The 162,872-nt window shown below is 59.7% G+C and carries 146 protein-coding genes, 1 tRNA gene, 3 pseudogenes and 1 riboswitch; of the genes and pseudogenes, 85 read left to right on the top strand and 65 right to left on the bottom strand.

Annotated features, from left to right (window positions below; genetic code table 11):
* Positions 1-5: 5 nt before the first annotated feature.
* Positions 6-81 (top strand) — tRNA-Trp (locus HA46_RS04375).
* A gap of 109 nt (positions 82-190) precedes the next feature.
* Here HA46_RS04375 and hdfR read toward each other — a convergent pair.
* Positions 191-1,015 (bottom strand): HTH-type transcriptional regulator HdfR, encoded by an 825-nt coding sequence (gene hdfR / locus HA46_RS04370; RefSeq protein ID WP_033753511.1) that lies wholly within the window; start codon positions 1,013-1,015, stop codon positions 191-193.
* A 121-nt stretch (positions 1,016-1,136) separates the two neighbouring features.
* Between hdfR and HA46_RS04365 the strand changes: the two genes are divergently transcribed.
* The gene (locus HA46_RS04365; RefSeq protein WP_033792784.1) at positions 1,137-1,475 is read left to right on the top strand and encodes a MaoP family protein; all 339 of its coding nucleotides are present in this window, start codon (positions 1,137-1,139) and stop codon (positions 1,473-1,475) included.
* Positions 1,476-1,502: 27 nt separating this feature from the next.
* Here HA46_RS04365 and HA46_RS04360 read toward each other — a convergent pair whose 3' ends face one another.
* Complete coding sequence (locus tag HA46_RS04360; RefSeq protein WP_084882287.1) at positions 1,503-3,023, bottom strand: YifB family Mg chelatase-like AAA ATPase; 1,521 nt, start codon at positions 3,021-3,023, stop codon at positions 1,503-1,505.
* 329 nt (positions 3,024-3,352) lie between these two features.
* Between HA46_RS04360 and ilvL the strand changes: the two genes are divergently transcribed.
* The 6 genes from ilvL (at position 3,353) to ilvA (ending at position 9,911) form a co-directional block, all read left to right on the top strand.
* Positions 3,353-3,451, top strand: coding sequence for an ilv operon leader peptide (gene ilvL, locus HA46_RS04355; protein WP_084882286.1), 99 nt, complete (start codon positions 3,353-3,355; stop codon positions 3,449-3,451).
* 149 nt (positions 3,452-3,600) lie between these two features.
* The gene (gene ilvG / locus HA46_RS04350; RefSeq protein WP_084882285.1) at positions 3,601-5,247 is read left to right on the top strand and encodes an acetolactate synthase 2 catalytic subunit; all 1,647 of its coding nucleotides are present in this window, start codon (positions 3,601-3,603) and stop codon (positions 5,245-5,247) included.
* Positions 5,244-5,507 (top strand): acetolactate synthase 2 small subunit, encoded by a 264-nt coding sequence (gene ilvM, locus HA46_RS04345; protein ID WP_033753506.1) that lies wholly within the window; start codon positions 5,244-5,246, stop codon positions 5,505-5,507. The genes ilvG and ilvM overlap by 4 nt, the downstream gene beginning before the upstream one ends.
* Positions 5,508-5,519: 12 nt before the next feature.
* On the top strand, positions 5,520-6,449 hold the full coding sequence (locus HA46_RS04340) for a branched-chain amino acid transaminase (protein WP_033792780.1): 930 nt from the start codon (positions 5,520-5,522) through the stop codon (positions 6,447-6,449).
* 60 nt (positions 6,450-6,509) lie between these two features.
* Entirely contained in the window at positions 6,510-8,360 is a 1,851-nt protein-coding gene (gene ilvD, locus HA46_RS04335; RefSeq protein WP_033792779.1) for a dihydroxy-acid dehydratase, read from the top strand.
* 3 nt (positions 8,361-8,363) lie between these two features.
* Positions 8,364-9,911, top strand: a complete 1,548-nt coding sequence (gene ilvA, locus HA46_RS04330; RefSeq protein WP_084882284.1) for a threonine ammonia-lyase, biosynthetic — start codon at positions 8,364-8,366, stop codon at positions 9,909-9,911.
* Here ilvA and ilvY read toward each other — a convergent pair whose 3' ends face one another.
* On the bottom strand, positions 9,912-10,793 hold the full coding sequence (ilvY, locus tag HA46_RS04325; protein WP_033753498.1) for an HTH-type transcriptional activator IlvY: 882 nt from the start codon (positions 10,791-10,793) through the stop codon (positions 9,912-9,914).
* A 162-nt stretch (positions 10,794-10,955) separates the two neighbouring features.
* Here ilvY and ilvC point away from each other — a divergent pair, with 162 nt between their 5' ends.
* Positions 10,956-12,431: a ketol-acid reductoisomerase gene (gene ilvC, locus HA46_RS04320; protein WP_033792776.1), complete on the top strand. Its 1,476-nt coding sequence runs from the start codon at positions 10,956-10,958 to the stop codon at positions 12,429-12,431.
* Positions 12,432-12,489: 58 nt separating this feature from the next.
* Here the strand turns inward: ilvC and HA46_RS04315 are convergent, their stop codons facing one another.
* The 5 genes from HA46_RS04315 to HA46_RS04295 form a co-directional block, all read right to left on the bottom strand.
* Positions 12,490-13,488: an aldo/keto reductase gene (locus HA46_RS04315; RefSeq protein WP_084882283.1), complete on the bottom strand. Its 999-nt coding sequence runs from the start codon at positions 13,486-13,488 to the stop codon at positions 12,490-12,492.
* A gap of 81 nt (positions 13,489-13,569) precedes the next feature.
* Positions 13,570-14,490, bottom strand: coding sequence for a LysR family transcriptional regulator (locus HA46_RS04310; protein WP_084882282.1), 921 nt, complete (start codon positions 14,488-14,490; stop codon positions 13,570-13,572).
* A gap of 80 nt (positions 14,491-14,570) precedes the next feature.
* Positions 14,571-15,905: an MFS transporter gene (locus HA46_RS04305; RefSeq protein WP_033753491.1), complete on the bottom strand. Its 1,335-nt coding sequence runs from the start codon at positions 15,903-15,905 to the stop codon at positions 14,571-14,573.
* Between the two features lie 275 nt (positions 15,906-16,180).
* Positions 16,181-17,197, bottom strand: a complete 1,017-nt coding sequence (yhjD, locus tag HA46_RS04300; RefSeq protein WP_033792773.1) for an inner membrane protein YhjD — start codon at positions 17,195-17,197, stop codon at positions 16,181-16,183.
* Between the two features lie 45 nt (positions 17,198-17,242).
* Positions 17,243-18,142: a LysR family transcriptional regulator gene (locus HA46_RS04295; RefSeq protein WP_033792771.1), complete on the bottom strand. Its 900-nt coding sequence runs from the start codon at positions 18,140-18,142 to the stop codon at positions 17,243-17,245.
* 115 nt (positions 18,143-18,257) lie between these two features.
* Here HA46_RS04295 and HA46_RS04290 point away from each other — a divergent pair, with 115 nt between their 5' ends.
* Positions 18,258-19,016, top strand: coding sequence for an SDR family NAD(P)-dependent oxidoreductase (locus tag HA46_RS04290; protein WP_033792769.1), 759 nt, complete (start codon positions 18,258-18,260; stop codon positions 19,014-19,016).
* A 105-nt stretch (positions 19,017-19,121) separates the two neighbouring features.
* Here HA46_RS04290 and HA46_RS04285 read toward each other — a convergent pair whose 3' ends face one another.
* Positions 19,122-19,970 carry a PhzF family phenazine biosynthesis protein gene (locus HA46_RS04285; protein ID WP_084882281.1) on the bottom strand — a complete coding sequence of 283 codons (849 nt, stop codon included), beginning with the start codon at positions 19,968-19,970 and terminating at the stop codon, positions 19,122-19,124.
* 98 nt (positions 19,971-20,068) lie between these two features.
* On the opposite strand from HA46_RS04285, the gene HA46_RS04280 reads away from it, so the two are divergent.
* Positions 20,069-20,695 (top strand): glutathione S-transferase family protein, encoded by a 627-nt coding sequence (locus HA46_RS04280; protein WP_033792766.1) that lies wholly within the window; start codon positions 20,069-20,071, stop codon positions 20,693-20,695.
* Here the strand turns inward: HA46_RS04280 and HA46_RS04275 are convergent.
* Positions 20,662-22,149 carry an aminotransferase-like domain-containing protein gene (locus HA46_RS04275; RefSeq protein ID WP_084882280.1) on the bottom strand — a complete coding sequence of 496 codons (1,488 nt, stop codon included), beginning with the start codon at positions 22,147-22,149 and terminating at the stop codon, positions 20,662-20,664. The genes HA46_RS04280 and HA46_RS04275 overlap by 34 nt on opposite strands.
* A gap of 135 nt (positions 22,150-22,284) precedes the next feature.
* Between HA46_RS04275 and HA46_RS04270 the strand changes: the two genes are divergently transcribed.
* Positions 22,285-22,866: a LysE family translocator gene (locus tag HA46_RS04270; RefSeq protein WP_084882279.1), complete on the top strand. Its 582-nt coding sequence runs from the start codon at positions 22,285-22,287 to the stop codon at positions 22,864-22,866.
* Here the strand turns inward: HA46_RS04270 and HA46_RS04265 are convergent.
* From HA46_RS04265 to HA46_RS04255, 3 genes are all read right to left on the bottom strand, one after another.
* On the bottom strand, positions 22,863-25,247 hold the full coding sequence (locus HA46_RS04265) for a phosphoketolase family protein (RefSeq protein ID WP_084882278.1): 2,385 nt from the start codon (positions 25,245-25,247) through the stop codon (positions 22,863-22,865). The genes HA46_RS04270 and HA46_RS04265 overlap by 4 nt on opposite strands.
* A 202-nt stretch (positions 25,248-25,449) precedes the next feature.
* Complete coding sequence (mqo, locus tag HA46_RS04260; RefSeq protein WP_084882277.1) at positions 25,450-27,066, bottom strand: malate dehydrogenase (quinone); 1,617 nt, start codon at positions 27,064-27,066, stop codon at positions 25,450-25,452.
* Between the two features lie 512 nt (positions 27,067-27,578).
* Entirely contained in the window at positions 27,579-27,821 is a 243-nt protein-coding gene (locus HA46_RS04255; protein WP_033753469.1) for a DUF1158 domain-containing protein, read from the bottom strand.
* A gap of 303 nt (positions 27,822-28,124) precedes the next feature.
* On the opposite strand from HA46_RS04255, the gene mntP reads away from it, so the two are divergent.
* The 11 genes from mntP (at position 28,125) to HA46_RS04205 (ending at position 39,218) form a co-directional block, all read left to right on the top strand.
* Positions 28,125-28,700, top strand: coding sequence for a manganese efflux pump MntP (gene mntP / locus HA46_RS04250; protein WP_033792759.1), 576 nt, complete (start codon positions 28,125-28,127; stop codon positions 28,698-28,700).
* Between the two features lie 119 nt (positions 28,701-28,819).
* Entirely contained in the window at positions 28,820-28,897 is a 78-nt protein-coding gene (azuC, locus tag HA46_RS21530) for a stress response protein AzuC (protein ID WP_120457375.1), read from the top strand.
* A gap of 247 nt (positions 28,898-29,144) precedes the next feature.
* Positions 29,145-30,152: an N-acetyltransferase DgcN gene (gene dgcN, locus HA46_RS04245; RefSeq protein ID WP_084882276.1), complete on the top strand. Its 1,008-nt coding sequence runs from the start codon at positions 29,145-29,147 to the stop codon at positions 30,150-30,152.
* Position 30,153: 1 nt separating this feature from the next.
* Positions 30,154-31,119, top strand: a complete 966-nt coding sequence (gene dgcA / locus HA46_RS04240; RefSeq protein ID WP_033792757.1) for an N-acetyl-D-Glu racemase DgcA — start codon at positions 30,154-30,156, stop codon at positions 31,117-31,119.
* Positions 31,120-31,135: 16 nt separating this feature from the next.
* Complete coding sequence (locus HA46_RS04235) at positions 31,136-32,998, top strand: ABC transporter ATP-binding protein (RefSeq protein WP_084882275.1); 1,863 nt, start codon at positions 31,136-31,138, stop codon at positions 32,996-32,998.
* Between the two features lie 31 nt (positions 32,999-33,029).
* Positions 33,030-34,571, top strand: coding sequence for a glutathione ABC transporter substrate-binding protein (locus HA46_RS04230; RefSeq protein WP_033792755.1), 1,542 nt, complete (start codon positions 33,030-33,032; stop codon positions 34,569-34,571).
* A 30-nt stretch (positions 34,572-34,601) separates the two neighbouring features.
* The gene (locus HA46_RS04225) at positions 34,602-35,534 is read left to right on the top strand and encodes an ABC transporter permease (RefSeq protein WP_033792754.1); all 933 of its coding nucleotides are present in this window, start codon (positions 34,602-34,604) and stop codon (positions 35,532-35,534) included.
* The gene (locus HA46_RS04220) at positions 35,531-36,415 is read left to right on the top strand and encodes an ABC transporter permease subunit (RefSeq protein WP_084882274.1); all 885 of its coding nucleotides are present in this window, start codon (positions 35,531-35,533) and stop codon (positions 36,413-36,415) included. The genes HA46_RS04225 and HA46_RS04220 overlap by 4 nt, the downstream gene beginning before the upstream one ends.
* 2 nt (positions 36,416-36,417) lie before the next feature.
* Positions 36,418-37,470 (top strand): P1 family peptidase, encoded by a 1,053-nt coding sequence (locus HA46_RS04215; RefSeq protein ID WP_033792750.1) that lies wholly within the window; start codon positions 36,418-36,420, stop codon positions 37,468-37,470.
* Positions 37,467-38,288, top strand: coding sequence for a M55 family metallopeptidase (locus HA46_RS04210; protein WP_084882273.1), 822 nt, complete (start codon positions 37,467-37,469; stop codon positions 38,286-38,288). The genes HA46_RS04215 and HA46_RS04210 overlap by 4 nt, the downstream gene beginning before the upstream one ends.
* Before the next feature lie 93 nt (positions 38,289-38,381).
* Positions 38,382-39,218 carry a fumarylacetoacetate hydrolase family protein gene (locus tag HA46_RS04205; protein WP_084882272.1) on the top strand — a complete coding sequence of 279 codons (837 nt, stop codon included), beginning with the start codon at positions 38,382-38,384 and terminating at the stop codon, positions 39,216-39,218.
* On the opposite strand, the gene HA46_RS04200 is transcribed toward HA46_RS04205, so the two are convergent.
* The 6 genes and pseudogenes from HA46_RS04200 to HA46_RS04175 form a co-directional block, all read right to left on the bottom strand.
* Positions 39,208-40,719, bottom strand: a complete 1,512-nt coding sequence (locus tag HA46_RS04200; protein WP_084882271.1) for a serine hydrolase domain-containing protein — start codon at positions 40,717-40,719, stop codon at positions 39,208-39,210. The genes HA46_RS04205 and HA46_RS04200 overlap by 11 nt on opposite strands.
* Positions 40,716-41,456: an ABC transporter ATP-binding protein gene (locus HA46_RS04195; RefSeq protein ID WP_084882270.1), complete on the bottom strand. Its 741-nt coding sequence runs from the start codon at positions 41,454-41,456 to the stop codon at positions 40,716-40,718. The genes HA46_RS04200 and HA46_RS04195 overlap by 4 nt, the downstream gene beginning before the upstream one ends.
* Before the next feature lie 9 nt (positions 41,457-41,465).
* Positions 41,466-42,293, bottom strand: coding sequence for an ABC transporter ATP-binding protein (locus HA46_RS04190; protein ID WP_084882269.1), 828 nt, complete (start codon positions 42,291-42,293; stop codon positions 41,466-41,468).
* Positions 42,294-43,190, bottom strand: coding sequence for an ABC transporter permease (locus HA46_RS04185; RefSeq protein ID WP_084882268.1), 897 nt, complete (start codon positions 43,188-43,190; stop codon positions 42,294-42,296).
* Positions 43,190-44,202, bottom strand: a pseudogene (locus tag HA46_RS04180) (ABC transporter permease). Before HA46_RS04180 ends, HA46_RS04185 begins: the two are co-directional and overlap by 1 nt.
* Positions 44,199-45,794 carry an ABC transporter substrate-binding protein gene (locus tag HA46_RS04175; RefSeq protein WP_084882266.1) on the bottom strand — a complete coding sequence of 532 codons (1,596 nt, stop codon included), beginning with the start codon at positions 45,792-45,794 and terminating at the stop codon, positions 44,199-44,201. The pseudogene HA46_RS04180 and the gene HA46_RS04175 overlap by 4 nt, the downstream one beginning before the upstream one ends.
* Before the next feature lie 188 nt (positions 45,795-45,982).
* On the opposite strand from HA46_RS04175, the gene HA46_RS04170 reads away from it, so the two are divergent.
* From HA46_RS04170 to HA46_RS04155, 4 genes are all read left to right on the top strand, one after another.
* Complete coding sequence (locus tag HA46_RS04170; RefSeq protein ID WP_084882265.1) at positions 45,983-47,065, top strand: dipeptidase; 1,083 nt, start codon at positions 45,983-45,985, stop codon at positions 47,063-47,065.
* A gap of 2 nt (positions 47,066-47,067) precedes the next feature.
* The gene (locus HA46_RS04165; RefSeq protein ID WP_033792739.1) at positions 47,068-47,976 is read left to right on the top strand and encodes a LysR family transcriptional regulator; all 909 of its coding nucleotides are present in this window, start codon (positions 47,068-47,070) and stop codon (positions 47,974-47,976) included.
* Between the two features lie 102 nt (positions 47,977-48,078).
* The gene (locus tag HA46_RS04160; RefSeq protein WP_143807580.1) at positions 48,079-48,978 is read left to right on the top strand and encodes an alpha/beta fold hydrolase; all 900 of its coding nucleotides are present in this window, start codon (positions 48,079-48,081) and stop codon (positions 48,976-48,978) included.
* Positions 48,971-50,362, top strand: coding sequence for a hypothetical protein (locus HA46_RS04155; protein ID WP_084882263.1), 1,392 nt, complete (start codon positions 48,971-48,973; stop codon positions 50,360-50,362). Before HA46_RS04160 ends, HA46_RS04155 begins: the two co-directional genes overlap by 8 nt.
* Before the next feature lie 27 nt (positions 50,363-50,389).
* Here HA46_RS04155 and HA46_RS04150 read toward each other — a convergent pair whose 3' ends face one another.
* Together HA46_RS04150 and HA46_RS04145 are read right to left on the bottom strand one after the other, a co-directional pair.
* The gene (locus HA46_RS04150) at positions 50,390-51,742 is read right to left on the bottom strand and encodes an MFS transporter (RefSeq protein ID WP_084882262.1); all 1,353 of its coding nucleotides are present in this window, start codon (positions 51,740-51,742) and stop codon (positions 50,390-50,392) included.
* Between the two features lie 166 nt (positions 51,743-51,908).
* Positions 51,909-52,811: a GntR family transcriptional regulator gene (locus HA46_RS04145; RefSeq protein ID WP_033792735.1), complete on the bottom strand. Its 903-nt coding sequence runs from the start codon at positions 52,809-52,811 to the stop codon at positions 51,909-51,911.
* 137 nt (positions 52,812-52,948) lie between these two features.
* On the opposite strand from HA46_RS04145, the gene HA46_RS04140 reads away from it, so the two are divergent.
* Positions 52,949-53,977 (top strand): zinc-binding alcohol dehydrogenase family protein, encoded by a 1,029-nt coding sequence (locus HA46_RS04140; RefSeq protein ID WP_084882261.1) that lies wholly within the window; start codon positions 52,949-52,951, stop codon positions 53,975-53,977.
* Here HA46_RS04140 and HA46_RS04135 read toward each other — a convergent pair.
* Positions 53,958-54,884: a nucleoside hydrolase gene (locus tag HA46_RS04135; protein WP_084882260.1), complete on the bottom strand. Its 927-nt coding sequence runs from the start codon at positions 54,882-54,884 to the stop codon at positions 53,958-53,960. The two genes, HA46_RS04140 and HA46_RS04135, sit on opposite strands and share 20 nt — an antisense overlap.
* A gap of 214 nt (positions 54,885-55,098) precedes the next feature.
* A riboswitch (Fluoride riboswitch) is annotated at positions 55,099-55,176 on the top strand.
* 89 nt (positions 55,177-55,265) lie between these two features.
* On the opposite strand from HA46_RS04135, the gene crcB reads away from it, so the two are divergent.
* Together crcB and HA46_RS04125 are read left to right on the top strand one after the other, a co-directional pair.
* Positions 55,266-55,643: a fluoride efflux transporter CrcB gene (crcB, locus tag HA46_RS04130; protein WP_033792732.1), complete on the top strand. Its 378-nt coding sequence runs from the start codon at positions 55,266-55,268 to the stop codon at positions 55,641-55,643.
* Positions 55,644-55,715: 72 nt separating this feature from the next.
* Positions 55,716-56,519: a sugar phosphate isomerase/epimerase family protein gene (locus HA46_RS04125; protein WP_084882259.1), complete on the top strand. Its 804-nt coding sequence runs from the start codon at positions 55,716-55,718 to the stop codon at positions 56,517-56,519.
* On the opposite strand, the gene HA46_RS04120 is transcribed toward HA46_RS04125, so the two are convergent.
* From HA46_RS04120 to HA46_RS04080, 9 genes and pseudogenes are all read right to left on the bottom strand, one after another.
* Positions 56,516-57,121, bottom strand: coding sequence for an alpha/beta hydrolase (locus HA46_RS04120; RefSeq protein WP_033792728.1), 606 nt, complete (start codon positions 57,119-57,121; stop codon positions 56,516-56,518). The two genes, HA46_RS04125 and HA46_RS04120, sit on opposite strands and share 4 nt — an antisense overlap.
* 110 nt (positions 57,122-57,231) lie before the next feature.
* Positions 57,232-57,984 carry a histidine phosphatase family protein gene (locus HA46_RS04115; RefSeq protein ID WP_208857390.1) on the bottom strand — a complete coding sequence of 251 codons (753 nt, stop codon included), beginning with the start codon at positions 57,982-57,984 and terminating at the stop codon, positions 57,232-57,234.
* A 65-nt stretch (positions 57,985-58,049) separates the two neighbouring features.
* On the bottom strand, positions 58,050-58,364 hold the full coding sequence (locus tag HA46_RS04110) for a PTS sugar transporter subunit IIA (RefSeq protein WP_084882258.1): 315 nt from the start codon (positions 58,362-58,364) through the stop codon (positions 58,050-58,052).
* Positions 58,364-58,669 carry a PTS sugar transporter subunit IIB gene (locus HA46_RS04105; protein ID WP_084882257.1) on the bottom strand — a complete coding sequence of 102 codons (306 nt, stop codon included), beginning with the start codon at positions 58,667-58,669 and terminating at the stop codon, positions 58,364-58,366. The genes HA46_RS04110 and HA46_RS04105 overlap by 1 nt, the downstream gene beginning before the upstream one ends.
* Before the next feature lie 16 nt (positions 58,670-58,685).
* A pseudogene (locus tag HA46_RS04095) lies at positions 58,686-60,094 on the bottom strand (glycoside hydrolase family 1 protein).
* Positions 60,094-61,365 (bottom strand): PTS sugar transporter subunit IIC, encoded by a 1,272-nt coding sequence (locus HA46_RS04090; protein ID WP_158086837.1) that lies wholly within the window; start codon positions 61,363-61,365, stop codon positions 60,094-60,096. The pseudogene HA46_RS04095 and the gene HA46_RS04090 overlap by 1 nt, the downstream one beginning before the upstream one ends.
* 287 nt (positions 61,366-61,652) lie before the next feature.
* Positions 61,653-62,624: a BglG family transcription antiterminator gene (locus HA46_RS04085; RefSeq protein WP_084882253.1), complete on the bottom strand. Its 972-nt coding sequence runs from the start codon at positions 62,622-62,624 to the stop codon at positions 61,653-61,655.
* Between the two features lie 3 nt (positions 62,625-62,627).
* A pseudogene (locus HA46_RS21520) lies at positions 62,628-62,711 on the bottom strand (hypothetical protein); the annotation flags it as partial.
* Positions 62,712-62,866: 155 nt separating this feature from the next.
* Entirely contained in the window at positions 62,867-63,181 is a 315-nt protein-coding gene (locus HA46_RS04080; RefSeq protein ID WP_084882252.1) for a helix-turn-helix domain-containing protein, read from the bottom strand.
* A gap of 900 nt (positions 63,182-64,081) precedes the next feature.
* Here HA46_RS04080 and HA46_RS04075 point away from each other — a divergent pair.
* A complete protein-coding gene (locus HA46_RS04075) occupies positions 64,082-65,206 on the top strand; it encodes a GNAT family N-acetyltransferase (protein WP_084882251.1) in 1,125 nt (374 codons plus the stop codon).
* Here the strand turns inward: HA46_RS04075 and HA46_RS04070 are convergent.
* Positions 65,203-67,035: an ABC transporter ATP-binding protein gene (locus HA46_RS04070; protein ID WP_084882250.1), complete on the bottom strand. Its 1,833-nt coding sequence runs from the start codon at positions 67,033-67,035 to the stop codon at positions 65,203-65,205. The genes HA46_RS04075 and HA46_RS04070 overlap by 4 nt on opposite strands.
* 63 nt (positions 67,036-67,098) lie before the next feature.
* Between HA46_RS04070 and HA46_RS04065 the strand changes: the two genes are divergently transcribed.
* Entirely contained in the window at positions 67,099-67,605 is a 507-nt protein-coding gene (locus HA46_RS04065; RefSeq protein ID WP_033792721.1) for a GNAT family N-acetyltransferase, read from the top strand.
* Here HA46_RS04065 and HA46_RS04060 read toward each other — a convergent pair.
* Positions 67,597-67,833, bottom strand: coding sequence for a hypothetical protein (locus HA46_RS04060; protein WP_280174244.1), 237 nt, complete (start codon positions 67,831-67,833; stop codon positions 67,597-67,599). The two genes, HA46_RS04065 and HA46_RS04060, sit on opposite strands and share 9 nt — an antisense overlap.
* A 291-nt stretch (positions 67,834-68,124) precedes the next feature.
* Here HA46_RS04060 and HA46_RS04055 point away from each other — a divergent pair, with 291 nt between their 5' ends.
* Together HA46_RS04055 and HA46_RS04050 are read left to right on the top strand one after the other, a co-directional pair.
* Positions 68,125-69,516, top strand: coding sequence for an MFS transporter (locus HA46_RS04055; RefSeq protein ID WP_084882249.1), 1,392 nt, complete (start codon positions 68,125-68,127; stop codon positions 69,514-69,516).
* Between the two features lie 114 nt (positions 69,517-69,630).
* On the top strand, positions 69,631-70,794 hold the full coding sequence (locus HA46_RS04050; RefSeq protein WP_084882248.1) for an HD-GYP domain-containing protein: 1,164 nt from the start codon (positions 69,631-69,633) through the stop codon (positions 70,792-70,794).
* On the opposite strand, the gene HA46_RS04045 is transcribed toward HA46_RS04050, so the two are convergent.
* Together HA46_RS04045 and HA46_RS04040 are read right to left on the bottom strand one after the other, a co-directional pair.
* Positions 70,791-72,881, bottom strand: coding sequence for a TonB-dependent siderophore receptor (locus tag HA46_RS04045; protein WP_084882247.1), 2,091 nt, complete (start codon positions 72,879-72,881; stop codon positions 70,791-70,793). The genes HA46_RS04050 and HA46_RS04045 overlap by 4 nt on opposite strands.
* Positions 72,878-73,978: an ABC transporter substrate-binding protein gene (locus HA46_RS04040; RefSeq protein WP_084882246.1), complete on the bottom strand. Its 1,101-nt coding sequence runs from the start codon at positions 73,976-73,978 to the stop codon at positions 72,878-72,880. The genes HA46_RS04045 and HA46_RS04040 overlap by 4 nt, the downstream gene beginning before the upstream one ends.
* Before the next feature lie 239 nt (positions 73,979-74,217).
* Between HA46_RS04040 and kdpF the strand changes: the two genes are divergently transcribed.
* Genes kdpF through HA46_RS04010 form a run of 6 tightly spaced genes read left to right on the top strand, consistent with a single transcriptional unit; the run spans position 74,218 to position 81,853 of the window.
* Entirely contained in the window at positions 74,218-74,307 is a 90-nt protein-coding gene (gene kdpF, locus HA46_RS04035; RefSeq protein WP_033753373.1) for a K(+)-transporting ATPase subunit F, read from the top strand.
* Complete coding sequence (gene kdpA, locus HA46_RS04030) at positions 74,307-75,995, top strand: potassium-transporting ATPase subunit KdpA (protein WP_033792714.1); 1,689 nt, start codon at positions 74,307-74,309, stop codon at positions 75,993-75,995. The genes kdpF and kdpA overlap by 1 nt, the downstream gene beginning before the upstream one ends.
* A complete protein-coding gene (kdpB, locus tag HA46_RS04025; RefSeq protein ID WP_084882245.1) occupies positions 75,992-78,037 on the top strand; it encodes a potassium-transporting ATPase subunit KdpB in 2,046 nt (681 codons plus the stop codon). The genes kdpA and kdpB overlap by 4 nt, the downstream gene beginning before the upstream one ends.
* A 10-nt stretch (positions 78,038-78,047) precedes the next feature.
* Positions 78,048-78,611 (top strand): potassium-transporting ATPase subunit KdpC, encoded by a 564-nt coding sequence (kdpC, locus tag HA46_RS04020; protein ID WP_084882244.1) that lies wholly within the window; start codon positions 78,048-78,050, stop codon positions 78,609-78,611.
* Positions 78,612-78,619: 8 nt separating this feature from the next.
* Positions 78,620-81,292: a two-component system sensor histidine kinase KdpD gene (gene kdpD, locus HA46_RS04015; RefSeq protein ID WP_033792709.1), complete on the top strand. Its 2,673-nt coding sequence runs from the start codon at positions 78,620-78,622 to the stop codon at positions 81,290-81,292.
* Positions 81,293-81,346: 54 nt separating this feature from the next.
* Positions 81,347-81,853: a TIGR00645 family protein gene (locus HA46_RS04010; protein ID WP_033792708.1), complete on the top strand. Its 507-nt coding sequence runs from the start codon at positions 81,347-81,349 to the stop codon at positions 81,851-81,853.
* A 20-nt stretch (positions 81,854-81,873) separates the two neighbouring features.
* Here HA46_RS04010 and HA46_RS04005 read toward each other — a convergent pair whose 3' ends face one another.
* Entirely contained in the window at positions 81,874-82,815 is a 942-nt protein-coding gene (locus HA46_RS04005; protein WP_084882243.1) for a LysR family transcriptional regulator, read from the bottom strand.
* A 95-nt stretch (positions 82,816-82,910) separates the two neighbouring features.
* Here HA46_RS04005 and HA46_RS04000 point away from each other — a divergent pair, with 95 nt between their 5' ends.
* The 7 genes from HA46_RS04000 (at position 82,911) to HA46_RS21025 (ending at position 89,166) form a co-directional block, all read left to right on the top strand.
* Positions 82,911-84,119 (top strand): MFS transporter, encoded by a 1,209-nt coding sequence (locus HA46_RS04000; protein ID WP_084882289.1) that lies wholly within the window; start codon positions 82,911-82,913, stop codon positions 84,117-84,119.
* Between the two features lie 59 nt (positions 84,120-84,178).
* A complete protein-coding gene (locus tag HA46_RS03995; protein WP_084882242.1) occupies positions 84,179-85,528 on the top strand; it encodes a cation:proton antiporter in 1,350 nt (449 codons plus the stop codon).
* Between the two features lie 28 nt (positions 85,529-85,556).
* On the top strand, positions 85,557-85,907 hold the full coding sequence (locus HA46_RS03990) for a hypothetical protein (protein ID WP_084882241.1): 351 nt from the start codon (positions 85,557-85,559) through the stop codon (positions 85,905-85,907).
* Positions 85,908-86,073: 166 nt separating this feature from the next.
* A complete protein-coding gene (locus HA46_RS03985) occupies positions 86,074-86,970 on the top strand; it encodes an alpha/beta hydrolase (RefSeq protein ID WP_084882240.1) in 897 nt (298 codons plus the stop codon).
* Positions 86,971-87,191: 221 nt separating this feature from the next.
* Positions 87,192-87,833, top strand: a complete 642-nt coding sequence (locus HA46_RS03980; RefSeq protein WP_033753334.1) for a hydrolase — start codon at positions 87,192-87,194, stop codon at positions 87,831-87,833.
* Positions 87,834-87,975: 142 nt separating this feature from the next.
* Positions 87,976-88,923, top strand: coding sequence for an Rpn family recombination-promoting nuclease/putative transposase (locus tag HA46_RS03975; protein ID WP_084882239.1), 948 nt, complete (start codon positions 87,976-87,978; stop codon positions 88,921-88,923).
* A gap of 66 nt (positions 88,924-88,989) precedes the next feature.
* Positions 88,990-89,166 carry a hypothetical protein gene (locus HA46_RS21025; protein WP_158086836.1) on the top strand — a complete coding sequence of 59 codons (177 nt, stop codon included), beginning with the start codon at positions 88,990-88,992 and terminating at the stop codon, positions 89,164-89,166.
* A 63-nt stretch (positions 89,167-89,229) separates the two neighbouring features.
* On the opposite strand, the gene gorA is transcribed toward HA46_RS21025, so the two are convergent.
* On the bottom strand, positions 89,230-90,582 hold the full coding sequence (gorA, locus tag HA46_RS03970) for a glutathione-disulfide reductase (protein ID WP_033792700.1): 1,353 nt from the start codon (positions 90,580-90,582) through the stop codon (positions 89,230-89,232).
* A 126-nt stretch (positions 90,583-90,708) separates the two neighbouring features.
* Between gorA and rnz the strand changes: the two genes are divergently transcribed.
* Complete coding sequence (gene rnz, locus HA46_RS03965) at positions 90,709-91,620, top strand: ribonuclease Z (protein WP_033792699.1); 912 nt, start codon at positions 90,709-90,711, stop codon at positions 91,618-91,620.
* Position 91,621: 1 nt separating this feature from the next.
* On the opposite strand, the gene HA46_RS03960 is transcribed toward rnz, so the two are convergent.
* Entirely contained in the window at positions 91,622-92,464 is an 843-nt protein-coding gene (locus HA46_RS03960; protein WP_033792698.1) for a 23S rRNA (adenine(2030)-N(6))-methyltransferase RlmJ, read from the bottom strand.
* A gap of 224 nt (positions 92,465-92,688) precedes the next feature.
* On the opposite strand from HA46_RS03960, the gene prlC reads away from it, so the two are divergent.
* Together prlC and rsmJ are read left to right on the top strand one after the other, a co-directional pair.
* Positions 92,689-94,731 carry an oligopeptidase A gene (prlC, locus tag HA46_RS03955; protein WP_033792697.1) on the top strand — a complete coding sequence of 681 codons (2,043 nt, stop codon included), beginning with the start codon at positions 92,689-92,691 and terminating at the stop codon, positions 94,729-94,731.
* An 8-nt stretch (positions 94,732-94,739) separates the two neighbouring features.
* Positions 94,740-95,498: a 16S rRNA (guanine(1516)-N(2))-methyltransferase RsmJ gene (gene rsmJ, locus HA46_RS03950; protein ID WP_084882238.1), complete on the top strand. Its 759-nt coding sequence runs from the start codon at positions 94,740-94,742 to the stop codon at positions 95,496-95,498.
* 645 nt (positions 95,499-96,143) lie between these two features.
* Here the strand turns inward: rsmJ and uspA are convergent.
* Complete coding sequence (uspA, locus tag HA46_RS03945; RefSeq protein ID WP_033792690.1) at positions 96,144-96,581, bottom strand: universal stress protein UspA; 438 nt, start codon at positions 96,579-96,581, stop codon at positions 96,144-96,146.
* Positions 96,582-97,006: 425 nt separating this feature from the next.
* Between uspA and uspB the strand changes: the two genes are divergently transcribed.
* On the top strand, positions 97,007-97,342 hold the full coding sequence (gene uspB / locus HA46_RS03940) for a universal stress protein UspB (RefSeq protein WP_033792689.1): 336 nt from the start codon (positions 97,007-97,009) through the stop codon (positions 97,340-97,342).
* A 43-nt stretch (positions 97,343-97,385) separates the two neighbouring features.
* Here the strand turns inward: uspB and pitA are convergent, their stop codons facing one another.
* Complete coding sequence (gene pitA, locus HA46_RS03935; protein ID WP_033792688.1) at positions 97,386-98,888, bottom strand: inorganic phosphate transporter PitA; 1,503 nt, start codon at positions 98,886-98,888, stop codon at positions 97,386-97,388.
* A gap of 240 nt (positions 98,889-99,128) precedes the next feature.
* On the opposite strand from pitA, the gene HA46_RS03930 reads away from it, so the two are divergent.
* Positions 99,129-100,313 (top strand): BaiN/RdsA family NAD(P)/FAD-dependent oxidoreductase, encoded by a 1,185-nt coding sequence (locus HA46_RS03930; RefSeq protein WP_084882237.1) that lies wholly within the window; start codon positions 99,129-99,131, stop codon positions 100,311-100,313.
* A gap of 148 nt (positions 100,314-100,461) precedes the next feature.
* Here the strand turns inward: HA46_RS03930 and HA46_RS03925 are convergent, their stop codons facing one another.
* From HA46_RS03925 to HA46_RS03915, 3 genes are all read right to left on the bottom strand, one after another.
* A complete protein-coding gene (locus HA46_RS03925; RefSeq protein ID WP_280174243.1) occupies positions 100,462-101,787 on the bottom strand; it encodes a sugar porter family MFS transporter in 1,326 nt (441 codons plus the stop codon).
* A 90-nt stretch (positions 101,788-101,877) separates the two neighbouring features.
* Positions 101,878-102,789: an ROK family protein gene (locus tag HA46_RS03920; RefSeq protein ID WP_084882235.1), complete on the bottom strand. Its 912-nt coding sequence runs from the start codon at positions 102,787-102,789 to the stop codon at positions 101,878-101,880.
* Complete coding sequence (locus tag HA46_RS03915) at positions 102,786-103,799, bottom strand: SIS domain-containing protein (RefSeq protein WP_143807578.1); 1,014 nt, start codon at positions 103,797-103,799, stop codon at positions 102,786-102,788. Before HA46_RS03915 ends, HA46_RS03920 begins: the two co-directional genes overlap by 4 nt.
* A gap of 201 nt (positions 103,800-104,000) precedes the next feature.
* On the opposite strand from HA46_RS03915, the gene HA46_RS03910 reads away from it, so the two are divergent.
* The 3 genes from HA46_RS03910 to HA46_RS03900 all read left to right on the top strand — a co-directional run bounded on the left by HA46_RS03910 (position 104,001) and on the right by HA46_RS03900 (position 106,052).
* Positions 104,001-104,759 carry a DeoR/GlpR family DNA-binding transcription regulator gene (locus HA46_RS03910; protein WP_084882234.1) on the top strand — a complete coding sequence of 253 codons (759 nt, stop codon included), beginning with the start codon at positions 104,001-104,003 and terminating at the stop codon, positions 104,757-104,759.
* Positions 104,760-105,046: 287 nt separating this feature from the next.
* Positions 105,047-105,244, top strand: coding sequence for a hypothetical protein (locus tag HA46_RS03905; protein ID WP_033753308.1), 198 nt, complete (start codon positions 105,047-105,049; stop codon positions 105,242-105,244).
* A gap of 1 nt (position 105,245) precedes the next feature.
* Entirely contained in the window at positions 105,246-106,052 is an 807-nt protein-coding gene (locus tag HA46_RS03900; protein WP_033792684.1) for a hypothetical protein, read from the top strand.
* On the opposite strand, the gene HA46_RS03895 is transcribed toward HA46_RS03900, so the two are convergent.
* On the bottom strand, positions 106,030-107,049 hold the full coding sequence (locus HA46_RS03895) for a LacI family DNA-binding transcriptional regulator (RefSeq protein WP_084882233.1): 1,020 nt from the start codon (positions 107,047-107,049) through the stop codon (positions 106,030-106,032). The genes HA46_RS03900 and HA46_RS03895 overlap by 23 nt on opposite strands.
* 592 nt (positions 107,050-107,641) lie before the next feature.
* Here HA46_RS03895 and HA46_RS03890 point away from each other — a divergent pair.
* The 5 genes from HA46_RS03890 (at position 107,642) to HA46_RS03870 (ending at position 113,003) form a co-directional block, all read left to right on the top strand.
* Positions 107,642-108,355 carry a gluconate 2-dehydrogenase subunit 3 family protein gene (locus tag HA46_RS03890; protein ID WP_033792682.1) on the top strand — a complete coding sequence of 238 codons (714 nt, stop codon included), beginning with the start codon at positions 107,642-107,644 and terminating at the stop codon, positions 108,353-108,355.
* A gap of 32 nt (positions 108,356-108,387) precedes the next feature.
* A complete protein-coding gene (locus tag HA46_RS03885) occupies positions 108,388-110,160 on the top strand; it encodes a GMC family oxidoreductase (protein WP_033792681.1) in 1,773 nt (590 codons plus the stop codon).
* Between the two features lies 1 nt (position 110,161).
* Positions 110,162-111,472, top strand: a complete 1,311-nt coding sequence (locus tag HA46_RS03880) for a c-type cytochrome (protein WP_084882232.1) — start codon at positions 110,162-110,164, stop codon at positions 111,470-111,472.
* A gap of 129 nt (positions 111,473-111,601) precedes the next feature.
* Entirely contained in the window at positions 111,602-112,264 is a 663-nt protein-coding gene (locus tag HA46_RS03875) for an SDR family oxidoreductase (RefSeq protein ID WP_033792679.1), read from the top strand.
* A gap of 79 nt (positions 112,265-112,343) precedes the next feature.
* Positions 112,344-113,003, top strand: a complete 660-nt coding sequence (locus tag HA46_RS03870; protein ID WP_033792678.1) for an epoxyqueuosine reductase QueH — start codon at positions 112,344-112,346, stop codon at positions 113,001-113,003.
* Positions 113,004-113,055: 52 nt separating this feature from the next.
* Here the strand turns inward: HA46_RS03870 and HA46_RS03865 are convergent, their stop codons facing one another.
* Positions 113,056-113,547, bottom strand: a complete 492-nt coding sequence (locus HA46_RS03865) for a helix-turn-helix domain-containing protein (protein ID WP_084268197.1) — start codon at positions 113,545-113,547, stop codon at positions 113,056-113,058.
* Positions 113,548-113,961: 414 nt separating this feature from the next.
* Here HA46_RS03865 and HA46_RS03860 point away from each other — a divergent pair, with 414 nt between their 5' ends.
* The gene (locus HA46_RS03860) at positions 113,962-114,984 is read left to right on the top strand and encodes an alpha/beta fold hydrolase (RefSeq protein ID WP_084882231.1); all 1,023 of its coding nucleotides are present in this window, start codon (positions 113,962-113,964) and stop codon (positions 114,982-114,984) included.
* 57 nt (positions 114,985-115,041) lie between these two features.
* Here HA46_RS03860 and hemB read toward each other — a convergent pair whose 3' ends face one another.
* The 4 genes from hemB to HA46_RS03840 form a co-directional block, all read right to left on the bottom strand.
* Positions 115,042-116,019 carry a porphobilinogen synthase gene (gene hemB / locus HA46_RS03855; RefSeq protein WP_048783308.1) on the bottom strand — a complete coding sequence of 326 codons (978 nt, stop codon included), beginning with the start codon at positions 116,017-116,019 and terminating at the stop codon, positions 115,042-115,044.
* Positions 116,020-116,134: 115 nt separating this feature from the next.
* Entirely contained in the window at positions 116,135-117,640 is a 1,506-nt protein-coding gene (proP, locus tag HA46_RS03850; RefSeq protein WP_033753283.1) for a glycine betaine/L-proline transporter ProP, read from the bottom strand.
* A 373-nt stretch (positions 117,641-118,013) separates the two neighbouring features.
* The gene (locus tag HA46_RS03845; RefSeq protein WP_084882230.1) at positions 118,014-118,970 is read right to left on the bottom strand and encodes a D-2-hydroxyacid dehydrogenase family protein; all 957 of its coding nucleotides are present in this window, start codon (positions 118,968-118,970) and stop codon (positions 118,014-118,016) included.
* A complete protein-coding gene (locus tag HA46_RS03840; protein ID WP_084882229.1) occupies positions 118,948-120,552 on the bottom strand; it encodes an EAL domain-containing protein in 1,605 nt (534 codons plus the stop codon). Before HA46_RS03840 ends, HA46_RS03845 begins: the two co-directional genes overlap by 23 nt.
* Positions 120,553-120,788: 236 nt before the next feature.
* On the opposite strand from HA46_RS03840, the gene HA46_RS03835 reads away from it, so the two are divergent.
* Both HA46_RS03835 and HA46_RS03830 read left to right on the top strand, forming a co-directional pair.
* Complete coding sequence (locus HA46_RS03835; RefSeq protein WP_084882228.1) at positions 120,789-121,553, top strand: class II aldolase/adducin family protein; 765 nt, start codon at positions 120,789-120,791, stop codon at positions 121,551-121,553.
* Positions 121,554-121,562: 9 nt separating this feature from the next.
* Positions 121,563-122,510 (top strand): ABC transporter substrate-binding protein, encoded by a 948-nt coding sequence (locus tag HA46_RS03830; protein ID WP_084882227.1) that lies wholly within the window; start codon positions 121,563-121,565, stop codon positions 122,508-122,510.
* Positions 122,511-122,558: 48 nt separating this feature from the next.
* Here HA46_RS03830 and uxuA read toward each other — a convergent pair whose 3' ends face one another.
* Positions 122,559-123,743, bottom strand: a complete 1,185-nt coding sequence (gene uxuA / locus HA46_RS03825) for a mannonate dehydratase (protein ID WP_084882226.1) — start codon at positions 123,741-123,743, stop codon at positions 122,559-122,561.
* Between the two features lie 167 nt (positions 123,744-123,910).
* Here uxuA and HA46_RS03820 point away from each other — a divergent pair, with 167 nt between their 5' ends.
* On the top strand, positions 123,911-124,594 hold the full coding sequence (locus tag HA46_RS03820) for a FadR/GntR family transcriptional regulator (protein ID WP_033792670.1): 684 nt from the start codon (positions 123,911-123,913) through the stop codon (positions 124,592-124,594).
* Here HA46_RS03820 and HA46_RS03815 read toward each other — a convergent pair.
* Complete coding sequence (locus HA46_RS03815; RefSeq protein ID WP_033792669.1) at positions 124,591-125,637, bottom strand: AI-2E family transporter; 1,047 nt, start codon at positions 125,635-125,637, stop codon at positions 124,591-124,593. The two genes, HA46_RS03820 and HA46_RS03815, sit on opposite strands and share 4 nt — an antisense overlap.
* A gap of 209 nt (positions 125,638-125,846) precedes the next feature.
* On the opposite strand from HA46_RS03815, the gene HA46_RS03810 reads away from it, so the two are divergent.
* Positions 125,847-127,064: an MFS transporter gene (locus HA46_RS03810; protein WP_084882225.1), complete on the top strand. Its 1,218-nt coding sequence runs from the start codon at positions 125,847-125,849 to the stop codon at positions 127,062-127,064.
* Between the two features lie 92 nt (positions 127,065-127,156).
* Here the strand turns inward: HA46_RS03810 and HA46_RS03805 are convergent, their stop codons facing one another.
* Positions 127,157-127,972: a TIM barrel protein gene (locus HA46_RS03805; RefSeq protein ID WP_084882224.1), complete on the bottom strand. Its 816-nt coding sequence runs from the start codon at positions 127,970-127,972 to the stop codon at positions 127,157-127,159.
* 401 nt (positions 127,973-128,373) lie between these two features.
* Between HA46_RS03805 and HA46_RS03800 the strand changes: the two genes are divergently transcribed.
* Together HA46_RS03800 and iolB are read left to right on the top strand one after the other, a co-directional pair.
* Entirely contained in the window at positions 128,374-129,879 is a 1,506-nt protein-coding gene (locus HA46_RS03800; protein WP_033753257.1) for a CoA-acylating methylmalonate-semialdehyde dehydrogenase, read from the top strand.
* A gap of 83 nt (positions 129,880-129,962) precedes the next feature.
* Positions 129,963-130,778, top strand: coding sequence for a 5-deoxy-glucuronate isomerase (iolB, locus tag HA46_RS03795; protein WP_033792663.1), 816 nt, complete (start codon positions 129,963-129,965; stop codon positions 130,776-130,778).
* Positions 130,779-130,846: 68 nt separating this feature from the next.
* Here iolB and HA46_RS03790 read toward each other — a convergent pair whose 3' ends face one another.
* The 4 genes from HA46_RS03790 to iolD all read right to left on the bottom strand — a co-directional run bounded on the left by HA46_RS03790 (position 130,847) and on the right by iolD (position 135,885).
* Positions 130,847-131,686, bottom strand: coding sequence for a MurR/RpiR family transcriptional regulator (locus HA46_RS03790; RefSeq protein WP_033753250.1), 840 nt, complete (start codon positions 131,684-131,686; stop codon positions 130,847-130,849).
* Positions 131,687-131,915: 229 nt separating this feature from the next.
* A complete protein-coding gene (gene iolE, locus HA46_RS03785) occupies positions 131,916-132,812 on the bottom strand; it encodes a myo-inosose-2 dehydratase (protein WP_033753249.1) in 897 nt (298 codons plus the stop codon).
* A gap of 57 nt (positions 132,813-132,869) precedes the next feature.
* Entirely contained in the window at positions 132,870-133,886 is a 1,017-nt protein-coding gene (gene iolG, locus HA46_RS03780; protein ID WP_033792662.1) for a bifunctional inositol 2-dehydrogenase/D-chiro-inositol 1-dehydrogenase, read from the bottom strand.
* A 58-nt stretch (positions 133,887-133,944) separates the two neighbouring features.
* Positions 133,945-135,885, bottom strand: coding sequence for a 3D-(3,5/4)-trihydroxycyclohexane-1,2-dione acylhydrolase (decyclizing) (iolD, locus tag HA46_RS03775; RefSeq protein WP_084882223.1), 1,941 nt, complete (start codon positions 135,883-135,885; stop codon positions 133,945-133,947).
* A 534-nt stretch (positions 135,886-136,419) separates the two neighbouring features.
* On the opposite strand from iolD, the gene HA46_RS03770 reads away from it, so the two are divergent.
* Positions 136,420-138,333 carry a bifunctional 5-dehydro-2-deoxygluconokinase/5-dehydro-2-deoxyphosphogluconate aldolase gene (locus tag HA46_RS03770; RefSeq protein ID WP_033792660.1) on the top strand — a complete coding sequence of 638 codons (1,914 nt, stop codon included), beginning with the start codon at positions 136,420-136,422 and terminating at the stop codon, positions 138,331-138,333.
* A gap of 204 nt (positions 138,334-138,537) precedes the next feature.
* Here the strand turns inward: HA46_RS03770 and HA46_RS03765 are convergent, their stop codons facing one another.
* Positions 138,538-139,092 (bottom strand): DcrB family lipoprotein, encoded by a 555-nt coding sequence (locus HA46_RS03765; protein ID WP_033792786.1) that lies wholly within the window; start codon positions 139,090-139,092, stop codon positions 138,538-138,540.
* Between the two features lie 117 nt (positions 139,093-139,209).
* The gene (locus tag HA46_RS03760) at positions 139,210-139,875 is read right to left on the bottom strand and encodes a 7-cyano-7-deazaguanine/7-aminomethyl-7-deazaguanine transporter (protein ID WP_084882222.1); all 666 of its coding nucleotides are present in this window, start codon (positions 139,873-139,875) and stop codon (positions 139,210-139,212) included.
* Between the two features lie 203 nt (positions 139,876-140,078).
* Here HA46_RS03760 and tusA point away from each other — a divergent pair, with 203 nt between their 5' ends.
* Positions 140,079-140,330, top strand: a complete 252-nt coding sequence (gene tusA / locus HA46_RS03755; protein WP_033753239.1) for a sulfurtransferase TusA — start codon at positions 140,079-140,081, stop codon at positions 140,328-140,330.
* A 12-nt stretch (positions 140,331-140,342) separates the two neighbouring features.
* Here the strand turns inward: tusA and HA46_RS03750 are convergent, their stop codons facing one another.
* Both HA46_RS03750 and HA46_RS03745 read right to left on the bottom strand, forming a co-directional pair.
* Complete coding sequence (locus tag HA46_RS03750) at positions 140,343-142,640, bottom strand: zinc/cadmium/mercury/lead-transporting ATPase (protein WP_084882221.1); 2,298 nt, start codon at positions 142,638-142,640, stop codon at positions 140,343-140,345.
* Positions 142,641-142,726: 86 nt separating this feature from the next.
* Complete coding sequence (locus HA46_RS03745; protein WP_033792657.1) at positions 142,727-143,356, bottom strand: lysoplasmalogenase; 630 nt, start codon at positions 143,354-143,356, stop codon at positions 142,727-142,729.
* A 158-nt stretch (positions 143,357-143,514) separates the two neighbouring features.
* Between HA46_RS03745 and HA46_RS03740 the strand changes: the two genes are divergently transcribed.
* Positions 143,515-143,871, top strand: a complete 357-nt coding sequence (locus tag HA46_RS03740) for a DUF2500 domain-containing protein (RefSeq protein WP_084882220.1) — start codon at positions 143,515-143,517, stop codon at positions 143,869-143,871.
* A 71-nt stretch (positions 143,872-143,942) separates the two neighbouring features.
* On the opposite strand, the gene HA46_RS03735 is transcribed toward HA46_RS03740, so the two are convergent.
* Together HA46_RS03735 and rsmD are read right to left on the bottom strand one after the other, a co-directional pair.
* On the bottom strand, positions 143,943-144,215 hold the full coding sequence (locus tag HA46_RS03735) for a DUF1145 family protein (protein WP_033753227.1): 273 nt from the start codon (positions 144,213-144,215) through the stop codon (positions 143,943-143,945).
* On the bottom strand, positions 144,205-144,804 hold the full coding sequence (rsmD, locus tag HA46_RS03730) for a 16S rRNA (guanine(966)-N(2))-methyltransferase (protein WP_033792655.1): 600 nt from the start codon (positions 144,802-144,804) through the stop codon (positions 144,205-144,207). The genes HA46_RS03735 and rsmD overlap by 11 nt, the downstream gene beginning before the upstream one ends.
* Positions 144,805-145,039: 235 nt before the next feature.
* On the opposite strand from rsmD, the gene ftsY reads away from it, so the two are divergent.
* The 4 genes from ftsY (at position 145,040) to rpoH (ending at position 149,273) form a co-directional block, all read left to right on the top strand.
* Positions 145,040-146,524: a signal recognition particle-docking protein FtsY gene (gene ftsY, locus HA46_RS03725; RefSeq protein WP_084882219.1), complete on the top strand. Its 1,485-nt coding sequence runs from the start codon at positions 145,040-145,042 to the stop codon at positions 146,522-146,524.
* A 5-nt stretch (positions 146,525-146,529) separates the two neighbouring features.
* Positions 146,530-147,198, top strand: a complete 669-nt coding sequence (gene ftsE, locus HA46_RS03720) for a cell division ATP-binding protein FtsE (protein WP_033792652.1) — start codon at positions 146,530-146,532, stop codon at positions 147,196-147,198.
* Positions 147,188-148,171 (top strand): permease-like cell division protein FtsX, encoded by a 984-nt coding sequence (gene ftsX / locus HA46_RS03715; RefSeq protein ID WP_033792650.1) that lies wholly within the window; start codon positions 147,188-147,190, stop codon positions 148,169-148,171. Before ftsE ends, ftsX begins: the two co-directional genes overlap by 11 nt.
* Before the next feature lie 244 nt (positions 148,172-148,415).
* Entirely contained in the window at positions 148,416-149,273 is an 858-nt protein-coding gene (rpoH, locus tag HA46_RS03710) for an RNA polymerase sigma factor RpoH (RefSeq protein ID WP_033792649.1), read from the top strand.
* 48 nt (positions 149,274-149,321) lie between these two features.
* On the opposite strand, the gene panM is transcribed toward rpoH, so the two are convergent.
* Complete coding sequence (gene panM / locus HA46_RS03705; RefSeq protein ID WP_033792648.1) at positions 149,322-149,708, bottom strand: aspartate 1-decarboxylase autocleavage activator PanM; 387 nt, start codon at positions 149,706-149,708, stop codon at positions 149,322-149,324.
* A 400-nt stretch (positions 149,709-150,108) separates the two neighbouring features.
* On the opposite strand from panM, the gene HA46_RS03700 reads away from it, so the two are divergent.
* The 5 genes from HA46_RS03700 to livF all read left to right on the top strand — a co-directional run bounded on the left by HA46_RS03700 (position 150,109) and on the right by livF (position 154,978).
* Positions 150,109-151,236 (top strand): branched-chain amino acid ABC transporter substrate-binding protein, encoded by a 1,128-nt coding sequence (locus HA46_RS03700; RefSeq protein WP_033753212.1) that lies wholly within the window; start codon positions 150,109-150,111, stop codon positions 151,234-151,236.
* Between the two features lie 71 nt (positions 151,237-151,307).
* Positions 151,308-152,234 carry a high-affinity branched-chain amino acid ABC transporter permease LivH gene (gene livH / locus HA46_RS03695; RefSeq protein ID WP_033753535.1) on the top strand — a complete coding sequence of 309 codons (927 nt, stop codon included), beginning with the start codon at positions 151,308-151,310 and terminating at the stop codon, positions 152,232-152,234.
* Positions 152,231-153,499: a high-affinity branched-chain amino acid ABC transporter permease LivM gene (locus tag HA46_RS03690; RefSeq protein ID WP_084882218.1), complete on the top strand. Its 1,269-nt coding sequence runs from the start codon at positions 152,231-152,233 to the stop codon at positions 153,497-153,499. Before livH ends, HA46_RS03690 begins: the two co-directional genes overlap by 4 nt.
* Positions 153,496-154,263 (top strand): high-affinity branched-chain amino acid ABC transporter ATP-binding protein LivG, encoded by a 768-nt coding sequence (livG, locus tag HA46_RS03685; RefSeq protein ID WP_033792646.1) that lies wholly within the window; start codon positions 153,496-153,498, stop codon positions 154,261-154,263. Before HA46_RS03690 ends, livG begins: the two co-directional genes overlap by 4 nt.
* A 1-nt stretch (position 154,264) precedes the next feature.
* On the top strand, positions 154,265-154,978 hold the full coding sequence (gene livF, locus HA46_RS03680; protein ID WP_033753206.1) for a high-affinity branched-chain amino acid ABC transporter ATP-binding protein LivF: 714 nt from the start codon (positions 154,265-154,267) through the stop codon (positions 154,976-154,978).
* Here livF and HA46_RS03675 read toward each other — a convergent pair.
* Positions 154,975-155,154, bottom strand: a complete 180-nt coding sequence (locus tag HA46_RS03675) for a hypothetical protein (RefSeq protein ID WP_084882217.1) — start codon at positions 155,152-155,154, stop codon at positions 154,975-154,977. The two genes, livF and HA46_RS03675, sit on opposite strands and share 4 nt — an antisense overlap.
* A 135-nt stretch (positions 155,155-155,289) precedes the next feature.
* Between HA46_RS03675 and ugpB the strand changes: the two genes are divergently transcribed.
* From ugpB to ugpQ, 5 genes are all read left to right on the top strand, one after another.
* The gene (gene ugpB, locus HA46_RS03670) at positions 155,290-156,606 is read left to right on the top strand and encodes a sn-glycerol-3-phosphate ABC transporter substrate-binding protein UgpB (RefSeq protein ID WP_084882216.1); all 1,317 of its coding nucleotides are present in this window, start codon (positions 155,290-155,292) and stop codon (positions 156,604-156,606) included.
* A gap of 62 nt (positions 156,607-156,668) precedes the next feature.
* Positions 156,669-157,556, top strand: a complete 888-nt coding sequence (gene ugpA, locus HA46_RS03665) for a sn-glycerol-3-phosphate ABC transporter permease UgpA (RefSeq protein WP_084882215.1) — start codon at positions 156,669-156,671, stop codon at positions 157,554-157,556.
* Positions 157,553-158,398, top strand: a complete 846-nt coding sequence (gene ugpE / locus HA46_RS03660) for a sn-glycerol-3-phosphate ABC transporter permease UgpE (protein WP_033792642.1) — start codon at positions 157,553-157,555, stop codon at positions 158,396-158,398. Before ugpA ends, ugpE begins: the two co-directional genes overlap by 4 nt.
* 2 nt (positions 158,399-158,400) lie before the next feature.
* Complete coding sequence (locus HA46_RS03655) at positions 158,401-159,474, top strand: sn-glycerol-3-phosphate import ATP-binding protein UgpC (RefSeq protein WP_033792641.1); 1,074 nt, start codon at positions 158,401-158,403, stop codon at positions 159,472-159,474.
* Positions 159,471-160,214 carry a glycerophosphodiester phosphodiesterase gene (gene ugpQ / locus HA46_RS03650; RefSeq protein WP_084882214.1) on the top strand — a complete coding sequence of 248 codons (744 nt, stop codon included), beginning with the start codon at positions 159,471-159,473 and terminating at the stop codon, positions 160,212-160,214. Before HA46_RS03655 ends, ugpQ begins: the two co-directional genes overlap by 4 nt.
* On the opposite strand, the gene HA46_RS03645 is transcribed toward ugpQ, so the two are convergent.
* On the bottom strand, positions 160,211-160,489 hold the full coding sequence (locus HA46_RS03645; protein ID WP_033792639.1) for a DUF2756 domain-containing protein: 279 nt from the start codon (positions 160,487-160,489) through the stop codon (positions 160,211-160,213). The genes ugpQ and HA46_RS03645 overlap by 4 nt on opposite strands.
* Before the next feature lie 187 nt (positions 160,490-160,676).
* Between HA46_RS03645 and ggt the strand changes: the two genes are divergently transcribed.
* Positions 160,677-162,431, top strand: coding sequence for a gamma-glutamyltransferase (gene ggt / locus HA46_RS03640; protein ID WP_084882213.1), 1,755 nt, complete (start codon positions 160,677-160,679; stop codon positions 162,429-162,431).
* The last annotated feature ends 441 nt before the right edge of the window (positions 162,432-162,872 follow it).

Here is a 162,872-nt window from a genome sequence, read left to right as displayed (position 1 = left end):
TCTTTAGGGGCGTAGTTCAATTGGTAGAGCACCGGTCTCCAAAACCGGGTGTTGGGGGTTCGAGTCCCTCCGCCCCTGCCAGAAAAAAGAATCCTTTGCTTCGGCAAAGGATTTTTTTTGCTTTTTATTCGGCAAAAAGATCAAAAAAAGGCCGACAACGTCAGCCTCTTCACTATTTATGCCTGCAATGTCAGCGCGCCAGTACTGGAAACTTAAGCAGCTGTCGAATATGCGCCTGCTGATCGCTGTTCTGTAGCCACACGGCATACAAAGGACGCACAGCAACCGGCGTGTCGGGGATCACCATAAGATCGCTGTACAGACTATGCCAGTAGTCTGGTAAAAAGGCGCAGGCGCCCGTGGTATAAAGCAGTTCGCGCGTCACGTGCGCCGAAGTGGTGGTTAACACCGGCACATCGTCGCCGCCTGACAAATAGCTTTCATGCTGATGAAAGTCCGCGCCCCATTCCAGCTTGATGTAATCGTACTTCTCTCGCTTTTCTGTTTTACGCGCCCGAAACAGCGCCAGAGAGATATGGCCGATCTGCTGACTTGTTAGTTCGTCCATCTTCGGCGCTTCGGTAGTGATCAGCAGATCCAGCTGGCGCTCATGAAGCTGCTTAACCAGAAGATGCCTCTGCGCCACGCGGGCTTCAAGATGCAGGCTCTCCCGATTCTCATACAGGGTTTGCAGCCACGGCGTCAGGTAGGCCTCCCAGAGCGACGCGCTGGCCCCTATCGATAGCTCGTGATGCTGCTGCGTATGCGACACCTCCTTTTTCGCCATCATCCATGTGCTCATCAGGCTTTCCGCATAGGGCAGCAGGCGTTCTCCCGCCGACGTCAGCCGTATGTTATTGCGATGGCGAGTAAAAAGATTAACGCCCAGCTGATTTTCCAGCTGACGGATGCGAAAGCTGACGGCGGACTGTGTGAGGTAGAGTGCTTCTGCAGCTCGCCCAAAATGGCGAGTTCTGCTCACTTCCAGGAAAGTTTTCAGTAATTCCGTATCCACAGCTTTCTCCCAAAAAATGTTTGTCGTATAGATTTAAATGTTTTGTTTTACACTCTGTCAAGCCTATCTAATACTCCGCGCCATTAATAGCTCGGCCATAAGAGAATCAGGAGCGTGTAAGATGGCGGAAAGCTTCTCAACCACAAATCGTTTCTTTGATAACAAACATTATCCGCGCGGTTTCTCGCGGCATGGTGATTTCACCATTAAAGAAGCCCAATTGCTGGAACGTCATGGTTTTGCTTTTAATGAACTCGATTTAGCAAAGCGTGAGCCGATTACGGAAGAAGAGCGTCTTTTTCTGGAAGTATGTCGTGGTCTGCGTGAGCCGCAAACTGAAGCTGAGCGCGTATGGTCTAAATACACCACTCGCATTAAGCGCCCGAAACGTTTTCATACGCTTTCAGGCGGCAAGCCGCAGATGGATACGGTTGAAGACTACAGCGACAGCGATGACTAAACAAAATGGGGCAATGAGCCCCATTTTTTATTCCAGACTGCGGTGCAGATGAATCATTAGCCGGTCGATGCTGCGATAAGCGACCGCCTCCTGCAGATGTCTCCGTAAAATTCTCTCTTCACCCGCCAGATCGGCAATCGTCCGCGCCACCTTTAAAATCCGCTGCCATGCCCGCACGGACAATCCCAGCTGATTCAGCACCTCTTCAAGCCATTCCGCATCCTCTCTGGCGATATCGCACCACATCTTGATGCCGACGTTACTCATATGCGCATTAATCTTGCCGGCACGCGCCATTTGCAGCGCGCGCGCCTTCATCACCCGCTCACCCACGCTGGCTGAACTCTCGCCCGCCTCGGGACGCTGGCTCAGCATCCCGCTCGGCAGCAGCGGCACCTCAATCGACAGGTCGAAGCGATCGAGAAAAGGCCCGGAGAGTTTACTCAGATAACGCAGCACCTGCTGCGGCGAGCAGCGATTATGCTGCCCCTGATAGTGACCCGTCGGGCTTGGGTTCATGGCGGCAATCAGCTGAAAGCGCGCCGGATAGGTTACCTTCGCGCGGGCGCGGGAAATGGCTATTTCGCCGGACTCGATAGGCTCCCGCAGCGCATCCAGCACGCGCCGGTCAAATTCCGGCAGCTCATCCAGAAACAGCACGCCGTTATGCGCCAGCGAAATCTCTCCCGGCCGGGGCAGCGACCCGCCGCCGATAAGGGCATAAAGCGACGCGCTATGATGAGGCGCGCGAAAAGGGCGCTTGCGCCAGGCTTTTTGCAGCCTGCCTTTATCTACCAGGCTGGCGATAGCGGCGCACTCCAGGGCTTCTGCGTCGCTGAGCGGGGGCATAATACCGGGCAGCCGCGTAGCCAACATGGTCTTGCCTGTGCCGGGAGGGCCAATCAGCAGCAGGTTATGACCGCCCGCAGCGGTAATCTCCAGCGCCCGGCGTCCCTGTTCCTGACCGATGATATCGCTCAAATCTTCTGTCGGTTCTTCGGACCGATCCTGCAGAGAATGGGCACGCGCAAGCTCGCCCTGATTTTGCAGCCAGGCGCAGACTTCCAGCAGATGGGCGGCGACAAGCGTATCGCCATGCTGAATCAGGCCAACATCCTGCTGATTCTCCGAAGAGAGGATCAGCTGCCGTCCGGCTCGCATCGCCGCCATCGCGGCCGGAATCGCGCCCTGAACGCCGCAGAGCGCGCCATTGAGCGCAAGCTCGCCTACGAATTCATGCTGCGCCAGTTTCGCCTCGGGAAGCTGTTCAGAGGCGACGAGAATGGCGAGAGCCATCGGCAGATCGTAACGTCCGCCCTCTTTAGGCAGGTCGGCGGGCGCCAGATTGATGGTGATGCGCTTTGCCGGAAAGCTGAAGCCGCTGTTAATAATGGCGCTACGCACCCGTTCACGCGCCTCTTTTACCGTGGTTTCAGGCAAACCGACCAGCGTCAGCGCGGGCAGGCCGCTGCTGATGTGCGCTTCTATGGCGACCAGCGGCGCTTCTACGCCTATCGCTGCTCGGGTAAGAACTCTGGACAATGTCATAACCGCTCCTTAACGCGGCGATTATGGCGAAGCCGAAAGGCGACAGCGAGACCAAAGAATCCATCTTTCGAGAGAGTCCGCAGCAAAGCGGCGTAAAATTCACCCGAATGCATTTTTTCTGGAGCCGCTTAACAAATTACAGGCTTAATTATTGCGTCACGGACGTGATGAATATTTGTCACGCATAAAATAAGCGTTTATTTACAGGGTGATATCTGATTATCGGCGCGAGGGTCATAAAAAAAACAGATGGAAAAAGTTGTCATCGCACCTCTAACTGTGATAACTCTGTAGGCATTACTTCGAACAAACGAAAAAACAGACAGCAGATGAAAGCCCTTCTACAAGTGATTAGCCTAGTCGTGATTAGCGTGGTGGTGATTATTAACCCACCGTGCGGGGCTACGCCTGGAGAAAGAAAGGCTTAAAAATCAAGCCTGGAATTCGAAAAACCCCCGCACCGAAAGGTCCGGGGGTTTTTTTTCGACCAGTGCAAATATCAGCGGATTACCGAGGAGCAAACAATGAGCAGTAGCATAAAATTCTGTTGTTCCCCTAAGAATACAGGAGAATAACCATGACAGGTGCACAGTGGGTAGTTCAGGCTTTACGCGCGCAGGGTGTCGACACCGTATTTGGCTATCCTGGCGGCGCTATCATGCCAGTGTACGATGCGCTCTACGATGGCGGCGTGGAACACCTACTGTGTCGTCATGAACAAGGGGCCGTGGTCGCGGCGATAGGCTATGCCCGCGCGACCGGAAAAACCGGCGTCTGCATTGCGACTTCGGGCCCTGGCGCGACCAACTTAATCACCGGCCTGGCCGACGCGATGATGGATTCGGTACCGGTAGTGGCGATCACCGGTCAGGTTTCGTCAGCGTTTATCGGCACCGACGCTTTTCAGGAGATCGACGTGCTGGGCCTGTCGCTGGCCTGCACCAAACACAGCTTTCTGGTTGAGTCGCTGGATGAGCTGCCTTCCGTCATGGCGGAAGCCTTCGCTATCGCCCAGTCAGGCCGTCCTGGACCGGTGTTGGTCGATATCCCTAAAGATATTCAAATCGCCAGCGGCGAGCTGACCCCGCATCTGCTGCCGGTTGAAGAGTCGTTCGCCCATTCACCGCAGCATATCGAAGCGGCGCGCGCGCTGATGGCGCAGTCGCACAAGCCGATGCTCTATATCGGCGGCGGCGTGGGTATGGCGCAGGCGGTGCCTGCGCTGCGCGCCATGGCGCAGCAAACCGGCATTCCCATGGTCGCCACGCTGAAAGGTCTCGGCAGCGCCGATAGCGAAAGCGAGGTTTATCTTGGCATGCTGGGCATGCACGGTACTAAAGCGGCGAATCTGGCGGTTCAGTCCTGCGATTTGCTGATCGCCGTCGGCGCGCGCTTCGACGATCGCGTCACCGGCAAGCTCGACACCTTCGCGCCGCACGCCAGCGTCATTCACATCGATATCGACCCGGCCGAACTGAATAAACTGCGCCGCGCGCACGTTTCGCTGCAAGGCGACATGAATCAGATCCTGCCCGCGCTGAGCATGCCGATGCAGATCGCCGGCTGGCGCGAAGAGGTGAAGGCGATGAAAGCGGCGTTCAGCTGGCGCTATGACCACCCCGGCGAGGCGATCTACGCGCCGCTGCTGCTGAAACAGCTCTCCGATCGCAAACCCGCCAGCGCCGTCGTCACTACCGACGTCGGCCAGCACCAGATGTGGACCGCGCAGCATATGAACTTCAACGCGCCGGAGAATTTCATCACCTCCAGCGGCCTGGGCACCATGGGCTTCGGCCTGCCCGCCGCGGTCGGCGCGCAGGTCGCCCGTCCCGAAGACACCGTGATCTGCGTATCGGGCGACGGCTCGATCATGATGAATATCCAGGAGCTGGGCACCATCAAACGTAAAAAGCTGCCGGTGAAAATCCTGCTGCTCGATAACCAGCGCCTCGGCATGGTACGCCAGTGGCAGCAGCTCTTTTTCGACGGCCGCTACAGCGAAACCATTCTGACCGACAACCCCGATTTTCTGACGCTGGCCAGCGCCTTTGATATCCCAGGCCAGCGTATTAGCCGTAAAGACGAGGTCGACGCCGCCCTTGATGCTCTGCTGAACAGCGAAGGTTCTTACTTCCTGCATGTTGCGATTGATGAGCATGAAAACGTCTGGCCACTGGTGCCGCCTGGCGCCAGCAACGCAAACATGATGGAGAAAACCGTATGAACCAGCACCAATTGTCTATCGAAGCTCGCTTTCGCCCTGAAATATTGGAGCGCATTTTACGCGTCGTCCGCCATCGCGGTTTCCAGGTCTGCGCCATGAACATGGGCGCGGCGGCCAACAGCGAGAACATTAATATCGAAATGACCGTTGCCAGCCAGCGCTCTGTCGATTTACTGTCTTCGCAGTTAAGCAAATTAATGGATGTCGCTAACGTCGAAATCCAGCAACAAACATCACAACAAATCCACGCCTGGTCGTGAAAGGAAATAAGAATGAGCACGAAGAAAGCAGACTTTATTTGGTTCAATGGCGAGATGGTTAAGTGGGAAGACGCCAAGGTCAGCGTCATGTCTCACGCACTGCATTACGGTACTTCTGTGTTTGAAGGCGTGCGCTGCTACGACTCGCACAAAGGCCCGGTGGTGTTCCGTCACCGTGAACACATGCAGCGTCTGCACGACTCAGCGAAAATTTATCGTTTCCCGTTGAAATACAGCGTGGACGAGTTGATGGAAGCGACGCGTAAAGTACTGCGCGACAACAACCTGAAAAGCGCTTATATCCGTCCGCTGGCCTTTGTCGGCGATGTCGGTCTGGGCGTGAACCCGCCGGACGGCTACACCACCGACGTGATCATCGCCGCCTTCCCGTGGGGCGCCTATCTGGGCGCTGAAGCGCTGGAAAACGGCATCAACGCGATGGTTTCCTCATGGAACCGCGTGGCGCCGAACACCCTGCCGACCGCCGCGAAAGCAGGCGGTAACTATCTCTCTTCTCTGCTGGTGGGCAGCGAAGCGCGCCGTCACGGCTATCAGGAAGGCATCGCGCTCGACACCAACGGCTACATCTCCGAAGGCGCAGGCGAAAACCTGTTCGAAGTAAAAGACGGCATTCTGTTTACCCCGCCGTTTACCTCTTCCGCGCTGCCGGGCATTACTCGCGACGCCATCATCAAGCTGGCGCAGGATATGGGCATTGAAGTACGCGAGCAGGTACTGTCGCGCGAGTCGCTCTACCTGGCTGACGAGATCTTCATGTCCGGCACCGCCGCAGAAATCACGCCGGTACGCAGCGTTGACGGTATTCAGGTCGGTGAAGGCAAACGCGGCCCGGTAACCGAAAAAATTCAGAAAGCCTTCTTCGGCCTGTTCACTGGCGAAACCGAAGACAAATACGGCTGGCTGGATCAGGTTAACCCATAACAAGAGCGTCACGCGGGCGCCGCTGTGCCCGCGTCATTTACAGACTGGAGTAAACAGAGCATGCCTAAGTACCGTTCCGCCACCACCACGCATGGCCGCAACATGGCGGGTGCCCGTGCCCTGTGGCGCGCCACAGGAATGACCGACGCCGATTTCGGCAAACCGATTATCGCCGTGGTCAACTCATTCACCCAATTTGTGCCGGGCCACGTTCACCTGCGCGACCTCGGCAAGCTGGTCGCCGAGCAGATCGAAGCGGCGGGCGGCGTGGCGAAAGAGTTCAACACCATTGCGGTGGATGACGGTATCGCCATGGGTCATGGCGGCATGCTCTATTCGCTGCCGTCGCGCGAGCTGATCGCCGACTCGGTGGAATACATGGTCAACGCGCACTGCGCCGACGCCATGGTCTGTATCTCCAACTGCGACAAAATCACGCCGGGGATGCTGATGGCGTCGCTGCGCCTCAATATTCCGGTGATCTTCGTTTCCGGCGGTCCGATGGAAGCGGGGAAAACCAAGCTCTCCGACAAGATCATCAAGCTTGACCTGGTCGACGCGATGATTCAGGGCGCCAACCCTAACGTCAGCGATGCCGACAGCGAGCAGATTGAACGCTCCGCCTGTCCGACCTGCGGCTCCTGTTCCGGCATGTTCACCGCCAACTCGATGAACTGCCTGACCGAAGCGCTGGGCCTGTCGCAGCCGGGCAACGGCTCGCTGCTGGCGACCCACGCCGACCGCAAAGAGCTGTTTATCAATGCGGGCAAGCGCATCGTAAGCCTGACCAAACGCTATTACGAGCAGGATGACGAGAACATGCTGCCGCGCAACATCGCCACCAAAGCGGCCTTTGAAAACGCCATGACGCTGGATATCGCGATGGGCGGCTCCACCAATACCGTGTTGCACCTGCTGGCCGCCGCGCAAGAGGGCGAAGTCGACTTCAATATTTCTGATATCGACCGCCTGTCGCGCAAGGTGCCTCAGCTCTGTAAAGTGGCGCCGAGCACCCCGAAATACCATATGGAAGACGTTCACCGCGCAGGCGGCGTCATCGGCATTCTCGGCGAGCTGGATCGCGCTGGACTGATCGATACCAGCGCCCGCAACATCCTGCAGCAGACGATGCGCGAGACGCTGGATCAGTACGACATCATGCTGACCAAAGACCAGGCGGTGAAGGACATGTTCCGCGCCGGTCCGGCGGGCATCCGCACCACCCAGGCTTTTTCGCAGGATTGTCGCTGGGACACGCTGGACGACGACCGCGCCGAGGGATGTATTCGCACCCGTGAGCACGCCTATTCGCAGGATGGCGGCCTGGCGGTGCTCTACGGCAACCTCGCCGAAGATGGCTGTATCGTCAAAACGGCCGGCGTAGACAAAGAGATCCTGACGTTTAAAGGCCCGGCGAAAGTTTATGAAAGCCAGGATGACGCGGTCGAAGCGATTCTCGGCGGCAAAGTGGTGGCGGGCGACGTAGTCGTTATCCGCTACGAAGGACCGAAAGGCGGACCGGGCATGCAGGAGATGCTCTATCCGACCACCTATCTGAAATCGATGGGCCTCGGCAAAAGCTGCGCGCTGATCACCGACGGCCGCTTCTCCGGCGGTACCTCCGGCCTGTCGATCGGCCACGCCTCGCCGGAAGCGGCCAGCGGCGGCACCATCGCGCTGGTTAAAGATGGCGACATCATCGAGATCGATATTCCGAACCGCGGCATCAAACTGGCGGTGCCGGACAACGAACTGCATGCGCGTCGCGAAGAAGAAGAGGCGCGCGGCGACGCGGCCTACACGCCGCACGACCGCGTGCGTCAGGTCTCTTTCGCGCTGCGCGCCTACGCATCCCTCGCCACCAGCGCCGACAAAGGCGCGGTGCGCGACAAGAGCAAGCTGGGAGGCTAACCGATGGCTGAGGCTCAACCGCTACCTGCGTCGCCCTGCGGCGCGGAATATTTGCGCGCCGTGCTGCGCTCGCCCGTGTATGAAGTCGCACAGGTGACGCCGCTGCAAAAAATGGAAAAAATTTCATCGCGTCTCGGCAACACCATTCTGGTGAAGCGCGAGGATCGGCAGCCGGTGCACAGCTTCAAGCTGCGCGGCGCCTACGCGATGATCGCCGGACTGAACGAAGAGCAGAAAGCGCGCGGCGTGGTTACGGCGTCGGCCGGCAACCACGCGCAGGGCGTGGCGCTCTCCGCCAGCCGGCTCGGCATCAAATCGCTGATTGTGATGCCGGTGGCCACGGCGGACATCAAAGTGGATGCGGTGCGCGCATTTGGCGGTGAGGCTTACCTTTACGGCGCTAACTTCGACGAGGCGAAAGCCAAAGCGATTGAGCTGGCGGAACAGCAGGGCTATACCTTCGTGCCGCCGTTTGACCATCCGGCGGTGATTGCCGGTCAGGGCACGCTGGCGATGGAGCTGCTGCAGCAGGACGCCCATCTCGATCGCGTCTTCGTGCCGGTCGGCGGTGGCGGCCTGGCGGCGGGCGTGGCGGTGCTGATCAAACAGCTCATGCCGCAAATCCAGGTTATCGCGGTGGAGTCGGAAGACTCCGCCTGCCTGAAGGCGGCGCTCGAGGCGGGCGAGCCGGTGGATCTGCCGCGCGTCGGGCTGTTTGCCGAAGGCGTGGCGGTAAAGCGCATCGGCAGCGAAACCTTTCGCCTGTGCCAGGAGTATCTCGACGACATCATCACCGTCGACAGCGACGCCATCTGCGCGGCGATGAAAGATCTGTTTGAAGACGTGCGCGCGATAGCGGAGCCCTCAGGCGCGCTGGCGCTGGCGGGCATGAAGAAATATATCCAGCAGCACGACATCAAAGGCGAGCGGCTGGCGCATATTCTTTCAGGCGCCAACGTCAACTTCCACGGCCTGCGCTACGTCTCCGAGCGCTGCGAACTGGGCGAACAGCGTGAAGCGCTGCTGGCGGTGACCATTCCGGAACAGCAGGGCAGCTTCCTGAAGTTCTGCCAGACGCTGGGCGGACGCGCGGTAACCGAATTCAACTATCGCTACGCCGATGCCGACAACGCCTGCATTTTCGTCGGCGTGCGCCTGACGCGCGGGCTGGAGGAGCGCGGCGAGATTATCAGCCAGCTTACGCAGGGCGGCTATCAGGTAGTGGATCTCTCCGATGACGAGATGGCGAAGCTGCACGTGCGCTACATGGTGGGCGGACGTCCTTCGAAGCCGCTGCGCGAGCGCCTGTTCAGCTTCGAATTCCCCGAGGCGCCGGGCGCGCTGCTGAAATTTCTGCAAACGCTCGGCACCCACTGGAATATTTCGCTGTTCCACTACCGCAGCCACGGCACCGATTACGGCCGCGTGCTGGCGGCTTTTGAAATCAGCGATAACGAACCGCATTTTGAAACCTACCTCAAGGAGCTGGGCTACGACTGTCACGACGAGGCCAATAACCCGGCGTTCCGTTTCTTCCTGGCTGGGCAGTAGCTACAGCAGGTGCCAGAAGGCATGAATCAGCGGCTCCCCGAGCCGCTTTTTTTGTACGCAAACGCCGAGTTCCAGCGGCGCCACCGACTCCACGTTCTCCAGCGTCAGCACGCGATTGCGCACCGGCTCCGGGCTGTTCTCCAGCACCACGTCCGGCAAAAGCGCGATGCCGCAGCCGAGCGCCACCATCGAGACAATCGCCTCATGGCCGGAAACCGTGGCGTAAATCTGCGGATTCGGGATGCGACGGCGACGAAACCAGAGATCGATGCCGCGCCGCGCCGGACCCTGATCGGGCAGGATAAAGGGAATCTGCGCCCAGTCGGGCGACGGCTGCGTCGCCTGGCTGCGCACCGGACAGGGCAGCGCCGGCGCGATCAGCACCAGCGGGATCAGTCCCAGCGGCGTAAAGTCGATGCTGGCGGGCAGCGACTCGGGCCGCCCGGCGATGGCCAGATCCGCCTCGCCGGACTGCACCATCTCAATGGCGTCGGCGGCGTCGCCGGTGGTCAGCTTGATCTCTACCTGTGGATGCTCGGCGCGGAAGCGATCCAGAATCGGCGGCAGATGACTATAGGCGGCGGTCACCGAGCAGAACAGGCGTAGCTCGCCGCTCAGCGACGGGCCGTTAAGATCCATCACGTGGCGCAGCTGCTGATACTGCAGCAGCGTCTGCTGAGCGAACTGGCGCAGGCGTTCGCCCGCCTCCGTCAGGGCAACGGTGCGGTTATCGCGCAGAAACAGCGCGTGCCCCACATCCTCTTCGAGGCGCTGGATCTGGCGCGAGAGCGTTGACGGGCTGACGTGCATGGCGCGCGCGGTGCGGCCGAAGTGGCAGCTTTCAGCCAGATGGAGAAACAGCTTCAGATCTCGTAAATCCATACGCCTTAACCTCTCAAGTCGTGTTGCAAATATTGCAATGTAACCTTGCTAATATATCAATTTAAGCAACAGATTTCCTGTCATATGATGGGGTCATTCGCGGCGCTGCTTTCCACGCCGTTACAGGACAAAAACAAACACAACATCTGACCGGAGTGCCCCATGGCTAACTACTTCAACACACTGAATCTGCGCAACCAGTTAGCGCAGTTAGGCAAATGTCGCTTTATGGCGCGCGATGAATTCGCCGACGGCGCCAGCTTCCTGAAAGGGAAAAAAGTGGTCATCGTGGGCTGTGGCGCGCAGGGTCTTAACCAGGGCCTGAACATGCGTGATTCCGGTCTGGACGTCTCCTACGCGCTGCGCGCCGAAGCGATCGCCGAGAAGCGCGCCTCCTGGCGCAAGGCCACCGAAAACGGCTTCAAAGTCGGCACCTATGAAGAGCTGATCCCGCAGGCCGATCTGGTGGTTAACCTGACGCCGGACAAACAGCACTCTGCGGTCGTGCAGGCGGTACAGCCGCTGATGAAAGACGGCGCGGCGCTGGGCTACTCGCACGGCTTTAATATCGTTGAGGTGGGCGAAACCATCCGTAAAGACATCACCGTGGTGATGGTGGCGCCGAAATGTCCGGGCACCGAAGTGCGCGAAGAGTACAAGCGCGGTTTCGGCGTGCCGACCCTGATCGCGGTACATCCGGAAAACGATCCAAAAGGCGAAGGCATGGCGATCGCCAAAGCCTGGGCCGCGGCCACCGGCGGCGACCGCGCAGGCGTGCTGGAATCCTCTTTCGTCGCGGAAGTGAAGTCCGACCTGATGGGCGAGCAGACTATTCTGTGCGGCATGCTGCAGGCCGGTTCGCTGCTCTGCTTCGACAAGCTGGTGGCGGAAGGCCACGATGCGGCCTACACCGAAAAACTGATCCAGTTCGGCTGGGAAACCATCACCGAATCCCTGAAGTTCGGCGGCATCACCCTGATGATGGATCGCCTCTCCAACCCGGCGAAACTGCGCGCATACGCGCTGTCAGAGCAGCTGAAAGAGATTATGGCCCCGCTGTTCCAGAAGCATATGGACGATATCATCTCCGGCGAATTCTCATCCGGCATGATGGCTGACTGGGCCAACGACGATAAAAACCTGCTGACCTGGCGCGAAGAGACCGGCAAAACCGCGTTTGAAACCGCACCGCAGTTCGACGGCAAAATCGAAGAGCAGGAGTACTACGACAAAGGTGTTCTGATGGTGGCGATGGTGAAAGCGGGCGTTGAGCTGGCGTTCGAAACCATGGTCGACGCGGGTATTATCGAAGAGTCCGCCTACTATGAGTCGCTGCACGAGCTGCCGCTGATCGCCAACACCATCGCGCGTAAGCGTCTGTATGAAATGAACGTGGTCATCTCCGACACCGCGGAGTACGGCAACTATCTTTTCTCTTTCGCTGCGGTGCCGCTGCTGAAAGATTTTATGACCACGCTGCAGCCGGGCGACCTGGGCAAAGCGATCGAAGGCACGCAGGTTGATAACGCGCAGCTGCGCGACGTCAACGAAGCGATTCGCCAGCATCCGATCGAAGCCGTTGGCCGTAAACTGCGCGGCTATATGACCGATATGAAGCGTATCGCCGTCGCCAGCTAAGTCAGGCGCGCCACCTTTTTCAGCACTAAAAAACCCCGGCATCCCGGGGTTTTTCACATCAGGCATTCACGCCCTTCATGCCTTCCTCCGTGTAGCGCGCGCCCTGCACCTGAACGCGCTGGTGGAGGCCATTCAGCAGCGCCACGTCCTCCGCCTCCAGCATCACCTGCGCCGCCTGCGCATTTTCGACCAGGTAGCCGATCTGTTTCGTACCGGGGATCGGCACCAGCTTCGCGTACTGCGCCAGCAGCCAGGCGAGCGCTATCTGGCCCGGCGTGCAGCTGTACTTCTCCGCCAGCGGTCGTACCGCGTTTAGCAGCGCGGCGTTATGATCGAGGTTCTCCTGCTGAAAGCGCCCGTTGTTTTTGCGGAAGTCGCCTTCGGCGAAGTCGCTGTTGCGGAGGTATTTGCCGGTCAGAAAACCGCGGCCCAGCGGCGAGTAAGCGACAAGCCCGATATCCAGCGCCTTAACCGTCGGCAGAATCGCCTCCTCGACGTCGCGCGTCCACAGGGAATATTCCGTCTGCAGGGCGGCGACAGGATGAACGGCGTGCGCGCGGCGCAGAGTCGCGGCAGAGACTTCGCACAGCCCGATATGTTTTATCTTTCCCTCTTTCACCAGGCGGCTCAGGCACGCCATGCTCTCTTCGATCGGCGTCGCCTGGCTGACGCGATGGAGATAGAAAAGGTCGATGCGTTCGACGCCAAGCCGCTTAAGGGAGTCGTGACAGCAGCGGGTAATATACGCCGGCCGGTTGTTGATGGTGCGGCTGTAAGCTTCGTCTGCCGCGCGCTCGATGCCGCATTTGGTGGCGACGTGCATCTTGTCGCGCGTGGCGTTATTCAGCCCGGCCAGGAACTGCCCGATAAGCGCTTCATTGTGGCCGCGGCCGTACTGATCCGCCGTATCGATAAAGGTCTGGCCCAGCTCGATGAGTGCGTGTAAAACACGCAGCGACTGCGCATCGTCCGCCGCGCCGTAGAATTCGCTAAGGCCCATCGCACCATAGCCGATGGCGCTGACCTCTAAGTTTCTTGCCAGGTAACGGGTTTTCATCATGCCTCCTGTGGTCCAGGTCTGATTCTTTCACCGGGCGGAGCAGCAGAGAATTGCCGTTTTTGTGATGCTTAAAAGGTATTAAGGTGCGCCGTTGCTGAGCTTCTCCAGCGCCTGCATGAGCGCTGGACGCGCGTCGTTATGACGCGTTGCGGCGTAAACGTCGATATGCAGCTGCTGCGCATGGTCGTCGCGCAGCGGCCGGTAGCACAATCCTTCCTGATTAAAGGCGCACTTTGACTGCGGCAGCAGGGCGAATCCTTTGCCGCGGGCGATATACGCCAGCATCGTTAGCGAGTCGTCGGGCTCGTTGACTTTTTTCAGCGGCCTCTTCAGCTTTGCGAAAACCTGTTCGCACTTATCAAAGAAGGCGGGATTGGCGCGCCTGGCGAACCAGAACAGCGGCAGATCGTTGACAGCGTCGAGCGAGACCTGCTGCTGCCGGCTGGCGGGATGCGTGGTCGGCAGCGCGACAAGCAGCGGCTCGCGGCAGATCCAGCGATAGCGGACGTTCTCTTGCTCGCTGGCGCCTTTCTCTCCAGTCAGCACCAGATCGAGCCTGTTCTGCGCCAGGCACTGCAGCAGCCGGGCGGAGGTCAGATCGGGCGAGTCGATCTCGTCGCCGGCATCCAGCTGCGCCAGCCGCGCGGCGACAGGCGGTATGCGCGTAAAGTCCAGCGTGCGGGTCAACCCGATACGCAGACGATGCGGGCGGGAAAGAGAATCGACGCTGAGGGCATCAAGATCGGCAAGAATTTTCTCTGCTCTGGCAAGCAGCGCGCGCCCGTCTTCGGTCAGGATCACCGCGTGAGTGCTGCGGCTGAAGAGCCGCTGGTGGAGCAGCGCTTCCAGGCTCTGGATATGACGCGTCAGGGGAGGCTGAGTCATGTTGAGGCGCTCGGCGGCCCGGCGGAAATTGAGCTCGTACGCGACGGCGAGAAAGCACTGAAGTTGTTTAACGCTGGGAAGGTTACTGCTAATCAGGTGCGCTGCCGTCGCCATGGTTCTTTTCCTGCATACCGAAACTGCAGGAACTATAACATGACAAAAAACCCGGCCTTAGCCGGGTTTCCTGATTTCGCTTACACCGCTTCGTATAGCGTCTGATGACGCGTCTCTTTACAGGCGATGAGCGCAATCAGCGTCAGCGCCGCCATGGACGCCAGATAGTAGCCTACCGCCTGCAAGCCGTAATGGGCGTTCAGCCAGGTCGCGATATAAGGCGCAACCGAGGCGCCGAGAATCGACGACAGGTTATAGGAGAAAGAGGCGCCGGTATAGCGCACTTCGGTCGGGAACAGCTCCGGCAGCAGCGCGCCCATCGGGCCGAAGGTCAGCCCCATCACGCTCAGGCCGAGCAGCAGGAAGGCCATTACCAGCGCCTGCGAACCGGAACCCAGCATCGCCGGGAACAGGAAGGCGAAAGCGATAATCATCAGCGTAATGACGATCATGGTCTTACGACGACCAAAGCGATCCGCCAGCAGACCGGCGATCGGCACCATAACGCCGAAACCGATAACCGCCATCATCAGCATCCACAGGAAGCTGTTGCGCGAGAAGCCGAGACCCGCAGGCGCCGGCGCGGTGCCGTAGCTCATCGAGTAGACCGTCATAATGTAGAACAGCGTATAGGTCGCCAGCATGATGAAGGTGCCGAGAATGGTGGCGGTGAGATGTTTGCTCAACAGCGCAGCGATCGGCACCCGCACCTGCTTCTTCTCTTTCTGCACTTTGGCGAATACCGGGCTTTCGTGCAGCGACACGCGTACATAGAGGCCGATAATGACCAGCACCGCCGAGAGAATAAACGGCACGCGCCAGCCCCACTGCATAAACTGCTCGTCGGTCAGCAGCCAGGAGAGCAGGAGAAAGGTGCCGTTGGCGAAGAAGAAGCCGATCGGCGCGCCAAGCTGCGGAAAAGAGCCGTAGAGCGCGCGCTTTTTCGCCGGCGCGTTTTCCGTCGCCAGCAGCGCCGCGCCGCCCCATTCGCCGCCAAGACCGAGTCCCTGGCCAAAGCGCGCCAGCGCCAGCAGCAGCGGCGCCGCGACGCCAATCGACTGGTAGCCCGGCAGCAGGCCGATAATCACGGTAGAGACGCCCATCGTCAGCAGCGAAGCCACCAGCGTCGCCTTACGGCCCACGCGGTCGCCGAAGTGGCCGAAAAGGGCGGAGCCGATCGGGCGCGCCACGAAGGCGATAGCGAAGGTCGCCAGCGACTGCAGCGTCGCCACGGTATTGTCGCCCTGCGGGAAGAAAATATGAGGAAATACAATCACCGCCGCCGTGGCGTAGATATAGAAATCGAAGAATTCGATGGCGGTGCCGACCAGCGAGGCCACCACGACCTTGCCGCGCGAATTCACCGGCGTTTCGTCTTGTGACTTTTTCAGGGGTTCTGTGATGGAGGCTTGCATAACTGTTTCTTAATTGTAAATAGAGACCAGGAATATTACGCACCTGGCATGCCGCATTCAACGCTGATAAACCGCGCCAGAACGGGCCTTTTCGGCGAAAAAGTGAATAATTTGTGCTGCAATGGAATGCGTGGATTAAGGCAGGGAGAAGCCCGCCTTTTGCAGCGGGAATCTCTATAAAAGGGGGAAATAAAAGTGACCCTTCAGCTATTCATCCTGCTGGATGGTTAAAAAATAGCCGAAGGGGGAAATTTTTCGCTGCCGTTAACGTTTTCTTACACCTGATGGCGCGAGGCGCGGCGCGAATCCGGCATCTGCGGATCGTCCTTATACTTCGCGGTGGCGATCCAGGCGGCGCAGAAGAGCGTCAAACGGGCGAAGAAGTAGAAGAACGCCATCAGTCCGAGCACAGAGCCGAAGGCCGCACCGGAGGGCGACGAAGCGAGCTTCGGCAGCGTCAGCGTCATCACGAATTTAATGATCTCAAAGCCGATAGCCGCCAGCAGCGTGCCGCGAAACAGCGCTTTCTTGCGCGGCTTGTGGCGCGGCAGGATCCAGAAAATCCACAGGAACAGCAGATAGTTGGCCATAATCGAAATCGCCAGCGCTATGGCGGTCATCGCCGGGCGCAGCCACTCGATATTCGCCAGCCCCAGCGCGTTGACGATCGCCTCCTGCGCTGCGCCGGCGATAGAGGTCAGCGACAGGGTGATCACCAGCGCCAGCATCAGGCCGATCAGCGAAATCAGATCGCGCAGATACTTTTTCCAGAACTTCTCCTGATCGTCCGGCTTGCGTTCCCAGACGTCGCGCGACTGGGCGCGTACCGCTTCGCGCAGGTTGCCCATCCAGTTGATGCCGGAGTAGAGCGCCAGCAGCAAACCGGTGATGCCCACCGTGGCGCGCTGCTGGATAGCGGTGTTCACCGTATTCTTCAGCGTGGTGGCGAGCGTAGGATCGCTGATGCTATTGACGATCTTATTGATCAGCCCCGACAGCAGATCCTGGTTCGACGCCAGCACGAACCCCACGGCGGCGAAAGAGACCATCAGGATCGGAATCAACGACAAAAACGAGAAGTAGGTGATAGCCGCGCCGAACTGGCTGCCCAGGCGATCGTTAAAGCGCTCCAGCGCGCGAATAAAGTGCGCCACCGCCGGAATCGCCTGAAACCAGGCGGCAAAGCGCGATACGCGACGAATCGATCCATCAACGGTTTTATTGCCGGTCTGAATATCGATCAGCGGTTTAGGTTGCTCGGGATTGGTCGGGTTTTCCTGTTTGTCCGTCATAGACAGTTATCATCCTGCTTTACTTGAAAAGGCAATTATAGCCGCTCAGGTGACATACTCCTGTAACACCTGACTCAGCCACTCCATAAACACGCGCACGCGCCGCGCCACATTGCGCCGATGAGGGTAGAGCAGAGAGATCGGCATCGGCCTGGCCGGGAAGGCGTGCAGCACTTCCACCAGCTGTCCGGACTCCAGCAGCGGGTAGATGCCCATCGCCGGCACCTGAATAATGCCCAGCCCCGCCAGGCAGGCGGCGCGATAGGTTTCCGTGCTGTTGACCGTCACCACGCCGCCGGTCTGCACGTAGTGGCACTGCTTGCCGTCAAAATATTCAAAGCCGGGCGAAGGCTGACCGAGCTGCTGCGTGTAGTGCACCATGGCGTGCGACGACAGCTCCTCCAGCCGCGTCGGCATGCCGAAGCGGGAAAGGTAGCCGGGGCTGGCGCAGTTGATCAAGGTATAGGTGCCGATTTTTCGCGCTATCAGGCCGGAATCCTTTAGCTCGCCTACGCGGATAACGCAGTCGAAGCCTTCGCGGATCACGTCCACCATGCGGTCGCTGCTGCTGAGTTCGATTTCCACGCCGGGGTAGTGCTGCAAAAACTCCGGCAGACGCGGCAGGATAAAGCCGGTCGCCATCGCCACCGACATATCGACGCGCAGTTTGCCGCTCAGCGTGGCGGGATCGTGCTGAAACAGGCTGTCCATATCGTCGATCATTGACAGCAGATCCAGGCAGCGATCGTAGTAGACCAGCCCATCCTGGGTAAGCTGCACGCGGCGCGTGGTGCGATGCAGCAGCCGCGTTCCCATCTGATTTTCCAGCGCCTGTAGCTGGCGCGACACGCTGCCTTTCGGCAGGCCTAAGCTTTCCGCCGCGCGGGTAAAACTGCCCATTTCCGCCACCCGCACAAAAACCTGCATTGCGTGAATTTTGTCCATGTTGTTCACCGATTGTTGTCGTAAATGAAACAGTGCTGCGTATTTACAGGCATTTATATATCAGTTGTTGGGGAATATCCTGATTCGGTGTTCAACTTTTCATCAGGAGCGAGAGATGAGTAATAAAATCGCATTGATTACGGGCGCCAACCGCGGTTTAGGCAAAAATGCGGCGCTAAAACTGGCCGAAAAGGGCGTTGATATCCTTTTTACCTACCGCAGCCATGACGAAGAGGCGCAGGCGGTGGTAAAAGCGATTGAGGCGCTGGGCGGCCGCGCAGCCGCGCTACGTCTGGATGTAGGCGACAGCAGCCAGTTCAGCGGCTTTGTCGCGCAGGTTAAACAGACGCTGGAAACGGCATGGCGGCGCGAGCGCTTTGATTATTTAATCAACAACGCCGGACATGGTCACTATAAGCCATTTAGCGAGACCTCCGAGGAGGAGTTCGACGCGCTGGTCAACGTTCACTTCAAAGGCCCCTATTTCCTGACGCAAAAACTGCTGCCGCTGATCAACGACGGCGGCCGCATTTTAAATATCTCCAGCGGCCTGACGCGCATGACCTATCCTGGCTCCGCGACTTACGCCTCCGTCAAAGGCGCGATGGAGGTGCTGACGCGGTATCAGGCGAAAGAGCTGGGAGAACGCCGCATTCGCGTTAATATCCTGGCGCCAGGCGCTATCGAGACCGACTTCGGCGGCGGGCGCGTGCGCGATAACAAAGAGATCAACGATACCATCGCGGCGCTTACCGCGCTGGGGCGCGTAGGGCAGCCGGACGATATTGGCGACGCCATCTGCGCTCTCCTCAGCGAGGAAACCGGCTGGATCACGGCGCAGCGCATCGAGGCGTCAGGCGGCCAGGCGTTATAAACCGCAGATACGCCCTTCAGGAATGAAATGCGTATCTGCGCCGGGCGAGCAGAGATGCCCTGGACGTTGCGTTCGGTTCATGTCACTAGCCCGGCAGCGTTATGGCTACAGCCTGATGGTGCCGTCAATTACCGTGACGGTGTTGCCGCCGATCCAGATCTGGTCGCCTTCGTAGCGCACCGATACGCGCCCCTGGCGCTGGATCGCCGTGCCCTGACGGGTGCGGTAATCCCGCATCTGGCCCTGCGCGGCAAAGTAGCGCGCCAGGCAGGCGTTGGCGCTGCCGGTAATGGGGTCTTCCGTCAGGCTGCCGTTTTCCACCAGCAGGCCGCGCACTTCATACTGCTCGCTCTCGCCGTGCGGCAGCGGGCCGAACGGCATCACCCCGGTCGCGCCCGCGTGGGCGAGCAGGCGCTGCAGATCGCTGACGGCGGGCTGAATCGCCAGCACCGCTTCGGCGCTAATCATCGGGATCAGCAGCCAGCGGATGCCCATATCGACCACGGCGGGCGTTTGCGTGGTGTCGAACCGCTCGCAGCGGAGCGCATTGCCCATCAGCGCGTCGGTGAACGGCGTGATGGCCGCATCCGGTGCGGCAAACGCCAGCGAACCCTCGGCGTCGATGCTGACCGTTACGTTGCCGACGCCGCACTCCTGCACCATCCTGCCGGGATTTTTCGTCGGCCAGCCCGCTTCCAGCAGCGCATGCGCCGTACCCAGCGTCGGATGCCCGGCAAACGGCAGCTCGCCTTCGACGGTAAAAATGCGCACGCGATAGTCAGCTTCGGGATGCTGCGGCGGCAGCACGAACGTAGTTTCAGATAAATTCGTCCAGCGGGCGATGGTCTGGAGCTGCTCGTCACTCAGGCCCTGCGCATCCATAATCACCGCCAGCGGATTGCCGTTAAACGCGGACGAGGTAAAGACATCTACTTGTTTAAACGCGACGTTCATTATTACTCCTTTCTCAACAGGGCATTTCCACGCCCGATATTTGCGTTTATGGCCTGACAGGGTTATCAATATGTTAACAATTCCTGCAGGAGACCGTTATGCTGAAAATTCTTGGGCGCGACTCGTCAATCAACGTGCGTAAAGTGCTCTGGCTCTGCGACGAACTGGATCTCGACTTCGAGCGCGAAGAAGAGTGGGGCGCGGAACCTGACTCGCTGCGTAAGCCGGAATTTCTCGCCCTGAACCCCAACGCCCTGATCCCCGTATTAATCGACGACGACTTCGTGCTGTGGGAGTCAAACGCTATCCTGCGCTATCTGGCCAACGCCTATGAGGGTGACTGGCTCTATCCGCAAAATCCGCGCGCCCGCGCGCCGATCGATCAGTGGATGGACTGGCAGTCCACCGAACTTAATACCTCCTGGCGCTACGCCTTTATGTCGCTGGTGCGCAACTCGCCGGCGCATCAGGATCCGCGTCTGCTGGCGGCGGCTTGCAAAGGCTGGGCGCACACCATGGGCATCCTTAACCAGCAGCTGGAGAAAACCGGACGCTATGTCGCGGGCCGCAACTTCACCCTGGCGGACATCGGCGTCGGGCTGGCGGTCAACCGCTGGTATGAAACCCCGCTGGATCATCCCAGCCTGCCTGCGGTGCGTAACTACTACGAGCGCCTGACCGAGCGCCATCCCTACACGGTCTGGGGACGCAACGGCAAACCTTGATCGAGCCCGGGCGCCAGGCCCGCCAGCTCGCAGGCGATTGCGCCGGTGCGCTTCAGCGCCCAGCTATAGCGATCGTCGAAGGGGTAGCAGCAGGAGAGGCGCAGCGCGTGATTGTAGCGTTCGCTCAACGAATAGAGCGCGCCGGGCGTCACGCAGATCTGCTCTTGCAGCAGCCGATGGAACATCGCCACCGTATCTACCTGTTCCGGCAGTTCGACCCAAAAAACGAACCCGCCGCGCGGCAGCGTGGCGCGCGTCCCCTGCGGAAAATAGCGGGCGATCAGGCCGCGCGCCTCATCCATATTGGCGGCGTAGCGGCGGCGCAGCGTGCGCAGGTGGTGATCGTAGCCGCCGTTGGCGAGGAATTCCGCCAGCGTCTCCGACAGCAGCCGGGATTCCGCCATAGAGGAGACCGCCTTCAGGCGCGCGATCGCGTCATGGAAGCGTCCGGCGGCGATCCAGCCGATGCGAAAGTCCGGCGCCACCGTTTTGGTAAAGCTGGTGCAGTAAATCACCCAGCCTTCTGAATCGAACGACTTAACGGTGGGCGACAGCGGCCAGTCGAACTGCAGCTCGTCATAGAGACCGTCTTCCAGCAGAGGAACCTTGTAAGTATTCACCAACTTTGCCAGGCGCTGTTTGTTCTGGCGCGACATGCAGCAGCCCAGCGGATTCTGCGCGCTCGGCATGGCGATCAGCGCCTGGATGCGCTTCTCCTGCAGCAGCATCTCCAGCGCGTCGAGCGAAAGGCCGTGCTGCGGATCGGTCGGAATCTCCAGCGCCTTCAGCCCCAGCGACGCCAGCAGCGGAAAAAGAAAAAAGTAGGTCGGCGACTCCAGCCCGACGCAGTCTCCGGGCTGCGTCACCGCGCGCAGCGCCAGCTGCAGCGCCTCCATACAGCCGTGGGTCAGGGTAATCGCGTCGCTGGTCAGCGACATGCCCGCATGCAGCGCACGGCGCGCAATTTCCTCCCGTAAGCGCTCACTACCGGGCGGAAGCGCATAGCGGCCGATAAGATCGGGATTGCGTCGCAGCAGCGAGGCGGTAATGCGGGCGAGACGCGCCGACGGATAAAGCTCGCCATCCTGCGGGCAGGCCAGCGAAATATTGATGTAGTCGGGATGGTTCTGCGCCGCGAACACCTGATCGATCAGATCGAGCTTTTCGCTGTTCGGGTCTTTGATGCGGGCACGATGCGGAACGGGCTGCGTCAGGGCGGGCAGCACGCTGCGCACATAGTAGCCTGACTGCGGACGCGCCTCGATAAGGCCGCGATCCTCCAGCAGCTGCCAGGCATTCAGCACCGTATTGATGCTGACCTGCTGGGTCTGCGCCACGCGGCGAATAGCAGGCAGGCGCTTACCGGGCTTCAGCGTGCCCTGATGAATCGCCTCGGCGAAGCTCTCTGCAAGCTGGTGATAGAGCGGCTGGTCGGCTGAAGGAGAGAGGGACACAAAAGCCTCCGCGAGTTATGGGTACAATAGTTAAAATTACAAACTGTAACCATGACAATAGTGATTTTGTGTCTCTGTTACCAATCCTTTTCGCGCCCTAGCATAGCGTTATGTTTATTAAACGAGAACGCCGCCATGCTCGATCCCTCTTTTTTCAGCTACGTCACCGTGATGTCCATCACCCCTGGCCCCAATAACCTGCTGCTGGCGACCTCCGGCGTCAATTTCGGCCTGCGACGTACGCTGCCGATGATCTCCGGCGTACTGCTGGGCTGCCTGCTGCAAACCGCGCTGGCGGTGCTGGCGCTGGAGTGGTTGCTGAGCTGGATGAGCGCCGTCCGGCTGCCGCTGACGCTGGCGGGCTGCGCCTATCTGCTCTGGCTGTCGTGGAAACTCTGGCGCGCGGGCGCGCCGGCCCAGCGGGAAAAGGCGCAGCCGATGACCGTCGTCGGCGCCATCGGCTTTCAGGCGCTGAACCCTAAAGCCTGGCTGATGGCGACCAATGTGGCGCTGCTGTGGAGCGCACAGAGCGGGCTGCTGCCGGTGATGCTCGGCTTCGCGCTGGTCAACCTGCCCTGCATATTGATCTGGGCGGCGCTGGGCGATCGGCTGGGCCTGCATCTGCAAACGCCCTGGAAGCGCCGTCTCTTCAACGGCGTCATGGCGCTGTCGCTGGTCGCCACGACGCTGTGGATGCTGGCGGACGCACTGCGTTAATCGGGCGCGCCGGAGCCGGTTTCCGACGGCCATTTCCAGCCGCGCACTTCCGGCACATCCTCGCCATATTCACGCACGTAGCGATGGTGCTCGGCGATGCGCTCCTGCAAATCGTCCAGCAGTTCCGGATGGCGGTCCGCCAGCCCGGGCACGCGCAGGATCGCCTCCTGCGCCAGATGATAGCGGTCCAGCTCGTTCAGCACCGTCATATCGAACGGCGTAGTGGTGGTGCCCTCTTCGTTAAAGCCGCGAACGTGGAAATTGCGATGGTTGTTACGCTGATAGGCGAGACGATGCACCAGCGCCGGATAGCCATGGAAGGCGAAGATCACCGGCTTGTCGAGCGTGAACAGCGCATCGAACTCCTCCTCGCTTTTGCCGTGAGGATGTTGATCCTGAGTTTGCAGCGCCATCAGATCGACCACGTTCACCACGCGAATCCGCAGGTCGGGCAGATAGCCGCGCAGCAGATCCACCGCCGCCAGCGTCTCCAGCGTCGGCACGTCGCCGGCGCACGCCATCACCACGTCCGGCTCTTCGCCCTGCGGCGTGGTGCCCGCCCAGCGCCATTCGCCCATGCCCGCCTCGCAGTGCGCGATGGCGCTCTCCATATCCAGCCACTGCGCCGACGGCTGCTTGCCCGCCACAATGACGTTGATGCGGTCCCAGGTGCGCAGGCAGTGATCGCCGACCCACAGCAGCGTATTAGCGTCCGGCGGCAGATAGATGCGCACGATATCCGCTTTTTTATTGGCGACGTGATCCATAAAGCCGGGATCCTGATGGCTGTAGCCGTTGTGATCCTGGCGCCAGACGTGCGAAGAGAGCAGATAGTTCAGCGAAGAGACCGGCTTGCGCCAGCCGAGCTTGCGCGTCACTTTCAGCCATTTGGCGTGCTGGTTGAACATCGAATCGACGATATGAATAAAGGCTTCGTAGCAGTTGAACAGGCCGTGACGGCCGGTCAGCAGATAGCCCTCGAGCCAGCCCTGACACTGATGTTCGCTGAGGATTTCCATTACGCGACCGTCGCGCGCCAGCTGCTCGTCATAGGGCTTCACCGGCTCCAGCCAGGTGCGGCTGGTGACGTCGAAGACCGGCGTCAGGCGGTTCGAGGCGGTTTCATCAGGGCCGAACAGGCGGAAGTTATGCTGGTTGCGCGCGAAAATCTCCGCTAGATAGCGGCCGAACTGTTCGGTGGCCTGCGCCAGCTGCGAGCCGGGTTCTTTTACGTCAAAGGCGAATTCGCGAATATCGGGAGTATTCAGCTCGCGGCGCAGCAGACCGCCATTGGCGTAGGGCGACGCGCCCATGCGTTTATCGCCCTGCGGCGCCAGCGCGCGCAGCTCCGGCTTCAGCCGGCCCTGTTCGTCGAACAGCTCTTCCGGTTGATAGCTGCGCAGCCACTGCTCGAGGATCTGGCGATGTCCCGCATCTTCGCGGCAGGCGGCTACCGGCACCTGATGGGCGCGCCAGAAATCCTCCACCTTTTTGCCGTCGACCTCCTGCGGGCCAGTCCAGCCTTTAGGGCTGCGCATAATAATCATCGGCCAGCGCGGAATGCCATCCTGCTCGCTGCCGGTGCGCGCCGCCTGCTGGTAAGCGGCGATGCGATCAAAAGCGTGATCCAGCGTGTCCGCCATCTGCTGATGCATCTTCTCCGGCTCGTGCCCGCTAACGAACAGCGGCTCGTAGCCGTACCCGCGGAACAGCTGCTGCAGATCGTCGTCGCTGGCGCGCCCCAGGATAGTAGGGTTAGCGATTTTGTAGCCGTTAAGATGCAGAATCGGCAACACGGCGCCGTCGCGCTGGGGGTTGAGAAACTTAATGCCGTGCCAGCTCGACGCCAGCGGGCCGGTTTCCGCTTCGCCGTCGCCAATGACGCAGGGCACGATGAGATCCGGATTATCGAAGGCGGCGCCAAAGGCGTGCGACAGCGAATAGCCGAGTTCGCCGCCTTCGTTAATCGATCCTGGCGTTTCCGGCGCGGCGTGGCTCGGAATGCCGCCGGGAAACGAAAACTGCTTGAACAGGCGCTGCATGCCTTCGGCGTCCTGGCTGACGTGCGGGTAAATTTCGCTGTAGCTGCCCTCCAGCCAGGTATTGGCAACCATGCCGGGCCCGCCGTGGCCAGGGCCGCAGATATAGATCATATTCAGGTCGCGCTGGCGGATAATGCGGTTGAGGTGCGCGTAGATAAAGTTGAGGCCGGGCGTGGTGCCCCAGTGTCCCAGCAGGCGAGGCTTGATATGTTCCGGCTGAAGAGGTTCGCGCAGCAGCGGGTTCGCCATCAGGTAGATCTGCCCGACGGAAAGGTAGTTGGCGGCGCGCCAGTAGCGATCCAGCAGGCGTAACTCACTGGCAGCGGTCGAATGTGACATCGGGCATTCTCCTGGTTAGCGAAAGGTGACGGGAAAAAAAGCGTTTCATTAACCCTAATAGAGAATCAGCGACTCGACCAGGCGACGGGGCGGCAGGGATGCCCTGTTCGCCTCTTTGCCATCGGTTTGCGCTCCCCGCTCAGGCATAGCGGCTAAAAACAAAAAGCCCCGCAAGAGCGGGGCTTTTATCAGCAAAACCGTATTACTTGCCGACAACGTGCGCGGTCTCGCGCGCTTCGTCGTTCGCGGCGTTCGGCGTCACCGGCGGCACGTAGGCGAGTTTCAGTACGCGGCTGGTATCCGCCAGCACTTTCTCCGTCAGGGTCACGTCGCCGTTAAGCTTGCGGCCCCAGGAGGGCACCACCGCGCGAATGCGGTTCTGACATTCTGTCGACGCCATCTGCTCCGGCCAGGCTTTCGCCATCAGCTCCAGCATAATCGGCGCGGCGGTCGACGCGCCGGGCGAGGCGCCGAGCAGGGCGGAAATCGAGCCATCTTCCGAGGCGACCACTTCGGTGCCGAGTCGCAGCACGCCGCCCTCTTTGGCATCTTTTTTAATGATCTGCACGCGCTGGCCGGCGGTCACCAGACGCCAGTCGTCGGGATGCGCGTCCGGCACATAGGTGCGCAGCGCTTCCATGCGATCGGCGTCGCTCTGCAGCACCTGATCAACCAGATATTTCACCAGATCGAAATTCTTCAGTCCGACATTCATCATCGGCAGCAGGTTGCCGCTGTTCATCGAACCGAACATATCGAGCAGCGAGCCCTGCTTAAGGAACTTGGTAGAGAAGGTGGCGAACGGGCCGAACAGCAGCACTCTTTTGCCGTCCAGCACGCGCGTGTCGACGTGCGGCACCGACATCGGCGGCGCGCCAACAGAGGCTTTGCCATAGACTTTCGCCATATGCTGGCGCACGACGTCCGGGTTCTCGGTCACCAGGAAGGAGCCGCCGACCGGGAAACCGGCGTAGCCGCTGACTTCCGGAATGCCGCTCTTCTGCAGCAGCGGCAGCGCCGCGCCGCCCGCGCCGATAAAGACGTTTTTCGCCGTTAACGCGCGGCTCTCGCCCGTAGCCAGCGAATGCAGCGTCACCTGCCAGCGGCCGTCGCTCAGGCGCTTCAGGTCGCGCACTTCCTGACGCAGACGCAGGCGGAAACCGGGATGCTTCTCCAGCGAGGCGATCAGCTGACGCGTCACTTCGCCAAAATTGACGTCGGTGCCCATCTCCGTCCAGGTCGCCGCGACTTTCTGACGGCGATCGCGTCCTTTCATCACCAGCGGGATCCACTCGGCAATCTGCTGCGGATCTTCGGAGTAGGCCATGCCGCGGAACAGCGTGCTTTTCTGCAACGCCTGATAGCGCTTGCGCAGGAAAGCCACATTCTCTTCGCCCCAGACAAAACTCATGTGCGGCGTGCTGTTGATAAAGCGTTCGGGCGAGTGCAGACGTCCCTTCTGAACCTGCCAGGCCAGGAACTGACGGGAAACCTGGAAGGATTCGTTAATGGTTAGCGCTTTGCTGATGTCGATGCTGCCATCCGCCTTTAACGGCGTATAGTTCAGCTCCGCCAGCGCGGCATGGCCGGTCCCGGCGTTATTCCAGCCGTTAGAGGACTCTTCCGCCACGTTCTCGAGACGCTCGACCATTTCAATGGTCCAGTCCGGCTCCAGATCCTGTAGCCAGGCGCCTAGCGTCGCGCTCATGACGCCCGCGCCAATCAGCAGCACATCAACATCTTTACGCTCGGACATCTGCGGTTTTTCCATGCCAACAGCGCTCGTTGCGAGCGTAAGGTTTACAGCTGTTTTGCTCATGAGGCGACATCTCCTCTCTCTGTTGACCTGATGCTCAACAGGTTCGCAGGCGAAATAGTCGCGCTTCTTGGGAGCGCGTTGCGCTATTTCTCAAAGGTTAAGACACAGGTTCGTTTAAGCGGGATGCAGGTTAACTGCACGTTATGCTTTATCTGTTGAATATAACATTCTCGCCTCTGAATTAAACATTTGTTTATTTTTTAAATGCAGAAATGATTCAGCATAAGAATTAATCATCCTGGGCTGGCGGGAATAAGAGATTTTTTACCGAAAACTCAGCGGGTTAACCGAATATGATGTTGCGTAAATGCACAAAAGCAGTGCAGGGCATGGAAAGGAGGGTAAAGTGCCTTATTTTATAAAGTTATGATTTTAAAGGTTTATTCAAAAAAAGATCGATAAAGAATTTTTCACGACGTGGTGCTTTTCAGCCGATTCTGTAAAAGTAATGTTACATTTTTGTGATTTATACCTGCCCGCACTGGGCGCTAGCCGCAGCGGCGGGCACAGCATCACGAGCGGAACCAGCGGCGATAGATAAAACGGATCGCATAGAACTCCACCACGCCCAGCAGCAGGAACCAGACGCAGAAGATCAGGGTGTAGAGCTGGTTGATATCCTGCAGGTGCAGCCGCTGAGTCAGGCTTCTGGCCATCGTCAGACCAAAATTGGGGGCAGGCAGCAGCAGCGCAGAGAGAAAGCCAAGCAGCAAGATGCCGCCGGGGATAATCAGAGATTCAAAAGGGTTTTTCATTATCAGGTTCCGCATTAATCAGCGCGGCCATTTTCCGGCAATCTCCGCCAGGGTTCAATCCCCGCAGCGGGCGCGCGCCTGAACGGCGCATTAAGCCTTAATAAAAGGCTTAAGTACCATTAACTTAGCGACAAAACATAGCGAACGATAAAAGTTATAGCCTTTGCTATACTTAAACCCATGATTTTCTTGTCTTTTTATCGGGTGTGATGCGTGGTAGACTGCGCGCACTTTTACCAGACTGAACCTTTATTGCGGCAAAAAGCGGGCGTCTGAGCGCTTTTTACCCTGACACTAGCCATTATGACTTTTATCGCAACTCTGATCCTTGCCTTCGGCATGTCGATGGATGCCTTTGCCGCTGCGCTTAGCAAAGGCGCAGCGCTGCATCGTCCCGGATTCAAAGAGGCGCTGCGCACCGGCCTGATTTTTGGCGCGATTGAAGCTCTGACGCCGCTGATCGGCTGGGCTGCCGGTCTCGCCGCCAGCCGCTATGTCATGGCCTGGGATCACTGGGTCGCTTTCTTCCTGCTGTCGTTTCTCGGCGGGCGCATGATGATGGAAGGTTTTCGCCAGACGGCGACGGCAGAGCCGTGTGAAGCGCCGCAGCGTCACGGCTTTATGGTGCTGGCGGCCACCGCGGTCGCCACCAGCCTGGATGCAATGGCGGTCGGGGTGGGGCTGGCTTTCCTGCAGGTTAATATTATCGCCACCGCGCTGACCATCGGCATGGCGACCACTATTATGGCGACTACCGGCGTGCTGGTGGGGCGTTTAGTCGGACCGGTGCTGGGCAAATGGGCAGAAGTGCTTGGCGGCGTGGTGCTGATTTCCATTGGCTGCACCATCCTTATCCAGCATCTCAACCTCTTCTCTTGAGGTCGCAACCAGCGAATTAATGTGGTTTTTGTGATCTGGTTCAAAATTATTTGCCTGAAAAATGCGCGGAAGCTATACTTTCGCTGCATTTATTCAACAAATTTTGAATCAGGTAATCTATGAAACGCTTAGTGAAATATGTTTTCCGCGCTTACGTCGAAACCTTCAAATATGTCCCGCCAGGCGCGATGTACTGATTGTTTACGCATTATACCGTCTCCGGCAATCACGGCAGCGTGCCGTGATGCCCTGGCGTCATAGCTTTTTCCTTCTCCCCCTGCGCCTCCTTTCCTCTGTAAAGCGTCGATTCGGCCCCTGTCATAAGCTCCGCTTTGAGCTATAGCCGCAGGTTATAGCCAGCAGCTAAACAAGCATTCGTCCCGCTTTCCCTGCCGTGAAATAGTTCGTTTCAGACCCTCAACCCTGTCTGAAAGAGAACGCATCATGCTTATCCCGCAACCCTATTTGCTATTTCTCGGCGACGTCACCGATCCGCTGGCTGCTAAAACCGCGCGCGGCATTCAGGTATGGCGGCCCGAACAGTGTGTTGGCGAAATTCGTTTGCCCGGCTGTACCGTTTCCCTGGGCCTTGAAGAGCTGGATATCGCTACGGCCAGGGCGCGTGGCGCGAAAACGCTGGTGCTCGGCACCGCCAACGCGGGCGGCTATCTGCCGCAGCACTGGCTTGAAAGCGTCATCGCCGCCATTAAAGCCGGGATGAACGTCGCGAGCGGCCTGCATCATCGTCTGGCCGACGAACCTGAACTGGTGGCGCTGGCGGAGGCGCACGGCGTCGCGCTGTTCGATATCCGTCATATGCGGCCGAAACTTAATGTAGGCAGCGGTAAAAAGCGCAGCGGGAAACGTGTGTTAACCGTCGGAACCGACTGCTCGGTCGGCAAAATGTACACGTCGCTGGCGCTGGAAGCCGCCATGCGCGCGCAGGGCATGAAGGCGGACTTTCGCGCGACCGGCCAGACAGGCATCCTGGTGGCTGGCGAAGGTATCGCTATCGACGCGGTTATCGCCGATTTTATCGCTGGCGCGGCGGAGGTGCTCTCGCCAGCCAACGACGACGATCACTGGGATATCGTCGAAGGACAGGGTTCGCTGTTCCACCCCTCCTATGCGGGCGTCAGCATGGGATTAATTCACGGCGCGCAGCCGCACTGGCTGGTGATGTGCCATGAGATGGGGCGCCCTCATATGCGTCATTTGCCCCATCAGCCGATGGTGGGCCTTGCGGACTGCGTGGAAGCGAATCTGCGCGCGGCGCAGGTCACCAGCGACAATCCGCAGCTGGCCGGTTTCGCTATTAATACCTCTAACTTCAGCGAAGAAGAAGCGCGCGACTATTGCACGCAGCTCAGTGAAACCTTCGGCGTACCGGCGACGGATCCGGTGCGTTTCGGTATTGATGCGATCGCTACGCTGTTGAAAGAGCGAGGCTAAGATGCGCCGCATGTTGACTGAACTCCTCACGCTGCCGCTGGCGCGGCCTTTCGCCATCGCGCGCGGCACTCGCACCGCCGTGGCGGTGATCCGCGTCACTCTGGAGCAGGACGGCTTTATCGGTCACGGCGAATGCACGCCGACGCCGCGTTACAACGAGTCCGTCGAGAGCGTCCACGCCCAGCTTAACGCGATGAAAGAGGCGATCGAAGCGGGGCTGAGCCGGCAGGCGCTGCAAACGGAACTCCGCGCAGGGGCGGCGCGCAACGCGCTCGATTGCGCCCTGTGGCGGCTGGACGCCGCGCGGGCGAAGCAAACCTTGTGGCAGCAGGCCGCGCTGAGCGCGCCGCCGTCAGTGGTGACCGCTGAAACCCTCAGTCTCGACAGCGCAGAGAAGATGGCTGATGCGGCGGCAGATGCGGTATCGCGCGGCGCGCTGCTCCTCAAGATCAAGCTCGACCGCGAAGCGATTGTGGAAAAAGTTGCGGCTATCCGCGCCGTCGCGCCTGACGCTACTTTGATCGTCGACGCCAACGAAGCCTGGAGCGGGCTTGACCTGCCGCCGCTGTTTGCCGCGCTGCGGCCTTACCGCATCGCGATGATTGAACAGCCGTTACCGGCGGGCGCAGATGCCGTCTTACAGCATATCGCCCATCCTGTCCCGCTCTGCGCTGACGAAAGCTGCCACACGCGCAGCGATATCGCCGCGCTGCGCGATCGCTACGAGATGATCAACATCAAGCTCGACAAGTGCGGCGGCCTGACGGAGGCGCTGGCGATGGTCGACGAGGCGGAAAAGCAGGGCATGCGGCTGATGGTGGGCTGCATGCTCGGCTCCTCGCTGGCGATGGAAGCGGCGCTGCTGGTTACGCCGCAGGCAGAGCATGTCGATCTGGACGGCCCCATCTGGCTGGCGGCGGACAGTTCGCCCTTCCTTTCCTATTCACAAGGCCGCATCTGGCTGTAACGCATCTGGAGCAACGATGACGGACACTTCTCGCCTGCCTGACGCCGCCAGCATTGCCGAGTCGCACGGCGCGCCGGTGCTGGCGATAGAGCATCTCAGCGTCAGCTTTCGCGGACGCAGCGGCGCGCAGCAGGCGCTGCGCGACGTCTCCTTCTCCATCCAGCCGGGCGAAATCGTCGCGGTGGTCGGCGAAAGCGGCTCGGGAAAATCGGTGACCTCGCTGGCGGTCATGGGGCTGCTGTCCGCCTCGGCGCGCATCGACGGCGGCGCGATCCGCTTTCGCGACCGCACGGGCGAAACGCGCGATCTCAGCCGGCTTAGCGCCGAGCAGCGGCGCAGGCTGCGCGGACGCGAGATGGCGATGATTTTTCAGGAGCCGATGACCTCGCTAAACCCGGTGCTGCGCGTGGGCGACCAGCTCACCGAAGCGCTGCGCGATCATCAGCTCTGCTCCGGCGCCGACGCGCAGGCGCGCGCGCGATCGCTGCTGCGTCAGGTGCGCATCGCCGACGTTGATCGGGTCATGAAAAGCTTTCCGCACGCGCTGTCCGGCGGCATGCGCCAGCGCGTGATGATTGCGCAGGCGCTGGCGTGCGATCCGCAATTGCTGATTGCGGACGAACCGACTACCGCGCTCGACGTCACGGTACAGGCGCGCATTCTTCATATTTTGCGCGAACTGCAGCGAGAAAAAGGGATGGCGGTGCTGTTTATCACGCATGACATGGGCGTCGTCGCCGAAGTGGCGGATCGGGTGGTGGTGATGTATCGCGGCAATGTCGTCGAGCAGGGGCCGGCAGAGGCGATTTTCGCCGCGCCGCAGCACGACTACACTCGAGCGCTGCTGGCGGCGGTGCCGAAACCCGGGGACATGCGCGATCGGCGCTGGCCGCAGCGGTTTCCGCTGCTGCACAGCGACGCGCCAGCTGAGGAGGCGCATGTCACCGCGCGTTATGAAGAGAAACCGCTGCTCGACGTCCGCGGGCTGACCGTGCGCTTCCCCGTTCGCAGCGGCATTTTCTCCGCGCTGACGCACCGCGTGCATGCGGTCGAGCAGATCGACTTCGCCCTCTGGCCAGGAGAGACCCTGGCGATCGTCGGCGAAAGCGGCTGCGGCAAATCGACCACCGGCCGCGCGCTTATGCGGCTGGTCGCCGGCGACGCCGACAGCATCCTGTTCGCCGGTCGCGAAATCGCCAGCCTGAAAGAGGCGCAGTTCCAGCCGCTGCGGCGTGAAATCCAGATGGTGTTTCAGGATCCCTACGCGTCGCTCAACCCTCGCCTGACCGTGGGCTTCACCATTGCGGAGCCGCTGCTGCTGCACGGACTGGTACGCTCGCTCGACGAAGCAACGCCGCAGGTCGAAGCCTTGTTAGAAAGCGTCGGCCTGCAGCCGGAACACGCGCGCCGCTATCCTCATGAGTTTTCCGGCGGACAGCGGCAGCGCATCGCCATCGCCCGCGCTATGGCGCTTAAACCCAAAATTATTATTGCCGATGAAGCGGTCTCCGCGCTCGACGTGTCGGTTCAGGCGCAGGTCATCAACCTGATGATGGATTTGCAGCGGCAGACCGGCGTTGCCTGGATTTTTATCTCGCATGACATGGCGGTAGTCGAACGCATCGCCAACCGCGTGGCAGTGATGTATCTCGGCCAGATTGTCGAAATCGGCCCGCGGCAGTCGCTCTTTAATCAACCGCAGCACCCCTATACGCAGCGCCTGCTGGCCTCAGTGCCGGTGGTCGATCCGCGTCATCGTCCAGAGCGTCGTTTCGACGACGGGGAGATCCCGTCGCCTGTGCGCAGCGTAAAAGAGACGGTGAGAAAACATCGTTATCGCCAGGTCGCGCCCGATCACTGGGTAGCTGAAGAGCATTAATTGCGTCTATTCATTTCTACCAGGAGACTTTATGAAGCCATTTTTCCGCCGCACTTCTCTCGCCCTCGGTTTAACCGCGTGTCTGGTCAGCGTCGCGCAGGCGCAGGATCTGCGTATTTCGATGTATGCCGATATCACCGGACTCGACCCGCATGATACCTCCGATAACATTAGCTATTCGGTTCAGAGCGGGATCTTTGAGCGCCTGTTTCAGTTCGACGCCAGAATGACCCTGACGCCCTGGCTGGCGACGGGCTATACCAGCAACGACAACGCCACGCAGTTCACGCTGACCCTGCGCGACGGCGTGACCTTTCAGGACGGCACGCCCTTCGACGCCGACGCGGTGAAGGCTAACCTTGATCGGCTCGCCGACCAGAAAAAAGGCCTGAAGCGCAATAGCCTTTACCGCATGATCAAAAGCGTCACCGTGCTGGCGCCCAATAAAGTGCAAATCGACCTCAGCGAATCGTTCGGCGCCTTTATCAACACCCTGGCGCACCCGTCGGCGGTAATGTGGAGCCCGACGGTGCTAAAAGCGTTTCCCGACGAGGCGCAGCTGCGTCTGCATCCGGTCGGCACCGGGCCTTTTACCTTCGTAGAGTGGCAGCCCGGCAAGGGAGTGACGCTGACGAAATTCAACGGCTACTGGAACAAGGGCTGGCCGAAGGTAGATCGTGTGATCTTCTCGCCAAGCCCGGAAGACGCTACGCGGGTTGCGGCGCTGAAGTCGGGCCAGGTGGACGCGATCTATCCGCTGCCGTCCGATCTTATCGGCGCGGTACAGAGCGACAGCAGGCTGGCGATCCAGCGCGATCCCAGCATCTATCTCTACTACATGGCGATCAATACTCAGCACAAGCCGCTGGCGGATACGCGCGTACGTCAGGCGATCAACTACGCCATCAATCGCGAGCTTTGGCTGAAAGTGGGGTTTGCCGGGATGGGCACGCCCGCCACGTCGGCGATCCCTGCCGGGGTGCAGTTCTATCAGAAGCAGAGCGCGCCGAACTATCGCTACGCGCCGGAAGAGGCGAAAGCCCTGCTTGCCGCGGCGGGCTACCCTAACGGCCTCGATCTCAAGCTCTGGTGCACCAATGCCACCGCCAGCGTTCGCGCCGCGCAGTTTCTTAAGGCGCAGCTGGCGACGGTCGGCATCCGCGTCACCGTCACGCCGATGGATTCCGGCACGCGCAACGCCAGACTCTGGGGCGTAAAGGATCCGAAACAGGCAGAGTACGATCTCTACTACGGCGGCTGGTCTACCTCGACCGGCGATGCCGACTGGGCGCTGCGTCCGCTGTTCGCCAGCGAATCATGGGTGCCGACCTCTTACAACGTCTCCTATTACAGCAACCCAGCAGTGGATAAGGCGATCGCCGGTGGCCTGGCGACCGCCGACCCGGCGAAGCGCGCGACCGCCTACGCCGACGCGCAGACGCTGCTGTGGAAAGATGCGCCCGTCGCCTTTCTCGGCACGCCAGACAATCTGGTGGGCAAAACGGCGAAACTGAGCGGCGTGTCGATGCTGCCGGACGGCAATCTGCTCTTTAATCAGGCAGCCTTTAAATAACGCCGAACGGCACTGCAAAAAAGGAAGGTTATGTTCGCATACATCCTGCGTCGGCTGCTGGAGATGGTTCCGGTACTGCTGGTGGTTTCGCTGCTGGTCTTCGGCTTTATCAAGCTGCTGCCCGGCGATCCGGCGCGTATCTACGCCGGGCCTGACGCGCCGGTTGAGGCGGTCGAAGCGGCGCGTCAGCATCTCGGCCTGAACGATCCGCTGCCGCAGCAGTACGTAAACTGGCTGGGCGGTATCCTGCGCGGCGATTTAGGCGTCACCTATCGCACTCAGCAGCCGGTGCTGGAGGTGATTCGAAAAGGCTTTATGCCGACATTGTGGCTGGCGCTGGCGGGATTCGTCTGGTCAGTGGCGCTGGGACTGGTGGTGGGCGTGGCGGCGGCGCTGCGGCGCGGCGGCTGGCTGGACTGGACGCTAATGAGCGCCGCTGTCGGCGGCATTTCGATGCCGGCATTCTGGCTTGGCCTGCTGCTAATCCAGTTCGTCGCCATGCCTTTCGGCCTCTTCTCGGTCAGCGGCTTTAACCAGCCTGCCGATATCGTCCTGCCCGCCATTACGCTTGGCTCGTCGGTCGCGGCGGTGATGGCGCGCTTTACCCGCTCGGCGTTTCTGGAGGTGGCGCAGGAGGATTATGTGCGCACCGCGCGCGCCAAAGGGCTGCGGGCTACGCGCGTCACCTGGAAACATGTAATGCGCAACGCGCTTATCCCGGTGATCACCATGCTGGGCCTGCAGTTCGGGTTTCTGCTCGGCGGCTCAATCGTGGTGGAAAGCGTCTTTAACTGGCCGGGGCTGGGCTGGCTGCTGATTGAATCGATCAAGGCGCAGGACCAGCCGGTGATTCAGGCGCTGGTGATGCTGTTCGTATTTGAATTTATCGTTATCAACCTGCTGGTGGATCTGCTCTATGCGGTGGTCAATCCGGCAATTCGTCTCAGTCAGGGGGCCAAATGAGCCAGCAGACGCTAACCACCGTCGATAGCGAAGCGATCCGTTCGCCGTGGCGCGACTTCCTGCACGCTTTTACGCGCAATCCGCTGGCGCTGGCGTCGGGCGGCTTCGTGCTGTTGCTGGCGCTGATCGCGCTCTTCGCGCCCTGGCTGGCGCCCTGGAATCCTATGGAGCCGGACTGGACGGCGCTCTCAATGCCGCCGTCAGGCGCGCACTGGATGGGCACGGACGAGCTAGGGCGCGACGTGCTGAGCCGGATTATCTATGGCGCGCGTATTTCGCTCTACGTCGGTATTGTATCGGTGACGCTCGGCATGCTGGCGGGCATCGTGCTTGGCCTGCTGGCGGGCTACTATGGGCGCTGGGTCGATATGCTGATTATGCGCGGATCCGACGTGCTCTTCGCCTTTCCCGGCATGCTGCTGGCGATTGCGGTGGTGGCGATACTGGGTCCCGGCCTCAACAACGTGATCATCGCGGTGGCGGTGTTCAGCGTGCCGGTTTTCGCGCGCATCGTACGCGCCTCGACGCTGTCGCTGAAGCAGGCCGCCTATGTCGAAGCGGTGCGCTGCGCTGGCGCGCCGGACCGGGTGATCCTGCTGCGGCATATTCTTCCCGGCACGCTGCCGAACGTGATCGTCTATTTCACCATGCGCATCGGCACCAGCATCCTCACCGCCGCCGGCCTGAGTTTCATCGGCCTCGGCCCGGAGCCCGACGTGCCGGAATGGGGCAATATCCTCGCCATGAGCCGCAGCATGATGATGGCGGGGCTGTGGCACGTCAGCGTTTTTCCCGGTCTGGCGATTTTTATGACGGTGCTGGCGTTCAACCTGTTAGGCGATGCGCTACGCGACACGCTGGACCCTAAATTAAAGAGCTAAAAATGGACTTTCACCAACAACAATGTGCGCTGTTGCTGCAGCGCTGGCGCGCCACGCGCCGCCTTGGGCAGCCGCGCGGCGTCTGTGGACCGACTAATCGCATCAGCGACGTGCCTGGCGTACGCGTCGGGCACTACACGCTGGACTGCGACGAGCGGCAAACCGGCGTGACGGCGGTAGTGCCGCCGGGAGAGAACCTTTTCGCCCAGCCGTTGCCGTGCGGCGCGGCGGTGTTTAACGGCTTCGCCAAGCCGGTCGGGCTAGTGCAGGTCAACGAGCTGGGCGTGCTGCAGACGCCGATTCTGCTCAGCAATACGCTGGCGGTAGGCACGCTATTCACCACCCTGGCGCGCGCGGCGATCCGCGCCAATCCGGAGCTGGGACGCGAGCTGCCCACGGTCAATCCGTTGGCGCTGGAGTGCAATGACGGCTGGCTCAACGATATTCAGGCGATGGCGGTAACCGAAGCGATGGCGCAGGCCGCCCTCGACGCCGCCGACGCCGACTTCGCGCGCGGCAGCGTCGGCGCAGGACGCGGCATGAGCTGCTTCAGCCTGAAAGGCGGCATCGGCAGCGCCTCGCGCCGCATTGACGGCCTTAACGCCACGCTGGGCGTGCTGGTGCTGGCGAACTTCGGCGCGCTGGAGGCGCTGACGCTGGATGGCGTTCGCCTTGGCGAACAGATCGCGCCGCTGCTGCCGTCGCTGACGCCGCAGCGCGACGCCGGCTCCATCATTATCGTCATGGCGACCGACGCGCCGCTCGACGCGCGCCAGCTGACGCGTGTGGCGAAGCGCGCCGGCGCCGGTCTGGGACGGCTTGGCAGCTATTGGGGGCACGGCTCCGGCGACATCGCGGTCGCCTTCTCCACCCGGCCCGTGCCGCAACCGCCGCCGGACGCCGCGCTGGAGCCGATGCTGTCGGCAGCGGCCGACGCTACCGAACATGCGGTGCTGGACGCGCTGCTCAGCGCGCAGCCCGTAACCGGCTTTCGCGGCCACCATCGTCCGGCGCTCAGCGATGTGCTGGACCGCCTTGCAGGAGTCACACAGTGAAAATCTTTATCTCGGCCGATATCGAAGGCGTCGCGGGCGTCATGCGTCCTGAACAGTGCGCGCCCGGCCACGCCGAATGGCAGCTGGCGCGCGAGTTAATGGAGCAAGAGGTTAACGCCGCGATCGACGGCGCCTTCGCAGCAGGCGCGACCGAAGTGGTCGTCGCCGACAGCCATGCGCAGATGACCAACCTGCGCGCCGCGCAGATGGATGCGCGCGCACGCCTGGTACAGGGCAAACCGCGCGCGCTCTCGATGGTGGAGGGACTGGACCAGCAGCGTTTTGATGGCCTGATGCTGATCGGCTATCACAGCGCGGCAGGAGAGCCTGGCGTACTGGCGCACACTATCAACGGCCGCTCCTTCTGGCGCATGTTGATCAACGATCGCGTGGCGGGCGAAAGCGATATTTACGCGGCGGCGGCGGCGGAACAGGGCACGCCGCTGTGGCTGGTGAGCGGCGACGACCGCCTGCAGCAGTGGATCGCCGAACGCCATCCCGAGGCGGAATATGTCTGCGTAAAGCGCGCGATTTCCCACACCTGTGCCGAATCGCTGAGCCCGCAGGCGGCGCGGGAGCGCATTCGCGAAGCGTCAGCGCGCGCGGTATCACGCGCGTCCGGGGCGTGCGCCGCCTCTCTGAACGCGCCTTATCGGCTGACGCTGCAGGCGAGCAGGCCGGTGCTGGCGGATCTTTTCTGCCTGATCCCCGGCGTCGCGCGCCTCGACGCCGTTACGGTCGGCTACCAGGCGGAACGCATGGCGACGCTGGTCAGCCTGCTCAGCGCCTTCTCTTATCTGGCGTCGACACAAAATTAAACCCTATGTCATCGGATGAGCGGAAGTTTGTACGATTTTCATCTCATCTTTTGCTAACCTGCGCGCGAATTTATCTATAACAACGAGGCAGTAATGCAGCTTTGCAGTTTTTATCTTCCAGACCAGGGCATTAAAAGTTTCGGCATCGTAAAGGAAAACGGCGTGGTGGATGTCGGCACGCGCATGGGCGCGCAGTGCCCGGATCTAAAAACCTTCCTGCAGCGCTCCTCGCTGGCGGATCTCGCGGCTTTTGGCGAACGACCTGCCGACTATCCCTTTGACGCGCTGCGTTTTCTGCCGGTGATCGACAACCCCGGTAAGGTTTTTTGCGTCGGCATGAACTACGCCGATAAGCGTAAAGAGTTTTCAGAAACCCAGAATGCGCCGACGCTGTTTATCCGCTTCGCGGACTCCCTGACCGGCCATGAGCAGCCGCTCATGAAGCCTGCGTCCACCAGCGAATTCGACTACGAAGGCGAACTGGCGGTGATCATCGGCAAACCGGCGCATCGGGTGAAGGCCGACGAGGCGCTGAGCTACGTGGCAGGCTACAGCTGTTTTATGGATGCGACGGTGCGCGACATGCAGTTTACCTGGTTTACCGCCGGGAAGAACTGGCCGCAGACTGGCGGCTTTGGCCCCTGGATGACGACGGCCGAAACGATTGGCGATCCGCAGACGCTGGGGATCAAAACCTTCCTTAACGGGCGCGAAGTGCAGAACGACACCACCGGTAGCATGGTGCATAGCGTCGCGAATATTATCGAGTACATCTCCGCGTTCAGTCCGCTTTCGCCGGGCGACGTCATCTTCACCGGTTCGCCGGGCGGCGTCGGTAAAAAGCGCACGCCGCCGCTGTTTATGTTCAGCGGCGACGTAGTGGAAGTAGAGATTGAGAAGATCGGCAGGTTGCGCAACGTTATCGCATAAACTGCACCACCCGGCTGCGGTTAAGCAACAGGCGCAGCCGGCTGCCGTCGCGCTTCAGCATAAAGCGCTTTTGCCAGGGACCGTCCTGCGCGGTCGCCAGCACGCGGTCGCCGCCCAGCGACTGCAGGCTGGCGACAATCGCCGCCGGGCCGATGCCCATCGTTAGCTTCCCGCCCTCAATCACCAGTTCGCTGCGCCACTGCGGCAGGAACCAGCGTCCCTGCATCGCCTGTAAGCTGGCGCCGTCGGGCTGGGCCGGCACAAAGCGGCGCGGCGCATGGCCGATCTCGCCGCCGATGGCGACGCCTTCCTGGCGCAGCCGCAGCGGAAAGGTGCTGGAGAGCGAATGCGCTTCGCCCTGCGCGCCGCCGCGCCACAGCGTTTCGCTCGCGCCGAGCCAGGTCGCCGCGTCGCCAGCGATCTCCAGCCACTCCGCCTCGTGTTCTCCGACATAGAGGCCGTGCGTGAGATCGTGCCCTTTCTCCGGCAGCGTGCGGTTAAGCAGCGCCGCCATCACGCGCAGCGCGGCTTCAGAGGTGGCGGCATCTTCGCGGTTCGCCACCAGCGCCACGCCCGCCTGGCGTTCAGGATGCAGCAGAAAATAACTTTTATAGCCCGCATGCGAGCCGCCGTGGCCAAACAGCGTCTGGGTGCCGATCTGCGTGCTGGCCAGACCCAGCCCATAGCCGCTGACGCGTCCGTCCGCCAGCAGGCGCGGCGCGCTGAGGCGCCGCAGCACGCCCGTGCCGGGGCCGCCGTCGCTCAACAGCGCCTGCAGCCAGCGCGTCAGGTGGCGCAGGCTGCCGGCGACGCTGCCGGAGGCGGAAAGATGCAGGCCGGCGCTGGCGAGCTGCCAGCGGCTGCCGTCGAACCAGTAGCCCGGCGCCAGGCCGGGCACCACGTCGAACCAGGTTTCCGGCGCGGTCAGGCTGATATCCAGCGGCTGGCAGATATACTGTTGCAGCAGCGCATCGAAACGCACCCCTTTCGCTTTTAGCGCCTCCTCCACCAGCCGATAGCCGGTATTGGTGTAAGAAATTTCGCTGCCGGGCGGGTAGTTTAGCTCACTCTCCGCGGCCAGAAACGCCAGCAGATCGGCGTCGGTGGTGGCGTTGTAGACCGACAGGCCGATCAGCGACAGCGTTTCGCGCAGATCCGGCAGCCCGCTCGACATATCCAGCGCCAGGCCGACGGTTACCTGGCCGTTGGCGCCGCGCAGCTGTGGCAAGTGATCCGCCAGTTTGTCATCAGGCGACAAATAGCGGCGTCCCGGTCCGGTCGCCAGCGCAGCGAAAAGATGTTTGGTGATCGAGGCGAAGCGCACCACGCTGTCGAGGGTAAACGGCGTCTGCTGCGCTAAATCGGCCAGCCCGGCGCAGTGCGTCGAATGCACCTGACGCGCGTCGAACAGCACTATCGCGCCGCCCGGCGCGCCGGGCTGCCGCCAGCCCTGAACAAGCCTGTCGGCGACCGCTGCCGCCCGTTGCCACTCCAGCGTCATGCCGGCTCCTCCAGTCCGATGCTTAAATCGAACAGCTGCGCGGTATGCGGATGATGAATTCGCCGCGCGCGCAGGTCGTCCGCGCTCAACTGCTCTACCATTTCGCCATGCTGCATCACGCCGATACGCTGGCAAAGATGGGTGACGACCGCCAGATTATGCGTCACCAGAATATAGGTAAGATTGCGCGCGCTGCGCAGATCGCTAAGCAAATTGAGAATTTCCGCCTGAACGGAAACGTCCAGCGCGGAGGTCGGCTCATCCAGCAGCAGCGCCTCCGGTTCGGCAATCAGCGCGCGGGCGATCGCCACGCGCTGGCGCTGACCGCCGGAAAGCTGATGCGGATAGCGGAAGCGCGCGGCGGCGGACAGGCCGACATCGTTTAGCGCCTGGTTGATGCGCTGCTCGGCGCGATCGAGGCGATGCACCAGCAGCGGCTCATGCAAAATACGGTCGATTGTCTGGCGCGGATGCAGCGAACCGTAGGGATCCTGAAATACCATCTGCACCTGACGGAAAAAAGGGCGGCCGCGTCGGGCGCTCAGCACCATGCCGCCGAAGCGGATCTCTCCGCGCCAGTCGGGGTTCAGTCCCGCCAGCGCACGCAACACCGTCGATTTGCCGGAGCCGCTTTCGCCCACCATGCCGAAACTCTCGCCGCTGCCTACCTGAAAGGTGACGGCTTTGACGGCGCGGTGCGCGCCGAAACTGACGTCCAGGTTGTTGATGTCAAACATAGCTTTCTCCTAATCGCGCCATGCGTCGTCGCGCTGCAGCGTCGGCAGGCGCGCGCGCGGGTGACGCAGCGACGGCAGGCAGGCCAGCAGCCCCTGCGTGTAAGGATGCTGCGCCTGATGCAGTTGCCGGGCGTCAAGCTGCTCGACGATACGTCCGGCGTACATCACCGCCACGCGGTCGCAGAAGTGCGACACCAGCGGCAGGTCGTGGCTGATAAGGATGAGTCCCATCCCACGCGCTGAAACCAGGTCGTCGATCAGGCGCAAAATCTCCGCCTGCACCGTCGCGTCGAGCGCGCTGGTAGGCTCATCGGCGATCAGCAGTTCGGGATCGGGCGCCAGCATCATGGCGATCATCACGCGCTGCCCCATGCCGCCGGAAACCTCATGCGGATAGCGCAGCGCCACGGCGGCGGCGTCGCGGATTTTCACCTGCTCCAGCAGGCCGATCGCCGCCTGCATCGCCGCCTTACTGCTGCCGCCTTTGTGCTCGCGCCAGGCCTCGGCGATCTGCTGGCCGATAGTCATGACCGGGTTAAGCGAATATTTTGGGTCCTGCAGAATAAAGCCGACGCGTCTGCCGCGGATTTGCCGCAGCGTTTTTTCGCTGGCGCCGCGCAGGTCTATGCCGTCAAAACGCAGCGCGTCCGCGCTGACCTCGGCGTTGCCCGGCAGCAGCTGCATCAGGCTGCGCGCGGTGAGCGATTTGCCCGAGCCGCTCTCGCCGACGATGGCGAATTTCTCTTTGCCGACGCTAAAACTGACGCCGCGCACCGCCTCGAACCTTTCCGCGCGGCTGCGAAAGGCGATGCGTAGATTCTCAATTTCCACCAGCATTTAGCGCTCCCTGGGATCGAGGACGTCGCGCAGGCCGTCGCCGAGAAAGTTAAAGGCCAGCGAGGTGACAAAAATCGCGATGCACGGCATCAGCGGCACCCACCATTCGCTGAAGAGAAAGCGGCGCGCGGTCGCGATCATGGTTCCCCATTCCGGCGACGGCGGCTGCGCGCCCATGCCGAGGAAACCGAGGCTGGCGGCGGTAATGATGATGGAACTCATATCGAGCGTGACGCGTACGATCAGGCTCGGCACGCAGAGCGGCATAATGTGGCGCAGAATAATGCGCAGCGGCGACGCGCCGGTCAGGCGGCTGGCGGCGATAAAGTCGCTGTGGCGAAACTGCAGCGTTTCCGCGCGCGCCAGCCGGGCATAAGGCGGCCAGGCGGTAAGAGCGATCGCCAGTACCGCGCTCTCGACGCCCGGCTTGAGCGCGGCGACGAAGGCCAGCGCCAGGATCAGGCGTGGGAAGGCGAGAAAAATATCGGTGACGCGCATCAGCGCCTTATCAACGACGCCGCCAAGATAACCGGCGATACAGCCAATCAGCAGGCCGAGCGGGGCGGTCAGCGCTACGACGGCGATGACCATGCCGAGCGTGGTGCGGCCGCCGTAAATAATGCGCGTCCAGAGATCGCGTCCAAGCTCGTCCGTGCCTAGCCAGTGCGAGGCGGACGGCGCCGCCAGACGGTTTTCCAGATGCTGCGCGCCGGCATCGTAAGGCGTCAGCAGCGGCGCGGCGATGGCCAACAGCAGCATCAGCAGAATGACGGCCATACCGCCTGTCGCCAGCGGATTGCCGCGCAGGTTGAGCCACAGGCGATAGCGTCGGCCCCAAACCGCCTGACGGCGGTTGGTCGGCGAATCGGCCAGCAGCCAGTTACGTGAAATAAACATTATTTTATCCGTGGATCGCAGAGTCGATAGAGAAGGTCGGCGAGCTGGTTGAGCAGCACGTAAACCGTGCCGACCAGCAGCGTGGCGCCCACCACCGGATTCATGTCGGCGTTCATTAACGAGGTAGTGAGGTACTGGCCGAGGCCCGGCCAGGCGAAGACATTTTCCGTCACCACCGCGCCCTCCAGCAGCCCGGCATAGGTCAGCGCCAGCACCGTAATCAGCTGAACCGCGACCGTTGGGAACGCGTGACGCCAGATCACGCGGCGCGACGACAGCCCCTTGGCGCGCGCGGTAATCACGAACTCGCCGCCGAGCGCGTTGAGCATAAAGGTGCGGGTCATGCGCGTGATGTAGGCCATGCTGAAGTAGGCGAGGATGCAGACAGGCTGCGCCATGTGCGCCAGCGCGTCGCGGAAGGCGTCGTATTCGCCCGCCAGCAGCGAATCGATGGTGAGAAATCCGGTGACCTGCGGGATCATATCCTGCCAGATGATGTCCTGCCGCCCTGGCCCCGGCGCAATCCCGAGCACGGCGTAGAACAGCAGCAGGCTGAGCAGCGCCAGCACGAATACCGGCAGCGAATGGCCCGCCAGGCAGATGACGCGAATGGTCTGATCGAGCCAGGTCCCCTGGCGCACCGCCGCCCAGACGCCGAGAGGAATGCCAGTCAGCGCGGCAATGACGATCGCCGCCGTCGCCAGCTCCATGGTGGCCGGGAAAAAGCGGGCGATATCGCTGGTAACGCTGTTCGACGTCAGCACGGAACGACCCAGGTCGCCATGCAGCAGCTGGTTGAGATAGTGGCCGAACTGCACATAGAGCGGCTGATCCAGCCCCATCTCCGCGCGCGCGCGCTCCACCACCGACTGCGGCGCGTTGTCGCCAACCGCCGCCAGCACCGGATCGGTCGGCATTACCCGACCGATAAAAAGGTCAGCACCGTCAGGCCAAACAGCGTCAGCAGCAGGCTGCCCAGCGCGCTGGCGCCGCGTTTTGCCGCGCCCGTCACGCTTTTTTCACCTGCTGATAAGGCCACTGTTCCAGCACGGTCATATGAACATCAGAGAGGTTCTTCGCGCAGGCGGTGGTCTGAATCTGCTGCATCATAAAAATGAACGGGCTCTTTTCCCGATGCAGCTGCTGAATTTTTTCGTACAGCGCGAGACGCCGCGCCGGGTCGCTTTCGTGCAGCGCCTGCGCGGTGAGCTGGTTAAATTCGTCGTCTGACCAGCCGCAGCGCCATGCCAGGGTGCGGTTGCGCGCGCTGGTGGTGTTGTCGGTGTTGACGCAGAACGCTTCCGTATTGGAGTTCGGATCGAAGTAGTCCGCGCCCCACGAAGTTATCGCCAGCTGATGCTGACGCGCGCGCATCTTAGTCAGCACCTGACGGTTCTCCGAGGCGATCAACGACACCCTGATGCCGATGGCGCCGAGTTGGGTCTGAATCGCCTGGGCGATATCGGGGTAGGGCTGCATTGAATAGTGGTCAAGGGTGATTTCGAAACCCTCCGGGTAACCCGCTTCCGCCAGCAGCGCTTTCGCTTTATCGACATCGTGATGGAAAGGAGTGTCGTCGAGCGCAGCCGGAAAGCCGGAAGGTAAAAAGCTCTGATGCACGTTATAGGTCAGCGACAGAATATTTTTCTGGATGCTGTCGTAGTCGATCGCCCACTTAAGCGCCTGCCACACCTGCGGCTTCTGCAGCAGCGGATGCGTGGTATTGCAGGACATCAGCATGATGGCGGAAAGCGGCTGCTTCACCAGCGTCACGTCGCTGTCGGACTGCAGCGGTTTTAACTGCTCGGTGGTGAGATCGTAAGCGACGTCCACGTCGCCTTTTTGCAGCATCAGCGACTGCGCGGCGGGGTCGGCGATATGCTTGAGGATGACGCGCTTGATAGCACTCTTGCCAGCGTACTCCGGGCTCAGCTCCAGAATCACCGTTTCGCTCGCTTTCCAGCTGCGCAGCGTGAAGGCGCCGGAGCCGGCGCTGTGCTGCTTCAGCCAGGCGTTGCCGAGGTCGCCGTTTTGCTGGTTGGCGAGGCAGGCTTTTTTCGACACAATGCTGCCGACCGTGGCGGAGAGGCAGTAAAGCAGGAAGGACTCTGAGGCGGGCGCGCCCAGGGTCATCTCCAGGGTATGGGCGTCTTTCGCCGTCACCTTGCTGGCGACATTTTCTTTAGTAAAGCCGAACTGGTTAATGATAAAGGCCGGGCTTTTATCCAGTTTTACGATGCGCTCGATGGAAAAGGCCGCATCCTCTGCGGTCACCGGCGTGCCGTCGGCGAATCTGGCTGCCGGATCGAGGCGGAAAGTAAATACCCTGTTGTCGCCGTTCGCCTCCCAGCTTTGCGCCAGCATGCCGATAATCTTATCCGCCTGCTGCGGATCGGGCTGCACCAGCTTCTGGTAAAGGTTGCCGCAGATCTGTCCGCCCGTCGCTTCAAAGCTTTCATGTGGGTCGAGGCTGGTCATATTGTCGAGCTGCATCGCCATGACCAGCATGCCGGCTGGCGCGGCAGCGAAGGCGGGGTTGAAGCTTAGCGAGGATAAAACCGGCGCGGCAGCGCAGCCTGCGATAAAGCGTCTTCTGGTGACCATTTTTACTCCAGGTTATTGATTATTAAAAGTAAAAATAAAATTAGTCTGTTATTTGTCTTGACATGCGTCCGGCTGCGGGAGATTAATGTTTGCTCTTTACGCCGCATAAAACGCCTGCTCTGTTTTGGTGCGCCCGCGCCGCCTGCATGCCGCTTTTGTGCAAAACCCACTGCAAACGGAATCGAAAAATGTCGGAAAATCATCAACAGGCATGGCCAGACGTTCCTGTATTCGACGGTCACAACGACGTGCTCTGTCGGCTGTGGCAGCACCATCGCCCTGACGCGGTCAATGCATTTTTGCAGGGCATCCCGTCAGGCCAGCTCGATTTTCCGCGCCTGCGCCGGGGCAATATGGCGGGCGGCCTTTTCGCCGCCTGGGCGCCAGGGCAGGCTTCCCTCGACGCCGCGGACGCTCAGGCTGTTGCAAGAAGCGCGCCACATCTCCTCTCTCTGGAGACCACAGCGGCGGCGCGCGACGCCACTTTCGCCATGCTGGCGCTGCTGTTGCGCATTGAGCAGGCCTCACAGGAGCAGATAAAAATCTGCCGCAGCGTGCGGGATATCCGCGACTGTATGAGTCGCGGCAGGCTGGCAGTGGTGATGCATATTGAGGGGGCGGAGGCGCTGGACGTCGATGGCGAACTGCTCGACATTCTCCACGCCAGCGGCCTGCGCAGTCTGGGGCCGCTGTGGAGCCGCCCTAACCAGTTCGGTGAAGGCGTTCCCTTTCGCTTTCCGTCGTCGCCCGATATCGGCAACGGGCTGACCGACGCGGGCAAACAGCTGGTGCGCGACTGTAACCGGCGCCGCATTCTGGTCGATCTCTCCCATATGGATGAAAAAGGCTTCTGGCACACTGCCGCCATCAGCGACGCGCCGCTGGTGGCGAGCCACTCAAACGCCCACGCGATCAGCGCCCAGTCGCGCAACCTTACCGACCGCCAGCTGGCGGCGATCGCCGAGACGCGCGGCTTTGTCGGGGTAAATTTCGCCGTGCCTTTTTTGCGCGAAGACGGCAGGCGCGACGCGCCGACCAGCCTGACGGAAATTGTCCGCCACATTGAGTATCTTCTCAACAAGGTTGGCGAAGATGGCGTTGGTTTCGGCTCCGATCTCGATGGCGCCACCATGCCAGATGACTTCGGCGACGTCGCTGGCTTTCCTCGGCTGGTGGCCGCGCTGGCGGCGCGCGGCTATAGCGCTGAGCTGCTGCATAAAATCTGCTATGGCAACTGGCTGCGCGTGCTGGAAGCGACCTGGGGCGAATAACCATGCGTCTGCGTCATATTGAAGTTTTCCAGGCGATCGTTCAGGCGGGCAGCATCAGCGGCGCGGCGCGGCTGCTAAATGTGTCGCAGCCTAACGTCAGCCGCGTGCTCAATCATGCCGAGCAGCAGCTGGGTTTTGCGCTGTTCGAACGACGCGCGCAAGGACTGGTGATCACCGCTGAAGGCGGGCGATTACTGCCTGAAATCGACGCGCTTTACCACCGCCTTCAGGCGATTAACCAGCTGGCGGATCAGCTGCGGCGCGGCGAAGGGCAGACGGTGCGGGTCGGCGCGGCGCACGCTTTTGGTCAGATGGTGATGGCGCCCGCGCTGGTGCGCTATCGGCATCAGGCGGCGGCGGTCAACGTCGAGCTTGTGACCGAGCATTTTTCCACGCTGTGCCGCAACATCCTTGAAGACCAGCTCGATTTTGCGCTGGTGTTTGGTCAGCAGGTCGATGGGGATTTGCTGGCGGAGCCGCTTTTTCAGTCCTCAATGGTAGCGCTGCTCCCTCCCCATCTCAGCCGCGAAGAGCCCGTGTCGCTGGAGTGGTTGTGCGCCAATAATCTGCTGCTGATGCAGGCGCAGGATCCGCTTGGCCGCGTGCTGCACCGCGCGCTTTACGATAAGCGGCTCTATCCGCCCGTTTCGCTCTCGATTAAAACCTACTCTGTTATCGCCGATATGGTGCTGGCGGGCGGTGGCGTCGGCGTGGTCGACCTTTTTACCGCCTGTCGCTACGCCGATCAGCTGACGCTACTGCCGGTCACGCAGCCGTTGCCGTTCGAAGTCATGCTTATCAGCCGTCGCGATCGACCGCAATCGCAGTCCACGCTGCACCTGAAGCAGGTTATCCGCCATCGCCTGTGGGAAATCGCGCAGCAGTGCGAGGCGCGGCTGGCGCGTCCCTGACAATAACTTTCTCCCGCCTCGCCTGCTGGTCACGATTTCGCCGCCTACACTGAAGTGACACACCATATTCAGGAGCGGGTAATGAGGCGTAAGGAACAACCGATGCGTTGGAAAAGCAGCGCGCTGCTGGCCGGTCTGGGGCTGGGTGCAGCGGCAACCTGGTGGGGCGTTCAGCAGTGGCGGCGGTTAAAACAGACGCCGCCCGTTTCGCCGCGCAGCCATCACGCCGGACTGGCCGGTTATTTTCAACAGGTTGGCGAGTGGCGCATGTTTACGCGCGTCACGCCCCACGACGCGCCCGGACTGCCGCTGGTGCTGGTACACGAGCTGGTCATGTCGGGACGCTCGATGGAGGAGCTGGCGCTGGCGCTGAGCAACAACTATCGCGTGCTGGTGCCCGATCTGCCCGGTTTCGGCGCCAGCGTCCTGCCGGCATCGGTGCCTGTGCTGTCGGTCGAAGAGCAGGCCGAGGCGCTCTGGCAATGGCTGCAGCATAACCAGCTGACGCGCGCTATCTGGATCGGCAGCGCCTCCGGCTGCCAGGTGCTCGCCGCGCTGGCCGTCAGGCATCCTGAAGCGGTGGCCGGGCTGGTTTTCCAGGGCCCGACGGTGGATCGCCACGCGCGCAGCCTGCTGCGTCAGGCGTGGCGCGGCTGGCGCAACAGCCGTCTCGAACGCCATCGCTCCTCCACGTCGCTGATGCACGTCGACCTCGCCAAAGCCGGCCTGTGGCGCGCGCTGAAAACCCATCGTCTGCTCCTGCAGGACCGCATTGAACATCGTCTGCCCTATATCAACGCGCCGACGCTGCTGCTGCGCGGATCGCGCGATACGGTGTCGCCCGCGCGCTGGGTCGACGAGCTGGGGGCGCTGATGCCGCGCGGCGAGGTGCTGACGCTGCGCGGCGGCACCCATACGCTGCACTATGTCTATCCGTGGAGCTTCCGCCACGCCATCCGTCCCTTTCTGACGCGCATTCAGCAGGAGAATCAGGATGAATAAACTGCCTAAAGGCATCGCCCGCTTCGACTCCGCCACCGCCATGCTGATGGCGCTGGCCCACACGCTGCATGATAAGCCGGTCGACGACGCCGACGCGTCGCCGATGCGCGATCGCCTGCTGCCGTCCCTCGACCGCCTGCCGACCCGGCTGAGAGAGTGGGGCTATGCCGTCGGCGGCATGGCGGAAGGCATCAGCGAATCACAGGCGGGCGATCTGGATGTGGAAGGCATCGCCGAATGGATGGCCAGCGAATACCCGGAACAGGAATATCCCGCCGCCTTTATCGGCTCGTCGAACGGCGCACTGACCCATCTGGCGGCAGCAGCGGGCGCCCCCTGGCTGCCGCAGACTTTTCTCTGCCCGGTGCGCGCGGCGCACAGCGATCCCGACGACGCGCAGGCGGGATTTGAGCAGGGAAAATCAATCGCGGCGGCGCTGCTGGCGGCCTGGCCGCGTCTGGCGGTGCACCATATCCAGGATCCGAATCAGAACCGGCGACTGCTCGACAAGCTGCGCTACTTTCACCTCAAGCTGCGCGCGCTGCCGCTGGCCTTTAATGAATTTCTGATGCGCAGCCTGCCGGGAAATAGCACGCTGTTTATCAGTCACTGTACGCAGCAGTGGCCGGTCACGCGCACCAGCGACCGTTCTTTCTTCCAGTTCGGCGGGCTGAGCGGCGCAACGGAGAGCGACTATCTGCAGGGCGGCGGACGGGTTGCGGAGTTTCTGGCGCGTTCCGGCAGCGATCGCGAGCAGTGGAATGCGCCTGCGCCCACCGATCGGGTGCCGGAAGCGGAATGGGGGCTGGACGAGTACCTGAAGTCGCCGCTGAAAAAGCTGGCGGCGGATCAGGGCTGGCGGCTGCTGGAGATACGCTATCAGGATCCCGAGGCGCTGAGCTTCGTGGTGGCGGAGATCTACCGCGACTGGTATCTGGCGGCGGGCATCAACGCGACGCGCCTGACGGTGGGCAGCTATCTGCTGATGGATCCCTGGTGCGCTATGCGTCAGCACGCCATTCCGTTCTGGCTGATGTCGGGCGCCGAGCCTTCCGCCTCCTCACTGACGCGCTTCCTCGACAGGCAGCCGCGCTATCGCGATATCGATATGCTGCTCTATTCAACCGGGACGGAGGGCATCGGGCTGGCGCCGCTTGAGCGCTGGCAGGGATTGCTCGATCGTGCGATGAATGAGGGGGCGTTCGTCGGCGTCGATCCCGAGCGCTATCCGCATGATTTAGCCGCTTTAGCGCACTTCGACGCGGCGCTGCGGGCGCGGGCGCCGCTCTTCGCGCCGCCGCCGCCGCTGAGCGTAGAGAAGGTCATTTCGGGCATCGAGCGCTACGGCGCGCGCCACGGCGTGACGCTGCATAAACTGAGCTAGCCGGGCGAGCGCCCGGCTGCTTTATCGCTATACGCCGTCGGTAATCGGCTTGCGCACCAGCACCAGATAGGCGAGGGCGCCCACCACGGCGATACCGGCGCAGATCATCAGCGCGAGGCTGAACGACTTCGTAGTATCCAGCACCCAGCCGGTGATGACCGGTGCGAACGAGGCGAAGACAAAGCTGGCGAAGTTCTGGATGCTGCCGACCGACGCGGTCATGCGCGCCGTCACGTTGGCGTGGATCAGCCCCCAGCAGGAGGTGCCCGCGAAGTGGATGCAGAAGAGCGCCATTCCGATCAGCGTGACAGCGCTGGTGGTATCGGTGGCGCGCGTCACGAAGGCGGTAAAGGCCGCCGACAGCAGCATGCCGGAGATAATGCACACCTTGCGGGTCTTCACCGCGTCGAAGCCGCGGCGCACCAGCGCATCCACCGTATAGCCGTTCAGCAGCATGCCCGCCGCGCCGAACAGGAAGGGAATCGCCGCCAGCAGGCCGGTGCTCTTCAGATCCAGATGGTAGGTCGACTGCAGATAGCCCGGCAGCCAGGCGATATAGAGCCAGGCGGTATAGTTGATGCCGCTAAAGCCGATCATCATGCCCCACATGGTGCGCTGCTTAAACAGGCCGCGCCATTCGGCGAAGCTCAGCGGCTCTTTACGCGACGCCACGCTGCCCGCCTGCAGATAGTGGATCTCTTCTGCGCTGAGCTTATTGTTGTCGCGGTCGCGATAAATCAGGTACCAGCCAATCGCCAGGAACATGCCGAGCACGCCGATGATAATAAACATGCCGCGCCAGCCGAACGCCAGCATCATCGCGGCCAGCACCGGCGGCGCCACCGACAGGCCGATCATCGAGGCGGCGTTGAAAAAGCCCATCGGCATGCCGCGATCTTTAATGTTGAACCAGTCGTTGATCACCTTCACGCCGCACGGGTTCATCGGCGCTTCGCCGATGCCGAGGCCGATGCGCACCAGAATAAACTGGGTGAAGTTATGCACCAGTCCGGCGGCCGCCTGAAACAGCGACCAGACGAACATGCCGAGGCCGAGCATTATGCGCGGGCCTTTACGGTCCAGCAGCGCGCCGCAGGGCAGCTGCGCCAGGCCATACGCCAGCGAAAAGGCGGAGAGCAGCATGCCGATCTCGGTGGCGTTCAGCCCTAGCTCCTCGCGAATGGTCATATTGGCGACCGAGAGCGAGCTGCGGTCGAGATAGTTAATGATGGCTGCGAACAGCAGCAGCAGCATGGCGGTGATCTGAATCTTGCGAATGCGCGGCGAGCGCACGATATCGCTGCGCGCCGGCACATACTCCTGCTCTGGCGGCGTTCCGGCGGCCGGATTTTTAGCGTCGCGGGTTGAGGTATTTTCCATGGCTTACTCCCGTAGCGGGGTCGTTATCGTTATCAGACAGCTAAGGACATAGCGGCCCAGCGGCCGTTATGAGTTGCAGTCGAGACTAGAAGCAATACCGCCAGGATGTTGCGAAGATGTTTCTGATTCGTGCGGGAGCTAATGCTTTGTGGTTTTTAATCGGTTTTTAATTGTACTGGCGGATTGAGCGCGCCATCGACGAGCGGGACGTGGCCAGATGATTATGCAGCGCCAGCAGCGCATCGACGTCCTGACGGCCGATAAGCGCGGAGAGCAGCGCCATATGCTCCTCCAACGCCACGATGTTGCGCTGCTTGAGATCGCGCTCGTCCCACTGGTAATGGGAATGAAAAATAACGGAAATAATCTCCAGCGAGTGGTTGAAAAAGGGATTGTTGGCGGCGGAGAGGATCAGCGAATGCAGCTCTTTATCCAGCGCGGCGAACTGGCGGTAGTCGCTGGCGATGGTATCGCGCAGGGCGCGATGGCGATCCAGCAGGTCGCGCGCCTGAATCCAGCGCTCATCCTGCGGCGGCAGGTTAAGAAAGCGCGTCAGCGCGTGCGTTTCCAGCATCTCGCGCAGCTCGAACAGCTTGTCGGCATAGTCCAGGGTGAACTTCTTCATGCGCCAGCGGCCGCGCTTGACCGGCTCCAGCAGATCGTAACGCATAAAGCGCAGCAGAAATTCGCGCACCACCACCGGGCTGACCTTCACCCGCTGCGCCAGCTGTAGCTCGCTAAAAGCGTCGCCGGGCGAGAGCTGGCGCTGATTGATCATCTCGAAAAACGCCTGTTCGAACTGGCTCGCCTGCTGCTCAATCGGCGAGGTCAGCTCGCTGAAACCATCCTCTTCCTGCGGCTGCCGCACAATCACATAGGTCCCGGCCACTTTTTCCAGCACGCCGCGCTGCGCCAGATAGTGCAGCGTATGGCGCACCGTGGTGCGGCTGATATTAAACATCTCCGCCAGCGCGGCCTGGGCAGGCAGCGGCGAACGGATATGGCGTTGGGCAATCCCTTCCAGCATTTGGTTAATAACGTTCTGGCGCAGATTCAGGTTTCGGCTCACGGGCGCTCTCCGGGTTTTTATTTATTAAAAACCATTCAAATCCCAAAAAAAACGCTGTGCCTCACAGATCGCGCGGGCAAAACAGCCGGTGTGTGATCAATTCGTCATAACTGCCGCAGGACAACAGGAGAATTCCCATGACGACAATGAAAACCCTGGTCATCGCTGAACCGAAGAAAATGATCTGGGCCACGCGCGAGCGGCCTGCCCCCGCCGCCGGCGAGGCGCTGATTAAAATCATCGCCGCCGGCATTTGCGGTACCGATATCCACGCCTGGGCGGGCAATCAGCCGTTCTTCAGCTATCCGCGCGTGCTGGGACATGAGCTGTGCGGCGAAGTGGTCGCCCTGGGCGAAGGCGTAACGAGCGTAGCGCCAGGCCAGCGCGTGGCGCTGATCCCCTATATCTCCTGCCTGCGCTGCGATGCCTGCCAGAGCGGCAAAACCAACTGCTGCGAACAGATTTCCGTGATCGGCGTGCATCAGGATGGCGGCTTTTGCGAATACCTCGCCGTGCCGGCCGGCAATCTGCTGCAGGTAGAAGAGGTGGCGCCGGAGGCCGCCGCGCTGATTGAGCCGTTCGCCATCAGCGCGCATGCGGTGCGGCGGGCCAGCGTCGGCGCGGACGAAGATGTGCTGGTGGTGGGCGCAGGGCCGATCGGCCTGGGCGTGGCGGCAATCGCCGCGGCAGCGGGCGCCAACGTCGTGGTGGCGGACACCAGCGAGTTTCGCCGCGCGCACGTCGCGAAAGAGCTGGGCCTGGCGGCGATCGATCCGGCGCGCGACGATTTTTACGACGTGCTGCGCGCGCAGTTCAACGGCAGGCTGGCGCTAAAAGTGCTCGACGCCACCGGCAGCCCGGCGGCGATGAACAACGCCGTCAACCTGATGCGCCACGGCGGCACCGTGGTCTATGTCGGCCTGCATAAGGGCGATCTGGTGATCCCGGACAGCGAGTTCCACAAGAAAGAGACCACGTTAATGGGCAGCCGCAACGCGACGCGCGAAGACTTCGATCGCGTGCGCGATTTGATGGCGAGCGGCCAGCTGCGCGCCGCGATGATGCTCAACGCGCACTTCGCCTTCTCAACGCTGGCGGAAAGCTTCGAGCCGCAGGTGATCAACAACCGCGAGCTGATCAAAGGCGTTATTCACTTCGATCGCTGAGCGTGCGGAGGAAGTGGTCGCGCACCCGCGCGGCGTCTACGCCCAGCGCCACGCGCTGCGCAGGCAGGTGGCGAAACGGATCCTCCCGCGACGCCAGCGCGCTCAGCTTACGCACCGTTTGCCCGCGCGCGATGCCCTCGGTGATGACGCGCAGCGGGCCTTCGCTTAGCTGAAACGCCTCGGGCTGGCAGAGCCAGGCGATCGCCAGCGTGTCGTGCAGCGCCATGCCGTCGAAACCCTCTTTTTGCAGGCTATAAGCAAGATAGGGCCGCACGATGGCGCTCAGCACCGGCTGGTTAAGCTGCTCCACTTCCTGGCCGCTGATCAACACCTTGTGCGTCACGTCGAGCGGCAGCACCACGATGTTAAGCGCCGAGCTCAGCACCTGATCGGCTGCGTGCGGATCTTTCCAGATATTGAACTCGGCGAAAGGCGTCACGTTGCCGCTGTGGCCGTCGGTGCCGAACGCGCCGCCCATGATCGCCAGCTCTTTAACCAGCGGAATAATGTCCGGCGCCTGATTGATGGCGCTGGCGATGTTGGTCAGCGGGCCAATCGCCACCAGCGTAATTTCATGCGGCCGGGCGCGCACGCTGTCGATAATAAACTGCACCGCGCCCGGCGCCGCGTCGCTGTGAGCGTTGGAAAACGCGTCGCCCAGGCCATCTTCGCCGTGCAGTTTTGCCGGTTCGCTGGGCGTGAGCGCCAGCGGGCGCGAGCAGCCGCGATAAACCGGCGCATCAATCTGCATTTTTTCACAGAACAGGCGAGCGTTCTTTACCGCCTGCCCTACCGCCACGTTGCCGAACACCGTGGTGATGCCCAGCAGCCGCTGCGTGCGCGCCGCGTAAGCCAGCGCAAAGGCGTCGTCTACGCCGATATCGGTATCGAAAACCAAGGTGCGCATAAAATCTCCGTGTGGGAAAACTGGCGAGTAAATTGACCAACTAAAAGAGGTTTTATACATAAGTTAAACCTTTATGATGCCAAAACACATTTTTCTCCATTGGTCGCCGATGTAGCGCCTCCAGGCGAACGCAATTTTTCAAAATCCCACGTTTTTTCGCCGTCTGCTGCTCGCCTGACCGGCTTGTCACTCGCTGTGCCGCATCGTATTATCAACGCCTTAAGGTGATGGCGTTCCACCTTCCCCAACCGCCTGCTGGCTGAGCCCAGCGGCTGATGACGCCTGACATCAACCCGAATCCTCTCGCAGGCGTTACTGGTGTGTCAGGCTAGTACTCTCTCCGCCACGTCCCTGCGCGATCGCTGACTACAGGAGTTAATCATGTTGAAGTCGCTTTTCGCCGTGATGCTGGGCGGCGCTGCAGGCTGTACGCTGCGCTGGCTTATCTCGCTGCGCTTTAACGCGCTCTTTCCCAGCCTGCCGCCGGGCACGCTGCTGGTGAACCTGGCCGGCGGCTTTATTATCGGCGCCGCGCTGGCCTGGTTTGTCAAAAATCCCCAGCTCGATCCCGCCTGGAAGCTGCTGATCGTCACCGGCCTGTGCGGCGGTCTGACGACCTTCTCAACCTTTTCGGCAGAAATTCTCATGTTGCTACAATCAGGTAAGTATTTTTGGGCGATGACGAGCGTGCTGACCCACGTCGCCGGATCGCTGCTGATGACCTTCGCCGGCTTCGCGCTGGTGAATTTCCTCGGCTAAGGTAAATACCGGCCGCAGAAGCATTCCGCGTCTGTCGCAACCGATTATTCCGGACGATTAAGGAGGACGTTCATGACTCAACCTGCATTCCTTAACCTGGTGCTGTTAAGCGGTAACACCGAAGAGAAACTTCAGGCGGCGCGCGACGCCGGCTTCGATCAGGTCGAAATCTGGCGTGAAGATGTCGACGCCTGCGGGCAGGGCGCGGCGCATCTGGCGCAGCTGGGGCCGGGCTTCACCAACCTGCAGGTCCTGCGCGATTTTACCGGCGCGCCCGGCGAGCTGCGCCGGCAAAAGCGGGACGAGCTGCGCCAGTTTATCGAGATGGCGCAGGCGCTGGGCTGCGACACCCTTCAGGCGCCTGCCACTACGCGCCAGGATTGCATTGTCGGGCAAATCGACGAGGATCTGCGCTGGCTGGCTTCCGAGGCCGCGCGCTTCGACATGCGCATCATGTATGAGCCGATGGCATGGTGCAGCGTCGATAATACGCTGCCGAAAGCCTGGGAGCGGCTGCAGCGTCTCGATCAGCCGAATATCGGCCTGGTGGTCGATCTCTTTCATATCTGCGCGCTGGGCGGCGACGCCTCGCATCTCGACAACATTCCCGCCGAGCGAATTTATGAAGTGCAGCTGTGCGATATGGCGGTTCAGCCTTCGCCGCAGGATAAAGAGGCGATCATGACGCTGGCGAAACATCGCCGCCAGCTGCCCGGCGCGGGCATTATCGATATCGGCAGCTTTGTCGATAAGCTGAAAAGCGCGAACTATCAGGGGCCGATAGGCATTGAAGTGTTTAATGACGACCTGAAGCGCCTGCCGCCGCATGAGGCGGCGCGACAGGCGTATGCCGCGCTACGGCGCTTCTGGCCCTAGTCCTGCAGGCACTGCGCGATGAACGCGGCGGCGCGCATCGCGCCCTGCGCAGAAATGGTGTGCTCCGTCCTGGGTTCAAGCTGAAGCTCAAGGGGCACGCCGGCGGCCTTCAGGCGCTGCGCGGCCGACTCGCTCTCGCGCCACGGGATGACCGCGTCGGCGTGCCCGTGGATCAGCAGTGCAGGGGTATGAACCGCAGGCGACAGCGGCTCGTCAAACGCCAGCCGGCCGGAGAAGGCCACCACGCCCGCCAGCGGAAAGCGGCCTGACGCCAGCGCGTCGAGCGCCATGATCGATCCCTGCGAAAAGCCGACCAGCACAACTTTGTCCCACTGGTCGCGCAGCCCGTGGCGCGCGAGAATCGCCTTCAGCGTAGCGTCGAACGTTTCGCGCGCGCCACGCACTCGCGCCGGACGGTTCTCCGGCGTCACGCCGTCGAGGCTAAACCACTCAAAGCCTGCGCCATGGGGAAAAGCAAAAGGCGCATCGGGCGCGGCGAAGATAACGTCCGGCAACAGCGGCGTCCAGCGACGGCCCAGCGCCGCCAAATCTTCGCCGTTGCTGCCGACGCCATGCAGAAAAATCACTAACGCTTTCGCCATCTGTCTCTCCAGAAGTTCGTTTAGGCCAGTCCAGATTAGCGTGGCAGATGAGATAACAAAAGCGTTCTCCTGATACGCTGTTGCTGAGTCCGCTCAGGGCTAAATCTTTGCTATTTTTGTTCCTCCAGGTAGCGGGTGTCGCCTGCGGTTTTAAGCGTAAAAATTCCATCGCTGTAATGCAAAATCGTTAAGCTGGCATTGCCGATACTTTCGCCGTGATACTGTTCAGGCGTAAAGAGAGCCAGTATGGTCGGTATGGCGCTTCCATGAGAGACTACCAGGCTGTTTCCTCCGCCCCTGGCGTCGGTTTCTTTAATGACCTGATTAATGCCTTCTCTTAGTCGGGCAGTAATATGTGCATAATCTTCCGCCATGCCTGTTTTATCGTTACGCGCAATGGCATCAGCGATCTCTCTGTCGCTCATTAGTGAGGTAAAGCGCTCCCAGGTTGACCAGTCTTTACGGAATTCCACCTGTTTTGAGTCAAACAACGGTTGCCATAATTCCGCATCGTCTTTGCCCTCAAAACCTCCATATCCCCACTCTCTGAGTGCAGCTAATTCAACGACAGGAGGTTTACTGGCCGTTTTATTCTCTGCCAGTATTAATTGGGCGGTCTTTCGCGCTCTGCCTGCATCACTACTAAAAGCCGTGGTAAAAGCAACTTTTGCGACGCCTCTGCCTGCGGCTTTCGCTTGAAAAATACCTTTTTCAGTCAAAGGCGAATCGCTCCACCCCTGTACCTGACCAGTAAGATTAAACATCGTTTGGCCGTGGCGAATTAAATAAATATCAATCTCTTTCGCCATCGCCTGTTGTGAAAATAGAAAAATTATGCCGAATAACAGGTGTAAGATATTCATCACTGCCTCTCGTGATATTTTTAGCAAAGAACACAACTGCGGTTGTTAATGTATCTTAAAAATAATTAACGGGCTTTACCTAAAAGCTGATAAAGGCAAAGAAAGTCCTCGCTCAGAATTTTAAAGTTCTCGGCACTCATCAGCTGATCTTCAGCGTGAACCAGAATTAAAGAGAGCGGATGCCTGTCCTGCTCCATTTCTTGCTGTATAAGACGGGCGTGTACGGCGTGTCCCAGATTATAATTCACCTTGCCGTTTTCAATTAACTCTCGCGCCCGTAAAAAGTTTTTTTGTCTGGCCTGCTGGATTGCTTCAATAAAGGATGAGCGAGCGTCACCAACGTGACATATCATTTCAAAACAAATTTTCTCTGTATCCATTAACTTTCTCCAATAATATCCAGCGCCTGGCGTAAAATCTTCTCACCGTTCATCATGCCGTAATCCATGGTATCAATGACGCTGACGGGAATATTTTTTGCTGCGGCCTGTACTTTTCCCTGTAAAAAACGAACCTGCGGGCCCAGCAGTATGATATCAGTCTCGGCAAGATGATCGTTCAGCGCCTGTTCCGGAATCGCTTTGATTACTACCTCTGCACCTGTATTTGCCGCTGCCTCAGTCATATTTTTAACCATGATGCTAGTCGACATGCCTGCAGAACACATTAAAGGAATAGTTTTCATCATAATTTCCTTATCGTTAGTTCAGGTTGCTGCCATTGCTGGAAATAACGCGTTGATACCAGTAGAAGCTGGCTTCTTTATAACGATTTAATGTTTTGAAATCATGATCGTCACGGTCAACATATACCAGTCCATAACGTTTTTTATAACCGTTGCTGGTGCTCATCACATCGAGAAAGGACCATGGATAATATCCCAGCACCGGTAATCCATCGGCGATGGCCAGCTGCACGTGTTGAATATGCTGGCGAAGATAGTCAATACGGTAAGTGTCGTTGATTTGTCCCTCTTCCAGCACATCAGGCGCCCCAGGCCATTTTCGGTGATCATTAGCGGCAGCTGATAGCGGTCAAATAGTTTACGACAGGCGATTCTTAACCCGACGGGGTCAATATCCCAGTCCCAGTCGCTACGCTCCAGCCAGGGATTACTGTCGCCAGCATAGAGGCCTGGAAAGCGGGGATAGGTAAAACTGCCCTTGTTCCCGTCAGGATTAAAACCTGGCTGGATGTCTGCGTCGTCCAGAAGACACGCTTTAGCCACATCGCTCTGGTAGTAGTTAAGGGCGATAAAGTCCGGCTTCACGCGCTTTATTTCGTCCAGCTCCGTTTGCTGCAAACGGATGTCTGGCTCTTTTTGCGCAAAAACATTAAAGACGGCTGGATTTTGTCGGCCCAGACAAAGTAAATCGAGCGGATAAAAAGTCCGGAGTGCAGCCATGACATCGAGCGGTGCACAGGTTGCAGGATAGGCAACGGCATAGCCGATACAGGGGCCAATTTTTGCAGCAGGTAATCTCTCCCGACATAGCCGAATAACCCGGGCATTTGCCAGCGCCATGATGCGGCTGACCTGAAAACGCCACGCCTCAATATCTACGCCTTGCGGTACGCCTCCGATTAAGTGGGGATAGAGCACAACATTATTGGATTCGCACAGGGTCATAAACCAGCTGACCCGATCGCCAAACGCATCAAAGCAGGTCGCTGCGAAGCATAAAAAGCGTTCAATCATCTTCTCGCTATACCAGCCACCAAAAGAGGTCTGTAATGCCTGAGGATGATCAAAATGATAGAGCGTCATTAAGGGAGCAATATCGTGGCTAATCAGTTCATTAATAAGGGCGTTATAAAAAGCGATGCCCTGTGGGTTTAGCGTATAACCATCCGGATAAAGCCGGGTCCAGGCAACAGAAAAACGATAAGATTTCAGCCCTGGCTTTTTCATTTGCGCCACATCTTCGCGGAAGCGGTGATAGTGATCGGATGTCACCGTTGTGTTGTGAAATGCATTTAGAAAGTTCATGCTGTCCTGAACCGATATACCTTTACCCCCTTCATAGATAGTACCTTCGACCTGATAGGCAGCGGTGGCCGCACCCCACAGGAAATCTTCTGGAAAGCATGTCAATTGCGTGCTTGCCATTAGTTGTTCTCCTTATTATTTAATTCGGTATTCTGCTGCCCTTTTAAATAGAATTGTTTATCCGCTATGCGAAAAAACGGTAAGTAGATAATCACAGAGAGAATAATAATCATGAAAGACCACAGCGTGGTGGTAAGGCTGCCTCCCGTCATTAAAAATCCGACAATAAAAGCAGGCATGGTCCAGGGAAGATTCGTGACATGTGGAAGATCAATGATTCCATATTGCATAAGCAGGTAAGTGCTGTCAGCAATAAGTCCCGGCGTCAGGACAAAGGGAAGCATGAACAACAGATTGAAGCATAGAGGTGTGCCAAAAATGATCGGCTCATTAATATTGAAGATGCCCGGTCCCAGAGACATCCTGCCGAGCTTTTTGAAATACTGACTTTTTGCCGTAAGCGACATTAAGATGACCAGCCCAAGCGTCGCACCTGTGCCGCCTGCCCAGATCATTGCGTCCGTAGCATTGGTCGCGGCAAACATAACCTGCTCGCCAGCCTGAAAAGCTTTTTCATTTAATGCGCCATTCTGCATTAAAAAGGGCATCGCAATGCCGATAACGAACTGCGAGTTGATGCCGCAGAAAAAGACCAGCGCGCATAACATATGGTAAAGCGCATAGCCTGGCGCCGAATTCAGCACCCAGCAAATGGGCGTCATAACATACGCTATGGCTTCATTGATATTGAAGTGGAAGATAACCACCAGCAAACTTAAGATGCTGAGCAAAAATAGCGCGGGTAGTAGCGAAGTAAAAGATTCACTTACCGCATCGGGCACCCCTTTGGGCATGCGTATGGCAATGTTTTTCTGTTTAAACAACGCTAGCGTTTTTAAGGTGATAAAACCTATCAGAATAGCGCTAATTAAACCAGACGTGCCCAGCCCATCTATATTTAGCTGATATTCACCCTCGTTTCCCTGCTGAAACTGGCTAAGAGTAAATAAGCTGACAGAGGTGACGATAGAGACAAATACGTCCTGCTTATATTCAATGGCGCCATAATAAGCCATGCTGGCAGCTGTCAGCAGTCCCATCATGCCGGTCGTTGAGTTGAATATAGCATTGAAAACCGGCGCGGCGGGCGCCATGAGGTTCGCCAGCGGCGTCCAGGGAATGTTGGATAGCAAAATAGACGTGCTGCCGATTATCAATAGAGCCATGCAGGCACACATCGCGTTACGGATAATGGTTAGTGCCCGATTACTCCCCACTCTCGTCACCAGCGGCATTAAATGTTTCTCTAAATAGGTCGTGGAAGTGCTCATGTTATTCTCCTGTGTTAAGCACGCGAGTAAGCGCCTGCTCATAGGCTATATCGCTATATTCACGGGGATAAGTAGCCTGTGACATGGATAAGTCATTATATTCAGGGCGAACGTAGGGAGTGTTACAGACTTTTGCCGCAGCAGAGGCGGCATGTTCAACAAGGTTAATGTTGAGGCGGCAACGTATTACCCGAGAGAAGTTTCATCAGCATGGAAAAAGTAGGACAGCTATCCAGAGCCGCTAGTTTGCTGCTGTTATCCATAAGTGAAATAAGGCTCTCATGCAGTCACTGTAGCGGCTCTTTTTCGCCTTTACGGATATTCAGCATAAAAATATAACGCACGTCATGCCTGTCCCAGCTAACCAGTTTATTAAGTAAGGCAACGGCAACAAAGGTTTTATCGCCATAAGGCTGTAAGGGATGAGGGAAGGCAATAGCATTGCCAAAAGCCGTAGCTGAGAGCTTTTCCCGCTCCGCGACGTTGGCAAAGAAATCTGGCCCGACGGGCATGCGTTCAGCGACGCGCTGGCAGAGCTCTTTAAGCAGTTGATAGCGCTCGGTGCTCTGGAGATCGGTGAAAAAGAGTTCCTGGCTAAAGTAATGGCTTACCGAGCAGGATGGCGGCTGTCTTTTGCTGAACCATCCTGCCACTCTGTTGATATCGCCGTCACCGAAAAAGTAATTAACGCGAATGGAGGGAAGGGCCGTTTTAAAAGGAATGTCGACCGTAGAGATGATAAGAACGTAATGTGCCAGGTCGTAGTCTTTTAGCTCATAAAGTTGTAGTACTTTGGTTTGACCAATGGAATCAGCAAAGCGCTGGCGTATTCTATTAAGCAATAATTGTGAGCTGCCCATTCCGCTGGCACAGACGATAATGAGATTATAACGCTGGCGGGACGCGTCTTTACGCTCCAGCGCCAACGCAAAATGAATAGCAAAGTAGCCAATTTCTTCTTCATTTATCAGCAGCCCTGTCTCCTGCTGTATTACTTTTCCCGCTATGGCTGCAATTTCATAAGCTTTCGGATTCTCCATTTTAATCTCTTCGAGCCGAGGATTATTGTCTTTCAACCCCCATTTCAGACGATCTATCATTAGAGTAACATGCAAAGACGGCAGGTGAAAAATTTCAAAATCATCCATAAGATCAAGGGAAAAGCTTTCTTTTATTCTCTGGCAGACTTTGTCGAATAAATAACCTGCATCGTGTGAGAGGATAAATGCCTGATAATGAAGGCTGCGTTTTCCAGCCAAGTAAATAGCGATAAAATAGCGTTCAGGTTCTGGAAAGGTTATAGAGAGTGTCTGCTCAAGCTCTCTGACGATGCGCTCCGCAATGCTGTATTCATCGCGCTTTTACAGGGCTGAATAGCTTATGGGCAGTTCAATATTACCGTGATAATTTTCGATGCGCATTATCGCTATTTCAATATGTATAACTAAATTCTGAAACCCGGTATCCGTCAGCTGCAACTGGCTTGAGACTAACACCTTATTCAAAACAGAGGCGATTTTTTTCGAACCGTTTTAGGCTTGCCATCATTAAGCTCAATGCAGTCTGTTTCGTAAAATAAATAATTGGCAATGGCCTGGCGGATATTAAGCTCATCGCCGGTCACTTTTACACCCTGCGCTGTTTTAGTTTGCAGATCAAGGTTAAAGTTTTTTAATATATTACGGACTTCTTTCATGCATTTTTTCAGGCTGGATCGGCTGATAAATATTTCTTCTGCCAGATCGTCAAGTTTACTATAGCGTTGAGTGGAAAGTAAAAAGCGAACAATGTATTCAACGCGCTGCTGGAAATCGATGGGGTGTTATAATGATGCCGATATTAAGTATTTGCAACTTCCTTCATAAATAATATTTATCGCTGTCAAAGATAATTAACTGGTAACCTTTTCCCGGGCAGGCGTTAACTTCCATCCCGCATTTATATAGCAAATCCTTATAACAGGATAAATCATTTCTCAATGTACGAAGTTTTATCAGTAACTTTTTTGCAAATTTCATAGCTGCTTAATGGGCGGTTAGCCTCTGAGAGCAGAGTGATAAGCTGACCAATAGGGTCATAAGGATACTTTTTTATATTCGCCTTCACAGACAGGAAAGGTGCTCAATAAGAGATTTTTTACATAGTTCATAATAACAATGGAAAAGAGACGGTTTTCTTTAATGTCTGGTTCCAGTAGAGACACATTGTTATGCTTTTTCATTCTGAAATAATAACGTGCTCGCCAAAGCATAAACAGGGTGGTTCAAAACTGAATTATTCCCGATTATCTCAGTGAGCGGCAAAAAAAGGCAAGAGTGAATGTGAGAAATTGCGAGTCTTTTCATAATTAAACAGGCCCGGCAGTAGCAAAGCGCAAAAAAATCTACTGTTCGGAATAATAATTATTTTGTATCGCACCTGCGGCTATGCGCTGTCCCGAGCGCTAAAATATAATCCTGTTGGTCAAGTACTGGCGTACCTGTTTTCGCCATCATTGAGAATGCCATTTATGGCCAGCATCTGGAGAGGATCGCCATCATTGCGCAGGTATCGTCACAATGAGTCTTTTGCCCAAAATGGCCAGTAAGGAGAACAGCGCACCGGTTAGATTCCATATGTTTCATCTCCGGTTTTTAGGGCTATTCGCGCAACCTCTTTCGCTGCGCGGCAAAACCTGCTTGACTAACCTTCAATTCGATCTGTCCCGGAGCTTTACATGCCTCTCCTTCACCTTGCTTCGCTGGCGGATGTCGATGCCGCTGAATGGGACGCGCTGCTGCCCGACGATCAGCCTTTTTTACGCCACGCCTTTCTGCTGGCGCTGGAAGAGAGCGGCAGCGTACGCGCCGAAAGCGGCTGGCAACCGGATCATCTGCTGTGGCGGGAAGCGGGCGCGCTGCGCGCTGCGCTGCCCGGCTACCGCAAGCGCAACTCATGGGGCGAATATGTCTTCGATCACGCCTGGGCGGACGCCTGCCAGCGCGCGGGCATTCGCTACTATCCAAAATGGCTGGGCGCGATCCCCTTCAGCCCGGTGACCGGCGCGCGCCTGCTGGGGGACGCGCAGGCCGCCGCGCAGCTGCTCGCCGCGCTGCCGGAGACGCTGCATCAACAGGGGCTGAGCAGCGCCCATATCAACTTTACCGACGCGCCCGGCGACGCGCTGCTGCGCCAGCAGCCGGAGTGGCTGATGCGGCTCGGCTGCCAGTACCACTGGCATAATCGCGGCTACCGAGATTTTCAGGACTTTCTCGATACGCTGATGTCGCGCAAGCGCAAACAGCTGCGGAAAGAGCGCGAGCGGGTGGCGCAGAGCGGCTTTGAATTCACCTGGTATCGCGGCGACGAGCTGCGCGAGGAGCAGTGGGATTTCGTCTATACCTGCTACGCCAACACCTATGCGGTGCGCGGCCAGCGGCCCTACCTTACTCGCAGCTTTTTTAGCCTGCTGGCGGCGCGAATGCCGCACAGCATTCGCGTGGCGATCGCGCATCTGCAGCAGCAGCCGGCGGCGATGGCGTTCTGTCTGGTGGATGGCGAGACGCTATACGGGCGCTACTGGGGCTGCCTGGCCGAGTTCGATCGCCTGCATTTCGAGACCTGCTTCTATCAGGGCATGGACTATGCCATCGGCACGGGCCTGAAGCGTTTCGACGCCGGCGCGCAGGGTGAGCATAAGCTGGTGCGCGGCTTTGAGCCGCAGCTCACCACCTCCTGGCACTATCTGACGCATCCCGGCCTGCGTGATGCGGTAGCGGATTTTCTTCAGGAAGAACGAGAAGGCGTGCGCGACTGGGCCGATGAGGCGCGCAACGCCTTGCCGTATCGACGCGGCGATTAGTGGTCGCCGACGAACCCGCTGGTCTGGTGGCGCCACAGTCGGGCATAGAGGCCGTTGTGCGCCAGCAGCTCGCTGTGGTTGCCCATCTCGACGATATGTCCTTTATTCAGCACGATCAGGCGATCCATTTTGGCGATGGTCGATAAACGGTGCGCGATGGCGATAACCGTTTTGCCCTCCATCAGCGTGCCCAGGCTTTCCTGAATCGCCGCTTCCACCTCGGAGTCGAGCGCCGAGGTTGCCTCATCCATGATAAGAATCGGTGCATCCTTCAGCAGCACGCGGGCGATGGCGATGCGCTGGCGCTGGCCGCCGGAGAGCTTCACCCCGCGTTCGCCGACGTGTGCGTCCAGCCCGGTGCGCCCTTCGGCATCGGAAAGGCGCGGAATAAACTCGTTGGCGCGCGCGCGGCGAATCGCCGCCTGCAGCTCCTCTTCGGTGGCGTCGGGACGACCGTAGAGCAGGTTCTCGCGGATTGAGCGGTGCAGCAGCGAGGTATCCTGGGTAATCATACCGATCTGGCTGCGCAGGCTCGCCTGCGTCACCTCGGCGATATTCTGATCGTCAATGGTGATGCGGCCGCCGTTCAGGTCATAGAGGCGCAGCAGCAGGTTCACCAGCGTCGACTTGCCCGCCCCGGAAGGGCCGATCAGGGCGATTTTCTCGCCGGGTTTGATATGGAGGTTAAGACGGTTAATCACCTGATGACCGCCGCCGTAGTCAAAGCGGATATCCTCATAGCGGATCTGACCGCGCGTGACCTTCAGCGCTTTCGCCTGCGGCGCGTCCTGGACGCTGAGCGGCTGGGCGATGGTGTTGATGCCGTCCTGCACCGTGCCGATATTCTCGAAAATGCCGTTCACCACCCACATAATCCAGCCGGACATATTGACCAGGCGCACCACCAGACCGGTCGCCAGCGCGATAGCGCCTACGCTGATTAGCGACTGGCTCCATAGCCAGAGCGCCAGGCCAGAAGTCGACACGATCAGCAGGCCGTTAAGCGAGGAGAGCGTCACGTCCATGCTGGTGACCATGCGGCTCAGCCGATGGTTTTTATCGGTCTGCTCCTGCAGCGCCTCGCGCGCGTAGCGCTTTTCCAGATCGTGATGCGCAAACAGTTTGAGCGTTGAGATATTGGTGTAGCCGTCGACGATGGTGCCCATTAGCTTCGATCGCGCCTGCGACGCCACCACGGATCGCGCCTTTACGCGCGGCACAAAATAGCGCAGCGAGGCGATATAAGCGACGATCCAGATCACCAGCGGGATCATCAGCCGCCAGTCAGCTTCCGCAAACAGCACCAGCGACGTGATGGCGTAAATCAGCACGTGCCAGATGGCGTCGACCAGCTGTACCGCCGAATCGCGCAGCGCGTTGCCGGTCTGGGTAATGCGCTGGGCGATACGTCCGGCAAAGTCGTTGTGAAAGAAGTTCAGGCTCTGGCGCAGCACGTAGTTATGCTGCTGCCACTGGATCATGCTGGTCATGCCGGGATTAATGCTCTGATGCACCAGCATATCGTGCAGCGCGATAAAGACTGGACGCAGGATCAGCGCGACAAACGCCATCCACAGCAGAACAGGCCAGTGATCGGCAAAGAGCGTGTCGGGCGTCGCGCCGTTGACCAGGTCGATAATACGGCTGAGGTAGCTAAACAGCGCCACCTCAATCAGCGCCGATCCCAGCCCCACCACCAGCAAGGCCGCGAAGCTTGGCCATACCTGACGCAGATAGTAAAAATAGAAGGCGCCGATGCGGCCTGGCGGCGAATCGGATGGAGCATCCTGGAAAATATTGATAAAACGTTCGAAACGGCGATACAACATAACGTCTCTCTTTACGTCTGGGGAGAGTAAACAGCTTAGTGCAACTTAAAAGGGATTACCGATATGGAATTAACCATTCGCGGTCGCGAACCCAGTGATGCCGCTGCGTATCAGCGCCTTTACAGCCAGCCTGAGGTCTATCGCTGGACCACGCAGCTGCCGTTTCCCAGCGTGGCGACATGGCAGAAAAAATTCGAACGTATGGATAGCGAAGGCTATATCGGTTTTGTCGCGGAGTTGGATGGAAAAATGGTCGGCGAACTGACGCTGTTCATTGAAAACCGGCCGCGCACCCGGCACGGCCTGAGCTTCGGCATCGGCGTCGATCCCGCTTTCAGCGGACGCGGCATCGGCGAACGTTTAATCCGCAACGGCCTCGATTACGCCTTCAACTGGCTGGGCGCGACGCGCGTAGAACTGGAAGTCTTTCACGACAACGCGCGCGCGCGGCGGCTCTATGAACGCCTCGGCTTCGAGCAGGAGGGGGTGCGCCGTAAGGCCTGCCTGCGCGACGGCGACTATCACGATATTATTTTGATGGCGATGCTGCGCGAAAACTATTCACAGTAGCGGCGCGATGCTGGCGACGGGGAAGAAGAATTTCAGTTTCCCGTCCTCTGTTTTGAGCGGAATGAAGCGCATCGCCTCCCGATAAAAACCGGCGGCCTGATCATCTTTGGCTTCTACCATAACGGCGTAGATGCCGACGGCATCCGCCGCAGAGTAAGCAACGCGCAGCGCATCCAGCACCAGCTGGGTGCCAAATCCTTTTCCAGCGATGCGTTGATCGACGGCCAGGCGGCCAAAAATAATGCACGCCGCTGCGTTTCATAGCGCAGCGCGCCATGATTTCCTGGAGCTGGCGCACATTCCCTGCGCGGCGGCCAACGTTTTTGCCGCTTATGTGCGGCGTCGCAAGCTGCGTTGTGAAGGCTGCCAAAAACAGTGCCAGATAGCGCGCATGATTTCACCACTCGCCCAATGACCAACCCTTCGCCTGCTACCTATATTTCCTCCACAGGGCGTTCAACGCGGTATTCCTGATCATTTTTCCGGGGCGGTACGCCTCCTTTTTAAGGAATTCACCTGATGACAAAAGCGCACTCTGCCGCGCGGCCCACCCGCGTGCGTATCTGGATCCTCTGCCTGATCCTGTTTCTTTCGGTAGTGGCCTATGCTGACCGCTCGATCCTGTCGATCTCCGGATCGGCGATAAAAGATGAGTTTGGACTGTCGGCGATCCAGCTCGGCCTGATCCTCTCCGCCTTTAGCTGGGCCTATGTGATCGGCCAGATCCCCGGCGGCCTGCTGCTTGACCGCTTCGGCGCGAAAAAAATTTACGGCATCACGCTGGCGCTCTGGTCGCTTTCCACCATTGCGATGGGCTTCGTCGGCGAGCTGGCGGGCGGTATGACCGCCGCGCTGGTGCTGATGTTTACGCTGCGCTTTGCGCTGGGGCTGATAGAAGCGCCCGCCTTTCCGGCAAACGCGCGCGTAGTGATCATGTGGTTTCCCGGCGCAGAACGCGGTCGCGCCTCCGCGCTGTTTAGCACGGCGCAGTACTTCGCCGTGGCTATTTTCTCGCCGCTTTCCGGCTGGCTGGTCTCGCGCTTCGGCTGGGAGTGGCCCTTCTTCGTGCTGGGCGGCATCGGCGTGCTGGCGGTATTCGTCTGGGCGGCCTATATGCGCGAGCCGCGCAAGCATCCCGGCGTCTCTGAAAGCGAACTGAACTATATCGTCGACGGCGGGGCGCTGGTGGATATCGATGCGCCCCATACCCTGAAGGCGCGGCCTGCGCTGAATAAAAAGATGTTCAAAACCCTGCTCTCCAGCCGCATGCTCTGGTGCGCCTATCTCGGTCAGTACTGCACCATCGCGCTCAGCTACTTTTTTATTACCTGGTTCCCCATCTATCTGGTGCAGGCGCGCGGCATGAATATCATGGACGCCGGTTTCGCCACCATCGCGCCCGCGCTGTTCGGCTTTCTCGGCGGCATCAGCGGCGGCTATATCTCCGATATGCTGATCAAACGCGGCTGGAGCCTCTCCTGGGCGCGCAAAACGCCGTTTATTATCGGCATGTTAATGGCGGCGTCGCTGGTGATGGCGGCGGTAATCCCGAGCAACCTCGGCATTATCGCCATTATGTCTTTCGCCTTTTTCGGCAAGGGCGTGGCGGCGGGCGCAGGAACCTGGACGGTGATTAGCGATACCGCGCCGAAAGAGGCGGTCGGCCTTGCAGGCGGCATATTCAACGGCGTCAGCAATATTGCCGGCTTCGTCACGCCGCTGCTGTTCGGCGTGATCGTCGGGCTGACCGGCAGCTACAGCATCGGGCTGGGATTTGTCGGCGCGCACTGCGTGGTCGCCGCGCTGCTGTTCCTGTTCGTAATGGGACCGATCGTGCGCGTCGGCGAAACGCAGACGCCGGAAGCGGCGCGCGAGGCGCAAAAAGCGGCGCACGGCATCAAGGCGATATAAGGTTTCCGCCAGGTCGGCGCGCTGCGCCGACCACCGACCACTTCATTCTCACTGAAGAAAATTTCCTCACTTGCCGATATCTCTCTACCAGGAGCGATCCTTAGGAGAGATATCGTGATTAAACAAATCACCGTCGACGAGCTGCGGCCAGGGATGTTTATCCATAAGCTCGAGGTCTGGTGGATTAAAGATAAACGCATCCGCAATCAGATGCTGGTAACCGATCCGCGGCAGATCGCGATGCTGCGCGATGAAGGGATCCAGCGGCTCTGGATCGATCTGAATCGATCGGTGCAGGCGCCTGCCGCGCCGTCGGCGGATAAAAAACCCGTCGAACGCACGCCCTTTTTTCAGGAGCTGGACCAGGCGCAGCAGATTTTCCAGCAGGGCAAAACGCAGGTGATGGCGATGTTCAATGAGGCGCGCCTCGGCCATCGTCTGAACCTGGCGGGCATGCTGGATCTGGTGGACGAGATCGCCGGCTCTATCCGGCGCGAGCCGACCGCGCTGCTGAGCGTGGCGCGCCTCAAAAACCATGACGATTATACCTGGCTGCACTCTATGGCGGTTTGCGGTCTGATGATTACGCTGGCGCAGCAGCTCGGGCTGGATGACAACCAGGTGCGGCGCGTCGGCATGGGCGGGCTGCTGCATGACGTCGGTAAGGCGGCGGTGCCGCTGGAGATCCTCAACAAGCCCGGTAAGCTCAGCGACGAAGAGTTCGAGGTGATGCGCCAGCATCCGGTGGTTGGCGCGCAGATGCTGATGGAGGCGGACGCCGACGTCGATCTGCTGGATATCGCCCTGCATCATCATGAAAAGGTTGACGGCAGCGGCTATCCGCACCGGCTGAAAGGCGACGAGATCTCGCTCTACTCGCGCATGGCGGCGGTGTGCGACGTTTATGACGCGCTTACGTCGACGCGCGTCTACCGCAAGGGCTGGACCCCCGCCGAAGCGATGCACAATATGCTGAACTGGCGCGGCCATTTCGACCAGCAGATCCTGCACCTCTTCGTGCGCGCCATCGGCATCTACCCGGTAGGGTCGCTGGTACGGCTGGCGTCGGGACGCGTCGCGCTGGTGGTAAAGGCGGGCGAGCAATCGCTGCTGAAACCGGTGGTGCACGCCTTCTGGTCGCTGCATGCGCAGCGCGAAGTCAGGCCGGAACGCATCGATCTCGGCGACAGCTTCTGCACCGACAGCATTATCGGCGCAGAAGAGAGCCCGCTGTGGAAAAACGCCGATCTCAATCGCGTCTGGGCGCTGGCGAGTTAAAAATCGACGCTGGCGCGCAGCACGATCTCGCGCGGCTCACCCACCGCGACGCGCAGATTGTTGCCGCTGGACGGGTAATATGTCTTATCGAACAGGTTGTTGACGTTAACCTGCCACTTCACGCGGTAATGGTTAAGCGGCGTTTGCCAGGCGACAAAAGCGTCCGCCACCGTATAGTCATCCAGATAAAAACTGTTGGCCGCATCGCCGGGGCGGCGGCCGACGTAGCGCGCGCCGACGCCTGCGCGCAAATCGTCTGCCGCCAGCAGGCCGGTGGCGCCAAAATCGTTGGTCAGGAACAGCGCGGCGGTATGGCGCGCGGTATTGCTCATGCTGTTGCCGTTATTGGCCGGATCGGCGGTGACGCGCGCGTCGGTCCAGGCGTAGCTGCCCACCAGGCTGAGCGCGTCGGTCAGCTTGCCCGCCAGATCGAGTTCGACGCCCTGCGAGCGCACCTTCCCGGCGGTGCGCGTTACGCTCTCGCCGTCCACCAGCTCATCCACCATCACGTTGCGCTTCTGAATATCAAACAGCGCCAGCGTGCCGGTCACGCCGTTGGGCAGATCGATCTTGCCGCCGACTTCCCAGGCTTTGCCCAGCTCCGGCGGCAGCGCGCCGATCTCGGTGGCGATAGAGGAATTGGGCTTAAAGGATTCGGTGTAGCTGGCGTAGAGGCTCGACCAGCCGTTGAGGTTATAAACCACGCCGGCGCGCGGCACCAGCCGGCTGTCGGAACTGCGGGTGCGGGCGACGAACGGACGGCCTTTGCCCGCCATCACGTCGAAGCTATCGTAGCGCAGGCCGCCCAGCAGCAGCCAGTTCGGCGTCAGGCGGATGGCATCCTGCAAAAAGAGGCCGCGGCTGTCGATATTCTCGCGCTGATCGCTGTCGGCGGCGCTTACCGTAGAGCTGGATGACATCTCGTCATACACCGGATGCCAGATATTGAAGCGGCTGTTTTTCTTGCCGCGCAGCATATCGCCGCGGAAGGTGCGGTCAGCTTCGTAGTCGAATCCCGCCAGCAGCTGATGGTTGACGCGGCCCCAGTCGACGTCGCCGTTAAGCGTCAGCTGCACCATCTGCGAGCGGCTCTGCGCGTCGCCGGTCGCGTCGGCCTGACGCGTCAGCGCGCCGGTGTCGGCGTTGAACGCGGTGGCGCGCGCCTGATGGTCGCTATAGGCGTTGCGCGTAAAGCTGTAGTTGAGATGCGCCGTCCAGCTGTCGTTGAGGATCCGGTCGGCGGCCAGCGTCAGGGTATCCTGATCGCCGCGCGTGGCGTTGAAACGTTCGTCGAAGCGCTCTTCGCGCGGCGTGTTCACCGGCTTGCCGGTTTTGGGGTTGATCACCGTGCCGCGATCGAACGGCACCAGGTACTCCATATGCTCCCAGGCGACGCGCAGGGTGGTGCGCTCGCCAAACCACATCAGCGACGGCGCAACCACCGTCTGGCGCGTGCGGCCGAAATTACGCCAGTAATCGGTCTCGTCGTGATCGACGATCAGCCGACCCGCAAAGCCGCTGGTGCCTAGCGGGCCAGTCACGTCGAGTTGCCCGCCGCCGCCGCCGAAGCTGCTGTTGCGGCCTTCCAGATGCGCCTGCGGCGTCAGCAGCGGCTTCTTGCTGATGACGTTGACCAGGCCGCCCGGCTCGTTCATGCCGTAGAGCATGGAAGAGGGGCCTTTCAGCACCTCGACGCGCTCGCTGGTGGGGGTGAAGTTGCGCGCCTGAATCGAGCGCACGCCGTCGCGCAGGATAGAGCCGTCACGGTTATCGCCGAATCCGCGCTTGATCAGCGCATCCTGCGTGCCGCCCAGCGTATTGGCCTGGGTAATGCCGCTGACAAATTTTACCGCGTCGTCGAGATCCTGCGCGTCGCTGTCCTGCAGTACCTGCCGCTGCACCACGGTGACGTTCTGCGGCGTATCGATAATCTTTGCCGGCGCGCGCGTGGCGGTCACGCTGCTGTGCGGCTGGTAGCCATCTTCCTGCGACGCTGCGTCCTGCGTGACCAGCAGCGTGGTTTCCTGCGCGTGCAGGCTGCCGGAGAGCAGCGTGCCGCCCAGCAGGAGAGAAGAGAGGTGTTTCATTGCGGTAACTGGCTCCAGAAGGTCCCTGATAAATTCAGCGGCAGAAAGCGCTGATAAAGTTGTTCAAGCGTGCGGTGCGGATCGAGATCGGCGAACAGCTGCGGGTAGAGCGCTTTTGCAAAGAACTCTACCGCTACCACGTGCCACGGACTGAGATAAAAGTTGTGCCACAGGCCATACGCGCGGTGGTTTTTCACCGCCTCGAGCTGGCTGATAACCGGCTGCGCGGCGAGCAGCCTTTGCAGGCTGACGGCCGCCCGATCGGCGCCGACCTCTGGGCCGAGCTGCAGCGTGCTGTCATCGTCCGCATCCGCCATTCCGGTCGCGATATAGACCTGCGGCGGCTGGGCCAGCGCCTGCTCGGGATTGATCTCGCCGAACACCCCTTTTACCGCGTCGGCGGCGATATTGTCGCCGCCGGCAAAGGCGAGCAGCTGGCCAAGATTGCCGTTGACCGCCGTGGTGCAGCAGGTGTCGCGGCGGCCCAGATGCAGATGCAGCATCGCGCGGGTTTTTGCGCCCTGATAGCCCGCCAGCCGGTCGCGCACCTTGTCCATATGCTGCTGATAGAAATCGATAAACGCCTGCGCACGCTGCGGATGGTCGAATACCTCGCCCAGGATTTTCAGGCTCGGCACCGTGTTGTTGAGCAGATCAACGCGCAGGTCGACATAGATCACCGGAATATTGACCTGCTGCATCAGCTGGCGGAAATGCGCCTCTTCCGCGCCGCTTTTCGCCAGGCGCGGCAGGATAATCAGGTCGGGCTTCAGCCTGATCACCTGTTCGGGATTAAGGTCGCGCAGCGCGCCGGTGCCGAGCTGGGGCACCGCCTTGATCGCCGGGAAAGCGGTGGTGAACTGGCGCCAGCTTTGCGGGTCGTACTTCGCCATATCCGCCGGCCAGCCTGCGACGCGCGCCGCCGGGTTACCGGGCACGATCAGCGCCAGCGTATAGAGCATGCGGCTTTCGCCCAGGATGATGCGCTGGGGACGATCGGGCAGGGTTACGCGCTGGCCGGTAATATCGACGATCGATTTGGCGAGGCAGGCGCCGCTGCACAGCAGCAACAGCAGCAGAGAAAAAAGGGAACGCATCACAATTATTTCGCAAGGAAATAGAAATGATAATGAATATCAGTCGTCTTCACAACGGCGGCGGAGCCATTGCGTTGCGGCGCTGGGTTTTATAACTAAAAAAGGCGGCTGCGCGCGGTCATCCGCCTGTTTATTTGCCATTTTTATAACTTTTTTACGCCCGCTATACGCAATTTAACCGCTTCTTTATACCGATGGGCGCAGGCTAACGCGAAACCCTGATCCCTCTGGAGGTCGCTGTGAGCGTGGGCGTAATAACCGGCATCGTGCTGGTGTTTTTGTTACTGGGCTACCTGATCTATGCCCTGCTGAATGCGGAGGCGTTTTGATGGCCGCCAATGCGTTTTTACTGATTGCCGTATTTCTCGCGGCGTTAATGGCGCTGGCGCAGCCGCTGGGGCGCGGGCTGGCCGTGCTGATTGCCGACAAGCCGGTGCTGCCGGGCGTCGAGCGTCCGCTCTGGCGCCTGCTCGGTGCAGAGGCGCCCACCATGCGCTGGCCGCACTACCTGCTGGCGATCCTGCTGTTTAACCTGCTCGGCCTGCTGCTGCTGACGGCGATCCTGCTGCTGCAGGATCGGCTGCCGCTCAACCCGCAGCAGCTGCCCGCGCTCAGCTGGCATCTGGCGCTCAATACCGCAGTCAGCTTCGTTACCAATACCAACTGGCAGTCCTACGGCGGGGAGAGCACTCTGAGCTATTTCAGCCAGATGGTCGGCCTGACGGTGCAGAACTTCGTGTCGGCGGCGACCGGCATCGCGGTGGCGTTCGCGCTGATCCGCGGTTTCGCCAGCCGCGCCACCGATACGCTCGGCAACGCGTGGCGCGATCTGACGCGCATCACGCTCTACGTGCTGCTGCCGATCAGCCTGCTGATGGCGCTGCTGTTCGTCAGCCAGGGCAGCATTCAGAACTTCCTGCCGTACCACGCCGTCACCACGCTGGAAGGGGCGCAGCAAACGCTGGCGATGGGGCCGGTGGCGTCGCAGGAGGCGATCAAGATGCTGGGCACCAACGGCGGCGGCTTCTTTAACGTCAACTCGGCGCATCCGTTCGAGAACCCCAACGCGCTGACCAACTTCGTGCAGATGCTGGCGATATTTCTCATCCCGGCGGCGCTCTGCTTCGCCTTTGGCTATGCGGTGCGCGACCGTCGCCAGGGCCATATGCTGCTCTGGGCGATGTCGCTGATGTTCGTCGTCGCGGTAGTGGCGGTGATGTGGGCGGAAACGCGCGGCAACCCGCACCTGCTGGCGCTCGGCGCCGACAGCGCCCTCAACATGGAAGGCAAAGAGACGCGCTTCGGCATTCTTAACTCCAGCCTGTTTGCGGTGATTACGACCGCCGCGTCGTGCGGCGCGGTGAATGCGATGCACGACTCCTTCACCGCGCTGGGCGGCATGGTGCCGATGTGGCTGATGCAGCTGGGCGAGGTGGTGTTCGGCGGCGTCGGCGCAGGCCTTTACGGCATGCTGCTTTTCGTGGTGCTGGCGGTGTTTATCGCCGGCCTGATGATCGGCCGCACGCCGGAATACCTCGGCAAAAAGGTCGACGTGCGCGAAATGAAGATGACCGCGCTGGCGATTCTGGTGACGCCGACGCTGGTGCTGCTCGGCACCGCGCTGGCGATGATGACCGACGCGGGCCGCGCCGGCATGGCGAATCCCGGCATTCACGGCTTTAGCGAAGTGCTCTATGCCGTTTCGTCCGCCGCTAATAACAACGGCAGCGCCTTTGCGGGGCTGAGCGCTAACACGCCGTTCTGGAACCTGCTGCTGGCGTTCTGCATGCTGGTCGGCCGCTTCGGCATCATCATTCCGGTGATGGCGCTGGCGGGCAGCATGGCGGTGAAAAAGGCGCAGCCGGTGGGCAACGGCACGCTGCCGACGCACGGCCCGCTGTTTATCGCGCTGCTGATCGGCGCGGTGCTGCTGGTGGGCGCGCTGACCTTTATTCCCGCTCTGGCGCTGGGTCCAGTCGCCGAGCATCTGCAACTTCTTCAGGGTACGCACTCATGAGTCGTCAACAACAGGCGCTGAACGGCGCACTGATGCGCGTCGCGCTGGTCGACGCGCTGAAAAAGCTGGATCCGCGCGTGCAGTTCCGCAATCCGGTGATGTTCGTGGTCTGGCTCGGCAGCCTGCTCACTACGCTGCTGGCGCTGGGCATGGCGGGCGGCTGGCTCGACGGCAGCGCCAGCTTTACCGGCGCCATCGCCCTCTGGCTCTGGTTCACCGTGCTATTCGCCAACTTCGCCGAAGCGCTGGCGGAAGGGCGCAGCAAGGCGCAGGCGAGCAGCCTGAAAGGGGTCAAGAAAACCAGCTTTGCGAAAAAGCTGGCTGAGCCGCGCCATGGCGGCCAGTGGCAGCAGGTCTCTGCCGACAGCCTGCGCAAAGGGGATATCGTGCTGGCGGAGGCGGGCGATATTATTCCCTGCGACGGCGAAGTGCTGGAGGGCGGCGCCTCGGTGGAAGAGAGCGCCATTACCGGCGAATCCGCGCCGGTGATCCGCGAGTCGGGCGGCGACTTCGCCTCGGTAACCGGCGGCACGCGCATTCTTTCCGACTGGCTGGTGATTCAGTGCAGCGTCAATCCAGGCGAGACCTTTCTCGATCGCATGATCGCCATGGTGGAAGGCGCGAAGCGGCGGAAAACCCCTAACGAGATCGCGCTGACCATTCTGCTGGTGTCGCTGACTATCGTGTTTCTGCTGGCGACCGTCACGCTCTGGCCTTTCTCGGCGTGGGGCGGCGCGCCGGTCAGCGTCACGGTGCTGGTGGCGCTGCTGGTCTGTTTGATCCCGACCACTATCGGCGGCCTGCTCTCCGCCATCGGCGTGGCGGGCATGAGCCGCATGCTGGGCGCCAACGTGATCGCCACCAGCGGGCGCGCGGTCGAGGCAGCGGGCGACGTCGACGTGCTGATGCTGGACAAGACCGGCACCATTACGCTCGGCAACCGTCAGGCGACGCAGTTTCTGCCCGCGCCGGGCGTCAGCGAAGAGCAGCTGGCCGACGCGGCGCAGCTCGCCTCGCTGGCGGATGAGACGCCCGAGGGGCGCAGCATCGTGGTGCTGGCGAAACAGCGCTTCAACCTGCGCGAGCGCGACCTTAACAGCCTGGGCGCGAGCTTTATTCCCTTCTCGGCGCAGACGCGCATGAGCGGCGTCAATGTGCAGGACCGGCTGATCCGCAAAGGGGCGGTGGACGCGGTGAAACGCCATATCGAAGCCAACAGCGGCCGCTTCCCGACAGAGGTCAACGCGCTGGTGGAAGAGGTGGCGCGCGCCGGCGGCACGCCGCTGGTGGTGTCGGAAGGGGCGAAGGTGCTGGGCGTGGTGGCGCTAAAAGATATCGTGAAAGGCGGCATCAAAGAGCGTTTCGCCGAGCTGCGCAAGATGGGCATCAAAACCGTGATGATCACCGGCGACAACCCGCTGACCGCGGCGGCGATCGCGGCGGAGGCGGGCGTCGACGACTTTCTGTCGGAAGCGACGCCGGAAGCGAAGCTGGCGCTGATCCGCCAGTATCAGGCGGAAGGCCGGCTGGTGGCGATGACCGGCGACGGCACCAACGACGCCCCGGCGCTCGCGCAGGCTGACGTGGCGGTGGCGATGAACTCCGGCACCCAGGCGGCGAAAGAGGCGGGCAACATGGTGGATCTCGACTCTAACCCCACCAAGCTGCTGGAGGTGGTGCATATCGGCAAGCAGATGCTGATGACGCGCGGCTCGCTCACCACCTTCAGCATCGCCAACGACGTCGCCAAATATTTCGCCATTATTCCGGCGGCCTTCGCGGCGACCTACCCGCAGCTCAACCTGCTGAACGTCATGCATCTGCATTCGCCGTCGTCGGCGATCCTGTCGGCGGTGATTTTTAACGCGCTGGTGATCGTCTTCCTGATCCCGCTGGCGCTGAAGGGCGTGAGCTACCGGCCGCTGAGCGCCGCGGCGCTGCTGCGCCGCAACCTGCTGATTTATGGCCTGGGCGGGCTGCTGGTGCCCTTTATCGGCATTAAAGCCATCGACCTGCTGCTGGTGCTGCTGGGTCTGGCATAAGGAGAAAAAAATGAGTCAGTTACGTCCGGCAATGTTAGTTTTACTGCTGCTCACCCTGGCCACCGGCGTGGGGTATCCTTTACTCACTACCGGCCTGGCCCAGTGGCTGTTTCCGGCGCAGGCCAACGGCTCGCTGATCGAAGAGCGCGGGTCGGCGCTGATCGGCCAGAACTTTACCCGACCCGGCTATTTCTGGGGGCGACCGTCAGCGACCGGCGACGCGCCCTATAATCCGCTGGCGTCGAGCGGCAGCAATCTGGCGGCAAGCAATCCGGCGCTGGACAAGGCAGTGGCGGAACGCGTCGCCGCGCTGCGCGCCGCCAATCCGCTCTCGCCGCAGGCGGTGCCGGTCGATTTGGTGACCGCCTCGGCCAGCGGCCTGGATCCGGCGATTTCGCCCGCCGCCGCGCACTGGCAGGCGCCGCGCGTCGCCACTGCGCGTCAGCTGCCGCTGAAAACGGTAGAGGATTTAATCGACGCCAATACGGAGCGGCCGCTGCTCGCCTTTAGCGGCGATCCCACCGTCAACGTGCTGCGGCTTAATCTGGCGCTGGACGCGCTGACTCAACCCTGAAGGACGTAATGAACGACGAACGCGAACGCCCCGATCCCGACGCGCTGCTGTTGCAGCAGGCCGACAGCCATCGCGGCAAGCTGAAAATCTACTTCGGCGCCTGCGCGGGGGTAGGTAAAACCTACGCCATGCTGCAGGAGGCGCAGCGGCTGCGCGCGCAGGGGCTCGACGTGCTGATCGGCGTGGTAGAGACGCACGGGCGGGAAGAGACCGCCAGCTTGCTGCGCGGGCTCGCGGTGCTGCCGCGGCGCGCCACCGGCCGCTCGCGTCATGCCGAGTTCGATCTGGACGCGGCGCTGGCGCGCCATCCGGCGGTGATCCTGATGGACGAGCTGGCGCACACCAACGTGCAGGGATCGCGCCATCCCAAGCGCTGGCAGGATATCGACGAGCTGCTGGACGCGGGCATCGACGTGATCACCACCGTCAACGTGCAGCACCTTGAAAGCCTTAACGACGTCGTAGGCGGCGTTACCGGCATTCGCGTGCGCGAAACCGTTCCCGACCCCTTTTTCGACAGCGCCGATGAGGTGGTGCTGGTGGATCTGCCGCCGGACGATCTGCGCCAGCGCCTGAAAGAGGGCAAGGTCTACGTCGGCGATCGCGCGGAGCGCGCCATCGAAAACTTCTTTCGCAAGGGCAACCTGTTCGCCCTGCGCGAACTGGCGCTGCGGCGCACCGCCGACCGCGTGGACGACCAGATGCGCGCCTGGCGCGACCAGCAGGGCCGCGACCGCGTCTGGCACACGCGCGACGCCATTCTGCTCTGCATCGGCGACGACTCCGGCAGCGAAAAGCTGGTGCGCACCGCCGCGCGGCTGGCGGCGCGGCTCGGCAGCGAGTGGCACGCGGTCTATGTGGAGACGCCGCGCCTTAACCGGCTGCCGGAAGCGCGACGGCGCGCCATTCTGAAAACCCTGCAGCTGGCGCAGGAGCTGGGGGCGGAGACCGCCACGCTCTCCGATCCCGACGAGGCGCAGGCGGTGCTGCGCTACGCCCGCGAACATAACCTTGGCAAAATCGTTACCGGCCGTCGCCCGCTGCGGCGCTGGCATCGCGACAGCTTCGCCACGCGCCTCGGCAAGCTGGGGCCAGATCTCGACCTGCTGGTGGTGGCGCTCGACGAGCCTGCCGCCGAGGCCTCGACGTTAGCGGACGCGCGCGTCGGCGGCGACCGCTGGCGCCTGCCGCTGCGCGGCGTGCTGATGGCGCTGCTGCTCTGTATCGCGGTGACCGCCGCCGGGCGCTGGCTGCTGGCCGGCTTCGATACCGCCAACGGCGTGATGATCTACCTGCTGGCGGTGGTGATTATCGCGCTGCGCTACGGGCGCTGGCCGTCGGTGATCGCCACGGTAATGAATATTCTCGCTTTCGACCTCTTTTTCGTCGCGCCGACCGGCACGGTGGCGGTCTCCGATTTGCAGTATCTGGTGACCTTCGCGGTGATGCTGGCGGTGGGGGTGATTGTCGGCAACCTTACCGCCGGCGTGCGCTATCAGGCGCGCGTGGCGCGCTACCGCGAGCAGCGCGCGCGTCACCTCTACGAGATGGCGAAGTCGCTGGGCAGCGCGCTGACGCCTGAAGATATCGCCGCCACCGCTCAGCGCGTTATCGACGTCACGCTGCAGGCGCGCAGCCTGCTGCTGCTGCCGGACGAACAGGGCGAGCTGGTGGCGACGGGCGCGGCGACGCCTGGCAGCGAGCCGGATCGCGCCATCGCCAAATGGAGCTACAGCAAGGGCCAGCCCGCCGGCGCGGGCACCGATACGCTGCCAGCCGTGCCGTACCAGATCCTGCCGCTAAAGAGCGGCGCGCACTGCCGCGGGCTGCTGGTAGTGGAGCCGCAGAACCTGCGCCAGCTGATGATCCCCGAGCAGCAGCGGCTGGTGGAGACCTTTACCGTGCTGATCGCCAACGCGCTGGAGCGGATGGCGCTGTCGCAGAGCGAGGCGGCGTCGCGGCTGTCGGCGGAGCGCGAACAGCTGCGCAACGCGCTGCTCTCCGCGCTGTCGCACGATCTGCGCACGCCGCTGACCGTGCTGTTCGGCCAGGCGGAGATGCTGATGCTCGACCTGGCCAGCGAAGAGTCGAAGTATGTTACGCAGGCGAACCAGATCCGCGAGCAGACGCTGAGCACCATTCGGCTGGTGAGCAATATGCTCGATATGGCCCGCATCCAGTCGGGCGGACTGAACCTGCGCGAAGAGTGGCTGGCGCTGGACGAGGTGATTGGCGGGGCGCTGAGCAGCATGGCGCCGTCGCTGAAAGGGCACGGCGTCACGCTCGACCTGCCGTCGGAGCTGGTGCTGATTAAAGGCGACAGCGCGCTGCTGGAGCGCGTGCTGACCAACCTGATCGAGAACAGCCTGAAATATGCCGGCAACAGCGCGCAGCGCGGCATTCGCGCCTGGCGCGACGGCGAGCGGCTGGAGATGGCGGTGTGGGACAACGGGCCGGGCATCGCCGACAAAGACCTGACGCGCATCTTCGACAAGTTCGCGCGCGGCGATAAAGAGTCGTCTGTGCCGGGCGTCGGGCTGGGGCTGGCGATCTGCAAAACCATCGTCGAGAGTCACGGCGGACGTATCTGGGCTGAAAATCGCATTGAAGGCGGCGTGGCATTCCGTCTCTCCCTGCCGCTGCCGCCCGCGCCTGAAATTTCTGAAGAGGCGCTGAAATAACTTCACAGAGGATGGGTTATACTGCCTCACCTGTCTGATTACCTGTGGGAAATTATGGAACGTTTTACCGAAAACCTGATGTATGCGTCGCGCTGGTTGCTGGCTCCGGTTTACATTGGACTTTCGCTGGGTTTGCTGGCGCTGACGATTAAATTTTTCCAGGAAATTTTTCACCTGCTGCCCAATATTCTCAGCATTGCGGAAAACGATCTGATTTTGCTGCTGCTGGCGCTGGTCGACATGACGCTGGTAGGTGGCCTGCTGGTGATGGTGATGCTCTCTGGCTATGAGAACTTTGTCTCTAAGCTCGATATCGACGAACATAAAGAGAAGCTGAGCTGGCTCGGCAAGATGGACTCCGGCTCGCTGAAGAACAAAGTCGCGGCGTCGATCGTCGCTATCTCCTCTATCCATCTGTTGCGCGTGTTTATGGAAGCGCGCAGCGTGCCCAACGACAAGCTGATGTGGTACGTGATCATCCATCTGACCTTTGTGCTGTCGGCCTTTGTGATGGGCTGGCTGGACAATATGTCGAAAAACGAGAAAAAGCCCGCGCAATAGCGAAGAGGCGGCTACGCCTCTTAGCGCTGAAACGTCCCTGCTGGCCGCGTGCCGGTCAGCTGCGGCATCACTTCCCGCACCATCTCGAAAAACTTCTGCAGGCGCGCCGGATAGTAGCTCGCCCAGGGATAGGTGAGCCAGACCGGCAAAGGCGGCGCCTGCCACTGCGGCGTCAGCTGAACCAGTTCGCCGCGCGCTAAATCTTCCTGCACCACCCACGACGACATGATCGCCGCGCCCATTCCCATTAATGCCGCTTTGCGCACCGCGTAGAGGCTGTCGCTGCTCAGACGCGGCGCAATCGCCATATTAACCGGCTGGCCGTCGTCAATCCGCTGTAACGCAATCTCGTTACGGTAAAAGCTGGTCAGCGCCAGCCAGGGCAGCGTCGCCAGCTGCTCTACGACGTCAACCGGCGCGTGCCGCGCCAGCAGATCCGGCGAGGCCACCACGATGCGCGGCACTTCCGCCAGCAAAATCGCCACGATGGCGGGATCGCTCAGCGCGCCGACCTGAATCGCGCAGTCGACATTCTCGGCGATAAAGTCGGGCGTGCGATCGTTGAGCATCCACTCCACGTTAAGGCGCGGGTAGCGCATCAGGTATTCCACCAGCGGCGCGACCAGCTGATCCTGGCCAAAGGCGTGCGGCGCGCGCACCCGCAGCGTGCCGACCGGCTCGTCGTTGGCGTGGGTCAGCTCATCCTCCAGCGCGTGCCAGGTCGCCAGCAGCTGGCGCGCATGGGCGTAGCAGCGCTCGCCGTCGTCGGTCAGCTTGAGCGCGTGGGTGGTGCGCATGATCAGCTTGAGCCCAAGGCGCTGCTCCAGCGCCTGCAGCCGACGGCTAATGGTGGGCTGGGTGGTGTTGAGCTGCGCGGCCGCTGCCGACAGGCTGCCGCTTTCCACGATGCGGATAAACGTCTGCATCAGTTCGATACGATCGGGACTGGCTAAGTTTTTCATACGTACCACGCATAACAGTTTTGCCTTTTGCCAGTCTACCGCGTATGGCGGAAATTCGCTTTACTAAACGCCATACCCCTGTGGAGATGAAAATCATGTCAGCGATTAACAGCATTACGGCCAGTCCGGCCGAAAGATTGCCCGGTCCCCTGGTCTTTACCCTTGCCGCAGGCGCAGGGTTGAGCGTGGCCTCGATTTACTACAGCCAGCCGATGCTGGATATCATCGGCAAACAGTTCAACGTCGGCGTCGGCGCGGTCGGTATGGTGCCGATGCTGACGCAGATGGGCTATGCGCTGGGCATTCTGCTGCTGGCGCCGCTGGGCGACCGTCACGATCGCCGCGCCATCATCCTGATCAAAGGGCTGCTGCTGGTGGCGGCGCTGATGCTGTGCGGCTTCTCCGGCGGCCTGAACGCGCTGCTGATCGCCAGCTTCGCCACCGGCCTGACGGCGACGGTGGCGCAGGATATCGTGCCGGCCTCCGCCGCGCTGGCGCCCGAGCGCAGCCGCGGCAAGACGGTTGGCACGGTGATGACCGGCCTGCTGGTGGGCATTCTGCTGTCGCGCGTGGTGAGCGGCGTAGTGGCGGAGTATTTCGGCTGGCGCGCCATGTACTGGCTGGCGGCGGCGCTGGTGCTTTTCATCAGCCTGGCGCTGTGGCGCGCGCTGCCGCGTTTTACGCCCGGCACCTCGGTAAGCTATCCGCGGCTGCTGCTGTCGCTGGCGCATCTCTGGCAGCATCATCAGACGCTGCGCCGCGCGGCGCTGGCGCAGGGTTTGCTGTCGGTCGGTTTTAGCGCCTTCTGGTCGACGCTGGCGCTGATGCTCAGCGATCGCTTCCACCTCGATAGCGCGGTTGCCGGCGCCTTCGGCCTGGCCGGCGCGGCGGGCGCCATGGCCGCGCCGCTGGCGGGCAGCATCGCCGACCGTATCGGCCCGGCGCGCGTCACCATCGTCGGCGCCGGACTGGTCACCGTCTCCTTCGCGCTGATGTTCCTGCTGCCTGCGCTGCCGATCCCTGCTCAGCTGGCGCTGATCGTGCTCAGCACCATCGGCTTCGACTTAGGCGTGCAGGCCACGCTGGTGGCGCACCAGACGCTGGTTTACAGCCTGGCCCCGGAAGCGCGCAGCCGCCTCAACGCGCTGCTGTTTACCGTGGTGTTTATCGGCATGGCGACCGGCGCCGCGCTGGGCAGTCTGGCGCTGGCGCGCTGGGGGTGGAACGGCGTTGTGACGCTCGCCACGCTGGCCGGCGCCGCCAGTTTCGCGCTTCGCCTGGCGAGCCGGCACCTGAAGAACTGATCCCGCTTTCGCGCTCTTGTGCCAGGATTAAACATAATCTTCAGGGAAAACGGAGCGTTATGAACTTTCTTGCCTGGATGGCGGCCACCGGCTGCCTTCTGTTATTAATGTCGCTGGCGTCGGGATGGATCCATCGCGGGCCGGTGACGTCGTTTGGGCTTTACCTGTTGGCCGGGATCCTCTGCGGACCCTGGGTGTTCGACGTCGTGCAGATCGATATTCTGAAACATTCGCAAGCCGCCGCGCATATCACCGAAATCACCATGGCGGCCTCGCTATTTATCACCGGGCTGAAGCTGCGCCTGCCGCTGCGCGCGCACAGCTGGCGCCTGGGCATGCGGCTCGCCTTTCCGGCAATGCTGCTGACGGTCGGCGGCATGACGCTGCTGGCGCACTGGCTGGTGGGTTTCGACTGGCCGCTGGCGCTGGCGTTCGGCGCTATCGTCGCGCCGACCGATCCGGTGCTGGCGAGCCTGATTTCCGTTAACGACGCGCGCGACAACGACGCGCTGCGCGTGGCGCTCTCCAGCGAGGCGGGCATGAACGACGGATCGGCGCTGCCGCTGCTGGTGCTGGCGCTGTTGCTGTTTAACGGCGAAAGCCTGACCTGGAGCAGCTTTGGGCACTGGACGGCGGTTGAAGTGATCTGGGGTATCGGCGGCGGTCTGGGGCTCGGCTTTCTGTTCGGCCGCCTTGTGGGTTTACTGGCTGCGCGGCTGCGCAACGCCCATGGTGACGTGGCGCCCAATGATTTTCTCGCGCTGGCGCTGATCGCGCTCAGCTATGCGGCAGCGGAAGCGCTGGGTGCGTCCGGTTTTCTGGCGACCTTCGCCGCCGGCGTCGGGCTGCGCCGCGCCGAGCTGCGCGTCTTCAAAAGCTTCCCGCCGGAAGAGCTAAGCGAAGAAGAGCGGGTGCTGCCCGCCGAGGCGCTGGTCAACCCGAACAATCGTCTGGAGCACGCCGGGGAAAGCGGCAATATGGTGAAATCGGTTGGGCTGGTGGTCAGCGACGCGCTCTCATTTGGTGATACGATTGAGCGGCTGCTGGCGGCGGCGATGATGGTGGTGCTGGGCGTGACGCTTGCCCACCACTGGAACCTCGACGGCATCCTGTTGGGGCTGGCATTATTTATCGTAGTGCGGCCACTGGCTGTCTGGCTGACAACGCTCCGCTGCGGCATACCGCCGGTGCGTCGTCTGCTGATCGGCTGGCTGGGCATTCGCGGTATCGGCAGTATTAACTACATCGCCTTCGCCTGGGTACACGGCATGGCGGGACAGCAGGCCGAAACAATGGTTGATATGGCGCTGACACTGGTGGTGTGCAGCATTGTCATTCATGGCGTGACGGTCACGCCGTTGCTGAACTGGCGCTCGGCGCGCCTTTCCGCCCGGCAGAACGATGAGTGACCCTCACCAGATTAAAACAGGAGTGGATATGAAAAAGCCGTTATTGATTCTACTGGGGATGCTGGCGTCATCCGCCGCGCTGGCTGCTGGCGATGAGACCAACATCCCGCAGGAAAACGTCTATGCCAGCAAGCTGTGCCATATCGTCAGCGGGGAGACCCAGGTCGGCACGGCGGATTCCTACGTGCAGAAAATGAAGAGCTATACGGCGATGAGCAAATCCTCCAGCGCGATGAACCAGCCGGAGTTTGATGAGGATATTGCTAACGAAGTGGCGAACGCCTGGCTGCAGCTGGGCGAAGACGAGCGCGGCAAGCTCCGCGCCGACGAGCAGCTGTGCGAGCAAACGGTGATGACGCAGTTTCAGCAGGAAGATTAAGCCACTTATTTACTCTGCACAAACGCGCCTCAGGGCGCGTTTTTTTGTGGCATTTTGTGCCGAATTGCGTACATAATCGCCAGCAATTGATATGCGTCACATAATAACAGCGCCGCCGCAGACAGGCGCGTCTGGATCAGCTACGGGCATTAACTCAACAGGCATCATGATCACGCGTCGACACTTTCTTTTGGGTTCCGGAGCCCTCCTTCTTTCCATGACCGCAGGCAAACTCTTTGCCCGCGATGAGGTCATTCCGCTGTGGCCGGACGAGCCGCCGGGCGGCGGCGGCCCGTCTGGACCGCTGCGTGTCAATAAGCACGGCTCATGGTCCAATATCGTCAGCCCGGCGATCCAGCGGTTTAAACCGGAAAATCCCAACGGCGAAGCGGTGCTGATCGCGGCGGGCGGCGGCTATAAGTTTATCGGCATGGGCCGCGAAGCCTGGCCGGTGGCGCGCTGGCTCAACAGCAACGGCTATACCGCCTACGTGCTGAGCTATCGCCTGCCGGAAGAGAAGTGGCAGGCGGGCCATCTCGCGCCGCTGCAGGATGCGCAGCGCGCCATTCGCCTGGTGCGTTCGCTGGAGCGTAAAGTGCACGTGCTGGGGTTCTCCGCCGGCGGGCATCTGCTCGGCATGGCGGCGGCGCGTCCAGATTTCCGCGCCTACGAACCGCAGGATGAGCTGGATCAGGTGGTGCCGAAAGTCGACAGCGTCGGTTTGATCTATCCGGTGATTACCCTGGAAGCGCCCTACACCCATACCACCACGCACCGCATTCTGGTGGGCAACGGCGCGACGCCGGCAGAAGAGGCGAACTGGTCGGTGCAGAACTATGTGACGCGCAGCTATCCGCCCACCTTTCTGGCGCAGGCGGAGGATGATCCTGTCTCCAATCCTTACAACACTGAACTGATGCGCGATACCTGTCGACGCAACCGCGTGCCGGTGGAGCTGATCGAGATCAGCCGCGGCGGCCACGGCTTCGGCCTTGGCAAAGCGGGCACGCCTGCCGCCCTGTGGGATCAGGCCTACGCGCGCTGGCTCGACCGCCTCAGCTGATCGGGCCAGTATCCGGCGGCTGTCGGCATCGGGCTGTTCAATGCTTCCTCGCGCCAGCGTAACGGCAGCAGGCGCGTCAAACCGTCGCGCGGGGCGCTGACGCTTCTAAAATAAATTTTGATAAGTTGTAAAATTCTTTCCGTTATCTCTTAACAGGCCGGTTGCGTACAGTTCATCTCAACGGAAACACAACATTCATTCCCCTTGAGAGGAACAAAATTATGTCTAAATTCGACCTGCTGGACCCGCAAAACTCAACGCTGATTTTCATTGACCACCAGCCGCAGATGTCTTTCGGCGTGGCAAATATCGATCGCCAGCAGCTTAAAAATAATACCGTCGCCCTGGCCAAGGCCGGAAAAATCTTTAACGTGCCGGTGATTTATACCTCGGTCGAAACCGAAAGCTTTAGCGGCTATATCTGGCCAGAGCTGCTGGCGGTCCACCCGGAGTCGAAGCCGATTGAACGTACCTCGATGAACTCCTGGGAAGATGCGAAATTCGTTGAGGCGGTAGAGAAAACCGGACGCAAGAAGCTGATTATCTCTGCGCTCTGGACGGAAGTTTGTCTGACGTTCCCGGCGCTGATGGCCATGAAAGAGGGCTACGAAGTCTATGTGGTGACGGACACCTCGGGCGGTACCAGCGTCGACGCCCATGAGCGCTCGGTGCAGCGTATGGTGCAGGCTGGCGCCATCCCGGTCACCTGGCAGCAGGTGCTGCTTGAGTACCAGCGCGACTGGTCACGTAAAGAGACCTATGACGCGGTGATGGATCTGGTGCGCGAACACAGCGGCGCATATGGCATGGGCGTCGATTACGCCTACACCATGGTGCATAAAGCGCCGGCGCGTCAGGCCTGATTTTTACAGCATAAATAACGATTGGGCGAAGGTTCGGCATCGGGCCTTTGCCCTTTATTATCTGTGACTTACCGGTCTCGCTAATGACACTGTTTTTCCGCTGTGTCAGGCTCTGGAGATGTTTTTTTCAGAGTCAGGAAAGATGAAGAAGAAAAACAGTACGCCGACCCCGCACGATGCTACCTTCCGGCAGTTTCTCAGCCAGCCAGATGTTGCGCGCGATTTTATAGAGCTTCATCTTCCGGCGACGCTACGCGCTATATGCGACCTGAGTACGCTGAAGCTGGAGTCCGGCTCGTTTGTTGAGGATGACCTGCGTCCGTACTTCAGCGATGTGCTCTACAGCCTGAAAACCACCAGCGGTGATGACAGCTACGTGCATGTGCTTATTGAGCATCAGTCGACGCCGGACAGGCATATGGCGTTTCGGCTGCTGCGCTATGCGGTGGCTGCGATGAAACGTCACCTTGATGCAGGGCACAAGAGACTGCCGCTGGTGGTTCCGCTGCTGTTTTACGCCGGTAAGCGCAGCCCGTATCCGTTCTCTACCCGCTGGCTGGATGCGTTCAGCGATCCGACGCTGGCGGAAAAGGTTTATAGCAATCCTTTTCCGCTGGTAGACGTTACTGTTATCGCTGACGATGAGATAGCCGAGCATCGCAGTATGGCCGCGCTTACCCTGCTGCAAAAACATATCCATCAGCGCGATTTGTCGGAGGTGATGGACAGACTGGCGTCAGTTTTGCTGGCGGGCTGGCTCTCTTCATCACAGATAATATCGCTGGTACACTATATTGTTCAGGCAGGCGAAACCGCAGACGCCAGCGCCTTTGTCCGCGAACTGGCTCAGCGGATACCGCAACAGGAGGACGCACTGATGACCATTGCAGAACAGCTCAGGCAGGAAGGCCGCAAAGAAGGTGAGCTTAAAGGCAAACTCGAAGGAAAGCTCGAAGGCAAGCTTGAAGGGAAGCTCGAAGGGAAAATGGAGGTGGCGCGCAGCTTGCTAAAAATGAAGCTGACACGTGAGGCAATTTTGCAGGCTACGGGGTTGACTGAAGAGGAGCTGAATCGCGCTCAGTCAGCCTGATATAACCACAGATGCTGCACCTTTGCCCGCCTGGCACAGCGGATACCGCAACAGGAGGACGCACTGATGACCATTGCAGAACAGCTCAGGCAAGAAGGCCGCAAAGCAGGTGAGCTTGAAGGCAAGCTCGAAGGGAAAATGGAAGTTGCGCGCGGCCTGCTGAAAATGAAAATGCCACGCGAGACGATTATGCAGGCTACGGGGTTGACGGAAGAAGAGCTAAACCGCATTCAGTCAGCCTGACGAGCCCTGGCTTCGCCGCTACGCTTAGGGCCAGCATCCGCTGGCCCCTCTGTCCGCGTCGGATCAGCGCATCGTCACGAACTCTTCTGCCGCCGTCGGGTGGATCGCCACAGTATTGTCGAAGTCTTTTTTCGTCGCGCCCATCTTCAGCGCTACCGCAAAGCCCTGCAGCATCTCATCCATGCCTGAACCGATACCGTGAATGCCGACGATCTTCTCCTCCGCGCCGACGCAGACCAGCTTCATGCGGCACGGCTGGCGGTGCTGCGTGACGGCGGTATACATGGCGGTAAAAGAAGATTTATAGACCTTCACCTGATCGTCGCCATATTGCTCGCGCGCCTGCGGTTCAGTCAGGCCAACGGTGCCGATTGGCGGATGGCTGAACACCACCGTCGGCACGTTGCTGTAATCCAGATGTTCGTCCGGTTTGTTGTTGAACAGGCGCTCTGAGAGGCGACGGCCCGCCGCGACCGCGACCGGCGTCAGCTCGACCGCGCCGGTGTTGTCGCCGACCGCATAGATGCCGTCGACGTTAGTGTTCTGATACTTGTCTACGCTGATATAGCCTTTTTCATTCAGCGCCACGCCGGTCACCGCCAGGTTCAGGTTATCGGTCGCCGGTTCGCGGCCGATGGCCCATACCAGACAGTCGACGGTCTGCTCGCGCCCGTCTTCCAGCTGCAGTGTCAGGCTGCCGTCAGCGTTCTTCACTACCGCTTTCGGCACGGCGTGGGTGTGCAGCGTCGGGCCTTCGGCGTTCATCACTTCCACCAGCGTGTCGGTGATCAGCGGATCGAAGCTGCGCAGCGGCGCGTGTTTGCGTACGAACAGATGCGTTTCGGAACCCAGCGCGTTAACCACGCCCGCCAGCTCAACGGCGATATAGCCGGCGCCGATGACCGCGGTACGCTTCGGCAGCGCCTCCAGTTCGAAGAAGCCGTCAGAATCGATGCCGTATTCCGCGCCCGGTACGTCGGGATGGCTCGGACGGCCGCCGGTGGCGATCAAAATATGGTCGGCGGTAATACGCTCGCCGTTCACTTCCACGGTATGGGCGTCGACGAAACGGGCGAAGCCCTTGATGACGTCGACGTTGTTTTTGCCCAGCACGTTATCGTACGAGGTGTGAATACGATCGATGTAGGCGCTGCGGTTTTTCACCAGCGTCTTCCAGCTGAAATGGTTCACCGTGGTATCGAAGCCGTAATCCGGACCGTAGAGATGGATAGCCTCGGCGATCTGCGCCGCGTGCCACATCACTTTTTTCGGAACACAACCCACATTCACGCAGGTGCCGCCCAGCTCTTTGGCTTCAATCAGGGCGCATTTCTGGCCATACATAGCGGCACGGTTAATCGAGGCGATGCCGCCGCTGCCGCCGCCAATGGCGAGATAGTCATAGTGTCGTGTCATGGTGTGTGTCCATCCGGTTGCAAGAGTTTGGTCAGGATTGTAACGCTGAGAGGCGAGACGGCGCAAAGATTGCGCCTATGATTGTAATAGGGTTGAATTCTCTCCTCACTGACAGGGAAGCATAGCATGCAGCTCACATTTCTCGGCACCGGCGGCGGCGCGCCCAGCCTGCAACGCAACGTCACCTCCATTGCTTTTACCTGGTCGCCGCGCGGCGACACCTGGCTCTTCGACTGCGGCGAAGGAACGCAGCTCCAGTACATGCGTTCGCCGCTCCGGCCTGGACGGATGAACAAAATTTTTATTACTCATCTGCATGGCGACCATATTTTCGGCCTGCCTGGTCTGCTGACCAGTCGCTCCATGGGCGGCATTACCGAGCCGCTGACCATTTACGGGCCCGAAGGCATCCGGCGCTTTGTCGAAACCGCGCTGTCGCTCAGCGGCTCCTATACCGACTATCCGCTGGAAATCGTCGAGATCGAAGCGGGGCCGGTGCTCGACGACGGCGAGTTCCGCGTCAGCGCCTGGCCCCTGGTGCATCCGCTGACCTGCTTCGGCTACCGAATCGAGCAGCACGATAAGCCGGGATTTCTCGACGCCGCGCGTCTGAAAGAAGAGGGCGTGCCGCGCGGGCCCTGGTATCAGCAGCTAAAAGCGGGAGAGATCGTAACGCTGGAAGATGGGCGGGTGATTAACGGCGCGGACTATCTCGGTCCGGCGACCAGAGGCAAAACCCTGGCGATTTTCGGCGATACCGCGCCGACGCCGATGGCGCTGCAGCTGGCGGCCAATGTCGATCTGATGGTGCATGAAGCGACGCTGGAGGCGGCTCTGCAGGAGAAGGCCAACGGCCGCGGCCACTCCACCACGCTGCAGGCGGCGCAGGTGGCGAAAGAGGCGGGCGCGAAGCGCCTGATCGCCACGCACTTCAGCTCGCGCTATATGCCGCGCGACATGCCGCGTTTGCTGGACGAGTGCCGCTCGATATTTCCCAACACCGAGCTGGCACAGGATCTGGCGGTGTTTACGCTGTAGCTTACTCCGGCACCAGCTGCGTCACGGTGGCGTGGCCGGTTCCGGCAGGCACCAGCTTCTGGTGCAGCCAGGGCAGCAGCTCGTTCATCTGCTGCGCCAGCTTCCACGGCGGGTTGACGACGATCATGCCCGAAGCGGTCATGCCGCGCTGATCGCTGTCCGGACGCACCGCCAGCTCGATTTGCAGAATATTACGGATGCCGGTCGCTTCGAGATCGCGCAGCATATGCTTGATCTGCTGGCGCAGCACTACCGGATACCAGAGCGCGAAAATGCCGGTGGCGAAGCGCTTGTGGCCCTCATGGATCGCCTTCACGACCGCCTGATAATCGCTTTTCAACTCGTAAGGCGGATCGATCAGGATCAGGCCGCGACGGGTAGGCGGCGGCAGTTTCGCCTTCAGCTGCTGATAGCCGTCGGCGCGCTCTACGCGGGCACGGCTGTCTTTCAGAAACTCGCCGCGCAGCAGCGGGTAGTCGCTGGAGTGCAGCTCGGTAAGCTGAAGCTTATCCTCTGCGCGCAGCAGATAGCGCGCTATCAGCGGCGAGCCGGGATAGTAGCGCAGCGTGCCGTTTGGGTTCAGGTCGCGAATCGCGTTGAAGTAGGGCTTCAGCAGTTCCGGCGCGTCCGGCTGCTGCCAGATGCGGGCAATGCCTTCCAGATATTCGCCGGTCCGCTCGGCATGCTCGCCGCTCAGCAGATAACGGCCTGCGCCGGCATGGCTGTCGAGGTAGAGGAACGGCTTTTCTTTCTCTTTCAGCGCGCTGATGATCAGGCTCTGTACGGTGTGTTTCAGCACGTCGGCATGGTTGCCGGCGTGAAAACTGTGGCGATAGCTCAGCATAACAGTGGGGATTCCGCGGTTGGCGTAAAAAGGCGTACTGCAAGTTAGCGGGATTATACCTGCTGAAGGCGAAAAATGCTGGCCGATTCTCCGCCGCCCGCCCGCCCGAGGCGTTTCTTGGCCGCTCAGCCTGGCCGGCATTGATTTTCACTACACTTAACCGCATGTTAGTAAGATTGCGTTGCGCGCGCCGCGCGCCCCATACATTGAACAAGGACTGCGCTATGACTAATCCATTACTCCAGCCTTTTACGCTGCCGCCTTTCTCCGCCATTCAGCCTGAACATGTGGTGCCTGCCGTGACCGAGGCGCTGAACGAATGTCGCGCGGCGGTGGAAAAGGTGGTGGCGCAGGGCGCGCCCTACACCTGGGACAACCTGGTGCAGCCGCTGGCTGAAGTCGACGATCGTCTCGGCCGCATCTTCTCGCCGGTGAGCCATCTTAATTCGGTGAAAAACAGCCCGGAGCTGCGTCAGGCCTACGAGCAGACGCTGCCGCTGCTTTCCGAATACAGCACCTGGGTCGGCCAGCATGAAGGGCTCTACCAGGCCTATCGCGATCTGAAAGAGGGCGAGAGCTTCGCCGCGCTCGACGTGGCGCAGCAGAAAGCGGTCGATAACGCGCTGCGCGATTTCGAACTCTCCGGCATCGGCCTCGATAAAGAGAAACAGCAGCGCTACGGCGAGATCGCCGCGCGTCTCTCCGAGCTGGGATCGGCCTACAGCAACAACGTGCTGGACGCGACTATGGGCTGGAGCAAACTGATCACCGACGAAAGCGAACTCTCCGGCATGCCGGAAAGCGCGCTGGCGGCGGCGAAAGCGCAGGCCGAAGCCAAAGAGCAGGAAGGCTGGCTGCTGACGCTGGATATTCCAAGCTACCTGCCGGTGATGACCTACTGCGACAACGCCGCGCTGCGCGAAGAGATGTATCGCGCCTATTCGACGCGCGCCTCCGATCAGGGGCCGAACGCCGGTAAATGGGACAACGGTCCGATCATGGCGGAAGAGCTGGCGCTGCGTCACGAGCTGGCGCAGCTGCTGGGCTTCGACTCTTACGCCGACAAATCGCTGGCGACTAAAATGGCGGAAAATCCGTCGCAGGTGCTCGACTTTCTGAACGATCTGGCGAAACGTGCCCGTCCCCAGGCGGAAAAAGAGCTGGCGCAGCTGCGCGCCTTCGCCCAAAAAGAGTACGGCGTCAGCGAGCTGAATCCATGGGATCTCACCTACTACGGCGAAAAACAGAAGCAGCATCTCTACACCATCAGCGATGAGCAGCTGCGTCCTTACTTCCCGGAATCACGCGCCGTTAACGGCCTGTTCGAGGTGGTGAAACGCATCTACGGCATCACCGCCAAAGAGCGTACCGACGTCGACGTCTACCACCCCGACGTGCGCTTCTTCGATCTGTTCGACGAGAGCGGCGAGCTGCGCGGCAGCTTCTATCTCGACCTCTACGCGCGCGAACACAAGCGCGGCGGCGCCTGGATGGATGACTGCGTCGGCCAGATGCGTAAAGCCGACGGTACGCTGCAGAAGCCGGTCGCCTATCTCACCTGTAACTTCAACCGTCCGGTGAACGGCAAGCCCGCGCTGTTTACTCACGACGAAGTCACCACGCTGTTCCATGAGTTCGGTCACGGCCTGCACCATATGCTGACGCGCATCGAAACCCCGGGGGTTTCCGGCATCAGCGGCGTGCCGTGGGATGCGGTCGAACTGCCGAGCCAGTTTATGGAGAACTGGTGCTGGGAGCCGGAGGCGCTGGCCTTTATTTCCGGCCACTTCGAGACCGGCGAACCCCTGCCGAAAGAGCTGCTCGACAAGATGCTGGCGGCGAAGAACTACCAGGCGGCGCTGTTTATCCTGCGTCAGCTGGAATTCGGCCTGTTCGATTTCCGCCTGCACGCCGAGTTCGATCCGGCGAAAGGCGCGCAGATCCTCGAAACCCTGCGCGAAGTGAAAAAGCTGGTGGCCGTGGTGCCGAGCCCGGAATGGGGCCGTTTCCCGCACGCCTTTAGCCATATCTTCGCAGGCGGCTATGCGGCGGGCTACTACAGCTATCTGTGGGCGGACGTGCTGGCGGCAGACGCTTATTCGCGCTTTGAGGAAGAGGGCATCTTTAACCGCCAGACCGGGCAGTCGTTCCTCGACAACATTCTGACGCGCGGCGGTTCGGAAGAGCCGATGGAGCTGTTCAAACGCTTCCGCGGCCGCGAGCCGCAGCTGGATGCGATGCTGGATCACTACGGCATCAAGGGATAACGGCTGCAGTGAAGATCTGTTTGATTGATGAATCGGGCGCCGGTGACGGCGCCTTGTCGCATCTGGCGCAGCGCTGGCGGCTGGAGCATGACGAAGGCTGCGTGCTGGCGCTGGTGCAGACGCTGACGCACCTTGAGCTGCGCAAGCGCGACGAGCCGAAGCTGGGCGGCATTTTCGTCGACTTCGTCTCCGGCGCGATGGCGCACCGTCGTCGCTTCGGCGGCGGACGCGGCGAGGCGGTGGCGAAAGCGGTTGGCGTGAAGAGTGGTTATCTGCCGGACGTGGTGGACGCCACCGCCGGATTAGGGCGCGACGCCTTCGTGCTGGCGGCGATCGGCTGCCGCGTGCGCATGCTGGAGCGCCATCCGGTCGTGGCGGCGCTGCTGGACGATGGGCTGCGGCGCGGCTATCAGGATGCGGAGATCGGCGGCTGGCTGCGCGAGCGGCTGACTCTTATTCATGCGCCCAGCGCGCAGGCGCTCGGCGATATTACGCCTGCGCCGGACGTGGTCTATCTCGATCCGATGTATCCCCACCGGCAGAAGAGCGCGATGGTGAAAAAAGAGATGCGGGTGTTTCAGTCGCTGGTCGGCGCCGACGAGGATGCCGACGCGCTGCTGGAGCCGGCGCGCCGTCTGGCAAAGAAGCGCATCGTGGTGAAGCGCCCCGACTATGCGCCGCCGCTGGCGGGGGTCACAACGCAATCGGCGGTGGTGACTAAAAGTCATCGCTTCGATATTTATCCGCCGCTCGCTCGGGAAATATAATTTTCAACTGCAATAAATAAAAAGCGTGTCTGACGTAGCGCAGGCACGCTTAAGGCTACCATGCTTAACTCTTCTTTAATTTCAACAGCTATGCTGAAAAAGGGAATTAAATTAGTCAGCCAGCTTAGCTAAAAAGTTTGAAAAACAGGTCAGAACAACTTTCGCGACGCTCAGACCTAAAGCTTTATAAGTCAGGCTGAATTCTTCTTCCAGACCCGGCGCCTCGGACAGAGTTTTAATTTTGCTGTGTAAGCTATTAAATGGCACTTTATCTGCCGCGCATGCAGCAGCGAAAGCAGGATGAATATAATGAGAGTTAGCCTTTTTGCATATAGTAAAAAAATTTAAAATTACCCACTTATTGCAAATGGTTAATTAAATAACAGTCTATTAACAAGTTGCTAATATCGTAGATAATTTTATTGTCCAGAGGCGGCGGATGTTGCCAGGAAAATAGCGGCGTTGGCGGCTGAGCATCTGCCAGTCTGCAGAAATAAGCGTTTGGGGCGCGCCGAGGGCAATAAAGAAACCGCTCTGTTTTGCGCAATAACGAAAGCAATAAAAAGAGAGAACGCCGATTAGGCTATGGCGCGGGCCGTGGAAGCAGCCGAAAAAAGCCGGAACGTGCCGGCTTTTTCTTTGCGGTTATTCGTCTTCTGCGTCGCGCAGCGGAACGATTAGCATATCAATATGGACGGTGTTAATCAGCTGGCGCGCCGAAGACATCAGCTTGCTCCAGAAATCCTGATGGTGGCCGCACACTACTAAATCCACGTCATATTTTTTAATCGCATCAACCAACACCTGGCCGAGGTCGCCGCTGCCGCTCAGCGTTTCGCTGATAGGGTAGCCCGCCGCCTCCGACAGGCCACGCAGCGCCGTGTGCGTCTCTTCCGAGATACGCTTCTGCATATCGCCCAGATTGACGTCAATCAGGCCGGTATAGAGATCGGAATAGTTCACGTCGACGTGAATCAGCGAAATTTTGGCGTCATAGGGGCGCGCCAGCGAGACGGCTTTATCCACCAGCAGCTGGCTTTCGGGAGAAAGGTCTACCGCAATCAGGATATGTTTATAAGCCATGATATAACTCCTTTCACAAGATTCAGGATGGCGACCTGTCTTCCTCTCGCGTCATTGCCTGCGCAATCCTTTACGCGAATGGGCGATATTTGTCACCAGTTGCCCTGTCGGCGTTCCCGACAGATAGTTGTTATGCCTTTAGTATAGCGGCGACGGTTAACAAATGCTGCTGTACAGGCTTCGGTTGTGAATAAGATCAAGGCTTAGCGCCTTTTTCGCTCGCGGTGAACGAAAATCATCGCTGGAAAAGAGTTAAAAATTTCTCCTACACTACAAATTAACGGTGGTACTTCTCAGGTGCCGACCGCGTAAGCTTGTCAAAAAACAGAGATCTGTTCAGGTCATTCAGTGGTCGGCTTTTCCCGTGGAGCATGAAGCGCAGCCGCGCTCCATCCCGTCTCCGCGGCTCCAGCTGGGAGGGAAATATGATCAGCACTATCGCGCTTTTCTGGGCTCTTTGTGTGGTGTGTATTGTGAATATGGCGCGCTACTTTTCTTCTTTGCGCGCGCTGCTGGCGGTGCTTCGAGGCTGCGATCCCTTACTCTATCAGTATGTCGACGGGGCAGGCTTTTTTACCTCGCACGGTCAGCCGAGCAAGCAGGTGCGGCTGGTGCGCTATATCTGGGCAAAACGTTATCTCGACCATCATGACGAGGAGTTTATTCGTCGCTGCGAACGAGTGCGCGGTCAGTTCATTTTAACCAGCGCCTTATGCGGGTTAGTGATTCTCAGCCTGGTTTGTCTGGCGATTTGGCACTAGAAATAAAAAGGGCGACCTGAGTCGCCCTTTATTTTTGCGTGGCTTACACCAGCTTCAACGCCAGCCAGTAGAGGCTGCCCGACAGCACGATACAGACCGGCAGCGTAAAGACCCACGCCATGGCGATATTCTTGATGGTGCGGCTCTGCAGCCCGCCGCCGTCCACCAGCATGGTGCCCGCGACCGACGACGACAGAATATGCGTGGTCGAAACCGGCATGCCCGTATAGCTGGCGATGCCGATGGAAACCGCCGCGGTGACCTGCGCCGACATGCCCTGCGCGTAGGTCATGCCTTTTTTACCAATCTTCTCGCCGATGGTGGTCGCGACGCGACGCCAGCCGATCATGGTGCCGATGCCGAGCGCCAGCGCAACCGCCATGATGATCCAGACCGGCGCGTACTCGATGGTGCCCAGCAGATCGGTTTTCAGCTTGCCGAGGAAGCGTTTATCGTCGGCGCTGGTTTCCGGCAGCTTGGCCGCCTTATCGGCGGTATCGGCGATGCACAGCAGCAGGCGACGCATCTGGCTGCGCTGCTCGACGCTAAGCTGTTCGTAGCTTTGCAGGTTAGTGTTCAGCAGGCCCTGCGCGCGCTGCACCGCCTGCAGCGCACGGGCGCTGTCGCAGTGGAACTCTTTCGGGCCGGACGGCGTCTCTTCAGGCGTCGGCAGCGCAGGCGGCGCCATCTGGATGATGTGCGTCAGCGCCTCGCTGTGCTGCTGATAATACTGTTCGAGGTGATTGACCGCGTCGCGCGTGCGCGTGATGTCGTAGCCGCTGGCGTTCATATTGACCACGAAACCCGCCGGCGCGACGCCAATCAGCACCAGCATAATCAGGCCGATGCCTTTCTGGCCGTCGTTGGCGCCGTGCGAGTAGCTGACGCCGATTGCCGAGACGATCAGGGCGATACGCGTCCAGAACGGCGGCTTTTTCTTGCCGTCGATTTTTTCGCGGTCAGCGGGCGTCATATGGATGCGCGCGCGCTTTTTGGTGCTGCTCCAGTAGCGACGCAGCAGGAAAATCAGGCTGCCTGCGATGATCAGACCGACAATCGGCGACAGAATCAGCGACAGGAAGATATTGATAACTTTGGGGATATTAAGCGCGTCGATCACTGAAGTGCCGGTCATCAGCGCGTTGGTCAGGCCGATGCCGATAATGGCGCCAATCAGCGTGTGCGAACTGGAGGCCGGCAGACCGAGATACCAGGTGCCGAGGTTCCAGATAATCGCCGCCAGCAGCATGGAAAAAACCATCGCCAGCCCGTGCGCGGAGCCAACATTCAATAACAGATCGGTAGGAAGCATATGCACGATAGCGTAAGCAACGCTTAAGCCACCAAGCAGGACGCCAAGGAAGTTAAATACGCCCGCCATTACCACAGCAAGCTGTGCGCGCATCGCGCGGGTATAGATCACCGTGGCAACTGCGTTGGCCGTGTCGTGAAAGCCGTTGATTGCTTCGTAAAACAATACAAACAGCAGGGCAAGAACCAATAACAGGCCGGTACTGAGGTCAAGACCAGCGAACAAATGTAGCATACACATTACGCCATTTTGAGGACATGAGCGCGGCGCATTATCTGCGACAACGCAGGGTATGGGAAAGCAAAATATAGCCTTGTTTTGACTTAAGAATGTCTAAAGTTGTCTGGTTTCTCCTAAAAGTGCCTTAAAATGAACCGTTTACATTATGACATAATTACGACAAATTTTTGACGCTGGCGTCATGCAGAGCAGACCTCTACAATCAGCGCCTCTTAAAAAAGCGGGGCGAAGGCAGTGGAAAAGTTTGACGTTATTATTATCGGCGCCGGCGCGGCGGGACTGTTTTGCGCGGCGCAGGCCGGTCAGCGAGGCCGCCGCGTGCTGTTGCTGGATAACGGCAAAAAGCCTGGGCGCAAGATCCTGATGTCAGGCGGCGGGCGCTGCAACTTCACCAATATGTATACCGATCCGGCCGCCTATCTGTCGCGCAATCCGCACTTCTGCAAATCCGCGCTGGCGCGCTACACCCAGTGGGATTTTATCGATCTGGTTAACCGCCATAAGATTGCGTACCACGAAAAGACGCTGGGGCAGCTCTTCTGCGACGACTCGGCGGCGCAGATTGTCGACATGCTGACGGCGGAGTGCGAAAAGGGCAAGGTGACGCTGCGCCTGCGCAGCGAGGTGCTGAGCGTGGCGCGCGATGCGTCGGGCTATACGCTGCAGCTTAACGGCGCGACGGTGCAGTCGGAAAAGCTGGTGATCGCGAGCGGCGGGCTCTCTATGCCCGGCCTTGGCGCCACGCCGTTCGGTTACAAGATTGCCGAGCAGTTCGGCCTGAAGGTCTATCCGACCCGCGCCGCGCTGGTGCCCTTTACCCTACATAAGCCGCTGCTGGAGCGGCTACAGACGCTCTCCGGCGTCGCGATCGATACCACCATCGAGGCGCAGGACGGCACGCTGTTCAAAGAAGCGATGCTCTTTACCCACCGCGGCCTCTCCGGTCCGGCGGTGCTGCAAATCTCCAGCTACTGGCAGCCGGGCGAGCATATTACCGTCAACCTGTCGCCCGCCACCTCGATAGAAGAATTCATCAGCGTACAGCGCGAGGCGCATCCGAACCTGAGCCTGAAAAATAGCCTGGCGAAGCTGCTGCCGAAGCGTCTGGTGGAGGTGTTGCAGGAGATGGGGCTGGTGCCGGACGTCACGCTTAAGCAGCTCAACGGCAAGCAGCAGGCTGAACTGGCGCAGACGCTGCATCAGTGGCGCGTGCAGCCTAACGGCACGGAAGGCTACCGCACCGCCGAGGTAACGCTGGGCGGCGTCGATACCACGCTGCTTTCGTCGAAGACGATGGAAGCCCGCGACGTGCCGGGACTCTATTTTATCGGCGAGGTGGTGGACGTCACCGGCTGGCTGGGCGGCTATAACTTCCAGTGGGCATGGAGTTCGGCCTGGGCGTGCGCGCAGGCGTTGTGATTCGCAATCTCGATAACAGATGAGAAATTTTTCCTGATTTTTCACCTGCCATCATAGAAAAGGAGAGCGGATTAAGCCCGGAAAATAGTTTGCCATACCAGGCTTAACCCGTTTGTCGTTAAATTAACAGCCAGGAAAGGAGAGGTATTTACTGATATTTTTCTTTGAAATAGACTTCAACTTCTTCCAGGCTTTTTCCTTTAGTTTCGGGCACATAAAAACTAAATATTGTGAACACTACACATATTGCGGCAAAGAGCCAGAAGGTGGCGGATGCGCCCATTCCATTCAGCATGGGCAGTGAGAGCAGCGCAATAACCAGGTTAGTAGCGAAAATAATAAAAATTGACAGACTGGTCGCTTTTGCCCGCGCTCTTAACGGTGAGATTTCTGAGATAATCAGAAAACCCAGCATGCCAGGACTCACGGCATACATCACAACATAAAAAACCAGCGACGCCAGCGCCAGCCAGCTGCTGCCTTCGAAGGCAGGCACGGAAAAGATCAGCGCCAGTATCACAAGACTAACGGTCAATCCAATTGCACCTGCAATCAACAGGGGACGACGTCCCACTTTATCAACAATCAACATGCCGACCACGGTAAAAATAACGTTGGTCAGACCTAAGCCAACGGTACCTATCCATGAAGCTGAGGAAGTGAAGCCGCTGGACTGAAGGATTTGCGGGGCAAAATAAATAACCAGATTAATGCCGCATGCATTTGAGAAAAACGCAACCAGCACGCCAATGACGATCATTGGACGGATATGTCCACTGAGTAAATCGCGCCATCTGATATTTTCCTGCTCAAGCGCATTTAAGCGCTCGGTTTCTTTTATTTCCTCATTAACCTCATCCGTTCCGCGCAGCTTTATCAATGTGCGCCGTGCAGCAGCATGTTTATTAACGGCGATCAGCCAGCGCGGCGACTCCGTAACAAATAGCACGCCAATCGCGAGAGCAATCCCAAACACGCTGGCAATACCTATCGGAAAGCGCCATGATCCCTGGCTCTCTGCGGCCGTATTTACCCCATAAGCGATTACGATACCGACAGTAATCATGAGCTGAAACGACGTGACCAGTAGCCCACGGATTTTGGCAGGAGCCAGCTCGGCGATGTAAACCGGCACCAGCACGGAGGATGCGCCTACGCCGATGCCCTGAAGAATACGCGCCAGGGTTAAAAGCTCAATACTGTTACTGTAACCCGACACCACTGCGCCAGCCGCAAAGCAGATGCCTGAAATAAAAAGGTTAATCTTACGACCATATTTATCTGCTAAGGGACCAGCCAGCAGCGCGCCGATCATGGCACCCAGCAGGGACATACTGACAATAATGCCCTGCATAAAATCATTAATATGGAATTGCTTACCGATGAAGACAATAGCACCACCGATAATGCCGGTATCATAGCCGAATATTATCCCTCCGACAGAGGAGATAATAATAGACATAATGATGAATATGCTAATTTTTTTAATTTTTCTGTGCTGTTTTGCCCTTCCCTGATTTCTGCATTAACCATGATGCTACCTCGTCATTTATAATAATAACTTCTAAGTTAACTCTGGAATTACTGTAGCGCCGAGTGCGCCAGCGATATCGCCTAATTCAGACGGTACTATCCTTTTGTTAATGGCATAAGCATCGGAACGCGTCAGCGCCTCTTCAAGACCGGATTTGAAGAGCGGGTGATAGTGAGCGGCGCTTCCGCTAAGGATGGTTAAATCGGGGCCGTAAAGCGTTAGTAATGTCACTAATCCCCGACCCAGATAATTGCCATAACGATGAAATATTCTTGCGACCTCTTCTTTTTCCTGTGCAGCCTTTTGATAAAAATGCACATCATGTTTTTCAAAAGCGATAGTCGGTAAAAGAGCCTCCAGATTCTGCTGAAGCCAGGTTCTGGATGCCAGACTTTCCCAGCATCCTTTCAGGCCGCAATAGCAGGTCAGGGGATTTCCTGAAACGGGAATATGGCCCGCTTCTGGATGTTGTCCATCACTGGTGCGGAACGGCTTACCCTCATTGAGCAGCGCAACGCCAATGCCTGTCCCCAGCGTCACCATAAGAAGGCGATGACTATTTTTTCCCGCACCGAAGCAATACTCTCCAAGAACGGCGGCGACAGCATCGTTATCAATCGCTACCTTTACGCCCAGTTTTTTAGTCAGCTCATCGGCCAGCGGGAAAAAAGAGAAACACTCAAGCGTATCTTTGTTGTGAATGACGCCAGCCGTGGTGTCTACCGGCCCGCTGGCGCCGATCCCCAGACTGGCTAACGTCATTCCTTGCGGGATCAAAGAGAGAACGTGGTCGGCTAAAACTTCGGAGCGCCTCTCTTTACTGATGCCGGTAAACTCGGCTGTGGCAAGGGTTTTGCTGTTCAGCGTACCCGCGTTGCCCTGAATGATGATTCGGGTTCCTGTTCCGCCAATATCTATCCCTGCTTTAACCTGGCCCGTCATATGGCTACTGTAATCTTTTGGCCATACAGGAACTGGCCAGGGACAAAGCCGTTGTGGCGGGCCAGCGCGACAGTCAGGTGTTCGATATAGATAAAGCCGCACAGTAGCTGGCTGAGTTCATTTCCAGCCGCAGCAGGAAGAAGGGCAGAGGCCGCAAAAGGGCGCTCGCCAATGGTGACAACATCAGTTCCGTTAGAAAGTAATTCTGTTGCCAGTCTTTCCAGCGTTTCGTCCCCCGATTGACCTAACAGGACGGCCAGCATCCCCTGGCCCGAGGTTTCCAGCGGGCCATGGCGAAATTCACCGCCGATAAAGCCTTCTGCGCTGACCTTAGAGGCTTCTTTGGTAATCAATGCGCCTGTCAGCGCGCTAGAGGCATAAGCGCCTGTCGCGATATAAGCAACGCGAGGGCGAGCAGAAGCAAAAAGCGTGTCCGCAAAAGGTGCCACTGCCTCTTTTTCCTGCACCAGGCGACGAATATCAGAGAGCGTCCCCGTAACGGCGGCACAGATTGCCTGCTCATCTTCACCCAGCAGCAGAGCCAGCGTGCGGTAGCAGGCAATAAGCGTATTAAGATAACTTTTAGAACTCACCGTCGCTTCATCACCGCTCTTCAGGGTGATTAAAATATCGGCGCGTTGACCCAGCGCGCTGCTTTCATCATTGGTCAGTCCGATAAGGGTTTTTGGACGATTTCCTTGCTCCAGTAGCGCAACGATTTCGCCACTCATACCGGACTGTGAGGTCATCCATAACAGCGTGTTCTTTGTAACAAGGTTAGGCATATCCAGCAAACGGCACGCATCTACGCGCCATACGGGATATCCCCTGGCAATCAACGCGCGCTCAACAGGGATCAGCGCATAATCTGACGATCCCATTCCTGCCAGAACAATGCGGTCATATTCGTGCAGTTTTAATGCGCGCAGAGCGTCCGGCAGCGGATTATTAAGCTGAGCCAGGACGGCTTCTGGCTGCATGGCGATATCGTTCTCATAGGGATTTGACACAGGTACCTCAACATGAAAGTAAATGACCTGTTCAACCTACATGCACGTTATCGTGCATGTCAATGCTCGATTTTGTGCATGTGATATGAGTTTCATATTTGTAAGTAAATTGATTAACTTAATGATATTTATAATCTTAACGATGCAGCCTGATTTATTCATGCTAAGATCGAATGCCATTAAACGTGTAGAGAAGAAAAAATGCTGGCAAATGAGAGACGTAACAGAATTCTTTCGATGCTGGTTTCCGCAGGCTATCTCAATGCCAATCAGTTGGCGGAAGAATTTAACGTAGACAGCTCAACGGTCAGAAGAGATCTGATCTATCTGGAAAAAAGCGGCAAAATCATTCGTACACACGGCGGCGTCCTGCCGGTTTTGTCTACGGAAGGCCAGGATACTCCTTACAGTATTCGCAAGGGGCGAAACCACGAGCAGAAAGTGGCCATTGGCAAATACGCCGCTTCGCTTGTTGCGGACGGAGACTCCGTTATCCTGGATAATGGTTCAACCGTTTATGAACTGGCTGTCCATCTGACATTAAAAAAAGATCTGACCGTTATTACCAACGATCTTAATATTGCCTTACTGCTTAGTCAGTATCCGGCGATTAATCTGAACGTTACGGGTGGGGTCGTCGCAGGAAATTCATTTACGCTTATAGGCCCTGATGCGACGCGGAAATTCAGCGAAGTTTACGCCGACTGGGCATTTATGGGGGCGGAAGGTGTACATGCCGAAGCGGGTATAACTAATGTAAATGCCATTGAAATACCTACTAAAAAAGCGATTCTCAGTGCAGCAAGAACCAAAGTGATCCTCGCGGACTCGTCCAAAATCGGCTATCGGGCTTTGTCGCACGTCTGCGATCTTGACAGCATAGACAGGATTATTACTGATAAGAGGAAGAATGAAAAAATCTCCTCGGCCTATAACGGAAAAATTTATTTCGCGCAGTAAATTACCTGGCTCATAAATGCTTCTGTTAGACCTGTTATGAAGCCTTTACTGAGCCTGGACTTTTCCCTTTCAAGGTTGATAAATTTACTCTCATACTCCTTCTGATTAATATCACCCCCATCGATGCGGCACATTTTTTCGCCTTAAAGAGCCGGCTTTGCTACGCGTCTGCCAGATTTACCGCTTCGCTAATCCCCTGACCTGCAATACTTTTAGACTAATCCGCCTGGCGCATTTGCCGCTCCGATTTCATACTTCTGATTTATCACAGAGGAGATTCGCCCCCAATGCTCACCTTTATGCGTTCCCTGTTTTCCAGCCCCGAGAGCTTTATCAGAGGCATGTCCCGTCAGGATCTGAACGAATCGATCGCCGACGGCGAGCGAATCATTATCGATGAGGACGGCAACGCTTCGGTAAACGTGCTGAGTGAGGAAGTGCATGAGGATTTTGCCCGCCACGTCGAAACGCTAAAAGGAGTGTAAGATGGGTACGGCGATATTCATGGTGCTGATGGTCTGCGGCTACTGGTACACCAGCCGCGATCTCTCCAGCCGTTTTAAGGTCCGGCGCAGCATCGGCTGGGATGTCTATTTTCTGGTGGCGCTTTACGGCTGTATCTTCGTGCTGCAAGGGATGTTAGCGACGGCTATTGTCTGGCTGCTGTTGCTGATCGTTTCCAGCACGGCTAATGCGCTGCAGATGGTGCCCGGCGAGCATTTGCGCTGGCAGATGGAGTTTATGAACTGGAGCTTCCTTGGCATCCAGGCGCCGGTGGTTGTTATGCTCGCCTTCGCGGTGCTGTTCTGCATGTACCGCTCGAACTGGTCGGAAAGCGCGCGCCTGAACAGCAGCGGCCGACAGGATCTCTATCAGCAGCTCTCTAAATCCAACGGCGTCGAGCAGCTGCTTTACCAGTGCATGCAAGAGGGCGAGCTGGCGTGGATTACCCTCAAGTCGCGCCGCATCTATATCGGGATGGTGCATGCCGCCACCTTTGAGTATGAAAACACCGCCAACATCGTGATCATCCCTATGCTGAGCGGCTACCGCGACAGCAAAACGCTCAGCATGTCGATTGAACATAACTACAGCCGCTGGTACGCCGAGCACGGCATCACGCTGACTTCCGAGCCGAAAAACGCCATGGCGTTCCGTAAAGTGCTGATGGTGGATCAGATTGAGAGCCTGTCGCTGTTCGATCCGGCCAGCGCCAGTTCGCTGGCGATGACGCATCACGACGGCGTGCCGCTGGAGATAGAAGGCTCCTTTACGCCACATTCTCCGCCGTAAACAGCCGAAGAGCCACGTTGCCGTCCCGATAGATATCGGGCTGATAGCCGCTCTCCAGATGACGCAGCAGCAGTTCTATCGCCAGACGCGCGTGCTGCTGCGCGTTCTGATCCAGCGCAAAGTCCAGCTCATTATGACGCAGCAGCCGACGCGTAACCGAATAGAGTTCGTGGGTGATATAGCCGCACCGGCCAAGAAGTTGATGCGCGCGCAGCGTCTCGCTCACTTCGCTGTTGCCCATACCGGTGTTATACAGGCCCGCCACGTGCTGCGACTGCGCCAGACTCTGGTCCAGCAGCGTGCGGATGGTCTCGCGCTGATCGAGGCCGAAGAGCACTTCACGTAGATGACGCTGCGGCGCGCGCTGCATCATCACTTCGCGAAATCCTGCGATACGCTGACGATGCGCCCAGTAATCGAAGCGGCCGCTCACCATCACAATATCGCCTGGTTGATGCACCACCTTGCTCATCAGCAGACCAGCGGTGCGGCCCGCCTGATACTGATCGATACCGACATGGCAGAGGCGATCCGCGTCGGGCAGGTCGGTGACAATAGTGATAACCGGCACGCCGCGGCTGCGGCACAGCGCCAGCGCACGATAGACAGCCGGGTAGTCATGGCCGAAAACGATGATGCCGTCGCGCGTGCTGCTGCGCGCGATAATGCTTTGCGCCAGTTTGGCCGGCTGCGACTCCGCGACCAGAGTTTTGTGCAATGTAATACGCCGATAACCCAGTTCGCCCGCCGCCTCGCTGAAGTAGCGCACCAGCTGCTGGAAAAACGACGAGCCGTTATTGCTGAGAAATACTTCTATTTGCCATGGATGACGATACTCCTCCGGCAGCAGCCGCTTGAGTCCGATGTCGCGTGCGGCTTTTAATACCTTGCGCGTCGTCTCCGGAGATACACCACCGCGTTCGTTTAATACGCGATCGACGGTCGCGATGCCGACGCCCGCTATTTTTGCCACCATCTCAAGGGTGAGTTTTTTCATTATTGCTCCAGGCATAACGTTATTTGTCATGCCGTTACCGCTGCGTGCTTTAAACGGGCGCCGTTTTACTGGCAGGCGTCTGATAAATATGGGCGCTATTTTAATAAGTGCGCCAGACATTGCGCTAGCCTGATTTAATGAAATTTTATGTCACAGCAAAACGTGCGTTAATTATGGCGAAAAATGCAGCAAATAAAGCGTGGAGACTAACGTCACGATCGTTATTTCGGCAGTCATTCACCATGCATTTTTATAATGCTGCTGGTAATGTGGGATCTAAATTTATGAAAAATAGGTGTTTGCCGGGAATTATGATGGCTTCCCATCAACGCTGCGCTTTCCGAAAGTAGGTTAAAAATTTATGATTATTTTGTTGTTAATTGATGGATAGCGATTTTTAGTATTAACAATCATCCTCTGAGCGGAACAGTGCTTTCCGCCGCTAAGCAGGACTCATAATAAAAAATAACGCTGTCGCCAGATAAAAGGCGCGCAGGAGATAACTATGCCCGAAATAGTCTGGCTGGCATGGTTTTCTCTCCGTTAAATAAGCGAATGCAGTTAATGTGATCAATTTCTTGGCAGGGAAAATATGAAACGCAGAGAGTTTCTCACCTCCGTGGCTGCCCTGGGCGTGGCGTCGTCGCTGCCCATCGCAAAAGCTGAAACCGTCCAGGGCGGTCAACCCTGGGAACCCGGAAAAATCAATACGCCGCCGGCGCCGCGCAGAGGCGGCCTGCAATACTTGACGCAGCACGAGTTCGACACCGTCGGCGCTATCGCCGAACGCTTTATTCCCGCCGACGCGCTGAGCATCAGCGGCAAAGAGGCGGGCTGCGCTATTTTTATCGATCGCCAGCTGGCGGGCGACTACGGCAGCGCGGCGGCGGTCTATCGACTGGGCCGCTTTGTGAAAGGCACGCCTGAGCAGGGCCCCCAATCGCCGCTGACGCCCGCTCAGCGCTACCGACAGGGGCTCGCCGCGCTTGATGCCTACACGAACAAAAAATTCAGTCAAACCTTTGTGGCGCTGAGCGGCGACCAGCAGGATGAACTGCTGCGCCGAATGGAGGCGAACCAGCTCGATCTGGGACCGGACGTAGAGACCAAAGTCTTCTTCGAATTGCTGCTGCAAAACGTGCGGGAAGGCTTTTTGTCCGATCCCCTCTACGGCGGCAACAAGGAGATGGCGAGTTGGAAAATGATCGGTTTTCCCGGCGCGCGCTACGACTTCCGCGACCTGATTGGTAAAAAAGGGAAGAAGCTCAACATCATCCCAACTAGCCTGATCGACAACACCCTTTGACTCTTCAGTCTGACTGAGCAGTGAGTTAACACATGCAAAATATTCGTCCAAAAGCTGACGCCGTGATCGTCGGCCTGGGTTGGTGCGGCTCGTTAATTGCCGAAGAGCTGACGCGCGCCGGCCTGAATGTGGTCGCCATCGAACGCGGCCCCTGGTTTGAAACCGCCACCGATTTTCCGCCCTCTATCGACACCGACGAGCTGCGCTGGGATACCCGCCGCAGCATGCTTCTGCCGCCTGCGGTGGAGACCACCACCTTCCGTAACCATCGCTCGGAAACCGCGCTGCCGACGCGCGAATGGAACCTGAACGAGCTGGGGTATAACGTCGGCGGCTCCGGCACGCACTGGGCCGGTATGGCCTGGCGCTTTACGCCGTGGGATTTCCAGCCTTACACCCAGACGGTCGCGCGCTATGGCAAAGAGAAGATCGCTAAGGGCGTGATCCTGCAGGACTGGGGCGTGACCTACGACGAGCTGGAGCCGTTTTACGATCGCTTCGAGAAGATCGCCGGCGTCTCCGGCAAGGCGGGCAGACTCAACGGCGAAATCGTGCCTGACGGCAATCCCTTCGAAGGCAACCGCAGCAGCGACTATCCGCTGCCGCCCCTGGAGAGCACGCGGCTGACCGACCTGTTTCGCGACGCGGCAAAATCTCTTGGCCAGCATCCTTTTATGGTGCCCGCCGGGCAAACTTCGCGCGCCTATGTGAACCCGCTTGGCGTGCGCATGGGGCCTTGCACCTATTGCGGCTACTGTCTCTACTACGGCTGCGGCAACTTCTCCAAATCCAGCCCGAACGCCTGCGTGATCCCGGCATTGATGCAGCGTGAGAACTTTACCGTGCTGACCGATTCCGCCGTGGTGCGCGTAAATAAGGCGGAAGACGGCAAAACCGCCACCGGCGTCACCTATATCGACAAGAACAAGAAAGAGTGGGTACAGCCTGCCGATATCGTGATTCTGTCGGCGTTTCAGATGCAGAACGTGCGCCTGCTGCTGCTGTCGAAAATCGGCCAGCCTTACGATCCGGAAAGCAAAACCGGCACGGTAGGGCGCGCTTATAGCTTCCAGACCGTCTCCGGCGCCAGCCTCTTTTTCGAAGATGAATATCTTAATCAGTTCATCGGCGCTGGCGCGCTCTCCCAGCAGGTAGACGACTGGAACGGCGATAACTTCGACCACAGCGACAAAGATTTTATCGGCGGCGCCGGGATTCTGGTGGTGGCGCGCGGCGCGCGTCCTATCGGCAACGCCGATGCGCTGCCGCCGGGCACGCCGCGCTGGGGCAAAGCGTGGAAAAAGGCGTATACCCACGCTTTCCAGAACGCCACCTTCATTTTCGGCCAGGGCACCAGCTTCTCGCACGAAGATTACTACCTCGATCTCGACCCGGAATACAAAGACGATAACGGCAATCCGCTGCTGCGCGTCACTTTCGACTACAACGAAAACGACCGCCGTTCGGCGAAGTTTATCGAAGAGAAGAGCGTCGAGATCGGTAAGGCGATGGGGGCGAAAACCGTTATCGGCACCAACTCGGCGGCGGGCAAATATTCGCCCTACAACTTCGCCAGCGACCACACCATCGGCGGGGCGGTGATGGGCGTCGATCCGAAAACCAGCGTGCTTAACCGCTATCAGCAGAGCTGGGATATGCACAACCTGTTTGTGCTTGGCGCCTCCTCTTTTCCCAACAATGCAGGCTACAACCCAACCGGCACCATTGGCGCGCTCAGCCTCTGGACGGCGAAGGCGATTATCGATCGCTACCTGAAAAATCCCGGCCCACTGGTAAAGGTGTGATATGAAAAAAACAACCCTTGCAGGCGGCGCGGCGGTGATCGCCGGCGTTATCGCCGCAGGTTTGCTGTGGCAAAACGGCGATACCTCTGCCGATGACGTGGCGGATAACCAGACGCTGACCAGCCAGCCGCCAGCGGCGGCGGATGCCGCGGCGGTGGCGCGCGGAAGATATGTCGCGATAGCGGGCGACTGCGTGGCGTGCCATACCGCGCCGGGCAGCAAAGAGGCCTTCGCGGGCGGCTACTCCATCAGTACGCCGTTCGGCGGCATTTTCGCCAGCAACATTACGCCGGATAAAGAGACGGGCATCGGCAGCTGGACCGAACGCGACTTCTATCGCGCGGTGCGGCACGGCAAAGGCAAAGAGGGCGAACATCTCTATCCGGCGATGCCCTACAACGCCTACGTGAAGGTCAGCGACCAGGATATGCATGACCTGTGGATGTACATGCGCTCGGTAAAACCGGTGCGCTACAGGGTGCCGGAGACCAATCTGGGTTTCCCGTATAATATCCGTCTGGCGATGATGGGCTGGAACCTGCTTTTCTTCCGCAACAGCGGCTTTGAGAGCGATCCGGACAAGTCCGCCGAGTTCAATCGCGGCGCCTATCTGGTAGAGGGGCTGGAGCACTGCGGCGCCTGCCATACGCCGAAAAACCTGCTCGGCGGCGACACCGGCGATTATTTGCAGGGCAGCAATCTCAGCGAGTGGCACGCGCCGGACCTGACGTCGAACCGCGATGTGGGCATCGGAAGCTGGAGCAGCGCGCAGATCATGGACTATCTGAAGCTGGGCAGCAATCACGTCGCGGTAGCGTCCGGCCCGATGGCGGAAGCGGTCACCAACTCGACGCAGCATCTGAGCGACGCCGATCTGCGCGCCATCGCGACCTATTTGAAAGCGCAGCCCGCCTCTGCGACGCAGCTGCCGCCGCCGCAGGCCCGCGACAGCGCGCAGATGAAAACGGGCGAGAATGTCTATAGCGCCAACTGCAGCGCCTGCCACAACAGCGACGGCAAAGGGATCCCGAACCTGGCCGCCAGCCTGGCGAACAACCCGGGGCTGCTGGCTGACGACGCCTCCTCCATCATCACCACGGTGCTGCAGGGCGGCCGCGGCGCGGTCACGCAGGGCAATCCCACCAGCGGCGCGATGCCGAGTTTCGCCTGGAAGCTGACGGACGAACAGGTGGCGGCGGTATCGACCTATATCCGCAACAGCTGGGGCAACGCCGCGACGCCGGTGAAGGCCGACGAAGTCGCAGGCAAGCGCAAGCTGCTGAAGCTGCCGGAGCAGATGGCGGCGCACTAAACAGATAAGGCGGCGCATGCCGCCTTTTTTACACCCCGTGCTCTCACTGCGGCTAATTTCTTCTCTCGCCTTCTGATCCGCTCGTCAGGCTATAAGCTGTTTAAGTCACTTCATCAGAGAGGAACGGATATGGCAGGCAAAGCATTAGTTATCGGCGCCTCGCGCGGCATCGGTCTGGCGGTGGTCAGGGCGCTGGCGGCCAAGGGCTGGCAGGTCACGGCCACCTGGCGCAGCAGCGCGCCGGAGGCGGAGGCCCAGTGGCACGCGCTGGATATGACTCATCAGGAGGAGGTGCGTCAGCTGGCGGCGCGGCTTAAAGACGAAACCTTCGATGCGATCCTGATCAACGCCGGCATTTCCGGCCCGTCGCATCAGAACCTGCTGCAGAGCAGCGACGAAGAGCTGGCGCAGCTGTTTTTGACCAACGCCATCGCGCCGGTGCGCAGCGCGGAAGCTCTGCTGCCGCTGCTGGCGAAGCAGAACGGCGTCATCGGCTTCACCACCTCTATTCTCGGGAGCCTGAACGAGAACGACACGGCGGCGATGCCGATCTACTCCGCCAGCAAGTCGGCGCTTAATATGCTGAGCCGCGCGCTGCTGCCGCAGATTAACCAGCATAACGCGACGCTGCTGTCGCTGCATCCGGGCTGGGTGAAAACCGATATGGGCGGCGACTCCGCGCCGGTCACGGTCGAGCAGAGCGGCGAAGGACTGGTGCAGCAGCTGGAGGCTTATCGCGGACGCGGCGGCCATCACTACGTGGACTATGCCGGGCAGCTTTTGCAGTGGTAGAACAGGGCGCGGCAGCGCCTTTTTTGCATCTGCATCGGCGAAACACTACACTCGCGGCATAGTCTGACAAGGAGTTAGTATGTCTCAGTCCCTTCAGCGTAAGCCGCTGCCGCTGCCTGGCGGCCATAACAAAGTCCTGCTGCACTCATGCTGCGCGCCCTGTTCGGGCGAGGTCATGGAGGCGATGCTGGCATCCGGCATCGATTACACCATTTTCTTCTATAACCCTAATATCCATCCGCTGAAAGAGTACGAGCTGCGCAAAGAGGAGAATATCCGCTTCGCTGAGCAATTCGGCGTGCCCTTTGTCGACGCGGACTACGATCGCGATAACTGGTTCGAGCGTGCAAAAGGCATGGAGTGGGAGCCGGAGCGCGGCGAGCGCTGCACCATGTGTTTCGACATGCGTTTCGAGCGGACCGCGCTCTATGCCCATGAACATGGCTTTCCCGTGATCACCAGTTCGCTTGGCATCTCTCGCTGGAAGAACATGCAGCAGATCAACGACTGCGGCGTGCGCGCCGCAAATCGCTATCCCGATATGATCTACTGGGATTTCAACTGGCGTAAAGGCGGCGGATCGGCGCGCATGATCGAAATCAGCAAGCGCGAGCGTTTCTATCAGCAAGAGTATTGCGGCTGTATCTATTCGCTGCGCGACAGCAATCGTCATCGCGTGGCCAGCGGGCGTGAACGCATTAAGATCGGCGTGCAATATTATACGCCGGACGAAGAATAGAGAAATAAAGGGCGCGGCAGTCGCCCTTTATTTTCTGCGGTAACGGCAGAAGTTAGCGCAGGTCATTACAGGCCTCGGCGGTGTCGATATTGCGAATATCCAGACGCGAAGCGGTAAAGCGTTTCTGGTTGTTGACGGCGGGCTGCGCCTGTCGGCAAAGCTCGCAGGGATTAATATTGCCCTCCAGCAGCGCCTGCGTTTCTGGATCTAACTGGCGTTTACGACAGACGTAAGGCGTACAGCCCATCACCTGCTTAAAAGAGCGCGTAAAAGACTGCTGGCTTTCGAAATGGTATTTCATCGCCAGCGTAATAATCGGCGTATTGCTGCTTTTCAGCGTATGCACGCAGGCCGCCAGCTTTCGCTTGCGAATATAGCGCGCCAGCGTCTCGTTGCGGCAGCGGGCGAACAGCTTCTGCAGATACCATTTGGAATAGCCTGATTTCTCAGCAATATCATCAATGCTGAGCCGCTGATCGAGATGGTTGTTAATCCACTCGGTAAGGCTATCAATCACTTCTTCATTATATTTTTTCTCACGCATAATCCACCTCATCAAACAGTTCCGCATAGTGTAGGGATTTTAATATTTGCTATGCCTGGCTTGAGTAAAGAAGTATCAGAAAATGCATGTTTATTTTTTTGCAAGAGGCTAGAAATATGGAATTTTTATCAAAAAGAGCGGGGTGTTGATTTTTAGTTGTAAAAAATAAATAAAAGCAATAAATAAACGTAACTTATTTTCCCTCGCTGCGCCGGAAATATTTAGAGTTTCTGCAATATTTATCGCGCGAATTGATCGGCGCAGGCATCTATTGCGCTGCTGGTCGACAGGAAAAATGATACAGGGCCCGCTACGCTTCTTTTACAAAAATCACTAACATGACACAGCGCAACAATACGAGCCTGCTGCGCGCGTGTCACACTGCCGCTCTTTTGCTCTTATGGAGATCATCGCATGCGTCCGACCTCTGGCCTGAAAAAACCGCTCCTTGCCTTACTCGCCTCGATAACGCTGTTTAGCGCGGTACCCGCTTTAGCCGCTACGACCTATGGCGAGCATCTGGAAGGCTTTCACTATCCTTTCCCGCTTCAGCGCTTTGACTTTTCCTCTCAGCAGCAGCCGCTCAGCATGGGTTATATGGATGTGAAACCGACAAACAACGCCAACGGTCAGACCGTGGTGCTGTTGCACGGCAAGAATTTCTGCGGCGCGACCTGGGAAGAGAGCATCCGCGCCCTGAGCCAGGCGGGCTATCGCGTCGTCGCGCCCGATCAGATCGGCTTTTGCAGCGCCAGTAAACCCGATAATTATCAGTACAGCTTCCAGCAGCTGGCGGACAACACGCATCAGCTGCTGGCGCATCTCGGTATAAAGAAAGCGGTGATTGTCGGCCACTCTACCGGCGGCATGCTCGCCACGCGCTATGCGCTGATGTATCCCGCCGAGACGCAGCAGCTGGTGCTGGTGAACCCGATCGGACTGGAGGACTGGAAAGCCAAAGGCGCGCCCTGGCGCAGCGTGGATCAGTGGTATCAGCGCGAGCTGAAGCTCGACGCGGCAGGCATCAAAAAGTATGAGCAGCACACCTACTACAGCGGCCAGTGGAAGCCGGAGTATGACAAATGGGTCGATATGCTGGCGGGCCTGAACGCCGGTCCTGGACACAAGAAGGTGGCGTGGAACTCGGCGCTGATCTACGACATGATTTTTACCCAGCCGGTATTTTACGAGTTCGGCGATCTGAACGTGCCGACCACGCTGATGATCGGCACCGCCGATACTACCGCGATCGGCAGCGATATCGCCTCGCCGGAGGTGAAAGCGAAGCTGGGTCACTATGAGGTGCTGGGCAAAGAAGCGGCGAAGCGCATTCCCGGCGCGCGCCTGATTGAGTTCCCGGGCATGGGGCATGCGCCGCAGATGGAGTCGCCGGCCAAATTCAATCAGACGCTGATCGAGGCGTTGGCACAGCGCTAACGGCGCAGAGGCTAAAAGCTATCCTGCCGTCGTTGCGGCGGCAGGATGCTGCGGCGATCAGAGGATTTTCTGTTCTGCCAGATCGAGAGCGAAGTAGCTGAAAATCAGGTCGGCGCCGGCGCGTTTGATCGCACCCAGGCTTTCCAGCACGACGTTACGCTCGTCGATCGCGCCCGCCTGAGCGGCGAATTTGATCATCGCATATTCGCCGCTGACCTGGTACGCCGCCAGCGGCAGCTCCGTGCGGTCGCGGATTTCGCGCAGCACGTCGAGGTAGGCGCCGGCCGGTTTCACCATCAGCGAATCCGCGCCTTCGGCCGCGTCGATCAGCGACTCGCGAATCGCTTCGCGGCGGTTCATCGGATTCATTTGATAGGTTTTGCGGTCGCCTTTCAGGGCGGTGCCGGCCGCTTCGCGGAACGGGCCGTAGAAGGAGGAGGCGAACTTGGTGGAGTAGGACATGATGGCGGTCTGAGTAAAGCCCGCCGCGTCCAGCGCCTGGCGGATCGCCTTGACCTGGCCGTCCATCGCCGCCGACGGCGCGATAAAGTCCGCGCCCGCCGCCGCCGCGACTACCGCCTGTTTGCCGAGATTGATTAGGGTCGCATCGTTGTCGACGCCGTGATCGCACAGCACGCCGCAGTGGCCGTGGCTGGTGTATTCGCAGAAGCAGGTATCGGACATGACGATCATTTCCGGCACCGTCTCTTTGCAGATGCGCGACATGCGCGCCACCAGGCCATTTTCATTCCAGGCATCGCTGCCGGTGGCGTCGGTGTGGTGCGAGATGCCGAAGGTCATCACCGAGCGGATGCCCGCTTTGGCGATGCGCTCGATCTCATAGGCGAGACGCTTTTCCGGAATGCGCATCACGCCCGGCATCGCTTCAATCGCTTTGTAGTCGTCAACGCCTTCCTCAACGAAAATCGGCAGCGCCAGATCGTTCAGGCTGAGGGAGGTTTCCTGGAAGAGTTCACGCATCGCCGGGCTGGAGCGCAGCCTTCTTGGACGCTGGATCAGAGAAAAGTCAGACATATTCATTCTTACGCAGGTGAAAAAAGTAGCGCTAGTCTACTCCTTTTAACGCGCGAGAATGAAGATTGTGTGCGGCGTAAAAAAAAAGCCCGCCGAGCGGCGGGCTTTAAACAGATTACTCGTTGATGTCGGGATGCTGCTGCACCAGATTCTTACGCTTCGCCTCAAGACGGGCGATCTCCTCATCGATATCTTCGATCTTCTGCTCGATGTTGTCGTGATGCTCCTGCAGGATTTCACGCGCTTCGTCGAGATCGGATGCGGCAGGCGTCGCGCCGCGCAGCGGTTTGTTCGCCGTCTCTTTCATGTAGATGCCGGTAATCAAACCGATCACCGCCACCACCATCAGGTAGTAGGCGGGCATATAGAGGTTATTGGTGGTTTCCACCAGCCAGGCGGCAAGCGTCGGGGTCAGACCGGCAATCAGCACCGAGATGTTAAAGGCGCTCGCCAGCGCGCTGTAGCGGATATGCGTCGGAAACATCGCCGGCAGCGAGGACGCCATCACGCCGGTAAAGGCGTTGAGGATCACCGCCATCAGCAGCAGACCGGCGAAAATCAGCCCCAGCACGCCGCTGTTGATCAGCATAAAGGCCGGAATAGCGAAGATCAGCAGGGCAATACTGCCAATGATTACGAACGGACGACGGCCGAAGCGGTCGCTGAGCATCCCCATCACCGGCTGTACGAACAGCATGCCGAGCATAATGGCGATGATGATTAATACGCCGTGATCTTCCGAGTAGTGCAGGTTATGCGACAGATAGCTCGGCATGTAAGTCAGCAGCATGTAGTAGGTGACGTTGGTGGCGATCACCAGACCGATACAGGCAAGCAGGCTTTTCCAGTGCTTAGTGGCGATCTCTTTGAACGACACTTTCGGGCCGTCGCGTAGACCTTCGCGGTCGCCTTGCTCCAGCTTCTCAACGTGCTGCTGGAAAGCCGGCGTCTCTTCCAGCGCGTGGCGCAGGTAAAGACCGATAATGCCGAGCGGCAGCGCAAGGAAGAACGGCAGGCGCCAGCCCCATTCCATAAATTTCGCTTCGCCGATAATCGCCGAGATCAGCACCACAATGCCCGCGCCGAGCACGAAGCCGGCGATAGAGCCGAAGTCGAGCCAGCTGCCCATAAAGCCGCGCTTGCGGTCGGGCGAATATTCGGCGACGAAGATCGAGGCGCCGGTATACTCGCCGCCCACCGAGAAGCCCTGCGCCATCTTGGCGAGCAGCAGCAGAATCGGCGCCCAGATGCCAATCGAGGCGTAGGAGGGGATCAAGCCGATACAGAAGGTACTGATCGACATAATCACAATGGTGATGGAGAGAATCTTCTGGCGACCGTACTTATCGCCCAGCATACCGAAGAAGAGGCCGCCCAGTGGGCGAATAAGGAAAGGAACTGAGAAGGTACCGAGCGCCGCAATCATCTGCACGCCGGGTGACGCGTCGGGGAAAAAGACTTTACCCAGCGCATAGGCGACAAAGCCGTACACGCCGAAATCAAACCACTCCATCGCGTTGCCCAGCGACGCTGCCGTAATGGCTTTGCGCAAGCGGGCGTCATCGATAATCGTGACGTCATCCAGCCCAATAGGTTTGACACGCTTCCTACGTAATTTCATAGATTTACCCTGTAATAGCACATGAAAGTCCTCAAGGTCGCGAACCGGTTGAACGATGCAGTCCGCGGCATTGAGAAAATTTAAGCATAGCCGTTCGGCAGAATTTTCCACTGGCTACAGAGCGCAATAATTAGTGTTGAAATTATTGCGACAAGTGGCAGAGTATACCGTTTTTCACTGATATTTGTCATGTTTGGTCTGATAGTGGCCTTTTTTGCCGACGATAGCAGATTGAAATGCCGCCTGAAAAGGCGTTAAAAAGCAGCTTAACGCCGCTAATTTTTGCAAAAGTTTGCGGCGCTTAGCGCAAAGAGATGAAAAGTTCGCGGCGGCGCTTCGGTTAACCTGCCCGTGTTGGCGTCAGAAGGCGGCTTTAAAGCAGCGATCGCAGCGGCTGGCGCTGCAGCCAGGCGGCGATATCCTCGACCGCCTGGGTGAAATAGCGCCGGTAGTTGCTGTCGGCGACATAGCCGAGATGGGGCGTGGCCAGCACGTTCGGCAGCTGCCGCAGCGGATGATCGGCAGGCAGCGGTTCGACCTCGAACACATCCAGCGCGGCACCCGCCAGCTGGCCGGTGCGCAGGGCGGCGAGCATCGCCTGTTGATCCACCAGGCCCGCGCGCGCGGTGTTTACCAGCAGCGCGCCTGGCTTCATCTGCGCCAGCGCGGCGGCGTCGAGCAGATGACGCGTGCGCGCGCTTAACACCAGATGAAGCGACACGATATCGCTCGCCGCCAGCAGCGCCGGAAGCGACGGCATCAGCGTCGCGCCGCACGCCGCAGCGCGCTCGGCGGTAAGGTTTTGGCTCCAGGCACAAACCCGCATGCCGAACGCCTGCGCCACTTTCGCCATACCGCCGCCGATTTTGCCCAGGCCGATCAGCCCCAGAGTTTTGCCTTCCAGCCCTATGCCGAGATGCTGCTGCCAGGGGCCGCCGCTGCGCAGCGCCTGATTCTCCGGCACGATATGACGCGCCAGCGCCAGCAGCAAACCCCAGGTCAACTCCAGCGGCGGCGCGCTGCTGCTCTCGGTGCCGCATACCGCGATACCGCGCGCCCGGCAGGCGTCCAGATCGATGGCGGCATTGCGCATGCCGGAGGTCACAATAAGCTTCAGCCGCGGCAGGCGCGCCAGACGGGCGGCGGTGAGCGGAGTGCGCTCGCGCATCGCCACGATAATATCGCTGTCGGCCAGCGCGGCGATCAGCGCGTCGTCGTCGGCGACAGGCTGATGGAGCGATCGGGTTTGTACGGCGGGCTGCAGTGACGCCCAGTCAGCCAGCGACAGGGCGACGTTCTGGTAGTCGTCAAGAAGGGTGCAGTTGAGCATCGTCAGCGTCCTCTGTGTGCATCGGCTGATGCGCATGCTCTGCGAGCCAGGCGATGAACGCGTGGTTATTCAGGGGCAAAGCATAATAGTAGCCCTGAATAAAGGTCACGCCGCGCTGGCGCAGGTAGAGGTACTGCATTTTTGTTTCCACCCCTTCGCCCAGCACCTCCAGCTTCAGCTTATGGCTGAGGGCGATAATCGCATCCAGCACCGGCGTTTCGCCCGACAGCGATTCGATGGCGTTGATAAAGCCGCGATCTATTTTCAGGTAGTCCAGCGAGAAAGTTTGCAGATAGCTGAGCGAGCAGTGCCCGGTGCCGAAATCATCGATCGCCACCTTCATCCCGTCGGCGCGCAGGCGATCGAGTTTTCTCGCCACATCTTCGCCGTCTTTAATCAGGCTGCGTTCGGTCAGTTCCAGGGTGATTTGCAGCGACGTTCGCTTAATTCTATCGGCGAAGTTAAGCATATCTTCCACGAAGTCTGGATGTTGCAGATGCTCCGCGGCGACGTTGATACCGATATGAAAGCCCGGCTCGACCTGCCACTGCTGAACATCTTCGGCGATCAGGTCGAGCAGATGACGCGTCAGCGGCACAATCATGCCCTCCGCTTCAGCGGCGGTGATAAAGATATCGGGCCGAACCGCGTCGCCGTTCGGCAGCGTCCAGCGCAGCAATGCTTCGGCACCGGAACAGGTCTGAGTATGGTTGTTATAAACCGGCTGGTAGTAGACCGAAAAGCGGCGCGCGTTAATGGCGCGGCGGATCTCATCGCGCCAGGAGATACGACGCTGCAACCAGTTGGCGGTCAGCACCATCAGCAGAATAGAGAGGATGGCCGTCATCGGCAGGAAAATAAAGGTCACCTGGCGCCAGGCGTGCATGATCTCCGCGCCGGGCGTTTCGATGGTTACGCTGATGGGATAGCGGCGCGATTGCGCCTGATAAAGCTGGGCGCTGAACAGGCTGGCGTGGGGCGGCGTCGACTTGCCCATGGAAATCGGCGCGCCGTCGCTAAAGCGCATACTAAACCGATAGCCGCGCGTTTCGCCGATAGCGCTCATAAAGTCCATCAAATACTGGCCGTCAATAATCGCCCAAAAGCCCTCATCATCCGCCAGCTGCCGCACGAAAATAACCGCCGGACGCTGCGGGACGCCAGCCGTGCCGGCAATAGAGAGACTCCACCAGGCCTTGCCGGTAACCGGCGGCGCACGCAGCATCATCTCGCTTAACGTGCCGGGATTCATGCCGTAGGCCGAGGAGCAGGTGATTTTCACCCCTTCCAGCTTGCCGATAGCACGGAAATAGGCGTTGAGGTTGCCGGCGCGCTGTAGTTCGTCTTCGAATTTGCTGCAGGGCTGGTAGTGAAAACGGCGTAGCCAGGTGATCATATCCCAGGCGCTGTCGCTCATTTTTTCCGCCTGCGAGAGCAGGGTATTGGCGGCGTTGATCTGCTGCTGCTGGACGGTGTGCCGCGCGTCAATAGCCGTGAACAGGATGCCGAGCAGCAAGGGAAGCACCCCGGACAAGATAATAATGATTCTTGCGTAGTCGCGTTTTCGTTTTAACGGCGGCACCGCTAATTCCTCTGAATGTTAAAGCGTCTGTGAGGAGGTGCGAATTTAATCAGCGCAGCATAGCACGCCCTCAGGGCGTGCAGGGTAGCGTTTTGCTCAGGCTGGCGGGTGATGCAGATCAAGTATCGGCTGCACTTTGCGTTTATTGACATTGTTTTGCCGCTTTTGGCATTTCCCTGAGGGGAAAACGCTGTGTAACAGTGACACCAAAGTGAACAGCGTAAAAAGAGGCGTCTATGAGTACCGCAACCCTGGCATCTTCTTCTCTTCAACAGCGTATTTCCGATGCGGAATGGCAGGCGCGCGTCAGGCTGACGCAGGCCTATCATCTGGCGGCGAAGCTGCGCTGGACCGACCATATTTACACCCACTTCTCGCTGCGCGTGCCGGGCGATCGGCCGCACTTCCTGATTAATGCATACGGTCAGACTTTTGACGAGATCCAGCCGGAAACCCTGGTGAAGATCGATATCGACGGCAATATCGTCGACGATCCTACCGGGCTCGGGATCAACCCGGCCGGTTTCGTGATCCACAGCGCCATTCATCGCGCCCGTCCGGATGCGCATGCGGTGCTGCATACCCATACGGCGGCGGGCATCGGCGTGTCGGCGCAAAAGGGCGGGCTGCTGATGATTTCGCAGCACAGCACGCGTTTTCATCAGCGCGTCGGCTACCACGACTACGAAGGGATCGCGCTCGATCTCGACGAGCAGCAGCGCATCGTCAAGGATCTCGGCAGCCTGAACGCGCTGATCCTGCGCAATCATGGTCTGCTGACCGCTGGCGGCAGCATCGAAGAAGCCTTTTATAACCTCTATTATCTCGAGCGCGCCTGCCAGGCGCAGCTGGCCGCGCAGTCGGGCGGCGCAGAGCTGATTATTCTGCCGGACGCGGTGTCGGAAAAGGCGGCGCAGGCGTTCGATACCAGCATTCGCAACAAAAAGTATCAGCTGCACTGGGATGCCTATATTCGCCAGCTTAACCGCAACGCCCTGTAAGGAGCCGTGATGAACAGACTTAAAGCATTTGCGGCGGCCCTGCTGCTGAGCGCCAGCGGCATGGCGCAGGCGGCGCCCGATCTCAGCGGGGTCACGCTGGTGCTGGGCGACCAGGCGCGCAATCTGCGTTCGCTGGTAGAGGCCTCCGGCGTGCTGAAGGATGCGCCCTGGCGCTATCGCTGGGCTAACTTTCAGGGGGCGGCGCCGCTGTTCGAAGCGCAGCGCGCCGGCGCGGTCGATACCTCTTACGCGGGCGATCTGCCGGTGCTGATGGCGGCGTCCGGCGGCGTGCCGCTGAAAATCATCGCCACCAACGTCGGCGACGCCGGGTCGAACGGGCTGATCGTGCCCGCTGATTCGCCGGTGCACAGCGTAAAGGATCTGGCGGGCAAGGAGGTCGTGGTCTCCTCGGCGCGCGGCAGCATCTCGCAACATCTGCTCTATGAGGCGCTGGACGAAGCACAGGTGCCGCGCGACAGCGTGCCGGTGCGCTTTGTGCTGCCGACCGACGCCAGCGCCGCCTTTAATTCCGGGCAGATTGGCGCCTGGGCGACCTTCGATCCCTATCTCGGCATCGCCGAGCAGCACGGCGCGCGGCTGCTGCGCGACGGCAAAGGGCTGACCACCGCGCTGTCGTTTGTCACCGCTACCCAGCAGTCGCTGGACGATCCCGGCAAACGTGCGGCTATCGCCGATTTCGCCCAGCGGCTGGCGAAAGCGCGCGCCTGGGCGCTGGCCCATAAAGAGGAGTACAACCAGGTGTATGCGCAGCTGACGCGCCTGCCGCCGGCCGACGCGGAAAAGATCACCGCACGCATTTCCCACGGTATTCGCGCCATCACGCCCGAAGATATTGAAAAGGTGCAGAAGGTGTCGGATCTCTTCAGCGAGCTGAAAATTCTGCCGAATAAGGTGGATGTGGTGGCGATTACCGACCGGAGTCTGTTTCCGCAGTAACAGGGCACAAGGCTGCGTTATGTCGCCCATGCCCTGTTTTGCCCTGTATTAATCGTTGAACAGCGTCTGGCGCAGCGCCAGCTCGACGCCGCGCAACTCTGCCAGTCCTTTCAGGCGACCTATCGCCGAATAGCCTGGATTGGTGCGCTTGTGCAGGTCGTCGAGCATCTGATGGCCGTGATCGGGCCGCATCGGGATGGCATGCTTCTCGCCCGCGCGGCGACGGCGCTGCTCTTCCGCCAGAATTACCCTGATCACGCCCACCATGTCGACGTCACCCGCCAGATGCGCCGCCTCGTGGAAGCTGTTGGGGTTGGCTTCGCGCTGCGTGGCGCGCAGATGGATAAAGTTAATGCGATCCGCGAACCGCGCCGCCATCTGCGTCAGGTTATTGTCGGCGCGCACGCCGTAAGAGCCGGTGCAGAAGCAGAAGCCGTTGTGCAGACTGTCTACCGTCTCTTTCAGCCACTGCATATCCTCTTCCGTGGAGATAATACGCGGCAGGCCGAGAATCGGGCGCGGCGGATCGTCCGGGTGCACGGCCAGCTTGATGCCGACCTCTTCGGCGACCGGCACAATGGCGCGCAGAAAGGCCGCCATATGTTCACGCAGCTTCGCTTTGTCGATGCCGTCGTACTGCGCCAGCTGCGCGCGGAACTGATCCAGCGTATAACCTTCCTCCGCGCCCGGCAGGCCGGCGATAATATTGCGCGTCAGCAGCGCTTTATCCTCGTCGCTCATGGCGGCGAAGCAGCGCGCAGCCGCCTCTTGCTCCGCTGCTGAATAATCCTGCTGCGCGCCGGGGCGCTGCAAAATATGCAGTTCGAAGGCGGCGAAGGCGTCCGCGTCGAAGCGCAGCGCTTTGGCGCCGTCCGGCAGCGTCCAGGCGAGATCGGTGCGCGTCCAGTCGAGCACCGGCATAAAGTTGTAGCACACCGTCTCGACGCCGCAGGCCGCCAGATTGCGTATCGACTGCTGATAGTTGGCGATATAGCGCTGATAGTCGCCGCGCTGCGTTTTGATCGCCTCGTGCACCGGGATGCTTTCGACTACTGACCAGACCAGATTTTTTTCCGCCAGCAGCGCCTGACGCGCTTTAATCTCCTCCACCGGCCAGACATCGCCGTTGGGAATATGGTGCAACGCGGTCACAATGCCGGTCGCGCCCGCCTGGCGCGCATCGTCTAACGAAACCGGATCGTTGGGGCCATACCAGCGCCATGTATGTTCCATTTTTACTCCTTAGCCGCAGATTTGGCCCAGTGGTCAGGCCGCTGGGCCAAGAGTATGCTAGCCTGACGAGAAAGGCCGTGATCGCGATCGCAGCGCAGTGAATTGCGTCGGTCGGAAAGCGCGCGCGGCCTGTGGTACGCTGCACCGCTGCTGACAGGAGAAAAAATATGGCGCTGCCTGTGCTAAAAACGGAACGTCTTTATCGCCAGATTGCCAACGCGATCGTGGAAAGCATTCAACGCGGCGAATTCGCCCCAGGCGCGGCGCTGCCGCCGGAGCGCGAGCTGGCGAAGCAGTTGGGGGTCAGCCGCTCCTCGGTGCGCGAGGCGCTGATCGCGCTGGAGATGACCGGCTGGGTGGATATTCGCACCGGCAACGGCGTCTTCGCGATGCAGCCGCTGCCGTCCGCCAGCACGCCCGCGGCGGAGGCGGATTACAGTCTGGAAGATCTGTTGCAGGCGCGTCTCGCTTTCGAGGGCATGCTGGCGGAGATGGCGGCGCGCAACGGCAGCCCGGCGCAGCGTGAACAGCTCCGCTTGCTGGCCGATACGCTGCTGCGCTACCGTGCCAACGACGCGGAATTTCTCGAGCAGGACAAGGGCTTTCATCTGCTGATTGGCGAAATGAGCGGTAACGAGGTCCTGCGCGAGATGATGGAATTTCTCTGGAACAAGCGCGACAGCGCGCGCTTCCGGCGGCTGGAGCGCCATTTTGCCGATAACGCCTTTACCGATGAGATGAACCGCGACCATCAGCAGATTGCCGCGGCTATCTGCGCAGGCGACGCCGCCGCCGCGCGCGCTGCGATGGAGAGCCATCTGGCGCAGGTGAAGCAGCGGCTGCTGGGCTAGATTTTATGCCGTTTAGGGCGGCCGGCGCCGAGCATAATCGCCAGCCGGCTGCCGCCCGGCGTGGTTTCCATCAGGATTTTGGTGATGCTGGTCAGCGGCACCGAGAGCAGCATGCCGACCGGGCCGAGCAGCCAGCCCCAGAAGATCAGCGACAGAAATACCACCAGCGTCGAGAGCCCCAGCCCGCGCCCCATCACGCGCGGTTCCAGCATATTGCCGAACACCATATGAATCGCGGTAAACAGCGCCGCCACCAGCATCGCGTCGTAGGGGCTGTTGAGCAGCAGCGCCTGCAGCACCGGCGGAACGCCGGCGATAATCGGGCCGATATTGGGAATGTAGTTAAGAATAAACGCCACCACGCCCCACAGCAGCGCGAATTTGATATCGAGCAGAAACAGGCAGCCCCATACCGACACGCCGGTAATGAGGCTGATCAGCGTCTTCAGCGCCAGATAGTGCGTCACGCCTTTCAGCGCCCGGTGCAGCCCGGCAATGCGGATCTGCGGGTTGGTCAGCGCATTACGCATCTTGTAAGGCAGGTGGTGCACTTCGAACAGCATAAAGACCACGGTCAGGATCAGCAGCACGAAGTTGCTCATCATGCCGGAGAACTGCGTCAGCGCGACGGTGGCGAACGACATCAGCATATTGGGATCGAAGCGCTGCACCAGCGTATTAGTGGAAACGTGAATACCGATACCTGACGCCAGGTGCTGCACCACGCTCATCTTCTGTTCCAGAGTGGCGCGCAGCTGCGGGTAGATATCGGAGAATTCGCTCACCGAACTGGCCAGCACCGCCACCAGTAGCAAAATCACGATAAATATCACCGTAATCACCACCGTGATCGCCAGCCCGCGCCGCCAGCCGCGCCGCATCAGGAAGGTGACAATAGGATTGAGCACGATGGCGAAAAAGGCGGCCAGTAAGAAGGGCACCATAATATCGGAGGCGGCGCGGATCCCGGCGAGAATAATCACCAGCATCGCCAGCTTAGTCAGAATATTTTGCCCGATTTTTTCCTGCTGTTGTTCGCTCATCCCCTCTCCTGAAAAGCCAGACCGCAGAGAATAGTGTAGCTGAATGGTAATTAAACGCCTGATTATTCTATAAAAGCGCAGCGATAATCAGACTTTTTCACCCTGGCCGGAATCCCACTGCCGATCGATTCTCTGGCGGCGGCTCGAAATATTCCGCTTATGGTGGCAAGCTGTAGAGTAAATTCAGTCAACCACGAGCGCGCTTTGTCATGCCAGATCAACCTGCAGCGGAACCGGCCCATAAGGGTATCGGCTTAACCCTGCTGATTATCTCTATCGTGATCTACAACTTCGCCAGCTACCTCACCATCGGCCTGCAGCTGGCGGTGCTGCCGGGCCTGGTGCATGACGAGCTCGGCTACAGCGCCTTCTGGGCGGGCGTCGTGATCAGCCTGCAATATGTGGCGACGCTGCTGAGCCGTCCCCATGCCGGGCGCTACGCCGATATCTGGGGGCCGAAGCGCATCGTGGTGCTGGGGCTGGCGGGCGTGTTGCTCAGCGGCCTCTGCTATCTGCTGGCGACCTGGCTTTCCGCTTCGCCTGTCGCCAGCCTGGCGCTGCTCTGCACAGGACGCGTGATTCTTGGGGTCGGCCAAAGTTTTACCGGTACCGGCACCTCGCTATGGGGCGTGGCGCGGGTCGGCTCGCTGCATATCGGTCGCGTTATCTCGTGGAACGGCATCTGCACCTATGGCGCGATGGCGCTGGGCGCGCCGCTTGGCGTCATTATCTATCGGCAGGGCGGGCTGCTGCTGCTCTCTGTGGTCATCATCGCCATCTGCGCGCTGGCGATAGCGCTGGCGCTGCCGCGTCCGGCGGTAAAGGGCAGCCGCGCGCGGCCGCTGCCGTTTCGCGACGTGCTCGGCAAAATTTACGGCTTCGGTCTGATTCTGGCGATGGGATCGGCGGGGTTCGGCGTCATCGCCACCTTTATTACACTCTTCTATCAGGCGAAAGGCTGGGACGGCGCAGCCTTCGCGCTGACGCTGTTTAGCGCCGCCTTTGTCGGCACGCGGCTGCTCTTTCCCAACGCGATTAACCGCTTCGGCGGGCTGCGCGTCGCGGCTGCCTGTCTGGCGGTGGAAGCGGCCGGTTTGTTTCTGGTGGCGGGCGCGTTCGAGCCCTGGATGGCGAAAACCGGCGCGCTGCTGACCGGCGCTGGCTTTTCGCTGGTCTTCCCGGCGCTTGGCGTGGTGGCGGTGAAAGCGGTGCCGCAGGCGAATCAGGGCAGCGCGCTGGCGACCTACACCGCCTTTATGGATTTAGCGCTGGGGATCACCGGTCCGATTGCGGGCTTTATCATGAGCTTTGCGGGCGTGCCGCTGGTCTATCTGCTGACGGCGCTGCTGGTCTGTCTGGGGTTGTTCTGCACGCTGCGGCTGGCGCGTCGGCTGCCGACGGCGTCGGAAGAGGCGAAGCAGAGTTAAAAAAAGCGGCCTCCGACCGAGGCCAAAAAAGTGTCGCAAGACACAGATAAGGGTAGGGCGACGCGGCGAACGGGGAGCCCGCCGCGCGAAAGTCAGGCCTGCAGCAGCGCGATGCTGTGGCGGATCTGGCGCTCAATTTCAGCGGGGGTCCAGCCGTTAAGCTCGGAGGAAAAAGGCTCAAAGGCGTAGACGCCTTTATAGCCGAGCATCTCCAGCCGCTTCACCTGCGCCACGCTGTTCAGCACGTCGCGATCGCTCAGCATAATGCGCTCTTCATCGGTGAGTTCGGCGGTGGCGCGCCTGTCTTCCACGCCGGAAAGATGCACCAGGCCAATCATCTCGACGTCGATCTCCGCCGGAAACTCCTGCTCGGCATGCTCATACAGATGGTGGTGGAAGGTGTCGATCACCAGCCTGAACGGCGCCTGCGCGTCGCGGATCAGCTGCTGCGCCTGCACTGCCGATCGCAGCGAACTGACCGGAAAGCCCAGCGGCTCGACCAGCCCCTGCACGCCATGCTGCGCAAAGCGCGGCGCCAGCGTGCGGAGCGCTGCCAGCGTCTCCTCCGGCGTAATCTCGACGCCTTCGTTCAGCGGGCACATCACCAGCGCTCTGGCGCCGATCGCCTGCGCGTCGCGCAGCAGCGCGTCGGCTTTGGCCAGCAGCGTCTCATCCACGCGGTTAAAGGGGTAGAGCGCGTTAATAGTCACTACGTCAATGTTGTATTTCGCTATCAGCTCGCGCGTCTGCTCGCCGGTCAGGTCGTCGCACACCTTTCCGCTCGGCATGTCGTTACGCAACTCTACCTTGTTCAGCCCCAGGCGCTGAACCAGCTGGAAAAAGGCTTCTAACGAGAGGTTCGGCGCAATTTTACGGTTAATACAGAAACGGGTCGGATCGATGGCCATGCTGCGGCTCCTGTAGCGATGCAAGAGATAAGGGAATAAGCTGACGGCAAAGAAAACATTTATTTCATAAATAGTGAATTATGAAATGTAAAGGTTGAGATCTGCCTCGCATTAATTTCATTTTGCGCCTCCGCCACGCCGCTTTCGTCCCTTCTGATTAACGGCAAATCGCGCTTGTTTCGCATAGCGACATTCACTCTGCGCCCTTACAGCGCGCGGTTTTTTACGCCAGCGGTAAAAATGCGATCCATGCCGCTAAAAGGGAATTTTTCAAAAACTTTTATTTGAAAAATTTATTTCACTGTAATAGCTTCATTGCATGCTTTGGTTTTGCCTGGTCAGACAGCGTGGCGTCACGCTAAGGCTCTGCAGGGAACTTACACATCTTAAGAGGCTATGAAATGAACATCACAGGAAACTTCATTGGCGGTCAGATTACCTACAGCGCCAGCAACGAAACCATCCCTGTTTATGACCCGGCGACCGGAAAAGTGGCGCGCGAGCTTACCCAGAGCACCGGTGCGGAAGTCGCCGAAGCGATTAAAGTCGCGCATGAGGCGTTTCCCGCCTGGTCGAAAACCTCGCCGCTGCGCCGCGCCCGCGTCCTGTTTAACTTCAAGGCGCTAATGGAGCAGCATCGCGACGAACTGGCCGAGCTGATTGTGTCGGAACACGGCAAGGTATGGTCGGACGCGCAGGGCGAGTTAACGCGCGGGCTGGAAGTCGTGGAGTTCGCCTGCGGCATCCCGCATCTGATCAAGGGAGAATATTCCGCCAACGTCGGCACCGGCGTCGACAGCTACTCGCTGATGCAGCCGGTCGGGGTGGTGGCGGGCATTACGCCGTTTAACTTCCCGGCGATGGTGCCGCTGTGGATGTTCCCCATCGCGCTGGCCTGCGGCAACACTTTCGTGCTAAAGCCGCCGGCGCTCGATCCCTCGGCGGCGGTGCGTATGGCCGAACTGCTGAAAGAGGCAGGTCTGCCGGACGGCGTGTTCAACGTGGTGCACTCCTCTAACGAAGACGCCGAGCAGCTTTATAAAGATCCGCGCATTGCGGCGGTAAGCTTCGTCGGCTCGTCCGGCGTCGCCGAGCATATCTACAAAACCGCGAGCGCCCACGGCAAACGCGTGCAGGCGTTCGGCGCGGCGAAAAACCACGCCATCGTTATGCCGGACGCCGATCTCGACGCGACGGTAAACGCCATTATGGGCGGCGCGTTCGGCTCGGCCGGCGAGCGCTGCATGGCGCTGCCGGTCGTGGTCGCGGTCGGCGACGACACCGCCGACAAACTGATTGCGCGCCTGACGCCGCTGATCAACGCGCTGCGCGTCGGGCCTGGCATTAAGCAGGGCGCGGAAGAGAACGAGATGGGGCCGGTCGTCTCCGCCGCGCACCAGAAAAAGGTGCTGGGCTATATCGACAAGGGCGAGCAAGAGGGCGCGAAGCTGGTGGTCGACGGCCGCAACTTCCAGGTGCCGGGCCATGCGGAAGGTTACTACGTTGGCGGCACGCTGTTCGACAACGTGACGCCGGAGATGACGATCTGGCGCGAAGAGATTTTCGGGCCGGTGCTGAGCATTATGCGCGCGCCGGACTACGCCAGCGCGCTGCAGTTGGTCAACAGCCATGAATTCGGCAACGGCAGCGCCATTTTCACCAGCAACGGCAATACCGCGCGCGAGTTCGTACAGGATGTGGAAGCGGGCATGGTCGGCGTTAACGTGCCGGTGCCGGTGCCGATGGCGTTCCACAGCTTCGGCGGCTGGAAGCGTTCCGTGTTCGGCGCCCTCAACGTGCACGGTCCAGACGGCGTGCGCTTCTATACCCGTATGAAAACCGCCACGGCGCGCTGGCCGAGCGGCCAGCAGACGGTCTCGGAATTCAGCATGCCGACCCTGAGCTAAACCCATAATGCCATTATTACCGCTACAGGCCTGCGGCGACGCGCCTGTAGCGGCTTGTTTGCAGATTGAAAAAGGAGAGTAGGATGTCTTTTCTTGCAAAAGCGCAGCAGCCGGACGCCAGCGGCCGCATCCAGCATGTCACCCCGGAAAGCGCGGGATGGCGCTATGTCGGTTTTGACGCCTATCTGTTGAAAAAAGGCGACAGGCTGCGGCTAAGCAGCGGCGATAAAGAACTTTGCCTGGTGCTGGTCGCGGGGCTCGCCTCGGTGAAAACGCGCCACGCTGAATTTCCCGGCATTGGCAAGCGCATGTCGCCCTTCGAGCGCGTACCGCCTTATTCGGTGTATGTGCCGCATAACGACGAGGTGGAAATCGTCGCCGACAGCGATCTGGAGCTGGCGGTCTGCAACGCCCCTGGCCAGGGCAATCTGCCGGCGCGCCTGATCGCCCCAGCGGACGTCGGCGTCGAGCAGCGCGGCAAAGGGCGCAATCAGCGTCTGGTGCACAATATTCTGCCGGACGACAAACCGGCCGACAGCCTGCTGGTGGTCGAGGTCTATACCAACGAAGGCGATACCAGCTCTTATCCGAGCCATAAGCACGACGAAGAAAACAGCGAAAACGAAACCTATCTGGAAGAGACCTACTATCACCGTTTCGATCCAGAGCAGGGCTTCGCCATGCAGCGCGTCTACACCGACGACCGCTCGCTAGATGAGTGTATGGCGCCCTATAACCGCGACGTGGTGACCGTGCCGCGCGGCTACCATCCGGTGGCGACCATTGCCGGCTACAACAACTACTATCTGAACGTGATGGCCGGCCCGGTGCGGCTGTGGAAATTCACCTGGGAGAAAGATCATGCCTGGGTAAACAGCGATAGCTATCCACGCGGCTAGCCGCGGCTGCGTTCAGAAATAAGAAAGGGCAACCCAGGGGTTGCCCTTTTTAACGTGAGAAACCGGCGTTACGCGCTGGCGTTATTCAACGCCAGCGACACCGCCAGCGTCTGCGCCAGGCAGAGCGAGGCGACCTGCGAACGGAACCCGTCCACCTGCGCTTCTCGCACCACAAAGCAGACGTCGCTGAAGGCCGCCAGCGGGCTGACCTGGCTGTCGGTAATGGCGATTTGATGCGCGCCGCGCTTCGCGCCCATCTCCACCAGCTCTACCGCTTCGCGCGCGTACGGCGAGTAGCTGATGGCGATAACCACATCTTTCGGGTTCACCAGACTGAGCTGCTCGGTGAACATGCCGCCCAGGCCGTCGATCAGGAAAGCGCGACGTTCAAGATGGCGCAGCGCGTAAACCAGATAGGAGGCGACGCTAAACGAGCGGCGCAGGCCGATGACGTAGATATTCTCCGCCTCGTTCAGCAGCTGCACCGCTTTGTTGAGCTGGTCGGGATTGACCTGCATCGCCAGCTGCTGCAATGCCTGACTGTTGACCATCGTGAAGACATTCAGGATCTCCGCCGGGCTTTCCGGCGAGGTGGCGGCGTCGTCGGTGGCGGTCTGGCGGAACAGACGCGCTCGCTCGGTATAGTTGACCGTCTCTTCCATCAGGTGCTGACGAAAAACCTGTTTCATTTCGTTGAAGCCGCTAAAGCCGAACGCGTTGGCGAAGCGAATCAGCGTCGACGGCGGCACGTCAGCCTGCGCGGCAATCGAGGCCACGGTATCAAAGGCGATGCTGTTGCTGTTATCGAGAATATAACGAGCCACCTGCTTCAGGCGCTTGCTCAGCGTTTCGTAGCGGCGACGAATATCATCCTGTAACAGGGAGAGTTGAGTAGGGTTATTGGTCATTACTTCGGCCCGTCAAAAAAGAAATATGGCTGGATAATGAGCGCTATAGTACCAGATGGATGGAAAATTTCATTTGTTTGCGCCCACAGCGGGGTTTATTTCATCGGTTTATGAATTACCTCACATAACGCAGGGAATATGGCAAGAATAGCGGTGAAAAGCAGACAAAAAAGCGGAATGGACCACTCTGCGCGGCAGTGAAGCGCGCAGGGTGGTCCAGCGAACGACGTTACAGCCCGGCGTGCTCGCGAATATATTTGCGCGCTTTCACCGCATATTCAAACGGATTGGCTAGCGCCGGATCCTGCTCGGCTTCCACCACCATCCAGCCCTTATAGCCGTAATCGTCCAGCATCTTGAATACCGGCTTAAAGTCGATCACGCCGTCTCCTGGCACGGTGAAGGTACCTTTCTTCACGCCGTCGAGGAAGCAGAGATGGTTGTCGCGTACTTCGGCGACAATCTCGTCGCGGACATCTTTCAGGTGAACGTGAAAAATACGCGGCAGATATTTCTGCAGCACGTCGAGCATCGCCTGCTGCGAGCCTTCGGAGTAGTAGATATGCCCGGTATCGTAGAGCAGCCCGACATTGTCATTGGTCAGCGCCATAAAGCGGTCGATCTCTTCCACGGTCTGAATGCCGGTGCCCATATGATGGTGCAGCGTCACGCGCATGCCTTTCGCCGCGGCGATCTCCGCCAGTTCGTTATAGCCTTCGGCCGTCAGGCGCCACTCTTCGTCGGTAAAGATCGGCTTTTGCTCCAGTACCGGCAGCGTGGTGCCCTGGATGCTTTTGCTCTGCTCGGAGCAGCCGATAACGCGCGCGCCCATGGCGTGCAAGAAGTTCATGTGGTTAACGAATTCGTCGATGGTTTTGGCTTTCTCGCCGTTGGCGAAAAAGGTGCTGAACCAGGCGTTGCAAATTTCGATGCCGCGAATGTCGAGCATCGGCTTCAGAACCGCCGGATCGCGCGGATATTTGCTGCCGACTTCGCTGCCGGTAAAGCCCGCCAGCGCCATCTCGCTCACCGTCTGCTGAAAGGTGTTCTCTTTGCCCAGCTCCGGCATATCGTCGTTGGTCCAGCCGATCGGCGCGATGGCCAGTTTTACGTTCTCTTTGTTCATCTGTTTAGTCCTGACGGGTCAGGGCGGCGGCAGCCGCCCGCAAGAAAAGGGAAACGCTTATTTCTTATCGTAGAAGGCGGGGCGGGGCGGCATTTCCACCGGCTCGATGGCGCCGCTCTGCTGCGCTTTCAGGCAGGCGTCGGCGGCCACCGAGGCGGCGAAGCCGTCCCAGGCGGACGGGCCGGTCAGTTCGCCCGCCTTCACGTCATTGATAAAGGCCTGCAGTTCAACGTCGTACGCCTCGATAAAACGATCTTTCCAGTCGGTCAGGATGGTGGTGGAGAGTTTGGCTTCGCTGCGCAGCTGCACCGAGGCGGGCTCCGGCAGCTTCGCGATGCCGGTTTCGCCGACGACTTCGCACTGGATGTCGTAGCCGTAGGCGCAGTTAACGAAGATCTCTACGTCGATGCGCACCCCTTTTTGCGTTTCGAACAGCACGATTTGCGGATCTTTCAGGCGCGCATGCGATTTCGACGTTACGCGCGGGAAGACCACCTGCACGCTTTTATAGTCGTCGTTGGTCAGCCAGCGCAGCACGTCCAGCTCGTGGATCAGCGTGTTGGTGATCGCCATGTCGGTGGTGTAGCTCTCCGGCACCGACGGATTGCGGTGCGCGCAGTGCAGCATCAGCGGCTCGCCGATGCCGCCGTCGGCGATCACTTTTTTCAGCGCGCGGTAGCCCGCGTCGTAAGGACGCATAAAGCCGACCTGCACCAGACGCTTGCCGTGCTGGATTTCCGCATCCACCACGCGACGGCAGCCTTCCGCGCTCATCGCCAGCGGCTTTTCGCAGAACACCGGCTTGCCGGCGGCGATGGCCGCCAGCGTGAACTCTTCATGCGTCGGGTCCCAGGAGGTCACTAGAATCGCGTCGACTTCCGGCGACTTGATGACCTGGTGGCCGTCGGCGTAGACCTCCGCCTCGATATTCAGGCGCTGCAGCGCGGCGCGCGCGCCGTCGACGTTGATATCCGAGACCGCCACCACTTTTGCCCCCTGCAGGACATTATTGCAGCGACGAATATGTTCCTGGCCGATTGCGCCGGCACCGATAACGCCAAGTTTCAAAGTCATAATTACACCTGTAGGGTTCATAGCGAGGAATAAAGGGCCGGATGTTCCGGCCGGAATTTTAATATTTGCGCGCCTGATCGAGGTGGGCGTTAAGCTTCTCCGCCACCGCCTGCGTGCGTTCGGACGTGGAGGCCTGCGCCACGCCGACGTGCCACCAGCTGAAATATTTGTGCACCATGGTTTTCGGCAGCACCTTGATGTCGATAAGCGTTGAAACCGGCGATTGACGCGCCTCTTCCAGCGCGGTCTGCAACTGATCCAGCGTGGTGACGCGCCAGGTTTTGCAGCCGTACCCCGCCGCGATGGCGGCGAAGTCCACCGGCACGAAGCCGCCGTCCAGCTTGCCGCCTTCCGGGTTGCGGAAGCGGAACTCGGTGCTGAAGCTGTCCATGCCGTGCTCCATCTGCAGGTTGTTGATGCAGCCGTTGGTCATATTGTCGAACAGCACCACGTTGATCTTGGCGCGCTCCTGAATCGAGGTGACCAACTCGGAGTGGAGCATCATAAAAGAGCCGTCGCCCAGCAGCGCGTAGACCTCGCGGTGCGGCTGCGCCAGCTTCGCGCCCAGCGCGGCGTTGACCTCATAGCCCATGCAGGAGTAGCCGTACTCAACGTGGTACGAGTTGTAGTCGCGGGTGCGCCAGACGCGTTGCAGATCGCCCGGCAGACTGCCCGCTGCCGCGACAATCACCGCATCCTTTGGGAGCTGCTCGTTTAGCGTGCCGAGCACGCGGCTCTGGGTGAGTACCGACTGTGTCAGGCGATTGAATTCGGCGAACACCGCGTCGCGATCGAGATGGTCGGCAATTTCCGGGATAAAGCCGTCGCCGCTGTATTCCACCTGATAGACGCGCTGCGTCTCTTTCAGCAGTTTGCTCTGCGCCTGCGCGATCTGATCGCCCCAGTCGTTGCTGTAGTTCTTATCCGCCAGCCCCGCCTCCAGCGCGACAAGCGCCTCGCGCGCGTCCGCCAGCAGCTGCACGCCGTCGAGCTTGTAGCTGTCGAAGTTGCTGACGTTGACGTTAAGGAAGCTGACCTCAGGATGCTGGAAAATCCATTTTGATGCGGTGGTGAAGTCGGTGTAGCGCGTGCCAACGCCAATCACCAGATCGGCCTCTTTCGCCAGCAGGTTGGCCGCCAGGCAGCCGGTTTCGCCTACGCCGCCGACGTTGAGCGGATGGTCAGAGACGATGGTGCCTTTGCCCGCCTGCGTTTCGGCGAAGGGGATCTGATAGCGTTCGGCGAACTGGCGCAGCGCCTCGCCCGCTTCGGAATATTTCACGCCGCCGCCCAGCACGATCATCGGCTTGCGCTTGCGGCCAATCAGCGCCAGCGCGTCGTTAAGCTGCGCGGCGGTTGGCAGGCGACGATCGAGACGGTGTACGCGTTTCTGGAAGAAGTAGTCCGGAAAATCCCAGGCTTCGCTCTGCACGTCCTGCGGCAGCGCGAGGGTTACCGCGCCGGTTTCAGCGGGATCGGTCAGCACGCGCAGCGCGTTGATGCAGGCGGTCATCAGCTGCTCAGGGCGGCTGACGCGATCCCAGTATTTGCTTACGGCGCGGAAGGCGTCGTTGGTGCTGATGCTAAGATCGTGGCTCTGCTCAATCTGTTGCAGCACCGGATCGGGCTGGCGCGTCGCGAAGACGTCGCCCGGCAGCAGCAGTAAAGGAATACGGTTGGCGGTGGCGGTGGCCGCCGCGGTGATCATATTGGCGGCGCCCGGCCCGACCGACGAACTGCAGGCGATGATCTGACGGCGCAGAGATTGTTTAGCGAAGCCCATCGCGGCGTGCGCCATGCCCTGTTCGTTGCGGCCCTGATAGACAATCAGATCGCCGCTATCCTGCTCCAGCGCCTGCCCCAGCCCCAGCACGTTGCCGTGACCAAAGATGGCGAAGAGGCCTTTTACGAACTTCGTTTCCACGCCGTCGACATTAATGTATTGATTATCAAGAAATTTAACCAGCGCCTGCGCGGTGGTCATTCTGATCGTGGCCATATGCTTTTCCTTTACATGCTGCAACCTGGTAGCAGGTCAGCGACGTGGCGTATCGCAAAAGCGATCGCAGGTAACTGAAACGTGAAGCGATTATAAACAAATATATTTTTCATAAAATACGATTACAGAAGAAACATTTCATTTTGCGATTGAGATCAAATTTAACCGCGAAACGCGCTCTCTGGCGTAGAGAGGAACAGGCGAAGTGAAACAAGAAGCGAGAAAAGCGGAAGAACTGAATAATTCCATTCTATTTCAGCTGCTTCCATGCGGTACGGCGCCTCTGGGGCAGCGGGCCGAGTAGCCCTGAAAGGCGGCGAAACAGCGTAAATATGGCGCGTATAAGGCGCGAGTGACGCAGAGTTTTACCTGGTTCACAAAATCGCGACGGATGTTTCATTTCATATTGTTTTTGGAATTTTTATTCCTCATACTCGCTTTATCGTCAGTCTGGCAAGGGCAAAAACCAGACGCACGTCGGGATGTCGGCTCTCTGACCCGCGTGTCTGCTTATCACAGAAGGAAAACACAGGTATGAGTACACAACAGAAGCGGCTTGATGTGATTTGTATTGGGCGCATCGCCGTCGACCTTTACGGTCAGCAAATTGGCGCTCGGCTGGAGGATATGAGCACCTTTGCCAAATATCTCGGCGGCTCCTCCGGCAACGTCGCGTACGGCACCGCAATTCAGGGGCTGAGGTCGGCGATGCTGGCGCGCGTAGGCGATGAGCACAACGGCCGCTTTCTGCGTGAAGAGCTGAATCGCGTAGGCTGTAATACCGACGGACTGATTACCGATAAGCAGCGCCTGACCGGGCTGGTGATCCTCGGCATCAAAGATGAAGAGAGCTTTCCGCTGATTTTCTACCGCGATAACTGCGCCGATATGGGGCTGGTGCCGGAAGATATCGATGAAGACTTTATTAACGCGTCGCGCGCGGTAGCGGTGACCGGCACCCATCTGTCGCATCCGCAGACGCGCGCCGCCGTGCTAAAGGCGCTCAATATCGCGAAGCGCAACGGCCTGCGCACCGCGCTCGATATTGATTATCGACCGGTATTATGGGGACTGACTTCGCTCGGCGACGGTGAAACGCGTTTTATCGAGTCGCAGCAGGTGACCCGTCAGCTGCAGGAAGTGCTGCACTATTTCGACCTGATCGTCGGCACGGAAGAGGAGTTTCATATCGCGGGCGGCAGCACCGATACGCTGGCGGCGCTAAAAAGCGTGCGCCAGGCGACGCAGGCGACGCTGGTGTGCAAGCGCGGTCCGCTGGGCTGCGTGGTGTTCGAGGGCGAAATCCCCGACAGCTGGGAGCAGACGCGCCTGCACAGCGGCGTGCGGGTCGAGGTCCTCAACGTGCTGGGCGCGGGCGACGCCTTTATGTCCGGCCTGCTGCGCGGCTGGCTTAACGACGAGGGCTGGGAGCAGGCGTGTCGTTACGCCAATGCCTGCGGCGCGCTGGTGGTATCGCGTCACGGCTGCGCGCCAGCGATGCCGACCAAAGCGGAACTGGATGATTTCCTCAGCCGCGACCGCGAAGTGAAGCGCCCCGATCTCGATGCGCGTCTTAACCATCTGCACCGCGTCACCACGCGCAAACAGCGCTGGCCGGAGCTGAACGTCTTCGCCTTCGACCATCGCAAACAGCTGGCCGATATGGCGCGCGAAGCGGGCGTCGACGAGAGCAGGATCCCGGCGCTGAAGGTGCTGTTGCTGAAGGCCGCTGAAGAGGCGGCGTGCGAGGCGGGGCTGGAGAGCAAGAGCGGCATTCTGGCCGATACCACTTACGGTCAGAAGGCGCTGAACGCCATTACCGGCAAAGGCTGGTGGATTGGCCGCCCCATTGAGCTGCCCGGCTCGCGGCCGCTGCGGCTGGAGCACGGCAATATCGGCTCACAGCTGATCGACTGGCCCGCCGAGCACGTGGTGAAATGTCTGGTGTTCTACCATCCGCACGACAGCGCGGAGATGCGCAAAGAGCAGGACGATCTGGTGCTCGACGTCTGGAAAGGCTGCAACAAGAGCGGACATGAGCTGCTGCTTGAGGTGATTCTGCCCGAGAGCAATCCCGATCGTGACGAGGCCCACTATCTCACCATTCTCAGCCACTTTTATCAGCTGGGCATTCAGCCCGACTGGTGGAAGCTGCCGCCGCTGTCGGCGGAGAGCTGGCAGGCGATCGGCGGCCTGATCGAGCAGCAGGATCCCCACTGTCGCGGCATTTTGCTGCTGGGACTCGACGCGCCGGAAGAGAAGCTGAAAGCGGGTTTCGCCGCGGCGGCGCAGGCGCCCTGGGTGAAAGGTTTTGCGGTCGGGCGCACTATTTTCGGCCAGCCTTCGCGTCAGTGGCTACAGGGCGAGCTGGATGATGCGGCGCTGGTAGAGAAGGTGAAGGGCAACTATCTGCGGCTGATCGGCTACTGGCGCGCTGCGCGCGGTTAGTCGCGGGCTTGTTGTGCTGACGCGTGAGGCATAAACCGATCGCAAAGTCGCTTATGCATCCATGCTCGCTCGGCCCGCGCCTTCCCTGGCGCGGGACGCTTTGCTCTTCGGTTTATGCCTCCCGCTTTTTAAGCTTTTGAGCTGTCTGTACAACACAGCTCACCTCAACGACGGGAACAATCCCGTCGTTTTCATTTCAATAGTTTATTTCAGCGTGATGCTCTGAACGATGCTGTCCGCGTCGCTCTGCGCCTGCTGCTGGTTGTCGCCCGGCAGCGTGATCTGCAGCGTCAGCAGTTTGCCGTCGACCTTCGCCAGAATCACCGAGGACCATGAGGTCTGGTTATTGGCGGAGACCACGCTGTCCAGACGCTGCGCAGGCTGACCTTTCAGGGTAATCGCTTTGTCGGACACCACCTGCAGCTGCGGGTCGCGGTTGCGCTGCTGCTGTTCCAGACGCTGCGCCAGCACATCCAGCCCTTCGTTGGTGGCCTCGCCGGCGATGACGATAACGGCGCGCGCGCCGGTTTCATCGGCGTAAACGTGCATATTGGTCGTCTGGTTGCCCAGCTTGCCGCTCTTGTCCGACATGCCTGCCGGCAGCGAGAAGCTCAGCTTGCCATCCATCAGCGTGACGTTCTGCGCCGACTGGCTGGCGCTGGTGCCGTTGCTGCCGGTCGCGTCATCTTTCTTCTGATCGCAGGCCGCCAGGCCCAGCACCAGTAAGCCAATACCCGCATATTTCACTAAGTTTCGCATCTGAATCCCTTTATTTGATTCCAGTAAGGCGTTCATACAACTCGAATCAGGCGGCAAAAGCAACCGCCCGATTGTCAGCAGATCTTAGCGGGTCATGGCGAAAGGCTCTATCGCCGGTTAGCCGAAATTTACCTGCGGACGCTGCGAGCGCTCCGCCAGACGTTTCAGCATCGCATTGAGCAGCACGCCATAGGCGGGCAGGAAGAAGACCAAACAGATCAGGACCTTAAAGCTGTAGTCCACCAGCGCAATCTCGACCCAGTGCGCGGCCATAAAGGGATCCGTGCTCTTGTAAAAGGCGATAAAGAAAAAAGCGAGGGTATCGCTGATATTGCCGAGGAACATGGCAGCGGCAGGCGCGATCCACCACTGCGGCAGCTGGCGCAGGCGGTTAAAGACGTGAACGTCGAGGATCTGCCCGAGCGCGTAGGCCATAAAGCTGGCGCAGGCGATACGCGCGACGAACAGATTAACGTTCTGCAGCGCCGCAAGGCCCTGCCACTGGCCCTGATAAAACAGGCTGGAGACCAGATAGGAGACGAACAGCGCCGGGATCATCACCGCAAGGATAATGCGGCGTGCCAGCGGCGCGCCGAAAATGCGCACGGTGAGGTCGGTCGCCAGAAAAATAAACGGAAAGCTGAATGCGCCCCAGGTGGTATTGAAGCCGAAAATGGACACCGGCAGCTGCACCAGATAGTTACTGGAGATAATCACCAGCAGATGAAACAGGGAGAGCCAGATCAGCGCATGCTGACGCTGACGCGGAGAAAATGCGATCATAGTGGACCTTTTTCATATTGGGGTGAGGGAACCCATTGCCGCGCAAAGCTGAGCCAGCGCGACGGTATCAACATTAAAAAACCGCGGCATCTTACCGCGTTGTGCTATTTACGCAATGGTTAATTTTAACGCAATCGTTCTCGTCTTGCGTCTGCGGGGCACCGCGTTAAAATGAGCGCCCCCTGTTTAGAACCGAGTGATTTATGAGCGACAACTTCTCCCATGCCGACCATCAGCTGGATGCCCTGGGCCTGCGCTGCCCGGAGCCGGTAATGATGGTGCGTAAAACGGTCCGCACCATGCAGGATGGAGAAACGCTGCTGATTATCGCCGACGACCCGGCCACCACGCGCGATATTCCCGGCTTCTGCCGCTTTATGGAACATCGCCTGCTGGCGCAGCAGACCGACACCCTGCCTTATCACTACCTGATCCAGAAGGGCCTCGGCGCCTGATCGCCGCGCCTGCTACCTGCGACGCGCGCGCAGCAGCCGCAGCGCGTTAGCGGTCACCAGCGCCGTCGCACCGGAGTCGGCGACCACTGCCAGCCACAGGCCGGTCAGGCCCAGCAGCGTGGTTACCAGAAACAGCGCCTTCAGCCCCAGCGCAATGGCGATATTTTGCCGCAGCGTGGCGCGCGTGCGTCGCGCGAGCGTCACCAGCGACGGCAGCAGCGGCAACGCATCGCGCGTCAGCGCGGCGTCAGCGGTCTCCAGCGCGATATCGCTGCCGCTTCCCATGGCGATGCCGATAGTGGCCGCCTTCATCGCGGGCGCGTCGTTGATGCCGTCGCCGACCATCGCCAGCGGTCGCTGCTGGCCCAGCGCGCGAATGGCGTCGACCTTGTCACCAGGCAGCAGGCCGGCGCGAAAGTCGATGCCGAGTTCGCCGGCGATCGCCGCCGCCGCCCGCGGGTTGTCGCCGGTGAGCATCAGGCTCTCAATGCCCATTCTCTTCAGCTCCGCCAGAGCGTCGCGCGCGTCGGCGCGCAGGTTGTCGCGCAGCGCCAGCGCGCCCAGCGGTTCGCCGTCGCGCAGGATCGCCACCAGCGTTTGTCCCTGTTCTTCCTGCTGCAGGATCTGCGCGCGCTGTGCAGCGCTCAACGCGCCGACGCAGCCGGGCGACAGCAGCTCGACCTGCGCGCCCTCGACCTGCGCGGCGATGCCGCTGCCGGCCAGCGTCATCTGCTGGCTGGCGGAGGGCAGCGTGAGTTGCCGCTCGCTGGCGGCCGCAACGATCGCCGCGGCCAGCGGATGCGTCGAGCCTTGTTCCACCGCCGCCGCCAGCGCCAGCAGCTCATCCTGCGAGGCGGAGGAGAAGCAGAGCACGGCGGTAACCTGCGGTTTGCCCTGAGTCAGGGTGCCGGTTTTATCGAAGGCCACGGCGCGTATCCGGCTGAGACGCTCCAGCGCCGCGCCGCCTTTAATCAGCGCACCCTGGCGCGCGGCGGCGGCCAGGCCGGAGGTAATGGCGGCGGGCGTGGCGATCACCAGCGCGCAGGGGCAGCCGATCAGCAGCAGCGTCAGCCCCTTATAGATCCACGGCAGCCAGCCGCCGAAGCCGAGTAGCGGCGGCACCGCCATCACCAGCGCGGCCAGCAGCATAATCAGCGGCGTATAGAGACGGCTGAAGCGATCGATAAAGCGCTCGACCGGCGCGCGATGGCTCTCCGCCTCTTCGATCAGGGTGAGAATACGGTCGATGGCGCTGGCGCCGGGTTCAGAGGTTACTTCGAGCTGAATCAGACGATCGACGCTGGTGGCGCCCGCCAGCAGCGCATCCCCTTTTTCATGCGTGACCGGCAGCGATTCGCCGGTCAGCGCGCTTTCGTCCAGGCTCGCCTCGTCGCTCAGCAGGCGGCCATCTACCGGCAGGCGTCCGCCCGCCGCCACTTCGATAACGTCGCCGGGACGCAGCGCCGCCAGCGCCACGGTCTCCCGCCTGTCGCCATTAAGCCGCGTGGCGTTTTCCGGGCGCAGCGCCATCAGCTGCGTCACGCCGCTGCGCGCGCGCGCGGCGGCAAAAGCTTCCAGCCGTTCGCCCAGCAAAAACAGCAGCAGCACCATCGCCGCTTCGGCGTGGGCGCCGATCAGCAGCGCGCCGGCGGCGGCAACGCTCATCAGCGTTTCGATAGTAAAGGGCGAGCCGCTGCGCGCGCGTCGCCATGCGCTGCGCGCCACCGGCCACAGGCCGATCAGCGTCGTGAGGATAAACAGCCCGTCGCCCCAGCGCGGCATAAACTGGCTCAGAATCACGCTGGCGAGCAGCAAAGCGGCAAGCAGCAGCAGGGCGCGGTTTTCGCGCCAGCGGGAAGCGGGGCGGGGTGTGGGGGCATCGTCGATCAGCGAGAAGCCGGCGCGTGCGACCGCCTGTTCAACCGCAGTGGAGACATCGGCGCTGGCCTCGACCAGCAGCTTTTCGCTGGCGAAGACGACGCGGGTGCGCAACACCTCAGGAAGCTGGCTGACAGCGGTTTCAACGGTGCGGGCGCAGCCTGGACAGTCCATGCCGCTGACGCGCCAGCTAAAGCGCCAGCCGCCTTGCCTGTCGCTCTCTTCGTCGCTGCCGCCGGCATGCTCCTCGCCGTCCGGGCCGCCGTTCGCCTCGCAGCAACCGCCGCCGCAGACTGGCTGAACAGGCGAAGCGGCGCGGATGTTAAGCCGCGCGGACGCGGCGCCAGGCAGCGCGCACAGCGGTTTAGGGGCGGAATGGATGTGGCGAGAGCGGCCGCAGCCGCAAGCGTGTTCGTGATGATGTTGCTGCATAAAACCTCCAGTAACGGACGGGCGATCCCGCCCGCTACTGCATCCTACACTCTGGAGTCGACTCCAGAGTCAAGAGAGGTTTTATATCAGAAGAGCCACAGCGAGCGGACAATCATAAAGTGGCCGGCAAAGTAGCAGGCGGCGACGATGGCGCTGTCGGCGCGAAAACGGCGGCGATAGTGGCTGACGAACCAGACGATATTCGCCAGCAGCAGCAGGCTCGCGCCCACCATCAGCGTGAAGCTATCGTCGGTGGGACGGAAGAGATACTGCTCGGTGGCCAGCCAGGTCATCACCAGCGTCATGCCGATCAGCGTGCAAATCGGCCAGCGCAGCGTCTCCAGGCGATTCCAGATGGTCGCGATGGTGACGGCGCCGATAATCAGCAGCGTCAGCGGAATCGGCCAGTAAAAGGTCATCGTCATGCTGGCGGCGAAGCAAATGGTGTACAGCAGATGAGAAAGGAAAAAGGCGCCCAGCGCATAGAGCATCTGCTGGCGCGGCAGCAGCAGCAGCGCGTCGCCGATCAGCGTCGCGAGCAGTCCGGCGATAATCAGGTAATCGGTAGGTTTCAGCACCGGCGCCTGCCAGGCCCAGCCCACCATCAGCAGCAGCGTGACGGGTTTGAATAGCCAGCGCTGCCACTGCGGGCCGCGATAGGATGCGTCAACATAGAGCCAACCGGAGAAAAGTACGGCAAGAAATGACCAAAGCATTGCTGCTCCCTTAAGGACAACCTGTCCATCAGATGGTGAAAATTCCCAATAAGTCGATCTCAGTTTAGGTTACGGCCTCGCAATGTGACAATCAGGCAACTCTGGTTGTATGCTTCACCCGCATTGCTTTCCAGAGCTTAACGAGACGAGAAAAAACCATGAGCAAACCACCGCTACTCTTTTTTATCGTACTGGCCGTTATCGCCGTGCTGGCGACCCGCCAGTTTATCAAGCAGCGGCGCGAGGCGGCGGTGAACGACGCCTCGCCGGTGCGCACGCTGATGGTGAAGGTCAAGACCAAGCGGGAATATCCGTCGCCCAATCGGCGTTCGCGCCAGCGCGAAGTCATCGCGGGGGAGGAGATGCGCTACGAAGCCTGGTTCCATCCCCTGAACGGCGCCAGCGATATTAAAGCGATTGTGGGCGAGCGTGACTACAACCAGATGGATACCGGCGCGAAGGGCGAGCTGAAGATGCAGGGATCGCGCTTCATCAGCTTTACGCCGGCGCAGTAAAAAGCGGATTCGATAACGTGCCCGGCGCGGGTAAGAGGAACCTTACCCGCCTGTAGAGGATGTGAGCTGTTCTACTTCTTCTTCGGAAAATTGGCCTTCTGCCACGCCAGCAGTTCAAACACGCCGAACAGAAAGATTTTGGTTTGCGTCCAGCGATCGATCGGCGGCGCGTCCTTCGGCTGGGTGGCGCGCAGCAGCGTCAGCTGCAGCCCGTGCATCAGGATCATAAAGAACAGCGCGACGTGGATAAAATAGCGCAGCGGTTTAGGGTAGGGATCGACCAGGTTAAAAAGTAAAAAAGCCCAGACGCACAGCATTAACAGGCGGCCTAAATTAAGCAACATCGGATGTCTCTTGTTGTCGGTGATATAAACGATACGCCACTTGTCCGGCGATCTTCTCGCGATGCAGCGCCCAGCTAGCAGGCACCGGCGGCGCGCCGTGCTCGACTTCGCTCTCTACATAAATCATCGCCTCGTTTGCCAGCCAGCCATTCTGCTCCAGCAGCTGAAGCGTTTGCTCCAGCAGCCCTTTGCGGAATGGCGGGTCGACGAACACCACGTCGTATGGCTCGCCGGAAGCGGCCAGCCAGTTGAGGGTGTTGACGTTGATCACCTGCGCGTCGCTGGCGCGCAGGGTGTGTAAATTCTTCTCCAGCTGCTGCGCCACCGGACGTTCCAGCTCCAGCAGCGTCACCGAACCGGCGAAGCGCGACAGCGCCTCCAGGCCGAGCGCGCCGCTGCCGGCGAAGCAGTCAAGGCAGCGCGCCTGCTGCAGCACCGGCGCCAGCCAGTTAAACAGGGTTTCACGAACGCGATCGGTGGTGGGACGCAGTCCGGCGCTGTCGGGCACCGGCAGTTTGCGTCCGCGCCACTGGCCGCCGATGATGCGGATTTGTCCGGCACCGCCTGTGCCACGAGGGGTTTTACTCATCTTGCTCACAACTCGTCATAATTTGTTGCGTAGTTTAACGGGCGAACGGATGAGAAGAAACGGTAAAAAAGGGTGCTGTGGTGCGCTGGCTGGAAAGTGTTAGACTAGTGAGTTGCTGAAGTCATACATAATTCTGCCGTTTTTCGCCCTTTCGGCGGTAAAAACCAGAGCTAATTTTTATCCCCTGGGAACAGCGAGCGACCGGGATTAAGCCATCGAGGAGTGTCGTCACACAATGGCAAAAGAGAAAAAACGTGGCTTTTTTTCCTGGCTGGGATTTGGCAAAGAAGAAGAGACACAACAGCCTGCTGAAACGCCTGAACAGCAGCCAGATGATGCTGCGCTAGCGCAGGCGGAAACCGAAGCGGCGCATACCGTCGAGCTGACCGAACAGGTCGCCGAGGCGCAGCGCGCAGCGCCGGCGCAGGCCGCGGAAGAGCATGTTGCCGCAGAAGAGCGCGTTACCGCAGAGCCGGAAGCGGAAGCGATCGTCCAGAAAGCGCAGGATGCGGAAATTATCGCGCCGCTGGAGGAGATCGTTCCGGAAGAAGAGCCGGAGCTGGCGCCGACGCCTGTCGCAGACGAGATATTGCCGGAAACGCTGCCGGAGGAAGAGCAGCCGCTGGATGACGAAGAGCTGGCCGCGCTGGCGCTGGCGGAAGCGCCGCAGGACGAAGCGTCGGAAGAGATCGCCGCGGAAGCGGAAGCGATCGCCGTTGAGAGCGACGCGCAGGATACGGTCAGCGATCTGCCGCTCGCCGCCGCGCCCATTATTTCCCAGGAGCAGGAACGCCCCACCAAAGAGGGATTCTTCGCGCGCCTGAAGCGCAGCCTGGTCAAAACGCGCCAGAACCTTGGCTCCGGCTTTATCAGCCTGTTCCGCGGTAAAAAAATCGACGATGACCTGTTTGAAGAGCTGGAAGAGCAGCTGCTGATCGCCGACGTCGGCGTCGAGACCACGCGCCGCATTATCACTAACCTGACGCAGCAGGCGAACCGCAAACAGCTGCGCGACGCGGAAGCGCTCTACGGCCTGCTGAAAGCGGAGATGGCGGGCATTCTGGCGAACGTAGACGCGCCGCTCGACGTCAGCGGCAAAGGGCCGTTCGTGATCCTGATGGTCGGCGTCAACGGCGTTGGTAAAACCACCACCATCGGCAAGCTGGCGCGCCAGTATCAGGCGCAGGGCAAATCGGTGATGCTGGCGGCGGGCGATACCTTCCGCGCGGCGGCCGTGGAGCAGCTGCAGGTGTGGGGCGAACGTAATCATATTCCGGTCGTGGCGCAGCATACCGGCGCGGATTCCGCCTCAGTGATCTTCGACGCCATTCAGGCGGCGAAAGCGCGCGGTGTCGACGTGCTGATCGCCGATACGGCCGGTCGTCTGCAGAACAAATCCCATCTGATGGAAGAGCTGAAGAAAATCACCCGCGTGATGAAAAAGCTGGACGAGGAGGCGCCGCACGAAGTGATGCTCACGCTCGACGCCAGCACCGGCCAGAACGCCATCAGCCAGGCGAAGCTTTTCCATGAAGCGGTCGGCCTGACCGGTATTACCCTGACCAAGCTGGACGGCACGGCGAAAGGCGGCGTGATCTTCTCGGTGGCCGATCAGTTCGGCATCCCGATTCGCTATATCGGCGTCGGGGAAGGCATAGAAGATTTGCGGCCCTTCAAGGCCGAGGATTTTATTGAGGCACTGTTTGCCCGAGAGGACTAATTGGGATGATTCGCTTTGAAGAGGTCAGTAAGGCATATCTCGGCGGGCGCCAGGCGCTGCAGGGCGTAGATTTCCATCTGCGGCCGGGCGAAATGACGTTCCTGACCGGCCATTCCGGCGCCGGTAAGAGTACCCTGCTGAAGCTGATTTGTGGCATTGAGCGTCCGAGCGCGGGCCATATCTGGTTCAGCGGTCACGATATTTCGCGGCTGCGCCACAGCGAGGTGCCGTTTCTGCGTCGCCAGATCGGCATGATCTTTCAGGATCACCATCTGCTGATGGATCGTTCGGTCTACGACAACGTGGCGATCCCGCTGATCATCTCCGGCGCCAGCGGCGAAGATATCCGCCGCCGCGTATCAGCGGCGCTGGATAAAGTCGGTCTGCTTGATAAAGCGAAAAGCTTTCCGATTCAGCTCTCCGGCGGCGAGCAGCAGCGCGTGGGCATTGCGCGCGCCGTGGTGAACAAGCCCGCCGTGCTGCTGGCGGACGAACCGACCGGCAACCTGGACGACGCGCTGTCGGAAGATATTCTGCGTCTGTTCGAAGAGTTCAACCGCGTGGGCGTCACCGTACTCATGGCGACGCACGACAGCGGGCTGATCGCGCGGCGACGCTATCGCGTCATGACGCTCAATCAGGGACGCCTGCATGGAGGCCACGATGGTCAATAAACGCAACAAGCGCCCCGCTGCGCCAAAAGCGAAAGCGCCGTCTAAAAGCAAAGCGCTGAAGGGCGGCTGGCAGGAACAGTGGCGCTACGCGTGGCGCGGCACCCTGTCGGATATGTATCGCCAGCCGCTGGCGACGCTGCTGACGGTGATGGTGATCGCCATTTCGCTGACGCTGCCCAGCGTCTGCTACATGGTGTGGAAAAACGTCAGCCAGGCCGCGACGCAGTGGTATCCCGCGCCGCAGCTGACGGTTTATCTGTCGAAAACGCTGGACGATACCGCCGCGGAAAATGTGGTGGCGCAGCTCAAGCAGGTCGACGGTGTCGATAACGTTAACTACCTGACGCGAGAAGAGGCGCTGAACGAGTTCCGCAACTGGTCGGGCTTTGGCGGCGCGATGGATATGCTGGAGCAGAATCCGCTGCCGGCGGTGGCGATCATCACGCCGAAGCTTAACTTCCAGAATTCCGACACCATGCAGAACCTGCGCGACAGCGTCGCGAAAGTGCAGGGCGTCGACGAAGTGCGCATGGACGACAGCTGGTTCGCCCGCCTTGCGGCGCTGACCGGGCTGGTGGGCCAGGTCGCGTCGATGATCGGCATTCTGATGATTGTCGCGGTGTTCCTGGTGATCGGCAACAGCGTACGGCTCAGCATCTTCGCGCGGCGCGATACCATCAACGTGCAGAAGCTGATCGGCGCCACCGACGGCTTTATTCTGCGCCCGTTCCTTTACGGCGGAGCGCTGCTCGGCTTAAGCGGCGCGGTGCTGTCCCTGATCCTCTCCGAGGTGCTGGTACTGCGTCTGCAGTCGGTGGTGGCGCATGTAGCGCAGGTCTTCGGCACCACTTTCTCGCTGGAAGGCTTCTCGTGGGATGAAGGGCTGCTGCTGCTGCTGATCGCCGCGATCATAGGCTGGATCGCCGCCTGGCTGGCGACAGTGCAACATTTACGTCGTTTTACGCCCCAGTAACCGCCTGCAACGTTTTTTTGGTATAATGGTCCTCTGCTGCCGACGATCCGGGCGCAGAGGAACCTCTCCTCTCTTCCCGCCTCGTCATCTGTGTGTAAAATATTCACTGCTATAATTGAACTTGTGGATAACTTAGCTACTCTAAGTAGCACAGATTGCTTTCGGATTTTCCCCGGCGTTGACTTAAGGTAACGTCTGCTCAAAGGGAAGACGCAGCGATTTAATAACCATTGTGAGGGTTTGAATGACCAAAGAAATGCAAACTTTAGCTATTGCTCCTCTTGGCAACCTGGAATCTTACGTTCGGGCCGCCAACGTCTGGCCGATGCTGTCGGCAGAAGAGGAAAAAGCGCTGGCTGAACGGCTGCATTACCAGGGCGATCTGGATGCGGCTAAGACGCTGATCCTGTCTCACCTGCGCTTTGTAGTTCATATCGCTCGTAATTACTCCGGTTACGGCCTGCCTCAGGCGGACCTGATTCAGGAAGGGAACATCGGCCTGATGAAGGCGGTGCGTCGCTTTAATCCTGAAGTGGGCGTGCGTCTGGTCTCTTTCGCCGTGCACTGGATTAAAGCCGAGATTCACGAATACGTGCTGCGCAACTGGCGTATCGTGAAGGTCGCTACCACGAAAGCGCAGCGCAAGCTGTTCTTTAACCTGCGTAAAACCAAGCAGCGTCTGGGCTGGTTCAATCAGGACGAAGTCGAGATGGTGGCGCGTGAACTAGGCGTAAGCAGCAAAGACGTGCGTGAAATGGAATCGCGTATGGCCGCGCAAGATATGACCTTCGATATGTCCGCCGACGATGAGAGCGGCGAAGGCAAAGCGATGGCGCCGGTGCTTTATCTGCAGGATAAAACGTCGGATTTCGCCGACGGCATCGAAGAGGACAACTGGGAATCGCACGCGGCGGACAAGCTGAGCGATGCGATGCTGGGCCTTGACGAGCGTAGCCAGCACATTATCCGCGCCCGCTGGCTGGACGAAGATAACAAAACCACGCTGCAGGAACTGGCGGATCGCTACGGCGTATCGGCCGAACGCGTACGGCAGCTGGAAAAAAACGCCATGAAAAAACTGCGCATGGCGATTGAAGCATAACGGAACAGTAAAAACGGGCGACGCGAAGTCGCCCTTTTTTTTTGCCCGCTATTTAACCCAGCCATCCGCCTGCGCGCGAAAGCCGCAGGCCTGCATAAACGCCGCGCGTTCGCCCTGATTCGCGCTGCCGTCGTCCGCCACCCACCAGCCTGAGACCGATCCGTTCTGTGCCAGGGTCTCTTCCAGCAGATAACGCCCTACGCCGCGACGTCGCGTCACCTCGCGCACTTCCAGCTGCGAAATGTTTCCCTGCGTCCCCGCAATCGCCAGCTTTAACGCTCCCAGCAGCCGCGCATTGAAACGCGCGGCGTAAAGGCGAACGTTTTCGTTCAGGCTGCTTTCCAGCGCGGCAATATCCTCATCCGGCCAGATTTTCGCAAGGTCGATGCGGTCCTGCGCGCTCAGCGTGGTCAGGCGCAGAATAGTGAGTTTCATAACAAACACCTGTACTAGTCGAAAGGGCATAGTGTAGCGAATTTAGACAGTCAGAGCGCCGTCACTTTTTTAAGTTGAAAACAGGTCAAAAGATGGTCTGGATGCCAGGATAGAGGAGATAAAGAACAATAACAGACGCAAAAGCCAGCATAACGCGCTGGAGAAATGGCGGAAGTGCCTGCATAACAACCAGATGATTATGCTGTTTCAGCCGGCTATTTCCCAATGTGTCAGTTGATTTACAGAAGAAACTTCCTGTTTAATAACCTGAAAAATAAAGCCTTATTACCAAAAAATACCGGAAAAGCACGCTAAATCATTCATTAACATCATTTTTCGGCTTTATCCGGTAGCAACAGCAAACCACAAATCACAGACACAACAAGATGGGGAAGTCCGCATGAAAATGAGTAAAGGCCGCGCATTACTGGCGGGTTGCGTTGCGCTGGCGATGAGCCACGCCGCCCTGGCTGCCGACATCAAAATCGCCATCGTCGGCGCCGTAACCGGCCCTGTCGCGCAGTATGGCGATATGCAGTTCACCGGCGCCGCGCAGGCGATTAAGGATATCAACGCCAAAGGCGGCGTAAACGGCAATAAACTGGTAGGCGTAGAGTATGACGACGCCTGCGACCCGAAACAGGCCGTGGCGGTGGCGAACAAGGTCGTCAACGACGGCATCAAGTACGTTATCGGTCATCTTTGCTCCTCTTCTACTCAGCCTGCGTCCGACATCTATAACGACGAAGGCGTGCTGATGATTACCCCGGCGGCCACCGCGCCGGAGCTGACCGCGCGCGGTTACGAAACCATTATGCGCACCACTGGCCTGGACTCCGATCAGGGCCCGACCGCCGCAAGCTATATTCTCGATCAGATCAAGCCTAAACGTATCGCCGTCGTGCATGACAAGCAGCAGTACGGCCAGGGCCTGGCGGAGTCGGTGCAGAAAACCCTGAAGGCGAAAGGCGGCAACGTGGTGCTGTTTGAAGGCATCACTGCGGGCGATAAAGACTTCTCCACGCTGATCGCGCGCCTGAAAAAAGAGAACGTCGACTTCGTCTACTACGGCGGCTACTACCCGGAAATGGGTCAGATTCTGCGCCAGGCGAAAGCGGCTGGCCTGAACGCCGGCTTTATGGGTCCGGAAGGCGTGGGCAACGCCTCGCTCTCCAACATCGCGGGCGACGCCTCGGAAGGCATCTATGTGACGCTGCCGAAGCGCTATGACCAGCTGCCGGAGAACAAGGCGATCGTCGACGCCATCAAGACCAACAGCGCGCAGAACCGCAAAGATCCGACGGGTCCGTTCGTCTGGACCACCTATGCGGCGATCCAGTCGCTGGCGGCCGGCATCGAGCGCAGCAAGAGCGACGAGCCGGAAGAGATTGCGAAAAACCTGAAGGGCGGGGAGCCGGTACCGACAGTGATGGGCAACCTGAGCTGGGACCAGAAAGGCGATCTGAAAGGCTTCGAGTTCGGCGTATTCAAATGGCACAAAGACGGTTCTTCAACCGCAGTTAAGTAATGGTTCCATCGGCAGACCAATCCCTTGCCGCGTCGGCAGGGGATTTTCCCGTTCTCATGCAGGTCTTCACTATGTCCGAGCAGTTTCTTTATTTCACACAGCAGATGCTTAACGGGGTCACCCTCGGCAGCACCTACGCGCTGATCGCCATCGGTTACACCATGGTTTACGGCATTATCGGCATGATCAACTTCGCCCACGGCGAGGTCTATATGATCGGCAGCTATGTCTCCTTTATCGTGATCGCCGCCCTGATGATGATGGGCATCGACACCGGCTGGCTGATGATCGCCGCCGGCTTCGTGATGGCGATCCTGATCTCCAGCGCCTACGGCTGGAGCATCGAGCGCGTCGCCTATAAGCCGGTGCGATCGTCGAAGCGCCTGATCGCGCTGATCTCCGCCATCGGCATGTCGATCTTCCTGCAAAACTACGTCAGCCTGACGCAGGGCTCGCGCGACCTCGCGCTGCCGAGCCTGATTACTGGCCAGTGGACGCTGGGCCAGAGCAACGGCTTCGCCGCCACCGTCTCCACCATGCAGATCGTGATCTGGCTGGTGACCTTCCTGGCGATGCTGGCGCTGACGCTGTTTATCCGCTATTCGCGCATGGGCCGCGCCTGCCGCGCCTGCGCCGAAGATTTGAAAATGGCGAGCCTGCTCGGCATCAATACCGACCGCGTGATTTCGCTGACCTTCGTGATCGGCGCGGCGATGGCGGCGGTGGCGGGCGTGCTGCTCGGCCAGTTCTACGGCTCGATTAACCCCTTTATCGGCTTTATGGCCGGCATGAAAGCCTTTACCGCTGCGGTGCTGGGCGGCATCGGCAGCATTCCGGGCGCGATGATTGGTGGCCTGGTGCTCGGCATCGCCGAAGCGCTGACCTCGGCCTATCTCAGCACCGAATATAAAGACGTGGTCTCTTTTGCGCTGCTGATCGTGGTGCTGCTGGTGATGCCGACCGGCATCCTGGGTCGCCCGGAGGTTGAAAAAGTATGAAATCCTCCTTTATCAATGCGCTGCTCTCCTCCGTGATGCTGCTGGTGCTGGCCAGCTTCTTTATGGGGATGCGGCTTGGCCTCGACGGCACGCAGCTGGTGGTGCAGAGCGCCGGCGACGTGCGCTGGAACTGGATTTTCGTCGGCTGCGGCGTGGTCTTTCTCTATCAGCTGCTGCGCCCGTTCTGGCAGCGCGGCCTGAAAAAGATTTCCGGTCCGGCGCTGGTGCTGCCCGGCATAGACGGCTCTACGCCTAAGCAGAAGCTGTTTATGCTGGCGCTGATCGTCGTGGCGGTCGCCTGGCCCTTTTTCGTTTCGCGCGGCGCGGTGGATATCGCCACGCTGACGCTGATCTACGTGATGCTCGGCCTCGGACTCAACGTGGTGGTCGGCCTCTCAGGTCTGCTGGTGCTCGGCTACGGCGGCTTCTACGCTATCGGCGCCTACACCTTCGCGCTGCTGAATCACTATTTCGGTCTCGGCTTCTGGGAGTGTCTGCCGCTGGCGGGCATCGTCTCGGCGCTGTTCGGGCTGCTGCTCGGCTTTCCGGTGCTGCGTCTGCGCGGCGACTATCTGGCGATCGTCACGCTCGGCTTCGGCGAGATCGTGCGCATTCTGCTGCTGAATAACACCGCGCTGACCGGCGGCCCCAACGGCATCGCGCAGATCCCCAAGCCTTCGCTGTTCGGCCTGGAGTTCGGCCGCAAAGTCTCTGAAGGCGGCTGGAGCACCTTCCACGAGTTCTTCGGCCTGAAATATGATCCCAGCGACCGCGTGATTTTCCTCTATCTGGTGGCGCTGCTGCTGGTGGCGCTGACGCTGTTCGTGATTAACCGCCTGCTGCGTATGCCGCTGGGCCGCGCCTGGGAAGCGCTGCGCGAAGATGAGATCGCCTGTCGCTCGCTCGGCCTGAGCCCGACGCGCATCAAGCTGACCGCCTTTACCATCAGCGCCGCTTTCGCCGGCTTCGCCGGCACGCTGTTCGCCGCGCGCCAGGGCTTTGTCAGCCCGGAGTCCTTTACCTTCGTCGAATCCGCCTTCGTGCTGGCGATTGTGGTGCTGGGCGGCATGGGCTCGCAGTTCGCCGTGATCCTCGCCGCTATTCTGCTGGTGGTGTCGCGCGAGCTGATGCGCGATCTGAACGAATACAGCATGCTGGTGCTCGGCGGCCTGATGGTGCTGATGATGATCTGGCGTCCGCAGGGGCTGCTGCCGATGAAGCGTCCGCACCTGAAACTGAAGCAGAAACAAGGAGAGCAGGCATGAGTCAGCCTTTATTAGCCGTTGAAGGCCTGATGATGCGCTTCGGCGGCCTGCTGGCGGTCAATAACGTGGCGCTGGAGCTGCGCTCGCAGGAGATCGTCTCGCTGATCGGGCCCAACGGCGCGGGAAAGACCACCGTATTCAACTGCCTGACCGGCTTCTACAAGCCGACCGGCGGCACCATTAAGCTGCGCGAGCAGCATCTGGAAGGCCTGCCCGGCCAGCAGATCGCCCGCATGGGCGTGGTGCGCACCTTTCAGCACGTTCGCCTGTTCCGCGAGATGACGGTAATCGAGAACTTGCTGGTAGCGCAGCATCAGCATCTGAAAAGCGGCCTCTTTTCGGGCCTGTTTAAAACGCCCGCTTTTCGTCGCGGCGAGAGCGAGGCGCTGGATCGCGCCGCCACCTGGCTGGAGCGCATCGGACTACTCGATCTCGCCAACCGTCAGGCGGGCAATCTGGCCTACGGTCAGCAGCGTCGCCTGGAGATCGCCCGCTGCATGGTGACGCGTCCGGAGATCCTGATGCTGGACGAACCGGCGGCCGGGCTGAATCCGAAAGAGACGCACGAGCTGGATGAGCTGATCGCCGAACTGCGCGGCGAGCACAAGGTTTCAGTATTGCTGATTGAACACGATATGAAACTGGTGATGGGCATTTCCGACCGTATCTATGTGGTGAACCAGGGTACGCCGCTGGCCAACGGCACGCCGGAAGAGGTGCGTAATAATCCGGATGTGATCCGAGCCTATTTAGGAGAGGCGTAACATGGCAAATCCGATGTTATCCGTTAACAACGTCAGCGCGCACTACGGCAAGATCCAGGCGCTGCATAACGTCAGCCTGCATATTAGCCAGGGCGAAATCGTCACGCTCATCGGCGCCAACGGCGCGGGGAAAACCACGCTGCTCGGCACGCTGTGCGGCGAGCCGCGCGCCACCCAGGGCAGCATTACCTTCGACGGCAAAACCATTACCGACTGGCAAACCGCGCGCATCATGCGCGAGGCGATCGCCATCGTGCCGGAAGGACGCCGGGTGTTTTCGCGCATGACGGTAGAGGAAAACCTGGCGATGGGGGGCTTTTTCGCCAGCCGTCAGGAGTATCAAACGCGCATTGCGCGCGTCTATGAGCTCTTTCCGCGTCTGGCGGAGCGTAAAATCCAGCGCGCGGGCACCATGTCCGGCGGCGAGCAGCAGATGCTGGCGATCGGCCGCGCGCTGATGAGCCAGCCGCGTCTGCTGCTGCTGGACGAGCCCTCTTTGGGGCTGGCGCCGATTATTATCCAGCAGATCTTCGACACCATCGAGCAGCTGCGCAAAGAGGGGATGACCATCTTCCTGGTGGAGCAGAACGCCAACCAGGCGCTGAAGCTGGCGGATCGCGGCTATGTGCTGGAGAACGGTCACGTGGTGCTGGAAGATACGGGCGAGGCTTTACTCTCCAACGAAGCCGTCCGCAGCGCTTACTTAGGCGCCTAGGCCTGGCTTACTTGCCATTTCGGCAGCGGGCAGTGCTCGCATTCCTCACGTACTTTAGTACGCTCCGGATGCTGCGCGCTGGCCGTTGCCGAACTGGCTGCGCCGCCGACGGCCTTGGGCATTGGATAATGTCTGGCTATGACACCGACGGCCTTTGGCTGTTGTGCGATAAACATTTCAGGTCATTCCTTCATCTGGCCGTCATGCGGCTGTCATCTCGCTGTTATTAATCCGTCATTTTCCCGTGTCATGTTACTTCGCGAACAAAAAATGCGTGATATCGCGCGCACCTACCTGCACAGGAAAATTCTATGTCCGTGTTGAAGACACAAAGTAGACTGATGAGCGTGGTTCTGGGCCTGGCCATCAGCGGCAACGCGCTGGCCGCCACTGAAATTCCTTTCTGGCACTCAATGGAGGGCGAGTTAGGCAAAGAGGTCGATTCTCTGGCGCAGCGTTTCAATCAGGCGCACCCCGACTATAAAATCGTGCCGACCTACAAAGGTAACTACGAACAGAGCCTCGCGGCAGGCATCGCAGCGGTGCGTACCGGCAAAGCGCCGGCCATTTTGCAGGTTTATGAAGTCGGCACCGCCACCATGATGGCTTCGAAGGCGATCGTGCCGGTGCATCAGGTCTTCCAGGACGCGGGCATTCCTTTCGATGAGAAACAGTTCGTGCCGACCGTGGCGGGCTACTACAGCGACGCCAGCGGCCATCTGATTTCTCAGCCGTTTAACAGCTCCACGCCGGTGCTCTATTACAACAAAGACGCCTTTAAAAAAGCGGGCCTGAACCCCGACCAGCCGCCGAAAACCTGGCAGGAGCTGGCGAAAGACGCCGACGCGCTGCGTAAAGCGGGCCTGACCTGCGGCTACGCCAGCGGCTGGCAGGGCTGGATCCAAATCGAAAACTTCAGCGCCTGGCACGCATTGCCGGTCGCCAGCAAAAACAACGGCTTCGACGGTACCGACGCGGTGCTGGAGTTCAACAAGCCGGTGCAGGTGCGCCATATCCAGATGCTGGAGGAGATGAACAAGAAAGGCGACTTCATCTATTTCGGCCGTAAAGACGAATCCACCGCCAAGTTCTATAACGGCGACTGCGGCATTACTACCGCCTCTTCGGGGTCGCTGGCGGATATCAAACACTACGCCAAATTCAACTTCGGCGTCGGCATGATGCCCTACGACGAAAGCGTACCGAACGCGCCGCAGAACGCCATTATCGGCGGCGCCAGCCTGTGGGTGATGAAAGGCAAAGACGCCAACACCTACAAGGGCGCCGCGGAGTTTATGCAATTCCTCGCGCAGCCGGAAATCGCCGCTGAATGGCACCAAAAAACCGGCTACCTGCCGATTACCACCGCCGCTTACGAGCTAAGCAAGCAGCAGGGCTTCTACGACAAGAACCCTGGCGCGGATATCGCGACGCGTCAGATGCTGAACAAAGATCCGCTGCCGTTCACCAAAGGCATGCGTCTGGGCAACATGCCGCAGATCCGCACCATCGTGGACGAAGAGCTGGAAGGCGTCTGGACCGGCAAGCAGTCGCCGCAGGCCGCGCTGGATAACGCGGTAAAACGCGGCAACGAGCTGCTGCGCCGCTTTGAACAGCAGGTGAAATAACCTGTGACGCTAAAAGGGCCGGCGCGTGCCGGCCCTGTTCTCTTTCTCAGACAGAGTACGCTATGTCTTCATCTCGTCCGGTGTTTCGCACCAGCCTGTTGCCCTATCTGCTGGTGCTGCCGCAGCTGCTGATTACCGCCATCTTTTTCCTCTGGCCCGCGGGCGAAGCCCTGTGGTATTCGCTGCAAAACCTCGATCCGTTCGGCATCTCCAGTACCTTCGTCGGCCTGGACAATTTCAGGCGCCTGTTTCAGGACAGCTACTATCTCGAGGCATTCTGGACCACCATCGTGTTCAGTACGCTGGTCACGGTATGCGGCATGGTGCTGTCGCTGCTGCTGGCGGCGCTGGTGGATTACGTTATCCGGCTGCGCAAGCTCTATCAGACGCTGCTGCTGCTGCCCTACGCGGTGGCGCCCGTGGTCGCGGCGGTGATGTGGATGTTTCTGTTCAATCCCGGCCTCGGCCTGATTAGCCACTTCCTCAACCAGCTTGGCTATAGCTGGAACTACGCCCAGAACAGCGGCCAGGCGATGTTCCTGATTGTCGTCGCCTCGATCTGGCAGCAGATGAGCTACAACTTTTTATTCTTTTTCGCCGCCCTGCAGTCGATTCCGAAATCGCTGGTGGAAGCTGCGGCGATCGACGGCGCCGGGCCGGTGCGGCGCTTCTTCAATCTGTCGCTGCCGCTGATCGCGCCGGTGAGCTTTTTCCTGCTGGTGGTGAACCTGATCTACGCCTTCTTCGACACCTTTCCAGTTATCGACGCCGCGACCGGCGGCGGGCCGGTGCAGGCCACCACCACGCTGATCTACAAAATCTATCGCGAAGGCTTTACCGGGCTGGATCTCTCTTCGTCGGCGGCGCAGTCGGTGGTGCTGATGCTGCTGGTGATCGGCCTGACCATTATTCAGTTCCGCTTCGTTGAGCGTAAGGTGCAGTACCAATGATTGAAAACCGTCGCGGGCTGGATATCTTCAGCCACACGCTGCTGGTGCTGGGCGTGCTCACGATTCTGTTTCCGCTCTATGTCGCCTTCGTCGCCGCCACGCTGGATAACGAGGCGGTCTATCAGGTGCCGATGACGCTGATCCCCGGCACCCACCTGTGGGAGAACGTCTCGCGCATCTGGACCCAGGGCGTTAACGGCAGCGGCCCGGCGTTCAGCCTGATGCTGCTGAACAGCCTGATCATGGCGTTCGGCATTACCGTCGGCAAAATTACGGTGTCGATGCTCTCCGCCTTTGCGCTGGTCTGGTTTCGCTTTCCGCTGCGCACGCTCTTTTTCTGGCTGATCTTTATCACGCTGATGCTGCCGGTCGAGGTGCGTATTTTCCCGACGGTGCAGGTCATTGCCGATCTCAATCTGCTCGACAGCTATAGCGGCCTGACGCTGCCGCTGATGGCGTCGGCCACGGCGACCTTTCTGTTCCGCCAGTTCTTTATGTCGCTGCCGGACGAGCTGATCGAGGCAGCGCGCATCGACGGCGCCAGCGCGCTGCGCTTCTTCTGGGACATCGTGCTGCCGCTGTCGAGAACCAACCTCGCGGCGCTGTTCGTGATCACCTTTATCTACGGCTGGAATCAGTATCTCTGGCCGCTGCTGATCGTCAACGACGCCTCGCTCAGCACCGCGGTGGCGGGGATCAAAAGTATGATCTCCACCAGCGGATCGCCGACGCAGTGGAACGAAGTGATGGCGGCAATGTTATTAACCCTGATCCCACCGGTGGTGGTGGTGCTGGTCATGCAGCGCGCGTTCGTGCGTGGCCTGGTCGAGAGCGAGAAATAAGCATGGCAGGCGTAACCCTTCAGGCGGTAACCAAGTCCTACGACGGCAAGAATCAAATCATTCAGCCGCTGAACGTCACCGTTAACGACGGCGAATTTATGGTGATGGTCGGCCCCTCCGGCTGCGGCAAATCGACGCTGCTGCGCATGGTGGCCGGGCTGGAGCGCGTCACCTCCGGCGATATCTATATCGACGACAGGCGAGTCACCCAGCTGGAGCCGAAAGATCGCGGCATCGCCATGGTGTTCCAGAACTACGCGCTCTACCCGCATATGACGGTCGAGGAGAATATGGCCTACGGGCTGAAGATCCGCGGCATGAGCAAAGAACATATCCGCCTGCGCGTGCTGGAGGCGGCACGCAGCCTGGAGCTGGATCAGCTGCTGAGCCGCCGTCCGCGCGAGCTTTCCGGCGGCCAGCGCCAGCGCGTGGCAATGGGCCGCGCTATCGTGCGCGAGCCTTCGGTGTTCCTGTTCGACGAGCCGCTCTCCAACCTGGACGCGCGGCTGCGCGTGCAGATGCGGCTGGAGCTGCAGCAGCTGCACCGTCGCCTGCAAACCACCAGCCTTTACGTGACGCACGATCAGGTCGAAGCGATGACGCTGGCGCAGCGCGTGATGGTATTGAACAAGGGCTTTGTCGAGCAGATCGGCACGCCTGTAGAGATTTATGAGCGCCCAGCCAGCCAGTTTGTCGCCTCCTTTATCGGCGCGCCGGCGATGAACCTGATTGATGGCCAGATCGGCAGCGACGGCTCGCGCTTCAATATCGACAACTCCTACTCCCTGCCGCTCGGCGACATCAAGGCGAAGTGGGCGAATCGCGCCGTGACGCTCGGCATTCGTCCCGAACATGTGCGGATCGGCCCGGGAGAGCGCGAGGGCATTCCGCTGCGCGTAGAGACGCTGGAGCTGCTCGGCGCGGACAACCTTGCGCACGGGCGCATCGGCGAGACGCCGCTGGTGGTGCGTCTGCCGCACAGCGAACGCCCGCAAGCGGGCAGCACGCTGTGGCTGCATCTGCCGTCGGATGCGTTACACTATTTCGATTCAACTACCGGAAAGCGTCTGGAATGAGCACATACAGCTGGCCCTATCCTCATATCGTGGCCCATCGCGGCGGCGGCAAACTGGCCCCGGAAAATACCCTGGCGGCGATCGACGTCGGCGCGGAGTGGGGTCATACCATGATCGAGTTCGACGCGAAGCTGTCGCAGGATAAGCAGATTTTTCTGCTGCACGACGACACGCTGGATCGCACCAGCAACGGCTGGGGCGTAGCGGGGGAGCTGCCGTGGGAAAAACTGGCGCAGCTCGATGCGGGCGGCTGGTTCGGCAAGGCGTTCGACGGCGAACCGCTGGCGCTGCTCCCCGACGTGGCGGCGCGCTGTCGCCAGTACGGCATGATGGCCAATATCGAAATCAAACCGACTACCGGCAGCGAGGCGGAAACCGGCCGCGCCATCGCCCATGCGGCGAAAACGCTGTGGCAGGGCATGACCGCGCCGCTGCTGTCGTCGTTTTCTTACGTGGCGCTGGAGTCGGCGATGCAGGCGGAGCCGGATCTGCCGCGCGGCCTGCTGCTTGATGCGTGGGATGAGGCGTGGCAAAGCAAAACCGCCGCGCTGGCGTGCGTGTCGATTCACCTGAACCACAGGCTGCTCGACGCCGGGCGCGTAGCGGCGCTGAAGGCCGCCGGCCTGCATATTCTGGTCTACACGGTGAACGACCCGGACCGGGCGCGCACTCTGCTGAAATGGGGCGTCGACGCCATCTGCACCGATCGCATCGACATCATCGGCCCCGACTTCCGTTAATTACGGTTCTGCTGCTGTCCCGGCTGCGTGTTGATAACGCGCTGCTGGGCGCTGCTGCGCTGTTCCTGCATTTTGCGCTGTATCTGCTGCGTCTGCTGCTGCTGATCCTGCTGCAGTTTGCTCTGCTGCTGCTGTTGCTGGATTTGCATCTGCGTCTGCATACGCTGCTGGCTTGGATTGTAGCCCGGCTGATTAGGTTGATTAGTGTTGTTCAGCATATTAGCCATGCTGCTAAGCGGCAGCAGCGCGGCAAAGAGAATTAACCATTTTTTCATGTGACTTCCTCCGTCAACGCGGCCTCACCGGCGTGTGATGCGCCGTGGCCGCAGCTATAAGTTTAGCAACCTCACAAACTTCTCCCCCAGGAACGCACCGAATTTGACTTAGATGTTATTTTTTTGCTGTATTTGTAAACACTTGCCTGCGCGATAACAAATGTAAACAACTGAAAAGGGTAGAGGGATGATGATGCGAGGAAATATACGCCAGCTTGGCTGGGCTGTGATGATGAGTTTAACGGTGGTCAGCGTCGCTGACGCCGCTGCGCCTGCCAGCGCGCCGCCCGTCTCTTATGGCGTCGAGGATGATACCTTTCATCCCGTGAGGGCGCAGAACGGCATGGTGGCCTCGGTCGATGCGCTGGCGACGCAGGTTGGCGTGGATATCCTGCGCCAGGGCGGCAACGCGGTGGACGCCGCCGTCGCCGTCGGCTTCGCGCTGGCGGTGACTCATCCGCAGGCGGGCAACCTTGGCGGAGGCGGCTTTATGCTGCTGCGCACCGCATCTGGCCGCGCCACCTCTATCGACTTCCGCGAAATGGCGCCGGGCCGCGCCTCGCGCGATATGTTCCTCGACAAACAGGGTAACGCCGACAGCAAGCTGTCGCTGACTTCTCATCTCGCTTCGGGCACGCCCGGCAGCGTGGCGGGCTTTGCGCTGGCGGCGCAAAAATATGGCACGCTGCCGCTCAGCACGCTGCTGGCGCCGGCGATTAAACTGGCGCGCGAAGGCTATGTGGTCAACGACGCGCTGGCGGACGATCTGAAAACCTACGGCACGGAAGTGCTGCTGGCGCATCCCAACAGCAAGGCGATTTTCTTTAAGCCTGACGGCACGCCGTGGCAGAAGGGCGATCGTCTGGTGCAGAAGAATCTCGCCCACAGCCTGCAACTCATTGCGCAGCAGGGTCCGGACGCTTTTTATAAAGGGGAAATCGCCGACGAGATCGCCAGCGAGATGGCGCAGCACGGCGGCCTGATCGGCAAAGCGGATCTGGCGGCCTACCGCGCCGTCGAGCGTAAGCCGATCAGCGGCACCTACCGCGGCTATGAGGTCTTCTCTATGCCGCCGCCCTCATCCGGCGGAATTCATATTGTGCAGATCCTGAATATCCTGGAAAACTTCGATCTGGCGAAAATGGGCTTCGGCAGCGCCGACGCGATGCAGGTTGTTGCCGAAGCGGAGAAATACGCCTATGCCGACCGTTCGGAGTACCTTGGCGATCCCGATTTTGTCAAAGTACCGTGGCAGGCGCTCACCAGCAAAGCCTACGCGAAGTCGATCGCGCAGCAGATTGACGTGGCGAAAGCGCGTCCGTCGAGCGAGATTAAGCCCGGCAAGCTGGAACCCTATGAGAGCAACCAGACCACGCACTTTTCGGTCGTAGATAAACAGGGCACGGCGGTCGCGGTGACCTATACCCTGAACACCAATTTCGGCAGCGGCATCGTCGCGGGCAACAGCGGCATCCTGCTGAACAACGAGATGGACGACTTCTCCGCCAAGCCCGGCACGCCTAACGTCTATGGACTGGTCGGCGGCGAAGCGAATGCGGTACAGCCCGCCAAACGTCCGCTCTCGTCAATGTCGCCAACCATTGTGGCAAAAGGGGGCAAAACCTGGCTGGTGACCGGCAGTCCGGGCGGCAGCCGCATTATCACCACCGTGCTGCAAATGGTGGTAAACAGCGTCGATTTTGGAATGAACGTCGCAGAGGCGACCAATGCGCCACGCTTCCACCATCAGTGGTTGCCGGATCAGCTGCGCGTTGAAAAAGGGTTCAGCCCGGATACGCTGCGCCTGCTTGAGAATAAGGGGCAGCATGTGAAAGTATTGCCGGCGATGGGCAGCACGCAGAGCATTATGATCGGGCCGGACGGCACGCTTTACGGCGCGTCGGATCCGCGTACGCCAGGGGATTTGAGCGCGGGATATTAAAATATTGATCTGCTGCGCAGGCGGGACTGGGTGCAGGTTTCGTTCGCCCGATAAATGAGCAGTTTCATTTCGCCCGCTGCGGGCGACCGAGCAGGGCCGGTGGGCGCCGGCCCTGCACCCGCGCCCCGGGCCAGCTCACCCGCCCGCTGCGCGGGTCCCTTCGCTTCGTCAGGATTTCTGACGGACCGCGCAGGACAGGCCGTCCTGGCCTGGCCCGCGCTTTCGGCGACGTCCTGTCGCCTCATCCTGAAATCCTTCCTCCGCTCAGCGGCTGCGATGGCCCCCAAAACCCCCGCTGCAAATCCTGATTCCTGAAGGCGCAACGTCGTCGCTGAAAGCATGCGTTATGCGCTCAGACGTCGCTGTCGTTAATGAAAACCAAGGAAATTACAGGCGGGGCAGTCAGAGGCATCCGACACGCTGAGGCGCGCACGGCGGCCA

The organism is Pantoea septica (assembly GCF_002095575.1).
Lineage (GTDB): Bacteria > Pseudomonadota > Gammaproteobacteria > Enterobacterales > Enterobacteriaceae > Pantoea > Pantoea septica.
The sequence above is the reverse complement of the archived record's forward strand: the minus strand, read 5'-3'. Positions and strand labels throughout refer to the sequence as shown.

Coding starts and splice junctions, on each gene's coding strand:
- HA46_RS04365 (WP_033792784.1), top strand. CDS start 1,137: ATGGCGGAAAGCTTCTCAACCACAAATCGTTTCTTTGATAACAAACAT.
- HA46_RS04360 (WP_084882287.1), bottom strand. CDS start 3,023: ATGACATTGTCCAGAGTTCTTACCCGAGCAGCGATAGGCGTAGAAGCG.
- ilvL (WP_084882286.1), top strand. CDS start 3,353: ATGAAAGCCCTTCTACAAGTGATTAGCCTAGTCGTGATTAGCGTGGTG.
- ilvG (WP_084882285.1), top strand. CDS start 3,601: ATGACAGGTGCACAGTGGGTAGTTCAGGCTTTACGCGCGCAGGGTGTC.
- ilvM (WP_033753506.1), top strand. CDS start 5,244: ATGAACCAGCACCAATTGTCTATCGAAGCTCGCTTTCGCCCTGAAATA.
- HA46_RS04340 (WP_033792780.1), top strand. CDS start 5,520: ATGAGCACGAAGAAAGCAGACTTTATTTGGTTCAATGGCGAGATGGTT.
- ilvD (WP_033792779.1), top strand. CDS start 6,510: ATGCCTAAGTACCGTTCCGCCACCACCACGCATGGCCGCAACATGGCG.
- ilvA (WP_084882284.1), top strand. CDS start 8,364: ATGGCTGAGGCTCAACCGCTACCTGCGTCGCCCTGCGGCGCGGAATAT.
- ilvY (WP_033753498.1), bottom strand. CDS start 10,793: ATGGATTTACGAGATCTGAAGCTGTTTCTCCATCTGGCTGAAAGCTGC.
- ilvC (WP_033792776.1), top strand. CDS start 10,956: ATGGCTAACTACTTCAACACACTGAATCTGCGCAACCAGTTAGCGCAG.
- HA46_RS04315 (WP_084882283.1), bottom strand. CDS start 13,488: ATGAAAACCCGTTACCTGGCAAGAAACTTAGAGGTCAGCGCCATCGGC.
- HA46_RS04310 (WP_084882282.1), bottom strand. CDS start 14,490: ATGGCGACGGCAGCGCACCTGATTAGCAGTAACCTTCCCAGCGTTAAA.
- HA46_RS04305 (WP_033753491.1), bottom strand. CDS start 15,905: ATGCAAGCCTCCATCACAGAACCCCTGAAAAAGTCACAAGACGAAACG.
- yhjD (WP_033792773.1), bottom strand. CDS start 17,197: ATGACGGACAAACAGGAAAACCCGACCAATCCCGAGCAACCTAAACCG.
- HA46_RS04295 (WP_033792771.1), bottom strand. CDS start 18,142: ATGGACAAAATTCACGCAATGCAGGTTTTTGTGCGGGTGGCGGAAATG.
- HA46_RS04290 (WP_033792769.1), top strand. CDS start 18,258: ATGAGTAATAAAATCGCATTGATTACGGGCGCCAACCGCGGTTTAGGC.
- HA46_RS04285 (WP_084882281.1), bottom strand. CDS start 19,970: ATGAACGTCGCGTTTAAACAAGTAGATGTCTTTACCTCGTCCGCGTTT.
- HA46_RS04280 (WP_033792766.1), top strand. CDS start 20,069: ATGCTGAAAATTCTTGGGCGCGACTCGTCAATCAACGTGCGTAAAGTG.
- HA46_RS04270 (WP_084882279.1), top strand. CDS start 22,285: ATGCTCGATCCCTCTTTTTTCAGCTACGTCACCGTGATGTCCATCACC.
- HA46_RS04265 (WP_084882278.1), bottom strand. CDS start 25,247: ATGTCACATTCGACCGCTGCCAGTGAGTTACGCCTGCTGGATCGCTAC.
- mqo (WP_084882277.1), bottom strand. CDS start 27,066: ATGAGCAAAACAGCTGTAAACCTTACGCTCGCAACGAGCGCTGTTGGC.
- HA46_RS04255 (WP_033753469.1), bottom strand. CDS start 27,821: ATGAAAAACCCTTTTGAATCTCTGATTATCCCCGGCGGCATCTTGCTG.
- mntP (WP_033792759.1), top strand. CDS start 28,125: ATGACTTTTATCGCAACTCTGATCCTTGCCTTCGGCATGTCGATGGAT.
- azuC (WP_120457375.1), top strand. CDS start 28,820: ATGAAACGCTTAGTGAAATATGTTTTCCGCGCTTACGTCGAAACCTTC.
- dgcN (WP_084882276.1), top strand. CDS start 29,145: ATGCTTATCCCGCAACCCTATTTGCTATTTCTCGGCGACGTCACCGAT.
- dgcA (WP_033792757.1), top strand. CDS start 30,154: ATGCGCCGCATGTTGACTGAACTCCTCACGCTGCCGCTGGCGCGGCCT.
- HA46_RS04235 (WP_084882275.1), top strand. CDS start 31,136: ATGACGGACACTTCTCGCCTGCCTGACGCCGCCAGCATTGCCGAGTCG.
- HA46_RS04230 (WP_033792755.1), top strand. CDS start 33,030: ATGAAGCCATTTTTCCGCCGCACTTCTCTCGCCCTCGGTTTAACCGCG.
- HA46_RS04225 (WP_033792754.1), top strand. CDS start 34,602: ATGTTCGCATACATCCTGCGTCGGCTGCTGGAGATGGTTCCGGTACTG.
- HA46_RS04220 (WP_084882274.1), top strand. CDS start 35,531: ATGAGCCAGCAGACGCTAACCACCGTCGATAGCGAAGCGATCCGTTCG.
- HA46_RS04215 (WP_033792750.1), top strand. CDS start 36,418: ATGGACTTTCACCAACAACAATGTGCGCTGTTGCTGCAGCGCTGGCGC.
- HA46_RS04205 (WP_084882272.1), top strand. CDS start 38,382: ATGCAGCTTTGCAGTTTTTATCTTCCAGACCAGGGCATTAAAAGTTTC.
- HA46_RS04200 (WP_084882271.1), bottom strand. CDS start 40,719: ATGACGCTGGAGTGGCAACGGGCGGCAGCGGTCGCCGACAGGCTTGTT.
- HA46_RS04195 (WP_084882270.1), bottom strand. CDS start 41,456: ATGTTTGACATCAACAACCTGGACGTCAGTTTCGGCGCGCACCGCGCC.
- HA46_RS04190 (WP_084882269.1), bottom strand. CDS start 42,293: ATGCTGGTGGAAATTGAGAATCTACGCATCGCCTTTCGCAGCCGCGCG.
- HA46_RS04185 (WP_084882268.1), bottom strand. CDS start 43,190: ATGTTTATTTCACGTAACTGGCTGCTGGCCGATTCGCCGACCAACCGC.
- HA46_RS04175 (WP_084882266.1), bottom strand. CDS start 45,794: ATGGTCACCAGAAGACGCTTTATCGCAGGCTGCGCTGCCGCGCCGGTT.
- HA46_RS04170 (WP_084882265.1), top strand. CDS start 45,983: ATGTCGGAAAATCATCAACAGGCATGGCCAGACGTTCCTGTATTCGAC.
- HA46_RS04165 (WP_033792739.1), top strand. CDS start 47,068: ATGCGTCTGCGTCATATTGAAGTTTTCCAGGCGATCGTTCAGGCGGGC.
- HA46_RS04160 (WP_143807580.1), top strand. CDS start 48,079: ATGCGTTGGAAAAGCAGCGCGCTGCTGGCCGGTCTGGGGCTGGGTGCA.
- HA46_RS04155 (WP_084882263.1), top strand. CDS start 48,971: ATGAATAAACTGCCTAAAGGCATCGCCCGCTTCGACTCCGCCACCGCC.
- HA46_RS04150 (WP_084882262.1), bottom strand. CDS start 51,742: ATGGAAAATACCTCAACCCGCGACGCTAAAAATCCGGCCGCCGGAACG.
- HA46_RS04140 (WP_084882261.1), top strand. CDS start 52,949: ATGACGACAATGAAAACCCTGGTCATCGCTGAACCGAAGAAAATGATC.
- HA46_RS04135 (WP_084882260.1), bottom strand. CDS start 54,884: ATGCGCACCTTGGTTTTCGATACCGATATCGGCGTAGACGACGCCTTT.
- crcB (WP_033792732.1), top strand. CDS start 55,266: ATGTTGAAGTCGCTTTTCGCCGTGATGCTGGGCGGCGCTGCAGGCTGT.
- HA46_RS04125 (WP_084882259.1), top strand. CDS start 55,716: ATGACTCAACCTGCATTCCTTAACCTGGTGCTGTTAAGCGGTAACACC.
- HA46_RS04120 (WP_033792728.1), bottom strand. CDS start 57,121: ATGGCGAAAGCGTTAGTGATTTTTCTGCATGGCGTCGGCAGCAACGGC.
- HA46_RS04115 (WP_208857390.1), bottom strand. CDS start 57,984: ATGAATATCTTACACCTGTTATTCGGCATAATTTTTCTATTTTCACAA.
- HA46_RS04110 (WP_084882258.1), bottom strand. CDS start 58,364: ATGGATACAGAGAAAATTTGTTTTGAAATGATATGTCACGTTGGTGAC.
- HA46_RS04105 (WP_084882257.1), bottom strand. CDS start 58,669: ATGAAAACTATTCCTTTAATGTGTTCTGCAGGCATGTCGACTAGCATC.
- HA46_RS04090 (WP_158086837.1), bottom strand. CDS start 61,365: ATGAGCACTTCCACGACCTATTTAGAGAAACATTTAATGCCGCTGGTG.
- HA46_RS04075 (WP_084882251.1), top strand. CDS start 64,082: ATGCCTCTCCTTCACCTTGCTTCGCTGGCGGATGTCGATGCCGCTGAA.
- HA46_RS04070 (WP_084882250.1), bottom strand. CDS start 67,035: ATGTTGTATCGCCGTTTCGAACGTTTTATCAATATTTTCCAGGATGCT.
- HA46_RS04065 (WP_033792721.1), top strand. CDS start 67,099: ATGGAATTAACCATTCGCGGTCGCGAACCCAGTGATGCCGCTGCGTAT.
- HA46_RS04055 (WP_084882249.1), top strand. CDS start 68,125: ATGACAAAAGCGCACTCTGCCGCGCGGCCCACCCGCGTGCGTATCTGG.
- HA46_RS04045 (WP_084882247.1), bottom strand. CDS start 72,881: ATGAAACACCTCTCTTCTCTCCTGCTGGGCGGCACGCTGCTCTCCGGC.
- HA46_RS04040 (WP_084882246.1), bottom strand. CDS start 73,978: ATGCGTTCCCTTTTTTCTCTGCTGCTGTTGCTGCTGTGCAGCGGCGCC.
- kdpA (WP_033792714.1), top strand. CDS start 74,307: ATGGCCGCCAATGCGTTTTTACTGATTGCCGTATTTCTCGCGGCGTTA.
- kdpB (WP_084882245.1), top strand. CDS start 75,992: ATGAGTCGTCAACAACAGGCGCTGAACGGCGCACTGATGCGCGTCGCG.
- kdpC (WP_084882244.1), top strand. CDS start 78,048: ATGAGTCAGTTACGTCCGGCAATGTTAGTTTTACTGCTGCTCACCCTG.
- kdpD (WP_033792709.1), top strand. CDS start 78,620: ATGAACGACGAACGCGAACGCCCCGATCCCGACGCGCTGCTGTTGCAG.
- HA46_RS04010 (WP_033792708.1), top strand. CDS start 81,347: ATGGAACGTTTTACCGAAAACCTGATGTATGCGTCGCGCTGGTTGCTG.
- HA46_RS04005 (WP_084882243.1), bottom strand. CDS start 82,815: ATGAAAAACTTAGCCAGTCCCGATCGTATCGAACTGATGCAGACGTTT.
- HA46_RS04000 (WP_084882289.1), top strand. CDS start 82,911: ATGTCAGCGATTAACAGCATTACGGCCAGTCCGGCCGAAAGATTGCCC.
- HA46_RS03995 (WP_084882242.1), top strand. CDS start 84,179: ATGAACTTTCTTGCCTGGATGGCGGCCACCGGCTGCCTTCTGTTATTA.
- HA46_RS03990 (WP_084882241.1), top strand. CDS start 85,557: ATGAAAAAGCCGTTATTGATTCTACTGGGGATGCTGGCGTCATCCGCC.
- HA46_RS03985 (WP_084882240.1), top strand. CDS start 86,074: ATGATCACGCGTCGACACTTTCTTTTGGGTTCCGGAGCCCTCCTTCTT.
- HA46_RS03980 (WP_033753334.1), top strand. CDS start 87,192: ATGTCTAAATTCGACCTGCTGGACCCGCAAAACTCAACGCTGATTTTC.
- HA46_RS03975 (WP_084882239.1), top strand. CDS start 87,976: ATGAAGAAGAAAAACAGTACGCCGACCCCGCACGATGCTACCTTCCGG.
- HA46_RS21025 (WP_158086836.1), top strand. CDS start 88,990: ATGACCATTGCAGAACAGCTCAGGCAAGAAGGCCGCAAAGCAGGTGAG.
- gorA (WP_033792700.1), bottom strand. CDS start 90,582: ATGACACGACACTATGACTATCTCGCCATTGGCGGCGGCAGCGGCGGC.
- rnz (WP_033792699.1), top strand. CDS start 90,709: ATGCAGCTCACATTTCTCGGCACCGGCGGCGGCGCGCCCAGCCTGCAA.
- HA46_RS03960 (WP_033792698.1), bottom strand. CDS start 92,464: ATGCTGAGCTATCGCCACAGTTTTCACGCCGGCAACCATGCCGACGTG.
- prlC (WP_033792697.1), top strand. CDS start 92,689: ATGACTAATCCATTACTCCAGCCTTTTACGCTGCCGCCTTTCTCCGCC.
- uspA (WP_033792690.1), bottom strand. CDS start 96,581: ATGGCTTATAAACATATCCTGATTGCGGTAGACCTTTCTCCCGAAAGC.
- uspB (WP_033792689.1), top strand. CDS start 97,007: ATGATCAGCACTATCGCGCTTTTCTGGGCTCTTTGTGTGGTGTGTATT.
- pitA (WP_033792688.1), bottom strand. CDS start 98,888: ATGCTACATTTGTTCGCTGGTCTTGACCTCAGTACCGGCCTGTTATTG.
- HA46_RS03920 (WP_084882235.1), bottom strand. CDS start 102,789: ATGACGGGCCAGGTTAAAGCAGGGATAGATATTGGCGGAACAGGAACC.
- HA46_RS03910 (WP_084882234.1), top strand. CDS start 104,001: ATGCTGGCAAATGAGAGACGTAACAGAATTCTTTCGATGCTGGTTTCC.
- HA46_RS03905 (WP_033753308.1), top strand. CDS start 105,047: ATGCTCACCTTTATGCGTTCCCTGTTTTCCAGCCCCGAGAGCTTTATC.
- HA46_RS03900 (WP_033792684.1), top strand. CDS start 105,246: ATGGGTACGGCGATATTCATGGTGCTGATGGTCTGCGGCTACTGGTAC.
- HA46_RS03895 (WP_084882233.1), bottom strand. CDS start 107,049: ATGAAAAAACTCACCCTTGAGATGGTGGCAAAAATAGCGGGCGTCGGC.
- HA46_RS03890 (WP_033792682.1), top strand. CDS start 107,642: ATGAAACGCAGAGAGTTTCTCACCTCCGTGGCTGCCCTGGGCGTGGCG.
- HA46_RS03885 (WP_033792681.1), top strand. CDS start 108,388: ATGCAAAATATTCGTCCAAAAGCTGACGCCGTGATCGTCGGCCTGGGT.
- HA46_RS03880 (WP_084882232.1), top strand. CDS start 110,162: ATGAAAAAAACAACCCTTGCAGGCGGCGCGGCGGTGATCGCCGGCGTT.
- HA46_RS03875 (WP_033792679.1), top strand. CDS start 111,602: ATGGCAGGCAAAGCATTAGTTATCGGCGCCTCGCGCGGCATCGGTCTG.
- HA46_RS03870 (WP_033792678.1), top strand. CDS start 112,344: ATGTCTCAGTCCCTTCAGCGTAAGCCGCTGCCGCTGCCTGGCGGCCAT.
- HA46_RS03865 (WP_084268197.1), bottom strand. CDS start 113,547: ATGCGTGAGAAAAAATATAATGAAGAAGTGATTGATAGCCTTACCGAG.
- HA46_RS03860 (WP_084882231.1), top strand. CDS start 113,962: ATGCGTCCGACCTCTGGCCTGAAAAAACCGCTCCTTGCCTTACTCGCC.
- hemB (WP_048783308.1), bottom strand. CDS start 116,019: ATGTCTGACTTTTCTCTGATCCAGCGTCCAAGAAGGCTGCGCTCCAGC.
- proP (WP_033753283.1), bottom strand. CDS start 117,640: ATGAAATTACGTAGGAAGCGTGTCAAACCTATTGGGCTGGATGACGTC.
- HA46_RS03845 (WP_084882230.1), bottom strand. CDS start 118,970: ATGCTCAACTGCACCCTTCTTGACGACTACCAGAACGTCGCCCTGTCG.
- HA46_RS03835 (WP_084882228.1), top strand. CDS start 120,789: ATGAGTACCGCAACCCTGGCATCTTCTTCTCTTCAACAGCGTATTTCC.
- HA46_RS03830 (WP_084882227.1), top strand. CDS start 121,563: ATGAACAGACTTAAAGCATTTGCGGCGGCCCTGCTGCTGAGCGCCAGC.
- uxuA (WP_084882226.1), bottom strand. CDS start 123,743: ATGGAACATACATGGCGCTGGTATGGCCCCAACGATCCGGTTTCGTTA.
- HA46_RS03820 (WP_033792670.1), top strand. CDS start 123,911: ATGGCGCTGCCTGTGCTAAAAACGGAACGTCTTTATCGCCAGATTGCC.
- HA46_RS03815 (WP_033792669.1), bottom strand. CDS start 125,637: ATGAGCGAACAACAGCAGGAAAAAATCGGGCAAAATATTCTGACTAAG.
- HA46_RS03810 (WP_084882225.1), top strand. CDS start 125,847: ATGCCAGATCAACCTGCAGCGGAACCGGCCCATAAGGGTATCGGCTTA.
- HA46_RS03805 (WP_084882224.1), bottom strand. CDS start 127,972: ATGGCCATCGATCCGACCCGTTTCTGTATTAACCGTAAAATTGCGCCG.
- HA46_RS03800 (WP_033753257.1), top strand. CDS start 128,374: ATGAACATCACAGGAAACTTCATTGGCGGTCAGATTACCTACAGCGCC.
- iolB (WP_033792663.1), top strand. CDS start 129,963: ATGTCTTTTCTTGCAAAAGCGCAGCAGCCGGACGCCAGCGGCCGCATC.
- HA46_RS03790 (WP_033753250.1), bottom strand. CDS start 131,686: ATGACCAATAACCCTACTCAACTCTCCCTGTTACAGGATGATATTCGT.
- iolE (WP_033753249.1), bottom strand. CDS start 132,812: ATGAACAAAGAGAACGTAAAACTGGCCATCGCGCCGATCGGCTGGACC.
- iolG (WP_033792662.1), bottom strand. CDS start 133,886: ATGACTTTGAAACTTGGCGTTATCGGTGCCGGCGCAATCGGCCAGGAA.
- iolD (WP_084882223.1), bottom strand. CDS start 135,885: ATGGCCACGATCAGAATGACCACCGCGCAGGCGCTGGTTAAATTTCTT.
- HA46_RS03770 (WP_033792660.1), top strand. CDS start 136,420: ATGAGTACACAACAGAAGCGGCTTGATGTGATTTGTATTGGGCGCATC.
- HA46_RS03765 (WP_033792786.1), bottom strand. CDS start 139,092: ATGCGAAACTTAGTGAAATATGCGGGTATTGGCTTACTGGTGCTGGGC.
- HA46_RS03760 (WP_084882222.1), bottom strand. CDS start 139,875: ATGATCGCATTTTCTCCGCGTCAGCGTCAGCATGCGCTGATCTGGCTC.
- tusA (WP_033753239.1), top strand. CDS start 140,079: ATGAGCGACAACTTCTCCCATGCCGACCATCAGCTGGATGCCCTGGGC.
- HA46_RS03750 (WP_084882221.1), bottom strand. CDS start 142,640: ATGCAGCAACATCATCACGAACACGCTTGCGGCTGCGGCCGCTCTCGC.
- HA46_RS03745 (WP_033792657.1), bottom strand. CDS start 143,356: ATGCTTTGGTCATTTCTTGCCGTACTTTTCTCCGGTTGGCTCTATGTT.
- HA46_RS03740 (WP_084882220.1), top strand. CDS start 143,515: ATGAGCAAACCACCGCTACTCTTTTTTATCGTACTGGCCGTTATCGCC.
- HA46_RS03735 (WP_033753227.1), bottom strand. CDS start 144,215: ATGTTGCTTAATTTAGGCCGCCTGTTAATGCTGTGCGTCTGGGCTTTT.
- rsmD (WP_033792655.1), bottom strand. CDS start 144,804: ATGAGTAAAACCCCTCGTGGCACAGGCGGTGCCGGACAAATCCGCATC.
- ftsY (WP_084882219.1), top strand. CDS start 145,040: ATGGCAAAAGAGAAAAAACGTGGCTTTTTTTCCTGGCTGGGATTTGGC.
- ftsE (WP_033792652.1), top strand. CDS start 146,530: ATGATTCGCTTTGAAGAGGTCAGTAAGGCATATCTCGGCGGGCGCCAG.
- ftsX (WP_033792650.1), top strand. CDS start 147,188: ATGGTCAATAAACGCAACAAGCGCCCCGCTGCGCCAAAAGCGAAAGCG.
- rpoH (WP_033792649.1), top strand. CDS start 148,416: ATGACCAAAGAAATGCAAACTTTAGCTATTGCTCCTCTTGGCAACCTG.
- panM (WP_033792648.1), bottom strand. CDS start 149,708: ATGAAACTCACTATTCTGCGCCTGACCACGCTGAGCGCGCAGGACCGC.
- HA46_RS03700 (WP_033753212.1), top strand. CDS start 150,109: ATGAAAATGAGTAAAGGCCGCGCATTACTGGCGGGTTGCGTTGCGCTG.
- livH (WP_033753535.1), top strand. CDS start 151,308: ATGTCCGAGCAGTTTCTTTATTTCACACAGCAGATGCTTAACGGGGTC.
- HA46_RS03690 (WP_084882218.1), top strand. CDS start 152,231: ATGAAATCCTCCTTTATCAATGCGCTGCTCTCCTCCGTGATGCTGCTG.
- livG (WP_033792646.1), top strand. CDS start 153,496: ATGAGTCAGCCTTTATTAGCCGTTGAAGGCCTGATGATGCGCTTCGGC.
- livF (WP_033753206.1), top strand. CDS start 154,265: ATGGCAAATCCGATGTTATCCGTTAACAACGTCAGCGCGCACTACGGC.
- HA46_RS03675 (WP_084882217.1), bottom strand. CDS start 155,154: ATGTTTATCGCACAACAGCCAAAGGCCGTCGGTGTCATAGCCAGACAT.
- ugpB (WP_084882216.1), top strand. CDS start 155,290: ATGTCCGTGTTGAAGACACAAAGTAGACTGATGAGCGTGGTTCTGGGC.
- ugpA (WP_084882215.1), top strand. CDS start 156,669: ATGTCTTCATCTCGTCCGGTGTTTCGCACCAGCCTGTTGCCCTATCTG.
- ugpE (WP_033792642.1), top strand. CDS start 157,553: ATGATTGAAAACCGTCGCGGGCTGGATATCTTCAGCCACACGCTGCTG.
- HA46_RS03655 (WP_033792641.1), top strand. CDS start 158,401: ATGGCAGGCGTAACCCTTCAGGCGGTAACCAAGTCCTACGACGGCAAG.
- ugpQ (WP_084882214.1), top strand. CDS start 159,471: ATGAGCACATACAGCTGGCCCTATCCTCATATCGTGGCCCATCGCGGC.
- HA46_RS03645 (WP_033792639.1), bottom strand. CDS start 160,489: ATGAAAAAATGGTTAATTCTCTTTGCCGCGCTGCTGCCGCTTAGCAGC.
- ggt (WP_084882213.1), top strand. CDS start 160,677: ATGATGATGCGAGGAAATATACGCCAGCTTGGCTGGGCTGTGATGATG.